The organism is Paenibacillus sp. UMB4589-SE434 (assembly GCF_030226685.1).
Lineage (GTDB): Bacteria > Bacillota > Bacilli > Paenibacillales > Paenibacillaceae > Paenibacillus_B.
On the sequence record NZ_JASOYK010000001.1, the window covers coordinates 2,018,497 to 2,249,182 of the forward strand.

General features: G+C 46.2%; 206 protein-coding genes, 4 tRNA genes, 1 other RNA gene, 2 pseudogenes and 1 other annotated feature (2 of these 214 running past the window's edge). Of the genes and pseudogenes, 35 read left to right on the forward strand and 178 right to left on the reverse strand.

The annotated features are described in order from the left end of the window. The 3 genes from QP775_RS08370 to QP775_RS08380 all read right to left on the reverse strand — a co-directional run. On the reverse strand, positions 1 to 182 hold the beginning of the coding sequence (locus QP775_RS08370; RefSeq protein WP_285105137.1) for an aminopeptidase. It extends 934 nt beyond the left edge of the window; 182 of the gene's 1,116 nt are visible here — the first part of the coding sequence; its start codon is at positions 180 to 182; its stop codon lies off the left edge, out of view. Positions 183 to 293: 111 nt separating this feature from the next. Further along, positions 294 to 1,106: a hypothetical protein gene (locus QP775_RS08375; protein ID WP_239328376.1), complete on the reverse strand. Its 813-nt coding sequence runs from the start codon at positions 1,104 to 1,106 to the stop codon at positions 294 to 296. A 125-nt stretch (positions 1,107 to 1,231) separates the two neighbouring features. Then, the gene (locus QP775_RS08380; RefSeq protein ID WP_285105140.1) at positions 1,232 to 3,196 is read right to left on the reverse strand and encodes a GGDEF domain-containing protein; all 1,965 of its coding nucleotides are present in this window, start codon (positions 3,194 to 3,196) and stop codon (positions 1,232 to 1,234) included. A 501-nt stretch (positions 3,197 to 3,697) separates the two neighbouring features. Between QP775_RS08380 and rpsD the strand changes: the two genes are divergently transcribed. Further along, the gene (gene rpsD, locus QP775_RS08385) at positions 3,698 to 4,297 is read left to right on the forward strand and encodes a 30S ribosomal protein S4 (RefSeq protein WP_239328378.1); all 600 of its coding nucleotides are present in this window, start codon (positions 3,698 to 3,700) and stop codon (positions 4,295 to 4,297) included. Between the two features lie 276 nt (positions 4,298 to 4,573). Further along, positions 4,574 to 7,747, forward strand: a complete 3,174-nt coding sequence (locus QP775_RS08390; protein ID WP_285105143.1) for a penicillin-binding protein 1A — start codon at positions 4,574 to 4,576, stop codon at positions 7,745 to 7,747. 308 nt (positions 7,748 to 8,055) lie between these two features. Here QP775_RS08390 and acsA read toward each other — a convergent pair whose 3' ends face one another. After that, entirely contained in the window at positions 8,056 to 9,780 is a 1,725-nt protein-coding gene (gene acsA, locus QP775_RS08395; protein WP_239328380.1) for an acetate--CoA ligase, read from the reverse strand. A 393-nt stretch (positions 9,781 to 10,173) separates the two neighbouring features. On the opposite strand from acsA, the gene QP775_RS08400 reads away from it, so the two are divergent. Together QP775_RS08400 and QP775_RS08405 are read left to right on the forward strand one after the other, a co-directional pair. Then, positions 10,174 to 10,806: a GNAT family N-acetyltransferase gene (locus tag QP775_RS08400; protein ID WP_239328381.1), complete on the forward strand. Its 633-nt coding sequence runs from the start codon at positions 10,174 to 10,176 to the stop codon at positions 10,804 to 10,806. Between the two features lie 19 nt (positions 10,807 to 10,825). Continuing rightward, positions 10,826 to 12,010: an acetoin utilization protein AcuC gene (locus QP775_RS08405; RefSeq protein WP_239328382.1), complete on the forward strand. Its 1,185-nt coding sequence runs from the start codon at positions 10,826 to 10,828 to the stop codon at positions 12,008 to 12,010. A 184-nt stretch (positions 12,011 to 12,194) separates the two neighbouring features. Here QP775_RS08405 and QP775_RS08410 read toward each other — a convergent pair whose 3' ends face one another. The 4 genes from QP775_RS08410 to QP775_RS08425 all read right to left on the reverse strand — a co-directional run bounded on the left by QP775_RS08410 (position 12,195) and on the right by QP775_RS08425 (position 14,960). Beyond that, a complete protein-coding gene (locus QP775_RS08410) occupies positions 12,195 to 12,899 on the reverse strand; it encodes a 5'-methylthioadenosine/adenosylhomocysteine nucleosidase (RefSeq protein WP_239328383.1) in 705 nt (234 codons plus the stop codon). A gap of 107 nt (positions 12,900 to 13,006) precedes the next feature. Beyond that, the gene (ccpA, locus tag QP775_RS08415) at positions 13,007 to 14,017 is read right to left on the reverse strand and encodes a catabolite control protein A (RefSeq protein WP_239328384.1); all 1,011 of its coding nucleotides are present in this window, start codon (positions 14,015 to 14,017) and stop codon (positions 13,007 to 13,009) included. A 118-nt stretch (positions 14,018 to 14,135) separates the two neighbouring features. Continuing rightward, on the reverse strand, positions 14,136 to 14,477 hold the full coding sequence (gene ytxJ, locus QP775_RS08420) for a bacillithiol system redox-active protein YtxJ (RefSeq protein WP_285105147.1): 342 nt from the start codon (positions 14,475 to 14,477) through the stop codon (positions 14,136 to 14,138). A gap of 45 nt (positions 14,478 to 14,522) precedes the next feature. After that, a complete protein-coding gene (locus QP775_RS08425) occupies positions 14,523 to 14,960 on the reverse strand; it encodes a hypothetical protein (protein WP_239328386.1) in 438 nt (145 codons plus the stop codon). A gap of 343 nt (positions 14,961 to 15,303) precedes the next feature. Here QP775_RS08425 and QP775_RS08430 point away from each other — a divergent pair, with 343 nt between their 5' ends. Continuing rightward, positions 15,304 to 15,828 (forward strand): type 1 glutamine amidotransferase domain-containing protein, encoded by a 525-nt coding sequence (locus QP775_RS08430; RefSeq protein WP_239328387.1) that lies wholly within the window; start codon positions 15,304 to 15,306, stop codon positions 15,826 to 15,828. A gap of 200 nt (positions 15,829 to 16,028) precedes the next feature. Here QP775_RS08430 and ptsP read toward each other — a convergent pair whose 3' ends face one another. The 4 genes from ptsP to aroA all read right to left on the reverse strand — a co-directional run bounded on the left by ptsP (position 16,029) and on the right by aroA (position 21,869). Continuing rightward, entirely contained in the window at positions 16,029 to 17,810 is a 1,782-nt protein-coding gene (gene ptsP / locus QP775_RS08435; protein ID WP_285105150.1) for a phosphoenolpyruvate--protein phosphotransferase, read from the reverse strand. Beyond that, positions 17,807 to 19,699, reverse strand: coding sequence for a glucose PTS transporter subunit IIA (locus QP775_RS08440; protein WP_285105152.1), 1,893 nt, complete (start codon positions 19,697 to 19,699; stop codon positions 17,807 to 17,809). Before QP775_RS08440 ends, ptsP begins: the two co-directional genes overlap by 4 nt. A gap of 349 nt (positions 19,700 to 20,048) precedes the next feature. Further along, entirely contained in the window at positions 20,049 to 20,483 is a 435-nt protein-coding gene (locus QP775_RS08445) for a CoA-binding protein (RefSeq protein WP_239328390.1), read from the reverse strand. 81 nt (positions 20,484 to 20,564) lie between these two features. Continuing rightward, entirely contained in the window at positions 20,565 to 21,869 is a 1,305-nt protein-coding gene (aroA, locus tag QP775_RS08450; protein ID WP_285105154.1) for a 3-phosphoshikimate 1-carboxyvinyltransferase, read from the reverse strand. 197 nt (positions 21,870 to 22,066) lie between these two features. Between aroA and QP775_RS08455 the strand changes: the two genes are divergently transcribed. Then, positions 22,067 to 22,387 (forward strand): rhodanese-like domain-containing protein, encoded by a 321-nt coding sequence (locus QP775_RS08455; protein ID WP_239328392.1) that lies wholly within the window; start codon positions 22,067 to 22,069, stop codon positions 22,385 to 22,387. Between the two features lie 9 nt (positions 22,388 to 22,396). Here the strand turns inward: QP775_RS08455 and QP775_RS08460 are convergent, their stop codons facing one another. Continuing rightward, a complete protein-coding gene (locus QP775_RS08460) occupies positions 22,397 to 22,933 on the reverse strand; it encodes a shikimate kinase (RefSeq protein ID WP_285105157.1) in 537 nt (178 codons plus the stop codon). A 129-nt stretch (positions 22,934 to 23,062) separates the two neighbouring features. Between QP775_RS08460 and QP775_RS08465 the strand changes: the two genes are divergently transcribed. Further along, positions 23,063 to 23,386 (forward strand): methyltransferase, encoded by a 324-nt coding sequence (locus QP775_RS08465; RefSeq protein ID WP_239328394.1) that lies wholly within the window; start codon positions 23,063 to 23,065, stop codon positions 23,384 to 23,386. Between the two features lie 99 nt (positions 23,387 to 23,485). On the opposite strand, the gene gndA is transcribed toward QP775_RS08465, so the two are convergent. Both gndA and QP775_RS08475 read right to left on the reverse strand, forming a co-directional pair. Next, positions 23,486 to 24,898, reverse strand: a complete 1,413-nt coding sequence (gene gndA / locus QP775_RS08470) for an NADP-dependent phosphogluconate dehydrogenase (protein WP_239328395.1) — start codon at positions 24,896 to 24,898, stop codon at positions 23,486 to 23,488. Positions 24,899 to 25,135: 237 nt separating this feature from the next. After that, positions 25,136 to 25,732, reverse strand: a complete 597-nt coding sequence (locus tag QP775_RS08475; protein ID WP_239328396.1) for a hypothetical protein — start codon at positions 25,730 to 25,732, stop codon at positions 25,136 to 25,138. A 216-nt stretch (positions 25,733 to 25,948) separates the two neighbouring features. On the opposite strand from QP775_RS08475, the gene QP775_RS08480 reads away from it, so the two are divergent. Continuing rightward, positions 25,949 to 26,593 (forward strand): DUF1054 domain-containing protein, encoded by a 645-nt coding sequence (locus QP775_RS08480; protein WP_239328397.1) that lies wholly within the window; start codon positions 25,949 to 25,951, stop codon positions 26,591 to 26,593. Between the two features lie 339 nt (positions 26,594 to 26,932). Here the strand turns inward: QP775_RS08480 and QP775_RS08485 are convergent, their stop codons facing one another. Then, a complete protein-coding gene (locus tag QP775_RS08485) occupies positions 26,933 to 28,108 on the reverse strand; it encodes an MFS transporter (RefSeq protein WP_239328398.1) in 1,176 nt (391 codons plus the stop codon). Positions 28,109 to 28,327: 219 nt separating this feature from the next. On the opposite strand from QP775_RS08485, the gene QP775_RS08490 reads away from it, so the two are divergent. Next, positions 28,328 to 29,806, forward strand: coding sequence for an aminotransferase class I/II-fold pyridoxal phosphate-dependent enzyme (locus tag QP775_RS08490; protein ID WP_239328710.1), 1,479 nt, complete (start codon positions 28,328 to 28,330; stop codon positions 29,804 to 29,806). A 72-nt stretch (positions 29,807 to 29,878) separates the two neighbouring features. On the opposite strand, the gene QP775_RS08495 is transcribed toward QP775_RS08490, so the two are convergent. Continuing rightward, entirely contained in the window at positions 29,879 to 30,166 is a 288-nt protein-coding gene (locus QP775_RS08495) for an SAV0927 family protein (protein WP_239328399.1), read from the reverse strand. Positions 30,167 to 30,378: 212 nt separating this feature from the next. Here QP775_RS08495 and QP775_RS08500 point away from each other — a divergent pair, with 212 nt between their 5' ends. After that, positions 30,379 to 30,798, forward strand: a complete 420-nt coding sequence (locus QP775_RS08500) for a DUF1885 family protein (RefSeq protein WP_285105161.1) — start codon at positions 30,379 to 30,381, stop codon at positions 30,796 to 30,798. A gap of 66 nt (positions 30,799 to 30,864) precedes the next feature. Here QP775_RS08500 and QP775_RS08505 read toward each other — a convergent pair whose 3' ends face one another. The 4 genes from QP775_RS08505 to QP775_RS08520 all read right to left on the reverse strand — a co-directional run bounded on the left by QP775_RS08505 (position 30,865) and on the right by QP775_RS08520 (position 33,187). Then, positions 30,865 to 31,179: a DUF1292 domain-containing protein gene (locus QP775_RS08505; protein ID WP_239328401.1), complete on the reverse strand. Its 315-nt coding sequence runs from the start codon at positions 31,177 to 31,179 to the stop codon at positions 30,865 to 30,867. 146 nt (positions 31,180 to 31,325) lie between these two features. Beyond that, positions 31,326 to 31,901, reverse strand: coding sequence for a stalk domain-containing protein (locus tag QP775_RS08510; protein ID WP_239328402.1), 576 nt, complete (start codon positions 31,899 to 31,901; stop codon positions 31,326 to 31,328). Positions 31,902 to 32,113: 212 nt separating this feature from the next. Next, positions 32,114 to 32,782, reverse strand: coding sequence for an N-acetylmuramoyl-L-alanine amidase (locus tag QP775_RS08515; RefSeq protein ID WP_239328403.1), 669 nt, complete (start codon positions 32,780 to 32,782; stop codon positions 32,114 to 32,116). A 195-nt stretch (positions 32,783 to 32,977) separates the two neighbouring features. Next, positions 32,978 to 33,187 carry a hypothetical protein gene (locus QP775_RS08520; protein ID WP_239328404.1) on the reverse strand — a complete coding sequence of 70 codons (210 nt, stop codon included), beginning with the start codon at positions 33,185 to 33,187 and terminating at the stop codon, positions 32,978 to 32,980. A gap of 151 nt (positions 33,188 to 33,338) precedes the next feature. On the opposite strand from QP775_RS08520, the gene QP775_RS08525 reads away from it, so the two are divergent. After that, positions 33,339 to 34,073: an MBL fold metallo-hydrolase gene (locus QP775_RS08525; RefSeq protein ID WP_285105165.1), complete on the forward strand. Its 735-nt coding sequence runs from the start codon at positions 33,339 to 33,341 to the stop codon at positions 34,071 to 34,073. A gap of 75 nt (positions 34,074 to 34,148) precedes the next feature. Here the strand turns inward: QP775_RS08525 and QP775_RS08530 are convergent, their stop codons facing one another. Together QP775_RS08530 and QP775_RS08535 are read right to left on the reverse strand one after the other, a co-directional pair. Then, positions 34,149 to 34,388 (reverse strand): DUF3892 domain-containing protein, encoded by a 240-nt coding sequence (locus QP775_RS08530; protein WP_239328711.1) that lies wholly within the window; start codon positions 34,386 to 34,388, stop codon positions 34,149 to 34,151. Between the two features lie 155 nt (positions 34,389 to 34,543). Next, positions 34,544 to 34,990 carry a GNAT family N-acetyltransferase gene (locus QP775_RS08535; protein ID WP_239328406.1) on the reverse strand — a complete coding sequence of 149 codons (447 nt, stop codon included), beginning with the start codon at positions 34,988 to 34,990 and terminating at the stop codon, positions 34,544 to 34,546. Between the two features lie 128 nt (positions 34,991 to 35,118). Between QP775_RS08535 and QP775_RS08540 the strand changes: the two genes are divergently transcribed. After that, positions 35,119 to 35,292, forward strand: coding sequence for a hypothetical protein (locus QP775_RS08540; RefSeq protein ID WP_285105167.1), 174 nt, complete (start codon positions 35,119 to 35,121; stop codon positions 35,290 to 35,292). Positions 35,293 to 35,381: 89 nt separating this feature from the next. Here QP775_RS08540 and QP775_RS08545 read toward each other — a convergent pair whose 3' ends face one another. The 13 genes from QP775_RS08545 to QP775_RS08605 all read right to left on the reverse strand — a co-directional run bounded on the left by QP775_RS08545 (position 35,382) and on the right by QP775_RS08605 (position 45,155). Further along, entirely contained in the window at positions 35,382 to 35,573 is a 192-nt protein-coding gene (locus QP775_RS08545) for a hypothetical protein (RefSeq protein WP_239328408.1), read from the reverse strand. 139 nt (positions 35,574 to 35,712) lie between these two features. Next, entirely contained in the window at positions 35,713 to 35,874 is a 162-nt protein-coding gene (locus QP775_RS08550) for a hypothetical protein (RefSeq protein WP_239328409.1), read from the reverse strand. A gap of 336 nt (positions 35,875 to 36,210) precedes the next feature. Beyond that, positions 36,211 to 36,286 (reverse strand) — tRNA-Val (locus tag QP775_RS08555). 275 nt (positions 36,287 to 36,561) lie between these two features. Continuing rightward, entirely contained in the window at positions 36,562 to 37,245 is a 684-nt protein-coding gene (locus QP775_RS08560) for a uracil-DNA glycosylase (RefSeq protein WP_239328412.1), read from the reverse strand. A gap of 117 nt (positions 37,246 to 37,362) precedes the next feature. Then, positions 37,363 to 37,451 (reverse strand) — tRNA-Leu (locus QP775_RS08565). A 35-nt stretch (positions 37,452 to 37,486) separates the two neighbouring features. Beyond that, positions 37,487 to 37,563 (reverse strand) — tRNA-Ile (locus QP775_RS08570). 29 nt (positions 37,564 to 37,592) lie between these two features. After that, positions 37,593 to 37,669, reverse strand: a tRNA-Met gene (locus QP775_RS08575). A 143-nt stretch (positions 37,670 to 37,812) separates the two neighbouring features. Further along, a complete protein-coding gene (locus tag QP775_RS08580; RefSeq protein ID WP_239328504.1) occupies positions 37,813 to 37,980 on the reverse strand; it encodes a hypothetical protein in 168 nt (55 codons plus the stop codon). A gap of 171 nt (positions 37,981 to 38,151) precedes the next feature. Then, entirely contained in the window at positions 38,152 to 39,636 is a 1,485-nt protein-coding gene (locus tag QP775_RS08585) for an ABC transporter substrate-binding protein (protein ID WP_285105171.1), read from the reverse strand. Continuing rightward, a complete protein-coding gene (locus tag QP775_RS08590) occupies positions 39,633 to 40,520 on the reverse strand; it encodes an ABC transporter ATP-binding protein (protein WP_239328506.1) in 888 nt (295 codons plus the stop codon). Before QP775_RS08590 ends, QP775_RS08585 begins: the two co-directional genes overlap by 4 nt. A 3-nt stretch (positions 40,521 to 40,523) precedes the next feature. Further along, positions 40,524 to 43,361 carry an ABC transporter permease gene (locus QP775_RS08595; protein WP_285105174.1) on the reverse strand — a complete coding sequence of 946 codons (2,838 nt, stop codon included), beginning with the start codon at positions 43,359 to 43,361 and terminating at the stop codon, positions 40,524 to 40,526. Continuing rightward, positions 43,361 to 44,464, reverse strand: a complete 1,104-nt coding sequence (locus tag QP775_RS08600) for an efflux RND transporter periplasmic adaptor subunit (protein ID WP_239328508.1) — start codon at positions 44,462 to 44,464, stop codon at positions 43,361 to 43,363. The genes QP775_RS08595 and QP775_RS08600 overlap by 1 nt, the downstream gene beginning before the upstream one ends. Continuing rightward, positions 44,427 to 45,155: an ABC transporter ATP-binding protein gene (locus tag QP775_RS08605; protein WP_285105776.1), complete on the reverse strand. Its 729-nt coding sequence runs from the start codon at positions 45,153 to 45,155 to the stop codon at positions 44,427 to 44,429. Before QP775_RS08605 ends, QP775_RS08600 begins: the two co-directional genes overlap by 38 nt. Positions 45,156 to 45,662: 507 nt before the next feature. Here QP775_RS08605 and QP775_RS08610 point away from each other — a divergent pair. The 4 genes from QP775_RS08610 to QP775_RS08625 all read left to right on the forward strand — a co-directional run bounded on the left by QP775_RS08610 (position 45,663) and on the right by QP775_RS08625 (position 49,481). Beyond that, positions 45,663 to 46,367, forward strand: a complete 705-nt coding sequence (locus tag QP775_RS08610; protein WP_285105176.1) for a response regulator transcription factor — start codon at positions 45,663 to 45,665, stop codon at positions 46,365 to 46,367. 31 nt (positions 46,368 to 46,398) lie between these two features. Continuing rightward, positions 46,399 to 47,739 (forward strand): sensor histidine kinase, encoded by a 1,341-nt coding sequence (locus QP775_RS08615; protein ID WP_285105178.1) that lies wholly within the window; start codon positions 46,399 to 46,401, stop codon positions 47,737 to 47,739. A 79-nt stretch (positions 47,740 to 47,818) separates the two neighbouring features. Next, on the forward strand, positions 47,819 to 48,586 hold the full coding sequence (locus tag QP775_RS08620) for a PepSY domain-containing protein (protein WP_285105180.1): 768 nt from the start codon (positions 47,819 to 47,821) through the stop codon (positions 48,584 to 48,586). A gap of 241 nt (positions 48,587 to 48,827) precedes the next feature. Beyond that, entirely contained in the window at positions 48,828 to 49,481 is a 654-nt protein-coding gene (locus QP775_RS08625; protein ID WP_285105182.1) for a PepSY domain-containing protein, read from the forward strand. A gap of 118 nt (positions 49,482 to 49,599) precedes the next feature. Here QP775_RS08625 and pyrE read toward each other — a convergent pair whose 3' ends face one another. The 10 genes from pyrE to lspA form a co-directional block, all read right to left on the reverse strand. Then, positions 49,600 to 50,238, reverse strand: coding sequence for an orotate phosphoribosyltransferase (pyrE, locus tag QP775_RS08630; RefSeq protein WP_285105184.1), 639 nt, complete (start codon positions 50,236 to 50,238; stop codon positions 49,600 to 49,602). Position 50,239: 1 nt separating this feature from the next. Continuing rightward, positions 50,240 to 50,950, reverse strand: a complete 711-nt coding sequence (pyrF, locus tag QP775_RS08635) for an orotidine-5'-phosphate decarboxylase (RefSeq protein ID WP_239328716.1) — start codon at positions 50,948 to 50,950, stop codon at positions 50,240 to 50,242. A gap of 128 nt (positions 50,951 to 51,078) precedes the next feature. Further along, the gene (carB, locus tag QP775_RS08640) at positions 51,079 to 54,297 is read right to left on the reverse strand and encodes a carbamoyl-phosphate synthase large subunit (RefSeq protein ID WP_239328513.1); all 3,219 of its coding nucleotides are present in this window, start codon (positions 54,295 to 54,297) and stop codon (positions 51,079 to 51,081) included. 1 nt (position 54,298) lies between these two features. Beyond that, entirely contained in the window at positions 54,299 to 55,429 is a 1,131-nt protein-coding gene (locus QP775_RS08645; protein WP_285105186.1) for a carbamoyl phosphate synthase small subunit, read from the reverse strand. 169 nt (positions 55,430 to 55,598) lie between these two features. After that, positions 55,599 to 56,879, reverse strand: a complete 1,281-nt coding sequence (locus QP775_RS08650) for a dihydroorotase (RefSeq protein WP_285105188.1) — start codon at positions 56,877 to 56,879, stop codon at positions 55,599 to 55,601. A 73-nt stretch (positions 56,880 to 56,952) separates the two neighbouring features. Then, positions 56,953 to 57,864: an aspartate carbamoyltransferase catalytic subunit gene (locus tag QP775_RS08655; RefSeq protein WP_285105190.1), complete on the reverse strand. Its 912-nt coding sequence runs from the start codon at positions 57,862 to 57,864 to the stop codon at positions 56,953 to 56,955. A 5-nt stretch (positions 57,865 to 57,869) separates the two neighbouring features. After that, on the reverse strand, positions 57,870 to 58,406 hold the full coding sequence (gene pyrR / locus QP775_RS08660) for a bifunctional pyr operon transcriptional regulator/uracil phosphoribosyltransferase PyrR (protein WP_483312007.1): 537 nt from the start codon (positions 58,404 to 58,406) through the stop codon (positions 57,870 to 57,872). A gap of 473 nt (positions 58,407 to 58,879) precedes the next feature. Beyond that, positions 58,880 to 60,133, reverse strand: a complete 1,254-nt coding sequence (locus tag QP775_RS08665; RefSeq protein WP_285105194.1) for an LL-diaminopimelate aminotransferase — start codon at positions 60,131 to 60,133, stop codon at positions 58,880 to 58,882. Positions 60,134 to 60,367: 234 nt separating this feature from the next. Continuing rightward, on the reverse strand, positions 60,368 to 61,330 hold the full coding sequence (locus QP775_RS08670) for an RluA family pseudouridine synthase (protein ID WP_285105196.1): 963 nt from the start codon (positions 61,328 to 61,330) through the stop codon (positions 60,368 to 60,370). Then, a complete protein-coding gene (lspA, locus tag QP775_RS08675; protein ID WP_239328520.1) occupies positions 61,327 to 61,836 on the reverse strand; it encodes a signal peptidase II in 510 nt (169 codons plus the stop codon). The genes QP775_RS08670 and lspA overlap by 4 nt, the downstream gene beginning before the upstream one ends. A 179-nt stretch (positions 61,837 to 62,015) precedes the next feature. Between lspA and QP775_RS08680 the strand changes: the two genes are divergently transcribed. Then, on the forward strand, positions 62,016 to 62,765 hold the full coding sequence (locus tag QP775_RS08680) for a TraR/DksA C4-type zinc finger protein (protein WP_285105199.1): 750 nt from the start codon (positions 62,016 to 62,018) through the stop codon (positions 62,763 to 62,765). 2 nt (positions 62,766 to 62,767) lie between these two features. Here QP775_RS08680 and QP775_RS08685 read toward each other — a convergent pair whose 3' ends face one another. The 34 genes and pseudogenes from QP775_RS08685 to QP775_RS08850 form a co-directional block, all read right to left on the reverse strand. Beyond that, positions 62,768 to 63,154 carry a DUF5665 domain-containing protein gene (locus tag QP775_RS08685; RefSeq protein WP_239328522.1) on the reverse strand — a complete coding sequence of 129 codons (387 nt, stop codon included), beginning with the start codon at positions 63,152 to 63,154 and terminating at the stop codon, positions 62,768 to 62,770. Between the two features lie 228 nt (positions 63,155 to 63,382). Next, positions 63,383 to 66,475 carry an isoleucine--tRNA ligase gene (gene ileS / locus QP775_RS08690; RefSeq protein WP_239328523.1) on the reverse strand — a complete coding sequence of 1,031 codons (3,093 nt, stop codon included), beginning with the start codon at positions 66,473 to 66,475 and terminating at the stop codon, positions 63,383 to 63,385. A gap of 441 nt (positions 66,476 to 66,916) precedes the next feature. After that, positions 66,917 to 67,399: a DivIVA domain-containing protein gene (locus tag QP775_RS08695; protein WP_028544989.1), complete on the reverse strand. Its 483-nt coding sequence runs from the start codon at positions 67,397 to 67,399 to the stop codon at positions 66,917 to 66,919. A 121-nt stretch (positions 67,400 to 67,520) separates the two neighbouring features. Next, a complete protein-coding gene (locus tag QP775_RS08700; protein ID WP_285105202.1) occupies positions 67,521 to 68,288 on the reverse strand; it encodes a YlmH family RNA-binding protein in 768 nt (255 codons plus the stop codon). 37 nt (positions 68,289 to 68,325) lie between these two features. Further along, positions 68,326 to 68,595: a YggT family protein gene (locus tag QP775_RS08705; protein WP_239328718.1), complete on the reverse strand. Its 270-nt coding sequence runs from the start codon at positions 68,593 to 68,595 to the stop codon at positions 68,326 to 68,328. Between the two features lie 16 nt (positions 68,596 to 68,611). Next, complete coding sequence (locus QP775_RS08710) at positions 68,612 to 69,070, reverse strand: cell division protein SepF (RefSeq protein WP_028544986.1); 459 nt, start codon at positions 69,068 to 69,070, stop codon at positions 68,612 to 68,614. A 1-nt stretch (position 69,071) separates the two neighbouring features. After that, a complete protein-coding gene (locus tag QP775_RS08715; RefSeq protein ID WP_239328719.1) occupies positions 69,072 to 69,755 on the reverse strand; it encodes a YggS family pyridoxal phosphate-dependent enzyme in 684 nt (227 codons plus the stop codon). Further along, a complete protein-coding gene (pgeF, locus tag QP775_RS08720; protein WP_285105205.1) occupies positions 69,752 to 70,612 on the reverse strand; it encodes a peptidoglycan editing factor PgeF in 861 nt (286 codons plus the stop codon). Before pgeF ends, QP775_RS08715 begins: the two co-directional genes overlap by 4 nt. 61 nt (positions 70,613 to 70,673) lie before the next feature. Further along, entirely contained in the window at positions 70,674 to 70,967 is a 294-nt protein-coding gene (locus QP775_RS08725; RefSeq protein ID WP_239328720.1) for a YlmC/YmxH family sporulation protein, read from the reverse strand. A gap of 239 nt (positions 70,968 to 71,206) precedes the next feature. After that, a complete protein-coding gene (gene sigG, locus QP775_RS08730; RefSeq protein ID WP_028544982.1) occupies positions 71,207 to 71,989 on the reverse strand; it encodes an RNA polymerase sporulation sigma factor SigG in 783 nt (260 codons plus the stop codon). Between the two features lie 220 nt (positions 71,990 to 72,209). Then, positions 72,210 to 72,932: an RNA polymerase sporulation sigma factor SigE gene (sigE, locus tag QP775_RS08735; protein WP_239328527.1), complete on the reverse strand. Its 723-nt coding sequence runs from the start codon at positions 72,930 to 72,932 to the stop codon at positions 72,210 to 72,212. A gap of 67 nt (positions 72,933 to 72,999) precedes the next feature. Beyond that, on the reverse strand, positions 73,000 to 73,983 hold the full coding sequence (locus QP775_RS08740) for a sigma-E processing peptidase SpoIIGA (RefSeq protein WP_285105207.1): 984 nt from the start codon (positions 73,981 to 73,983) through the stop codon (positions 73,000 to 73,002). A 232-nt stretch (positions 73,984 to 74,215) separates the two neighbouring features. Then, positions 74,216 to 75,346 carry a cell division protein FtsZ gene (gene ftsZ, locus QP775_RS08745; RefSeq protein WP_285105209.1) on the reverse strand — a complete coding sequence of 377 codons (1,131 nt, stop codon included), beginning with the start codon at positions 75,344 to 75,346 and terminating at the stop codon, positions 74,216 to 74,218. 67 nt (positions 75,347 to 75,413) lie between these two features. After that, positions 75,414 to 76,658, reverse strand: a complete 1,245-nt coding sequence (ftsA, locus tag QP775_RS08750; RefSeq protein ID WP_239328530.1) for a cell division protein FtsA — start codon at positions 76,656 to 76,658, stop codon at positions 75,414 to 75,416. 239 nt (positions 76,659 to 76,897) lie between these two features. Further along, the gene (locus QP775_RS08755; RefSeq protein WP_285105211.1) at positions 76,898 to 77,683 is read right to left on the reverse strand and encodes a cell division protein FtsQ/DivIB; all 786 of its coding nucleotides are present in this window, start codon (positions 77,681 to 77,683) and stop codon (positions 76,898 to 76,900) included. A gap of 63 nt (positions 77,684 to 77,746) precedes the next feature. After that, on the reverse strand, positions 77,747 to 79,030 hold the full coding sequence (gene murA / locus QP775_RS08760; protein WP_239328532.1) for a UDP-N-acetylglucosamine 1-carboxyvinyltransferase: 1,284 nt from the start codon (positions 79,028 to 79,030) through the stop codon (positions 77,747 to 77,749). Between the two features lie 16 nt (positions 79,031 to 79,046). After that, a pseudogene (locus QP775_RS08765) lies at positions 79,047 to 79,437 on the reverse strand (UDP-N-acetylmuramate dehydrogenase); the annotation flags it as partial. Positions 79,438 to 79,776: 339 nt separating this feature from the next. Continuing rightward, the gene (gene murG / locus QP775_RS08770) at positions 79,777 to 80,883 is read right to left on the reverse strand and encodes an undecaprenyldiphospho-muramoylpentapeptide beta-N-acetylglucosaminyltransferase (protein WP_285105214.1); all 1,107 of its coding nucleotides are present in this window, start codon (positions 80,881 to 80,883) and stop codon (positions 79,777 to 79,779) included. Between the two features lie 5 nt (positions 80,884 to 80,888). Further along, the gene (spoVE, locus tag QP775_RS08775) at positions 80,889 to 81,986 is read right to left on the reverse strand and encodes a stage V sporulation protein E (protein WP_239328534.1); all 1,098 of its coding nucleotides are present in this window, start codon (positions 81,984 to 81,986) and stop codon (positions 80,889 to 80,891) included. 42 nt (positions 81,987 to 82,028) lie between these two features. Beyond that, complete coding sequence (gene murD, locus QP775_RS08780) at positions 82,029 to 83,459, reverse strand: UDP-N-acetylmuramoyl-L-alanine--D-glutamate ligase (protein ID WP_285105217.1); 1,431 nt, start codon at positions 83,457 to 83,459, stop codon at positions 82,029 to 82,031. A gap of 4 nt (positions 83,460 to 83,463) precedes the next feature. Then, positions 83,464 to 84,426 carry a phospho-N-acetylmuramoyl-pentapeptide-transferase gene (gene mraY, locus QP775_RS08785; RefSeq protein ID WP_239328536.1) on the reverse strand — a complete coding sequence of 321 codons (963 nt, stop codon included), beginning with the start codon at positions 84,424 to 84,426 and terminating at the stop codon, positions 83,464 to 83,466. A gap of 29 nt (positions 84,427 to 84,455) precedes the next feature. Continuing rightward, on the reverse strand, positions 84,456 to 85,859 hold the full coding sequence (locus QP775_RS08790) for a UDP-N-acetylmuramoyl-tripeptide--D-alanyl-D-alanine ligase (protein ID WP_285105220.1): 1,404 nt from the start codon (positions 85,857 to 85,859) through the stop codon (positions 84,456 to 84,458). Continuing rightward, on the reverse strand, positions 85,856 to 87,343 hold the full coding sequence (locus tag QP775_RS08795; RefSeq protein WP_483312008.1) for a UDP-N-acetylmuramoyl-L-alanyl-D-glutamate--2,6-diaminopimelate ligase: 1,488 nt from the start codon (positions 87,341 to 87,343) through the stop codon (positions 85,856 to 85,858). Before QP775_RS08795 ends, QP775_RS08790 begins: the two co-directional genes overlap by 4 nt. A gap of 12 nt (positions 87,344 to 87,355) precedes the next feature. After that, a complete protein-coding gene (locus tag QP775_RS08800) occupies positions 87,356 to 89,284 on the reverse strand; it encodes a stage V sporulation protein D (protein WP_285105224.1) in 1,929 nt (642 codons plus the stop codon). Positions 89,285 to 89,400: 116 nt separating this feature from the next. After that, entirely contained in the window at positions 89,401 to 91,623 is a 2,223-nt protein-coding gene (locus QP775_RS08805; RefSeq protein WP_285105226.1) for a penicillin-binding transpeptidase domain-containing protein, read from the reverse strand. 12 nt (positions 91,624 to 91,635) lie between these two features. Continuing rightward, positions 91,636 to 92,025 (reverse strand): cell division protein FtsL, encoded by a 390-nt coding sequence (ftsL, locus tag QP775_RS08810; protein WP_285105228.1) that lies wholly within the window; start codon positions 92,023 to 92,025, stop codon positions 91,636 to 91,638. Next, positions 92,025 to 92,993 (reverse strand): 16S rRNA (cytosine(1402)-N(4))-methyltransferase RsmH, encoded by a 969-nt coding sequence (gene rsmH, locus QP775_RS08815; RefSeq protein WP_285105230.1) that lies wholly within the window; start codon positions 92,991 to 92,993, stop codon positions 92,025 to 92,027. Before rsmH ends, ftsL begins: the two co-directional genes overlap by 1 nt. A gap of 113 nt (positions 92,994 to 93,106) precedes the next feature. Further along, positions 93,107 to 93,538 carry a division/cell wall cluster transcriptional repressor MraZ gene (gene mraZ, locus QP775_RS08820; RefSeq protein WP_239328543.1) on the reverse strand — a complete coding sequence of 144 codons (432 nt, stop codon included), beginning with the start codon at positions 93,536 to 93,538 and terminating at the stop codon, positions 93,107 to 93,109. 152 nt (positions 93,539 to 93,690) lie between these two features. After that, positions 93,691 to 94,743 (reverse strand): DUF4349 domain-containing protein, encoded by a 1,053-nt coding sequence (locus QP775_RS08825; protein WP_285105233.1) that lies wholly within the window; start codon positions 94,741 to 94,743, stop codon positions 93,691 to 93,693. Between the two features lie 274 nt (positions 94,744 to 95,017). Further along, positions 95,018 to 96,286, reverse strand: coding sequence for an adenosylhomocysteinase (locus QP775_RS08830; RefSeq protein ID WP_285105235.1), 1,269 nt, complete (start codon positions 96,284 to 96,286; stop codon positions 95,018 to 95,020). A 78-nt stretch (positions 96,287 to 96,364) separates the two neighbouring features. Further along, entirely contained in the window at positions 96,365 to 97,996 is a 1,632-nt protein-coding gene (bshC, locus tag QP775_RS08835; RefSeq protein WP_483311995.1) for a bacillithiol biosynthesis cysteine-adding enzyme BshC, read from the reverse strand. Positions 97,997 to 98,122: 126 nt separating this feature from the next. Beyond that, positions 98,123 to 98,509, reverse strand: a complete 387-nt coding sequence (locus QP775_RS08840) for a DUF3397 family protein (RefSeq protein WP_285105239.1) — start codon at positions 98,507 to 98,509, stop codon at positions 98,123 to 98,125. 47 nt (positions 98,510 to 98,556) lie between these two features. Then, complete coding sequence (locus QP775_RS08845) at positions 98,557 to 99,519, reverse strand: ketopantoate reductase family protein (RefSeq protein ID WP_285105241.1); 963 nt, start codon at positions 99,517 to 99,519, stop codon at positions 98,557 to 98,559. Positions 99,520 to 99,638: 119 nt separating this feature from the next. Next, complete coding sequence (locus QP775_RS08850) at positions 99,639 to 100,280, reverse strand: RsfA family transcriptional regulator (RefSeq protein ID WP_239328549.1); 642 nt, start codon at positions 100,278 to 100,280, stop codon at positions 99,639 to 99,641. A 285-nt stretch (positions 100,281 to 100,565) separates the two neighbouring features. Between QP775_RS08850 and QP775_RS08855 the strand changes: the two genes are divergently transcribed. After that, a complete protein-coding gene (locus QP775_RS08855; protein WP_028544959.1) occupies positions 100,566 to 100,802 on the forward strand; it encodes a DUF2626 domain-containing protein in 237 nt (78 codons plus the stop codon). 79 nt (positions 100,803 to 100,881) lie between these two features. Here QP775_RS08855 and QP775_RS08860 read toward each other — a convergent pair whose 3' ends face one another. Beyond that, a complete protein-coding gene (locus QP775_RS08860) occupies positions 100,882 to 102,012 on the reverse strand; it encodes a class I SAM-dependent methyltransferase (RefSeq protein WP_285105245.1) in 1,131 nt (376 codons plus the stop codon). A 92-nt stretch (positions 102,013 to 102,104) separates the two neighbouring features. Between QP775_RS08860 and QP775_RS08865 the strand changes: the two genes are divergently transcribed. Continuing rightward, positions 102,105 to 103,220: a hypothetical protein gene (locus tag QP775_RS08865; RefSeq protein ID WP_285105247.1), complete on the forward strand. Its 1,116-nt coding sequence runs from the start codon at positions 102,105 to 102,107 to the stop codon at positions 103,218 to 103,220. Positions 103,221 to 103,271: 51 nt separating this feature from the next. Here QP775_RS08865 and QP775_RS08870 read toward each other — a convergent pair whose 3' ends face one another. Beyond that, positions 103,272 to 104,738 carry an ABC transporter substrate-binding protein gene (locus tag QP775_RS08870; RefSeq protein ID WP_285105249.1) on the reverse strand — a complete coding sequence of 489 codons (1,467 nt, stop codon included), beginning with the start codon at positions 104,736 to 104,738 and terminating at the stop codon, positions 103,272 to 103,274. Between the two features lie 248 nt (positions 104,739 to 104,986). Next, positions 104,987 to 106,321, reverse strand: a complete 1,335-nt coding sequence (locus QP775_RS08875) for a PhoH family protein (RefSeq protein WP_239328553.1) — start codon at positions 106,319 to 106,321, stop codon at positions 104,987 to 104,989. A 153-nt stretch (positions 106,322 to 106,474) separates the two neighbouring features. Between QP775_RS08875 and QP775_RS08880 the strand changes: the two genes are divergently transcribed. Next, the gene (locus QP775_RS08880; protein WP_239328554.1) at positions 106,475 to 107,071 is read left to right on the forward strand and encodes a YhcN/YlaJ family sporulation lipoprotein; all 597 of its coding nucleotides are present in this window, start codon (positions 106,475 to 106,477) and stop codon (positions 107,069 to 107,071) included. A gap of 53 nt (positions 107,072 to 107,124) precedes the next feature. Here QP775_RS08880 and QP775_RS08885 read toward each other — a convergent pair whose 3' ends face one another. The 12 genes from QP775_RS08885 to QP775_RS08940 form a co-directional block, all read right to left on the reverse strand. Then, positions 107,125 to 107,376: a hypothetical protein gene (locus tag QP775_RS08885; protein WP_239328555.1), complete on the reverse strand. Its 252-nt coding sequence runs from the start codon at positions 107,374 to 107,376 to the stop codon at positions 107,125 to 107,127. Positions 107,377 to 107,491: 115 nt separating this feature from the next. Continuing rightward, a complete protein-coding gene (locus QP775_RS08890; RefSeq protein WP_285105253.1) occupies positions 107,492 to 108,643 on the reverse strand; it encodes an LCP family protein in 1,152 nt (383 codons plus the stop codon). 12 nt (positions 108,644 to 108,655) lie between these two features. Then, a complete protein-coding gene (locus QP775_RS08895) occupies positions 108,656 to 108,931 on the reverse strand; it encodes a hypothetical protein (RefSeq protein WP_239328557.1) in 276 nt (91 codons plus the stop codon). A 30-nt stretch (positions 108,932 to 108,961) separates the two neighbouring features. Then, the gene (locus QP775_RS08900) at positions 108,962 to 109,246 is read right to left on the reverse strand and encodes a YlaH-like family protein (RefSeq protein WP_239328558.1); all 285 of its coding nucleotides are present in this window, start codon (positions 109,244 to 109,246) and stop codon (positions 108,962 to 108,964) included. A gap of 178 nt (positions 109,247 to 109,424) precedes the next feature. Further along, positions 109,425 to 111,260 (reverse strand): translational GTPase TypA, encoded by a 1,836-nt coding sequence (gene typA / locus QP775_RS08905; protein WP_239328560.1) that lies wholly within the window; start codon positions 111,258 to 111,260, stop codon positions 109,425 to 109,427. Positions 111,261 to 111,326: 66 nt separating this feature from the next. After that, positions 111,327 to 111,821 carry a glutamate synthase gene (locus QP775_RS08910; protein ID WP_239328561.1) on the reverse strand — a complete coding sequence of 165 codons (495 nt, stop codon included), beginning with the start codon at positions 111,819 to 111,821 and terminating at the stop codon, positions 111,327 to 111,329. 222 nt (positions 111,822 to 112,043) lie between these two features. Next, positions 112,044 to 112,715: a TerC family protein gene (locus QP775_RS08915; protein ID WP_285105258.1), complete on the reverse strand. Its 672-nt coding sequence runs from the start codon at positions 112,713 to 112,715 to the stop codon at positions 112,044 to 112,046. A 73-nt stretch (positions 112,716 to 112,788) separates the two neighbouring features. Then, positions 112,789 to 114,144 (reverse strand): tRNA uracil 4-sulfurtransferase ThiI, encoded by a 1,356-nt coding sequence (gene thiI, locus QP775_RS08920; protein WP_285105260.1) that lies wholly within the window; start codon positions 114,142 to 114,144, stop codon positions 112,789 to 112,791. A 12-nt stretch (positions 114,145 to 114,156) separates the two neighbouring features. Continuing rightward, complete coding sequence (locus QP775_RS08925; RefSeq protein ID WP_285105262.1) at positions 114,157 to 115,332, reverse strand: cysteine desulfurase family protein; 1,176 nt, start codon at positions 115,330 to 115,332, stop codon at positions 114,157 to 114,159. A gap of 477 nt (positions 115,333 to 115,809) precedes the next feature. Then, on the reverse strand, positions 115,810 to 116,154 hold the full coding sequence (locus QP775_RS08930; RefSeq protein WP_285105264.1) for a hypothetical protein: 345 nt from the start codon (positions 116,152 to 116,154) through the stop codon (positions 115,810 to 115,812). Positions 116,155 to 116,193: 39 nt separating this feature from the next. Next, positions 116,194 to 116,415, reverse strand: a complete 222-nt coding sequence (locus QP775_RS08935; RefSeq protein ID WP_239328566.1) for a DUF1540 domain-containing protein — start codon at positions 116,413 to 116,415, stop codon at positions 116,194 to 116,196. Between the two features lie 151 nt (positions 116,416 to 116,566). Further along, positions 116,567 to 117,067: a YpuI family protein gene (locus QP775_RS08940; RefSeq protein WP_239328567.1), complete on the reverse strand. Its 501-nt coding sequence runs from the start codon at positions 117,065 to 117,067 to the stop codon at positions 116,567 to 116,569. Between the two features lie 220 nt (positions 117,068 to 117,287). Here QP775_RS08940 and QP775_RS08945 point away from each other — a divergent pair, with 220 nt between their 5' ends. Next, positions 117,288 to 119,222: a S8 family peptidase gene (locus QP775_RS08945; protein WP_285105269.1), complete on the forward strand. Its 1,935-nt coding sequence runs from the start codon at positions 117,288 to 117,290 to the stop codon at positions 119,220 to 119,222. Positions 119,223 to 119,372: 150 nt separating this feature from the next. Here QP775_RS08945 and rnpB read toward each other — a convergent pair. The 24 genes from rnpB to QP775_RS09065 all read right to left on the reverse strand — a co-directional run bounded on the left by rnpB (position 119,373) and on the right by QP775_RS09065 (position 142,099). Further along, positions 119,373 to 119,774: RNase P RNA component class A (gene rnpB, locus QP775_RS08950), an RNA gene on the reverse strand. Positions 119,775 to 119,828: 54 nt separating this feature from the next. Continuing rightward, positions 119,829 to 120,944, reverse strand: a complete 1,116-nt coding sequence (locus QP775_RS08955) for a Nif3-like dinuclear metal center hexameric protein (protein ID WP_285105271.1) — start codon at positions 120,942 to 120,944, stop codon at positions 119,829 to 119,831. Beyond that, a complete protein-coding gene (locus tag QP775_RS08960; protein ID WP_285105273.1) occupies positions 120,920 to 121,690 on the reverse strand; it encodes a tRNA (adenine(22)-N(1))-methyltransferase in 771 nt (256 codons plus the stop codon). Before QP775_RS08960 ends, QP775_RS08955 begins: the two co-directional genes overlap by 25 nt. A 328-nt stretch (positions 121,691 to 122,018) precedes the next feature. After that, positions 122,019 to 123,146: an RNA polymerase sigma factor RpoD gene (rpoD, locus tag QP775_RS08965; RefSeq protein ID WP_239328572.1), complete on the reverse strand. Its 1,128-nt coding sequence runs from the start codon at positions 123,144 to 123,146 to the stop codon at positions 122,019 to 122,021. Between the two features lie 35 nt (positions 123,147 to 123,181). Continuing rightward, positions 123,182 to 125,011, reverse strand: coding sequence for a DNA primase (dnaG, locus tag QP775_RS08970; RefSeq protein ID WP_483311996.1), 1,830 nt, complete (start codon positions 125,009 to 125,011; stop codon positions 123,182 to 123,184). 46 nt (positions 125,012 to 125,057) lie between these two features. Continuing rightward, the gene (locus tag QP775_RS08975; protein WP_239328574.1) at positions 125,058 to 125,540 is read right to left on the reverse strand and encodes a YaiI/YqxD family protein; all 483 of its coding nucleotides are present in this window, start codon (positions 125,538 to 125,540) and stop codon (positions 125,058 to 125,060) included. Positions 125,541 to 125,838: 298 nt separating this feature from the next. Beyond that, the gene (gene glyS, locus QP775_RS08980; protein ID WP_285105276.1) at positions 125,839 to 127,905 is read right to left on the reverse strand and encodes a glycine--tRNA ligase subunit beta; all 2,067 of its coding nucleotides are present in this window, start codon (positions 127,903 to 127,905) and stop codon (positions 125,839 to 125,841) included. Next, positions 127,898 to 128,785: a glycine--tRNA ligase subunit alpha gene (glyQ, locus tag QP775_RS08985; RefSeq protein ID WP_239328576.1), complete on the reverse strand. Its 888-nt coding sequence runs from the start codon at positions 128,783 to 128,785 to the stop codon at positions 127,898 to 127,900. Before glyQ ends, glyS begins: the two co-directional genes overlap by 8 nt. A gap of 413 nt (positions 128,786 to 129,198) precedes the next feature. Beyond that, on the reverse strand, positions 129,199 to 129,993 hold the full coding sequence (gene recO / locus QP775_RS08990) for a DNA repair protein RecO (protein WP_285105279.1): 795 nt from the start codon (positions 129,991 to 129,993) through the stop codon (positions 129,199 to 129,201). A gap of 29 nt (positions 129,994 to 130,022) precedes the next feature. Next, complete coding sequence (locus QP775_RS08995) at positions 130,023 to 130,160, reverse strand: YqzL family protein (RefSeq protein ID WP_239328578.1); 138 nt, start codon at positions 130,158 to 130,160, stop codon at positions 130,023 to 130,025. Positions 130,161 to 130,277: 117 nt separating this feature from the next. Further along, complete coding sequence (gene era / locus QP775_RS09000; RefSeq protein WP_028544937.1) at positions 130,278 to 131,183, reverse strand: GTPase Era; 906 nt, start codon at positions 131,181 to 131,183, stop codon at positions 130,278 to 130,280. Between the two features lie 119 nt (positions 131,184 to 131,302). After that, positions 131,303 to 131,737, reverse strand: a complete 435-nt coding sequence (gene cdd / locus QP775_RS09005) for a cytidine deaminase (RefSeq protein WP_285105283.1) — start codon at positions 131,735 to 131,737, stop codon at positions 131,303 to 131,305. Between the two features lie 15 nt (positions 131,738 to 131,752). Continuing rightward, entirely contained in the window at positions 131,753 to 132,127 is a 375-nt protein-coding gene (locus QP775_RS09010; RefSeq protein ID WP_285105285.1) for a diacylglycerol kinase family protein, read from the reverse strand. Continuing rightward, a complete protein-coding gene (ybeY, locus tag QP775_RS09015) occupies positions 132,127 to 132,624 on the reverse strand; it encodes an rRNA maturation RNase YbeY (RefSeq protein ID WP_285105287.1) in 498 nt (165 codons plus the stop codon). Before ybeY ends, QP775_RS09010 begins: the two co-directional genes overlap by 1 nt. A 1-nt stretch (position 132,625) precedes the next feature. Beyond that, the gene (locus QP775_RS09020) at positions 132,626 to 135,043 is read right to left on the reverse strand and encodes an HD family phosphohydrolase (protein ID WP_285105289.1); all 2,418 of its coding nucleotides are present in this window, start codon (positions 135,041 to 135,043) and stop codon (positions 132,626 to 132,628) included. Positions 135,044 to 135,058: 15 nt separating this feature from the next. After that, complete coding sequence (locus tag QP775_RS09025) at positions 135,059 to 136,027, reverse strand: PhoH family protein (RefSeq protein ID WP_239328583.1); 969 nt, start codon at positions 136,025 to 136,027, stop codon at positions 135,059 to 135,061. Positions 136,028 to 136,061: 34 nt separating this feature from the next. Further along, positions 136,062 to 137,243 (reverse strand): sporulation protein YqfD, encoded by a 1,182-nt coding sequence (gene yqfD, locus QP775_RS09030; protein ID WP_239328585.1) that lies wholly within the window; start codon positions 137,241 to 137,243, stop codon positions 136,062 to 136,064. Beyond that, complete coding sequence (gene yqfC, locus QP775_RS09035; RefSeq protein WP_239328587.1) at positions 137,240 to 137,536, reverse strand: sporulation protein YqfC; 297 nt, start codon at positions 137,534 to 137,536, stop codon at positions 137,240 to 137,242. The genes yqfD and yqfC overlap by 4 nt, the downstream gene beginning before the upstream one ends. Before the next feature lie 253 nt (positions 137,537 to 137,789). Continuing rightward, positions 137,790 to 138,275, reverse strand: a complete 486-nt coding sequence (locus QP775_RS09040; RefSeq protein ID WP_239328589.1) for a hypothetical protein — start codon at positions 138,273 to 138,275, stop codon at positions 137,790 to 137,792. A gap of 10 nt (positions 138,276 to 138,285) precedes the next feature. Next, positions 138,286 to 139,272 carry a flotillin-like protein FloA gene (floA, locus tag QP775_RS09045; protein WP_239328591.1) on the reverse strand — a complete coding sequence of 329 codons (987 nt, stop codon included), beginning with the start codon at positions 139,270 to 139,272 and terminating at the stop codon, positions 138,286 to 138,288. 88 nt (positions 139,273 to 139,360) lie between these two features. After that, complete coding sequence (locus QP775_RS09050; RefSeq protein ID WP_483312009.1) at positions 139,361 to 140,758, reverse strand: NfeD family protein; 1,398 nt, start codon at positions 140,756 to 140,758, stop codon at positions 139,361 to 139,363. A gap of 177 nt (positions 140,759 to 140,935) precedes the next feature. Then, positions 140,936 to 141,379 carry a GatB/YqeY domain-containing protein gene (locus QP775_RS09055; protein ID WP_028544927.1) on the reverse strand — a complete coding sequence of 148 codons (444 nt, stop codon included), beginning with the start codon at positions 141,377 to 141,379 and terminating at the stop codon, positions 140,936 to 140,938. Between the two features lie 15 nt (positions 141,380 to 141,394). Then, positions 141,395 to 141,568, reverse strand: coding sequence for a 30S ribosomal protein S21 (gene rpsU / locus QP775_RS09060; RefSeq protein WP_005547957.1), 174 nt, complete (start codon positions 141,566 to 141,568; stop codon positions 141,395 to 141,397). Between the two features lie 180 nt (positions 141,569 to 141,748). Further along, on the reverse strand, positions 141,749 to 142,099 hold the full coding sequence (locus QP775_RS09065; RefSeq protein ID WP_239328593.1) for a histidine triad nucleotide-binding protein: 351 nt from the start codon (positions 142,097 to 142,099) through the stop codon (positions 141,749 to 141,751). A 256-nt stretch (positions 142,100 to 142,355) separates the two neighbouring features. Between QP775_RS09065 and QP775_RS09070 the strand changes: the two genes are divergently transcribed. Beyond that, positions 142,356 to 143,108 carry a molybdenum cofactor biosynthesis protein gene (locus QP775_RS09070; protein ID WP_275444569.1) on the forward strand — a complete coding sequence of 251 codons (753 nt, stop codon included), beginning with the start codon at positions 142,356 to 142,358 and terminating at the stop codon, positions 143,106 to 143,108. A 63-nt stretch (positions 143,109 to 143,171) separates the two neighbouring features. Here the strand turns inward: QP775_RS09070 and QP775_RS09075 are convergent, their stop codons facing one another. The 8 genes from QP775_RS09075 to QP775_RS09110 form a co-directional block, all read right to left on the reverse strand. Next, positions 143,172 to 143,639: a hypothetical protein gene (locus QP775_RS09075; RefSeq protein ID WP_285105298.1), complete on the reverse strand. Its 468-nt coding sequence runs from the start codon at positions 143,637 to 143,639 to the stop codon at positions 143,172 to 143,174. A gap of 520 nt (positions 143,640 to 144,159) precedes the next feature. After that, a complete protein-coding gene (locus QP775_RS09080) occupies positions 144,160 to 144,882 on the reverse strand; it encodes a hypothetical protein (protein ID WP_285105300.1) in 723 nt (240 codons plus the stop codon). Between the two features lie 490 nt (positions 144,883 to 145,372). Beyond that, entirely contained in the window at positions 145,373 to 148,972 is a 3,600-nt protein-coding gene (locus tag QP775_RS09085) for an AAA family ATPase (protein ID WP_285105302.1), read from the reverse strand. Continuing rightward, positions 148,969 to 150,171, reverse strand: a complete 1,203-nt coding sequence (locus tag QP775_RS09090) for an exonuclease SbcCD subunit D (protein WP_285105304.1) — start codon at positions 150,169 to 150,171, stop codon at positions 148,969 to 148,971. Before QP775_RS09090 ends, QP775_RS09085 begins: the two co-directional genes overlap by 4 nt. A gap of 30 nt (positions 150,172 to 150,201) precedes the next feature. Beyond that, positions 150,202 to 154,398: a helicase-exonuclease AddAB subunit AddA gene (gene addA, locus QP775_RS09095; protein WP_285105306.1), complete on the reverse strand. Its 4,197-nt coding sequence runs from the start codon at positions 154,396 to 154,398 to the stop codon at positions 150,202 to 150,204. Beyond that, the gene (gene addB, locus QP775_RS09100; protein WP_285105308.1) at positions 154,391 to 157,912 is read right to left on the reverse strand and encodes a helicase-exonuclease AddAB subunit AddB; all 3,522 of its coding nucleotides are present in this window, start codon (positions 157,910 to 157,912) and stop codon (positions 154,391 to 154,393) included. Before addB ends, addA begins: the two co-directional genes overlap by 8 nt. A 375-nt stretch (positions 157,913 to 158,287) precedes the next feature. Beyond that, positions 158,288 to 159,691: a class I SAM-dependent rRNA methyltransferase gene (locus QP775_RS09105; RefSeq protein ID WP_285105780.1), complete on the reverse strand. Its 1,404-nt coding sequence runs from the start codon at positions 159,689 to 159,691 to the stop codon at positions 158,288 to 158,290. Next, complete coding sequence (locus tag QP775_RS09110) at positions 159,676 to 159,831, reverse strand: hypothetical protein (protein ID WP_285105310.1); 156 nt, start codon at positions 159,829 to 159,831, stop codon at positions 159,676 to 159,678. Before QP775_RS09110 ends, QP775_RS09105 begins: the two co-directional genes overlap by 16 nt. Positions 159,832 to 159,849: 18 nt before the next feature. On the opposite strand from QP775_RS09110, the gene QP775_RS09115 reads away from it, so the two are divergent. Further along, complete coding sequence (locus QP775_RS09115; RefSeq protein WP_239328602.1) at positions 159,850 to 160,812, forward strand: Na/Pi cotransporter family protein; 963 nt, start codon at positions 159,850 to 159,852, stop codon at positions 160,810 to 160,812. Positions 160,813 to 160,874: 62 nt separating this feature from the next. Here the strand turns inward: QP775_RS09115 and QP775_RS09120 are convergent, their stop codons facing one another. The 7 genes from QP775_RS09120 to QP775_RS09150 form a co-directional block, all read right to left on the reverse strand. After that, positions 160,875 to 161,300, reverse strand: coding sequence for an NUDIX hydrolase (locus QP775_RS09120; protein ID WP_285105313.1), 426 nt, complete (start codon positions 161,298 to 161,300; stop codon positions 160,875 to 160,877). 192 nt (positions 161,301 to 161,492) lie between these two features. Then, on the reverse strand, positions 161,493 to 162,839 hold the full coding sequence (gene mtaB, locus QP775_RS09125) for a tRNA (N(6)-L-threonylcarbamoyladenosine(37)-C(2))-methylthiotransferase MtaB (RefSeq protein ID WP_239328604.1): 1,347 nt from the start codon (positions 162,837 to 162,839) through the stop codon (positions 161,493 to 161,495). Positions 162,840 to 162,841: 2 nt separating this feature from the next. Beyond that, complete coding sequence (locus QP775_RS09130; RefSeq protein ID WP_239328725.1) at positions 162,842 to 163,609, reverse strand: RsmE family RNA methyltransferase; 768 nt, start codon at positions 163,607 to 163,609, stop codon at positions 162,842 to 162,844. A 106-nt stretch (positions 163,610 to 163,715) separates the two neighbouring features. Beyond that, positions 163,716 to 164,399: a site-2 protease family protein gene (locus QP775_RS09135; RefSeq protein WP_239328605.1), complete on the reverse strand. Its 684-nt coding sequence runs from the start codon at positions 164,397 to 164,399 to the stop codon at positions 163,716 to 163,718. A 17-nt stretch (positions 164,400 to 164,416) separates the two neighbouring features. Then, entirely contained in the window at positions 164,417 to 165,394 is a 978-nt protein-coding gene (gene prmA / locus QP775_RS09140; RefSeq protein ID WP_285105316.1) for a 50S ribosomal protein L11 methyltransferase, read from the reverse strand. 171 nt (positions 165,395 to 165,565) lie between these two features. Continuing rightward, positions 165,566 to 165,778: a hypothetical protein gene (locus QP775_RS09145; RefSeq protein ID WP_285105318.1), complete on the reverse strand. Its 213-nt coding sequence runs from the start codon at positions 165,776 to 165,778 to the stop codon at positions 165,566 to 165,568. Continuing rightward, the gene (locus tag QP775_RS09150; RefSeq protein WP_285105320.1) at positions 165,775 to 166,104 is read right to left on the reverse strand and encodes a hypothetical protein; all 330 of its coding nucleotides are present in this window, start codon (positions 166,102 to 166,104) and stop codon (positions 165,775 to 165,777) included. The genes QP775_RS09145 and QP775_RS09150 overlap by 4 nt, the downstream gene beginning before the upstream one ends. 243 nt (positions 166,105 to 166,347) lie before the next feature. Between QP775_RS09150 and QP775_RS09155 the strand changes: the two genes are divergently transcribed. From QP775_RS09155 to QP775_RS09170, 4 genes are all read left to right on the forward strand, one after another. Continuing rightward, positions 166,348 to 167,874: a glycine betaine uptake BCCT transporter gene (locus QP775_RS09155; RefSeq protein ID WP_239328609.1), complete on the forward strand. Its 1,527-nt coding sequence runs from the start codon at positions 166,348 to 166,350 to the stop codon at positions 167,872 to 167,874. Positions 167,875 to 168,303: 429 nt separating this feature from the next. Further along, positions 168,304 to 169,863: a M4 family metallopeptidase gene (locus tag QP775_RS09160; protein WP_239328610.1), complete on the forward strand. Its 1,560-nt coding sequence runs from the start codon at positions 168,304 to 168,306 to the stop codon at positions 169,861 to 169,863. A gap of 294 nt (positions 169,864 to 170,157) precedes the next feature. After that, positions 170,158 to 171,063 (forward strand): polysaccharide deacetylase family protein, encoded by a 906-nt coding sequence (locus QP775_RS09165; RefSeq protein WP_285105322.1) that lies wholly within the window; start codon positions 170,158 to 170,160, stop codon positions 171,061 to 171,063. A 19-nt stretch (positions 171,064 to 171,082) separates the two neighbouring features. Continuing rightward, complete coding sequence (locus QP775_RS09170) at positions 171,083 to 172,378, forward strand: MFS transporter (RefSeq protein ID WP_285105324.1); 1,296 nt, start codon at positions 171,083 to 171,085, stop codon at positions 172,376 to 172,378. A 120-nt stretch (positions 172,379 to 172,498) separates the two neighbouring features. On the opposite strand, the gene dnaJ is transcribed toward QP775_RS09170, so the two are convergent. From dnaJ to gpr, 13 genes are all read right to left on the reverse strand, one after another. Then, positions 172,499 to 173,620, reverse strand: coding sequence for a molecular chaperone DnaJ (gene dnaJ / locus QP775_RS09175; protein ID WP_239328613.1), 1,122 nt, complete (start codon positions 173,618 to 173,620; stop codon positions 172,499 to 172,501). Between the two features lie 126 nt (positions 173,621 to 173,746). Further along, positions 173,747 to 175,582 carry a molecular chaperone DnaK gene (gene dnaK, locus QP775_RS09180; protein ID WP_285105326.1) on the reverse strand — a complete coding sequence of 612 codons (1,836 nt, stop codon included), beginning with the start codon at positions 175,580 to 175,582 and terminating at the stop codon, positions 173,747 to 173,749. 115 nt (positions 175,583 to 175,697) lie between these two features. Next, on the reverse strand, positions 175,698 to 176,237 hold the full coding sequence (gene grpE / locus QP775_RS09185; RefSeq protein WP_239328726.1) for a nucleotide exchange factor GrpE: 540 nt from the start codon (positions 176,235 to 176,237) through the stop codon (positions 175,698 to 175,700). Positions 176,238 to 176,450: 213 nt separating this feature from the next. Continuing rightward, positions 176,451 to 178,010 carry a TCP-1/cpn60 chaperonin family protein gene (locus tag QP775_RS09190; RefSeq protein ID WP_285105328.1) on the reverse strand — a complete coding sequence of 520 codons (1,560 nt, stop codon included), beginning with the start codon at positions 178,008 to 178,010 and terminating at the stop codon, positions 176,451 to 176,453. Between the two features lie 65 nt (positions 178,011 to 178,075). Then, complete coding sequence (hrcA, locus tag QP775_RS09195; RefSeq protein ID WP_239328616.1) at positions 178,076 to 179,104, reverse strand: heat-inducible transcriptional repressor HrcA; 1,029 nt, start codon at positions 179,102 to 179,104, stop codon at positions 178,076 to 178,078. Positions 179,105 to 179,801: 697 nt separating this feature from the next. Then, positions 179,802 to 180,275, reverse strand: a complete 474-nt coding sequence (locus QP775_RS09200) for an N-acetyltransferase (RefSeq protein ID WP_239328618.1) — start codon at positions 180,273 to 180,275, stop codon at positions 179,802 to 179,804. Positions 180,276 to 180,425: 150 nt separating this feature from the next. After that, positions 180,426 to 181,604, reverse strand: coding sequence for a radical SAM family heme chaperone HemW (hemW, locus tag QP775_RS09205; RefSeq protein WP_285105330.1), 1,179 nt, complete (start codon positions 181,602 to 181,604; stop codon positions 180,426 to 180,428). A gap of 186 nt (positions 181,605 to 181,790) precedes the next feature. Further along, positions 181,791 to 183,611: a translation elongation factor 4 gene (gene lepA, locus QP775_RS09210; protein ID WP_239328620.1), complete on the reverse strand. Its 1,821-nt coding sequence runs from the start codon at positions 183,609 to 183,611 to the stop codon at positions 181,791 to 181,793. 100 nt (positions 183,612 to 183,711) lie between these two features. Beyond that, the gene (locus QP775_RS09215; RefSeq protein ID WP_285105333.1) at positions 183,712 to 184,161 is read right to left on the reverse strand and encodes a hypothetical protein; all 450 of its coding nucleotides are present in this window, start codon (positions 184,159 to 184,161) and stop codon (positions 183,712 to 183,714) included. A 105-nt stretch (positions 184,162 to 184,266) separates the two neighbouring features. Further along, positions 184,267 to 185,574 carry a stage II sporulation protein P gene (locus tag QP775_RS09220; RefSeq protein WP_285105335.1) on the reverse strand — a complete coding sequence of 436 codons (1,308 nt, stop codon included), beginning with the start codon at positions 185,572 to 185,574 and terminating at the stop codon, positions 184,267 to 184,269. 154 nt (positions 185,575 to 185,728) lie between these two features. After that, entirely contained in the window at positions 185,729 to 187,459 is a 1,731-nt protein-coding gene (locus QP775_RS09225) for a sensor histidine kinase (protein ID WP_285105337.1), read from the reverse strand. Beyond that, positions 187,456 to 188,259, reverse strand: a complete 804-nt coding sequence (locus QP775_RS09230) for a response regulator transcription factor (RefSeq protein ID WP_285105782.1) — start codon at positions 188,257 to 188,259, stop codon at positions 187,456 to 187,458. Before QP775_RS09230 ends, QP775_RS09225 begins: the two co-directional genes overlap by 4 nt. A gap of 313 nt (positions 188,260 to 188,572) precedes the next feature. Then, a complete protein-coding gene (gpr, locus tag QP775_RS09235; RefSeq protein WP_239328625.1) occupies positions 188,573 to 189,574 on the reverse strand; it encodes a GPR endopeptidase in 1,002 nt (333 codons plus the stop codon). A 256-nt stretch (positions 189,575 to 189,830) separates the two neighbouring features. Here gpr and rpsT point away from each other — a divergent pair, with 256 nt between their 5' ends. Beyond that, positions 189,831 to 190,103, forward strand: a complete 273-nt coding sequence (gene rpsT / locus QP775_RS09240; protein ID WP_239328628.1) for a 30S ribosomal protein S20 — start codon at positions 189,831 to 189,833, stop codon at positions 190,101 to 190,103. Positions 190,104 to 190,160: 57 nt separating this feature from the next. Here the strand turns inward: rpsT and holA are convergent, their stop codons facing one another. The 6 genes from holA to QP775_RS09270 all read right to left on the reverse strand — a co-directional run bounded on the left by holA (position 190,161) and on the right by QP775_RS09270 (position 197,682). Continuing rightward, positions 190,161 to 191,204 (reverse strand): DNA polymerase III subunit delta, encoded by a 1,044-nt coding sequence (gene holA / locus QP775_RS09245; protein ID WP_285105340.1) that lies wholly within the window; start codon positions 191,202 to 191,204, stop codon positions 190,161 to 190,163. Between the two features lie 298 nt (positions 191,205 to 191,502). After that, on the reverse strand, positions 191,503 to 192,792 hold the full coding sequence (locus tag QP775_RS09250) for an anti-sigma factor family protein (RefSeq protein ID WP_285105342.1): 1,290 nt from the start codon (positions 192,790 to 192,792) through the stop codon (positions 191,503 to 191,505). Beyond that, a complete protein-coding gene (locus tag QP775_RS09255; RefSeq protein ID WP_239328632.1) occupies positions 192,789 to 193,337 on the reverse strand; it encodes an RNA polymerase sigma factor in 549 nt (182 codons plus the stop codon). The genes QP775_RS09250 and QP775_RS09255 overlap by 4 nt, the downstream gene beginning before the upstream one ends. Positions 193,338 to 193,588: 251 nt before the next feature. Then, positions 193,589 to 196,177 carry a ComEC/Rec2 family competence protein gene (locus QP775_RS09260; protein ID WP_285105344.1) on the reverse strand — a complete coding sequence of 863 codons (2,589 nt, stop codon included), beginning with the start codon at positions 196,175 to 196,177 and terminating at the stop codon, positions 193,589 to 193,591. Between the two features lie 106 nt (positions 196,178 to 196,283). Further along, positions 196,284 to 196,805 carry a deoxycytidylate deaminase gene (locus QP775_RS09265; protein WP_239328634.1) on the reverse strand — a complete coding sequence of 174 codons (522 nt, stop codon included), beginning with the start codon at positions 196,803 to 196,805 and terminating at the stop codon, positions 196,284 to 196,286. 148 nt (positions 196,806 to 196,953) lie between these two features. After that, complete coding sequence (locus tag QP775_RS09270) at positions 196,954 to 197,682, reverse strand: ComEA family DNA-binding protein (RefSeq protein WP_285105346.1); 729 nt, start codon at positions 197,680 to 197,682, stop codon at positions 196,954 to 196,956. A gap of 245 nt (positions 197,683 to 197,927) precedes the next feature. Between QP775_RS09270 and comER the strand changes: the two genes are divergently transcribed. Beyond that, positions 197,928 to 198,779: a late competence protein ComER gene (gene comER, locus QP775_RS09275; RefSeq protein ID WP_239328636.1), complete on the forward strand. Its 852-nt coding sequence runs from the start codon at positions 197,928 to 197,930 to the stop codon at positions 198,777 to 198,779. Here the strand turns inward: comER and leuS are convergent. The 19 genes and pseudogenes from leuS to QP775_RS09370 all read right to left on the reverse strand — a co-directional run bounded on the left by leuS (position 198,760) and on the right by QP775_RS09370 (position 218,445). Then, positions 198,760 to 201,201, reverse strand: coding sequence for a leucine--tRNA ligase (leuS, locus tag QP775_RS09280; protein WP_285105349.1), 2,442 nt, complete (start codon positions 201,199 to 201,201; stop codon positions 198,760 to 198,762). The genes comER and leuS overlap by 20 nt on opposite strands. 131 nt (positions 201,202 to 201,332) lie before the next feature. Beyond that, positions 201,333 to 201,562, reverse strand: a binding site (T-box leader). Between the two features lie 127 nt (positions 201,563 to 201,689). Further along, positions 201,690 to 202,448: a class I SAM-dependent DNA methyltransferase gene (locus tag QP775_RS09285; RefSeq protein WP_285105351.1), complete on the reverse strand. Its 759-nt coding sequence runs from the start codon at positions 202,446 to 202,448 to the stop codon at positions 201,690 to 201,692. A 517-nt stretch (positions 202,449 to 202,965) separates the two neighbouring features. Next, positions 202,966 to 203,838, reverse strand: a pseudogene (locus tag QP775_RS09290) (CvfB family protein); the annotation flags it as partial. Then, the gene (gene rsfS / locus QP775_RS09295) at positions 203,835 to 204,182 is read right to left on the reverse strand and encodes a ribosome silencing factor (protein WP_239328639.1); all 348 of its coding nucleotides are present in this window, start codon (positions 204,180 to 204,182) and stop codon (positions 203,835 to 203,837) included. The gene rsfS and the pseudogene QP775_RS09290, both read right to left, overlap by 4 nt. A gap of 121 nt (positions 204,183 to 204,303) precedes the next feature. Beyond that, on the reverse strand, positions 204,304 to 204,885 hold the full coding sequence (gene yqeK / locus QP775_RS09300) for a bis(5'-nucleosyl)-tetraphosphatase (symmetrical) YqeK (protein ID WP_285105354.1): 582 nt from the start codon (positions 204,883 to 204,885) through the stop codon (positions 204,304 to 204,306). Next, complete coding sequence (locus QP775_RS09305) at positions 204,869 to 205,477, reverse strand: nicotinate-nucleotide adenylyltransferase (RefSeq protein WP_285105356.1); 609 nt, start codon at positions 205,475 to 205,477, stop codon at positions 204,869 to 204,871. Before QP775_RS09305 ends, yqeK begins: the two co-directional genes overlap by 17 nt. 100 nt (positions 205,478 to 205,577) lie before the next feature. After that, positions 205,578 to 205,874 carry a ribosome assembly RNA-binding protein YhbY gene (yhbY, locus tag QP775_RS09310; RefSeq protein ID WP_239328642.1) on the reverse strand — a complete coding sequence of 99 codons (297 nt, stop codon included), beginning with the start codon at positions 205,872 to 205,874 and terminating at the stop codon, positions 205,578 to 205,580. A gap of 162 nt (positions 205,875 to 206,036) precedes the next feature. Further along, on the reverse strand, positions 206,037 to 206,921 hold the full coding sequence (gene aroE, locus QP775_RS09315) for a shikimate dehydrogenase (protein WP_239328643.1): 885 nt from the start codon (positions 206,919 to 206,921) through the stop codon (positions 206,037 to 206,039). 79 nt (positions 206,922 to 207,000) lie between these two features. Further along, entirely contained in the window at positions 207,001 to 208,116 is a 1,116-nt protein-coding gene (yqeH, locus tag QP775_RS09320; protein WP_285105359.1) for a ribosome biogenesis GTPase YqeH, read from the reverse strand. After that, positions 208,116 to 208,640 (reverse strand): YqeG family HAD IIIA-type phosphatase, encoded by a 525-nt coding sequence (locus tag QP775_RS09325; RefSeq protein ID WP_239328727.1) that lies wholly within the window; start codon positions 208,638 to 208,640, stop codon positions 208,116 to 208,118. The genes yqeH and QP775_RS09325 overlap by 1 nt, the downstream gene beginning before the upstream one ends. Positions 208,641 to 208,765: 125 nt before the next feature. Further along, on the reverse strand, positions 208,766 to 210,994 hold the full coding sequence (locus QP775_RS09330) for a DUF4129 domain-containing transglutaminase family protein (RefSeq protein ID WP_285105361.1): 2,229 nt from the start codon (positions 210,992 to 210,994) through the stop codon (positions 208,766 to 208,768). Beyond that, the gene (locus QP775_RS09335; RefSeq protein ID WP_285105363.1) at positions 210,991 to 212,250 is read right to left on the reverse strand and encodes a DUF58 domain-containing protein; all 1,260 of its coding nucleotides are present in this window, start codon (positions 212,248 to 212,250) and stop codon (positions 210,991 to 210,993) included. The genes QP775_RS09330 and QP775_RS09335 overlap by 4 nt, the downstream gene beginning before the upstream one ends. 2 nt (positions 212,251 to 212,252) lie before the next feature. Continuing rightward, entirely contained in the window at positions 212,253 to 213,209 is a 957-nt protein-coding gene (locus tag QP775_RS09340) for an AAA family ATPase (protein ID WP_239328648.1), read from the reverse strand. 594 nt (positions 213,210 to 213,803) lie between these two features. Then, positions 213,804 to 214,154: a stage V sporulation protein AE gene (gene spoVAE / locus QP775_RS09345; RefSeq protein ID WP_239328649.1), complete on the reverse strand. Its 351-nt coding sequence runs from the start codon at positions 214,152 to 214,154 to the stop codon at positions 213,804 to 213,806. Continuing rightward, positions 214,151 to 215,167, reverse strand: coding sequence for a stage V sporulation protein AD (gene spoVAD / locus QP775_RS09350; protein ID WP_239328650.1), 1,017 nt, complete (start codon positions 215,165 to 215,167; stop codon positions 214,151 to 214,153). Before spoVAD ends, spoVAE begins: the two co-directional genes overlap by 4 nt. Positions 215,168 to 215,205: 38 nt before the next feature. Continuing rightward, the gene (gene spoVAC / locus QP775_RS09355) at positions 215,206 to 215,712 is read right to left on the reverse strand and encodes a stage V sporulation protein AC (protein ID WP_239328651.1); all 507 of its coding nucleotides are present in this window, start codon (positions 215,710 to 215,712) and stop codon (positions 215,206 to 215,208) included. A 114-nt stretch (positions 215,713 to 215,826) separates the two neighbouring features. Then, positions 215,827 to 216,003: a hypothetical protein gene (locus QP775_RS09360; protein WP_239328652.1), complete on the reverse strand. Its 177-nt coding sequence runs from the start codon at positions 216,001 to 216,003 to the stop codon at positions 215,827 to 215,829. 204 nt (positions 216,004 to 216,207) lie between these two features. After that, a complete protein-coding gene (locus QP775_RS09365) occupies positions 216,208 to 216,933 on the reverse strand; it encodes a carbohydrate-binding family 9-like protein (RefSeq protein WP_285105367.1) in 726 nt (241 codons plus the stop codon). A 231-nt stretch (positions 216,934 to 217,164) separates the two neighbouring features. Then, positions 217,165 to 218,445: an MFS transporter gene (locus QP775_RS09370; RefSeq protein WP_285105369.1), complete on the reverse strand. Its 1,281-nt coding sequence runs from the start codon at positions 218,443 to 218,445 to the stop codon at positions 217,165 to 217,167. Positions 218,446 to 218,482: 37 nt separating this feature from the next. Between QP775_RS09370 and QP775_RS09375 the strand changes: the two genes are divergently transcribed. Continuing rightward, positions 218,483 to 218,614 carry a hypothetical protein gene (locus QP775_RS09375; protein WP_285105372.1) on the forward strand — a complete coding sequence of 44 codons (132 nt, stop codon included), beginning with the start codon at positions 218,483 to 218,485 and terminating at the stop codon, positions 218,612 to 218,614. A 185-nt stretch (positions 218,615 to 218,799) separates the two neighbouring features. Here QP775_RS09375 and cysK read toward each other — a convergent pair whose 3' ends face one another. Further along, positions 218,800 to 219,735 carry a cysteine synthase A gene (cysK, locus tag QP775_RS09380; RefSeq protein WP_285105374.1) on the reverse strand — a complete coding sequence of 312 codons (936 nt, stop codon included), beginning with the start codon at positions 219,733 to 219,735 and terminating at the stop codon, positions 218,800 to 218,802. Between the two features lie 296 nt (positions 219,736 to 220,031). Here cysK and QP775_RS09385 point away from each other — a divergent pair, with 296 nt between their 5' ends. Continuing rightward, a complete protein-coding gene (locus QP775_RS09385; RefSeq protein ID WP_285105376.1) occupies positions 220,032 to 220,781 on the forward strand; it encodes a hypothetical protein in 750 nt (249 codons plus the stop codon). Positions 220,782 to 221,058: 277 nt separating this feature from the next. Here the strand turns inward: QP775_RS09385 and QP775_RS09390 are convergent, their stop codons facing one another. Then, positions 221,059 to 222,099 (reverse strand): glycosyl hydrolase family 18 protein, encoded by a 1,041-nt coding sequence (locus QP775_RS09390; protein WP_285105378.1) that lies wholly within the window; start codon positions 222,097 to 222,099, stop codon positions 221,059 to 221,061. 480 nt (positions 222,100 to 222,579) lie between these two features. On the opposite strand from QP775_RS09390, the gene QP775_RS09395 reads away from it, so the two are divergent. From QP775_RS09395 to QP775_RS09405, 3 genes are all read left to right on the forward strand, one after another. Beyond that, entirely contained in the window at positions 222,580 to 223,860 is a 1,281-nt protein-coding gene (locus tag QP775_RS09395) for a helix-turn-helix domain-containing protein (protein ID WP_285105784.1), read from the forward strand. Beyond that, positions 223,857 to 223,991 carry a hypothetical protein gene (locus QP775_RS09400; protein ID WP_275444794.1) on the forward strand — a complete coding sequence of 45 codons (135 nt, stop codon included), beginning with the start codon at positions 223,857 to 223,859 and terminating at the stop codon, positions 223,989 to 223,991. Before QP775_RS09395 ends, QP775_RS09400 begins: the two co-directional genes overlap by 4 nt. Positions 223,992 to 224,179: 188 nt before the next feature. Next, a complete protein-coding gene (locus QP775_RS09405; protein WP_239332784.1) occupies positions 224,180 to 224,338 on the forward strand; it encodes an aspartyl-phosphate phosphatase Spo0E family protein in 159 nt (52 codons plus the stop codon). Between the two features lie 633 nt (positions 224,339 to 224,971). On the opposite strand, the gene lpdA is transcribed toward QP775_RS09405, so the two are convergent. Beyond that, positions 224,972 to 226,351 carry a dihydrolipoyl dehydrogenase gene (gene lpdA, locus QP775_RS09410; protein ID WP_285105384.1) on the reverse strand — a complete coding sequence of 460 codons (1,380 nt, stop codon included), beginning with the start codon at positions 226,349 to 226,351 and terminating at the stop codon, positions 224,972 to 224,974. Between the two features lie 239 nt (positions 226,352 to 226,590). Between lpdA and QP775_RS09415 the strand changes: the two genes are divergently transcribed. After that, the gene (locus tag QP775_RS09415; RefSeq protein ID WP_285105386.1) at positions 226,591 to 227,169 is read left to right on the forward strand and encodes a TetR/AcrR family transcriptional regulator; all 579 of its coding nucleotides are present in this window, start codon (positions 226,591 to 226,593) and stop codon (positions 227,167 to 227,169) included. Between the two features lie 333 nt (positions 227,170 to 227,502). Here QP775_RS09415 and QP775_RS09420 read toward each other — a convergent pair whose 3' ends face one another. The 3 genes from QP775_RS09420 to QP775_RS09430 form a co-directional block, all read right to left on the reverse strand. Then, on the reverse strand, positions 227,503 to 228,333 hold the full coding sequence (locus QP775_RS09420; RefSeq protein WP_285105388.1) for a phosphoenolpyruvate hydrolase family protein: 831 nt from the start codon (positions 228,331 to 228,333) through the stop codon (positions 227,503 to 227,505). Positions 228,334 to 228,410: 77 nt separating this feature from the next. Further along, on the reverse strand, positions 228,411 to 229,619 hold the full coding sequence (locus QP775_RS09425) for a Tm-1-like ATP-binding domain-containing protein (RefSeq protein WP_285105390.1): 1,209 nt from the start codon (positions 229,617 to 229,619) through the stop codon (positions 228,411 to 228,413). A gap of 122 nt (positions 229,620 to 229,741) precedes the next feature. Continuing rightward, on the reverse strand, positions 229,742 to 230,686 hold the 3' portion of the coding sequence (locus QP775_RS09430; protein ID WP_285105392.1) for a phosphoenolpyruvate hydrolase family protein. Its footprint extends 276 nt past the window's final position; only the last 945 of its 1,221 coding nucleotides appear in the window; its start codon lies off the right edge, out of view; its stop codon occupies positions 229,742 to 229,744.

The following is a 230,686-nucleotide window of genomic DNA, read 5'->3' on the forward strand; positions in this document are numbered from 1 at the left end:
ACGGTACGATCCGTCAATTGCACGAATGGACGGCCTCCTCGCTTACCAATCTCATCAACGATACATTTTACAAGATCACGTTCAGAACCGATCATTTCAACAAGAATATTTTCACCAGGTTGAACTTCAATCGAATAATTGACCAAATTTTGCGCTAATTGTTGTATTCTTGGGTCTTTCATTATTGCTCCTCCTCCAACTCAATCATAACTATTGTACGTCTCACATTTCACTGTCCCCCCATGGCTATTGTTACCATGGCAACGATATTGTATCACGTATCATGAGGGAAGTCAGCGATACTGGCTGAACTCGGCCACCGTCCTGATTGTCTCTGCCGCCAGTTTTCCAGCGTCTTGATAATGCGCTTGCATCACACCTTCTAGACGAAGCGGAAGCTGTGACCGTCGGTCAATCCATATGATGTACTCTGCACTTACCTGTGAGCTGTGCAGCATACTTAAGAGCTGCTTGCGGTAGTCCTGTGCAGCCCCATTCAGCTTTCCTTCAAGCGCAGTAATCTGAGTTGGGGTTAGCTTCTTTTTAACTTGATTTACTTTCTGATGAGGAATAATGAGACTATCGTACTCATCCAGAATTCTTTGCTTGAATATCCGCTTAGCGTCCTCTTCATGAAGCTGTACAAAGTATGGCAACGTTTGATCTGTTGAAAAAGTCGGTTTTTGCTCCCCTTTAGCTGTGTTGGCACCCCACTCCACAGATTGAGCGAGAAGAGTTGTCTTCCCCTCCTCCCATCGGCTAACGTGCTTACGCGCGAGACGAATTTCTTCCAGCACACGCAGCGGGTTCCAACGTTGTGGTGTTGTAGGCACTTCATCCTGCACCCTGCTCATACGCATAGAAACACCTTTATGTTGACGTACTTCACCATCAAAGCGCAGCTGTTTCGTCAGCACTTGCCGCTCTCCCGTACGGATTTCAGCAAGTCCTCGGAATAAAAATTGATCCTTGCCCGACAATCCACTGATTGATCGTGTAAGAACATCCTCAGGATCATGAGTCATCGGCATTACACAACCTTGAATGTTCAGCAGCATTATACATATGGACAACCACCAAGTTTTATGAGGCAATCGTCTAATCATCGCTTCCACATCCTGTCCTTTACTAACACTTTAGGAAACAAAAAAACGAGATAGGCAAGGATCACCTATCTCGTATTAGCGTAACTCAACCTTCATTCCGTTATACATCTAAAAGTTAGTACAGCTTATGACGACGAACTGATGCGAATCTGATTACGTCCGCAATTTTTAGCATCGTAGAGCGCCATGTCTGCACGATAAAACAAAGATTCCACACTTATCTTCTCATCCTGCCAATTCCATTCTGCAATGCCGCAGGATACCGTTACATGAGGAGAGGTCTCATTTGCCACACGTGCCCGAATCCGTTCCGCCACACGCACAGTCTGATTCACGTTCAACTGCGGCAAGTAAACAGCAAGCTCCTCACCACCCCAGCGGGCGGCAATGTCTGCTTCACGAATTGAAGAACGTATGATCTCGCTAACTTGATTTAATATTTTATCGCCAATCTGGTGCCCATGCTTATCATTAATTTGTTTGAAATAGTCAATATCCACCACAATTAAAGAGCCGCAAAAGTCATTCTTCTGTTGCCGATTGATTTGCTTGTCCAAATAATGACGGGCGTACAGCCCCGTTAGTTGGTCTTTGTTGGCTAAATGTTTGACACGCGCATGCAGCGTAGCATTTGCGATTGCAAGCCCCATATGACCCGCAAGCATCTGCAGAAGCTTAAAGTTGTCATACGTAAAGAAATGAGGACGTTTGTCCGCCACTACTACTATCCCCACCATCTCCCCTCCGCCGAAGAGTGGAGAAGCAATAACAGAACGTAAATTCAATTGTTCAAAAAATTGCATCCGATCTTGAATCTGCTCTTGACTGTCAGATACGATGACAGGTTCTCGAAGGGAGAACATATACCCGAACAAACCAGATTCGGACGGCAGCGTCGCACCATTGTATTCAACCATATTGGAAGATACAACCTCGAACCTGCTCTTATCCTCGCTTAACTGCAACAGCATGCAGAAGTCTGCCCGGAACACTCGCAACAATTCGTGTGTCGCATCGTGGAACACATCTCTCAACCTTAAGCTTTGATTAATCCGCTTGGTCAAATCATTAATGAAACGCAGTTCTTGAATCACAGCATTGGCCTGCTCATGCAAGCGCGCATTCTCAAACGCCGTTCCAGCCGTCTCAATAATAAGCTGAATGAGTTGAATGTCTGAAGGATCTGGCCGTTCATGATAAAATATCATCTTCAGCACACCATATGATCCTTGCTTGCCTGTCAGTGCAACAGCCACCTCAAGACCACTGTCGTCCGTTTCCGCGTAGCAAGCTTCTCCATTCATAAAGGCTTGCATCACGAGCGGGTCACTCCATGACTTAAATATCAGCGCCTTTACATTTGGATTCTCGCTCCTATGATCTTGCGACAAGTACACTTCCAGCTTTGCTTCTGGAACAAGTTTATCTATACCTTCTATAATCTGTGAAATAACAGAATCTACATCTATATGATCATGAATGTGCCGCACCACATCGTAAAGAATGTCTCTTCGTTTGGATTCGCGTTCTGCAAGACGCTGAGAATAGTAAATTTCATTAATAAACATATGCTCGAATTCTCTGTAGAAAGCAGAGTGAAATTGAGTCATCCATCCTTCAACCGCCAGTTGACCGTGATCACTTACTGCAAGCTTTGTATCAAATACAATGACAGCTGCTACCAACTTGCTATGTCTGGAGACAATTGGAACTCCGATATATCCAGATACGTCATCTATAATATGACGTTGTGTACTCTGTTCTGACAGCACGCTGTTAACAAATGACGATAGAAGTAATGGCTCATTGCTGCCGATCGGCGACAAATCACTTTCCAGACACTCGCCCCTGTAATCAAACAATGCTGTCTTGCCCAATTGGGCGTGCACGTGAACAGGAATATCCGAAAGCCATTGAACATAAGCCGTCCGCACAAGTAATTGTATGTATGGCAAATCGTGCACCGTAATATCACGCTGCAACAGCCAATTATCCGGACTTCTGTCTAAGGGCTTATGCTCAATTCCGGGCTGTCCGCCAATAACGAACAGTGGCAATGTTCTCTGAAGTGAGTGCTGGCTATCCGTCATCCTTTTCTCCTTCAAAACTAAGGTTTATCTATTTGTATCATACAATAAAATCAACTCAAAAGGTACTACTTCGGAGGGTTATCAACCATATTTTTTAGGACAATAGAACTATGTCGAACGTTGCGGTATAGTTCTGTCGTATTATGTCGATCTGCTTTTTATTTTTGTTAATTTGCATCTATATAGTTTTATTTTGTAATTTAAATGTATTTTATATCCATGGGCAATTCACTTATTTGAAGCATTGTCGTGATAAAGAAAGATTTTACAACTTGACATTTCTATACCCAATCTTATAAAATTACTTGATGTATATGGGCGAACTGTTGTGTCACCCCTCACGACTTCCATCGCAGGCACGACTGCGGCTGAAACATTTCGTGCCTGAGCCAAGGATGAGCTGGATAAGAATTCTATTTCTTAATTGGCTATAGTATGAGAATCGGCGCAAAGAGACCCACATTCAAACCATATCATGAATGAGAAGGAGTCAACTTTAATATGGCACGTTACACAGGTCCTAAATTTAAATTAAGCCGTCGTCTTGGCGTATCCTTGAGCGGCACTGGCAAAGAATTGAAACGCGCGTACCCACCAGGACAACATGGTCCTAACCAACGCAAGAAACTGAGTGGTTACGGTGTTCAATTGCAAGAGAAACAAAAATTGCGTCACATGTACGGCTTGAACGAGAAGCAATTCCGCAACTTGTTCGATCGTGCAACGAAGTTGCCAGGTATCGCTGGTGAGAACTTCATGTTCTTGCTTGAGAGCCGTCTGGACAACCTTGTATACCGTCTTGGATTCTCCAACTCCCGTGCAGGCGCACGTCAATTGGTATCCCACGGTCACGTGACTGTAAACGGCAAGAAAGTCGACATCGCTTCCTACTTGGTAAGCACTGGCGACGTTATCGGCTTGCGTGAAAGAAGCCGTGGCTTGAAAGTGATCAAAGAGGCTATTGAAGGCCGTCATCACTTGCCAGGCTACTTGGAGTTCAACGAAGCTGCAGTGGAAGGTAAGTTCATTCGTCTTCCTGACCGCGGTGAGTTGTCCCAAGATATCGACGAGAAACAAATCGTCGAGTTCTACAGCCGTTAATATTAACGAACATCAAAAACGTTGGGGCCTCTGGCTCCAACGTTTTTTTATGGCCAAATACATATACTTATACCTACCCCGCACTAACAGCACTTCTTTGAGTTGTATTTCACTCCCATTTTTCGGGTGGAAAATCTGTATGTAACGACAACTATCGCCAACAAATTGTACGAACTATGGAACATATTGCAAGGATATTCGTCTATAGGTAGAGCTATCAAATCTATTTATGTGGTATAATGGAAAGCGCTGCAATTATTAAGGAGGATATTATGCATGGTTGAGGAGAAATTGACGAAACAAGAAACTCCCAAGCTTAAGCCGAAGCGCTCCTTCGGTCGTCGCTTTTGGGGTGTAACAAAGTGGATCCTGTTCTTTGGTCTGCTCTGTGGCTTTCTTGCAGGAGGAGTTGTCCTCGGATATGTAACTTCTCTCGTCAAAGATGAACCTATACGTTCGAAGGAACTGATACAGGAGAAGATAGCAGAGAACGCGATCACCGGATACGTGTTCTTCAAGGACGGTACCCCAATCGGACAGCTTAGAACCGATGAAGACCGCACCCTAACCACATATGACAAGATTCCACAGTCTGTTATAGACGCGCTCGTCGCTACAGAGGATAACCGTTTCTTTGATCATCCGGGCATTGACCTTCGTGGTTTGTCCCGCGCCGTCGTCCAGAAAGTGATGAATCAACCGGTTCAAACCGGCGGAAGTACGCTAACGCAACAGCTTGCAAGACGTGTTTTCCTCAGCTTGGATAAGACAGATGCAAGGAAAGCAAAAGAAATATTTTTATCACTTCGTATTGAACGAATGCTAAGTAAAGAAGAGATTATTACAGCCTATTTAAATAAGATGCCGTTCGGTAACGGATCCAATGGTTACAATGTGTACGGGATCAAAGCAGCCGCAAAAGGCATATTTAATGTGGAAGACCTGAGTAAGCTTACAATAGCGCAATCCGCTTATTTAGCAGGATTGCCGCAGCTTCCATCCGTTTATACGGCTTTTACTGGCAAAGGGGAATACAATGAGAAAGGTATTGCCCGGGCAATTGAACGCCAAAAGCTCGTTTTAAAACGTATGTTGGAAGAGAATAAAATTACGCAGCAGCAATACAATGACGCTCTCGCCTACGATATTCGGGCCAAGCTTGCCAAGCCTAAAGAGAAAGCTTATTCTACATACCCGTATCTCATGCTTGAAGCTGAGCGCGTGGCAGCTGAGACTCTCCTGCTTCAGCGCAATCCGAAACTAACCAAGGCGGATCTTCGCAAGCGCGAGAACAATCAATTGGTAGAAGATGCTCGCCAGGAACTGTTACGCGGCGGATATCGCATCTATACGACGATTGACAAACAGGTATACGATGCAATGAAGCGAGTCTCACAGAATGCAGACAACTTTACAAAAACTGACGAGACAAGAGGTATTGAGCAAGTCGCAGGTGTCATGATTGACCACCGGACTGGAGCCATTCTTGGTATGATCGAAGGCCGTGATTTCTATGAAGAACAGATGAATCTGGCTTCACAGATGATGCGCCAGCCGGGATCAACGATGAAGCCGTTAGCTGCTTATCTGCCTGCTATCGATTTGGGCTTAGTTCAACCTGCTTCGATTCTGGATGATGCACCTATCGTTCTAAAGGACGGCTCTAAGGGATTCCATATACCAGGTAATGCCAACAATCGTTATCAAGGACTTGTAACGGCTCGGGATGCCTTAAACCAATCCTTGAACTTGCCTGCTCTAAAAATATTTTTAGACAAGGTAACGATTAAAAAGTCTTGGGATTTCGTGCAAAAGTTAGGCATTACAACGATTCAACCCGAAGATTATCAAGCGCAGACTGGTGTTATCGGCGGTTTAAAATACGGTGTCACCGTAGAAGAGATTACGAATGCATTCGGTGCTATCGCGAATCAGGGCCAGTATAATGAACCTTATTTTATTGGTAAGATCTATGGGCCTACTGGAACCGAAGTGTATAAGCATAAGTCAGAACCGAATCAGGTCGTATCCAAGCAAAGTGCATATTTAATGACTGATATGATGAAGACCGTAATCAGCGATTCACGTGGAACAGGCAGAAAAGTTAAATCATTATTTAATGGATATGGTGAATATGATGTAGCTGCCAAAACGGGTTCTACGCAGAACTATGCAGATTCCTGGTTTATTGGATATACACCTGATGTCACAATGGGAATCTGGATAGGTTATGAAAAGCAAATTCACGTCCTTAACAAAAGCGCATATTCACGATCAACGGAAATATGGTCCAAAGTGATGAATGAAGTAATGAAGGCGAAGCCTGGCCTGCTTCACAACAAGAACTTTGAACGTCCGGATGGAATCGTTAGGATGACCGTGTCAGGCTTCAGTGGCAAGCTGCCTAACGCACTAACGAGAGCAGCCAATCGTCTAGTAACCGATATCTTCAATCGCAAGTATATTCCTACCAAAGAAGAAGATGCGCTCGTTATGATGAAGTATATTACCTATAACGGAGTCAATTACATTCCTAATCCGGCTACTCCTGATGACTTCACTCATGAACAAGTTGTTGTGAAACGGGAGAAGCCAATTCAAGAGTTGATTGAAGAGCTTCGCAGAGGTTTAGATCGGTTGTCGTCAAGCAGCAGAAGACGTTCATTGGATAACTATCTGCCTGCAGATGCCAAGTTGGATGCTCCATCCCAAAAAGACCCACGCAAAGATGACGGAGCGGCACCTAGCGCACCAACGTCCGTTCGGTCAGAATCAATCAACAGTACATCCGCGCGTATATCATTTAGTAAGAGCCCGCAGGGGGATGTCGTTGGTTATCGTTTATACCGTTCTTTAAATGGCGGGGCTTATCAGAAGATGGATGTAACTGTGTTATCAGGTGATGACACTCGGTTCACCAATTATGTATCAGCTGGCAACAACTACAGCTTCTATGTGACTGCTGTTGACGTTGTAGGCAAAGAGTCGGCTCCATCCGCTATTGTTACTTTGGGTGGAGGCAGCGGTACTACACCACCTTCAAGCGGCACTGGCACACCAGGCTCAGGAGGGCAAACAATTCCACCAGGCAGTGGAGAAGCTGCAGGGCCAGGCGACCAGACTACACCAGAGACTGGGGGCAACGGCTCTACTCAACAACCGGGAGATCAATCTCCCCCAGTTGCTGAGTTACCAGATGCCCCTGCTCAACTAAGAGCGAAGTTAACGGATCTTGGTGTAAGTCTGGCTTGGAAAGCTTCCAATAACAGCCCGACGGAGTATCACGTGTATTATAGTGCTGCTCGTGATGGCAAGTACGAACGAATCGGCTCTGTGCCGATTCCTGAATTCGAAATGATTACGATGAACCCATCAGGGTGGTACTATGTAACCGCGGCTAACAGTAAGGGCGAATCCAAGGGCTCAAGACAAGTTAACGTTGAAAAATAGCAGCAAGACATGCAGCACTGCTGAGCAAGTGGTTGAGCAGCCTAAATCTAGGCGCTCAGCCACTTTTTTTATGCGCTAGTCGTCCCTCCTCAAGCCAATATAAAAAGACACACATTATATAGCTGTCAAATGACTTAGCTATATAATGCATGTCTTCCTGCTTACCAGACATCAGAAATCACATGTACAATCAAAGGGCTGAGTTACCCATGCCCTTGTAGCTCATTCATGCTGTAATGATTTATGAACAAATTATAAGGCCTATCCTTCATCAATCTATCGAATGAATAAGGATCTGTCTATCGATGTTAATCTTCAATTGTTGACAGATCGCCTGTTGGCAGATTAAGCTCCCATGCTTTTAATACACGACGCATGATCTTACCTGAACGTGTCTTCGGCAGTTTGTCTTTGAACTCAATCTCACGAGGTGAAGCATGAGCAGACAAGCCTTCCTTAACGAACTTTGAGATATCCGCCTTTAATTCATCCGATGGCTCATAACCTTCACGCAGCGAGATAAAGGCCTTAATAATTTCACCTCGCATCGGATCAGGCTTACCAATAACACCGGCTTCTGCAACCGCAGGGTGCTCTACAAGCTTACTTTCAACCTCAAATGGTCCTACTCGCTCGCCTGAGGTATTAATTACGTCGTCGATCCGCCCCTGGAACCAGAAGTATCCATCTTCGTCACGATAAGCCGAGTCACCTGATACGTACCACCCTTGCAAGCGGAAATACTCTTCGTACTTAGCAGGATTGTTCCATACCTTACGCATCATAGAAGGCCAGGATGTACGAATCGCCAAATTCCCCATACGATAAGGCGGCAGCTCATTGCCTTGATCATCGATAATAGAAGCCTGCACACCAGGTATAGGACGCCCCATCGAACCAGGCTTAATATCCATGCTTGGATAATTGCAAATCAACTGTGCGCCAGTCTCCGTCATCCACCACGTATCATGGATGCGCTGGTTGTACACCTTTAACCCCCAGCGCACAACTTCAGGGTTAAGCGGTTCACCTACAGACAATACGTGACGTATTGAAGATAGGTCAAACCCTGACAATACGTCATCCCCTGCTCCCATCAACATACGGAAAGCCGTAGGCGCGCTGTACCAGATGGTTACTTTATATCGTTGTAAAGTGCCATACCAATCTTGTGGACTGAATCTGCCACCACGGACTACGTTGGATACCCCATTCAACCATGGCGCAAAAATTCCGTAAGATGTACCTGTTACCCATCCTGGATCGGCTGTACACCAATAGACGTCATCTTCTTTAAGATCAAGCACTATCTTCCCTGTATAATAATGTTGAATCATAGCATTCTGAACATGATAAACACCTTTTGGCTTACCTGTTGAACCAGATGTATAGTGGATAATCAGTCCGTCTTCGCGCCCGAGCCATTCAATCTCCGTTTCCTCAGAAGCTGCTTCCATCTCAGCGTAGAAGTCAATAATCCCTTCTTCGGCCTGCACACCTTCGCCAACTACAACAATGTGTTTCAGAGCAGGCAGCTCAGTTCGCTGGATACGGTGCAGCAGTGCAGGTGTTGTCACGATCGCAATCGCACCGCTGTCTTCCAATCGGTCTTTAACCGCGGTCTCCATAAACGCTTCGAACAAAGGACCCACAACCGCTCCAACTTTTAAAGTTCCAAGCAAACTAAAATACAGTTCGGGTGTGCGCGGCATAAAAATAAATACACGCTCTCCCTTGCCGATTCCGTACTTGCGCAGCACATTGGCAAATTGATTCGACTTCCTGCTTAACTCACCGTACGTATAAGACTCGTCGCGTTGCGCATCGCTGTAATATAAAGCGATCTTATCAGCACGCCCTTCGGCTACGTGACGATCTATCGCCTCATATGCCATATTGACTTTTCCTGATTCATGCCATGTAAAGTGCTTTTCAATTTCCTCCCAGTTAAAACTTTCTGCAGATACCTCATAATTCGTCAAATTCGGACTTGTTGCTGTGGCAGCAATGATTTCTCCTTGCACATTACCCATTCCGTTTCATCCTCCTGTTTCAATCTTCTTTAGACGCGTCTGTCTGCATGGCGATTATTTAACCGCTTTCATGAAACTATCAATAAGGGACGATGATGTATTCGCTTGATGTCAAGGGGAAATATTATGAACTTTTTGGCACAATCATTATAGCATATGAATTAATTTTCGCCTATTCTTTTCCTGTAATATTTTAGTTTTGAACGTTCATTTTTCGTTGTTAGCGATAAAATCACATAGCATGTACAGCTTCTTTTCTTCATCCGCATTAGTGATGACTGCTTCGACAGCATTCACTATTTGCAAATTAACGACAACTTCTTCAAAACTCTCCTTTTCAAATCTTGTAATATTTGCTATAAACGAAGATGAACCCTAAAAGGAGTGTCGCTCATGGAACATCGTAAATGCTATCGCGCACATATCGTCCCTTATGGCGATCGTGTTGTTATTGTAGAAGGACCCGTGAAGCCAGCGGTATTGCAGGTGCTAGACATGCATTCCGATCTGAATGCCTTTCGAAGGCCTAAAGAACAACATCAAGCACTTATCGAGATTGCCCAACTTCCTGAAGGTCGAATGATTATTGCACGTGATGAGGACAAAATCGTTGGATACGTTACCTTTCATTATCCCGATGAACTGGAACGTTGGTCTGAAGGTAACATGGAGGACCTGATTGAACTTGGTGCGATTGAAGTGGCAGCTGATTATCGTTCACTTGGACTCGGGCGTCGTATGATTGAGACAGCATTTGAGGAAGGTCAGCTAGAAAATTACATTGTATTTACAACCGAATATTACTGGCACTGGGATTTGGACGGAACCGGACTTAATGTTTGGGACTACCGAAAAATGATGGAGAAGCTGATGGAGTCTGTCGACATGATTTGGTATGCTACGGACGACCCTGAGATTTGCTCTCATCCAGCTAACTGCTTAATGGTACGTATAGGTAAGGATGTGCCGCTCTCTTCTAAAGAACAATTTGACCGTGTCCGCTTTAGACAGCGTTTCATGTATTAAATATTGGAGGATTTACCGCATGAGTAGTAAACCGAACGCTTTATTTATTCAACATGTCGACACATTCAACTATCATTTTTACGCGGATCACCCATTTGATCAGGCGCGTTTGCATATGACGCAGGATCTACTTGCACGAATAGGCGCACTGCAACCCGAACAGATGATGTCGCCAGCTTCTGCCCGATTGGAAGCGCTTCAGCTTATACATAGGTCTGACTACGTGAATGCAGTCCGCCAACTAAGTGAACCGTTGCCTGACCCAGACTGGATTCTTAAAGCAGCTTCCTACGGGTTAGACACAGACGACACGCCTTACTTTCCTGGCATGCATCAAGCAGCATCTGCTATTGTAGGAGGCTCTGTCGCCGCCTGTGATGCCGTTATGTCAGGCCGTACGCAACATGCGATCCATCTAGGAGGTGGTCTTCACCACGCCTTCCCTGGTAAAGGCGCGGGCTTCTGCGTCTATAATGATGCCTCTGTCGCTATCGCCTTGCTTAGAGAACAGTACGATGCACGAGTCCTGTACATCGATACTGATGTACACCATGGAGATGGCGTTCAATGGTCCTACTACACCGATCCTAACGTTATGACCTATTCTATTCATGAGACAGGCAAGTTTCTGTTTCCTGGCACAGGATTTGTTTATGAGCGCGGATCAGGTGAAGGTTTTGGCTCATGTGTGAATGTCCCATTGGAACCTTATACAGAAGATGAATCGTGGCTTGAATGCTTTCAGGACACGATAGAACAAGTCACCCACTCGTTTAAGCCAGATATTATTATCAGCCAGCATGGATGTGACGCGCATGCACTGGACCCGCTTTCTCACATGCACTGCAGCATGCGGATTTATAAGGAGATGCCACGTATCATTCATAAGCTCGCTCATACCTATTGTGAAGGGCGCTGGGTGGCACTTGGAGGCGGCGGTTACGAAATATGGAGAGTCGTGCCGCGTGCTTGGAGCCTATTATGGCTAGAGATGACTGATCATCCGCTTATTCAACAATTAACCGAAGCACCACTAAAGTCCATCCCAACCGACTGGATTGAGCATTGGCAGCACCGTTCCCCAGTAGACTTGCCCCACACATGGCTCGATAATGTAAACTTGTGGGAACCTATGCCACGTCGTCGAATCATTCAAGAACATAATGCCAAAGTAAAAAACATTGCTTTGGAGTATGTACGTTAGGATACACTAGCTCTTCATTATAGCAGACTGATATGTCTAACCTGATATAATTTCCCAAGTATTGTCCAGCTTATACAGCAATAAAAATGGTTGAGCAATGTAAACACTGCTCAACCATTTTTATTTGGATATGACTACAGACATGTGATATAGCCGCAGTAAACTAGAGTGCTTGCAGTGTGCACTATATTGCAGCTTGCAACTCGAGCAATATGCTTTCGATGATCTGGAAAGAATGTTCTGAGGCTGTAACCGTAAACTCTGCAAAGTTGACGTGAGCCGAACCATCTGCTTTATCAGACATCGAGCGTATGATAACAAACGGCACATGATTTAACATACAAGCCTGTGCCACTGCAGCGCCTTCCATCTCTGTGCAAGCACCCTCAAAGGTCTCAAACAAGGCACGAACCTTTTCACGGCTCGCAATAAATTGATCACCTGACAATACGATTCCCTTCATATAACGTCCTGCAAATCGGTTCGCGCACGCACTCTCGGCAAGGCGAATTAATTGTGCATCTGCCGTGAACGTTGAACAAGCTTGATAAGGAATCTCACCTGGCTTAAACCCGAGCGCCGTCACATCCATATCATGCTGAATGCACGCGCTTGAGATGACAATATCCCCGATGTTTAAGTTCGGATTAACCGCACCCGCGACACCGGTAAATAAAATTTGAGTTACTTGATAGCGGTCAATTAATACTTGAGTTGTAATTGCTGCATTAACCTTGCCGACACCGGACTTGCAGATTACGACCTGATGGCCATGCAGCAATCCTTTATAATATCGGTTGCCCGCTTGTGTCTCTTCTTGCATGTCCGATACAGCAGTAAGCAGCAAAGCGATTTCCTCATCCATTGCACCTATAATTCCGATTGTCATCTTATTCCCTCCCACGCGTATCCATTCCTGTTACCTAGTACCACAGCCAGACGTGTCCGTACATGCAAAAAGCCCCGTTACTCGGGGCTTAGCACCGTCTCGCGCGCTTATTCGTTCACAGAGCTTACCGACAATCGAAGAATCGTCTCATGCGGCAGGATCACTTGAGAGTGCTCCACATTCTCTTTCTTCATAAGCTTAGTCAACAGACGCATAGCTACCGCTCCGATGTCATACATCGGCTGTGCAACCGTCGTCAATTGTGGGCGCACCATAGAAGCCATGCGAATGTTATCCACACTGATGACTGAAAAATCGTCAGGCACTTTAAGTCCTGCATCTTGAATACAGTGTATGGCACCGATAGCCATCTCATCGGTTGCTGAGAAGATTGCCGACGGCTTCTTCTTCAGACCAAGGAAATATTTCATCGCTTCAACACCCGATTCGTATCGATAGTTACCGATCCGTACCAGATCTTCCTTGTATTCAATACCAGCGCGTTCAAGAGCCTTCTTGTACCCTTGGAAACGAGCAAAGCCATTCGCTGGATCCTGCAGCGTGCCGCTGATCATCGCAATGTCACGGTGGCCGTGACGAATTAACGTGTTCACAGCATCGAATGCGGCCCCTTCATGATCAATGTCTACTGATGGGATAACGCCGTTCTCATCCGTCGTTGCACATAACACGATAGGTACAGAAGCTGTACGGAAAGCTTGTACATGATCTTCCGTGACCACTCCGCCCATAAATAGCAAGCCGTCCACTTGTTTCTCGAGCAACGTGTTAATAACACGAATTTCCTTCTCCTTCTTCTTGTCCGCATTGCACAAGATGATATTGTAATGATACATATTAGCTATATCTTCAATACCACGCGCAATCTCAGCAAAAATGGAATTGGAAATGTCAGGAATAACAACACCGACTGTCGTTGTCTTCTTGCTCGCAAGTCCGCGGGCAACCGCATTGGGGCGATAACCTAAACGCTCAATCGCTTCGTAAACTTTCTTACGCGTTTGAGGCTTTACGTTCGGGTTGTTATTTACAACCCTGGAGACAGTCGCCATCGAGACGCCTGCTTCTCTCGCTACATCATAAATAGTTACCGTCACGATCCTTCTCTCCAATTACCTAGTTATTTAATACGTACTCACATATTAAAGTCAATAATACGATATTTTCAGAAAATTCGCAATGACACGTCAACTCATATACATAAATTGTCGTCTTTTAGCTAAATTGAGAAAGTATTGGCTCCAACTTGTCATATCGAATCCCATAATGGGAATCGTGCCAGAGGACTTTACCATCTTGCAGCACTAATACTTGCGGAGATTCATGCTTGATCCCGAGCTCATCTGCTGCCAGCAGCGACACATCTCGATTCTCAACGACATAAATTAAGCCAAACTGAATAGGGCCTTGTGAAAAATCCTTAACTACAAGCGACATCTCTTCATCGGCATTCGTGCTAATTGGGCAGCGTGTGCTATGCTTGAACAACACCACCGGCTGTTCATGGGACTTGGAGATCAGTTCATGCAGCTTGGAATCCGTATCCACATTGTACATCAATACCCTCCTCCTCTAACGCTGATATATTACATTATTGCTAACTTAACTGATTTTAACCTGATAAGGAGTAGCACTAAATGTTGTTAGTTGTTTTAACCGGCGTTGAATGTCGATCATCCACTCAACATCGCCCCAAGTCTTGGCGAGTAAATAAATGTCAAGCAGATGATTCACCCGCTCTACTACCATATGGTTAAATAGATCAAGCAAATGATCCCCGCCCATATCCAGACATTCTTTAAATACACTGGCTACTTCATGTTCTTCATCAAAATAAATGCGCTTTCTTTTTGCAGATTCGTCATTTGTTAACAGCTTCATCAACCTAATCACATCCTGCTTTAACTCAGGGAACAACTCTGAGTGATCACAGCAAGTGCAGGTGTATACAGGAACGTGATGAATCTCAATGGTTCGTGCATGTACTACTGTACGTAATGTCATATCCATCTCTTGACCGCATGTGCAACGCTTGTTCATACTGGATCACCCCTAGATTACATATACATTCGTCTCTCGTATTTGCATTCGTGCATCTCAACCCCAACAACTACTCTGCTCGCGTATGGATTAACGTATATTTCGACTTTATTAACCGTTCTCCTGCTCCAATAAGCATGTATTTATTTACACATTTAGAAAATGAGAATTCAATTCATGTATAATAAACAATGATGTTACTCACAATTATAAGCCTTTGCCTACGCTTTTGTATGTTCATTTAAAGGCAATTGTGGTTAAATACGTGTAGCTATACCATTATTTGCACGTCATTTAACTATTTGACACCATAAACTATAAATCTAAAGGAGTCGATTACTCGATGCGTTTAGCTGGAAAAAAGATCATTGCACTGGTTGATGAAGAGTTCGAAGATTTGGAATTGTGGTACCCCGTCTACCGCGCCCGTGAAGAAGGCGCTGAGGTTCACTTGGTTGGTGCGGAGGCTGGGCATACTTACATGGGGAAATACGGTGTTCCCGCTACGTCGAATTATGCCTTTAAAACCGTAAATACAGCTGACTATGATGCCCTACTCGTTCCGGGTGGATGGGCGCCGGACAAGCTGCGCCGTTATGAAGATGTGCTGCGTATTACACGCGAAATGAATGCTGCCAACAAGCCAATTGGACAAATTTGTCATGCAGGCTGGGTGTTAATCTCCGCCAAAATATTGAGCGGCAGAACCGTAACGTCTACTCCAGGTATTCGTGATGATATGGAAAATGCAGGGGCTATATGGCTGGACAAGGATGTTGTGGTTGACGGAAATATTATTTCCTCACGTCGTCCACCAGACTTGCCTGCTTACGGCAAAGCGTTCTGCGATGCACTCGCAGGCATATGATAACAATAGTCTATGCCTAGGTTCATGCGCGAAGTGTGGTGCGGAGTCATCCTGCCACACTTCATGCATGTCAAAGCTATAACAGCCATAGTATATCGTGATAGCCCTCAGTCGTACTTGTGCTCCATTATATTTTCATCTAAATTCCTGAATTAGCTCCAAGAATCGTTTACTGACTACCGCCCCATTTGCATTTTCGATCAGAATTCAACTCCAGAATTCATTGACTTTTCCCCCGTCTGTTCTGGTGCCGAATTAGGAAATTGATCCAAATGAAGGACTTGTTCCAATTCTGCCTTGTTCCGACTAGAGAAAGCTTGCTTGGTCACTTCAACACATGTCAGATGTGCTGTCCGCCGAATAGCTGCCTTCACTCTTGGAATAGATCTTGAAGACATGCTCAGCTCGTCAACCCCTAGTGCAATCCAAAGAGGGACCGCACGCGGGTCGCCCGCCATCTCTCCACATACCCCAACCGTTATTCCACTTCGTTTCGCGGACTCTACCGTGTGGCGTATGAGTCGAAGCACAGCAGGATGATAGGGATCATACATATGTGCGATCTGCTCGTTCATACGATCCACAGCCAGCGTATACTGTACCAGATCGTTCGTTCCAATGCTGAAGAAGTCAACTTCCTCAGCAAGAAGATCCGCGATGGCCGCAGCCGCGGGCACCTCAATCATGATCCCAATAGGCAAATGTTCGTCAAATGCAGTTCCTTCTTGACGAAGCTCTTCCTTAGCAGCCTCCAGCAGCCTTTTAGCGGCCGCCACTTCTTCAAAGGAACTGATCATCGGAAACATTAATTTCACCTTGCCAAAGGCGCTTGCACGCAATACAGCACGAAGCTGTGTTTTGAACACGTCCGTTCGATCCAAGCAAATCCGGATCGCCCGGTATCCTAGAAATGGATTATCCTCTTCAGGCAGCTGTAAATAATCCATCGGTTTATCCCCACCGATGTCGAGCGTACGTATAATAACTGGTCGATCTTGAAAAGTTTGTGCTACTTCCTTATACACAGTGAACTGCTCCAGCTCATTAGGTGGATATGTACGATCCATATACATAAATTCCGTTCGGAACAAGCCAATACTTTCCGCTCCATTGTGCTCTGCAATATCAAGTTCTCTGGTGGAACTAATATTCGCTGCAAGATGTATCCTATGGTGATCGCTTGTCTCCGCAGGAAGGTCCTTCATTTTAGCCAGTTCATCCGCTTCCTTCAAAAACACATGACGGCGCTCTTCATACCATATCATCACTTCATCGGTTGGTTCTACGTACACGTAGCCATGCTCACCATCCACGATGACCATGTCGCCAGTCTGAATCGGCTTCTCCAACTTTCCATCCAGCCCCAAAACCAGCGGAATGCCCAGTGCGCGTGCCATAATCGCCGAATGAGAAGTCTTGCCTCCCATTAACATTACGATCCCGAGCACATTTTTTGGATTCAGATGGACAAGTTGTGAAGGAGATAATTCCTTAGCCACCAGAATGTAAGGCTGAGTATCTGTAGGCAGCGTTATTTCTGGTGCTCCTAATAAATGCTTAAGCAGTCGGTTGCCCACGTCCTTAATATCAAGCGCGCGTTCTTTCATATACTCATCGTCGAGCAAATCAAACATGGTGACAAAATGATCAATTGCTTCTTTTACTGCAACTTCTGCGGCTTTGTATTGTCGCTGAATAATACCCTGAATCTCATTCATAAACACAGGATCTTCTAATATAGCAAGATGGGCGTCAAAAATCGTTGATTCTTCACTACCCACCATATCGCGGATTTCATTTTTAATATATTCAATCTCATCTTTGGAAGAGCGAACACCCTCATATAAGCGCTCGAACTCTCTCGCCAAATCGGATGGGTCCATCTTCTCTTCCGGTACATCCCACTCCCATGTAGGGAGTACAAATGCTTTACCAAGCGCGATACCACTTGATGCTCCTATGCCTCTAACCTTCTGAGTCAACGCTTCTCACCCCCATTACTGTCTTCGCGCAGGACTACGGACAGCACAGATGTCTGTCCCTTCTTCACTTGGGCATAAGGTGCGAAGCTCCATGATGCAACCTTATCTGAATTGGTGATAACCATTGGTGTGGCCATTGATCGGCTCCTCTTCTTGATGTAGGCGATATCGAATTTGACAAGCAGTTGACCTGGCTTCACCTCTTCGCCTTCTTCAACAACAGCTTGGAAGCCCGCTCCATTCAACGTCGATGTTTCGATTCCGATATGAAGTAATACTTCCAAACCTTCCGGCGTCTCTATCCCAACTGCATGCATCGTTGGATACACGTGTCTAATGAACCCGGCAACCGGAGATACAAGTTCTCCTTTGTCTGGATAGAAGGCAACACCGTTACCGACCAGTTTCTTAGCAAATATCGTATCAGGCACTTCGTCAATTGGGATCATCCGACCCTGTACTGGTGCCACAAACCACACCTGCTTCATGTCGCGCTGTATACGTTTTAACATCTCATCCCGTAGAATCTCGGAATACGTACCAAAAACAACTTGCACATGTCCTCCGCCCAGACGGAGCACACCTGCTGATCCCAAGGAACGAAGCGTACGACGATCAATCAGTTTGTCATTATGTACGCGCAGACGCAAACGTGTAATACAGGCTTGAATGTCGACAAGATTATCTTTACCGCCAAGCGCCTGAATAATCAGAGGTACGCGGTGAATAAGGTCACCAGCCATATCATCCAGCAGCGAACCTTCTACTCGTCCAGGCGTAGGGATTTGAAATCGATGGATGGCAAATCGAAACAGCACATAATATACAATGGCAAACCCAATACCGATCGGGATTAACCAAATCGCATTGGTTGAAAGATGAAAGTTCACAATATAATCTAATGCCCCCGCTGAGAAAGAAAATCCGTGATGAATGCCTAATTCAGCTGTAAGCCACATAGCCGCTCCTGTCAGCAGCGCATGTACGACAAACAAGTATGGAGCAGCAAACAAAAATGCAAACTCTATAGGTTCGGTAATGCCCGTAAACATCGATAAAAATGCAGCGCTTAAAAAAGTCTTGTACACCTTCGGACGTAAATCCTCGCGTGATTCATGTATGATCGCCATCGCCACCGCAGGCAGCGCAAAAATCATAATCGGAAACAAGCCTGCCATGTACGTGCCAGCGGTAGGATCTCCCGCAAAAAACCGGGGCAGATCACCTGTAAAAGACATTCCGTTCGTATCGTTGTAAGAACCGACTTGAAACCAAACGATATTGTTTAACAAATGATGCAGACCAAAAGCGACCAGCACCCGATGAAGTACTCCATATAGAAATACGCCAAAGCTGCCCATTGCCAATATCTCATCACCTACAAACGTGACCCCTTGCTCCAGAAAGGGCATGATCGACACAAGCAGAAATGATAACCCTACCGAACATAATGACATCACGATCATCACAAAGCGAGGGCCGCCAAAAAACTGTAAATATTCAGGCAGCTGAAAATGATGAAAACGGTCGTGGGCCAAGCTTGCAAGCACACCAAACAGCACACCGATGAGTATGGTAGGTTGAACAACCGTAACACCCGCTGGCGTTGTGTATTGGAGCAATTGATGGAAAATAAACATACCCACTAAAGCTGCAAAACCTGCATTCCCCTCGTTGTTGGACAATCCAAGCGCAACGCCTACAGCAAACAAATAAGGCATCATGTACAGCATGGTCTTGCCCGCCCAATCCATCCAAATGGAAGCGTCAGCGAATCCTAAGCTGCTTAAGAGTTGGGCAATGGCAAGCAAGATAGCAACCGCCGGCAGAGCCATAAGCGGCTGCATTAAAGCACGAGAAAGCTGCTGCAACGATCCTAATTGATTCAAGAGCACCTCTCTCCTTCCAGCGCGTGTCAAAATATATTCTCTAATTTAGGTTATGTAAGTCAATATAAACGATGTCTCATCGTTAGGACGATAGTACTGTGGATAGTAAGAAAAGCTCCCCATTTCACATGTAATCCAAGTCCAAAGCCATGACTATTATACGCTACCTCCAACCCAAACAACAATAATTAATTAGCCAAGGTAGCCTTTTCTTTGACTAAAAGCCAGGAGGCTAACTTTAAATTTGTTACCTAGCCCCTCTGTGAGCATATCGATTAACATATTAGCCAACACAAACAAGAGCCGCAAGGAATGGCTCCTAGTCGGCTCTTGTTTGCTGGCTCTATATTTATTTGTGCGGTTTCCCTTCAGGAAGCAGTATCGCATCTACAACTTTAATGCAAGCATCCATTACAAAGTCCATTCCATGTTCCTTCGCATAAGCTGCAGCTTCTTCATTAACAATACCTTGCTGTAACCATACAGCGCCTGCTTTAACAGCCGCTGCTTCCTTGGTAACGTCGAGACAGAACTCACTGCGGCGAAACACATTGACGATATCTATCGCTTCTGGAACAGCCTCCAGCGTGGCATAACAAGTCTCGCCCAAAATCTGAGCCGCTTTCGGGTTAACCGGAATAATACGATACCCTTTGTTCTGCATCGCTGCTGCAACCATGTGCGAAGTACGTGTCGGATCTTCTGACAGCCCAACAACAGCAATCGTCTTGCTGGCTGACAGCAATTGTTTAAGTGCATCTTGCGAAGGATGTTCATATGCCATCGCGAATTCCTCCATTCTCATATATGCTTTAGTTCATGTTTAAGGCTATGCGTTTATCCTTTATCAGAAGCTTAAATATATCTACCCGTCGATCCATTCCACTTGCGCACCTAACGCCAGAAGATGATCAAAATATTGCGGGTATGACTTAGCAACGTGATGTGCATCCTTGATGCGGATAGGCTGCTTAGCACGCAATCCAACGACGGTCAGCGCCATGATAACGCGGTGATCATAATGCGCGTTTATCTCTACTCCGCCTTCCACACCTTCTGGGCGTCCATGGACAATGATCTCTGCCTGACGCTCTTCCACATTTGCGCCTGCCTTACGAAGTTCGTTTACATAGTCAGTAATACGATCGCATTCCTTGTATCTGAGATTTTCTACGTTGTAGAACCGCGAAGTTCCATCTGCAAATACCGCTGCTGCAACCATAGCCAACACAGCATCTGTTGCGGCATCCCCGTCAAAGTCAATCGCGGTCAACTTGCCAGCACTTTGTACACGTACGACACTGTCTTCATGAGTCAAGGGTACATTCATCATTCGCAGCACATCCACAATGGCACGTTCCCCCTGCTTACTGTCCACAGTCAAACCGCGCAGCGTCACATCGGAATGTGTTACGGCAGCAGCGGCTAGCACAGCTGCTGAACCTGGATAGTCACCTTGCACGTGATAAGTTCGGGCTGTGTAATGCTGCCCTCCCGGAATACGGTAGTGCATCAGATCTTCACTCGCTTCAATCGTAATACCTGCCTCACGGATAACTTCCAGTGTCTGACAAACCACTACTTTTGACTTCAGATCATCCGTCACCTCGACAACACTGTCTTCTTTCAGCAGCGGCAGCAAAAACAACAAGGAGCTCAAATACTGTGAGCTAATGTTACCGGATACTTTGATATGTCCGCCTTGTAACTGCCCACCACGGATCGTAATCGGCAATCTGCCTTCACGATGCTCGATATCAGCTCCTAGCTGTTGGAGCGCAACAATTAGATCGTCGTGCGGTCGCTTGCCGAGTGATTCGGGGTATGTATTTACAAAATGTACTTCCGGCAGCAAAGAAGCAATTCCCATCAAGAAGCGCAGCACAGCCCCCGCATTCCCAACGTTCAGTTCCTTTGATGCAGGCTGTAGACGTGGTATGTTTCCGAAACCCGTTAATACGATCTTTGTATCATCTTCTTCGAGTATAGCGCCGAGATCCTGCAAGCAGCGGCGCATGGCATCACTGTCTTCACTGTGCGCCGGATAATAGATCGTACTTGTTCCTTCCGCTAATGCAGCAACGAGCAAATAACGTGTTGTGTAGTTTTTGGAAGATAACGCTTGAATATCACCCTTTAATTGAGCTGTCGGCTTGACCAGCATGTCCATTACAACCACTCCTTTTTATCGATTTATTATTCTGTACTAAATATCGAATTACACATTTACCTTACTTTCACCCAACAAGGGGCAGTAGATGTGAATTGACAAAAGATAACACGCTTATTATGATCATTTTGACAACTTGTGATATACATCATATCTTATATGCAAGATATATGATCACTAGATTTAAGGGAGGCCATATGAATACTATACCGCAGATTAACGTCTCAGAGTTAAAGTTACGCCTTGAACGAGGTGAAGCGTTAAACCTCATAGATGTGCGCGAGCATGAGGAAGTAGCCCAAGGCATCATTCCTGGTGCCAAGCATATTCCCATGAATGAGATTCCTGATCGGATCCAAGAGGTTGAACGTACCTCTGAGATCATTTTTATATGCCGAAGCGGTTATCGCAGCGAACGCGTCTGTGAATACTTACAACATCTCGGCATTGAAGGGGCTGTAAACATGGAGGGCGGTATGCTGGCTTGGGCTGACATCGAGGGTCCAATCCAGTTCTAGTCCTCCTGCTCACCGAAGTGAATGCTTAGCATAGGCACTCATGATCGCTGCTATGATTGGTTCTACTGCTAAGTAATCCGTTTCAACTGTGCAATGAGCAAAGTCGTATCGACCTAGGCGGGCCTCCATCAACGCATGTACACGTTCTGTGACGTCTCCTTGTAATAACGGCCGATTCGTATCACCTTGAACACGTGCGACGATGGTATCCAGTTGGGCTGTTAACGCAACAACAAAACCGTTATGCAGCATCGTTTTACAATTATTATCATCCAGAACGGCCCCCCCGCCTGTAGCAATGACAAGCCGTGTCTTATGCTGAAGCAAGTCAGTTAAGATACGGTTCTCTTGCAGTCGAAAGTACGCTTCTCCATCTTGTGCAAACAACTCAGGGATTGTTCTGCCTTGCCGTCTCACAATCTCTGCATCCAGATCAATAAACTCATAACCTAGATGCTGCGCCAACTGCTGGCCGACTGTCGATTTTCCCGTCCCCATAAATCCTATCAATACAATACTTGTCTCGTGGTCATTCATCACCATCATCGTTCTCTCCTACCGATAAACTGCCCATATGATACCATAGCTGACTTCTATTCGACAATCAGGATGTATAAAATGAAAGGGATGAACGTAAAGATGGTAGTACATGCCATTATATAGGAGTGAATGATGATGTCTTCGCCGCCCCCAACTGATCGCTACAAGACACAACGAACAATTGCTGCCCGCATGGAACGAATAATGGATAAGCAGCACCCTTTGTGCAAAGAAGATATTGTCTGGGTGCTGAATATGGTCAAGAGCAAGCTGTCTTGTAATGACGAAGCATTATCAGCTCTTGATGCAGACCGGATCAAACGAAATTTCTGTTACTTCGCTGAAGTATCAGTTATGCTGCTGCAGCATAACAAGTTTGATCAGGAAAGTGATCGGCTCCGCTTTTATCTGGCAGAGGCAGCCTATGGTCTGTGGTCACCTGCAATGCAAGATGATTAGAAGCGGAATCCATTCTATTGTCACAATAGTTACGCTTATGACAAACGCCGAGCTTATATCAGCTCGGCGTTTTTTGTATGTGAAATGCTGTTCGTTCAATTAATTGGACAACCAATTGTAATGGAACGTACCTTCTTTGTCTATACGTTTAAATGTATGTGCACCAAAATAATCACGTTGTGCCTGCAGCAAGTTTGCTGGCAGACGTTCTGTGCGGTAGCTGTCAAAGTATGCGAGTGCTGAAGAGAATCCAGGAACCGGAACGCCGCTTGTTACTGCAACGCTGATTACTTCACGCCAAGCATCTTGATAAGCTTCCACGATTTCTTTGAAGTAAGGATCCAGCAGCAAGTTCTTCAGATCCGCATCACGATCGTATGCTTCCTTAATGTTATTCAAGAACTGGGAACGGATAATGCATCCGCCACGGAAAATCTTAGCAATATCACCAAGTGGCAAGTTCCAGTTGTATTCATCAGAAGCAACACGCATTTGCGAGAATCCTTGTGCATAAGATACGATCTTACTTGCAAATAACGCTTTGCGAACTTTTTCGATAAACTCAGCTTTGGCACCAGCAAATGCTGTTGTTTGAGGACCTGACAACACTTTGCTTGCAGCAACGCGCTCATCTTTTAACGCAGACAAGAAGCGTGAGAATACGGACTCCGTAATCATGGACAACGGAATACCCAGATCCAATGCATTTTGACTTGTCCATTTGCCCGTGCCTTTTTGACCAGCCGAATCCAGAATCACTTCAACCATCGGTTTGCCTGTCTCTTCGTCATACTTGGAGAAGATGTCAGCCGTAATCTCGATCAAATAGCTGTCAAGCTCGCCTTTGTTCCAATCTGTAAAGATCTCGTGAAGTTCTTTGGCATCTACACCCAACACGTTGGACAATAGATGATACGCTTCACAAATAAGCTGCATGTCGCCATACTCAATGCCGTTATGCACCATCTTCACGTAGTGTCCTGCGCCGTCAGCGCCGATGTAAGTACAGCAAGGTTCGCCATTCACTTTAGCGGAAATCGCCGTCAAGATTGGCTCTACAAGCTGATATGCACTCTCTTGACCGCCAGGCATAATGGCCGGACCTGTCAATGCTCCCTCTTCGCCACCGGATACGCCAGTTCCGATGAAACGGAAACCTTTGTCTTCCAGGTACTTGCTGCGGCGTTGTGTATCAGGGAAGTAGGCGTTGCCGCCGTCAATAATGATATCACCTTGATCCAAATGTGGTATCAATTGATCAATTGTAGCATCAGTAGCTTGTCCTGCCTGAACCATAATTAAGATCCTGCGAGGAGTTTCCAACGATTGAACGAACTCTTCAATCGTATATGTAGGCGTTAAGTTCTTGTCAGGCGCCTCACTAATGAGTACGTCTGTCTTCTCGCGGGAACGGTTGTACACCGATACCGAATAGCCTCTGCTCTCAATATTGAGGGCCAAGTTCTTACCCATGACCGCAAGTCCAATCACGCCAATTTGTGTTTTAGCCATATGGATTTTCCACCCTTTATCTAATAGTGTATGGTTTGCATTATTGCTATTGTACCCTTTTTGCATAGAGAAGTGAACCCCTGCTTCAGGTCCAATGTGCCATTTCTCACATACCGATATCTCCTATTCGAGAAATACGACCTGTCTTTTTCTCCTGTCCACCGTATACACAGAAAAACACCCTGCAGCCTTGCTTGAGCGCCAATGTGCCCCGCAAATGTGAGGGTGAGCAGCTTATTACCATTCAAGTTGAATCATTTCCGAGCGCAGAGCACTTAATTTCTCTTTACAGTGCACCACCGTATCGTTATCCTCATGTGACATCGCCTTGTACAGATCCGCCAACTCCTGATCGATCTCATTACGAAGCGTATCTATACGCTCCTCTGCTCTTGTAGATTGGAAAGCACGAATCATCTCTTCTGTTGTTATCACTGGACGCTTTTGATATAGAACCTTTTGCTCTAATCCACAGATTTCAACCAAACGGATCCGTTCCCCGAACATGATGTTTTCTACAAATATATGTCTATCCTTGAACCTCTTCACTACCGCATGCCCACGTGATTCTCCTATCATCTTCTCCATAAACTCGGCCAGGCGCTCATCACGAATAGTGTAGTCCCCCACAATCTTATAACGGTGATGAACCCGTTGAAAGCGCAGCTTGATCAGCTTCCGGCCGGTTCGTATGGAAACGATAAACAACGATTCGTTCTCGCTCCAATACAACGAGTATCCTTCTTGTATGAGATCACGAATGAGGTTCTGGATTTGCCGGCGGTCAAAACGTAACTCCAGGTTGCAATATTCAACTTCATCGCTACGATTCACGGCAACTCCCCCTTACCTAATCTTCGTCTGCATACTTCATCATATGATCGTGCAACTTGGATTATTGACTCCAATTTCATCTTAATCTCTGCCTAATGTGATGAAATAGCATGGCTGCAGCATTCGTTGTGGTATAATATTCGAATATCGGTGTGTAAATGTGCGTGAAATATGCTCGCTCACCCGCTTGAATCATGGACGAGGAGAGGATCAACGATGACTTTATCAGCAACTTTTACCGGATTTAACGCTTCGGATTTTGATACCTTCCAAATTGAAGGTCTTGAAGCCCGGATGGAGGCGATCCGTGATCGTATACAGCCTAAATTTCGCTTCATTGGTGAACATCTGACAGGAGAAGCGGCGCTGCTAGCCGGACAGGAAATGTATCTGCACATCGCTAAGCATGCTCGGCGCACCGTAAATCCACCCAAAGACACTTGGCTTGCGGTTGGCCCTAACAAGCGTGGTTACAAGTCGCTCCCCCATTTTCAGGTCGGATTATTTGATGATCATGTGTTTATTTGGCTCGCTTTTATTTATGAAGCAACAAATAAACAACAGATTGCGCAATCCTTTCTTCAACAACTAGACAATGTCAAGAAGCTTGTACCTGATCATTATGTGCTATCGATGGATCATATGAATAAACATGCAAATCGGGTCGGAGATCTATCTGCAGAAGAGTTCATACAGACGCTGAATCGCTTCCGTGATGTGAAGTCGGCAGAATGGCTAATTGGTCGACATATCGATGCAGCTGATCCAATTCTCGCTGACGGACAAGCTTTCATGAAGCTTGTGGACGACACCGTTCGCACGCTAATGCCGCTATACAAGCTTGCAGGTGAATCGATATAATCCAGTAGTGCAGCCTAATCAGCACCTCTCATATACTGTTTGCAATCACCAGAGAACGCGCAGTGCACCATAAGAGGTGTTGAAGCTTATAGGAGCGATGACGTACCGACAGCAAAGAGAGAGACGTATTAAGTGCACATATTTGGTTGTTATCATGTTAAAAGACAGCCTCAGCAAGGAAAAAGTGCCTTCCCTCCAGCCGGAGGGAAGGCACTTTTCTTTTACAGTCTGTGTACAAGCAGACATGCTAGCGCAAAAAAACCGAACTTCTGCCACGCTGCGTTGTAAACAGCCCTGACAAAAGTTCGGTGCTCATGCCTGTTGTATATGTACAGGATGTTATATGCGTGTCTTGATCACAGAACTCTGATCCAACTTCACAAATTGTGCAAGCAGTGCAAGTGCAGCTATTGATAGTACCGCACCGATCAAAAACGGCAAATTAACGTTTAAGTTAAACACAGCTGTCGCAAGCAGAGGGCCTGCTATGCGCCCAAAGCTGTCCATCGATGAGTTCAGACCAGATGCAACCCCTTGGCTTACCGTTGTCTTCTGCGTAATCAGAGACGTCACACACGGGCGAATTAAAGCGTTGCCGATCCCGAACACACATAAGTAGAGTGTGGCATTCAGCACGCTGGATGAGAACAGCAGCATCACAAACCCGATTGCTGATATGATTAATCCTGCAGCAATACCTTTCTTCTCGCCGCCCTTCTTAATATAACGCCGTACAATTCCCCCTTGTACAAGCGCACCTGCTAAGCCGCAGAAAAAGAACATCCATCCGATATCCTCAGTCGAAATATGAGGAATACGCACAGCCTCATAATAAAAGAGCGTTGCTTCTAAGCCTGCCAACGTAAACGTGACAAAGAAAGACAATAAATATAAATATTTCATACGTCCTGTAAACGCAGACCAACGTGAAGGTGAAGCCGTACCTTTACTTGTCCGCTTTTCCGGAGGCAAAGATTCTTTCAGCTGGATAAAACCTAGTACAGATGTAAATAACGTTAATGCAGCAGCAGCAAAAAACGGTGTATTGTGACCATATTTACTTAATAGCCCCCCAAATGCAGGGCCGAATGTAAAACCAAGTCCGATCGCCATACCGACAAGCGCCATCCCTTTGGTTCTAGTGTCCTCGCTTGTAATATCTGCCACATAGGCAACAATTACAGCGGTGACAGCGCCAGCGAATAACCCACCAAGCGAGCGTGACGCGTACATCAGCCACAGCTGACCGTCTGCCAAGCCGAACAATAGATAACTTAAGCTAAAACCTAATATACCTACCAAAATGATTGGTCTGCGTCCCACCCTCTCCGATAACGCTCCCCAAAATGGGGATACAATAAACGAAATGAGTGAGTACAGCGCTAACATCAGACCAAGATGGAATTGATTAGCTCCTGCATCGGTAATCATAAGTGGTAGTACAGGAATGACAATCCCGAAGCCAATAAAGACCATCATAAGCATTAGTACAACGACAGTTAATTGTTTGTTCATTTTTACGTTCCCTCCGTATTTCTCATCCTACCACAATTTAACGGTCAGCAAAATGAATGAAATTTGAAGCTTTTATCAATTCCGAACATTCGACACGAATTGGTTGGAAAATGTACTTGCATTCCGGGGGGTTTTTGTTAAACTAATCCTTGTTTGTTTGTAAGCACCAACTCCTGTACATACAGGAGGATTCTGAATATGAAAGGTTGTGAGCCCGCGATGGATCATCATCGAACTCCCTTGTACACTACTCTAACGAATCATGCTGCCCGTAATCCGGTGCAGTTTCATATTCCCGGGCATAAGAAAGGTGTAGGAAGCGACAAAGAATTCCGAGAATTTATCGGTGATCAGGCATTTGCTATAGATCTTATTAATATTGCACCGCTCGATGATCTGCATCAACCAACTGGGGTCATCGCGGAAGCGCAGCAGCTGGCAGCAGATGCATTTGGTGCGGATTATACTTACTTCAGCGTTCAGGGCACGAGTGGCGCGATCATGACGATGATTATGTCGGTCTGTTCGCCCGGCGATAAGATTATCGTCCCGCGCAATGTGCATAAATCTATTATGGCTGCTATTATTTTCGCTGGCGCCAGACCGGTGTTCGTTTCACCTGCTCGCGACTCCAATTTGGGGATCGACCATGGCATCACAACACGTTCGGTTCGTCGAGCACTAGAGAAGCATCCTGATAGCAAGGCTGTACTTGTTATCAACCCTACCTACTTTGGTATATGTGCAAACTTAAAAGAAATCGTGGATCTTGCGCACTCCTATGAAGTGCCGGTCCTAGTAGACGAAGCACACGGTGTTCTGATCCACTTTAACGAGAAGCTTCCTATGTCAGCCATGGAGGCTGGCGCGGATATGGCTGCCACGAGCGTTCACAAATTAGGCGGTTCCATGACGCAAAGCTCTGTACTAAACGTAAATACGAAGAATGGACTGGTCAATCCTCATCGGATCCAAACCATTTTTAGCATGCTCACAACAACATCCACTTCCTATATACTGCTTGCTTCATTGGATACATCACGCCGGAACTTGGCGCTGAATGGACATGACATAGCGGAACGTGCGATTAAACTCGCTCATTATGCAAGAAATGAAATTAACCAAATCCCTGGTCTATACTGCTTCGGGGAAGAAATTCTTGGCGGTGAAGCTACATTTAGTTATGATCCGACAAAAGTGACCATTCATGTCCGTCATCTTGGCATAACAGGCTATGAGACGGAGAACTGGCTTCGTGATCATTATAATCTTGAAGTTGAGCTGAGTGATATGTACAACATTTTGTGCCTTGTCACACCTGGAGATACTGATGAAACGATCAGCATCCTGATTGACGCTTTACGTGAGCTGTCTGCCGCACATATTAATCGTAATGAGGTTCAAGAACTAATCGTAAAAATACCGGAAATTCCGCAGTTGTCCCTGATACCGCGCGATGCATTCTATGGGGATACAGAGATTGTTCCATTCAAAGAATCTGCGGGACGTATTATTGCTGAGTTTATTTATGTGTATCCGCCTGGTATTCCGATATTACTTCCGGGTGAAGTCATTTCACAGCAAAACATTGACTATATACGTGATCACGTGGATATCGGTCTGCCTGTCAAAGGGCCTGAAGACCGTTCCATTCAATTTGTAAAGGTTATTAAGGAAGAAACCGCTATATTTGAATAGATGCTCAACAAAGAGGCTTCCCTATGGGAGGCCTCTCCTTATGTCAGCTAGTTCTATGGACTGATGCGATCGTTAGTATTGGTCTCTTACTTGCAGTGCAGGAATTCGGGTGCTTAGAATTTGCACAGCTTCCTTGGCAGAGGTCATATCTTCTAGTTGAAAAGATACTCGAACCTGTTCAGGCGTCAGGTCCTCTTCGCTTAACAGTGTGGATCTTCCGGTCTGCATACAGACGACTAGCGTCTTCCCGATGAAATGATTGGAGTAGATGAGTGCGAAATCGTAACGTCCTTGCTCAGCAGCCCATCCTATGAAACTGACATTTGCTTGCTCCGTCACTTCATACAAATGCTCATACATGACATCTCCTCCTCACGATTCGGTTTTCCTTCCCACAACCATTATTTCCAACTCGCACTGATACGTTTTCACTATATCATGTTTTTCCATTTTTTATCAACCAGAACCAAGCTGTAAATGGATTGTAAAAATGCAAGCATGAAAATATTGCCACTTTTACTAAGGGGTGTTATGATAGGACTTGGATTACGGTATATTTAGGAGGGAGTACGGTGAGTCAACGTGCCATAATTGCTTTTAAGGATGGATCAGCGGTACCTTCCGCAACATTGGAAGATTTGAAGCAGCAGTTGCTTTGTTATCAAGAGCAAGCCCGCTTAACAGGCACCCAGTTGGGTTGGGATTATGCTGAAGCAGCCTTTCCTTACACGTTCGAGACTAAGCCAGGCCAAGAACAGGTCGGTTTCCTGCTGCGAGGCAATCATCCGCTGTACCGATATATCCTGTTCGGCGTTGGTACACATGATACAGAGGACAACGTTAGTCATTATGTTGAAGTTGTGCTTCCTGACACATCCACGCAGGGGGATTCGAATAAAGGCAATGAGCTATGCAAGTATTTGGCACGCACATGGAAGGCTGAGCTTACGTTGTTTAACGGGCGGAAGATGTACTTTAATCCCCGTAAATAACCGCGTATATAACAAAAAGCCCCAAGTTGCCTTAGGGCTCTCCTAGTACCTTATTATGGAAGGGAATTAACCTTCTTGGGAGGCAACAAGCTCGTCATAGGCTTGTTGTACACGTTCCCACTCTTCATCTTCTTCGATAGCATTAAGGACCATGTCCTCGCCGTCTTCGTCTACGCGTACAATGATACCATCAGCTTCAGGGTTGTTTCTCTCTAGAAGCAGCGCGTACAATTGCTCTTCAACGTTAAACGTTTCGACCAATGCCATTTCTATTTCGTTACCTTCGTCATCCACAAGTGTGACGATAAACTCTTCGTGATTATGCTCATGGTCGTGGTTCTCGCCACAGCCGCAGTCATGATTATGGTTATGTTCGCTCATTACATAGTTCTCCTTTATTGTGCAAATAGTATGTTGCATCCCTCGTATCGTACCACGATATGTGAGGAAGGTCAACGAAATGACACCCTTGAAGGTTAGTATATGTAACGTTCAAAAATAACACTCATAAATGGGCAAATCCGTAATTACACCGCTTCTATCGTCTTTTTAGACAGTAAAGTGAACTCGCCGTTTTTTTGTCTCAAATAGCAGTTTACAGTATATTCACCTTTTGCTTTGAAATCGTATTTATAATCCGAAGACCGGAACCAGAAATTGTCCTGCTTCGTATCAATATCTGATTGTTGAATATCTGAAGATTTCCCGTTCGGGTCTGTTATCGTCAGCTTAATGGCGTCAACTTGCGTCTTCAGCGAATCAACTTGTACCAGTACGGAGAATGCTGTCTTTCCAGTCTTAACTTTGCCAAAAGTAGCCTTGTCCTGGAACATCAACATATGAATATTAGGCTTCTGAATCGATATTCTCTTATTGGCGGCGTCCCAGTATACGAATGCTTGCAATGCTTCTTGCAGATCGCGTACAGACACATAGGCTCGCCCGTCTACCATTACCCCCCCATCTGATATCGCTTGGCCGTTTAATTCAACATGCACCTTGTCTGTGTTGCTTTCCGCAGCAACTGTCGGTATCGTAGTGGCCAGTGATCCACCTACAATAGAACCGAGTAAGACAAGCGCGGCAATTCTCCTGCATTTCATGAGTGCTAACCTCCAACAGCTTAGTTGTATAGTTATACTCCTAATATGCAAGAGAGTTGCGGCAACATTTGCAATTCACTCTCTTTACAGCAAGGTTTTGAGGCTTTTTTAAGTAATATCCTCTATGCACGTTCATCCTGTACTGGCGTATGGCTAGGGAGGCCCTGTCTTTTTTACTGTCAAATGTCACCAGGAGCGGGGCTAGTTTCATTTTAGTTCTTGTGCTCACCGTGTTCGTCAGTCCTGCTTTCCTGCATCTCCAGCGCAGCAAGCCGCTGCTCCAGACGCTTTAGATGAAGATCGGCGTTATGCAGCTTTTTAATAATGGTTTCAATATTTTCGTCGTAAACTGGGATACAGGCTAATGCCTCATATAATCTGCCCCATGGAAATTTATAACCTGGACAGGCTGCTTTGTGTATAGGATCAATTTGATGATGTCCGATCACATAATCAGATGTGAGCGGCAGATGATGACCCCATTTTTCCTGAATCATTATTTGGATATAACGATGCAGCTTTATACACGCTTGAAACTGCTCATCGGTTAGCTCGCCCTCCATTCCCTCATGAATAATGGAGACACTGTATAAATTAGGATTGTGCTGCTTGCTTCTCACGTATAAAGATGAAGCTGCTTTAATGCTGCTATGGGGGATTCCGTTTGCCAAAGCCGCACGTTCTATCGCTACATATTGATGGATATCGCCCTTCTTGGAAATGCCATAATGAGCCGAGGATACTTTGTTATTTCGGTTCGTATACCAATCATCCAATGTTGACATACGAGCAGATGCAATATGATTAACTATAATCTGGGGAACTTGTCCCCTGCGAACGCATGAATTGGTATACGCATTACCTTTCCACACGATATTCATCCCATGCCACCTCATCCCTCCGACATCACATCAAGTGTTCTTTAAGTAAGTAGGTGATTGACGCACATGGATGCGCGTGATGACCCAGGGAAGGGAAAGTAACAGTAGTAAATGCTTGAACTTTTGAATATACATACTATCCGTTCCCTGAGCAGTTCAAGTTGACGTTGTGTCCATCCCAAAGCCTTTAGTTAATTACTTACCAAGCTTAGTTCGTGTTAACACGCAAGGTACACCGTTGCCGACCGCTCCTGGCTCAGTCATTCGTGAGACATACTTCAGACCTCTTGTACAAGGCGTCGGACACACGATGCACCGGTCAGAAGTCACAACTCGCATCGTATACTGGGCACGTCCCCCAGATAGCTCTTTTTTCTTATTTTTGGCGCCTTTTCCTTTGGCCACAATAGCTCACCCACTTCTCCCACGTCTCACACTGCAAAGCAAATCGCTTCACCCTCATACTATGTGAGACAAGCGCCGTTCGCTTGTGCATTTACCTAGCCCATGATACAGTGGGTGTAAAATAATAGAGCTTGGAGGATCTGGAAGAGAGATGACTATTCAACTGCAAATGCTAGGCACAGGGAGTGCTTTTGCCAAAACATATTTAAACAATAATGCCATACTGCACACCACTCAACATGCGTTCTTAATTGACTGTGGAATTACAGCGCCTATGGCTGTTCACCAGCTAGGCAAATCCTTCAATGAGTTCGATGGCGTCATCGTCACTCATCTGCATGCTGATCATGTCGGCGGCCTGGAAGAATATGCATTCCAGATGAAATTCAGATACAAGCGCAAGCCTAAGCTATATATCGCGGCATCTCTGGTGGATATGTTATGGGAAAATACACTTAAAGGTGGAATGAGCCAAGACGGGATTAACAAATTGGACGATGTGTTTGATGTGCTGCCAATGGAACCGGAGCTTAACCATCCCCTTGCCGCTGATCTGCAAGTCAAATGGGTAAAAACCGATCATATGCCAGGTAAAAATAGTTACTCGCTGCTCATTAACGAACGTTTTTTTTACACAGCAGATATGCGCTTTAACTTTGAGCTGCTCCAATCCCTCGTTGATAATGGGGTTGAACATATATGGCATGACTGCCAGCTGATCGGAACAGGCGAAGTACACTCCACCATACATGAGCTGCTATCATTGCCGATACCTTTGCAGCAGCGTATTTCATTAATGCATTACGGAGATGAGCGACCTCAATGGGAAGGCCGTACCGGTCCAATGCCCTTTATTAACCAGCATCAAATTTATACCTTAATGTAGCTTGCTGTTATAGAAAAGAGCACTTCAGCCGTATGATACGGTCAAAGTGCTCTTATAACAACGTGATCCATTGCATTAGTTAAAAGTCGGCAGGTTGTCCAAATTGTTGGAAGGATCGCCATCAGCATCACCCCGGATATAAGTGCCTCCGTTTTTTCCCTTAAACGTGTTTGCTCCGGCAATTTCCCCATTATGGACAGCCTGCAAAGCCTCAGTATAGTTTAGCACTCTTCCTGAGCTTGTCTGAAACGATGTCAGATCCCCATCCCCGTTACGTTGTACCGCTGTAAATGTCTCACGTTCTGTCAATGCTATCCCATCCTTCTCGCTTCTACTAATATTGGCCACATGATAAAGCCTCTTCTGAGACCGAACCTTTGTACCAGATGCGGTGAATCGTTAGCATTCCCGAACGACTGACATTTTATGCAAGAGTATCAGGTATAAAATAGAGAAACTTAAAAAGTGTACTAAGTCAATTTCTTCTCCATACGCACATGCAGAATATCTGCGTCGTAGAAAGGCTCTTCCGATACGGTCTCATAGCCTAAAGACTGATAAAACCCTTCTGCTTGGCACTGCCCGTCCAACACACACTTCTCAACGCCATGCGCCCTAGCTATTTGTTCTAATCCAATCATTAAGGTCCGACCTATTCCTAAGCCACGAAATGGCTTTCTGACTGCAATTCGTTGCATTTTTGCCGTAAATTCATCAAGCAGCTTAACTCGTCCTGTAGCCCCATATTTGCCATCAATCATGAGTAGTACATGGAAGGCCGGGGCATCTAATGTATCGTATTCATCACATTCTAGTTCATCAGGCACATTCTGCTCCTGAACAAATACTTCTTTACGGATAGTGATGCACTCATCCAATTGCTCTTGGGTTTTGACCTCTATAATCTCAGCTGCCACTAGCCTCACCTCCGTCATTTATAAGCAACTATTTTACCATATGTATGAACAAAATTATATTATACAAAAAAATGAAATTCATGTATAGTAAGGCTATCGAATACGCTTACAATAATAGGAGGTACTTAATGGACACGGTTACCGCAACAATTGTGGCCGTAGTAGTAATGGTTATTGGTACGGTCTGCCTGCTGCTTATCGTTACCAAAAAAGCATACACGCATAAGTGGGATACAGAGGAGCGATCAGATTCGCCTACTTCAGCGACAGATCCTCGAGATCGTGATCCTGACCATGTATAAAGCACAGCAAAATACGAACAGTACCTAATGCAACCTGGAGTTACCATCAGGGCCTGTTCGTATTTGATTGATCGAAAGTCATCTGTTCATCAGGGTTGATATACATCGTTTGGCACAACTTTGCCATATACATCCTCATAGATCGGAACTGTTCCCTCTTGAGGTTCAAGATCCTTGTACTGGTCGGGGCTCGCTATCATCATGCCTGAACTACTCACAAGCACTACAATAACGATAATTGCAACAACTATTGGTTTGAAATAAGGCCTCGGTCTCGGCATCATACATCCCTCCAATTGACATATCAACGATGTATATCACCATTTTCACCGTAAACAGATAATCTTAAACACCATTTGCAAACGACTACACACCACATGGTATTTAAATTTCTTCTAAGCTCAGGCAGCCAAAGCTTAACTAATGCTCCTTGCCAGAGCCATCATCTATTTTACGAAGCCATATATACCGCTCATCCTGGTTGGTGCTGTCATGAACCAACAGTCGTGATAGCAGCCAGCACAACACCGCTACGATTCCGAACACGCCTAATAGCCAAACGAATAACTGAGCTCCCAGCATCATATCCCTCCGCTTGTCCTCTCCATTTGGAGAAGGTAGTGATCATTCTTCTTCAATGTATGATCAAGTCACCAGCTTTAGTCGTCACGAGCGCCAAATGTCAGCTTCTTTACATCTACTTGATCGTCAGGACAAGCATAACAGGATGATAACGAAGAAATGCTTATAGTTTACAGTCCTTTTTGTCTAATCAAAAAAAGCTCCTTGCTTTCCGCTGTAGCAGCATTGAGGTGCTCCAATCTTAACAACGGCTCGCTTAATAGAAGCATAGATCTCGACATCAACTAAAAATAAAAAAACCCTTGATCATCATCAAGGGTTTTGCGTTAGTGTGTATGGTGATCTGTAGTGGGCTCGAACCACTGACCCCCACCCTGTCAAGATGGTGCTCTCCCAGCTGAGCTAACAGATCACATTATTAGAAGTAAATCAACAAATAATCAGTGAATATATCAATTAATATATCATCGGCCAAAGTCATTGTCAACGTTTACTGTTCATGTATTCATGCACAGTTTATAGTTAGTACTACTTACTACTGCTTACACACTTCTAGAACATTTCAGAAGCATGACGGTAGCGCCCTTCAACATGAACTTTCAAATCCACTTATCCTATCACGAAAAGAAAGACTGCATTGCATTGTGCAGATGTTTCTGCATTAGATACAAGCAGTCTCTTTTATTTTTATGATTCAATCGGAGGAAGCTGCCAAACAATAGGTTCTTCCCCAAGCGCTTGCAAATGATCATTGATTTTCGAGAACGGACGGCTGCCAAAGAACCCACGATGAGCAGACAACGGACTTGGATGTGGTGCCTGTACGATGAAATGACGGGAGCGATCGATCATTTTAGCTTTCGCCTGTGCATGACTACCCCACAATACAAAGACGACAGGACGATCTCGTTCATTCAACAGTTGTATGACCTGATCCGTAAATGTTTCCCAGCCCTGACCTTTATGAGAATTTGGTTGTGATTCCCTAACAGTCAGAACCGTATTTAACATAAATACGCCTTGCTCCGCCCACGCTTTTAAATATCCGTGACTCGGCATCGTTGTACCCACATCAGTCGCACTCTCTTTGAGCATATTAAGAAGTGACGGAGGAATTCGTACGCCTGGCTGCACCGAGAAACTAAGACCGTGAGCTTGGCCTGGACCGTGATACGGATCTTGTCCCACGATCATAACTTTTGTGTCCGCATAGGAAGTTAACTGGAAGGCCGTAAATAATTGGTCAAATGGAGGGTAAATCACTTGATGATTATACTCTTCTCTTAACCATGTCCATAATGTTTTAAAATAAGGCTTCCGTACTTCATCGTGAAGAAGTTGAGACCAGTCATTGTCCACTTTCCAGCTCATACAATTCATCCTCTCTATTCTATTTCGATTACAAATAAAAAACCCCTTCCGCTAGTCAGCGAAAGGAGTTATATCATCCACATTACCCTATTATCATAAAGTGCTAGAAGTTATAAATGGTGCCGAGAACCGGGGTCGAACCGGTACGGTAGTCACCTACCGCAGGATTTTAAGTCCTGTGCGTCTGCCAATTCCGCCATCCCGGCATGTAAAGTGCACGTTTATATTAATAATAGGTATATGGTGGGCCCTGAGGGACTCGAACCCCCGACCAATCGGTTATGAGCCGACCGCTCTAACCAACTGAGCTAAGGGCCCGTATGTATGAAATACGTTGAGCGTTATGTTGGTTGCGGGGGCAGGATTTGAACCTACGACCTTCGGGTTATGAGCCCGACGAGCTACCGAACTGCTCCACCCCGCGTCATTTGTGTTCGTCGTGTTTCATCAGCGACAAGTAATACTATACCGCACTTACCTAACCTACGTCAAGAACTTTTTCAAAAAATATTTTATGCCATTATTATTCTGCTTATTAAGCATTAAATTTCACCTCTTTAAAAAAGTTTACAACAAAAATCGAACCCCGTACTTTCCCCTTCTGGAACGGAATATTTCAATTTCTTGTGGTGTCTCGTAGCCATATATCCAAGCGTCGTGTTCCAAACGCTGCTGCAGTGTCTGAGCCTGAAATTTAGAATTGTACAGCTTGCCCCAATAAATCCAATTTAACAACTCACATGCGCCTCCTAGCCGGTCTCAGATTAATAATGGGATGGGTCATGACTATAATGTTTCCATTTCCCTTACTGTTCCCATTTGGAGTCACTTCTAACGCTCATACTCATCTGACAGCACAAAAAGGGTGGCTCTAACTGCGAGCCACCCCTTTGTGATCAAGATTTATTAACCGCCGTAAATCCCGCCTGGGACAGTCTCACCGCCGCCATTTGGGTTGTTTTTAATTTGCTGCAGCATTTCGTTACCTTTCGTTTCCCACTCAGCCAGTGCTTGTTTTGTTGACTTCTTCCCATTTATTACATCTTGGAACAATGTACGTCCAATATCATTTACTTGCCATAAAGCAGGCTTCTCGCTCATTAAGTCTTCCGCATCTTGGTTCGTAGGTACTACCGGTTTTACATTAAAGAATGCATCAATATTATAGCTAGAACCATCTTTAGGTTTAATAAACTGTTTGCGTGACACCATTTCATAACTGCTGCGTGAACGGATTTTTGCCCAGTCCTCGCTATTGATAAATTTAACAAAATCCCATGCATCATCTGGATTAGGTGCTTTGTTATTAATAGCAAATATGTTGTTCATATTTACAGAACCTGATACACCTGGAGCTTCAGGATGGGAAGGCGCTGTAACGACATCCCAATCAAATTTATTAAAGCCTTTAATTTTGCTTGCATTACGCATAGCATTTGCCAAATCATTGTTTAGGTAGCCAAAGTCCGATAATACCATAGCGACTTTGCCTGACAAGAAGCTGTCATGATCAAACGGGCCTGGTTTCGTATTGTTATCCATCATGCCATCGTTTTGTGTTGGCATAATTTTGTCAGTGGACAATTTAGTAATGCTGTTCCACACCTTTTCCCATGGACCCGTGTTAACTGTCATCTTCTCGCCTTTATTGTCAAACATACGCAGCTGCAGGGGTGTAATGTAGCTGTAGGTCATGGACCAGAACGGATCTCCCCCTGCATAACGGTCAAAGGAAAAACCGTATTTCCGATCTGCGCCTTCACCCTTTGCTACAAGACGTGCTTTGTTAAACACTTCATCCCATGTCATCCCGTCTGTAGGCGGCTCAACTCCTGCATCCGCAAACAATTTCTTATTGTAGAGCAGCACAGAAGAATTGAACGTTGGTGCTAGACCAAGCATATTACCGTCGCCCATACTTTTGATACCGTCCAGCACCGCTGGAACAAAGTCATTTGTATCAAATTTATCCTGCTGCATTAGTGGGTCCAATTGTTTTAACATACCGTCGCGAGCCAGTATACGGAATTGCGCCGGGTCAGTCACGATGATATCAACTGGGTTGGAGCCATCCATAATTTTTTTGACGGCTTCAAGACGGTTAGGTTCTTTCCTATCTTTTTCTTCGCCTTGATTATATTGTTGATCGCTTTGATCAATTGCAGGTACGATTTCAATTTTAACGTTCTGGTGTGTATATTCATATACATCTGTAAATTGCTGACGGAAGTAAGTATCGTCGTAACCGCCATACAGAACTCCAATTCTTAAAGTGCGCTCCTGGCCTGTTTTCGTATCTTTGCCGCCGCTACATGCGGCAAGCATCGGAAATACCATCGTTAATACGACGGACGTCATTACTAGCTTTCTAACCCATTGATTCCGTTTCATTTTGTTTCACCCTCCAACTTGTTCGGTGTTCGAATTACAATCTTATCTCCATCAAATTCCATTGAAGCCTTATCTCCGATATCAAGCGCCTCCAGAAACTCCTTTGGCACTTGTAATCGTCCAACACGGTCAACAACCACGTAAGCCTCATGCACATCCTGCTGACCGCCACCAAAACCAGCAAGTCCGTCGCCATCTAGATTCGGATTACGCTTTATAAACTCCGTACTCGTCAATCCATCACGTATTGCCACAACGCGATCAACTTTACCTGCTAATGTAATGTCATGTGTAACGATGACAATCGTGACACCAATCTCCTTGTTCATACGCCGGAAAATACCCATAATCATGTCGGATGTCTGCGTATCCACAGAGCCTGTAGGTTCATCGGCAAGCAGCAGCTTGGGCTTGTTAGCCAATGATATCGCAATGGCTACACGCTGCTGTTCTCCGCCTGACAACTGAGCAAGTTTATTGTTGAGGCGATGACCAAGACCGACCCACTCCAACAATTGCTTGGCATATGCACGGTCCAGCTTACCAGCAAGCATCATAGGAACTTCAACATTTTGCAGCGCAGTCAAGTAGGGAAGCAAGTTTCTGGCGTTGTTTTGCCATATAAAACCTACTGTATCCCGCTTATACTTGACAAGCTGCTCATCGGTGATTTTTAAGAGATCCCAATCACCAACCTTGATTGTCCCGGCGGAAGGACGGTCCAATCCGCCAAGAATGTTCAAAAAAGTTGATTTACCGCTGCCGCTGTTGCCGATGATCGCCATCAACTCGCCTTGCTGAACAGACAGATTTAGACCTTGTAATGCGACAACTTCTAAATCTTCTGTCTTAAATATTTTAACAAGTCCTTCACAATGGATCATTGCTTAACGCTCCTCTCCCATCTTCACGGCTTGATGCACACGCAAGCGGCGGATGTGAATAAAGAGCATAGATGCTCCCATCAACATCATGACACCTACGACCATGTAGAGCTGCATCGTATCCTTCGCTTCAAAGACGATTCGGAAAGGAGGCACCTGCATCTGCGCATTCTCTGTCGCTTGCAGGAATGGCAGGAACAATCGGCTTGCTACTTTACCAATGATAACGCCTAGTCCGATTGACAGACCAGCTGTAAACAGCTGCTCTAGCAGCAGCATGCCTGTCAATTGCTTACGCGAAAGGCCCATTGCTCGTAATATACCAAATTGTACAACACGACCTGACAGGTTAAAGAACCAGAACAACAAGTACCCAATCAACGAGACAATAATCGAAACGAGGAAGCCCATACTCAAAATACCAAATACGCCACCTCTTGTAGGATGCTTGCTCTGAGTAACCAGTTCTGCTCGTACGTCCTTAAATGAAGCAATATCGATGTTCGCTTTTTGCAACGATTCAATAACAGGGCCTAGCTTAGCCCCTTCCTTCATCTTAAGCCAAACTTCGTATGGCATCATCGGCACTTGATCGTAAATATAATCAAGGTTGGCAATAAAGAAAGGCGTCTGATCTGGGTATTGACTTGGCCAATAAGGCAGAATTGCAACAACTACAAACTCTACCATCTGTTCTTGAATGCCAATGGATACCAGATCACCCAGCTTCAGTTGATATTTCTCTGCTACGTTAGTTGGTATAATGACACCTTGCTCATAATATTTGCCTAAAGTATCGAGATAACGGAACGGATGCGAAGGGAACATATCGTTGCGGAACCAGGCTACTTTGGCAAAGTCCACGTTATCGATGCCCATCAGCTTGCCCTGCCCGATCGATCTCCCTGATACGATTACATTCCCTTTGGTTTGTAAAACTCGGGCCGCCGCCTCTACGCCAGGCTGCTCTTTGAACAACTGGAATGGAGGTTCGTTATAGATTGTCTTTGTTGGCTTCGGCTGCTGCCCACCAGGCTTGCCGCCTGAACCTCCACCCTTTCCAGGATTGGGATCCGCCTCCGGTGTTCCTTCCCATACAGTCGAAATGACGACATCTGTACCCACATTATAAAGTGTACGTTCCTTCGAGTTCAGATCGATTGTACGTGCTGCAGAAGAGTTGTATACCCCTAATCCCAACGTTAAAATAAGCAGAATCATAAGCGGGTAGTAACCTTTAGCAGATCGCGACAACTGTGTTAGGGTCAAGTACAACGGAAGTGGGAGCATTTTCCCTCCGATCCATTGCAGCAAACGTAAAATCCAAGGAAATAACCTTAAGAAAAACAGCCCCGTCGCAAATATAGCCAAGGCAGGAACAAAGAACAGAAACGGCTGCACCTGCAGCTGATCTGAGGTCATTCCTGTTTGGAATGACAACATCTGCTGCTGGTTGGACAAATAGTAACCGTATCCAGCCAAGCCAAGGAGTACAACGTCCAAGTACCATCTTTGCCAGACAGGACGCTTGTTGCGTGCCATCTTCTGACGCAGATTTACGATCGAAGACCGCGCAAATATAACAGCCGGTATGACACTGGCAAGTATTGCGATAACAACCGCAATGAGTCCAAAAATAATTGCATCAGACGAAAATCCGATAGGAATAGATTTACGATTCACAAACTCTAGGAAGCCGTTTGCTGCACCAATCGACTTTGCCATAAACCAACCGAAGAATGGAGCCACAGCCAACGCCATGCTACCCAATATAACGCCTTCGATCAAATACATCACGATGATCTGTCTGGTGCTCGCTCCCCGACTTCGCAGAACCGATATATCACTCTGCTGCTTCTCCAGCGCCTGATTTGCATTCATGGCAATAAAGTAGAACACCATTGCAATCATTGGTGCTGCTAGTGTAAACAGCATCATTTGCAGCTGAAGACTTTGGCTGCGAAACTCACCAAGCAGTTTTGCAAATGAAAGTTCCAGATTGGTACCCTTCATCTTCTGGCTTACTTCAATCTGCATACGCGTGAGCGTACTGTCTAGTGCCGATATTTGACTCGTCTGAATGTTGCGCAAGTCAAATGCATAATACCAGTTCGATATATGAAGCGGTATTTGTTTCTCTTTTAACAGGGTGTCGTCCATCGTCTTAGATGTAATAAACAGCGAGTTCATCATACTTTCCAGACCTTGCTGCCAATAAGCATCCGTCTCTTGCAGCGGCTTAAAAGTGCCTACAATCTTGACACGAATGTTAATGTTCAGTCCGCCATATATCGGATAATCCAGTTCGTCACCGACATGAAGGTCGTTCCGGTACATCGCATCTTCCAGCATGACTGCTTCCACGATACCGTCTTTCTCGCCATCCTTGAATGCCCTGCCGATCGTCCAGTCAATCTTGCTGTCGATCTCGGACATGCTGGTGAGTGTCATGTTGCGCACACGGCTAGCGTCTACCTTCGTCGGGTCAACGGGGATAACTTCCGTTCCCTTTATGGACTTGCTGTTGACGTAGACTTGACTAGGAAAGCCAATGTCGCTCTTGACGTCATTCTTAATATAGCTGTCAACGTTAGCCAATGCATTTAGATCCGTCTTGGCACCGCCTGCCCCCTGATACCGCAGCAGCAAGGACCCTGCCGGCATACCGCCACTATTTTCTTGCAGCGACTTGGTGACTACTCGTTTTAAGGCGCCATCAGCATACATCGGAATACTAACGGTAAAGGATACCGCTACAATAAGTCCAACCAACGTACTTAAGGTTAGCCAGCGGGTATTCCACATCTTGCGAAATAAAAATCGTAACAGCGGAATTCCCATTAGCGACCCACTACTTTCTGACCAGGCTGAAGCCCCTGTAATACCTCAATTTCCGTTGATGTCTGCTGACCAATCTCAATATCCACCTCGCGCTTGCCTTTCTCGTCCACGACTTGAACGTACGTCCGTGAGCCAATGGTCCGCAATGCGGATACAGGAATGACAATAACGTCTTTCTTCCTCTGGGTAACAATACTTACACTTAGCATTTGCCCCCGATTCAACCCTTTTGGCAGTTTATCAACACCAATAATAACAAAGTTCTCTAATTTCTCTGTCGGTGTCTGACCTGGCAGCAAATTGCCGTTATTGTTCCCGTCTGATGTAGAGACAGGCAGCGCTTTTACCTTGCCTTTGATAACGCCGTCAATATTGTTAATGCTCACATTTGCTTCCATACCGATAGAAATACGCTTCTGGTCATCCTTTGACATTTGAACAGCAATAGTCAACCGAGAAGTATCTGCAACGATCGCAATCGGATCATATGCTTTGGAGTTGGCTCCCTTAACAGCTGAGACAGATACAACTGTACCGTCAAATGGTGCCACGAGTGTTCCTTTAGCAATTTCATTCTCTGCATCCGTGATGCCCTGCAGCTTCTCCTGATAGGCAACCTGTGTCTGCTCAAAATCAATAGGGTCCATTTCATCCTTCTTACGCAGCGTTTCTTTCATCTTTGCTTCTTCAAGCCGCAGTTGCAAGCGTTGATTGCGAAGTTCCTTCTGCAGCTTCTCTACATCCAGCGAGGCAATAACTTGACCAGCCTTGACGTTATCCCCGTTTTTCACTTTAACTTCTTTAATACGCAAGCCATCGACTGTAAAAGACAACGTCTCTTCTTGCTCCGACATTAATTTGCCGGTGGAAGATACTTTGGTTTCCAATGTGTTGCGGGTCACCTCATATTCCGGTTTCTTCGATGCCGTCGGAGGCGTAATAGTAGGCAGCACTTCTTCCTCTTCTTCTTTAGGGAGCAAAGAGCAGGCAGAAGTAAATAACAAGGTGCTTGAAATCAGCACCAGCATGGCTTTACGCCAATTGCGTTTCTTTAATACGTGTGATTTAGGAGACGAATTTACCGTCAACCATTTCGTAGACATGGTCTGCTACCTCCAAAATAGTAGGATCGTGGGTCGTCATACAGATGGAAATATTTTCAGAGCGGATAATTTGCTGAAATACACCCATGACCTGTGCAACCATATGCGTATCCAAATCGGCCGTCGGCTCATCCGCAAGCAGCAGCAGCGGCTTATGGGCGATCGCCTTTGCAATAGCTACCCGCTGCTGTTCGCCGCCTGACATCTCGAACGGGCGATGGTTCATCCGTTTGCCAAGGCCGACAAGCTCAAGGCACTGGCGAACGCGAGCTTTCCATAGATGACGCGGAATATTGGCCATACGAAGAGACAGCTCTACATTCTCATAGGCAGACAACAGCGGCATAAGCGCAAAAGCCTGGAATATAAAGCCGATATCGTTACGGCGAGTGATTGTTCTCTTGTCATCGCTCCATGAGGAAAAGGGCTCTCCTCGAAACATAATTTCCCCTTTAGTAGGCAGATCAAGACCGCCTAACATATTCAGAAGTGTAGTCTTGCCCGAACCTGAACGTCCTCTAAGAATGACGAGTTGGGCTGGGCGGACTTCCATATGGATCCCTTTCAGAACATGCAATTTCTGACCACCTACGTTAAAGGTACGCTCAACGTCTTTAACGAGCAGCAGCGGTTCGTGCGGATTGACATTAGTGCGGATCGGCCACTTATCTTGTTTGTTAGGTTGTTCTATGTATGCCGCTTCTTCTAGTGCTTCCGTTGCTTGTTCTGTTTCTCCTTCTGTGATGTTGGCTTGATGGGTCTCTTCTGCCGGGTTAACTGGGGTCAAGTCCGCTTCTTTGCCCTGTTTCTTTAAGCGAAGCTTCTTAAACAATGATGTTGCCCCCTTCTCGGACAGGTTCTTAAAAATTCTTCTCAAGTATAAACGAAATGAATGTATGAAAAGTTACAATGATTGTAACGGTTTGACGTACTTTCCATAAAAAAAGTTAGAAAAAAATACAAACACTGCCGATTGATTGTGCTGAAAAAGTTCACTAACTTACCAAAACGAGTAAATATGACTATATTTTAATTTTTTGCGTTAATTTGCGTTAATTAGATATTTCTGCTTTTAAACAAACTTTTTTCGCACCTGCTTGAATACGATTGCGTAATCTCATATTCTGAGTAAATACTAGCCCTGTACAGAGCGGCTTTGTATTTGCAGTACCACTTATTAATAGAATGGAGTACAGTAATGGCACAAGCTCGAATTCTTATCATTGAAGACGACATTAAAATATCACGAGTCATGAAGCTTGAACTGGAGTACGAGGGATACTTTACAGAAAGCGCAGCCACTGGCCTTCGCGGGCTGATTGCATGTACGGAGCAGCCTTGGGACCTCATATTGCTGGACGTCATGCTTCCAGAATTAAGCGGCTTGGAGGTACTGCGTCGCTTAAGAGCGAACGACAATATGACACCTGTCATTTTATTGACGGCACGTGACTCTATTCACGATAAAGTAAGCGGACTGGATCTAGGAGCAAATGACTACGTAACCAAGCCGTTTCAGATTGAAGAACTGCTAGCGCGCATACGTGCTTTGCTGCGAATGAGGCTGCAGTTAGTTACCGATTATACCGCTAACAACGAGGTCACGGACAAGATCCAAGTGGCAGACTTAAGCGTTAACGAGAAATCACGACAGGTTGTTCGCGGCGGCGTTGCTATTGAGCTAACCCCAAGAGAATATGACCTGCTTGTGTTTCTAATGCGGCATACGAACCAGGTGCTTAATCGCGAGCAGCTTCTGACTAACGTCTGGGGATACGACTACCTAGGAGATACCAATGTCGTTGACGTCTACATTCGTTATTTGCGTAAAAAGGTGGATCATCCCTTCCCTGCCCCGCTTCTACATACGGTGCGCGGTGTCGGCTATGTATTAAGGGAATAGCAGGATGAATATGCGACGGAAAATTCATTTATTGACGACTGTATGGCTTATGTTGATTACCATTATTGTTAATGTATCCATCTATATCATCTTCGCTAACATGACAACTAAGGAGTCGCTTGCGCGAATCCATGCTAAGGCGGAACAAATCACTGAAGCTGTCCACCCCCTACCCTCGTCCACATCTGAGGAGCAGGCGGCAACTGGCGATGTGCTGCGTGCGTTTCTTCCTGTCAATGGCATGATCAGACTTATTCAGAATAATGAGAAGTCAGCACTTACAATTACCAAGGAGCCTGAATATACACAGCTTCCGCTGCTATACGAGACCAGAGAACATACCCAACTTCATAAGGTCAACGGGAACATGTATGCTGTCGCTTATTTCCCGATCATTTGGCAGGATGGCAGCGTGGTCACGCTAGAAGTGTCCGAAAGTATGGATACCGCTAAACACAACTTATACGTCTTGAGATGGGTTCTTCTTACAGCTGCTTTAATTGTTCTTATCCCGTCTCTCTTGGCCGGCAGATGGCTTAGTACTCTCATGCTGCGCCCGATCCATACGATGATATCGACGATGCAAGAAATCCAGCGCAAACAAATTTTTAAGAAATTAGAACTAAAACAACATTCAAACGACGAAATTTACAAACTAGGCATTACCTTTAACACAATGATGGAGCAGTTGGAGAACAACTTCACTAAACAGCAGCAATTTATAGCTGATGCCTCCCACGAGTTAAAAACACCACTAACCGTGATCGAAAGTTACGCCAAAATGTTAAAACGATGGGGTAAAAATGATCCGGAAGTGTTGGATGAATCTGTCGAAGCCATCTATAGCGAGGCACTGCGAATGAGGGAAATGACACTGCAAATGCTTGACTTAGCACGTCATGACCAAGACTGGAATCTGGATGTCACAGACGTAGACGTGCTGCAACTGGTTGACGAAACCACACGCTTTACAAGCGCTGGATTCCAGCGTGTCATACGGTCGGTTTGCAGTACCGACGTTGTAATTGTACAAGCAGATAGTGAGAAGCTCAAACAGGCGATGTATATTTTACTACAAAATGCAATAGCGTACAGTTCAAATGATATTGAGGTGCGAGTAGGCATCATCCGAAATAACACCTTTATAGCGGTGGCTGATACTGGAATTGGAATTCCCGACTCGGAGTTGCCCCATATATTTGACCGGTTTTATCGGGTAGATAAAGCAAGAGGGCGGAATAGCGGGGGCACAGGTCTAGGACTTGCCATTGCCAAACGTATAGTAGATTTGCATGGCGGCAGCATCGAAGTCGACAGTAAAGAAGGGGAGTATAGTTGCTTTACCATTTTATTACCTAGATCAGAGGTATAGGCGCGTCTCTACCCTCTGCCTTTCTCAGCCCTTTCTAATGTAGACCGGATATTATATAAAAAAAGAAAGGATGAGAAACATGACCCGAGCAGCTAAGATAATCATCAGTTGCGCACTTATATCGCTTCTGTTAGGTTGGTCCCTGTATTTGCTTACATCTAAGCGAGAACAACCTCTCTTAACGGAAGCTGATGTTCGTTTGCTCCTCGAGAATAAGTATTCAGGCACTGTCTCTCAGGTTGAGCTCGTTTCCTCGCGGCAAGCCGCAACATACGTGGCAGCTATCTCGAACCAACATGGAACCTATCACGTGTCGGTTAATGGTCATGACGGCACTATTGAGCAGCTTACGCGAAAAAGCAGTACAAATGAGCCCCCTAACCGTCCGACTGATAAAAAGGACGAGGCTATGCCCGATCAATCAGTGCATATCACCAAAGAAGCGGCTAAAACGATTGCTCTTACCCGCTTCAAAGGTACGGTCCAATCCGTAGAAATCAATACCGACAAAAATGGGACTCAGGTCTACGTTGTTCAATTGGAGAGCAGCACGATGCGAGCGGTTGTAAAAATAAACAGGCGGGATGGAAAGATTATTCATATTACCCGTAGTTCCAAACAGTCAGACGAGAGTAAGCAGCCTAACAAGCCGACCCGACTCACCTCAGATCAAGCTAAAAAAATCGCGTTAGCGAAAGTAAAAGGTATTGTCTCATCCATCGAATTGGAGGATGAAGATGGCACGCTTGTATACGAGGTGGAAATCACAGCAGCTAATAAAGAGGAGGTTACTGTGTACGTAAATGCATACTCTGGTGAGATTGCGGCTGTTAAATGGGAGGATTAGATCTGCTAATGCATATTCGCATTTGAAGAGATTCATCGCTAATTAAATGCCATCTATACCGCTTGCAGTGCGTTGATCGTGCTGAAAAAAGCTCCCTTTAGATGATTATGTGGGTAGGCGATTAGGTGATTAGGTCAAAGACTTCTAATCGTTTTCTCATTTTCCTATTGTATTCCTCTCATCTTGTCCTAGTATGATGAACGTTATAGCCGAACAAGGCAGATACAAGGAGGAATTTGATATGAATAAACGTACCAAAATAGTCGCGGGATTACTGGGGGGGATAATGCTTATTGCCGGCATAAGTATGGGGACTGCGCATATCGCACAAGCCGGTTACAGTAGCTCTACAGGTTCCAAATTAGCTGGCCAAGTAAAGGATAGCAACCCTGCTGCCCTTCTCGAAATGAACGAGGCAAAGCAAATAGCGTTAGCCACTGTCAAAGAAGGCATCATTGAGGAGATCGAACTGCACAAGCAAGGCGGCCGTTACTATTATGAAGTAGAATTCTCGAATCGGGCAGACAATGCTGATGAGCTCTATATCGATGCCTTGACTGGCAAGGCCACATGGGAGAAAAAAAGCATAAAGAATCAGATTAAGCATGAATCTAAGCACGAACAAGTGAGCATGCAAGATACAAAACATACACAGGGCATCACAACACAGAACAATCAACCAGCAAAGACTAAGCAGACCATTTCTAAAGAACAAGCGGTTAAAATCGCCCTTCAGCAAGTGTCAGGCTCTCTTATTGAGATTGAACGTGACACAGATGATGGCGTTTCGGTGTATGAAGTCGAACTTCGCTCCGTCGATGGACGATACGTTCAGCTTGATATAGCAGCTGCAGATGGTCGCATTCTCCAAATAGAATGGGATGATAAAGACTAGGTGACCTCCTAATAACTGATTACTCCGTCAAGGGTATAAAACAAGCTGACAGCATTTAATGCCATGTCAGCTTGTCAAGCATCCTGTTGTTCAGCACGGTAACGTACTTTTAGCCTTGTTACACGCCCCAAGTAGTCGGATCTTCACGCCATGCTTGCAGCGCACTGAGATCAGCTTCTTTAATGACGTTGTTATCGAGCGCTGCTTGGATGAGCGCAGAATAATTCGATAGTGTGCGAAGCGTAATTCCAGCCTCAGCAAAAGCTTGAACCGCCTTGTCCAACTGATAGCTGAAAATGGCGTATACAGCAAGCGGATCTGCCCCGGCTTCACGAATGGCTTGCGCTGCCTTAATCGAGCTTCCGCCGGTTGAAATCAAATCTTCGATAACTACCACTTTTTGACCCGGACGAATAAGTCCTTCGATTTGGTTTTGTTTACCGTGTCCTTTTGCTTTATCACGAATATAAGCCATGGGTAAACCGAGCTTATCCGCCACCCATGCCGCATGTGGAATCCCCGCTGTTGCTGTGCCAGCAATAACTTCTGCATCAGGAGCAAACTCTTTGATTAATTGAGCAAAGCCTTCTGCAATGGCGTTCCGAATTTCCGGATATGACATCGTTAAGCGGTTGTCACAATAAATCGGTGATTTGATGCCAGAAGTCCACGTAAATGGCTCATTCGGACGTAATGCCACCGCTTGAATATCCAGTAAATGCTTCGCAATAGTTAGTTCCAGTTGGTTCGTTGTCATGTTAGACCAGCTCCTTCAAAATAGTTTCCAGCGCTTCGCGAGGGTTAGCGGCGGCTGTGATCGGGCGACCGATTACGACATAATCAGTCCCTTCTGCAAACGCTGCTTTAGGTGTCATAACCCGGGATTGGTCTCCCAGATCGCTGCCGGCAGGACGGATTCCTGGCGTTATCGTTTGGAATGAAGCACCACAAGCTTCCTTAATCATTGTTACTTCCTGAGGAGAAGCAACTACACCATTCAATCCTGCTTCTAAGCTGGAGCGCGCATAACGTACTACCGCTTCCGATACAGAGCCAGCTATGCCTATTTCGTCATTCATCACCTGTTGACTTGTACTGGTCAATTGGGTAACTGCGATAACCGTAGGTCTTATTTGTGAAGCATCGGCCGCTATTGCCGCTTCTACACCTTCAAGTGCAGCGCGCATCATCTGTACGCCACCCGCAGCATGGACATTAAACATATCCACGCCCAGCTTCGTTACACTGTTCGCTCCACCTTTTACCGTGTTCGGTATATCGTGCATCTTGACATCAAGGAACACTTTATAGCCTCGTGTTTTTAGCTCACGTACAAAGTCTGGACCCGCCGCATAAAAGAGCTGCATCCCCACTTTCATATAACACGGAATGCCTTCTAATTGTCTAATTAATTGCTTAGCTGAGTCTGCATTCGGATAATCTAACGCCACCATGATGCGGCCTGCCATTTGCTCCGTCGTTGCATTTATCAAGATAACAGCCCCTTCCACTCTATTCTATGATTCCGAATACAAGCCCCCGTTCATAGCCCGAGGAGGCCTTGATGGCCTCCTCGCAGCTTTAAACATTCATCTATTTAGGATTGAATTGTTGGCATCGGGCGTGAAGAGAAATTGATTTGCTCCAGCATGCCAAGCAAGGCACCTACTGTGTCCAGTGAAGTCATACAGACGATACCATTTTCTACTGCCTCACGGCGAATGCGGAAGCCATCACGTTCAGGCGTCTTGCCTTTGGTCAGCGTATTCACCACGAAGTGAGCTTCACCGTTGCGAATCAAGTCCAGAATGTTAGGAGATCCTTCTGTTAACTTTTTCACGTGTGTGACATTTAAGCCTGCCTCTTCAAGTGCTACAGCCGTTCCTCCGGTTGCAATAATCTTGTAACCCAGGTTGACGAATCCGCGCATCAGCTCGATGGCTTCTTCCTTATCTTTGTCAGCCACCGTACAGATGATGGAGCCAGTTGTTGGGATTTTCATACCTGATCCCACAAGCCCTTTGTACAAAGCCTTGGCATACTGCACATCACGCCCCATAACCTCACCGGTCGATTTCATTTCCGGTCCAAGTGTCGGCTCGACACGACGCAGCTTGGCAAAGGAGAACACAGGAACTTTGACAGATACATACTCGTCTTCAGGCCACAGTCCTTCTTGATAACCAAGATCATTCAGCTTGCTGCCCAGAATAAGCTTCGTTGCAATATTTGCCATCGGAATATTCGTAACTTTGCTTAGGAAAGGCACTGTTCGGGATGAACGCGGGTTCACCTCGATAACATACACCTCATCTTTATAGATAACAAACTGAATGTTCACAAGGCCGATTGTCTTTAATTCTTTTGCAATTCGGATCGTAATTTCTACAACCTTCTGTTGTAATTCTGGTTTAAGATGCTGCGGTGGATATACCGCAATCGAGTCACCCGAGTGAACACCTGCACGCTCGACATGCTCCATAATACCCGGGATCAGCACCGTATCCCCATCACAGATCGCGTCTACTTCAACTTCCTTGCCGAGCATATAGCGGTCAATTAACACCGGATGATCCGGATTGATCTTGACAGCCTGCTCCATGTAGCTTAAAAGCTCGTTGTCAGAGTAAACGATCTCCATCGCACGTCCACCTAGTACATACGAAGGACGTACAAGTACTGGATAACCTAGTCCTTGTGCTGTGCCAACTGCTTCATCCACAGATGTGACAGTGCTACCCTGAGGCTGTGCAATGTTTAGACGGGACAACAGTGCTTCGAATCGTTTCCGATCTTCCGCTTCATCAATACTCTCAAGGCTCGTACCCAGAATACGAACGCCTTCCTTGGATAGTGGTTCTGCCAAGTTGATTGCTGTCTGACCACCGAACTGTACGATAACCCCAATCGGCTTCTCTTGCTCAATAACGTTCATCACATCTTCGAAGAACAAAGGCTCAAAGTAGAGACGATCAGAGGTATTAAAGTCCGTCGATACCGTCTCGGGGTTATTGTTGATAATAACCGCTTCGTAACCTGCGTTTTGAATCGCCCATACCGCATGCACGGTTGAGTAATCGAATTCAATACCTTGACCAATACGGATCGGTCCGGAGCCTAATACGATTACTTTTTCTTTTTTAGAAGAAGTGACTTCATTCTCGGTTTCATAGGTCGAGTAATAGTAAGGCGTTGTTGCTTCAAACTCAGCCGCACAAGTATCTACCATTTTATATACAGGGACCAAACCTTGATCTTTGCGCAACTTCCGCACGTCTGCTTCCTTGGTCAAGTAACCTCCAGGGAACGCTTGGCTGCGGATTTCTGCAATAGCACGATCCGTAAAGCCCATTCGTTTCGCTTCATATAATGTTTCGTTAGATAGTGTTTCCTCCGCACTAATACGATCCTCGAACCGAATCATCCGCTCCAGCTTATCTAAGAACCACCAGTCAATGTTAGTTAAGCTTTGAATTTCTTGTAAGCTATATCCTCTACGATAGGCTTCCGCAATCAAGAACATTCGCTCATCGTCTGGCGATTTCAAACGTGCATCAAGTGTTTCTTTATCCAGTTCGTCCGTCCCTTTCAGGAACAAACGGTGAACGCCGATCTCCAGAGAGCGGATAGCTTTATGCATCGACTCTTCAAAAGTTCGACCGATAGCCATCACTTCGCCAGTCGCTTTCATCTGTGTGCCCAGCTTGCGGTTCGCTTGCGTAAATTTGTCAAACGGCCAGCGTGGAATCTTCGATACGATGTAGTCCAGCGTCGGTTCGAAGCACGCGTATGTCTGACCAGTAACAGGATTAACGATCTCGTCAAGTGTATATCCGACCGCGATCTTAGCGGCCATCTTGGCGATTGGGTAGCCCGTCGCTTTGGATGCCAGTGCTGATGAACGACTCACACGAGGATTCACCTCAATGACATAGTACTGGTAGCTGAATGGATCCAGTGCAAACTGCACGTTACATCCGCCCTCTATATTCAAAGCGCGAATAATTTTAAGCGACGCAGAGCGAAGCATCTGGTATTCACGATCGGACAACGTTTGGCTTGGAGCTACAACGATGCTGTCACCTGTGTGAACGCCAACTGGGTCAAAATTCTCCATGTTACATACGACGATACAGTTGTCATTGGCATCGCGCATGACCTCATATTCCACTTCTTTCATACCCGCGATGCTCTTCTCGATCAAGCATTGACCGATCGGGCTATAGCGTATACCAGATGCTACGATATCACGAAGCTGCACCTCATCATCGCAAATTCCGCCGCCCGTACCACCAAGCGTATAAGCTGGACGAACGATAATCGGGTAGCCAATCTGATTTGCGAAATCAACCGCATCTTGGACCGAGGTCACGATAACACTCTCTGGCACAGGCTGTTCCAATTCACGCATCAGCTCACGGAAAAGATCGCGGTCTTCCGCACGTTCAATGGCTTCAAGCTGCGTGCCGAGCAAACGAACATTCTCTTGCTCCAATACACCTGCACGTGCAAGTTCTACCGCCATGTTAAGTCCGGTTTGTCCACCTAATGTCGGAAGCAATCCATCCGGACGTTCTTGTCGAATAATTTGGGTTACATATTCCAGCGTGATAGGTTCAATATATACTTTGTCTGCCATATTCGTATCTGTCATAATCGTGGCAGGGTTGCTGTTGATAAGAACAACCTCCAAGCCCTCTTCTTTCAGAGCTTGACATGCTTGGGTTCCTGCGTAGTCGAATTCCGCAGCTTGACCAATGACGATTGGACCGGAACCGATAACGAGAATTTTTTTGAGTTCTGTATTTTTAGGCATGTTATTGTTCCCCTTTCAGCTGAGCTGCCAATTCCGCCTGACGCGGAACTTTAGGCAAATTACGTTTGTGTTCGTGTATCATATCGATGAATTGGTCGAATAGATAACTGCTATCATGCGGTCCAGGTGCTGCTTCAGGATGGTATTGAACCGTGAATGCCGGATACTTTTTATGCTTCAGACCTTCGATCGTTTTGTCATTGTTATTGATATGTGTCACTTCAAGCTCAGTTCCTGCGATGGAATCTTCGACAACCGTATATCCATGATTCTGTGAAGTGATATAACAACGATCGGTTGCGAGCTCCTTGACAGGATGATTGCCGCCGCGGTGGCCGAACTTCAAACGTCCAGTATCAGCGCCGCACGCCAGTGCAAACAATTGGTGTCCCAAGCAAATACCGAAGATCGGAATTTCACCGATTAACTCTTGCAGCATTTTCACTGCATGTGGAACGTCTTTCGGATCTCCAGGGCCGTTAGAGAGTTGAACGCCGTCAGGACGAAGGCGACGAATCTCATCTGCTGTCGTGTCATGCGGCACCACCACCACGTCACAGCCGCGCTGCGTTAATTCGCGCAAAATGCCGCTCTTTGCACCAAAGTCAACAAGTACGATACGTTCGCCATTACCAGGGCTAGAGAAGAGTTGTTTAGTAGATGTACGTGCAACTTGGTCTCTAACAATTGGCGCTGCGCCAAGCATCTCTTGCAGTTCTTCCACAGGCTTGCTTCCAGTTGCTAGTATACCTTTCATCGTGCCAAAGTGGCGCAGTTTACGAGTGAGCATCCGTGTATCAATACCGCTGATCCCTGGAATTCCGTATTCTTTCAGCAAGCGATCTACTGAATATTCAGCGCGCCAGTTGCTAGGCATCTCTTCATGACGACGAACGACGAACCCATGAACATAAGGGCGGATGGCTTCGAAATCGTCACGCGTAATGCCGTAGTTGCCGATCAATGGATATGTCATCGTTACGATCTGGCCACAATAAGACGGATCAGACAATACTTCCTGGTAACCAGTAATTCCTGTGTTAAATACGACCTCTCCTACTGTTTCACAATCTGCCCCGAATGCCGTACCTGTGAACAGAGTGCCATCTTCCAACAACAATTTTGCTTGCATATACGTCTCTCCTCGCTCTCTCTGGCCTATCTGACTCGTATAAGCCGCATCAATTTCTATCTATATCTGTTTATATTGTTCTCATCTGTAGTACCTAATCATCGTTTAACATTACCCGTATAAGCGGATGGAATTTCGATGATCCCCATAGTATGAAGTGTTTATTAGGTTACTTGTTATCCGCCCATACGATTCGACCATCAACAATTGTCATCACTGTCCAGCCTTTTAATTTCCAGCCTGTAAATGGTGTATTACGTCCCTTGCTAAGGAACTGAGCAGGATCAACTTCGCGCTCTGTATCAAGATCGATGACTGCGAGATCCGCAGGTGCTCCCTCTTCCAATCTGCCCGTATTCAAGCTGAATACCCGTGCCGGATCGGAGGTCATTCTTTTGACGAGCAATTCCAGCGGCCAAGCACCTGTTGCAACAAACTTTGTGTACATGAGCGGGAACGCCGTCTCCAAGCCGACTATCCCGAAAGGTGCAAGCTCCATGCCCTTTGCCTTCTCTTCTGCGCTATGAGGAGCATGATCCGTAACCAAAATGTCAATCGTGCCATCTTTGATTGCGTCGATGCACGCTTGCACATCACGCGGTGAGCGGAGCGGCGGGTTCATCTTCCAGTTCGCATCCATAGACGGAATATCTTCATCTGATAAGAGCAGATGGTGCGGGCATACTTCCGCTGTGACTCGAACGCCTACCTGTTTCGCTTGGCGAATTAAGCGAATGGACTGCTCAGTGCTGACATGACACACATGATAATGTACACCTGTTGCTTCAGCAAGCAGTACGTCGCGACCAACATGAATCGCTTCGGATTCATTTGGAATGCCCTTCATGCCATGCTTGCGGGCAAATTCGCCGTCCGTTACCGCAGCTCCTTTAACCAGTGACTCATCCTCGCAATGCGCGATTACTGGCATGTCAAGCTTCTTGGCGCGAGCCATTGCATCTTTCATCATCTGAGCTGTCTGCACGCCTACTCCGTCATCCGTAAATCCGACTACGCCTGATTCCTTTAAGGCTTCGAAGTCCGTTAACTCGCGGCCCAGCTCATTTTTCGTAATCGCTCCGTAGGGTAAGACTTTAACGATCCCTTCATGAGCTGCTTTATCCAGCACAAATTTTACGGTTTCCGGTGTATCTATAATAGGTCGTGTATTAGGCATACATGCAATTGTTGTATATCCGCCTCTTGCCGCCGATCGAGTACCTGTCGCAATGGTTTCTTTATGTTCGAATCCCGGCTCACGCAGATGCACGTGCATATCGATAAACCCGGCCGTGACAAACTTTCCATCCACGTCTACCGTCTCGATTCCTGCCGGAATCATTTCTTCCGTAGTTGTAACGCGGCGAATAACGCCCTCTTCAACCCAGATATGTGCGCGTACCAGGTCACCTTGCTCGTTCAGAATGCTGGCATTTGTTAGTATATACATCAAATCGTTCTCCTCTCAGCCTGTTATGCCTTGTCGTTAACCTAACCTTATGTCTGAGTCATGTCATCCCACATTAGCTCAAAGCGCGTTCTACAACAGCCATTCGGATGGGTACACCATTGCTCATTTGGTCAAAAATCCGTGCCTGCTTACATTCAACCACCGCATCATCAATCTCAACGTTGCGATTAACTGGAGCAGGATGCATTATAATCGCGTGATCTTGCAGCTGGCCTGCACGTTCAACCGTCATACCATAAGCGGAGCGATACTCTTCTGAAGTCGAGAACATGTTGTGCTTATGACGCTCTAGCTGTACACGCAGCATCATGACCACATCTGCCTTGAGCGCTTCTTCCATGGTGATGTAATTGACGTCCAACTCGTTTGCTCTCATATTGGTTGGTGCACAGAAGTCAACCTCAGCCCCAAATTTGCGCAGCGCCCAAAGGTTGGATCTAGCAACTCGGCTATGCTCTACATCCCCTACTACTGCTACTCGCAATCCTTCTAGCTCACCGAAATGTTTCTTCATTGTGTACATATCGAGTAAGGCTTGCGTTGGATGTTCATTGTTGCCGTCCCCGGCGTTAATTAAAGGTATTTTGACTTGAGCTGCCAATTGCTGCAGCACCCCTGCTGGCTTCAAGCGAATGACACCTGCGTCCATTCCCATTGATTCTAAGGTCCGCACCGTATCATAGACGGATTCGCCTTTCTCCACGCTCGATGCTGCTGCCGTGAAGTTGATGACTTCGGCACCTAGCCGCTTCTGCGCGACTTCAAAAGAGCAGCGCGTTCGGGTGCTGTTCTCGAAGAACATGTTGGCAATAAATTTATGTTGAAGCTTATCGCTTACTTTCACAGTTTGAGCTTCCCAATAAGCCGCGCGGTCCAGAATGGACTCTATTTCGCTCCGGCTGATGTCTTTTAGTCCTAACAAACTGCGATCCTTTATTGAACGTTCCAAGTGTACTGCTACCATCGACCTTACCCCCTGTTGTGCGCGATTTTAACCTCGTCGATGCCGTCAATTTCTTTTAACGCTACTTGTATTTCTTCTGATTTAGAAGTTGGTACATTTTTGCCTACGTAGTCCGGTCGAATCGGCAGCTCGCGATGCCCCCGATCGGCCAGTACAGCAAGTTGAATCATTTCCGGCCGACCGTGATCCATAATAGCGTCCATGGCAGCGCGTATCGTTCTGCCCGTATATAAAACGTCGTCGCACAAAATAATTTTTTGGCCGTATATCGGAAAGCCTTCGCCAGATGTCGAACTCGTGTCGATCTCATTAACCTTGCGATCGTCACGGTATCTTGTAATATCCAGTTCGCCTACGGGAATGATCATGCTTTCAATCGCCTGAATCCGTTCCGCAATACGTTCTGCCAAATAAATTCCTCTTGTGCGAATTCCGACGAGTACGCAATCCTCAATACCTTTGTTGCGTTCGAGAATCTCATGAGCAATCCGAGTCAGCGCTCTGCGAATTGCGGCTTCATCCATAATGATGTTGTATTCCATCGTGCTCAATACGAGCCCTCCCTTCGACTCTGATCTTGTCTTAGCTTCACACGTATTTGAACCTCTATGCGTAACTCACAACTTTACTTTGCTCCGAGTTCCTTCTCCAGCCGTATTTTGGATACAAAAAAACTCCTTGCCCTAAGGCAAGGAGTTCGTATGCTAAATAACAATGAATGGCTAATGAAAAATCGTTGTATATAGATCCAGTTGATGCTGCACACCTCAAATAATGGGCATGAGCTTCCGTCTCACTGTAATCTATAACCAACTTAGGTAGATGTGTATAGGAAATTATGGCATCTCGTGCACATAGTCATTCCTTGACCTACCCGTTAGCTCATTCGCATGACGAGCGTGACCTTGCCAGTCTCTCGGGACTGAATTAAAGGTTCAATATGCGTTTAATAGGATTATGCCACTGTACCCGCACATTGTCAAGGTTATGTGATAAATATCATACATCTTACTGCTTAAAATACAAACTGCACATCCGTCAATCGCCGCTTTAGTTCGGCAATAACACGCTTTTCTTCTTCTGCGCCGCTTGCTTGGAATGTAACAGAGAACCGAACAAAGCGACCCGCGTCATCCCACGGCACGGTTGAAATGAGTTTCTCCCGAATCAAGTACTGGGAGAATTCCTCACCAGTTGCAAATTCCGGTCCACCCACCACGCTCTTCGGAGCCTCCACATAAAGGAAGAAAGAACCTTTTGGTTTCTCGGCATGGAAGCCAATCTCATTCAACGCTGCCACCAGCAAATTGTGACGACGGGAGTATTTCTCCGAGATCGCTTCTGTTATTTCTGGATGTTCCAAGCCATAAACCGCTGCTTTTTGAATAGCTATAAATTGGCCTGAATCACTATTATCTTTTACATCCCCAAATGCCTTAACGATCAAGGGATTGCCCGCAATAAATCCAATACGCCAGCCTGTCATATTGAAAGATTTTGATAAAGAGTGCAATTCAACACCTACATCTTTTGCACCTGGGACACTGAGGAAGCTGAGCGGCTTAACACCGTCATACGTAAGGGCAGAGTAAGGAGCATCGTGTACAACGATCACTTCATGTTTCTTGGCCCAGACAACCACTTTTTCAAAAAATTCCACAGTAGCTGCAGCTCCAGTAGGATTGTTAGGGTAGTTTAAATACAACAGCTTGGCACGCTTGCATATGTCATCTGGAATGCTGTCCAAATTCGGGAGAAAGCTGTTCTCCTTGGTTAATTGAACCGTAAATACCTCGCCGCCCAAATATTTCGTATGAGTACCTAGCACCGGGTAACCCGGAACGGTCATGATCGTGACGTCTCCTGGATTAATAAAGCAGGATGGAAGCATAGCAAGAGCTGGCTTCGTACCAATGGAATGCAGCACATCAGTCTCGCCGTTAATGCCTTCGACGCCAAATACATCGCGTAAGTAGTTAGCTGCAGCCGCTTGGAACTCACGTATCCCGTTATCTGCATAGCCTCGATTTTCAGGCTTTCCAGCTTCTTCTGCCAGCTTTGCTACAATTCCTGAATCCGCCATTTCATCTGGTTCACCCACACCCATATCAATCAATTCAACATCTGGATGGACTAGCTTGGCAGCTGCTTTGGCACGTTTAATTTTTTCAAATTTATAAATATTCGTATCTTTACCGTAATTCGCTCCGCCGATCCGATTAGCGAACACCTGTTGAATGTAAGTTTCCTGATATTGTTCAATCGTCATCCGACAATCTCTCCTTCGTCTATCTTTACTAATTCCGATATCCATGCACAATGCTATCCCTGTACGACGTCCCATCTTTAATCTTTAGTCTTTAGTTAGGATGCACTACAAGTGAAGTCATTACTTTTATCAAGTATAAAATAGCAAAGACAGCGATGGGTATGGATGATATATGCAAACATTTGTACTTGTTTGCATACAGCCCATGATCCTATCGCTGTCTAGGTAAACGTATTATCGATTTCGAATTCTCATTAGTAAATCATCCATATCCGATGGAATCGGTGCTTTAAATTCCAGCAATTCCCCCGTTGCCGGGTGAACAAATCCAAGTGTCTCAGCATGTAATGCCTGTCCTTCCATCGTCAGGCCCCGTGTGCCGCGACTGTACATAGGATCTCCCACCAGCGGATGACCAATAAATTTCATATGTACCCGAATCTGATGCGTTCTGCCAGTCTCCAGCTTCAGCTCCACAAGAGTAGAATCGCCGAATCGCTCCAGCACTTTGAAATGTGTAACGGCATGTTTGCTATTCCGATCCGTTACCGTATACATTTTGCGATCGTGTTCATCGCGACCAATTGGTGCATCAACGGTACCTTGATCGTGCGGCACATTCCCGTGAACCAAGGCAATATACTTACGAATAACCGTATGCGCCTTCAACTGTGCAGCCAATGAAGCATGAGCACGATCATTCTTCGCAGCCATCAGTAGGCCGGAAGTATCTTTATCGATGCGATGTACGATACCAGGACGAAGCTCGCCGTTAATGCCAGACAGATCCTTGCAATGATACATCAAAGCGTTCACAACCGTGCCAGAGCTATGTCCAGGCGCTGGATGAACAACCAAACCGCGTGGTTTGTTGATAACAATCACATCAGCATCCTCGTAGTAGACGTCAAGCGGAATATCCTCTGCAAGCAGGTCAACAGTTTCTGGTTCTGGCATATGAAGTTCAATGACATCATCCAGCATACATTTGTAATTTGCTTTTACGGGCTTTCCATTAACTAACACATGACCGTCTTTGATCCATAACTGCACCTGTGAACGGGACACGTCATGTTCAATAGATTCTGTAATGTATTTATCGATTCGTTCCTTGGCATATTCAGCCGTAACCGTCCAATTCAACATATCTAAATCTGTCTCAATGGGGCTTGGAATGCATTGTTCTTCGTTGTTCATGATGTTTCCTCAACCGTTCCTTCCTGCTTGCTTTCCTGCTCTTTCATTTGGTTCTCACGACGCACAGACAAAATGGTGTCGAGAAGTACTAGTCCAACCCCAATGCAGATACCCATGTCCGCTACATTAAATATTGGGAACGTATAACTTCCAAAGTTAAACATTAGGAAATCTACTACTTCACCTGTGAGTGCACGATCTAAAAAGTTGCCGATAGCCCCACCTAAAATGAGTCCAATCCCTGTAGGCAGCAATAGACCATGCCCGTGCTTTATTTTCTGCAGGTACCATATAATACCTGATACAACGACTACGGTAATCGAAAGCAGAAACCAACGTTGGTTCTCAAGAATGCTGAAAGCTGCACCTGTGTTACGATGCGATGTAATTAGAAAAAAGTCGCCGATAACCGGAATTCTCTCCCCAATCGTCAGGCGTGTTGCTATCAACCACTTGGTGCCCTGGTCAAGCAGAAACACAATTAATGCGAGTACATAATACCACACAGACTTTAGTCACCTCATTTGTAAAATACAGTTGTCCATTCTTCCCTTAACTCGCTCATTGTAACATACGAACAAAAATAACGTCCAATAGAAGCCAGTCGCTGATTCATTTACCATGTCGAAAAATCCAAATTTCGCACACCCTATAAGCAAGGTACCAACAGGAAGGAGAATGACACATGTCCCATATCAACTCCGAGCAGTTGCAGTCACTCAAGCTTCGCCTGCAGCAAATGAAGCAAGATTATGAACAGCGTCTTCATCAATCCGATCATTATGGACTAGCCGATTCCCTGCGCGAACAAACAGGTGAACTTTCCGGCATCGACAACCATCCCGCAGATCTTGCCACTGAGTTGTATGAACGCGAGAAGGATATTGCGCTAAATGAGCATCATGAGATTGAACTTGAACGTATCGATACCTCTTTACAGCACATTGACCAAGGTACTTATGGAAAATGTGTTGTGTGCGGTCAGTCCATTCCATACGATCGTCTAGACGCTGTTCCTTCTACGATGTATTGCATCGATCACTGCCCTGAGACGTTTACATCTGATCGACGACCAGTAGAAGAGCAGTTTCTCACCCCGCCGTTTGGACGCACAAGTCTTGATGAACGTGATGATCAGAACGGATTTGATGGTGAGGATGCCTGGCAGATCGTTGAAGCGTGGGGCACATCCGATACACCTGCCATGCACGAGCAAACTGACGTTGATAGTTATGATCAACTATACATTGAAGCGTCGGAAGAGCTTGATGGCTGCGTCGAAGCATTTGAAAGCTTTGTTGCTACCGATATGACCGGAAGACATGTCACAGTTGTTCGAAATCGTCAGTATGAACGTTATATTGCAGCCGGCGAAGGTGTACCGTTGCTTGAAGAAGAGCGCAGCATAACAGATTTGGATGAAGACTGGCGTTAATGTTAATACATCTTCGTATCCAGCTGACGCTGTACAATTCGTACAATATCCGCAATATAATCACCAATAATAGGCAGATTAAGTGCACCTAACCATTGGAACACATACAGCAGCATCGCTGTAATTACCGTCAGGCCAACAGCGATGCCAACACCTTTGGCTGCCCCAGCCATCAGGTTGACCCAGATTAACTTGCGTGGTTTTAATAGAAGCTCCGTATATTCGTACATACGGGACTTTTCCATTTGCAGCGCAAGCTTCTGCGTAAGAAGATGTACCTGCTCCAATATTTCACGGTCTGATTTATTTTTATTTTGAATACATTCCGAAATTTGTTTAGTAAGCTTAGCAGATAATTCCTCTTCACTTTGTTGCTTTTTCTTTTTCATTAAGGAAAGCCCCCTGTTCGGGTCAACAATGGTATCCTGTGAAAAAGAGCGTGACCGCCCGCGACTGTGTGCCGCTTCGGTCGACGCTCTCTTCATATGCCTTGAAGTTGTTCTGTCCCACGTTCACACTCTAGTGTGACCAGAAGAGATCGGTTATATGCTTAACATCGCAGCATCTCAACATCTCAACATCCTACAATCAGACAATCATCAGACCCTATCATCCAATTAACGAATCACTAGCCCAATCGTCTTGGAACCTAATTCAATGGTTTCCATGTCTGCTTCTTGACCAAACGACAGAGCGGACACCAGAACGTTGTCCCGCAGTGTGGATTCAAATGCTTGGATGGCCGCTTGCAGTTCCGCATCTACATGCAGGACGAGGTCAACACGCTTCTCGATTGGTAGATCGTGCTTCTTGCGTGTATCTTGAATAGCACGAACCACTTCGCGCACCCAGCCTTCCTGCTCAAGTTCAGGTGTAATATCTGTATTCAACGCTACTGTCATCTTGTAGCCAGATGCGGAAGCAAACCCTTCCTTCGCAATCTTCTCGATCAGAAGCTCTTCTCCCGTAACCGTCAGCACTTCTCCATCAGAGCTTGTAAAGGACCACGATCCACTTTCGACGATTTTGCGCGCTGCTTGCGCATTCATAGCGCGGAGCTCATTTTGTAATGGGCCGACATTTTTGCCGTACTTCTTGCCCGCTACTTTCAGGTTAAGCTTCAGGCTAAAGTCTACAAAGCCATTATCGCTATTCTCGATGCGAATTTGTTTCACGTTAATTTCGTCCTTGATCACTTCCTCGTAGCCGCCAAGATCGAATTCACGATCCATCGACACGATCAATTCTGAAAGCGGCTGACGTGTCTTGATACTAGTCTCGTTACGAACATTTCGCGCCAATTCGACGATTTGACGAGCCGTCTCCATATCTCGCTCCAGCTCTACGTCAATCATTGCAGCATCAGCATGCGGATAATCGGCCAGATGCACGCTCTCATGTTCACCACCCAAATTGCCGTACATATCTTCTGCCAGCATTGGCGCGTATGGCGCAATCAACTTGGACAGCGTCAACAACACCTGTTGCAGCGTCTGGTAAGCAGACAGCTTATCGTCTGTCATTTCACTGCCCCAGAAACGATCACGTGAACGGCGAATATACCAGTTACTCAGCTCATCAACATACAACTCGATAGCTTTGGCAGGATTCAAGAAGTCATTAGCTTCTAGTCCTTTGCTTACTGTTGTCATTAGCGTATGGAGACGAGACAAAATCCAACGGTCCAACTTATTGCTGGATGGCTTCACTGGATATGCGCTTGCGTCATAATTATCAATCGTAGCGTACAACGCATAAAATGCATGTGTATTCACAAGTGTATCAATTACTTTGGACTTGGCTTCGGCAACGATCTGCTTGGAGAAGCGCTTCGAGTTCCAAGGTGCGCTATCAGAGAGCAGCGCCCAACGGAATGCGTCTGAGCCGTATTCATTGATGATTTCCCATGGATCAATGACATTGCCTTTGGATTTGGACATCTTCTGACCGTTCTCATCCAAAATATGCCCCGTCGCCATAACCGCTTTATACGGTGCCACTCCTTTGAACAGCGTAGCCACCGCCAGCAAGCTGAAGAACCAGCCGCGTGTCTGGTCGATTCCTTCACAGATCATATCCGCCGGGAATTGCTCCTCAAATTTGTGCTGATCACCAAACGGGTAATGCTGCTGCGCAAATGGCATCGATCCACTATCGAACCAAACGTCGATAACCTCGGATGTACGCTCCATCACACCGCCTTCGCAGTGAGGGCAATGCAGGTGCACTGCATCTACATAAGGCTTATGCAATTCCAAATCCTCACTTACCGGACTAGTTGCACGCTCACGCAAATCAACATGACTGCTCGGTGCATATTCTCCATGACAGGAGTTACATACCCATACGTTAAGCGGTGTGCCCCAATAACGATTGCGGCTGATGTTCCAGTCCACCAAATCCTCTAGGAAGTTACCAAAGCGTCCTTCACGGATATGACCAGGATACCAGTTGACCTTGCTGTTATTTTCTATTAACTGTTCTTTAACCGCTGTCGTCTTAATGAACCAGGATTCTGTTGCATAATATAACAACGGGGATTTACAGCGCCAGCAGAATGGATAGCTGTGCTCATATTTTTCCTTACTGAATAAAGTTCCGCGCTCGGACAACATCTTCACGATGTCTATATCACAATCCTTCACGAAGCGCCCTGCCAGATCTGTAATCTCGTCCGTATAACGTCCGTGTGTATCGACTACACTCACGAAGCTAAGCCCGTTATCGCGGCATGCCTTATAGTCATCCTCACCATGTGCAGGCGCCATATGCACGATTCCCGTACCGCTTGCATCCGTCACAAAGTCGGCGCCAACGATATGATGTCCCTTCTCAGGCTTCACATAAGTGAACGGAGCATCGTAGGACTTCCCAATAAACTCTGCACCTTTATGTGTAGACAGTACTTCGTAATCCTCTTTCATAACCTCTGTTACAAGATTACTTGCTACGATATAAACTTCGTCCCCTTGCTGAACCCGGACATAATCCATTGCAGGATTCATCGCTAACGCTACGTGTGCCGGCAGCGTCCAAGGTGTCGTCGTCCACGCGAGCACATATTCACCACTGTCATGCAGCTTAAACTTGGCTGTTGCGGACAGATCTTTCACCGTCTCGTATCCTTGTGCCACTTCATGTGAGCTGAGCGTTGTCTGGCAGCAAGGGCAATAAGGGCTTACACGGTGACCTTTATACAGGAGTCCTTTTTGATGAATCGTCGACAAAATGTGCCATACACTCTCGATATATTTATTATCCAGCGTAATATACGGATCGTCCATGTTAGTCCAGTATCCGATCGCTTCTGTCAGTTCACGCCATTTGTGTTCGTATACAAATACGCTGTCTTTACATTTTTTAATAAAGGCTTCGACGCCATAATTCTCAATCTCTTGCTTGCCAGATATGCCAAGCTGTTTCTCCACGCCTAGTTCTACTGGAAGTCCATGTGTATCCCATCCAGCTTTACGAACAACACGATAACCCGACATCGTCTTGTAGCGGCAAATAAAATCTTTGAGCACCCGACCGAGCACATGCCCGATATGAGGCTCGCCGTTAGCAGTCGGCGGTCCTTCGTAGAATACAAAGTTCGGCTTGTCTTCACGGGAATTGATCGATTTTTTAAATGTGCCTTCACCATTCCATTTTTGCAACACTCGCAGTTCACGGTCACGTGCACGTTCTTTGACGTCTACTTTTCTCACAGCAATCTTCCTTTCAGTCTAAGAAAATAAAAAAACCCGCCCCCAAAAAGGGACGAGGTTAGCTCGCGTTACCACCCTTGTTCCGTCAATCATCATCACGAACGAGTCTCATTACATACAAGTAAAAGAGAGACCTCTGTTCATTCAATCAACGGCACTCAACAGCCCGGATAACGGTCGGAAGCCGATTATGCTTACGGTCCAAGCACATAGCCTGCTCTCAGCATAATATCTCGGGGATGATGTCCTCTACGTCATGTTCATCGGTTCTCAGCTTATCCGACTCTCTGGTAGAACCATGTACGTTAAGGTGCGTTCCCGTCCATGAAATTACGATATACAACTAGGCAACATATGCTGCCATACGTAAATTATAACTATTTATAACGCGTTTCGCAGAAAAAGTCAAACGCTGTCCCGGTATACACTACAAATGGGGCGTTAGTAAGGTTCTCTTACTTCAGCCCGCTCAAGCGCTTCCCAACCATCCTGAGTTAGCAGTTCAAGCTGTGCCTCTATTAAAGTACGGAAGCGTGCTCGATATATAGAAGCCTGTTTCTTCAGCTCGTCTACTTCCATCGCTATTTTACGTGACTTCGACAAGGCATCGTTCACAATACGGTCTGCATTTTTCTCTGCTTCTTTCAGGATAAGCTGTGCTTCCTTCTTTGCATTGCCTCTCACTTCATCAGCAGCTTCCTGTGCAACAATAATCGTTTTACTTAACGTTTCTTCCAAGTTCGCAAAGTGGTTCAGTTTGTCCTGCAAAGACTGCGCATGATTCTGAATTTCCTTATTCTCACGGATCATCGCTTCATAATCTTTAATGATCTGATCCAGAAATTCATTTACTTCGTCTTCATCGTATCCACGCAGCTTGCGCCCGAACTCTTTATTATGTATATCTAATGGTGTCAAAGGCATGGTGTGCACCTCCTCAAATTTACGAACCCTCTAAAACAGTTAGTGGTTACAATCATTCGACAGGAACTGTCATTATTCCTGCCTTTTATTTAGTCTAATTATTTCTGTTCTGGCTATACATCTATACATATACGCCGACAGTCACACGGATACGGCCTTTCTTCGTCATGCCCTCTTCCTCAAGCACTTTGAATCTGCCAAACCCTTTCAAAGAAACGACATCCCCTGATCTCAGCTGTGCGGATGGATCTTCCTCGACCCTCCAATTTACCTTGCATCGTCCACCCTTGATAGGCACGACGATCTTGGTTCGGCTAAGACGGTAAACATCACTTGCGATTCCATCCAGCCGCATCGAGGCGACGGACAGCTGCATCGGCTTAAGCGTAACTTCTACAGGTCGAAGACTAGAGAGAGGCACAATCCCTGTTGATACAGGCACACGGTGCACTTGCTGCAAATGTGTATCCAGAAAGGAGGAGATATCATCAGTGACAAGCACATGACAGCAATCGTCCGCCACATGGATGTCTCCAATCTTGTCCCGCTTAATGCCGAGTCCGAGTATCGCTCCCATAAAATCTCCGTGTTCCAACTCAAGCCACTTGCGATCAGGTGATTGAATGTCTAACACCTGGATGTTCATCGGCTCCGCTTCCAGATATACATAATCAGGAGCAATACAAGCCCGTTGACGCTCCGCACCTGGATATCCGCCATCCACCCGAACATGAACGTCTGGATGACGGTTCGCCAACGTTTGCACGATGTAGATTTGTCGCGGATCCATGAAATCTGTAAGTCGTACTTCATGATGTTCTGCGGCACGCTCAATCCATTCTAGAACTCTGTCGACAAATACCCGTTCTTCAGGATGAAAGTGAACCATTAATTGTTCATTGCCCATCTGCTTTATCCTTCATCTGCTACAAAATAGATGTAACAACCGTAATTAATCCCATATTTACAAATCGAAGCACAAACAACGCAACAATCGGTGAAATGTCGATCATGCCACCGAGTGGCGGAATAAAGCGACGGAATATCCCTAAGTAAGGCTCTACCAATTTACCAATTGTCTCCCCAATAAAACTAGACCGAACGTTCGGTACCCATGACATCAGTACATAAATAATAATTAGCCACCAGTAGACCTCAAACAACACATTTATATACTTAATTATTTGATATTCCAAACCAGTCAAATTAAGTTCACCTCATTTGATTATAATCAAGCTCTTCGGAAAACATTTCTGTGATCGAACCTTGTACTTCAATATGCTCAGGCACACATAAGAAAATATTACTACCGATCTTAGAAATGTTACCACTTAAAGCATACACGGTTCCGCTCAAAAAATCGATAATACGCAGCGCTTGATCATTGCGAATACGTTGTAGATTGATGACAACCGAGCGGCGGGAGCGAAGATGATCGGCAATTTCCTGCGCTTCATCGTAAGAGCGAGGCTCATAAAGTACCACTTTGCTAGCCTTTTGTGAATGTATACTCACAATATTAGCTCCCTTCGCAGATTTACGATGTTGATCAAATACAGGCGCTTCAACTTCCTGCTCATAATCATCATGAGAAGCTACTTTCTCCCGCTCTGTATATTCTTCTTCTTCCTGCATACCGATAAAATTCAAAAAACGGTTCATTACGCCCATCTTATTCCCCTTCTTTCCCCACCAGGATGGAACCGAGTCGAACCCAGGTTGCTCCCTCTTCGATTGCTACTTCGAAATCGTTTGACATCCCCATGGATAGATGTTGTATAGGTTCCGACAAATTGTGATTGATCTCGTCGCGCAATTGGCGCAAGCCGCGAAACACAGGTCTCGTATCTTCAGGCTCTGCCTCATAAGGTGCCATTGTCATAAACCCAAACGGCACAATATGCGGGTACTCACGCAACTGCTCCAAAAACGGCTTCACTTCATCAGGAGCAAGCCCTTGCTTAGTTTGTTCACCTGAAATATTCACTTGAATAAAGCAGCGCACCTTCGTCTGGAGTGAACTCGCACGCTTCTCGATTGCTTCCGCCAATGACACACGATCTAAGGAATGGATGTACGGAAACTTACCAACGACATCCTTAGCTTTCTTTGATTGAAGCGACCCGATAAAATGCCACGTCGCATCTGAGTGAAAGGAATTCCACTTCTCTTCGGCATCTTGCCAACGGTTCTCTCCAATATGTGTTAGTCCAGCCTGTATAGCTGCACCAGTCACGTCAAGCGATACATACTTGGTCACCGCGATCACATGAACGTCTTCGCGGCTTCTTCCGCTTCGTGTACACGCGGCTTGAATCCGTGCTTCTACGTTGTCTATTCTGTGCTGCAGCGTCATATTGTCATCCCTTCTTCCAGCCAACCGATCCAACTTGCCATACGTCCTGTCTGTCCGCCTTCCATTCGATGTGAATAGAACAGATCTGTTCGACAGCCAGTACACCAATTAGTACATTCGATATTTGTTGTCAAAATTCCTGCTTTGATCAACAATTGTCGATTGATTTCCCGTAGATCTACCATGGCATGCCCATCAGACACAGGTGTCAGTACATCTCTTATATCAAGCTGCAACTGTTCATACAACGATCGAATGCGATGAATGACCCGCTCGTCCACTTCATAACAGCACTTGCCTATAGAAGGTCCTATCGCCGCTCGGATATGTTCCTTCTTGCATCCAAATTGATCTACCATGGCGTTCACAGTTGCAATCGCAATCTGTTCAACGGTCCCCTTCCACCCTGCATGAGCGAGTCCGACAACACGTGTTGCCGGATCCACAAATAACAGCGGAACGCAATCTGCATAGAACGAAGTTAACCACAACCCCGATTCGACGGTTAGCAGTGCGTCTGCATTTGCAATCGCATCCTCACGTTCACATCGACCTTTGCCCCGATCATTCGCTGTTACTATATGTACACGGTTGCCATGAATTTGTTCTGCGCATGTCCAAGTCTCGAAGGGTAAGCCGCTCACCTGAGCTAGCCGTTGACGGTTCGTTATGACCGTCTCCTTATGATCATCTACATGTAAGGCACAGTTCAAAGAATCATATCCGCCGGAACTTACGCCACCGATTCTCGTTGTAAATCCAACTGTTAAACCAGGTATTTCTTTCACCCATTTTGTTATTTCCAATACAGTTGGCGAATCACCGCGCTCGGAGTGCTTGAGCTCAAAAGGTTCCATTGTCCTCACCTCAACGTACAGTTTACCACAATCCGCGAAGGCAAAACTACCTACAGGGCTGTTATGGCTGGACTTTATAAGGAGCGATTGCATGTTCAGCCTCGTCAAGCCGCGGCGGCTTCACTTCTTCCATCTTCACCAATACGACGTCTGCACCAATCTTGACAATATGGCGCCATGGGATAATAAGCTCAGCCCCCCCACCGAACAAGCCAAGAAACTTACTGTAGTTAGGAACTACAATTGCCTCAATTCGTCCCTGCTTCAGATCAAGCTCCAAATCACTGATCTGGCCTAGCTTTTTGCCATCCACGATATTGATAACATCTTTTGTTTGAAAGTCAGATATTTTCATTGCGCTCATCACACCCTCTGCCATCTTTCAACTAGTATATGAACGAATCAGGCAAAAAAGAGCAGCGTACAAGCTTACAGGATACAATTGCAGCTTGAAAATACATCAATACACAACAAAAGGCGATCCACATCCTAAGTTATCAGGGATGCGATCGCCTTTTGTACTCACCTCTACATTTGCATATATAACGGAATCCACTTCAGGGGCATAATCCGCTGCACTTGTCGCATGGCATCTTATACTCGGACATGCTTCTGCATCTGGTTGATGGCTGATTTTTCGAGGCGCGAGACCTGAGCCTGTGATATTCCGATTTCGTCTGCCACCTCCATCTGTGTTTTACCTTCAAAGAAGCGCATGGATAATATCATTTTCTCGCGTTCATTCAACTTGCGCATCGCTTCACGAAGCGCGATCTCTTCAATCCATGACACGTCTTTGTTTTTGTCATCACTGATCTGATCCATAACAAATATCGGGTCGCCACCATCGTGATATATCGGTTCAAATAAAGACACGGGGTCCTGTATCGCATCCAAAGCAAACACAACGTCTTCCTTTGGGACATTTAGAGCTTCCGAAATCTCATGAATGGTCGGTTCACGTGAATTTTGATTCGTTAACGCGTCCCGAACCTGCAGCGCTTTATAAGCAATATCACGCAAGCTGCGCGATACCCGAATGGGATTGTTATCCCGCAAATAACGCCTGATCTCCCCGATAATCATCGGTACGGCATAAGTTGAAAATTTAACGTTCTGCCCTAGATCAAAATTATCAATTGCCTTCATAAGACCGATGCAGCCGACTTGAAACAAATCATCCACAAACTCACCACGGTTGTTAAACCGTTGTATTACGCTAAGCACAAGCCGTAAATTGCCGTTTACAAGCTTCTCTCGGGCTATAAGTTCGTTTCGTTCCTGTAGAGCCACGAACAATGCACGCATTTCAGCGTTCGTGAGCACGGGCAGCTTAGATGTATCGACACCGCAAATTTCGACTTTATTTCGGGTCATTCGTGATTACCTCCCAAGGAGAAACATTAATGTACATTATCTCCTTGGACCCCCGAATTATTCCTGTTCCGTTAGCAAGATGGAATGCTCAAGTCCGCTTTACAGGGCTCAAAGTCGCATCCCATCAACGATATTTTCATTTTTCTTCTCTTAAAAAAATTTAAGGCTATTTCTGCATACAAAGGGCCCGAAATCTATACAATGACTTCGGGCCCGCCTTTTACACCATTTTATTAAATTCTTTGCGCAATCGCTTAATAATACGCTTTTCAAGACGGGATATGTAAGACTGGGAAATGCCAAGCAGATCGGCTACGTCCTTTTGGGTCTTCTCTTCACCGTCCGATAAACCAAAGCGCAGCTCCATTATCATACGCTCGCGTTCACTTAACTTATCTAGTGCTTTGTGCAGCAGCTTACGATCAACTTGCTCTTCAATGTTTTTGTAAATCGTATCATTTTCCGTACCTAATACATCAGACAATAACAATTCATTACCATCCCAATCGATGTTTAACGGCTCGTCAAAAGAAACCTCTGTTCTTGTTTTGCTGTTACGTCGCAGGTACATCAGAATTTCATTTTCAATACATCGTGAAGCATAAGTGGCTAATTTAATTTTCTTCTCAGGGTCAAAGGTATTCACAGCCTTGATCAACCCGATAGCACCAATCGACACCAAGTCTTCAATGTGTATACCTGTATTTTCAAATTTGCGTGCTATATAAACGACAAGTCGTAGATTTCGCTCTATCAGCATAGCCCGTATTGCCGTATCCCCTGAGGAAAGCTTGCCTAATAAATACTCTTCCTCTTCCCGGGTAAGAGGTGGTGGCAGTGCTTCACTTCCTCCAATATAATACACATCCGCACGCTTAAGGCCTAATAGCAGAAGCATTCTGTACATTTGAATCTGTATAAACATTTTCCATTTCAACCGCATCGCCGTTCCTCCCTATGAACGTAAATAAAATAATGATGATAGGAGTGCCTCTTACGCAACTATCCTATTAAGATGCCTTCGTAGATACCGGTACAGAGGCTTCCGGTTGTTGCAGTGCTGCTGCTATAAGTTCCGGGTGTATAATTGCCTGGAACTGTTCATCTTGCGATAGACGACCACTATCGAGCCCGATAATGACTTGTCGGCTCCTATAGATACGTCCTTCATGCTTAACTACTATATAATCAGGCTTAAAACCTAGCATCCACTGTGTTGCCTGATTGACACCACGGTAAGGCAAAATACGCAGCTTAGCTTCATCAATCGGACATGTTCCATTGGCCGAAGATTCAGCGTCATATGTGTGAAAGCAATCCAAAACCGCTCCTTCTTGAATCGCTTTAAGCCATTCTGTCGGTAGTACCCCGTCCCACAAGCTTGCGTTAGTAATCATAACAGGAGCACCCGATATAGGCTCTTTTAAGCTATTTCCTGTATCAATAAGTCCTTGACACGTTCTAACCGTATCGCCTATTCCGATCTCGACGTCTGCAATAAAGCTGTTCATCTGAGTCTGATCCTTCTGCTGACGCCAAGCGATTCGATAGATCGCATAGGAAGCAGCAAGGCCGAATACTAGCATTCCCGCACCTAATTTCAGCTGTTCATGCACAGCCTCAGTACTTGTTGTTCCAAATGCGGACCACAAAGTGGCATCCTTTATTAAGTACTGAATGCCAAATGCACCACCTGCTATAACAAACGCACTAAAATAAAAAGCTAACAAGTTACGTAAGAAAAATCCAAGTTGGTGAAATCCAAACGCCACTATAAGCATACATATAGATATAAGCACCTTTCCCCCTATAGTAACGAGGAAAGGGACTGTTGGCACAAATAGAACAGCCGCATATACCGTTCCAATTGCTGATGCGCTTGCCATTCGCCATTTTGGCGGTCGAAGGCCCCGCAAGCGCGCCGACATCGCAAGCAGTGTCCAGTCAAGAACTGCGTTTAAACCAAAGACAAGATCGGCATAAATGACGGCCAATGCGCTCCCTCCTTTAACTAAACCGCCAGTATCTATTGAGTTCATTGAGATTAAGACTAGTATAATGATCGCAAGCTTCGAAGTCTGTCTAATACTGGGTGAGGAATGTCACTTTTTTTGTCGAGGAGAGTCAACGATAACATGTGCGATAAGTATTATCATCGATGAAATACTAAAAAGGGATGCCCTCACAGTCAATAGACTGAGGGCATCCCTTAAGATGTAATACCTATTAATCGTTATTTGAGTTGCGTGGACGATTACGTAAAAAAGTTGGTATATCCAACTGGTCCGAAGAGGCTTGATTGCCAAATGGACGGAGCGTGGATGTACGTGAATCCTGGGGCTCCTGCGCAGTAGTATTGTGAGTCGCAGATGGACGACGTACGGAAGGAATCTGCGGTGCAGGCTTATGTTCGAAGCCCGTCGCGATAACTGTTACCTTTATATCTTCCTTCATGTTCTCATCAATGATAGCACCAAAGATCATATTTACTTCTGGATCAGACGCAGCGGTCACGATTTCAGCAGCCTCGTTCACTTCATAAAGCGATAAGTTTGAGCCGCCGGTAATATTCATGATGACACCACGCGCTCCATCAATAGATGTCTCAAGCAGTGGACTCATTATGGCTTTGCGTGCTGCTTCAGACGCACGTTCTTCACCCGTCGCTATGCCGATACCCATCAATGCAGAGCCACGTTCTGTCATAATGGTCTTCACGTCAGCAAAGTCCAAGTTAATCAAGCCCGGCACCGCAATTAGGTCGGAGATGCCTTGAACCGCTTGGCGCAGCACGCCATCTGCTGCGCGGAACGCTTCAAGCATCGGAGTCTTCTTGTCTACGATTTCAAGCAATCGATCGTTCGGAATTACGATTAAGGTATCTACCTTCTCTTTAAGAGCCTCAATGCCCAATTCCGCTTGAGAAAGACGTTTGCGACCTTCAAATGTGAAGGGACGCGTGACAACACCAACTGTCAATGCGCCACACTCACGTGCGATCTCAGCAATAACAGGCGCAGCTCCCGTTCCAGTACCGCCACCCATACCAGCAGTGACAAATACCATGTCAGCGCCTTTTAGCGTGTTCATGATCATTTCACGGGATTCTTCAGCAGCTTTCTTCCCTACGTCCGGATTAGCACCTGCACCAAGCCCACGCGTAAGCTTGTCCCCGATCTGCAGCTTATGCTCAGACTTTGCGAAGTGGAGCGCCTGCGCGTCCGTATTTACTGTAATAAATTCAACACCCTGTACGCCGTTATCAATCATTCGGTTAACAGCATTGCTGCCGCCACCGCCGACCCCGATAACTTTAATCTGGGCTAATTGTTCCATCTCAAATTCAAATTCCAACATGAGTTCTCCATCTCCCCTTCAATGTGCATGGATGGCGCGAGGTCACTTTCTTTCGTAACATTCCATATTAAATAAATTCACTAAACATATTTTTCAGCCGCTCAATAAACCCAGGTTTGCTTGATGTTTCCGCAGGAGTCACTTTACGTGGAGCCGTCTTCTTGGCACCACCGCCTCCACGCGGACGTACAGAGCGAAGCACGTGGTGAAGCACGCCAACACCGCTCACAAAGCCTGGATCACGAACACCTATAAAATCAGGTACGGCAATCCGAACAGAAGTCTGTAGTTCCGCTTGAGCGGCACTCAGCACTCCTGGCATCGAGACCGTTCCGCCCGACAATATATAACCGCCTGGCAAATCATTAAAGCCTAGGCGCTTCACTTCATTTTTAACGAGATGGAATATTTCTTGCACACGTGGTTCGACAACGTTCGCCAAGAACACTTGATTGAACTCTTTTTCCACATTACTCCCAATTCGTGTCACTTTGAACACTGCATCTTCGGAGGCATCATCTATCCATGCACAACCAAACTTCAGCTTGATCTTCTCCGCCTGATCTGACATCGTACGCAGACCGTACGCAATATCATTCGTAACGAAGTCGCCTCCTATTGGAAGCGTTGAGGTAGCTGTCAACGTGCCGTCCTGGAAGACAGATATCGTCGTTGCTCCGGCTCCAACATCAACCAGAACGGAACCAACCATCTTCTCGTCCTTCGACAACGCAAGCTGACCTCCAGACAGTGGCATCAGCACGAGATCCTTCACATGGAGTCCAGCCTTCTCCACACAGCGCATCAGATTATGAATGGCTGTCTTTGCACCTGTAATAATTGTAGCATCCACTTCCAGACGAACGCCAATCATGCCGCGAGGGTCATGAATATCATGCAGCCCATCAACGACATATTGCTTCGCTACTACATCAATAATCTCACGTTCAGGCGGCAGAGCAATCACTTCGGCTGCTTTCAGCACACGAACGATGTCCTCTTCGCCAATTTCACGATCTTCATTAGATACGGCCACTACGCCGTGACTTGTTTGCAATCCAATATGGTTACCAGTAATTCCAACATACACTTCCGATATTTCAATACCGACCATGCGCTCAGCATGTTCAACCGCATTACGTATAGATTGCACAGTCTGGTCAATATCTACAATCGCACCTTTGCGAATTCCTTCTGATTCAGCAGAACCAACGCCGATAATTTGCAGCGTTCCGTTGTTTATTTCGCCGATGATAGCGCGCACTTTGGATGTACCGATGTCCAAACTCACAATGATGTCATTGCTGCTCAAGCCGTGGCACCTCCCACTTCCAAGTAAATTGGTATGTTTGTATCCCCCGGACACCTTGTATGTATTCAACAAACTTTAGTCATTCCCTCTTTTTTCTACATTTTTTTTGAATGTAGTCAAGTGAAATATTCACTGACAGACATTTTTTAAAAAAACTTGAAGAAAAAAGCAGGTTGTAACGAGAAATACCATAACTATTATTCTAGCATTTTTTCAGTTTGTTGAGTAGAGTTTTTTTGCTATTCTGAAACGTCGGATTTTTCCTGTTGGCCCTGGTTCAGGTTCGTATATGAGATATATGAATCTGCGTTCAGCATCGTGATCCGACCCGGTTCCTGCGTCTCTACAACCCCGCTCAGATAAGCAATCTTATCCGGAAGCATTGAGACGGTCGTAACCACTTCAAACCCTGAGCGGGTATACATCTTGATTCGATCCTGATAGGAGTCAGAAGGATCATATCGAATCTCCGAGATGTCGGCTAGCAAGCCATTCGGAATATTCGCAAGCCTCTTGCACAAGTCAGCCTTGATTGCAAGCGCCCCCTTGTCTGACCACTGCGTAAGTACTGGTTTCTCCAATACAAGCTTCTTTTCCTGCTTCAGTGTCACATCAGAACCATTTTCCAGCGAGGCCATCACCTGCCCGTCCGACGTTAATTCAAAAGCAACTGTTTCATATTCTTGCACATACACATCGATTTGGCCTGGAAAATGCTTCTCCAACCGCAATCCTTTAATATAAGGGTAGCGCTCCTGCACCCGGGATGTAATCGCACTTTCCGAGATCAAAAAGAAAGGCTCACCCACACGCAGTCCGCTTACTCCGCTTAACTCACTTGAATTGACTAATGTGTTGCCAATAAACCGTACATCTGTAATCTTACTGATGGAAGATCGGAAGAAGAGAACTCCAAGCAGCACGAGAAATAAAATAAAGAGCAACCAAATGAGCTTGGTTCCTTTCCGCTTCTTCTTCGGTTGGTCAGGCAGTCGTGGAATCGTTCTCGCTTGCAATCGCTCCAAACCCTTTCTCGTGAATAGTCCCCTCTTGCAAGAGGGGACCAAGCACCATTTCTCACCTTTACTTCAGCCGTTCGCAAAGTCCAGCTTCGGAACAGGTGTGTAACGTTCAATCTTAGCGCCAAGCTTTCTAAACATATTCTCAATGTGGTCATAACCACGATCAATATGATGCACCTGTTCAATAATTGTATGGCCTTGCGACGCCAGACCCGCAATAACAAGCGCTGCACCAGCACGTAAATCAGTCGCTTCCACAGTCGTACCGTACATACGTGGAACACCTCTTACAAAAGCGCTGCTCAGATCTACACGGATGTCCGCGCCCATTCTGCCAAGCTCGTCAACATGCTTGAACCGTCCTTCGAATATCGTCTCCTTCATCACACTAACCCCGTCGGCCAATGATAGCAGAACCATCAATTGAGATTGGAGGTCAGTAGGAAAAGCAGGATACGGCGAAGTTACGATGCGTTCCACAGCCTTAGGTCGGCCAAAACAAGTCACGTTAATTATACCATCACTTGTAGCAATCTGCACCCCGGCTCTGCGCAGAATATGAATGAGAGCAGTTAAATGACCTGCATGGGCATTGGTTAGCGTTACCGCTCCTCTTGTTGCTGCAGCAGCAATCATCAACGTCCCGGCGACGATCCGGTCAGGAATAATCTCGTAGCGGCAGCCATTGAGTTCCCGCACACCCTCAATCGTAATCGTATCGGTTCCTGCACCAATTATGTTCGCTCCCATTGCATTCAAAAACCGTTGTAAATCAACAATTTCAGGTTCACGCGCAGCATTCGTTAATACCGTTGTACCTTCTGCCAACACAGCAGCCATCATAATATTTTCTGTTGCGCCGACACTCGGAAAATCAAGATGAACTTCCGTTCCAATTAATTGTTCTGCCTTGCATGTGATCCGGTTCCCCTCATGCACAAGCGCAGCTCCTAGCGCCTGCAAACCTCTGAGATGAAGATCAATCTTACGTTCTCCAATCGCACACCCACCGGGCTGATAAATGTGTACTTCTTTGTATCGTGCCAGCAGCGGACCCATCAGGAAGATTGAGGACCGCATTTGCCGCATCAGATCCTCAGGCACATGAGACGAATGTACACTTGTATTGTCGATAGTGACCGTGTGACCGTCATGTGACGCCCGGCAGCCAAGACGCCTTAAAATGTTCAGCATGACCTCGATGTCAAGCAACTTAGGGACATTATCAAGCTGAACGACACCGTCGGCTAAGATGGCAGCTGCCATAATCGGTAAAGCGGCATTTTTCGCTCCATGGATACGAATGGTTCCCGAAAGAGGCTTCCCACCCTCAATCACCAATTTGTCCAATGTATCACCTCCGAGATTACCGCTCACCCACCGCCAATACTTCGGGCACCAACTGCACCCCGAAATCCTCCGGGACTATCTGTTGTATGCGTTCTATAAGGGTGAGCACGTTGACGCTGTTGCTTGCCCGGTGTTTACAATGAAATTGAGATGCTGCGTGGAAACTCCGGCGCCGCCTGCCACAGCCATATCGTTGCAATGCTCCAGTTCCATGACGGAACCTCGCCTCCACCACGATGCCTTTTGATCATGCGAAATGGAATGACGGTACGCAAAATGCATTTCCTCCACGCTGTAAATCACCAATCTCCTGTCTCCCGTACAATCTCAGCAGATTCAAATAGGCGTGACACATCGTTCCCCTTTGCACCTTCATTCGTCTACACGGCCCCGCCAACCGTGTCAGGAGTTATCTCCCCGAATTATGGACCGGTCTTTGCTTCTGACTCCGCTCATACAAACAGTCTGCCTCAGGAACACAATACCCTGTACCCAAGATCGTCGAATGACATGCGGCATTTAGCCCCTGCCAACTGTGTAATGAAGCGATTTTAGAAAAGGCAAAATAACCGTCAAAGCTGCTGCCAATGGGAGATTGTCACGATTATAGTGTATCTTATGACAGTGTCTCAGGTTGTGTGACAGACGCCCACTTCATCTGAAGTTGATGTGAAAGTGCATGGATGCTTTTTGAGAGAGATACTTAGTTGCTGTTCTAAAATAGAACAGCAAAAAGCGGGCAAATATTACTTGCCCGCTAAGCGTTCGATCTCTGATACTACTCGCATCGCCGCATCCGGCTGTCCGAGCGCTCTTGAACGATCCCGCATCGTCTCTCGATGACCATCGTTCTTTAACAATTGTTCAATCTGGCCAAACAGCAGCTCGGCTGTCAACTGCTTCTCCGTCATCATCACAGCAGCACCAGCCTGTTCCAACGAACGTGCGTTTGCTTCTTGATGATTGTTTGTTACATTGGGGGACGGAATCAATATCGACGGTATTCCCAGCGCCGTAAGTTCAGCAAGTGATGATGCACCTGCTCTGCTAATGGCAAGCGTTGTAGCTGCAAGCACCTCAGGCATATTGCTAATGTATGGCAGCACGTGCAGATGATTGCGAACGCCATCACTGCTCTTGAGCACTTCTTTACGTGTATGCTCATAATAATGCTGACCTGTTACATAAACGAAATGAACGTTTGGCAGCCGTTTTAGCATCGGAACCATTCCAACCATCGCATCATTAATCGCTTTTGCACCACGACTGCCTCCAACAACAAGCACAATCGGACTGTCTTGCGGAAGCCCGAGCGATGCAAAGCCCCGTTCACGGTTAGCCTCTACTACGGCAGTCGCTCGAGGATTGCCGCTGAACAGCACATGCTTAGCCTTGGTAAAGTATGGTTTTGACTCTGCAAAGCTGACAGCTACCGTATTTACGTAACGGCTCAAAAACTTGTTAGTCAGGCCCGGTATCACATTTTGCTCATGAATGATCGTCGGAATGCCTAACTTGGCAGCGGCATATACAACCGGTCCACAAACATAACCACCCGTCCCGATTACAACATCAGGCTTAAAATCTCTTAGCAACTGCTTGGCGCGGCTAACACCCTTTAAAAAACGCAGTACCGTTTTAACGTTCTCCACTGACAATTTACGACGAAAACCAGTAATCTCTATAGATTCAAATGGTATGCCCTCTTCACGAACGAGCTTGCTCTCAAGACCGCGTTCGGTTCCAATATATAAAAAAGCGCAGCTGGGATAGTGCTTCTCGCATTCCCGTGCGATGGCCAGCGCAGGATAAATGTGTCCCCCCGTGCCACCGCCGCTAAGCACGACGCGCATGTCGTTCACCTCGCATAACGTGATATGTTAAGTAGAATTCCTAATGCGGTAAGCATCAAAGTTAACGATGAACCGCCATAGCTAATAAGTGGCAATGTAATTCCTGTAACCGGCATAAGCCCGATCACAACCCCGATATTAATAATAACCTGGACAGCTACAATCCCTACAATGCCTGCACCAAGCAGGCTGCCAAAGGAGTCCGGTGCTGTCAGAGCTGCACGCATCCCTCTCCATACAAGTACCAAAAACAAAATAATGACCGTTATACAGCCGATGAACCCAAGCTCTTCTGCTAAGATAGCAAATATAAAATCGGTCTGCGGTTCCGGAACGTAATTGTATTTCTGACGACTTGCACCAAGTCCTAGCCCCGTTAAGCCACCAGGGCCAATCGCATAAAGCGATTGAATAATCTGATAGCCTGTACCAAGCGGATCTTTCCAAGGGTCGAGGAAACCAGTAATTCGATCCATCCGGTAAGGTGCAGCTAATATAAGCCCTACTAAGCCCGCTACCCCAACCATAGCCAAGCCCAGCAAATGCTGAATGCGAGCGCCTGATATAAAGATAAGGAGTAATGATGCTCCCACCATAACGGTACCTGAACCTAGATCAGGCTGCAGCATAATCATGCCAAATGCCAGCCCCATAATGCCAAGTGCAGGCAGAAGTCCCTTTGTAAAGTTCGTAATCGTATGCTGCGATTGCGACAGCAGATACGCCAGAAAAGTCACCATAGCCAGCTTCATAAATTCAGACGGCTGTATGCCAAATGAACCGATGCCAAGCCAGCTGCGTGCGCCACCCCGCACATTTCCAATACCCGGTATCAATACAATAATCAACAAGCAAAAACAGACAACCAGCCCGACTTTGGAATACCGCTTCCAGACGTGATAGTCCACATTCATCGTCACAAACATAGCAGCCAGGCCTAATCCGGCGAAAAGCAGCTGCCGCTTCACAAAATAAAAGGAGTCCCCGTAATCATGAAAGGCGACAACAGCTCCTGCGCTGTACACCATGACGATACCGATCGCGAGAAGCGATACGACAGCAACGATTAGCCACACATCGGGCGCGGTTTTTGCTTTGACCATTCGGTACACCTCATTGGACAATGTAGAGGCTTGAACACCCCTCTACTTAAGACTATGCACCGCTTCTTTAAAAATGCTTCCACGTATCTCATAGGAAGGAAACATGTCCCAACTCGCACAAGCAGGTGATAATAGGACAATGTCGCCTTCTGTCGCAAATTGTTCAGCGGCACTTACCGCTTCCTGAATAGCTTCTGCGGCATCATCTTTATTGTCGACGACCTTAACAGACTTCAAACCCGCATCCAACGCAACGTCTCTAAAAATATGACGCGTCTCGCCTAATGTAACCACTGCCTTTACCCGCTCGCGCAAATAAGGGACAAGCTCTTTAAAATCGAGGCCACGATCTAACCCGCCTGCAATCAGTACAATATTGCCTTGAAAGGCTTCCAAGGCCATCTGTGTCGCAATCGTATTTGTTGCTTTCGAGTTGTTATAATATTGGACGCCCTGATGCTCACGTACCCATTCTAAACGATGCTCTACACCTTTAAAGGAACGCAGCGAATCCCTTAGACTCTCTGGCTTAGCGCCTGCAGCCACCGCAATCGTAACAGCGGCCAATGCGTTGTCCACGTTATAACGACCAGGCAAACCGATTTCATCTACGTTAATAATGTCATGCTTAACCCCATGCTCATCCCGGAATACAATTCGATGCGTCTGCTCAGATGCAGCACTAGCGTCTGAAGGGAAAGACGGGTCTACATATGTACCTATCTTCACTTCTTGCTTGGAAGAGAAGTTCCAAATGCGTGCTTGAACAGTAGATGCAAGTGCGCTGCAGGTTGGATCGTCCGCATTAAGTATCGCAATATCACTAGTGTCCATGTTGGCAAACAGCTTCGCTTTAGAACTGATGTAGTCTTCCATACCACCATGATAATCTAGATGTGTCTCCGCTATGTTCAGCAAGCAGGCAACATGAGGATGAAACTGTTGAGTTCCTTTCAATTGGAAGCTGCTTAATTCAAGAACGACGCATTGGTCCTCGCAGGCATCTGCCGCAATACCGCTGAACGGTGTTCCAATGTTGCCTGCAACGATAGGCTGAAGTCCCGCGTCTTCCAACATATGTCCGACCCATGTCGTTGTTGTTGTCTTGCCATTACTGCCTGTAATCCCAATGATAGGCGCTGCGCACAAATGATAGCCTACCTCAATCTCAGTAACTACATCAATGCCAAGCTCTATAGCACGCTGTACTGGCGCTGCGCTGTAAGGGATGCCTGGGTTTTTCACAAGCAGTTTCACTTGCTCGGTGATCAAATTATCCGGATGTGCACCCAATACAACACAAATGCCCAAAGCTTCCAAATCAGAAGCTTCGGGACACTGGTGGCGTTCCTTTTTATCATTGACGGTCACGATTGCACCGCGCTCATGCAAACGCTTAGCTACATCGAACCCGCTCTTGGCAAGACCTAAAATAACAATTTGTTCTCCACGATACATATCTGGATGATTCATAATGTTACAACCCCTTGTTAATCCATAGTCCGAGTCCAGCTAGCAGGATGCCGACCACCCAGAACGTGATGACAACGCGCCATTCCGACCATCCCGATAATTCAAAATGGTGGTGAATAGGGCTCATTTTAAATACTCGCTTGCCTGTTGTCTTAAAAGATACGACCTGAATAACAACCGAAAGCATCTCAATGACAAATATACCGCCGATAATGATAAACAGCAACTCCGTCTTGGTCAAGATCGCTACCGCTGCAATAGCTCCGCCGATACCAAGCGAGCCGGAATCTCCCATAAACACTTTAGCAGGATGTGCATTAAAGACCAGAAAACCAAGTACCGCACCGATCATTGCTGCTGCACAGACTGCAGCTGCGATTTCGGATGCTTGCAGCGCAATAATTGCAAATGCAGCAAACGCAATTGCACTAACGCCAGACAGCAAGCCGTCCAAACCATCCGTAAAATTAACCGCATTGCTGATTGCCAGCATCATCAATATTACAAACACATAGTAGAACCATCCAAGCTCCAACCCGACGGATGTGCCTGGAATACCAACAAAGGTGCTGTGTCCCGACTGTGCGAGCAGGACGCATACAATGCCAGAGAACAAAAGCTGACCGAACAACTTTTGTTTGGCTGTCAATCCCAGTGATCTCTTAAAAATAATTTTAATATAGTCATCCAGGAATCCGACTAAACCGAATCCTAATGTAGCTACCAATAACACGTAAAAGTCCGTATCCATTACTGAAAACTTCAAAAAGGCTAACGTGAATGCAAGCAAAATAATAGCTCCTCCCATTGTGGGAGTACCTGCTTTCTTCAAATGCCCTTTAGGTCCATCTTCTCTAACTTGCTGACCGAATTTCAACCGTCTTAACAACGGTATGCATAACGGGCCTAATATGACAGCTAGTATAAAAGAAACCCCGATTGTCATTAATATCAACTTGAAGTCCAATTCCTTTCACCTCCCGTTACCACAGACCGCTAATGCTTAATCTGAATCCATTGCTTAATGATTTCTTCCATTTTCATCCCGCGTGACGCCTTAACCAGCACGGTAGTGCGCGGCTCTACAATCTCCAGCATATAGGATTTAAGTTCCTCTTTATTCTGGAACGACCTTACAGCATCTTCAGGCAGATTAGATCTTGCACCTTCTGCAATCTCACTCCCCAGCCTGCCGTAAGTTAATAGTACGTCTGTCTTTTCAGACGTTATATAAGCTCCAACCTCACGATGGAGCTGCGCCTCTTGTTCGCCCAATTCAAGCATATCGCCCAGAATCGCAATCCGCTTGCCTCCACGCACAGATGCCAATACGTCTATTGCTGCTTTCATCGCAGTAGGACTCGCATTATAGGCATCATTTAAGATCGTCCAGCCTTGTTCCGTGTCAATCTTCTCAATGCGCATACCGGAGATCTGAACGCTCTCCAAAGCTGCCCTGATCATCTGCTCTGGAACATGAAGCAAGCGACCTGCTGCAATTGCAGCTATAGCATTTAACACATTATGCTGACCCAAAATCGGAATGCTGTAGACAGCACTCTCACCTGCAGCAGTCGTCACAGAGAAAGCCATTCCGTCTTCCATTTGCATGATCGAATCCGGCCTGTAGTCGTTGCGCGGCCCAACACCGTATGTAACCACATTCATGCACGCTGGTTGGGTCGTCTCCGGCTCGGCAATAACTTGCTCCAAAAGCGGCTCGTCACCAAGACAAATAAGCACACCCTCTTCTTTTAAACCACTGATAATTTCCAGTTTAGCCCGCGCAATCTCTGTTCGCGAACCAAGCTGCAGCAAATGCGCCTCGCCAATATTCGTAATGACGGCAATGTCAGGATGAACAAGCTTGGTCAGCAGTTCTATCTCTCCCCGTCCACTCATCCCCATCTCCAGCACCGCAACATCTGTATCAGTTGGCATTCGCAATACGGTAAGCGGCAGGCCGATATGATTGTTGAAATTGCCTTCAGTCTTATGAACACGATAGGAGCGAGACAGCACAGCCGTAATCAGATCCTTGGTCGTTGTCTTGCCGTTACTACCCGTTACGGCAATCACCTTGACATCAAGCTGCTTGATATAATTGGTTGTCATACGCTGTAAAGCAAGCAGCGTGTCATCTACAATCACAAGCGGCAGCCTTGCTTCAGGAAGCGGGTGATCCGCCTGCCATAAAGCGGCGGCTGCACCTGCTGCAAGAGCTTGTTCGACGTAGGTATGTCCGTCGAAGCGATCTCCGGCAAGCGGGACAAACAGTGCGCCTTGCTCAACATGGCGCGAGTCCGTGAATACGCCCCGCACAGCCGTATGTTCTTGTGCAGCGTCCAGCAATGTGCCCCCGCACATCGCTGCTATTGATGTTAAATTCGTTTCAATCACCGGTTCAATCCCCTTATCGCTTCTTCCGCAACCTTACGGTCGTCGAAATCATGAATTTCTTTGCCGATCAACTGATACGTTTCATGGCCCTTCCCCGCAATCAATACTACATCGCGAGGGCTTGCCTTTTCAATAGCTTTCGTAATTGCAGCTCGACGATCCACAATTAACTCATAGCGCTCCTTAGGTACTCTATCCACCTTCAGGCCTTCTTCAATATCAAGCAAAATGAGGTCTGGATCTTCCGTACGCGGGTTATCAGACGTTACATAAATATAGTCCGCATACTTCGCTGCAATCTGCCCCATAATCGGCCGCTTCTTCCTATCTCTGTCCCCACCGCATCCAAATACGCAATAAACATGGCCTTCAGCGAACTCTTTTACGGTACTCAGCACGTTCTCCAAGCCATCAGGCGTATGTGCATAATCAACGATTACAGAGAATGACTGCCCTGCCTGCACCGCTTCAACACGACCAGCAACACCCTCAACTGCTTCCAAGCTCTTAACCAGATCGGCCAGTTCAATATGTTCCAACAAGCCTACTGCGATTGCAGCAAGTGCGTTGTATACGTTAAATTTACCAACCATCTTCAATTGGATGTTCGCAGAACCTTTGAACGTGTGTACTGTAAAGCTGGTGCCCTGCGCTGTTATTCGGATATTTTCCGCTCTAATATCTGCCGACTCGTGAAGTCCATACGTAACCGTCTCCGCCGTTGTTATGGACTTGAAGTACGCAGTAGCCTGATCATCTGCATTCAGGACAGCATACGAACGATCTTGTTCCTTCTCAGCAAATGTATTGCCCAAACGAGAGAAGAACAAACCTTTCGCTTCACGATAAGCTTCCATTGTTCCATGATAATCCAGGTGATCCTGTGTCAAGTTGGTAAACACTGCTGTGCGGAAGCGACAGCCTTTCACGCGCCCCTGCTCCAACGCGTGCGAAGATACTTCCATCGCGCACGCCTGAACACCCTTGTCGGCCATATCACGCAGCGCGTGCTGCAGTTCATAGGCATTCGGTGTCGTTCCAGACATCGAGTACGTCTCATTGGCATAACGCATCTCAATTGTTCCGATAACCCCTGTGCTTGTGCGTGCGTCAGTTAATATTTTTTCGATTAAATACGTAACTGTGGTTTTGCCATTAGTGCCCGTCACCCCAATTAAGCGGAGATCCTGGCTCGGGTGTTTATAATAAGCGTTAGACAAGACAGCTAATGCGTGCCTCGCATCCTTGACAATTAATTGAGGGATATTGATCTCTAGCTCCCGCTCAACGACCAACGCTGCTGCACCGGCTTCAATTGCTTGTGGTGCGTAACGGTGTCCATCATCAGCCGTTCCGGAAATACAGAAGAATAAATCCCCCTTCTGCACACGCCGTGAATCGACAGCAAGACCACTAAACACGGTATTTCCGTCTCCAATTAATGACGCTGTTACTACTTGAGAAGTTGCTACTGCTAAGTTCATCTGCTGCATCAGTTATTCCTCCGTATCCTCACCCATATAAATGCGAATGGTAGTTCCTTTTTCTACTCTTGTACCCGGCTTAGGCGCCTGATGAATAACAGTAAGTCCTGCGCCAGACTTGGCCAGCTGAAAATTCACGTTCATATCTTCGTAAATATCAGTCAGCGTCTTACCCACGAGGTTCGGGACCGTAACTAATGGCTGCTCATCAAAGCGATATTCTCGCTTCACCTGATCTTGTCTCGGCTTGACTCCAAGCACATGCAGCGCATCCTCCATAATACGTTTTACGATCGGTGCTGCAATCAATCCACCGAATTGAATCCCTTGGGGATCATCAACGGCTGTATAAATCACAATCTTTGGATCATCGGCAGGCGCAAAGCCGATAAAGGATACAATATGTTCATCTGGTGAATATTTACCGTTAATAACTTTCTGGGCCGTTCCTGTCTTCCCGCCTACTCGGTAACCATCAATAAACGCATTACGGCCAGTGCCCTGAGCCACGACATGCTCAAGCGCATCCCGCACCTTCTTAGAGGTATCTGGTGAAATGACTTGACGAACCATCTCGGGTTTAACCTCATCCACTATTAAACCTGTCTCCGGCTGGATAAAAGCTTTTGCAACATGCGGCTTATACCACTTTCCTCCATTGATAGCCGCTGACACAGCTGCAATCTGCTGAATCGGCGTCACAGATACACCTTGGCCGAATGCAGTTGTTGCCAATTCCACTGGTCCAACCTTATCCAGTCTAAACATGATGCCATTCTCTTCACCACTCATATCAATGCCCGTCTTCTTGCCGAAGCCGAAGTTGCGTATGTACTCAAACAGCTTCTCTTTGCCCAAGCGTTGACCAAGAGCTACGAAGCCGGGATTACATGAATTCTCGACAACTTCCAAGAATGTCTGACTGCCATGTCCGCCCTTCTTCCAGCAGCGAAGCTTGGCACCGCCAACTTCTACTCGGCCAGGATCGAAGAAATGCTCATTATACAAGTTCACCTTGCCTTCTTCAAGTGCAGCGGCCAGTGTAATAATTTTAAAGGTTGATCCTGGCTCATAAGTCATCCATACAGGTAAATTACGGTTGTACACTTCTGCAGGATAATCCCGGTAATGTTCTGGACTGTAGTTCGGCCGACTTGCCATAGCTAGAATTTCGCCGCTATTCGGATCCATCGCGATGGAGACGATATGTTTGGGGCTTAAATCAAGCATTGCCTGATCCAACTCCCGCTCCATTATTGTCTGTATATCTTTGTCAATCGTCAATTGCAAATTTAACCCATCTCGTGGCTGTTCAAACTTTTCAGTTGAATTTGGCATTAACCGTCCCTTGGCATCGGCCAAAAATGTGATGCTTCCACGCAGGCCGCTTAATGCCGTATCATATTTGGCCTCGATGCCTGTCAGACCTTGATTGTCAATCCCCGTAAAGCCTAATATGTGTGAGGCCAAGTCCTTGTTAGGGTAAAAGCGCTTATTATCTTCTGCGACTACTATCCCTGACAGCTTTAATGCTCGGATCTGAGTCGCCAAGTCAAGCGGTATTTTGCGACCGCCTGGTTTCAGTCGGACAATTAAAGCTCTTTTTGTAATTTCCTTGTGCACTTTGTCTACAGACATGCCAAGTAACGGAGCAAGCTGCTCCGCTGTTTGTTGGGCATCCTTGATTTGTGCTGGCACTGCCATGACTGAAGGAGAGCTAATATTATAGGCTAATCGCTCTCCATTGCGGTCTACGATTTCCCCTCGCTTTGCGATTACAGGAATGTTGCGTCGCCAAGACTCCTCCGCCTTGGCGCCCAATTCACTGCCTTGCCACAGCTGTACGTAGGCAAGACGGACGACAAGCGCCATAAAGCCAACCGCCATTAGCGCAAATCCAATGATTAGACGTTTACGGACAGTTACACCAGATACTTTCACGTCAATCCCTCCCTTGTCCGACAATGGTTATAATCAACCTATTCCGAACAACCACGGGTTAGAACAAGCTCTTAAAAGCTATTTAGAGCTTTTAAGAGCTTAAAGAGGGGAGGACGTTATTCAGTCTTCTCTTCATCCGGCTTGTCAGCTTCTAGTGCTAATGTAGGCTCAAGCTTTACATGAACGATACGTTGGCCATTTTCCGTTGACTTCGTATATTCCTTCACATAACCTTCACCTTCCATCGTAAGCTTCCACTCCAGCAAGGATGTAATCTCAAGCACGTCACGTAATGATTTGCCTTTTAACTCTGGAAGTGGCATCTTGGTAGGTTCATCGGTGAGCAAATAAATGCGCTGCCCCACCGCTAATTCCGTACCAGGCTCAGGGTACTGCCGCTTTACTTCAACACCTGCTCCTACCGTCTCAAAGACAATGCCCTTCTCTGCAAGGCGTTTCTTGGCTTCAAACGGCTTCAGCCCTTGAATATTAGGAGCTTTGGCAAGTGTTGTCATGGTTTGTTTCTTCTCTTGGACCGATGTTTGCGATTCAGTTGTAGTAGGTACACCCATGTGACGGAGTGATTTACTTACAATTTCCTTAAATAAAGGCGCAGCCACGAAGCCTCCGCCCGCATAAAAATCATTCGGATCATCGACGACAACGATTAAGGCGATCTTCGGATTGTCAACCGGCGCATATCCGATAAAGGATACAACGGATCTGACATCGTCATATTTACCATTAATAACTTTAAGCGCTGTGCCCGTCTTACCCGCTACACGATAACCTTCGATATACGCATTTTTCCCTGTACCGATTTTCTGATCGGAAACGACCTGTTCCAAGTATTCGCTGACTTGCTTGGATATGTCTGGCTTCAGCACTTGACGCAGCACTTCAGGCTCACGAGTCTCCACTTTGCCCGTCATCGGATCTACGATCTTCTTGACGATGTGCGGCGTCATCAACTTGCCGCCGTTCGCAACAGCAGATACCGCCATAATTTGCTGCAGCGGTGTTACAACGAGCTGACCATGTCCATAAGAAGCAGCTGCAACGTCAGCCGGATATTGAAAGTGTATTTTCCCGCCGATCTCGCCCGGCAGTTCAATTCCTGTCTTTTTACCAAAGCCAAATTGATCAATATAGGACTTAAACTGTGTCTCACCGAGCTTTTCAAACCCAAGCTTGACGAAGGCGACGTTACTAGAGCGCTTCAAACCTTCCAGATAAGGAATTGTGCCCCACCCAACTTTGTTATGGTCATGAATTCTTCTGCCGCCGGCTACGATACTTCCTGACTGAAAGTAATCATTTGGATTAAATAAGTTCTCTTGCACGGCAGCCGCCAGCGTTACAATTTTGAAGGTGGACCCTGGTTCATATCCTCCGCTTACTGCTAAGTTGTTAAATGAACGAAGATCCTTTGCTGATTCCCAATATTTATTCGGATCAAAGGTAGGCAGGTTTGTCATGCCTAGAATATCCCCCGTGCTTGGGTCAGCAGCAATGACAGTCATACTCTGGGGGCTGTACTGGTTGTACACCTTCTTCATCGCTTCTTCGATATACTGTTGGATTGTACGGTCTATCGTCAAGTAAATATTGCTGCCATCTTGTGCCGGCGCATACAATTCATTCGCTGATGGAAGCTTGTTCCCTTGCCGATCTTTCTGATAATTAAGCTTGCCATCTGTCCCATCAAGCAAATCATTAAATTGGGACTCGATGCCACCCACTGGTTTGCCCTCTTTGTTTATGTAGCCAAGCACATGGGAAGCAAGCGTGTTTTTGGCATAGTACCTCTTGGTGTCTCTAAGCACATATAAGCCGATGTCCGCTTGTTCCGTCTGTTTTTTCAAATCGGAAATAAACGTAGTCAGCTTATCTGCAGGCTCTTGATTAATTTTCCAACCTTCACTTCTTACTTCACGATAAACATGGTATTTTCCTTTATCATTCAGCTTACGTACCAGTTGGTATAATTCATCTTCCGACTTGCCCAACACTTCATGTAATTTCTCTACGATCAAACGCTCCACATCTATGCGGTCTTTGACCAGCTTATCGTTAGTCCTCAGTTCCTGGATAACCTTTGGATTCAAAACCACATCATAAGCAGGAGCATCCATAGCCAACACTTCACCATTCTGGTCAAATATGGTACCGCGTTTCGCAGGGATATTTTTCTCAACAGACCATGTCGCTTCTGCCTTACTGAGCCAAAAATCCTGGTTCCACACCTGATACCAGAACAAGCGACTTATAATAACTGCAAAAAATAGTAAGAACAAGCCGCCAATTATTAACGTTCGAATTTTTATACGTTTAATCATATTGCTGCCCCATTACTCATTCCCGCTATCGACTTTGAATGAATGAATTTCCACAGGCTGATCGGGTAAACGCAAGCCATTAGCCTCTGCGACCTGTCTGATCCGATCCCAATCCGATAATTGCTGCTGCTTTACTTTCAGCACGCCCATCTCGGTAGCCATTTTGTCAACTTCCCGCTTGGAGCTTTGAATCTCTCGATTCAACGTATAGATGTCTGCATATCGGGCAATTAGCATGAACGCAACCGCTGAACAGAATACAATCGTGAGCAGATACAGCATCTTCTCGCGCATAGGTAGACTAGCCTTACGTACAACTTTCTTAGTCGTTTCCTTATATCGTTCTTGTACCTGTGGACGCCGTTCAGGACGAACAGCTAAATTACCTCTAACATATCCCATTACCTGTTCCCCTCTCCATTCAACTTCTCGGCAATACGCAGCTTAGCGGAACGTGAGCGAGGATTGTGTTCGAGTTCTTCCTCACTTGGAAGAATAGGCTTGCGATTCACTAAGGTTAGGCTGCCTGTACTGTTGCAGCCGCACACTGGCAAGCCTGGCGGACACGTACATCTGCCTACGTAAGAGGTAAACGTCTGCTTGCATATACGATCCTCCAACGAGTGGAACGTAATAACAGCTACACGACCACCCGGGTTCAAGCATCTGACTGCCTGGTGAAGCGAATCTTCAAATGCGCCCAACTCGTCATTGACCGCTATCCGCAGCGCCTGGAAGCTTCTCTTCGCAGGATGACCGCCTGTACGACGGGCAGCTGCAGGTATCCCCTTCTTCACCAATTCAGCCAGTTGGCCTGTCGTTTCGATCGGTTCTTGCGCCCGCGCCTCTACGATAACCTTGGCAATCCGTCGTGAGAATTTTTCCTCTCCGTACTCAAACAAAATCTTCGCTATTTCCGCCTCTGACCATTCATTAACAATATCATGAGCTGTCAGAAGTCCTAACTGATCCATACGCATATCAAGCGGCGCATCATGGTTATAACTGAATCCACGGTCTCCTTCATCCAACTGGGGGGATGACACGCCTAAATCAAACAAAATGCCGTCGACTTGCGGCACGCCATTAATCTGCGGCACACCTGCTTCTAACAACGCCTCTTCCAAATGACGAAAATTCGTGCGGACAAGTGTGACACGGTCCATATATGCAGCCAAACGCTGCTTTGCATTATCATGAGCCCAGTCATCCTGATCAAGCGCAATCAATCTTCCCTCTGCTGATAGCTTGGACGCGATCAACTCGCTATGCCCCGCACCACCAAGCGTGCAATCCACATATATACCATCAGGACGAACGGCCAAACCGTCGACTGATTGTTCCCGCAATACTGTTATATGATGAAACATTTCCATTCCTCCTGCATTCCGATTCCCTCTTAGTTGTATGCCAATATTTACTGTTTTCTAGACCTCAGTCAACGTACCTTGTGCCGCTTATGTGTCTACTTAAGGCTGCTGCACTAAAAATTAAAATCAACCAACGTCTCCGCAATCTCGTTAAAGGTTGACGCAGATTCATTAAAATAGTGCTCCCAAGCGCCCTTGCTCCACACTTCCACACGGTTCTGTACCCCTATAACCATACATTCTTTCTCAAGCTTGGCATACTCTCGCAGATGGTTCGGAATGTTAATACGGCCTTGTTTATCCCACTCGCATTCGCAAGCCCCTGAGAAGAAAAACCGCGAGAACGCACGAGCATCCGCCTTCATAAGCGGCAGCGCCTGCAGCTTCTGCTCCAACAAGCTCCACTGATCCATGGGATATACAAATAAGCATTGGTCTAATCCTCTTGTAATAATAAAAGTAGTGCCGAGATTGTCACGGAGCTTGGCAGGAATGATTAAGCGGCCTTTGTCATCGATGCTGTGTTGATATTCACCCATGAACATGTGCCACCACTCCTCTCCCTATTTCCACCACAACTCACCACTTTTCACCACGACGGTTAACTTATTCGCCACACAAGCAAAAAATCCTGCTTGGAAGGCAGGATTTTTCTACATCCGATATTTGGTTATAATACCATTATTCCAAAATCACTTTACTTGTTGTTGTCTAAAGGTTCTTTTTCATTCATAGAAACGGATGAGGAATCGCCATTCTGCTCCAAAAGACGATCCTGTTTAGGGTCTGCTGTAGTTGTTTGTTCTGCTAGCCGTCGATTATGCTCGGTATACGGATCACTACCACTCACACCACTTGATCTTCGCTTGAATCGGATCATCCACCAAGTCGGAAGAACAAGCAGTACCAAAACAATTAAATAGGGTAACACCGCAACGGTAAAGAGCACGATATTCTTAAACAGCTCGGTAAGCGATTGAATGCTGCTTGATAATGTACTGCCAATTCGTTCTCCAAACGGAGCCGTCAGCGCCGCTTTCGTATGATCTACCTGGATCGTCTCGTATAGTCGAAGTTCAATTGTAGACATTGCTACATTGTTATTTAAATATCGCATACGACCAACTATTCTTTCAATCTCTTCTTGAACCGTATCCAGCTCGTTTGAAAATTTCAACAAATCGCTGGAATTCCCCGCCTTATCCATATATCCCAACAATCGTGACTCAACCACCCGGCGAGCCTTCAATCGTGCGCTCAAATCTACATATTCTTCTGTGACATCCGTTGCTGAATAGCTGCGCTGAAACCTCAAATTAGGTAGCTTGTTTATCTGCTCAAGAAGGGGTTGAAAACCGTCCGCAGGCACTTTCATGACATATAACCCAGCTCGTTCGTATTCCGAATACTGGTCTTCGAAAGATAAAATGTATCCACGAGCCAAGTGAATGATATCGTTAATTTGTTGCTTCGCTTTATCGTAACTCTCCACTTCCATCGTAAGGTTTGCTTTGTAGATCAGCTTACGATCCGTCTGCGCTTGTGGCTCGGACAGCCCTGTTGTTACGGGACGCTCCCCCTGATCTTGGAGTGCCTTAGAATCTGCCGCCTTATCTGCGCTACTGACTTCACTATTTACTTCTGAGGAAGCAGCAGTCGATTCCAGACGAGCCACCACATCTTGCTTGCCTCCAGAGCTAGAACAACCTGCTGCCAGTACAGCAAGGATGAACCATAAGCACACACTCACCCAAACGATAGGATGCCTGCGTATACATCTCAACCTGCATAAAATAGTTCTACCATTTCTGCTGTTCTTATTACTTTCAATTACGCTTTGTGTTTCCATTACATCGCCCCTTTCTACTTTTCCCTGATGTCTTGTGTCTGGATTAACAGCATAAATTCTCTGCTCATGTGTAAATCTAAGTTTGTTTATATCTGGTATTAATCCCCAAACGCAAACAAGCATCGGATTGTTGCACCCGATGCTTGTGAAATATTCCAATGATAAAATGCCGATGTTAATGCTCTTGCCAACTATCCAAATAGGATCTTTGTTCCTCGCTGAGCTCATCAATATGAATGCCAAGAGATTCAAGCTTCACACGCGCAACCTGCTCATCCAACTCATACGGAACTGCAATAACATGTTTGCCTAATTGCTCATATTGCTCATTCACATACCTCAGCGACATCGCTTGCAGGGCAAACGTCATATCCATAATTTCTGCTGGATGGCCATCACCTGCAGCAAGGTTAACCAATCGACCTTCAGCTAATACATAAATGCTGCGTCCATCTACAAGACGATATTCTTCAATATTGCGACGAACCGTGCGCACACTGCTAGAGCGTGATTCCAGTTCAGGTTTGTTTACTTCAACATCAAAGTGGCCCGCATTAGACAGAATTGCTCCATCCTTCATAACATCAAAGTGCTCTCCACGGATAACATCTTTATTACCAGTCACGGTTACAAAGAAATCACCGATTTTAGCCGCTTCACTCATCGGCAGGACTGTAAATCCGTCCATGTACGCTTCTACGCCTTTTATTGCATCTATTTCCGTTACTACGACGTTAGCACCCAAGCCTTTGGCACGCATCGCAACACCCTTGCCGCACCAGCCGTATCCAACAACTACTACCGTCTTGCCTGCTACGACTAGATTAGTTGTCCGATTGATACCATCCCATACAGATTGACCCGTACCATATCGATTGTCAAACAAGTATTTGCAAAAAGCGTCATTAACCGCCACCATCGGGAACTCCAACTTGTTTTCTTTTTCCATAGCTTTAAGACGTAAAATACCGGTAGTAGTCTCTTCTGCTCCGCCACGCACCTGCGCACGAAGATCAGGACGCTCGGAATGAAGAATAGAGATCAGATCGCCGCCATCATCGATAATCAAATCTGGCTTCGACTCCAGCGCTTTGATCAAGAGTTGTTTATACTCTTCTGGGTCAGGATTGTATTTGGCATATACTTTAATGCCATCTTCGACAAGAGCTGCACAGACGTCATCTTGGGTAGACAGTGGATTACTGCCTGTAATCGTTACTTCCGCACCACCAGCCTGAACGACTTTTGCTAAGTAAGCAGTCTTGGCTTCCAGGTGAAGTGATATAGTTACCTTTAGCCCCTTAAAGGGCTGCTCCGCTTCGAACTGCTCGCGAATACGGTTCAATACTGGCATATGTGCTCTAACCCAATCAATCTTCAAGTGCCCTTCCGGCGCTAAGCCGATATCACGAATAATGCTGTCTTGCAAAGCCTTAGTCGACATCTACAATCCCTCCACATATATTCTACGCCAGCGTCAATCATTGGTATGCTACCCACCCTGCACATACAACCAGAATGTTTATAATGACACTAAGCGGTGTTCCCCATTCCATACAACCGGTGCTTCCATCATTGGTGCAAACCAATCTTGACCGTAACGGCACTCATACACGAGCGGATTCAGCACACGCTCCTGCGGCCGATCCAGCGGCCAAATAGCCAGCTTCAAACGCTCCCACTGGCGCAATCCCGTTTCATGTTGCTTGGACAGCGCATCTTGCGCACGCTGATGAAGGAAATCGATCTGTTCAAGCACTTTAAGGTGATTTGTCTGCCCTAGCTTGCCTAGCGAGGGCAGTGCTTCTGTAATCACGCTGAGCAGTTCTTTATATTGGGTATCTACATTTTCTTTCAAAGCTCCGAATCGATCATCCAAATGGATTTGGTCCTGTAGAGCTAGCCATGCATCACGCTTCTCCTCATAACGGAAACAAATATCTGCTGCCTCAACTCCATACTTCTGCAGCAGCTTCTGCAGGGTACCTTCGACACATGTGAAGCCCATACGAGGCCATAGGATAGGCATTCTCATGCCACACACATGAAAAGAATCCTTAGTTTGGGCCCAGTAAGCAATCTCGCCTGGGCCAAGTACCGTCCCCAGTACAGGGAATAAATAATCTTGCATTAGCGGACGCGTCAGTACGTTATTACTGAATTGCTCTGGATGGGCCTCCAGACGCTGCAGCAGTTCAGTCTGCGTAAGACTGACACGACCTTGACGATCTGCATACACGTCCTCATCTCGAAGCAAAAGCAGCCGTTCGCTGTCCTCAACTAGAAACAAATTCGCACTATTCGCCGCGTGTACAGCCTGAAGTGTGTAACCACTCTCAGTTATATTACGTTCACTATGATCTACTGCTTCATGCAGTTTGGCTTGCTTCAAGATAAGCTGCTCGAACATCGGCTGCTCCAGCCTGCGAAGCAATGGATCGGCCGAATCAAGCAGCACCAAACCATAGTGGCCAAACAACTGCCCAAGCATGAGGGCGCACGCCTCCGTCAGGGAGCGGCCATCGCTGCAAATGCGCTGCAGCCGATCCATCATAATTGGCTTAAATTCACTTTGTGGCAGCGATGTTTCTAGCTCCTGCAAGACTGCCTGCCACGCCTCATCAGAAAGATGCAGTTGACTGACCGGCATACGCTTATCTGTGTCTTTATCCACTCTAATCCGTTGAATAGCCGGATCTGTTGTCAATACGTACGTATGGTTTACCTCATCATAATCGTGGTCTTCTCCAGCAAGCCAGAAAACAGGAACTACAGGCCGGCCAAGGCGCTGCTCAGCTTCCTGTGACATGCGGATGATGGAGATCGCCTTGTATATCATGAGCAGTGGTCCCATAAACAGACCACCTTGCTGCCCCCCTACTATTACCAGCGCCTCTTCTTCCTTAAGTCGAGAAAGCGACTGCATAGCTTCTGGAGCGGGATTCACCAACTTTTGATAACGCTCTAGAACCTCAGCGAGTTCTGATCTGTTCACACGTGTAGAATGTGATTCATCAATCCATTGCACACGTTTGTCCCAATCTTCATCAGGATGAAACTCGTACAGTTTATGTATGATCTCACCATTACGTTCTATGTAATGTCGGGATAAATCTTGTTGCGTTGGAATTGGCATTGTAGGCCAAGACATCATATGAAGCCGCCTCCCTCTTTTGACTTGATTGTACACAAATATATTCCTGTCCGTCAAAGTGGAAGACTGTTCAAATTTAGTCTATTATCCATAGTAAATGACCCTCGCATTGCTGAGTGCGATGTCTTAGACATGAGTCCAATACACAATTATACCGATGAGAAGCAGCAGCACGTATACAATACTCAGCAAAAAAAAGGATAACCGCCAAATCGTTCTGATCAATCGTCTAATATTGACCTTGCCATGCTTACGGTGCTTCATATTCCCAAGCAAGCCAGCTGCCAAAAGAAGAAACATAATAAGTCCATACAAACCAAAGGAAAAATGAAACAACACATTAAATATGCCGGAGACAGAAGCGATTAGAAATAACGTTGTTACATCCATTGCCAGCATAAGTCGCTTCTTCTTGTCCTCCAACCAGAAGGATGATAAGAAAAAGACTGCTGCAAATGGAAAAAACGGTAAAACTGCCAGTAGACCAAAAGAGTTAGCTATAAGGCTTATCATGTTGGTTAAGGCCCGCTCCTTTCTTTAAGGGGGTATGGAACTCACGTTCAAAGTAAAGGGTTCATCGGGTCCAAAGCTTGTATAAATTGATAGAGCGCACGCTGTACAGGTACATTTAAAGCATGGGCATCCGCTTTGCGGAGCAGTTCTCCCGTAATAGAATCGATCTCTGTGGACCTGCCTTGCAGTACGTCTGCAAGCATAGAGGAGGTATTATGGGCCGTGTTTCGGCATACCAATTGGACATTATCCCATGCATCATTTGCAACCGGAATACCTGCTTCCCGGTAAATAGACGTCACTTCCTCATACACATCCCGCATAAGCTGAACACGTCGCTCCGTCTGGAGCAGTTCGCCGTTCGGGATGCGAAGCATCGCTGTAATCGGATTAATAACAGCATTTATGAGAAGTTTATGATAAATCATATTATCGATGTTGTTCGACAGATTTGACTGAAATCCTGCCTGATTCAACAAGTTATTTAATACTTTTATATTCTTTTGCAGTCGCTCACAGCTTGTTAAGTCTTGTCCGAGCCAGGTTATACCTGATCCTGCATGTATGATACGGTTAGCTTCTACTCGTGTAGCCGCCTCTGTTGTGACCGCTTTAACAAGCTGTTCTCCAGCGATAACAGACTGTAATCGCTCTATATGACCAATGCCGTTTTGAAAGCAGACAAACAGACTGTCTGTCGCTCTTGGCAGAGCACCCAACTGATTAATAAATGAATTCGTCAAGTGTGTCTGCTTCACAAATAGTCCTAATATCTCTATCGGACTGCCACTGTCTTGTATAACTTGAGCAGCTTCCTGAAACGGGTAAGCTTCAACCTGGCGCCATCTTGTGAGACTCCCATCTCGTTCCGTTACCATCAAGCCTTCTGTTCGAAGTATGTCTGCCTGCTGCTTCGTTCGTGTCCACAAACGTACGTGAATTCCTGCACGAATTAAGCCAGACGTATATAACAAACCAACTGCACCTGCACCAACAATATCAAATAACAATATTACGCACCTTTCTTTCTTGCTTATATGCTAAGTTAGTTATATCAAAGCTCTGCATAAAATACAAAAAAAGCGCATTACAGGAAGACTAATCCTCCGTAATCCGCTTTTGATGTGGTCTATTCGATTCTTTCTAAATTTCCATTTGCGTCCATTCTAAATCTAGTCTTGTTGTCCTCTTCATCCTCGCTGAGAATAGCAAGACGCCGTGCACGATCCATGATTTGAATAAGCGCCTTATAATCATCATTAACGGTACGATAATCGGTTTGAACCTCATTTACCTGTTTGGACAAATAATCATTTTCTTGACGCAGGCGCAGCATAATTTCGTCTTTATCATGTAGTTCTTTTTCCAACTGCTTTAACTGGCGAGTTACATCCTGATGGTTATTGCGCCATTGACGTAAGAAGCGTATGACCATATCGATAGACAAGGAGTCTTCCGATAGATCCGCTTTCATATTCAGTTCCTCATGATCTGTAAGTGCTATGGAAGCCACTTGTGCGCCTATCGGCTGTTTCTTGAAATAATTCCGTTTTTGTCGCTGTGCTTTGGCCAGTTGGATTGCAGCTTCATATTTTTTACGAACGCAACTGTTCCACCGGAACCCGCACGCAGCCGATGTCCGCCCTATTTTCTCTCCTACTTCTTCAAAGGCCGCTAATTGGGTGCTTCCTTCACGAATATGCCGAAGCGTTACCTCTGCCAATATTAAATCATCATCTGCAGTCCATGCATCCTGTCTTATTGCTGTCATGCCATACCCTCCTAACGACATCCATCATTATTGCTCTCGGTATTTCACCGCTTATTCATCTCTATGCCCATGGTAGAGTTCATAGAATCTATCGGATACTAAAATGTATAACCAATTTCTCTACGAAACATACGTAGGCTTTGTCCATGCGGAATATCACATTCAGACGGCCGTACACAAAATGTTCTCCATTTCGTCATCATTTACAGTTTACACCAGATTACATGAAGGCTATAATGTCAATTAGTAAATGTTGGGCCGATTGTAACGAGAGGGGGATGAATCGTGGCACGGATGTTTCGCGTACTCGGTTTCTGGACATTGGTCATCGGTCTGATGGCATTTGCTGGGGACATGATTGAAATGGCTTTGCTGTTCTTTATGCAAACGGCATTTTTCGTGTTGCTTGGTTATTTGAAGTTGTCCGAACGTACATACATCTTAACGTTTTGGGCGTACATGATCGTATGCTTTACCGGTTTTTCATACTGGTCTGTATTCGTCATGGGCAAGCCTTTTTAATCCTGTCACTTTTATTCATACCACACAAATACGACCGGAGCGCTTTGTGCTCCGGTCGTTTTATTTTGATACTGTAAGCTTATAATGGACCTTTGCTAATTCGCATCACTTTAAATCTTTCACTCATATGATCAGATAACAATAATTGACGAATCGCTCGATTGTGTCTCGCCACTTCGCTGAAAGGATTCAAATCAGCATGAGATTGGAGCAAATCCATAATCCCGTACTCCAGCAGAAATTGCTGCTGATGAATCAAGGGATATACGATGCACTCGCCTGTGCCCGTATGAAGAACGACATGCTTAAATACATCAAAATCGACAAAAGAAGTCAAATCTTGTTCTCCCGGCGCTGCAAACGGATCATCACTTGCGATATGATTACGGTAACACATCAAGCTGCCGTTCATACGGTGACTAGCTGTCAATTCTTCCGTTATATCACCGTAATCAATAAATATCATTTCAGCAGCGGCCATTGACTGCATAACCTGAGATAACCAAACAGTCCCACTTATATGGGCCTCATAGATCTGTTCATTCCGCAGGTGGATCTGATGCTGCTTCATCCATTGGATAACGTCACTAGAAGCAGGCCCCCATATCAGTTCAAGCCGGTCCTTCCTTTCGTCCCAGCACACATAGGCTTGTTCGAATTGAGATGTGGCCCAGCGAACACGTTCAATAGGAAACGCATCCAACAACTCATTGGCAATAAAAATTACTGGACTATGCGAGGCGCAGCGCTGAAATTCAGCCATGTCCCACCATTCAATCTGGGTCTGTGCAGACAATAACGGGACCAAAGTCTGTTCAGCCTCTGTCCGGTGGTGGGCACTCGCTTCGACCATCGTATAAGAATATGGAGTATAATCATTTGCATAAAGAGCACGCAGCAATTGTGCCGCCAGCCGTCCAGGACCTGCTCCCCACTCAACAATCCGAACTTGTTCGGGCTGCCAGCCTCTTGCCGCTGTACGTTGAACAATGTAACGGCTAATCATCTGTGCCATGAAATCGCCAACGTATACACTAGTATAGAAATCCCCGTCCCGCCCTACTTTGGGACGATGGCTCATATAATAACCATGCTCCACATCATATAAACAGCTTGACATATAGATAGAAAACGGCATACGATTATCGGGAAATTGCGACAATTGTTCCCGAAGGCGGGCAATCAACTTCTGTGAGCCATTTTGGTTCATTGATTTGTCACGTCCATTTCCAAAAGATAGGTAATGACCTGGTCATGCCTATCATATGATGATAATGCGCACTATGTACAAGGGGGTACCTGATGATAGATGGCAGACGTGCCGCCAAGCACTGCCTCAGGTTGTGTCTATTTATCCTGTTTGCGGCTTCTGTACCTTACAGCACACACGCAGAGCCAGTGCAGCCCATCCCATGGGAGGCGGCCGAACAATCCAAAGAAATGCAGCATCTGCTGCAGCAAAGCTTATCCATTCAAGAACTAGATCAAGAGATTCGTCGAATAACAACACGTCAAGGCGAAGCAGCCACTCGGCGCCAAGAACTAGAAGACGAACTGAAATCTCAGGAAGCCGCGCTGTTTGATAAGCAGGACCAAGCCGGTAGAGTGTTAAGGGCTTATTACATAGGTGAACGTGATACACTGCTTGCGGCTGCCTTATCCGCAGACCGGTGGTCTGATATGTTTAAACTACTGGACTATTATCAATTTTTGATCGAAACGGACCAGAACACACTTACTTCTTATCGCAACAATGTAAAGCATATTGATCGTCTGCATCAAGAGCAGGCAGCGCTAGAGAAAGATCTGTCGCAGGTCAGAACACAGCTTATTGCACAAAGAGATCGTCTCATCCAAATGAAAAGCCAGTTAGACAATGATGTAGCAGGCAGCAAGGACCCAGCAGCCATGCAGCAGCTCATCGCTGAATTCAACAAGTACTGGCAAAGTGTCGGTCTTTTTGAGGTCAAGCATTATTTTAAAGCGATTGCACAGTCCATGCAAAAACTCCCGGATTTCATTCAAAAAAATGGAAATCTAACTTCCGACGGCCTAAATTACACCGTCTCCATCAAGGACTCGGAACTGAATGAATTCCTGAGCAAGCAAGATCCGCTGTTCAAAGATTTTAGCTTTGTGTTTCGTAAAGGCACAATAGCCGCTGTCGGCGAGCGTGAAGGGATAAAGGTTATTGTAGAAGGCTCTTATACACTTGAAAATGACCCTGAGCATGCCATTCGGTTTCATGTCGAGCGATTACAGTTTAATGGACTCGAATTGCCGGAGTCTACCCGCAAGCAGTTGGAGGAGCAATTTGATCTTAACTTCTACCCCCAACAACTGATACAGTTCATTGAAGCTAAAGAAGTAACACTTGAACCTCATGTATTAACGGTCAAGCTATCCGTCAAGTGGTAAGTACGATGGAGCCTCAACTTCTGGGTGAACACGACCCGGAAGTTGAGGCTCCTATTTGTTGTCTATCCATACTTCTTTCCATCCCGTTTGCACTTCTGACAGTGACGTTCTACCATGCAGCCACTGCTTAACCTTGGGAAGCCATTTCTCAATATATGTAGTTCTTTGCAGTGCAAGCTTCAGGCTTGGATTATCCTGGTCAAACATCCGTGGAATACGTCGACTCATTAACGGCCATACTTGCTCAACTGCTTTACGGTCAGCAGGTAACAGCGAAACAGATTCCAATATATCCTGCTGAATTGAAACTTGTGTCATAAATGCAATCCACTTCTTTGCATCCTCCGGCAGTTCACTATGCGCAGAGATGACGTAGCTGCTGCTTCGTACCCAATGGCTGTAAGGAGATGCGATGTGCTCTGGATCTTCAATGGCAAACGGCTCTTTTAGCTGAAGCATAGCCGTGGAATAGGGTACGATTGCAAACAAGTAGTTGCCAGCTTCAAGTTCGTCCCACAGCGTCAATTTCTCTTGCTCCGAGACTTCATGAAACAATTCCTTGTATGTATCCCATTCTTCGAATCGAGCTTGCCAGCCTGCCTCTATTTGCTCTGTATCGCTTGTATTCGTATTAGTCTTGACAGTCGCACCCTTAGTATCCTGCTCTCTGCTAGTTGGCGAAACCGAGCCTGACCGCACTCCGTCAACTGTCTGCTGTGCTGCCTCTCTAGAAATAGTAGTACTGTCTCTAGTATCTGGGAATACGATACCTAGTCTCCATAACAATGACAATAAGGCATAATCGTCATCACCATGCCATGCAAACATAAATTGCAAAGGCTGAGCATCCTTATCTACCGCAACCTTGGTTGTTTTCATGCGCTGGTCGGTATCCCCTGATCCTGCATGCAGCTTCTTAGAATCCGCATACGCGTTTAATACTCTGTGCCATTCCTTTAACGTAGACGGAGGCATACCAAGACCCGTTGCAGCCCGCAGCTTGTCTTTGTTCCACACCAGCACATAAGGATCTACGTACGCAGGAAAGCCCCACATTAAGCCATTCCAGCGTGTATACACCCCGATCCATTCAGGCCCCGCCTCCATCCAGCTTGTGTCCGAATCGTTAGGCAGCAGCCAGCCTTTGACCGCATAGCGATTAACCATTTCACTCTCCACCAGCACTACATCGGCACTTTGCTGCAATTGGAATTCTTCTGGCAAAGCAGATCGAATTTGAGTTGTATCACGATTAACCAGATCCACTAAAATGCCATGTTCTTTCATAAATGCCTCATTTAGCTTACGAAGCTTGGTAAACGCAAGGGGAGACATCCCCACCTCGACCCGCAACTGCCTTGGCGACATCGTTGAATCGGGGACAACTTGCTCTAGTTGGCGAGTTTCTTTCTTTGGCAGCGTATTCATAAAAATAGGATTTCCGCCAAACTCACTCATAAGTAGTAAAGTAATAAATATTAGAATAACAACAATTAGCGTATTTTTCGTACTGGGCATCTATCTGGAACTCCTTTCTGAGCTCTTTATCGAACCACAGCGAACCGCAGATACGCCTTCCTTGCAGCTAATAGGCTAAGCTATAGGCGCCATTCTATTTTAACACTTTCAACTTTGGTATGTCTGCACCAAAAAAAAGCAGCCTCCCAATTAAGAGGTGGCTGCATCTCCAATCTCAATATTCCATTAATTTATGATCACATGTTTTAAGCCATATAGCTGTGATAAACAACTCAGAACCTCTCCCCTTACAGTAAGTCAGCCGCAAGCTGTGCCAGTTTCGAACGTTCCCCTTTCTCCAGGGTAATGTGCCCACTGATCCCTTCAGACTTGAACCGTTCTACCAAATAAGTGAGGCCATTACTTGCGGAGTCCAAATAAGGATGATCGATCTGCTCGGGGTCACCCATCAACACAATTTTACTGCCCTCTCCAACACGTGATACAATCGTCTTCACTTCATGCTTTGATAAGTTTTGAGCTTCATCAATAATAATAAATTGTCCCGGGATCGAGCGCCCTCGGATATACGTTAAAGCCTCTACCTGTATATTACTCATGCCAAACAAAATTTTCTCAATGTCTCCCGCTTTCTTTGTGTCAAACAAAAATTCCAAATTATCATAAATCGGCTGCATCCACGGTCTCAGCTTCTCTTCCTTTTCTCCTGGCAAGTATCCAATATCTTTCCCCATTGGCACCACAGGTCTGCCAATCAGCAGCTTCTTGTATTTGCGTTCATCCTCCACTTTCAACAAACCAGAAGCAAGGGCAACCAGCGTCTTGCCTGTACCTGCCTTTCCCGACATCGTAACCAGTGGGATATCGTCATTCAACAGCAGTTCAAGCGCCATACGCTGCTGCGCATTGCGTGCAGTGATCCCCCACACCGGATCATTGCTTAAATATAGCGGTTCCAGCTTTGTTCCCTCGGCATTTACTTTAAGAAGCGCCGATTTACTCGTACCCATCTCGTCTTTTAAAATAACGAATTCATGTGGATTTAGCTGCACTTTAATTGTCATATGCTTGATCAGTAAATATCGGTACGTGTAAAACTCGTCAATAACAGCCGGGTGAACAAATAACGTCACATGCCCAGAGTACAGCTCATCCCCTGAACGAACGGTATGATCTGATAAATAGTCTTCCGTCAACAAACCCAGCACGTCAGCTTTTACTCTTACAAGCACGTCCTTGCTTACCAGTACTGTCGTTTTGGGGTGCTCTTGGTCATGCTGCTCCAGACTATAATTAAGCGCTACCGCTATAATCCTATTATCATTAGACATATCTCCAAACATTTCCTGAACCTTTGCGAAGCTGCGATGATTTAATTCCACTTTGAGCGTTCCACCCGTCGGCAAGGGGACTCCGCTATGCAAATGACCCAGTTCTCTTAAGCCATCCAAGAGCCGTGACACAGAACGCGCATTGCGGCCAATCTCGTCTGCATTCCGTTTCTTGGAGTCAATCTCCTCCAGAACAACAGCCGGAATGACCACCTCATTGTCAGCAAACGCAAACAGAGCATTTGGATCGTGCAGCAGCACGTTGGTGTCCAATACAAAAATCTTGTTCATAGCTTCCCCTCCGCGTGGGCAGCATTACTTTTTGCACCAGCCTTGCGACATATCTCTCGAGGCTACATAAAAATTGTGGACGTCGCTCACACTATTAGCAGTAGCAATGCCGCAATGTTGTTCCATGAATTGATGTGAAAGGATCGATGATACATGCGCAGAACTTTAATCGCTGTTGTCATGTTGTGTGTGTTTATTGCAGGTTGCGACACGTTGAAGAAGCAATCCGTTGGAGACGCCCACTCTTACACGACAGACTCAAGCGTACAAATGCGTTCTAACATGAGGCAGCAAGCATCGGCCAAGGAGCCGATTCGCGATCGCGAGGCTGTAAAGCAGCATTTAGTTGAACTCGCGCAGCGTGTTCCAGGCGTTAAGCATGTCAATTGCGTCGTGTTGGGTAATACAGCAGTAGTTGGAATTGATGTCGATAGCAAGCTGGATCGATCACGTGTCGGCACTATCAAATACTCAGTAGCTGAAGCATTAAGCAAGGATAAATACGGAGTGAACGCGTACGTTACAGCAGACATTGATCTCAATCAACGAATACAAGAAATGTCTACTGATATTAAGCGAGGTCGCCCGATAGCTGGCATCACGGAGGAATTATCCGACATTATCGGACGGATGGTGCCACAAATCCCTAAAGATGTGAAGAATATGAAGGCTGATGCAGAAACAAGCATCCCTAAAGCAAAATCAAGGTCCAATCCAACCACCAAATCATCCCATGATCATGCAAATTAAAGCGCAACAAGGACAAGCTCGCGTAATGCACAGAAAGCCTAGCGGCGACCCCGCTAGGCTTTCTTCGTATAAGCATGCACTTGTTCGTCCAGCTTCTTAGCCGCACGCTTATTAATCATATTCGACACAAATCGAGAACGACCAGCCAGCGCCACTCGAACTGTATTCTGCCCCATCTTGTATACCCCTGCGAATACGTTGGTTATTGGTCCAAGCGATACGATACTTGTCGTATGCAGCACAAACATGTCCTGCTGTAATTGTGCATACATAGCCTCTTTCAGAGCAGCATCATTATCGGACATCTTCAGACCTCCCATATCGCTTCACGGCTTATACATATTGTATTATAACATAAGGGAAAAATTGCATCCACTTTTGCAACTTGGCTCAAAATCGGGTGAATGTCCAAGCGGCACACTACTTGCCACCAGTTCCGGTATCTCCCTTAGATCGTGTTGAACTATCTAAAGTACTTCCATTGGAATCTCCACTTGTTGAGCTTTCAGACGTCGTTGCTAAGGATTTGCCTGCTAACACATCTTCAAGCGCCTGTTTTGCTTCTTGCAGCTTGGTATCATTAACATAAATATAAGGGCTCTTCCATTCGCCATCTACCGAAATATAATGGATATTTTTACGATTAATATCAAGATACGTCATAATAGAGCTTCGCATCTGATCAGGTGTCATATCCATCTTAAAGTTGTCAGCTAATGCATCAATAATGGATGTCACCTTCGTTATACCACCAAGTGATTGCATCTTGCCAACCAGTTCCTGAAGAACTGCGTTCTGACGCATATTCCGGTCGAAATCAGTTGTCCCTTTGGTCATAGGACTGCAATTCGACTTTCTGTAGCGGACAAAGTCAAGTGCCTGTTGTCCATCTATCTCCTGAAATCCTGCTTTAAGGTTAATGTTAGTCCCATCGGCACGATCGCGATAACACATGTTCTGGTCTACATTTACTTCAATGCCGTCCAGTGCATTAACAACATCTACGAAACCTTGGAAGTTGATTACAGCAGCATGATCAAATTTCATCCCTAAGTACTGGCCAAGCATAATCTTCATCTCGTCCTCTGGAGAGGCACTTTCTAACGTATTATGCTTCTTCATCTCATGGAACTTGGGATAGAAATGATTTAATTTATCTGCTCGATATTCCCCTACTTGAAAATACGTATCACGCGGCAAAGATACAAGGACGGCTTCCTTTGTTTTGGGATGCAGTGCACCAACCATCACAACATCTGTACGCAGCCCCGGAAGCTCTTTACGGTAATCAATACCCATCAAGACAAATGAAAACGGTTCCGTTTGTGGGGACAATGTTTCTGTTACAGTGGAGGTGCCTCCGCCCTTATTGGTAACCGTCGAGATCTTATCCAGCTTGCTGTTCCCGTATAACAATATGTATGTCGCATAACCAATAATAACGATCAGAACAATCATAATTATCGTTAACAACCACTTCAACCATGTCGGCATGCCTTTTCTTTTCTTAACTGCCGGTTTAGTCTGCTTGCGCGCTGTTTGTCGAGGTGGCAATGGTGTTTTTGAACTCATACTGTACCTCACTTACTCGTTGTATTTCGGATTCGATTCAATATCATGCCATAACTGCTCTGCATGTTGACGGTCAAAGATGGCTTGAGCTTGCTGTCCGTCTAATTCATAAGTGATCACATATGAATCTTCATTCGTCAACAAGGCCTTGACATTCCGAATTTGATGATCTTCATACAGAATAACCGCAAAGAAATCAAACGTTTCCTTTGCGGCTACATCATATGGTCGCATGCTGGAGACAATGTCCATCTGCAGCCAATTAAACAGTGCATCGCTGAGCTTCATACTTCGCCCTCCCCAAAATACTGCACGTACTTACCCTTGCTTCTGTTCCTGCTTCTTGCGGCGTTCCTCCACAAAATAACGAATACGGACCATAAACATAAGCACAACAGCCACAAACAAGCACTGTATAATAGGCAGCTTGTCAATCTGGAAGATGAGCAGCATAAAGCAGCCGATCGCCATCACTATATAGATGGCGATTTCCTTTAGGATCGGCAGCTTCTTTACGCGAAACACTCTATTAAATACATACGTTACAAATGCAAAGATAAGCAAATAACTGACTATCGGATGAGTCGCTAACCAGTGCTGCATGAACAGACACTCCTTTTGTAGAAGATATGTCCAATCCTAAACATCTGTCTTGCCTGCATGTAAATGTACGTTGGCATAAACTTGTGCAAACATCAAGCATTAGCAACTTGCACCATATCGATGTAATCAAATACATCGGTGCAGCTATTTAGAAGAAGAGGGCCGAAGCTGAAGCAGATTATACTTCAGACGACTTGCGCTGCTTCTCTGCACGTTCACGCTCACTTTTGTTTAATATTTTCTTGCGCAAACGAATCGAAGTTGGTGTAATCTCGCAATACTCGTCATCATTTAGATATTCAAGCGCACCTTCCAACGAGTAAATACGAGGAGTCTTCATCCGGACTGTATCTTCCTTCGTTGCAGAACGTACGTTCGTAAGCGCTTTTTCCTTACAGATGTTAACGACGATATCATTGTCGCGAGTATGCTCGCCTACAATCATACCTTCGTATACTTCTGTGCTCGGATGAACAAACAAGATACCCCGATCTTCAACGGACATAATGCCGTACAAAGTGGAATTGCCTGTTTCAGTAGATACCAATACGCCTTGGTGACGTCCGCCAACCTGGCTGCCTGCATATGGACCGTAATGGTCAAAGGCATGGTTCATAATGCCGTAGCCACGTGTCAACGTCAAGAAGTGTGTACGGTAGCCGATCAAACCACGCGCTGGAATAATAAACTCCAAGCGAACTTGGCCATTACCATGGTTAATCATGTTGACCATTTCCGCTTTGCGTGTTCCCAAGCTTTCCATTACAGCACCCGTGGATTCTTCTGGAACATCAATCATCAGGCGCTCCATCGGTTCCATTCTCTTGCCTTCAATATGTCGAATAATAACTTCCGGCTTCGACACTTGCATCTCGAAACCTTCACGGCGCATGTTCTCGATCAGAATACCAAGGTGAAGCTCACCGCGGCCAGACACGACAAATGCATCCGGACTATCCGTCTCTTCCACTCGCAGCGACACGTCCGTCTCCAATTCCTTGAACAGACGCTCACGGATTTTACGGGACGTTACCCATTTGCCTTCACGACCTGCAAATGGACTGTTGTTGACGAGGAATGTCATTTGCAAAGTCGGCTCATCAATATGAAGAACTGGCAATGGTTCAGGTGTAGCAGGATCTGTCATCGTTTCTCCGATGTTGATCTCCTTGATACCTGCAATCGCCACGATATCGCCAGCACCCGCAATCTCACGTTCCACACGCTTCAAGCCCTGGAAGCCAAAAAGCTTCTCAATACGAGCTTGCTTCACTTTACCTTCACGGTCGATAACGGCAATCGATTGACCTTGGCGAACTGTACCACGGTTAATGCGTCCGATAGCGATTCGTCCAAGATATTCGTTGTAATCAAGCAACGTCACGAGGAATTGGAACGGCTCATCCGGATTCTCTTGCGGAGCCGGGATGTGCTTAACAATTGTGTCGTACATCGCTTGCATGTTATCGTCCTGCTTCTCAGGGTCCAAGCTGGACGTACCGTTTAATGCAGAAGCATAAACAACAGGGAACTCAAGCTGATCATCATTAGCTTCCAGCTCGATGAACAAGTCCAACACTTCGTCGATAACTTCACTTGGACGAGCGTTAGGACGGTCAATCTTATTCACAACGACGATTGGCGTCAAGTTATGAGCCAATGCTTTGCGAAGTACGAATTTGGTTTGCGGCATACAGCCTTCAAACGCGTCCACAACCAGCAACACGCCGTCAACCATTTTCATAATACGTTCTACTTCGCCGCCAAAGTCAGCATGTCCTGGGGTATCGACAATATTAATGAGATTGTCTTTATACGTAATTGCTGTATTTTTAGCCAAAATGGTAATGCCGCGTTCACGTTCCAAATCGTTGGAATCCATAACGCGCTCTTGAACCGCTTCATTGTCCCGGTATGTTCCTGATTGTTGAAGCAACTTGTCTACAAGTGTTGTCTTGCCGTGGTCAACGTGGGCAATAATAGCGATGTTACGAATATGTTCTCTTTGATGCATACAATCGATCTTTCCCTTCTCTTATACCAAAAATGAATGGGGCTTCTAACTCTCTAACTTGGACCGTTATCGGCGCCGCCAAAGGCCTGTCCGGCTTCCAAAAACCAGTGCTGCTCCAACAACAATCAAGGCTGCCGCAATCAAATAAATGCCGATGCTTACGAAAACTGTAAACAGCAGCATAATGATGCCGAGCGCGCCTAATCCCATTGCACCGATCCATGCGCTGCGAGACGCATATGGATCAAGCTGGCAGTACCCGAATAAGCCGAATGACAAACCAAGAAGCAGGAACGGCCATAAATAACCGAACAGCCCCCAGCTGATCCAATGGCTTAACATAAATAACAATCCATACACCAATAACGCGCCGGCAGGAACAAAAGCAATCGGAGGCAGCAAACGCGCCCGAATGAGGCCAAACAGGACAACGCCTGCTAAAAAAATAAACAACGGCCACATTGTTCCTCCCAGGAAGGAGAAGAACCCCCATTTTCCTAACAAAATAAACAGTCCTGCTGCCAAAATAACAATCCCGATAATCGGTTCTTTTTTGGACATGACACACTCACCTCTTGCATCCATTATACATTGGACAGGGATGAAGGACACGGAACGACGTTTTTCGCGCCCATTTTACTTTTTCTAGTTTACTTGATACGTGGTAAAAATACTACCTTCCACGCAAAAAACTTCCTGCATGCATCGCTTCAGCGACTATTTGCAAGAAGTCAAGCATTAGACAAGCATAGTTCTCCGCATTGCACAGAATATGAATCCAGCTTACTCCTGAACGGTGTTGCAAGTCTGACGTTTGATCCAATAACCTGCAATCAAAACCATCGCAGTGAGCACCCATGGGAGCATCACATGCAAATTGAGCCACAATTCTGGCATCCACAGCCTTAGCTTTGTATCACTCGCTATCATTTCGCCAGCTGTATAGCCGAGTATACCAGCTCCAGCGTAGATCAATATCGGGAAGCGTGTCAGCCAGAGGCTAATTAATGTGCTTCCCCATACCACGATCGGAATGCTGATCGCAATCCCTGCGATTAAATAAGGCATATGTCCTTGGGACACGGCTGCTATTGCGAGAACATTGTCCAAGCTCATCACGACATCAGCAACCAATATCGTACGAATCGCGCTCGCAAGAGACACTATGCCCTCTTTACGTCCCACGTGGGAGCCGCTGCCTGCGAGCAGTTGAATCGCGATGGCAAACAGCATGACGCCCCCAGCTGCTTGCAGCAAAGGGATGCCCATAAGCCACATCGCCGCAATTGTCAGCAGAAGGCGGAGAATAACAGCACCAGCTGCTCCCCACCAGACAGCAACTTTACGTTCCTTTTCCGGCAAATGCTGCGTGGACATCGCAATGACAACCGCGTTATCTCCACTAAGCACCAGATTGATAACTAGTATTTCCAACAATAACCATATTGAATCCACGGCTAGTCCCTCCCTTGTACAGTTTTATGTTGTACAAGCGGGAGGTATGCCGTTATTAGGATTGGTTATTTATTTAGAACCAATCCCCGTGATCAAGCTTGCTTGGCGATTGAGCGGAAGATGCGGCCGGCTGCGCTGCGACTGGGGCACTGTCTGCGCCATGCGCATCTCTATCACTTGCATTTATTGAATGCTCCGCTGAATGTATCCCTTCGCTGGTGGAGACTTCACGGGACATCAATTGTATATCACCACCGGCACGGAGCGTTACAACCTCGGTCCCATCAATAGCAGCCTGAATCATCTCATCCAGCTCCGGAATTGATCTTTCCGTACGTTCAAGTATATTGATATTCGGATTCGTAGCTGGAGACTTTGGTACAAATAAAGTACAACAGTCCTCATATGGCAAAATGGACAATTCAAAGGTACCTATGTGTTGCGCGATCCGGATGATTTCTTCCTTGTCCATCATCACAAGCGGACGCAGCAAAGGAATGTTCGTCACTCGCCCAATTGCATTCATGCTCCCAAGCGTTTGGCTAGCAACTTGCCCCAAGCTGTCACCTGTTACAAGTGCATGCGCCTTCTGCTTATCAGCTAGACCGGTTGCGATGCGCAGCATTGCTCTTCGCATCATCGTTATGAGCAAATGCTCTTGTCCTGCTTGGTGCAGCCTTGTCTGAATATCTGTAAATGGCACCATATGGACTCTGATTTTGCCCGCATAATTTGCCAATACTTGTGCTAAATCAACAACCTTTTGTTTGGCTCGCTCACTTGTAAAAGGCATACTATGGAAATGAATGGCCTCAATATCAAGCCCCCTGCGTAATGCCTGATATCCCGCTACTGGGCTGTCAATACCACCGGACAACAACAGCATCGCTTTACCATTGGAAGCTAGCGGGAAGCCGCCGGTTGCCGGTACGACTTTGTGGAAGATATATGTACCTTCCTCACGAACCTCAACTCGCAAATTCACTTGCGGATTGCGAACATCCACCGACAACTGCGGGAATTCTCGCAGAATAGGAGCACCTACCAGATGATTCATTTCCTGCGAGGTATGAGGGAATTTCTTCCACGCCCTGCGAGCGCTAACCTTAAAAGTAGTACCCTGCTCAGGCGCGTATTCTTTCATCATCTCAATCGCAGTCTTAACGATTGCTTCAAATTCAGACGGAGCCTTCTTTACCGGACTAACGGATACAATGCCAAAAACATGCCGCAGCACTCCGATTACTTGTTCAAAAGGTTCTCCATTCAGTTCTACATATAGTCTGCCGAATTCCTTAATAATCCGCGTATTTGGAAACGGCGCTAATACTGCCTTTACATGACGATAAGCTGCTTTTTCAAACCGGCCGCGGTTACGCCCTTTAATTGAAATTTCACCGAAGCGAAGTAATATCATATCATAATCCATTCCGTTAACTACCTACCTTTCAAGTTGTACAAGCGGCCGAAGTTGGCTAACTGCACCGTGTAAAGCTTGGCCGATCCGATCAATGTCGTCCATCGACATCTCAGCATCCAGACTGATACGCAGACCACTGGATGCTAGTCGATCATTCTTTGTCATCGCCAGCAGCACCCGACTAGGCTTGTGAAGCTTCGACGAGCATGCCGACTGGGTAGACGCGATCACGCCTCGTTCTTCCAGCGCATGGACAGCGACCTCCGACTTCATGCCTGGAAACGATACATTAACGATATGCGGCGCACCGTGTGCATCTGCCGGGCTATTCAGCACCAGCTCGGGAATATCGCTTACATACCCAATTAACTTGTGCTTTAACTGCTCAAGCTTGTTCTTGTTGTCTGCTTGCCCCTCAACAGCCATACGAATGGCTTTAGCAAGTGCGACGATACCTGGGACGTTTAATGTTCCTGCTCGTAAGCCTTGCTCTTGGCTGCCGCCATACAGCAGTGGCTCTAAGGGTACGCGCCCCCGTCGAATCAGTACACCTATACCTTTTGGCCCTCTGATCTTATGGCCAGACAAGCTGAATAATCTCGTATTCCAGCGTTCGAGATCAACGTCCAATTTGCCTAGGCCTTGAACTCCGTCTACGTGAAATACAGCTTTTGGATGCTGCTTAATTAAAGTGCCAATCTGCTCCAGCGGCTGAATAGCCCCCATCTCATTATTGACATGCATAATGCTAACGATAATCGTCTCTGGAAGAAGTGCCTGCTCTACATCCTCTGGACGTACACAGCCATTGGAATCAACTGGCAGTACAGTGACTTCCACGCCTTCTCGCTTTAACTGCTCGTAACAAGCATATACCGAGGCATGTTCAATAGCCGATACAATTGCATGAGCAGGTTTTTTTGAATATCGTGAAGCCCGCACCGCTCCAAGTACAGCCATATTGTTGCTTTCCGTAGCACCTGATGTAAAAAGCACCTCAGTAGGACTCACCTTTAACGCGTCCGCAATGACGCCTCGTGCTCGTTTGACCAGTTGTTCCGCTTGCCCGCCAAACTCATGGATGGACGATGGGTTCGCATATATTTGTTCCATTACTTCTGACATTGTACGGATAACCTCTGGATGAGGAGGGGTAGAGGCGCTGTAATCCGCATATATAACTTTGTCTTGTACCATGGTGTGCCTCCTTGTCGATCAGTCTTATTATGGCATCACATCTATAGTAAAGCGTTATGACAGCAAAAAAGACCAAAATAGCGTTGATCGATCTACTACGCCATTGTTGATCCTGCAGATCTTGATTTGTTCTACTCCATAAAAAGAAACACCCACTGTGTGCTTATCTTCCCGCATGATTCGATCCATCCGCTGACAGTCAAAGCTTCGCAAATGGATGAAAATGACCATCGAACCTTGTATTATTGTACACGCTTTTATGTAAAATCTCCATCTTTTTTCAACCATGAGAATGGCCAAATATGATGCCAACTTGTTCAGTTCACTCAATTGACGCATATAAAATTCCAAAATTAAAAAAACCTTCAGACCACTTATCAAGCGGTGGTGAAGGTCACTCCAGATGGATAATATAATTCTCATTAGCTCTGCGACGACGCTACAGTTCATGGTCATCCTGTTCATCGTATATTGTTCTTATGTGACCATTAGCAGCCTGAATGTAAATGCAGCCAAGCCAATAACTGCCGCTGTGATGCCAGCCGTACGACTGCCCTGCAGATAGGCGATAAGCCCTAGAACAAAACTTGTTATACCCATAATAATAGGGAAAATAAACAAAGATACGACGGCAAACACGATGGCTGCATAACCCAGACCAGAATTGCGATCAACCTTCGTTACATCACCGAATCTGGATACGTCTCTTGTAATTGAAGGAGCGGTGAGCTCCTGCGCTGCTTCGGCCTCGTAAGTTCGGTCCCATGAGGTACGCACTCGATGTCGTTTAATGCGCCGATGCGGATGTTGTTCTTGGTTCATTCAGCTCACTCCTTGCACCTCTAAGGTGAGAAGCAGATGTTATTTGCTCTTCGGTTTAAATGTGTGGCAACAAGTGACTGAGGAAGTCGCAGCCTGGTCTTGGTGCAGTTCTCCCAAATCAGCCGCATATTCTTCACTGATACGTTTGGTTGCATGTGCATCAATGTCAATCTGAATCGATTCCGCCTGGCACAAGTTGCCTTGGCCCCAGAAATGACAGTTGGCTACGCTGCATCGTACTAATGGTTTTTCGCTCGACATTCGATCACCTCCAGTAACAGGTTGTCCTCAGGTATAGGAACATACTCGAGCCAAGAGGTGCCAAAACTACCAATGGCATAAGGAAAATAAAGTATTGAAACCAAAAAAAACGTCCCGCCATCAAGCGGAACGTTTAGTATATAAAATCATTTTATTTTTGACCTTGCATCTTGCGTTGAGTTAAGTAGTCGCTCTCGTAGTAACCCAACTCATCACGCAGCTCTTCAAAAGCTTTCGTGATGTCTAATATAATATCCCGTGCTGCCCGAACAGGCTTCTTGCGGAAGCGAATGGCATCCTGGCCCGTATAAGCATAGCGACCATCTTCGGAATAACATTCATTCTTCGGATAAAAGAAGGCATTCACACTGTTATGATACACTTCGTACAAAGCACGTTCAGCAAAGTCTCCATCAAAATGGGCACGACGCAACGTAACACCAAGCTTCTCGTAGGCTACTTCTGAGAAAACAAGCAAGTGGCGCAAATCTGCCAAGTATCCTTTATAGAAGCTAACCGTCTCTTCATCCTGTTGATCGCCAACAAGCTGCGGCAGCGTGAATTCATTCAAAAAAGACTCCAATTTCTCAATTGTAAACTTTAACTTCTCTCTCGACACTTCGCAAAGCTGCTTCACATTGGATGCTGGCATTTCTGCTCCCCCTTAACAAGATCCTGTTCGATTATTCACTTATGAAGACTTTTCATTGGTAGTCAACAACATCCTATCACAATTTGTATGGAAAAGGTATCCCTTTCCACCCATAGTTTGTCTCACCTCTTCCTTCGAATAAAATTTCCCTGTTCATCTCACTCTATGGGTAAGCATAAAAGGATTTTTAAGCTTATCGAAATGAGTGGAGGGATAAAAAATGCGGCGTGGAACCGTGGTTGGAATAACCGCATTAGGTGTTGCCGTGCTTGCTGTGCCGCTGTTATGGGGCAACAATAACCAAAATGGGCAGCAGCACCAAATAAAAACGGCTTCAGAAGAGAAATATTCTAAGCAGCACATTTTAAACGCAGATGTACAGAGTACTGCAAACATGTCCTTATTGGATATCAAGCAAGATATGGAGGCTGCAATCACTAAATACAACCAGCTTACTCCTGAACAAATTAAAGCAAAACTTCAGGAATTTGTGCGGGATCATCCCCATTATGAATACGTATGCTGGACTAACGCAGCAAAGAAGCAAACAATCGCGAATGGCTCCGTTCCCCATCCCGATAACGCTGCGCAGTACAAGCAGCTCAAAAGCTTGGTTCGCAGCGGAGAGATTCATGTAGGACGTCATGATGATTATCGTTCGGATGCGATCCTTATTAACGGAAAACCGCATGTCGTCATTGGCTTGGCAAGCAAACAGCTCAATGGAGGCATCGTGGCTATCGTCAATCAACATATCGTGAACAGCGTGCGCAGCCACCAGCAGCGAAATTTGCGGCTTGTTCCTTATCCGCGCGAGAGCAAATTCCAAGTCAAGTCTGTAGATACGAATACAATGGAAGATATTCCAGTTAATGATGGTGAGGACAATCAAGGGACAAGTCATTATTACAAAGACGAGATTGTCGTCCGTTTTCGCAAGCCCCCTTCTGATGGTCAGCTGACTCAAATGCGACAAGATATTAACTGTCGTTCTGTCCGCAAAACAGGCTACACACATATTTTTAAATCGAAATCAATGAGTGCATTGCAGCTAAAACAGTACTTTGCACAATACAATCCGATTTATATCGAACCACATTACTTGTATATGACAAATGACTTAAAGCGAGCGGATGGAACACCTACCAGCCTGAAAGCACCAGTCTTCCAGCCAGCAAGCATTCGCAGTAATGCCGATTCTAAAGCAAGTTCTGTTGAACCTAATGATGCTCTTTATAAGCCCTATCAATGGAACCTTCCACTGATCAAAGCCAATCAAGGTTGGAACTTAACCAAAGGGAAGCAAAGTGTTATTATTGCGGTGGTCGATACAGGAGTAGATATGAACCATCGTGATTTGAAGGATAAGCTGTTAAAAGGGTATAACGTATTTGAACCCAACAATCCTCCACAGGACGATGTTGGACACGGTACGCATGTAGCTGGCATTATTGGTGCGCGGGTAAACAATCAGGAAGGCATCGCAGGCATGACTTGGTATAATCCAATTATGCCGGTTAAAGTACTGGACAGTTCAGGGGCAGGCACTTCATACTCCGTAGCGGAGGGCATCATTTGGGCGGCAGATCATGGAGCCAAAGTGATTAATCTGAGCCTCGGCAATTACGCCCAGGGAGCATTTCTTCACGATGCCATTAAATATGCCTATAACAAAGATGTTGTGTTGATCGCAGCGACTGGTAATGACAACACAAGTCAGCCTGGCTATCCAGCCGCGTATTCCGAGGTATTTTCGGTCTCGGCAACTAATCAGGACAAAACTAAAGCGGAGTACTCCAATTATGGAGATTACGTCGACGTCGTAGCGCCTGGAACAACGATTGCCAGCACTTACCCTCAGAATCAGTACGCTGCTCTATCAGGGACATCTATGGCGAGTCCGCACGTCACAGCACTTGCCGGACTGATCCGTTCGATTAATCCGTCATTAAAAAATACAGAAGTGTATGACATCATGCGTAAAAGTGTAATAGATATCGGTTCCTCGGGCAAAGACATCTATTTTGGCTATGGGCTGATAGATGTTGAGCGTTCGCTCAGTCTTGCCTCGCAGAGCAATCAATCTTTGTCTCTGTATCCGCAAAATGTCGATCGAATGTTGAACCGTATGGTTGCTTCATTTCTTGCAAGATAGCTCGTTTGAAGCTCAATTGATGAAGGAATACCTATTGAGAATAGAAACTATTGGGCCTAAAAAAGTCCTGATAGCAATGCAAAAAGACCCGCATAGCTGTATTCATCAGCCATGCGGGTCTACGTATGCCATATTATAAAGTGTTGTGCGATGGAAAGCTTGCCATAAGCCGGGTTCTGTACTGATCGTGGTATTACGGGAGCAACCCTTCCACTACAAAGTGACAATCATCTATCTAGGCCATACATTGCTGCACAGCTCCAGCGACCAACCCAGACGCACCTCGGGTAAGGCTGCCCACAAGGGGCATGCGTCTCATTAGGTCTTGCTCCAGATGGGGTTTACCAGGAACGAAGTCACCAGCGTTCCTCGTGGTCTCTTACACCACGGTTCCACCCTTGCCTGTGCTGCTGATACCAGCAGCCATCGGCGGTCCATTTCTGTGGCACTATCCTTCAACTTGCGCTGACTGGACGTTATCCAGCATCCTACCCTATGGAGCCCGGACTTTCCTCTCGTGGCATAGCCACCAGCGATTGTCTGTCAAACTTTCCGACAACATTCGTTAGTATACTAGTTTCTGTCGATAAACTCAACACACAACTTTTACAACATTTGAAATACTTCGGTAGCAATGCCGGAACTATGGAATTTAGTGTCGCTTCTTTGCTCATTTGCAATCGCTTGCAGACGTGCTGCAACACTGTCCTTCATCATTTTCTCGGCATTATGACCAGGATCAATGATACACAGCCCTGCTGCAAGCGCATCATGCGCCGTATGATAGTCGATATCTCCCGTAACAAGCACATCGGCGCCATGAAACAGGGCATGTTTGACGTAGCGCGAACCTGAGCCGCCAAGCACAGCTACTTTACTCACTTCACGGTCCAAGGGACCCACAACACGAACAAATGGTACGTTAAACTGCGTTTTTACCTGTTCCGCCAGTTCTGACAACGTAACAGCCTCAGTAAGTTTGCCAACCCGGCCAAGTCCATAAACTTTTCCTTCAAGCTCTACCGGATAAAGATCATAAGCAACTTCCTCATACGGATGAGCCTTGAGCATTGCTCGAAGTACTCGGCTTTTGACCGAACTTGGAATAATGGTTTCCATGCGAACTTCTTCGACTTCCTCCACTTTACCTGTAGTGCCAATAAACGGATTGGTACCTTCTAACGGCTTAAACGTTCCGATACCTTCAAGATTAAAGCTGCAATGGCTGTAATCCCCGATCCAGCCTGCACCCGTGTCCAAAATAGCTGTCCGAACTTGTTCCGCATGGGATTTAGGTACAAATACAACCAGTTTCTGCAATTTTTCTTGCTGCAGCTTCTCCAGTACTTTTACATGCTGAAGTCGGAGCGCATCCGCCATCAGGTCGTTCATGCCACCCTCCGCAATATCATAATTCGTATGACTGATATATACTGCGATATCATGTTTAATAAGCTTTTCGTATAAACGTCCGGCTGGCGTATCCGTTTGCAAATCTTTAAGCGGTCGGAAAATGATCGCATGGTGTGCTATAATAAGCTTGGCTCCGATTTGAATCGCTTCTTCCACGACAGCCTCTGTGACATCAAGAGTAATGAGTACATTATTAATCTCACCCTGCAATGATCCTAGTTGAAGGCCTATACGATCATCTGGTACTGCAAGCGATTTGGGTGCCAACTTTTCCATCCATTGAATTATTGTTTGTCCTTTTGCCAACATGCCAGCATCGCCTCCAATTGCGCTTTATGTGTAACGAATCTCTGTCGACGCTCCATCGCATCTTCTGTCTCGGCATTAGCCATCGTTTGAATAATACGTTCTTGTTTTTTTAATTCCAACTGCCACTTCTGGATATACACCTCGCTAGGATTCTTGACGAGATGTGGACCCATCAGCTTCAACCAAGTCTCATCAAGCATAATTCCGCAAGATAGCATGTATGGCGCATATAACTGCTGCTCACAAACAGTGAATTGTTCTTTGGAAAGACGTTCCGCATACATGATCTCATATATTTTACCGTCTTCCTCTATAATCTGTTCTTTCATAAGCGACCAGCCGTTCTTACTTAGCCAGCCACGAACGAATTCCTCGCCCACGTTAGGTTGAAGAACCAAATATCGAACACCGTCCAGCTTTAACGGCTCTGCACTGAGGATGCTGACGATTAGACTGCCGCCCATCCCTGCGATTGTGATGCAGTCCACTTCCCCCGGCTGCAGCACCGCGAGCCCATCTCCCCGCCGGACTTGTACCATATGTTCGAGTTGCGAAGAAGCCACTTGCTTGGCAGCTGCATCAAATGGACCGGGATTCACTTCTCCGGCAATCGCATGCAGAATACGGCCTGACCTGGCTAAATAGGTTGGCAGCAGCGCATGGTCTGAACCAATATCGGCCAGTCGACTGCCTGCTGGTACCCAATCTGCGATATGCTGCAGTCGTTTAGATAACTTGATTGTCATGTATGGATTCCACCTACTGTTTACAATAATATGTACTTGCCTGCTTTATACCATTGTCATCGTGGCTGCTCTGTAATAACATGGTGTAGTAATCATGAGTTAATCCGCATGCCAGAAGCGCTTGCAACAATATTTGCATTGCCGAAGGAAAAGCGTTAAAATGAATTCCAACAACACAAATGAAGGCAAATATGATAAAAACAGTAAAGCTTATTACTTATCTTCAACCTACATATTGCTCATTTCGGTGAATAGCATTCAAATGGAAGAAAAGACCTTGCTGTGCGCATATAATCAGCGCAGCAGAAGGTCTGTCCCTCAGGCAGCATTATTCAAGGAAATCTTTAAGACGTTTGCTTCGGCTTGGATGACGGAGCTTACGCAGTGCTTTGGCTTCAATCTGGCGAATACGTTCTCGTGTTACTCCGAACACTTTGCCTACTTCTTCCAATGTGCGTGTACGACCGTCATCAAGGCCGAATCGCAGACGAAGTACATTCTCTTCACGCTCTGTGAGCGTGTCCAGTACGTCTTCCAATTGCTCCTTCAACAACTCATAAGCAGCGGCATCAGCAGGCGCCAACGCTTCTTGATCTTCGATGAAGTCTCCCAGATGAGAGTCGTCCTCTTCCCCGATTGGTGTTTCCAGAGATACAGGCTCTTGTGCAATCTTCATAATTTCCCGTACCTTTTCAACGCTTAATTCCATCTCTGCCGCAATTTCTTCTGGTGTCGGTTCACGCCCGAGCTCCTGCAGCAATTGACGGGATACCCGGATTAATTTATTAATCGTCTCAACCATATGAACAGGAATCCGAATCGTACGGGCTTGATCGGCAATCGCACGAGTGATCGCCTGACGAATCCACCATGTGGCATACGTACTGAATTTGAATCCTTTGCTGTGGTCAAATTTCTCAACCGCTTTGATGAGACCCATGTTGCCTTCTTGAATGAGATCCAGGAACAGCATACCACGTCCCACATATCTCTTAGCAATACTGACAACGAGTCGCAAGTTGGCTTCAGCTAGCCGTTTCTTTGCTTCTTCATCACTAAGCAGGATACGTTTTGCGAGCTCTATCTCTTCTTCTGCCGACAATAATGGAACACGGCCGATTTCTTTCAGATACATACGAACAGGGTCATTTATTTTGATACCTGGAGGTAAGGACAGGTCATCCTCAAAGTGAAAGTCATCATGCTCATCCTGATCACGATCTGTGTTAGGACGTACCATCTCATCGTCATTTTCGTTCACAATCTCAATTCCAAGGTCGCTCAGTTGCTCGTAGAACTCGTCCATCTGATCCGCATCTTGTTCAAATGTCGCCAACTTCTCCGCTATCTCTTTATAACTAAGCGTCCCCCGCTTCTTGCCGACTTCAATCAACTGATCCTTGACTTGATCCAGAACTGCTTCAGCTTCAAGACCAGTATGTTGATCATTCGCCATATTCCGACTCCCTCCTCCCTAGATTCTTCAGACTGCTAACGCTTCAGTTGTTGGTCTAGGGCAATAAATTCTGATGCAATTTGCGCAGCTCGCGATGAGTCTCCAGCACGTTCAGCTTTTACCATTTCTTCCTTCATACGTTCGATCTCGCGTTGAATGGGTACTTTCTTAATTTGGGAAATGTAATCATTCAACAAGTCGTTATCGTAACGCAGGGGCACTTCTGCCAATGAAATCGAGGCTGCCGTCTGCTCTAATCGATCATCACGCAGCGTGGCAAGAAATCGGCTGAAATCCGGTTCTTTGCCTTGCGCGTAATAGGCATATAGATAAGCAGCTAAAGCTGCATGATCATCTACATTAAATTGTTCTCCAAGATGTCTTTCCACATAAACAGCTACTTCAGCATCTTGGAACATTAAGGCTAACAAACTTCGCTCAGCGTACACATAGGCAGGTCTTAACGTAGGAGTGTCCATATTACGTTTATCATTCCTAACATTATTCCACCAATTGTCTTGATTATCCCCCGTCTGGTGCTTTTTTTGTAGCTTCTGACGGACTTCAAAGCACTCCTGCTTTAAGGTTTCCAGTGAAATATCAACTTGATTAGATAGTTCTTTCAAGTGCATTTCGCGTTCGGCAGGTGAATGAATGGGAGCAATAATTCGCATTGCTTCCTCTATAAACCTGCGCTTCCCGTCATCTTCTAGCAGGATATGATTGCGACGCAAAGTGAGTAGCTGGAATTTAACTGGTGTGACGGCAGCAGCAATAATCGCATGTCTGAACCGTTCACCCCCGTTTGCCTTAATATAATCGTCAGGATCCATTCGGTCTGGGAGCATCGCAACTGATACATGTATGCCCGCTTCTTCCAGCATCGGAATAGCTTTTAAGGCTGCCGCCTGACCCGCATCATCACCATCATAGCAGATGACAACACGCTCGGCGCTCCGTCTTAAGAGCGCTACATGATCATTAGTTAATGCAGTCCCCATCGTTGCAACCCCATTAAGGACTTCTACTTCCCAAGCTTGTATGACATCAGCAAAACCTTCAAATAACACAACTTGACCGGTGCGCTTAAAATGCGGCCTTGCATGATGAAGGTTGTACATCAGCTTGGACTTGTTAAACAACATGGTCTCAGGCGAGTTTAGATACTTTGGCTGGCCTTCGCCTAATATACGACCAGAGAACCCGACTACTTTCCCATTCTTGTCCCAGATCGGAAACATGACACGATCCCGGAACCTGTCTACGTAACCAGCCTGCTGCTGCCTTGCCGAAACGAGGCCTCCCTGCTCCATTAAAGAAAGTGAAAACTCACGTTTGCTTAACAGCTGCACTAAAGTGTCCCACTGCGGCGGAGCATAACCAATCTGAAAATGCTCGATCAACTTGTCATGAATACCTCGTTCGCGCAAATACCCTAGTGCGTCCTGTCCGTGTGCCGTATTCATTAAGATGTAATGATACAGCTTAGCGGCTAATTCGTGCGCTTGAATAAGGTGTTCCTTGGCTTCGCTCTTGGGACTGCGTTCCATAGGCTGGTTGCCCCAGTGAAACGTCAGGCCAACTTGTTCCGCTAAATGCTTGACGGCTTCCGGAAAAGAATACCCTTCAACACCCATCACAAAATGAATCACATTCCCACTGGCTTTGCAGCCATAGCAATGATATATCTGCTTCTCCGGCGTAACCGTAAACGAAGGCGTCTTCTCGGAATGAAAAGGACATAAACCTTTTAAATACTTGCCTTGCTTCGTAAGGTGGACATATTTGCCGACAACGTCAACTACATCGTTATGCTTCAACACCTCGTCTACGAATTCATCAGGTATCGGTCCGTTACCACTCATATCCCATCACCTTCATTTCGAACACGTATTACTTTAATTCGCGATATTACGAAGTTCTCCTGCCCATTTGCAAAAGTTTTGTCAGTTTATGTTGGAAATGCTCGCGGTCCAGTGTTGTCATTGCACGAGGTCCTTTGGTACGCTGCCCAGCTCGCCGAGCCTTGCTGGATACATGGCGTTGTGCCAACAGCTCGTCCATATTATGCCCATCAAGCTCTTTTCCTCGCGGTGTGAGCACCCATGCCCCTCTCGGCAGACATAGCGCGGCCAATCCATAATCGTTAGTGACGACTATATCTCCTGACCGCGCTGTGTTCGCTATATACATATCCGCTGATTGAAAGCCTTGATCCACATAAATGTATTGAACGATATCTGTGTGCTCCGCCTCATTCTGATATGCCGCAAACGAAGCAATAAACAGAACAGGCACCTGGAACTCCGTGGCTGCTTGCACAATTTCAGTCTTTACTGGACAAGCGTCCGCATCAACGATAATTCGACTTTCGTGAGGCAATCGGTTCACCATTTTCCCTTTACAGAATATAAACCATCACACTTCAGGTGCACCAATGGTGTAAACCCGGTGATTCTCCGTTTATATTATATACGCTGTGTGCGTTTAAATTCCTGCTTGTGAAAATACGATTTTCATAACCAAGTTATCACAAAATGTCGACTTGACCATAAAAAGCGCGGAACATGTCGAGATTTTATTGCTTCTCGCATGCTCCGCGACAGACTTTACAACCTGATGTTAGAACTATATTACCCTTGTTACATATCTGCTTAAACACATAAGCAGCAGTATTCAATGATTTTTGCCGTTATGCCCACACGAGCTTAGAAAAGTCAGCAAACTGCTTCAAATCATGTGCAATCAGCTTCAACAGCGCCAAGCGATTATGTTTTACAGCCTCATCTTTAGCCATAACCATAACATTATCGAAGAATGCCGTTATCGTCTCCTCCAGACTACTGAGAGCCGCAAGCGCACTTGATGGATCTGCTGCCGCTTTATACTGTGCGTGTGCTTCTAGATAACGAGCATAAAGTGCACGTTCCTCGTCCTGTTCAAATAGTGTGGCGCTAACTTCACCATCATCCGCTTTCGATGCCAAATTACATACACGATTAAACGATTCCACCGTAGCTTTGAACGCTTCATGACGAACTGCCTCCATAAGCGTTTCGCCACGCGAGATCGTTAACTTCACATCGTCATAACCGGCTGCAAGCACCGCATCTACTACATCGTAACGCACTTGCTCAGACAGTACATTTTTGACACGAAGACCAAAGAATTCGTACAAGTCTTTACGTACTTCCGCACGCTCACGTTTTAACAAACCTGTACGATCCAATACGTCAAGCGCAATATCAAACACTTGTGTAAGGGTCAATGGCAGCTTGCGCTCCAGCAGCATCTGAACAATACCTGTTGCTTGTCGACGAAGCGCGTACGGATCTTGTGATCCTGTTGGAATGATGCCAATCGCAAAACATCCAACCATAGTATCGAGCTTATCTGCCATACTGATCAATTGGCCTGCCAAAGTCTCAGGTGAAGGGTCACCCGAATAACGCGGCTTGTAATGCTCGTTAATGGCACGTGCTACAGTAGGATCTTCGCCAAATTTGAGCGCGTAATCCTCACCCATAACACCTTGCAATTCAGGGAATTCATATACCATTTGTGTAACAAGGTCAAATTTGCAAATGTGTGCCGCACGATTAACTTGCTTCGCTGTTGACTCATCCGCTTGTACCGCTTGGGCAAGCAGATCAGCAATACTGACAAGTCGGCGAACCTTGTCCCCCAGCGTGCCCAGCTCTTCATGGAATACGATCGAGTTGAGCTTATCTACGCAAGCTTCGATCTGCAACTTCTGATCTTCTGCGTAGAAGAATTTGGCATCGGATAACCGCGCCCGCAGCACCTTCTCGTTGCCTTTGGCGACCGTATCAATACCTTTTTGGTCTCCATTTCGCACCGTCACAAAGAATGGAAGCAGTTGTCCTGATGCATCGAGAACCGGGAAGTAACGTTGATGCTCACGCATCGATGTAATAAGTACTTCTTGTGGGATACTTAAGAATGACGTATCAAAAGTTCCAAACAAGGTAGTCGGGTATTCCACTAGGAAGAGAACCTCTTCCAGCAAATCGTCTTTAACCGCAATATTCCATTGTTGTTTTTGTGCTAATGCTTCAATTTGTTTCACGATCAACTGCTCGCGTTCTACCACGTCCACAATGACGTGCTGCTCACGCAGACGTTCCACATACTGGCCAGGCTCTTGAATGACCGTGTCGTGACCAAGGAATCGATGCCCACGGGATACATTACTTGCTTGTACGCCAGTAAATTCAATTGGAATAACACTCTCGCCTTGCAGCGCTACTACCCAGCGAATCGGGCGGACAAAGCGCATGTCATAGGCGCCCCAACGCATATTTTTAGGGAATGTCATCGCGTGAACAATGGAGCTAAAGCCTTCTGCAAGCACTTCAGACGTATCCCTACCAATACTGCTTTTGTTGGCATAAACGTATTCTACACCGTTTAATTCTTTGAAGAAAAACTGATCAGGCTCTACCCCTTGACTGCGGGCAAAGCCAAGCGCAGCTTTGGACCATTCTCCGCTGTCACTCAAGGCGATCTTTCGCGCAGGTCCTTTCACTTCCTCGTGAATATCCGTTTGCTTATCAGCCGCATGTTGGACGAGCACTGCCAGACGGCGCGGCGTCGCATAGGCTTGAACTCCTTCATGACTTATACGTGCTGCTTCGAGCCAACGCTCCGTCCGTTCCTTTAACTGCTCCATAGCCGCACGCATAAAACGAGCAGGCACTTCTTCCAGTCCTAGTTCCAAGAGCAAATGTTTAGGCATCGTGCTCATCTCCTTTCTTCAACAGCGGGAATCCAAGCTTCTCGCGCTCCTCATAGTAAGTAGCCGCTACTTGACGTGCCAGATTACGAACACGCGTAATAAAACCCGTACGTTCTGTAACGCTGATTGCTCCACGAGCATCTAATAGATTAAAAGCATGCGAACATTTTAATACATAATCATACGCAGGGAACACAAGATGTTCGTCCATCGCACGTTTTGCTTCCTGTTCGTACGTATTAAACAAATTAAACAGCATTGCTGCATCACTGACTTCAAACGTATATTTGGAATGCTCAAATTCCGGTTGGTGGAATACATCACCATATGTGATTCCTTCAACCCATTCCAAATCAAACACATTTTCTTTGTCTTGAATGTAAGAAGCAAGGCGCTCCAGACCATACGTAATCTCGACCGCAACCGGATTCGCGTCGATGCCGCCCACTTGCTGGAAGTACGTGAACTGTGTCACTTCCATCCCATCAAGCCATACTTCCCAACCAAGACCCCATGCGCCAAGCGTCGGAGATTCCCAGTTATCTTCTACAAAACGAATATCATGAAGTGCTGGATCAATCCCCAGACGGTTCAAGCTTTCCAAATAAAGCTCCTGAATATTGTCAGGAGAAGGCTTCATTATAACTTGAAACTGATGATGTTGATAAAGGCGATTTGGGTTCTCCCCGTAACGTCCGTCGCCAGGGCGTCTTGAAGGCTCCACATAAGCTACATTCCAAGGCTCAGGTCCGATCGAACGGAGAAAAGTCATCGGATTCATCGTTCCGGCACCCTTCTCTACGTCATAGGGCTGGACAATAATACATTTCTGATCCGCCCAGAAATTTTGCAGAGTTAAGATCATTTGTTGAAAATTCATGTGCCTATCACTCCTTTATGCCTCATATTGACGGCGTCTGACGTCTGAAGTTGTCTATACATGTTCATAAACCGATATACATGCAAAAAACTCCCGTCCATACGCCTGATGCCAGACGTAGGGACGAGAGTATATTCTCCCGCGGTTCCACCCTACTTGACCGCCGCATTAAATCGATACAATCGATTACAATGCCAATCCAATAACGATTGCGGTCCACTTTCATAGGTATTTGCTCCGAAGTGCCTGTTCATCCGTCTGTTCGTCCGGGCTCACACCGTCCCCGAATCGCTTTCTTTCGAACTGATAGTCGAATTACTTTCTTCATCCTTGCAAATATGTTTATTTTATAATAGTCAATATCATATCTAAATTAGAACGATTCGTCAAGTATTACGAGCGCCCGACTACCATCATTCATCTTGGCGTTCTTCGCGCTGCACATGCTCTTGATGCGCAGCTAGATCATACTTTTCCATTTGCTCAATAAAATTTAAAGACTTGCAACGGACTCCCACATGAGTGTCCATGTAACCGCGCATACATGCACGCAAGTGTGCCTTAGTCTCCGGCTTAACGGCGATGCTACCTACTCTGCGCAAGTCTGTTTTGGCAAACAATGTCATGAGTTTTAATACTGACACTGGCGCCATATATTTGGCATGCTCTCGTACGCGGCACCTTGAGCATATCGCTCCGCCCAGGCGCCATCCAAAGTTAACAAGATCCTCTGCTTGCCCACAGATGACACAAGTATCAAGCACAGGTGCTACCCCCACAGATTGACACAGCTTCATCTCAAATAAATGGGTTAATACCTGCTCATCCTTGCCATCTTTTAAAGCTTGCAAATAAGCAAGCAGCTGCTCGAACATGTAGCCACCGGCCTCTTCATCCTGCAAACCGCGATCTACAAGTTCTACTGCATAAGATGCGTATGCAGCCAGATGAAGCTGCTCGCGCAGTGGATGATGGGACTCAAGAATCTCACACCCGTTCAAGGTACCAATGTGTCCCATCCCTTTAAAATAAATATACTCTCCATATGTAAACAACTGTGTAGCCGCAGCATGGCGACTGCGCACCTTCTTCGCTCCCCTTACGAGGACACCGGTCTTCCCGTGCGATTTGGTGCACAGTGTAATAATCTTATTTCCTTCCCCATAATCCATGCTGCGTATTACAATACCTTCCACCCTATATAACACCGTTGTCCTCCCCTACGACAACTGACTTATCACTCCACGATCTGCTCAGACAACTCGGGTTCCGCTTCCGCCTCTTCTACATCTGAGATCTGCCCAATATGCTTATATAACAAGTAGGCATCCACATCCCCCGTCATTGCAAACACATTCCACGAGAAATCACGCATTCGTAAATCCCCCTTCATCGGAAATGATTCTGTCTTATGCATTATCATGTGCTGAGAGGTAGGGAATATCCGATGCAATAATTGGCTTGTATGATATGCAGTTGCTTTATGCCGTCGTTACTTATCGTTTCTAAAGCCCAGGTCACGCAAAACGCGATCATGATTACGCCAGTCCTTTTTCACCTTTACCCAGAGTTCTAAGAACGATTTCGAACCTAATAGCGTTTCAATATCTTTGCGGGCAAGCTTACCAACCTCTTTAAGCAGCGCACCTTGTTTGCCAATAACGATCCCTTTCTGCGAATCCCGCTCAACAAAGATAACCGCAGAAATGTGCACCACGCCATTGTCTTGTACCTTCATATCTTCAATCATAACCGCTATTGAATGCGGAATTTCCTCGCGAGTTGCATGTAAAATCTTCTCCCGGATCAACTCCGCTACTACGAACTGTTCTGGATGATCTGTAATTTGATCTTCCGGATAGTATTGTGGACCTTCTGGCAAATAACCAGACAGTACTTGCAGCAAGCGATCCACATTGTTGCCTTGTAGTGCTGAGATCGGAATAATCTCTGCAAACTGATGCAGTTCGTTATAAGTTTTGATCATGCCGAGCAGCTCTTCTGGCTGCACTTGATCAATCTTGTTCATGACCAGAATAACAGGTGTATTTACGCGCTTTAACTGTTCAATAACATAGCGGTCACCGCCCCCAAGACCAGCAGATACATCGACAAGGAACAACACAGCCTCAACTTCATTTAATGTTGTGAGTGCCACTTGATTCATGTAATCGCCAAGCTTGGATTGGCGCTTATGAATACCTGGTGTATCAAGAAACACAATTTGAGAACCTTCTGTTGTGTATACACCATGAATCTTATTACGAGTAGTCTGCGGCTTATCAGACATAATCGCTATCTTCTGACCGATTATATGGTTCATTAAAGTGGACTTCCCTACATTAGGTCGTCCGATTATAGCTACAAAGCCTGATTTATACGATTTGGATTGCTTCATCAATTTAACTTCTCCTCTGGTTCTTAGTAGTTCTTGTGCTTATTCTTGTGCCAACTTGCTCTAATATATATAAACGGCTCCGCATCGTCTATAGACTGGAGCGGAACCGCTTCGATTGTCTACTCTTTCAGTTCAGCTTGACGTGTAGCCGAGCTTTCCAGACTGTTCACGTCAAACGCGCCTGGCAATAGCGCCCCCACTGTAGTAGTCGTTACTTCACCATTCAAATTGCCCATGTACACCGGCATATCTGACGGACATAACTCCAATATCACTTGGCGACATACCCCGCATGGTGTAATTGGGTCACTCGTATCACCAACGACAGCAATAGCCTTAAAAGAACGCGGTTCGCAGCCATCCGCGATCGCTCTGAATAAAGCGGTTCTCTCGGCACAGTTAGTAGGACCGTAAGCTGCATTTTCCACATTGCAACCCAAGTGTACGTGTCCATCCGCATCCAATAGTGCTGCTCCGACCTTAAAATGCGAATAAGGTGTGTACGCTTTTTCGCGGGCGAGTTTTGCTTGTTCCATCAGTTGTGTAGCATTCATCTGACGTTCCTCCTTCTAGTTGACCAGCAGCTTCCATACCGGAATACCTAATAGAATTACACCAACAATGACGGCAAACACTGCCGCAACCAATACAGCACCTGCGGCAGTGTCCTTCGCAATCTTGGCAAGCGGATGCGGATTGAGCATCACCAGATCTACTACCGTTTCAATAGCAGTGTTAAAAAGCTCCGCCATGATCACCAGCGTGATGCACAAACCAATCCAAAACCATTCTGTGCGCTCTAGTCCAAGCGCCAAACCCAGTCCCGTCACCGCAAACATAACACCTAAATGCACCTGCATGTTACGCTGCGTACGCAGAGTATACCATATACCTTCTAATGCGACTTGAAATGTATGCCTCCAAGGCCGCTTGCTCCGTATCATTAGCGTGTCAATCCAACCTTAGCAAGCACCGCTTCCTGCTTGTCCATCATGACACGCTCTGATTCATCATCTTGATGGTCATACCCGAGCAGATGCAAAAAGCCATGCACGAACAGAAATCCAATTTCCCGCTCCAACGAATGTCCGTATTCCTCTGCCTGTGCTTGCGCACGTTCAGTTGAGATAATAATATCGCCTAACATATCACCTATGGTTAACAGCTCCGACTCGTCTTCTACCTCATAAAGGATATCCAACTCTTCATCAGTAGATTCGTTCAGTGCAAATGACAGCACATCTGTAGGACGATCAATGCCACGATAATCACGGTTCAATTCGTGGATGCGCTCATCATCTACAAATGTTAGGGCAACTTCCCCCTCTGTAACCCCTTCCATATGTGCAGCTTCCGCTAGGATTAACTCCAACTGCTCCACTAATACAGTGGAAATGGGATACCGATCCTGTTCATCGCTCCATGCTAATGTTACTTTCATACTATTCTCCTTCTTTATGGCCTGGTCGTCCTTTATTGAACTCAGCCGCTTCCTCACGATCTTCCAAGTTAGCTTTATCGACTCTACCGGCTTCTTCGTCCGCATGTACTGACAGCTTATCCGCGTGAGCGTGATGAGCAGCTGATGGAGTATCTTCTTTTGCAGGCAGCTTATGCTGCATTTTCTCATGTGACTTGTCTGACACTTTAGATGTGTCTGGGTATTCGATTCGAGAATGGAATATACCCATTACCGTTTCTTTTAACGAATTTGCAACGATATCAAGCTCTCGCATCGTCAAGTCACAATCATTAAACTGATTATCATCAAGGCGATCTTTAATGATCTTGTGGATCATCGTCTCGATCTGCTCTACTGTCGGATGACGTAAGGATCGAACCGCAGCCTCAACACAGTCTGCTATCCCCACGACAGCCGCCTCCTTGGACTGCGCCTTCGGACCTGGATAACGGAAGTCATCTTCCGTAAAGTCCGGCTCGCCCCCTTGTTCTTCTGCCAGCTTGATCGCTTTATAATAGAAGAACTTAAGGAAAGTTGTCCCGTGATGCTGTTCCGCAATATCCCGTATCGGCTTGGGAAGCTTATAATCTTTCAGCATTTCAGCACCATCACGTGCATGTGCCGTAATGATGGAAGTACTCAGCTTCGGGTCGATAAAATCATGCGGATTATCCATATTCGTCTGATTCTCAATAAAGTAGCTTGGTCGCTTCGTCTTACCGATATCGTGATAAAACGCTCCGACTCGGCATAATAGTCCGTTTGCCCCGATCGATTCGGCCGCCTGTTCAGCCAGATTGCCTACCATTACGCTGTGATGATAGGTTCCCGGTGTCTCCGTCAACAGCTTCCTTAGTAACGGATGGTTTGGGTTAGACAGTTCGACAAGCTTCAGTGCGGATAAAATGCCAAACGTAACTTCAAAGAACGGCATCAAACCAATCACAAGCACTGCTGTCACCAAGCCGCTGCTGAAGGCAAGACCCGCTGCAAGAAGTGTATCCCTGCTGTTTAAAGGATCGCCATTCATCATGGCAAGCGTAATGACCGTCAAGCTGCCAAAAATACAAATCATAATACCGGCCTTCAGAATCGTAGAACGCTGACTGGCTCGATGAATCGCAAATATGGCTGCGTACGACACAACTAAGGCCAAGAAGCCAAAATTAAAATCAAACAGCTCACCTTGCTGCGTATTAAGCACAATACTGGCCATCACACTAAATACGACGGCGCTTATGTAAGCCAATGACACATCCAGCAGCAATGTGATCAGCATAACACCCAAAGCCACAGGCGCTACATAGCCGATATAAGTAGACGTCTCCGTCTGAGCGTAAGCGACAATGTGAAGTGCAAGCACGTTAATAGTAAATATGATCGCCAGCATAAGAAGCTGTGCGTTATTGTACTTAAAGTGCGTACTGCTGCTTTGTCTCATAAACATAAACAATACGCCAATAAACATAAAGGAAAGCAACAATAAGCCTAGCTGTGGCCACATGTTTACTTCCGACTTCAGCAGTTCATTTTCCTTGAGCAGATCATACATGTCTTGCGAGATCACTTGTCCACGCTTTACGATGATGTCCCCCTGCTTAATGAACACTTGCGGCGTATTTTCCCGTGCTTGAACTTTAGCTTCCTTGGTTGCTTCTTCATCATAAAATTTGTTCGGTGTAATCGATAAACGCACGAGTTCTTGGATTACTTCACGCGTAGAGCGCTTAGTCAAAGAACTGGCATTCACGTATTCAGCGACCTTGGCGCGCGCGACAGTTGCATCTGCGATCGAATCGCTCATCAACTTGCTTACGATATCACGACCTACTGGCTTCATGTCCGTAATGTCATCCTTGGACAAGCGTGCAATCTTGATGAACGTCTCCTCAGGCACACGATACTTCTGTTCTTCAATACGCTTGGACATTTCATCCAATAACTTGCTCGAATATGTACTGCGGTTGTCCATCTTAAAAGAATTAATATAATCGTCGAACATCTGCGGAATGACCCTGCGATACAGATCTACCTTCTCCGAGAAGGAGATCAGTTCGTCGACATTAACCGTTTCTATTCGATTTAATACAATATCCATCAACTTCTCATTCTTAAAAGAAACGATAGGATAACTAGGCGCCACGCGCTCTGCCGCCTCTTCCTGTGCTTTTAACGTTGCCTTTTTGTCTGGAATTTGCTTGGGTGCCACGATATTTTTCTCGTTCACATTACCAACTACGATATCGAATTTCTCTGGCAGTATGTTCGGTGCCAAGCTGAAATAAAACAATACCGTCATAAAACAAAATAAGACAACACGCACGCCGATGCTGTATTTCCATCCTGCCATTGTAACCGGGCGAGCTTTGTTACCGCTGCCTTGATGTGCTTGTAGCATAGAGAACAGTCCTCTCTATCCCTGGTTTTCGTTTTCCTTCTGATAAGCCACAATAATCTTCTGTACTAAGGAATGACGAACGACATCCTGCTCAGCAAAATGTACGATTCCGATCTCCTCGATATCATGTAAGATCCGTTCCGCTTCGACCAAACCGGACTTTTTGCCCCGGGGCAAGTCAATCTGGGTGACATCGCCAGTAATGACCATCTTGGAGCCAAAACCGAGTCGTGTCAGGAACATCTTCATCTGTTCAGGAGTCGTATTCTGTGCTTCATCCAAAATAATAAAGGCATCATCCAACGTTCGTCCCCTCATATAAGCGAGTGGAGCAATCTCGATCAGTCCTCTTTCTAATGCCTTAGCCGTCTGATCAGGTCCCATGACGTCATACAGCGCATCATATAGCGGACGCAAGTATGGATCCACCTTCTCTTGCAGATCTCCTGGGAGAAAACCCAGATTCTCGCCCGCCTCTACTGCTGGGCGTGTTAATACAATACGCTTAACGGCACCTTCCTTCAGTGCACTGACGGCCAGAACTACTGCTAAATAGGTCTTCCCTGTTCCTGCTGGTCCTACACCAAATACAATGTCCTGCTTCTTGATCGTAGACACGTAATGACGCTGACCTATTGTTTTTACCCGTATCGGCTTGCCTCTAAACGTAGTCGTGATCTCACCTTTAAACAGATCTAGCAGCTCGTCAACTTTCCATTCCTGAGCTAGATCAAGTGCATACATGAAGTCACGCTCGGACAGTGTAATATTGTTGCGGATCAATTGCAACAGCACTTCGAACAACCGCTTAAATTTCTCAACTTCTTCCATACCGCCAGAAATAACAATTTCTGCATCTCTTGATGTGATCTGAGCACCAGTACGGCTTTGAACCAGCCGCAAGTACTTGTCCTGTGGTCCAAGCAAGGCCAAGCCTTCGGTGGCATTCTGTAATGAAAGTTTGACAGTCTGTAGTTGCGACAAAAACCTCAGTCTCCTTGCCTTCAGTCTCATTAGCTTAATGGATAATCGGCTGCTCAACAGCAATCGATTGCTCAACTTCAAATAATACTTTCAGTTTCACTTTACCATTCTCCGACTTCTGATGCAAAATTTTTTCCGTTTTAACGCGGGCATCAGGCCCATTTTTAGCCGCTATATCAACTCGTGCTTGCTTTAGTCCTTCTTGCATCGCTTCTTGCTCGCTTCGTTCTTCCGCCACCAGTTGGACTTCTGCTATTTTTTCAGTTATCCATCCTAATGGAAGGGATACGCTCCCCCAAGAAGCGGCTGCAGTGTCGGATGTTACCTCATACTGGGCATAAGGTATATCTCCAAATCCGGACACTTGCAATCGACGTTCACCGATCTGTATATAATGACGTTCTGTAACATCTCCTGTAAGCACCTTCTGCTTGCTGATGAGAGGAGAAACAATCTCATACTCGTGCCATACCAACCCTCGCACCACTCCCTTTGCAGGCACCGCCTGTTGCGCCTGAGTGGAACCGACGATGCCGGAGATAAGCACGCTGCCTTTCTTCACTCGAGTGTTAGGCCGCACAACAGCGCGCCCTTCTTTCGCAATAATCTGAGTAACGACCGCATCCGCCCGCGCTATCAGGTGACTGGGATTGCGCAGGGTTCGATTCTCTGCCATCGTAGACTCCACAACGTGAATCACAACCCTTGTCCCTTGCCTCGTCACCCCAATCCAGGAGGTTGATGGCAGGCGGGCATTTAGCTCCTTTGAGAGCGTGTCCAGCTTTTTCATACGGAACGTCCATTGAAACGGGTAAATCCCTTCTTCCCGTGCAGCAGCAAGCACATCATCCGTAGGGATGCGTTCATTCCCTTTCACATCAATCGTCCAAATTAACGATGACAGCATGTACATACCAAAGAGAAATAGAAATAAGCCGGAAATAAAAAATGTGCGCTTACGCACTTGTTTGATTGAAAATGGCACGCCAAATCGTGCCTCTACATGAACTCGGCAGCCTGTCTCTTTTAAAAGCGGACGAAGACGGAAGAAATCCGGCAGCATCAAAAATAAGCTGACCTGATTGTCTTCCTCACGCATCACGTCCCATATCAGCATTTGCTTGGCAGATAATTTGTTTAATAATTGTTCTGCATATTGTCCCCTAATACGAACGCGTACGTAACCGCGCCAATTCGCAAGTGCAGGTGGTTTCATGACAACGTTTCCTCCATTCCGTGAACCTTAACTTCGATTATGCTGCCTTCAATAAATACTTCCTCGGTCCATATTCCACGTATGACCAAGTTGCGGCCGAACACCTCAAGCTCGCCGGTAACCAGTGATAGACGCATATGATCACTTGAAAAATGAACAACGCCGCGATGATTCTCCACGAACAGTTGTCGATTGCCGATCATCGTAAATCGGGGCACATTAGATAGCATATCTTGCGGCAGATCGAACAAGTGTGCCGTCCATTGGCGCAGTTTGCGGGTGAAGCGGCTCATGTACGATAGGCCCCCTTCCTGTACTTTACAATTTATGCGGCAACCGTACGGTTTATGAAGGTGAAAGTATAAGCTGCGCCTAATTTAGCCCACAGTATACGAGTTAACAGCCTTTTAGTACTAAAATGGACAGTACTTAAGTTCATATCGCATCAAAACGATCGTTTTCGCCCCAAAACAAAACACACATACTCCGATCAAAGGGCCTACTACCACCCTTAACTATCGGAGTATGTGTGTTCTTTTTTGCTATTTATCGTTGCCCGTGCGGTCGCTTCGAACGCGGCGGACCAATGATCTCAGCCCAAATGACTCCACGACGCGCATCTTCTACAGATACACCTGCCTGCTGCCACTCATCTTGAATCTCATCTTCTTCAATTGGATTAGGCGCATGCATGCTGTCACGAGTCGCCACTGCTCGATGACTCATGGCCTGACGCTCTTGATAGCTGGACGAAGTCCGCATAGCTGTACCGGAAGAATCTGCTGCCAACGACGGCGACTCCGACATTAGCGTCTGAGATTGCGGAGCTGGCTCTTCAAACAACTGCTCACCCTCATCATCCTGCTCGCCATGCGATTGTCGTCCGGATGAATCTCCCGCTCTCTGGTCCCCGCCAAAGCTCGGCATACGGTTGGTTTGCTTCTTTCCCTTGCCTAGCAAGGAAAACAAAAAACCTAATATGGCAATGGCAATAATCGGATTGCTAAACACAAGGTCAATTATTTTCTCCATGGCTTATCGCCTAGCCTTCTGATTTAGGATCGGTACCTTTACCGCCGATCGAACCGCGCATATGCGTATCCGCTTCAATATTTTTCAGATTCATGTAGTCCATTACCCCGAGTTTGCCAGAACTCAATGCTTCTGCCATTGCGAGTGGGACTTGTGATTCGGATTCCACGACGCGCGCGCGCATCTCTACGACACGAGCACGCATCTCTTGCTCAAGCGCAACCGCCATTGCACGACGTTCTTCCGCCTTCGCTTGCGCGATACGCTTATCAGCCTCTGCCTGTTCCGTTTGCAGGTTTGCACCGATATTTTTACCTACATCTACATCCGCAATATCAATAGACAAGATCTCAAAGGCAGTTCCTGCATCCAAACCTTTGCCTAACACAGTACGGGAGATCATATCCGGGTTCTCCAAAACATCTTTATGAGTGTTCGCACTACCAACCGTCGTAACGATACCCTCACCTACACGGGCAATAATGGTCTCCTCACCAGCACCACCGACAAGGCGATCAATATTAGCACGAACAGTAACGCGAGCGCGAACGCGAACTTCGATACCGTCTTTCGCCATGGCAGCCACAATCGGTGTCTCGATGACACGAGGGTTAACGCTCATTTGAACAGCTTGCAGTACGTCACGACCAGCAAGGTCGATCGCTGCAGCGCGTTCGAATTCAAGGTTAATGTTCGCCCGCTGTGCAGCGATTAATGCATTCACGACACGGTCAACGTTACCACCGGCCAGATAGTGACTTTCCAACTGATTGAGGGTTAATCCAAGACCAGCTTTGGAAGCCTTGATTAGCGGATTAACGATACGACTAGGCGTTACACGACGAAGGCGCATTGCCACAAGCGTAATAATGCCTACGCGGACTCCCGATGCAATGGCACTGATCCAGAGCATGACCGGGAAGAAGCTAAGAAATACGCTCAATACGATAACTACAACTACCGCAATAAGCAAAATACTGATGATTGATGGGTCCATGTGTGTACCTCCACTTAATCTTTTTTCATCTATCCCAATCCTTTATATGGTAAAAAGGAAGAAGGAACTACATTGGTTTACCCCTTGCTTATTTCTCTTCGTGGTGATTAACAGCTTCGCGGACTACTACGCGAACACCTTCCACTTGTATAACTTCCACTGACTTATCTTTGTCAATAAAAGTTCCATCTGTAACCACGTCCACCTTACGTTCACCAAACATGGCTGTTCCCGCTGGACGAAGCGAGGTTAAAGCAATCCCAATCTGATGCAGCAGCGTCTCCTCATTCAAATGCGAAACGTAACCTGCCTCAGCAGTCAGCTTATCTTTTAATATAAACTTGTTCCAAATTCCCTTATGCTTAAAGATCCGTGCAGTTACAATGACAACAGCAACTGCCGCTACAAATGCAATCCCTAGTGACAACAAGGCGTTAGACGTATCGTACGCTGCACGTACGACTCCAGTAATCAGACTGGCTCCGCCCAATATACCCAGTATACCAAAGCTTGGTACAAAAAGTTCTAATGCCAACAACACCAGACCTATGATGAATAACACGATTGTCTCCATTCCGGCCAGACCAGCAACGTATGCACCGAAGAAATAAAGAGCAAATCCAACAATGCCTAAAATGCCTGGTACTCCAAAGCCTGGTACGATAAGTTCGATGGCAACACCCGCAATACCAATAAATAACAAGATCGTAGCAATAATCGGGTTTGTTAAATATATCGCCAATTGTTCAGATACTTGCATATTAATTGGCATTAATTGAGTATCTTTAATTTGCGCTTGCTGCAGTACATTCTCAACGGAAGATGCTTCATATTCCGCATATCCGGACTTAAGTGCTTCTTTGGTGTTCATCGACAGCACTTCGCCGGGCTGCTTCGTCTTGCTGATGCTTGGCAAGTCAATCTTAGACTTTACATCAACCATCGCCTTGGCAATAAGACCATCACGACCATTCTTCTCGGCAGCTCCCTGCATCAAACTAATCCACATGGCGATTAATTTAGGATCCTCTACCAACTCATGGTTTCCGTTAACAATCGCTGCTGAGCCGATTGCGCTTCCAGACGCCATCGCAATCTCATCGGCGTTGAGCGCGATGTAACTGCCCGCAGACGCTGCCTTGCCGTGTACAAATACAATCGTTCGCAGCGGACTGTCTGCAATGAGCTGTCCAATCTTGGAGGCACTATCCAATCTCCCCCCTGGTGTATCCATCTCAATGACGACTGCTTCCGCTTGAAGCGCTTCCGCTTCTTGAAATGCACGCTTCATGAAGGTATGCATGACCGGATCAACGGTTCCCTTAAGTGGAATAACAACTACTTGCCCAGAGCCTGTCGATGCAACCTTAGACTGGGCTAACGTCTGCGCCTGTGCTTGCGGCACGATGCCTAATCCAGCCATACCTGCTACTACAAGCAGCAGCACTGCACTTGCACATAAGCGCTTTATAAACTGCCAATGCAAATGTATCACCCCTCGACCTCCCCTTGCGTTGTATATATAAACGTAATCTTTTTGATCATACGAAGTAATACGTGAAAAACTACCTTAGCGTTTCAGGTTTACATGGAGCTGACAAAGAAAAAACACTCCTTGTAACAAGGAGTGTTTCTGTCTCATCGAAAAGTTGTCTTAATTCGCTTATTGCAGATGTTGTTGCACAATGGCATTGACAAGCTTGCCGTCGGCACGCCCCTTCACCTTAGGCATGAGGGCAGCCATTACTTTCCCCATTTCCGCCTTCGAAGAAGCACCGCTCTCTTGGATGGTCTCTTGTACAATGACTTGTAATTCCTCTTCGGACAGTTGTGCGGGAAGGTATACCGACAATATGTCAATCTCTGCTTTAACGTTATCCACAAGGTCGAACCGACTTGCTTTCTCGAACTCTTGGAGGGCATCTTTCCGCTGTTTGATTTCACGACTCAGAATCTCAAGCACTTCATCGTCATTCAAAGTTCTTTTTACATCTATCTCAACATTCTTGATCGCCGAACGAATCATCCGGATGGTGGAGAGTTTGAACTTGTCTTGACTCTTCATCGCTTGCTTCATATCTTCGTTCAATCTTTGGCTCAGATCCATTATTACATGTTCCTCCTAAAACTTTCTCTTACGAGCAGCCTCGGACTTCTTCTTGCGCTTGACGCTTGGCTTTTCATAGTGCTTACGCTTTTTAACTTCAGCCAACACGCCATCTTTGGCGATGGAGCGCTTAAAGCGACGGAGTGCAGCATCGATTGTCTCGTTTTTGCGAACTTTAGTTTCAGACACCAGTTTTCCCTCCCTCCGACCAGACCGTTCCAAGAACAAATCACGGTTCATCAAACTACATTATATGTGAAACAGAAATATAGTGTCAACCTCGCGAATACCAACTGTAAACAATTACGTATTTAACGTATTTTTTTACAGTTGTTTCGCAATCTTGAACGGTATCTGGTTACTCCGTTGTTACGCCTTTGGGCCGACCAAATCTCCCAGAGATTCGCCGCCAAGCAAATGGTAATGAATGTGAAATACTAACTGACCGCTATCTTTGCCGCAGTTGTTAACCAAACGGTAGCCAGTCTCAGCTACGCCCGTCTCACGCGCGATTTGTTGAGCTGCCTTATGCACTTCTCCGATCAATGCGAAATCTTCGCCTTCCACATCGTTCATGGTAGCGATATGCTTCTTCGGAATAATGAGAATATGTACGGGAGCCTTAGGACCAATATCATGGAACGCAACTACATGCTCATTTTCAAATACCTTCTTGGAAGGAATAGAACCTTCGATAATTTTGCAAAAAATGCAATCCATTCTAGAATAACCTCCCTTTATGTATGGCATACCTTTTACACTTGTATATAGATCAAAACCAGTGTTAAAGATCATTGCAAATAGGCTTGTCTTATTATAATACCGAAAAACGTTAAAAACGTCCAATTTTTGCGAAATTGTGTTAGGCTAGTGCGATCTTGAGCTCTCGGTATGGACATGGACGCTAATATATTTGCACCCTATAATAAGTAGTACAGTTCAACCCACTATGCATGGGAAAGCAAGGAGATGGAGTATGCCCTACAAAGTGCAGCTATTTGCCGGATTGGCCGATCTGGTTGGAAATTCAGAAGTATCATTAGCAAGTGATTCGCCTTCGCTTACTGTTGCACAATTAAAACAGGAGCTTAGCATGCTTTATCCTCGAGCGGAATATGCAATCCAACAATCATTTATGGCTGTTGATCAGCGATATGCTGCAGACAGCCAATCTGTTACTGAAGTTCAAGAACTCGCTCTTATTCCACCTGTATCCGGTGGGGATGGGATTGTACCTCACGCAGAGCCAGATGCAGCCTCTATGAGCACGGAAGACGGTCGATACGAACTGACATACAACAAGATTGAAGTGGAGAAGGTTGCGGGAAAGGTGTCGCACCCAGACCATGGAGCCGCCCTTGTGTTTATCGGTACTACACGTGAGCATACAGGCGGCAAGCGGACGTTGCAGCTGGATTATGAAGCTTATATCCCAATGGCGCTGCATATGTTGTGTTCTCTCGGCGACGAAATAACCTCACGCTGGCCAGGTGCAGCAACGGCTATTACTCATCGGCTGGGTACGGTTCATATCGGTGAATCAAGTGTAGTGATTGCCGTGTCGACGCCCCGCCGCACTGATTGCTATGAAGCAAGCCGATACGCCATTGAAAGGTTAAAACAAGTTGTCCCCATCTGGAAAAAGGAGATATGGGAGGATGGTTCAGAGTGGGTAGGACACCAACTCGGACCCGGACCATGGAATCCCCTTGCTGGAGACAAGCCATAATGCAGCTAACGGCATCCCGATGCAGGGAATGCCGTTAGTCAGCTTGTTCTTGAATGTTGATTATTATATCCATTTAATAAAAAAGCTCTGTCGAAGCTTCACTTGATGACGCTCCGCCCAATCTCGAATTGCGTTGATCCCTTCCTGTTCACCTTCTGTGAAATTGAAGCAGAGGTTCATCGGCACAAAACTTTTGCCTATCAACTTAACTCCAATTGATGGTTTGTGACGGCCCATTATAATTACATCTCGAATCTCGCTCGCTTTATATGCGACTCCTTCAACCCATAATTCATCTTCTTGCAACGATAAGCTGCTCGGTTTTCTTTTCATCTTGTGAATTACAAACCCCAGATAAGAAAGACACACGAGCTCCCACGCTGCAAGCGCCCAGATAACCTCAGCTACATAATTCGTTCTAAGCAACGGAAGTGCATTAAATAAGCTCGCAATCATTAGTATAACGACCGCCACCGCCTGTATGTTAGAAGTCGGGTACTGGATCTTAAACGGCTTGTTAGCTGCTGGCATGTCAACCGCCCCTTTCGTTATTTAGTCATTTGTAAGCGTTGTCAACATAGAACGGTAAATTAAGTTAGAAACCAAGGGATGCCTCATTTTAAAAGTGAGATTGTTAAACTTATGATGTAAAAAGCAATATCGTGGAATATTAGGATAAGCGAAAATCAGAAAATGAAGAAAGGTCAAGGAAGTAGGTGCTGCGACTGATGGAAATATAGCATTAATGGAAGTGCTTAGATCTAAAGCGTGCGCTGCGAAAAGAAAAAGCACTCCGTAACTTACATCAATCAGCGCTGCACTCCTGCTGCCTACACAAGATCTCCATCGCGGACTACAGTCAATCGGACTCGTTCACATTTTCGCCTTATTTATATCCATTATACTCCAAAGTTCAAACAATTGTCGATATTTTTTCATAAAAAAGACACCTATATTACTTTACACACAAAAAAACCTGATTTCACATTAGGATATCCCCTCTGCGATAACCAGGCACGTTCGATAATAATTCATTTTTCATAGATTGATGTTAAGGTATTAAGCTTAAGGCAACTAGGGTTGCCAAAGGGAGAATGATGGGATTGTAGCCATAACCAGAGCCATAACCATATGGATTGTACCCTGGGTAGTAACCTGGATAGTAACCAGGGTAATAGCCTCCCCCATACCCATAATACGGCGGACGAGCATATGGTGAACCGTAATTGTGATAAGGATAATAGCCATATGACGGTCTGTAAGATTGATCGCGGAACATATAAGGTGAGTAATTCGAAGATTGGCAGCCGCACATAGGCTGACAAGGCACTGGTTCCGAGTATCCCATCGGCAGCCCTGCCGAGGCATGTTGAGCATGCCCATTTGGGACCGCAAGATGAACAAATTGCTCATCAACGTGTGTAATCATCCCTGTATAAGTATTGTTATCCACAGTAGTCAACTGCACGTTTTTGTTGATATGCATTTTGCATAAATGAAACATGGATGGGGTAGAAGCAGGTTCCAAATTATAATCAACTTGAGCGGCTGGAGATGCTGACTGCGGGGAGACGGGCACTTGACTTTTTATAGGAACAGACGGCGATAGAGACGCTTGGTTCTTCGCTGGACTCGAGGTTGGGATTAGATTTGTTCCTTGATTTGTTCCTTGATTTGCACCTGCACTTGATCCTGTCCCTATCCCTGCTTTAGCCCCGTTTCCAGCTCCAGTTGGTTTTTCAATGATTGGGCCTGTCGATTTCTTTTTTTCCATAGTAACCTCCTCTTGATGCATGCAGAAGTAATCTGAATAATGCAGGATATTCGCCTAGGCCCAGAGGGGTGACAACTATTCATATGGCTCAAAATAAAAACAAAAAAAAGACACCTCGTACCCTGCAAAACGCAGGCAGCGCTTGAACGCTGTGAGCGTATTTCTTCTGCAAACGAGTCAAAATGTTTACACAAGCAATACGATCACCGAGGTGCCATTCAATAAAGATGTCGGCTAACTGTATTATAACAGTAGGTTGAAACTGTAACTGTGACAAAGCTCACATTTACTTCGTAATAATATCCATTTCGTTACAGAAAATGTACGACCAGAAACAGCAAGGAATTAATAATTCTAATCACTGTCCACTAAGTTCTCCAGTGAATAGAAGGCAAGAACCCGTCACTTGCATTAAAGGCCATCACATCGATATCTGCTCCAAGCCCATATCCCTTTACATTACTGGTAATACACACTTTCGCTCTGTCCTCTACATGCTCTCCAACATGATACGCGACCCTCTACCAGCTTGCTCCGCAGGCTGTACAACCAGCTTGCGCGGAAGCCGAGCTCTTAGTTCGGGCACATGGCTGATCACACCCACAGATAGCCGATCTGTATGCAGCTTCTCCAATGCAGTCACAACCGTATCAAGTAATTCCGGATCCAACGTGCCAAATCCCTCATCCAAGAAGAAAAATTCGAGCGGATACATGCCTCTAAGCTGAATCTGCGCGGATAAAGCAAGGGCCAGCGCCAGCGATGTTAAGAACGTCTCTCCACCAGACAGCGTAGAGACAGGACGTCGAATTCCGCCATTGGCATCGTCACGAATAACAAAGCCACCACCCGAGTCCACTTCAAGCGAATATCGCTGCTTCGTTAGCACCTTTAGTCTTTCAGAGGCCGCTCGGCTCACTTGAAGAAGCTGCTCTTCCGCAACATACTCTACAAATGCATTACCCCTGAATACAGTTTGCAGCTGCTGCAGCCTGCTCAATAGCGACTGTCCTTCACTGCGCCGCTGCTCCAAAGCCATCCAACGACTATGCTTGCTGCGCAGCTGTTCCACATCTCGCTCGGCCTTTGCACGGCTTGACAATGCCGCCTCGTCTTGCTGCTGCGCAAGTTCCCATGTCTCGACACATGCCTGCCAGTCCTCCTCGCTGATCTGAATGCCCTGCAGCTGCTCATCGAGTCTCCGCAATTGATTTGAAAGGTCTTGACATCGTTCATGATACTGCTTCACCTGCTGCTGCAAATCCTCGCGCTGCTGCATGGGCAGCAGCGAAGCTTCAGCTTCGGCTGCAGTTGCAAAGCCTGTCTTGTCTAATTGCAGCTGCAGCTTGGCAGCTGCTTGCTCCGCACGCTCCACAGCCGATCGATACGCCTGTCTGGCAAGTGCAAGCCGTTCCTTGGCGTTGGCCTCAGCCAGACGAGCCGCTTCAACGGTAGCTGTAAGCTGTACCGCGTTGGCACGGATATCAGTTAATCGACGTTCAGCTTGTATAACCTGGTCAGTAATTGGTCCTGGCACCAGCCATGGCTCCACACGCTTGTCTAGATCTTCCATTATTCTGACCACACTTTGGAGCTCGGCATTACTTTGAATCACTTGTATCTCTGCCTGGCGATGTTGAAGATCGCATGCTCGATATTGTGCCTGTGTCTCTTCCAAATAGGTTACACTGCGGTCAATGCGCTGACGACAATCTTCCGCCTCCTGATCACGAAGCAGCCACTGTGCGCGCAGTTCATCCAGCTGCTCGTACGGCCATTGGCTATAATTTTCTTCGTATACACGACTCAACTCAGACACGCGTGAAAGTAGGACAGATAGCTGCACCTTAGTCTCTGCATGCACTGCCCGCGCAGACTCTCTTTTGGAAGACAATTGCTGCAGCTGCCATAAATGCGCATCCAATTGGTGAATAAGTGAATCTTTCAGGCCGACAGATGATTCCAGTTCACTTGTTAATTGATCATGAAGTGTCCCGATCATTTCAATCTGCTCAGACATCTCCTCATATTGTTGCTGACCAGCAGCAACTGTTGTCATTTCGCTTGCCCATTCTGATTCCAGAATAACGCAAGCTCGCTTTACTTTTTCGACCGTAACAGCTGCATCAGGGTGTATGCCGGATGTATTGTCAAATTCCCCACCTGTCACAGCATCATAGCTATTGCTGTTCTCCAGTCCTGCAGCAATCTGTTCAGCCAGCTTGTCTCCCAGTAGTGCCGCAGTTTTGCTGCCAACATCCGCAAGCCGCTCTCGCAATTCTTGACGGAGTATGAAACAACGCTCAGACGAAACTGTTGATTCAGTTAACAGCGATTTGACCTGTTCACGCAGCTGCTGACATTGCTCCAGCAGTTGTTCCCCAGCTGCTCGCTGGACCCGATAGCTCTCGATGTCAGGAGTAAGATCTACGTGCGCACGATTAGATGTATGATCAACCGATCCACATACGGGACACGGCTCTCCAGTCGTCAAGCTGCTGGCAAGCTCAGCAGCCAGTAATGATTTCGTTCTGTGCTGGACATGCTGTGCAGCCCAAGCTGACAAGCCATTCAGCCGATCTGTCAGCAGCAGCAGCCGTTTGCCATTATCTTTCCATTGCCGCTCTTTCCATGACACAGATTGACGCCAAGCCGGTACCGGGTGCCCCCACTCTACAATGTTCAGGACTTCTTGCCCAATCTCCTGCTCAATTGTATTTACAGCGTTAGCCTGTAGTTGATTGAGCGCTTCTAACTGCACAGCATTGGCTTGCAGCTCAACCAAACGCTCCTTTGAAAGCCATGCTGATTGAAATGCTTCACGTTCAGCCAATGGCCGATCCAACGTCTTTAACTGTTGTTTTAATTCAGCTTGTCGGGTACCCGCCTTATCGATAAGCTGTGTAAAACGTTCGATCTCTACGCCCGACTTCTTAGTTGTCTCCTGTGCTTGTGCCAGCACAAGCTGTGTTCGTTCAGCATCTTGACGCAAACGCACAAGTTCCTCATGCCACTCCGCTGCCTGCTTTAGCTGCTCGATTCGATGAAGCAGCACAGGTTCTTGCTGCTCTCTTACAAGCAGCGCTTTGTTTGCGGCATGCTCTGCTGCCTTGCATTCCTCTTCACTTGCTGCAGCAGCAAGTTCCGTTTGCTTAAGCTTAGCCTCATCCTGCAGCAATTGGAGCTGCGACTGTCCCGCTTCTTGTGCATACGGAGCCAGCAATTCTGCTTCCGCAGATCTTTTTAACTGCAGCTCATGGGTCGTTACAGCATCTGCTTGCTGCTCCAATTGAGCCAGTTGATTTGCGATGCTGACGCGATCGGCTTGGCGATCTCTTTGCTCAGCAAGCTTTTGATATTGTAAAGCAGCTGCCTCTTTAGCAGCACGTGCCGCTTCTGCCACTGCGGCTGCGGCTGTCAACTCAGACTCTACAGAAGTCAACGCCTCTGCGGATGCATCTCCTAAACCCTGCTGTTCCGCTGCACAAGAATTAACTTCTGCCTCCGTAGCCTTCAGACGACGAGACAGCTTGCTTGCCAACTCGTCACCATATTGCTCCAGCGAAAACAGTCGCTGCAGCATTTGACGACGATCACTGCCTTTCAGCGAAAGAAATTCTGCGAACTTCCCTTGTGGCAATACTACCGCACGAGTAAAATCGTCCATTTTTAATCCGATATGGTACTCAACCATCCGAGTCACATCTGCAAGCTTGTCTGCAAGTACCGTCTCTGAATCAGATGTTATTTCAATGAACCGACTTACGGTATTGCTGACAGTAGCCTCCCCTGTCCGCTTGAACCGTCGTTCTACACGAAACATACGCGAACTCTGAACACCGTTTAATTGAAACGCAAACGAAACTGACAGTTGATCCTCTGCCTGATTCATAATCCCCTGCGTTCCGTTCGTCGCCCGTTCCACTTTGCCGTACAGCGCCAGTGTAATGGCATCTAAAATGGTAGATTTACCACTGCCTGTAGGGCCAAATATGCCAAAAATCCCATTTTCACTCAAAGTTCGGAAGTCGATTCGTTGTTCTTCACGATAACTTTGAAGCCCTGACAGAGCCAGTTCTATCGGCTTCATGCGTCCACCTCCTCCGCATGTTCTCTCTCACCTACGAGCTCTAGGAATAGTTTGATTAATGCATCATCAGGTACTGCCCCACCTGTCTGCCTTTCGTAAAAACGACGGAACAGTTCTTGTACTGGCAGGTCGCTGCGGCGTCCAGCCTCTGCCTGAATTTCTTGCATTTCTGGATATACCGGGCGAATATGCACAATGCCAGCATGCGCTTTGCGAATATGCTGAATCTGTTCCATCGTCAACGCTTCCTGCAAATGTAAATTCACATCCAGCCATGCATTACGATCACGCCCCTCATCCAACCATGTGCACAACTCACCATAACCACCTTTAACTTGCCAACTGGCTAGCGGTCTTCCTGCGCTCAAATAATGTTCAACAGGCTCAGCCGCTGTAGTTCCAGGGCTAATCTCCACAATCGTTACAGACTTTGTCTGTCCCGCCTCAGAGAAGCTGTACCCAATCGGCGACCCGCTGTATCGGATAACGCCGGGTCCTTTCACCCGCTGCGGTCGATGAAGATGTCCCAAAGCAGTGTATTGGGCTCTGCTGCCTGACTCACTGCATACGTCAAAAGCACTGGGATCAACAGTGTAAGCTCCGCCTACTTGAATCGGACGTTCGGATTCACTTTCTTTGCCACCAAGTACATACAGATGGCTCATCATCAGATTAACACTATCATTACGATAGGCTTGTGCCTGCTTTGCCAGCAATTGACCTACCCTTGCACTATATGCCGTCCGGATGGACTCTTCATCGTTGTCCACTGACAGCAGCTGCTTCAGTCTTGACTCTGACGGATAAGACAACGCAGCGATGACTGCCTGCTCATCGGTTCTTTCTATCGGCACGAATACGGGCTGCTCTGTTGGCTGTCCTACAATGAAGATGCCTTGATGGCGCAGCAACGGCGCAGACGCTGCCAATCTTTCCGGATGATCATGATTGCCTGATATGATGACAATCGGACGTGTACCACGCTTAGAAAGTCTTTCAATCGCTTCATAAAACAGCAGCTCAGCGGCAGCAGGCGGATTAACCGAATCATATACATCACCCGCCAGTAAAATCAGGTCGATACCTTCTTCATCTGCCAAGTCAACCAATTCGTCAACAAATGCTGCCTGCTCCTCCAAACGACTTCTCCCTTCAAGGGTACGACCGAAGTGCCAATCTGCCGTATGCAATATCCGCATGTATACATGCCTCCTTTCCTGTATCTTCTTCTAAAGGATGTGTGCTTCTTTGGCATCAAAAAAGTAAAGCACCTGTACATCCACCGGCCGTTTCCATATTTTCTCGATCGCTCGTGCATACAGACCAAGTTGGAAGCGATAATGGTCAACTAAAGCTTGAACTCCCCCGCGCGCAGCGCGTACACGATCTGTCTTGAAATCCAGTAAAATAAGCTTGCCTTCATGCTCAAACAAACAGTCAATTACACCTTGTACCAGCACTGTCTCATGGTCCAGCAAGCCTGCATCATCACGAGCGGCAAAGGTTGATGTCGCAACAAAACGAAGCTTATCACCCATATCCGTTTCCACTTGGTTCATTTCGATTGCATAGGCTTCTGTTGCCGTCAACCCGTAACTGAATGGCATTTCACGATAAACCAACTTACTGCCCAGCAATCTGCGACCCATATCATGCTCAAAAAATGCTTGTACTGCATTTGCATCTATGGCATCAGCTTGAGGCTGTGACATCAAGTCTCGCTCCACCATGCCCACAATTGTCGCCTTTATAATGTCAGTTGTCATACCTGCTTGAAGGTCCAGCGGCAAATGCTGCATCAAGAAATGATATGCCGTCCCTCTTTCAGCAGCTGTAAGCCGAGTATTCTCCATAAAGCGCGGTCGCCTTAAATGGAGCGTATATCCCGCCATTGGATCTTTCTCATCCTGCCTGTCGTCACCGACAGCCTGTACCCATGAAGATTCTGGCCACTCCTCTTGTGTAAACAGCCGCTTCATTTCGGTAACCGATGTTTTAGCAGGTAGTAGTTCCGCAATACGATAGGGGTTGCGCCACCCTAACCGCTCCTCTATGAAAGGCCGAAATGATGGATTCGATGGGTCTTCGACTTCAGTCCACTCATCCAACTGTACGAGTCGCTCCAACTGCTCTGCCATCACTTGCGGAAGCGTATCCTCAGCGCTTGTATCAAGCTGCAGCGCCAGCACAGATGCTGATACGATAGACAATTTCCACTGCGCTGTCTCTTCCAGCATACATTCACCGTTCCGATTGGGAAGCCCTGCATAATTGCGCCAATCTGCTGCGGCAGCATGTCGAATGATCGCCGGACCAATCCAATCCAAGTAGGACTTGGCCCGTGCGATCATATAATCGGGAAGCAGCATCTCATTAATATCAAGCGCCTCACCCCACTGGCGAATTTCTTTTACGGCATCGCTAACCGTACCGACAAGTATCAACTTTTCTTTAGGTCTCGTTAAAGCTACATAGAGAACACGCTGCTCTTCCGCAAGCAATTCCAGCTTCATCTGTCTCCGTATTGCTAAATTAGCCAGCGTGGGATAGGTGACTCGTGTCGCCTCATCAACGTATTTCGGTCCAAATCCAAGCTGCTTGTGCATCAAGAAGGAAGCATTCAAATCCTGCTGGTTGAACATCTTGGCAAGCCCTGCAACAAATACAACAGGAAATTCCAACCCCTTACTTTTATGGATGGTCATAATACGAACGACATCCTCCTGCTCACCCAACGCTCTTGCTGTGCCAAGATCGCCGCCAGTACCACGCATCCGGTCTATGAAGCGCAGAAAACGAAACAGTCCTCTTACGGAGGAAGCCTCGTATTGTCGTGCACGATCATATAAAGCACGCAGATTAGCTTGTCTCTGCGTACCGCCAGCAAGCCCGCCAATCCATTCAAAATATCCTGTCTCGCGGTAAATTCGCCAGATCAATTCAGACAATGAGCCTTGCCGCGATTCGTTCCGCCAATTCTCCAATTGCTGTAGGAAAGAGCGAATTCGATTTCTAGTGCTCATACTAAGATGTGGCTGATCCTGCGTATATCCCGTTTCGTCATGCGGCAATGAGCCATCACCAGCCGGAGTCTCTATTGGCTCATCAGCAGCCAATTGAAGTGCGTCCGCATAAGGCATGTTTGATCCATACAGACGAACCTGTGCCAGTTCCTCTGCTGTCAGGCCAACGATAGGTGAGCGAAGCACGCCAGCAAGCGGAATATCTTGATAAGGGTTGTCTATTACACGAAGCAATGACACCATCACTTCAACTTCAGTAGCCTGAAAATACCCTGTACTGAACTCCGCATATGCCGGGATTCCTTCAAGTCGAAGCTCTTCTACCATTAAAGGCGCCCAGGCTGATGTAGCCCTTAACAAGATTACGACATCCCGATATGTGACCGGACGCATACGCTGCAGCTTGCCGTCAAATATGAGATACGGCGACTCTCCCTCATCACCTAGCATCCGTCGAATCCGTGCAGCAATTGCACGAGCTTCTAAGCGTGCCGTTTCCAGTTCAGCGGCGTCTACAGCCGGAGCTGCCGGATGATCAGCCATCACCTCATCAACAGCCACATCGTCGTCCTCTTCATGAACTGCTTCTACCCGACTACCCTTCTCAATGAGCAGCAGCTCTGCCGCAACGCTTTGAGGCTCTCCTGCACTGTCAGACGATTCTGGATAATATACTGCGCCGAATTGCAGTTCAGCAGCTTGATCATACTCAAGCTCTGCCACCTGTTTGTTCATCACCTGTCTAAACAGCATATTAACCGCATCTACCACCTGCTTGCGACTCCGGAAATTGCGCGCAAGATCGATCCTCGTGCCTTCGCCTTCGCGACCTGGACGGTACGATTCATATTTGGCCAAGAACAATCCTGGCTCCGCAAGTCGGAAACGATAAATACTTTGCTTGACATCACCGACCATAAATCGATTCCCAACACCATCACGTGTAATTAAGTTAACAATGGCTTCTTGAACCATGTTCGTATCTTGGTATTCATCCAACAAAATTTCTACAAACTGTTCCCGGTACTGCAGCGCTGCATCAGAAGGAAGCGTACGAGCTGCCGTTGAATCCTTTGTACGTAAAATTCGTAAGCAATAATGCTCCAAGTCAGAAAAATCAAGTAAACCCTTAGCCCGTTTGGCTAGCTCGTAACGCTCGCCAAATGCCTTAACGACACCAGCCATCTTATCCATCAGCGGGGCCATCTCATGCAGTTCCTTGAGAAATTGCGCTGGCGTCCGGCGATACAATTCCTCACGAAGCTGCTGGTACCGCGCTTTCGCCTGATCACGAAGCCGCTTCGTCTGTTCCTGCAGTGATTTGTCATACTTATCTCCGCGACAGGCCGCCAATCTGCCGAACTCAAGCTGCTCTATACTGCCGCTCATCTCGTGCCAAGGGAGACGTTCTGCAGCTTCCATAATGGCACGAGCAGCCTCCAATTCAGGCTGCAGCGCCGCTTGATAAGGTTCCGGCCCTCCGGGCGCTGTCGTCAGCTGTAGGGCTTGACGAAGCAGTTCTACAACTGCATTCAGACCTAGCCTTGTGTCCTTCATTACACTTTCCGCCCACGGCGTGTGGGATAATTCTTCTATTGACTGTGCTTTAAAGGACGTCACCATACCGCTAATCCATTCATTCGGCCAAGGATGACTGTGTGAAAAATCATACAGTCGCTGAATCAGACGAAAAGCAGCTTCATCGTTTCGTTCTCCACTAAACCAATCCACAAGTCTGCGGAACAATTCATCTTCTTCTGCATAAAGCTCTTCAAAAAGATCCTGCAGCACATCTTGCCGGATGACTTCCGTTTCGGTAGCATTCGCGACACGGAAGGCGGGGTCCAGACCTATCGTTTGGAAATATCGTTGGATCACTTCAAGACAGAATGAGTGCAGTGTTGTGATAGAAGCACGATTCAACAGTGCCAACTGCCTTTGCAAATGCTCTGATTCAGCATTGAGCTCCAGCGCTCCTTCGAGCGCAAGGCGAATACGTTCCCTCATCTCCGCCGCAGCCGCTTTGGTAAATGTGGCCACCAACAACTGATCGACATGCACAGGGTTGCTCTCATCGCTAATTTTACGAATAATACGTTCCACTAGTACTGCTGTCTTACCTGAACCTGCCGCAGCAGCAACAAGGATATGTCGACCGCCATCAACGACAGCACGCCACTGTTCGTCTGTCCATTTGGAGCCAATCGGCTTAGGAGGAAGGCTAACAGCTATCTGCTCGTGCTCGGACTGATGAACGGCATTCTTTTGTAACTCTGCATCTGTGATAATCAGTTCCCGTACAGTCCCGACATCATTGCTGCCTCTTGTTTCAACATTTACATCTACATCGTCCAAGCGATCAAGTGACAAAGCTGCATGCCCTTGTTTATCTGTATCACTCATGTTCCCTTCCCCCTTCCTGCAGCTTGATCCATACTTCTTCCTTGCTTAACTTCGGAAGCTGATTATATTGATTACCCTCTACCAGTTCATCAAATTGGCATACAGGCTTGAAATCACAAAAATCACACGCTTTGTGTGTCCCCATCCGGTAAGGCTCAATCTGTACATCTCCTTCGGTAATCTGCGTACCGATACGCTGAATTACATTGCGTGCGGTATGACGAAGCAGATCCCACTGCTCAGTCGTCGCGACGCTTGCATTGCTATAAAATGAGCCATCCTGCTTGACGGCTACCGGAATCACATCCGAATACCCCTTCTCTAACGGAGCATCCATCTTGGATACAACCTCGCGGTCGGCCAGCACAAGACCTTTAAGCTTGAACTTCTTCAGCAGTTGTTCATGAGCTTGGTCTTCGTCCATGCCATTGGATGCTGCAAGCAAAGGATTATGCACGTGAAAATATAACGCTCCTGCCGGAAGAGCTGTCTGCCCGATCCATTCTTCGGCATTGGTCAACAGCACATCCAAGTAAGTCAGCATCTGTAGGGACAGCCCATAATACACTTCGTGCAGCTTGAGATCTGTCGCACTAGACTTATAATCTACAAGGCGCAGCAAAATGCCCTGTTCACTATCGGCGCAGTCCACACGGTCAATTCGGCCAACAATCTCCATCGTACAACCATTAGCTAACGTAAAAATAAGCGGGGGCAGCGGCTTATCAGGGCCGAAGTCCATTTCCAATGCCAATGGTTCAAATTCTCCGCGCTTTGAATGTTCGCCGATTACCGATGCTGCCCGGCTGACGATCTGCTTCAACTTACGAGAAATATGCTGATATCGCTTCGTACTGAGCAGAATTTCCCCTTGCAGGCGCGGTGCCAGGATGTCTACAATTCGATCTGCCTCTGCTCGACACTCATCGGGTGTTAAAGCCGCCCAAGTACGGCCGTCTGACTTTAAGTCGGTTGCGAAACGGCTTAATGCCGCATGGAACAATTGACCAATATCAGGTGCCTCTAAACGATATAACTGCCGTTCCTTCAGCTTTAAACCGTGCGAAGCGAAATGGGAAAATGGACAAGCAACAAAACGTTCCATACGTGACACGCTCGTCCGCAGCTTCTTGCCATACAGCATCCGACTTGTTGATTGTTCTAATGGCTGTACCTGATTTCGGTACACAAGCGAACCCACCAGCGTGCTTAAGCGGTCATGCCATCTGGGATTGGATTGAAACCAGCGATAAACCTCCCACCAGACAGGTGCAATCTCCCGCCCACGCCTCCATTCGCGCAGTTGAGCAATCAAATGCCGCAGCGCAGTCTCTGGATGCGATACATATGCGAACTGCTCTGATTCAGACATAAATTCATTAGGCTCCGTCATGAGAAGCTGCTCCTGTACATGCGGAAACATCGTACGCAGCATACGGATAACTTCTGACGGAATCAGTGATTTTCCTTCCTCATCAGCAAGTGCATAACTCACCCACAGACTGCTGCACGAAGCAGACAACGCATTATAGATCAGGAATCGCTCGTCAAGCAGCTTGCGCCGTATGCCGGGGGCTAATTCCATTCCCATGTCAAGCAATACGTCACGCTCATGTTCCGTCAGCACCCCTTCTTCGAGTGGTCGCGCCGGAATAACGCCATCATTTACTCCTAACATGTACAAATGATGAATCTGACCTGACCTCGTACGGTCCATCGTTGCAATCAGCACTTGATCAAGAGCTGGCGGCACAAGTGCAAGCTTAACGCTCTCGAACCCAGTCTCGAGCATCCCAGCAAAGCTTTCGATCGACATCTTTTCATCCCCGACCATCTCAACCATCTGGTCAAGAATATCCAGTACCGCTCCCCACATTTGACGATGCTCACGTGAACGCTGCACGTCACCGTTCAGAAGTGCTTCTGTGCTCATACGTTCCAATTGCTGCGGAACTTGCAAGTTCATCCAGAACTGATACAAGCCCTCGCACATACGGCGCACATTTTGCGCACGAGCCAATGTATGCTGCAGGTCAGCAACAGGCTCAGTGATCAACTGACGACACTGTTCAACCCAAGCCGGAGCCTGTTTTGCCGATATATCAAGGTCATCGTGTTCTTCCAATGACAGAGAAGGCACTGCGGGCCATGGCCTGCCATTTGTCCAACGTGATCCTTCGATACCTGTGGCCAGTACATAATTCTCAAACCGATCCAGATTGGCCCTAGTAATCGAACCATCCTCCGGAAGAATAAACTCAGTCTTCACAAAACGAAACACAGCATCCGCACGCCAATATCCAAGCATAATATCCAGTGCAGCACGAGTCATCTCTACGAACGGATGATGCAGAACGCCACGCTTTTGATCCATAAAAAAAGGAATATCCGCATCAGTAAAAACAGTCTGGATCAGTTCTGCATAATTCCCAATATTACGCACCATTATAGCCATATCCCGCCATCTAGTTTCGCCGCCGCGAACGCGACGCAGCATGTCCCGCGCCACTGCTTCAACTTCCGTACGGCGGTTTACGGCGGCATGCACCGATATCGCTTGCTGTTCCTCTAGTTGCGTTGTTGCCTCCTGCCATGGCCTGCGCCGTTCAAAGCTGCGTTCCAAGTGAGCTAACATCGGCACTGAATTAAAACGCGGCAGCCTCCTGCCTTCCGCTTCTCGGAGCCAGATCACGTCGTTAATGGGCACACTTAATGTGTCAGCCATATCCTGCAATTTGCAATAAGTCGTTGCTGTAGGATGGAACAAGTTCAGTTCTTGTGGAAGCTCTCCACGTTCGTAAGGGCGATCTAGCGTTAATGTCAGATGAATTTGCTTCGCATGAAGTAAAAGTGCTGCTAATACAGACAGCTCTTGCGGTGTAAAACCATGAAAGCCGTCTATCCATATTTCTGCTTCACGAATATAAGCTGAATGAGGCACGTTCTCTGCAAGGCGCATCAGTACATCTTCGCCATCCAAATAGTGATGAGCCAACTCCGCTTCAAATTCATGCATCACACCCGCAATATCATGCAGCTTTGCGGAGAGCAGGGGATGCCCGCTTGTCCCGCTCAACAAAGACAATTGCTCCTCTACGTCTGCAGCTTGAATGCGGTAGCGTTTCATCTCATCAAATAACGAGTTTAACTTATCAATGAAGCCGAACTGCTCAGAAGCTCCCGCAAACAAGGGTAGGTCCTGTTTATGCCGCTGTAATATTTTATACAGCAGCATTTTCTTGCCTTCCTCGTTAATTGGGGTTAATGAGGCCCCGCCCGTTTCCTGCATCACACGATAGGCCAACCGCCGAAAGCTAAACACTTGAGCACGCAGCAAGCCATTCAGTCCTTCTGACTTCACAAGCGTATGCTCCATTTGGAAAGTTCCTTGTTCGGGTACTAGCAAAATAAGCGGTGGACCTTCCGGAGATGCGGTTAATCGCTCGTGCAGCCGGTTCAGTACAGCGGTGGTCTTGCCGCTGCCTGATCTGCCGATCATAAATGTTAACGCCATCGCCATCTCCCCCTCCATTTTCCTCTATTGTTGTATACATAAATGGTACATGAATAATTTTTCGATTTTACACGCTACCAATAAATAACACGATTTGTTATGCACAGCGTTCACCATCTGCTTGTTAGGTACCATTATAACATGACAATTATAAGAACACTCGTTTGTAAAGATTGCCGCAGCATGCAAGATTAGAGAACGAACAGCGTATCGAATTTGACTTCTTTCAACTGCTGTTGTGAGCCCGCACGACATAAAAAAGCCATCCATAGATAGTGAAATCCTCTACCCTTGGATGGCGCTCAGGCGCTTAAGCCAGTGCTTAGCAGCCAATTTTAAAAAATAAAGTTTATTGGTTCCTGTTATCTTTCTTTTCTATTTCGATCGCACTTCAAATACAGCAAACTTCAAATAATGACCTTCGTCAACACCAGCAATCTGTGGATGGTCCTTGCCGGCTGCACGCCACTCAATCAAACGCAGTACTTTCCCTGCATCCTGAGCCGCATCTAGAACCGCGTTCATAAACAGATCTGGTCGCATATGGTACGAACAGCTTGCTGTAACTAGATAGCCACCCTCATTTACAAGCTTCATGCCTTGCAGATTGATGTCTTTATAACCACGAGATGCGCCTTCTACTGCTCCTTTAGTCTTGGCAAAGGCAGGCGGGTCTAAAATAACAACATCCCAGGTTCTGCCGCCGCTCGCGGTAATCGGCTTAGACGTATCCACCTTTTTCTTTCCCGTCGAAGACGCTGTAGCGGACCGCTCAAACCGCTCCTCCTGACCACGCACCTGCATACGCAAGTATTCAAAGGCATCAGCCACTACGAACTCCACGCGTTCAGTAAAGCCGTTCAGTTCTACATTTCGCTTGGCACTTTGGATCGCATGATCCGAGATGTCAAGACAAGTCACCGACTTGGCTCCATATTTGCAGGCATGAAGCGTAAAGCTGCCTGTATGCGCGAAGCATTCCAGCACTGTAGCGCCATCCCACCATGGGAACGTCACAGGCTTGCCCTTAGCATTAACAGGCAGTGTCTGAATACCTTGTTCTGTATCCACTTCCTGCATACGTATGCCGCTGCGCTCGCCCCATCCCGTCATTAATGGCTCAATAGATGCTCGATTCTCACGCTGATCGAAGAAATAACCAGTCTTCTGACCTTCTACGATATCCACCTCGATCGTTAGTCCATTCTCCTGTACCTGAACATGGCGCGGGCAATCTCCGAATAGCAGTCCTGTCCGCTGTTCAAGCCCTTCACGTTCGCGAATGGGCACATCGCTGCGTTCATATATTCCTGTTGGTTCGAGTACCTGTACCAGCGCTTCAATGATCGCTTCTCGTCTAACGTCCATGCCAAGCGTAACGATCTGGACGACCAGTATGTCATCAAAGCGATCTACTACTAGACCTGGTAGAAAGTCGGCCTCACCATACACGAAACGGTACGCTGTTGCTCCTGACAAAAATCGCTTACGATGCTTAAGCGCTTCACTGAAACGTTCTGCGAAATAAGCTGTGTCCATTTGTACAGCAGGTTCGTAAGACACGATGCGGACCGTAATTTGTGAGGCTGCATTATAGTAGCCTGTTGCCAAATATTTCCCTTTATCAGTAATGACATCTACTAGTGCACCTGGCTCTGGCTGCCCGACGATTCGTTCAATTTCGGATTGATATACCCATGGGTGAGAACGCTCCGTACGCTTCTTACGTGAACGTGTCAGTACTACCTGTGGTCGTTGGTGGCTTACTGCTGCTTCGATGTGAATTCTCCTCCGTATTGTGTGCTCATTACGCTGCTAGACTCCATCAGCTTGTCATGGTTGTCTGCGGACGAGCATACATATTGATTAATGTAAGGCAGGAACTTCTTATATTTAAAAATGGTTGTGCCATTGAGCATTTCAAAAGGAGTTTGCTTATGTTCAACGAAATGATACTGCCGTTAATCGCAGGCTTGGCGTTATTTCTATTTGGCATGAAAACGATGGAATTCGCCCTCCATTTATGGGCAGGTCCATACATGCAGCGCATGCTGCACTCTTCAACCAAGACACCTCTTCACGGGATGATGTTCAGCTCACTGATGACTGCTGTTATGCAGAGCAGCACAGCGATTACGGTTATCTCGATCGGGCTTGTGAATGCGCGGCTGATGGCATTTTCCCGCACGTTAGGCATTATACTCGGTACGAATATAGGCACATGTCTAACAACTGAGCTGATTGGGCTGAATATTAATCAATATGCCATGCCGCTGCTTCTCTTATCCCTGACAACGTGGATGTGGAGTGTGATTGCGGATGATATTGCTCCCAATCTCATTCCTCGCATTCAACATTGGTGGCGGCCGCTGCAATTTGCATCAATCGCAACTGCAGGCTTCGCCTTTATACTGCTTGGCATCGAATGGATGAAATCGATTAGTGAGCCGCTTCAACAGCGCGGTGTGTTTAGCTGGTTTCTTGAGCGCTCGCAAGACAGCTTGCTCTGGGCGCTTGTAGCCGGCATGGTCATTACCGCGCTCGTGCATAGCAGCGCAGCCATCATAGCCATGGCCATGGGATTATCCGCCACCGGAGCATTGCCAGTCGAGGTAGGCATTGCTATCGTGATCGGTTCGAATGTTGGCACATGCTTTACTGCGCTTATCGCCTCCATAGGGGGAAGTCGAAGTGGTCAGTATGTAGCTTGGAGCCACGTTGCGTTAAATGTAGGTGGGGCACTGCTGTTCTTCCCGCTGCTGCATCAGCTGCATGCCGTATCCGCTATGTTAGCACCAGAAGCAGCGTCACAGATTGCACGCGCCCAGACCATATTTAACATCGGCAGCTCACTCCTCGCGCTCCCCTTCTGTTATTTACCGGTATGGAAGCGTATATAACCCAAACTAATCCATCGCTCATTGCGGCACGATATCTTAATATCAACAAAATTGTGGCTCTGTTAGATGCGAATACCCAAGAGGGAAAACGCTCCATGTACAATATCATCGTTATTGTCATAACCCGACTCTTGTTGAAGCTGCCAAGCCTCATCCGGATTGTACCAATTCACACCGCGAATTTCTTCTACTTGCGCCTGAAGTTCGCCTTCTTCGGCTTCAACGAGGTAATAATGGACTTCTTTGTCCACAGTTCCATGCTCCGCATGCTCGTACTGATAATGAATCACGTTGATTGGCGCTACAATTCGACCGCGGATTCCGGTTTCCTCTACAATTTCACGAAGCGCGGTTTGTTCAATTGTTTCGCCGGGCTCCATCTTACCTTTGGCAAGCGACACTTTACCATATCGGTCTTGGATAAGTTGTATCTCCAACTGCTCGCTACGTGTGCGGTAAACTACACCCCCAGCAGATATCTCTTTCATACACTGATGCCTCCCGTCATTGATAAGATATAGTTGAACTCTATTTTGTGCAGATTGGCACTAAACGCAAGCTGTTTATTGGTGTAGAGGGTATGTACACATCCTTACTCACATACTAGCCCATAAGAAGGAGGATTTCATCCTCTCCCAGAATAGGGAACTGAAATCCTCCGTGACTTGCCTATTCATCTCTTACATGCTAGCTGCCTGATCCATGTGCGCATCTAATACACGTACGAGTACCCCGTGACATTCATTAACGCCTGGTTCCGTAATCTTGACACGGCACAGCTTGCCAATCAAAGATTCATCTCCGTCAAACAGCACTTGCAAGTAATTATCTGAATAACCCATTACCTTGCCTTGTCCAGATGCCCCTTTGGAATCCCGCTCTGGAATTACATCGACCACTTGGCCTACAAATTGCTCCGCGTACTCGAGCTGCATCTTTTCCGACAAGTCAATCAGTTCATGCACGCGTGCATGCTTGATTTCTTCGTCTACTTGATCTTCCATTCTTGCGGCAGGCGTACCCGTACGCTTTGAATACGGAAATACATGCATTTCTGAGAATCCAACTTGCTTCATAAATTCGTACCCTTCACGGAACTGTTCGTCCGTCTCCCCAGGGAAGCCAACGATCACGTCAGTAGTGATCGCTACGTCAGGCATAGCTTTTCGAATTCGGGCAATCTTGTCCGCAAATTCTTCAGTCGTATACTTACGGCGCATACGTTTTAATACTTCTGTATTTCCAGCTTGCAGCGGTATATGAAGATGACGACACATCTTGGTAGACTTGTCTAACACTTCAATCATACCGTCATCAATCTGACTCGCTTCAATGGAACTGATACGAATCCGCTCAAGCCCCTCTACCTTGTCCAGATCCTTTAACAGATCGGTTAACGTGTAGTTCTCCATATCATCGCCGTAGCCGCCTGTATGAATACCTGTAAGCACAATTTCCTTGTAACCTGAAGCTACTAGTTGATGTGCTTGCTTAAGTACACTTTCAGCCTCCCGGCTGCGGGACAATCCACGTGACCATGGGATAATGCAGAACGTACAGAAGTTATTGCATCCTTCTTGAATCTTCAAAAATGCACGCGTACGCTCAGCAAAGTCAGGCACATCTAATTCCTCAAATGCCCGGGTCTTCATGATATTACGTACGGCATTAATTGGCTTGCGCTCTGCATGAAGCTGATTCACATAATCCATTAGTTTCTCGCGGTCTTGCGTACCAATGACCAAATCTACTCCCGGGATATCCATAATCTCTGCAGGCGATGTCTGCGCATAGCAGCCTGTCACCGCAATAATCGCATCCGGGTTGCGGCGAACCGCACGTCGAATGATCTGGCGGCTCTTCTTGTCGCCAGTATTCGTAACCGTACAAGTGTTAATTAGATACACGTCAGCAGTCTGTTCGAAATCAACCTGCTCATACCCTTCTGACTTAAACAATTGCCAGATGGCTTCGGTATCATAGAAGTTAACTTTGCAGCCTAATGTGTAAAATGCTACCGATGGCATGTTCACACTCCCCCCATCTCACCAGTCTCGTACAGCAGGCATGCGAGTGCCAGCATACCTGCTGTCTCCGCACGTAATATGCGGCGTCCCAACCCAACACAACGAGCACCTGCGCTGGTGATCTCCTCCACCTCGCGCGGTGCGAATCCGCCTTCCGGACCTACAACAATCATCACTTTGGCATTCCCTTTATGTTCACGGCGTTCCATTACAAATGGATGGATAATATCCCGCAACTGGGTGCCACGCTCGTCCTCATAACAGAACAACACAAGCTCATAGCTGGCCACGTGCTGAAGCAGCTGCTTCCAACTCATGCTGGAAGATATCGAGGGTACACGATTACGGTGAGACTGTTCTGCTGCCTCTTTAGCAATCTTACTCCAACGCTCGATACGCTTCGCTTCCTTCTTGGCATCGTACTGCACCACAGTGCGTTCCGATACAAAAGGAACAAATGACGCAGCCCCAATCTCTGTGCACTTCTGAATAATGAGCTCCATCTTGTCGCCTTTCGGCAGACTCTGCGCAATGACGACATCGTAATGCGGCTCACGATCAAGTTCCCTCATTTCGACGATACGTGCTTTCACCGCACCCGCCTCAACAGAAGTATACTCTACAAGCGCTTCGCGAGCTTCCCCATCGCTTACGATAAATAAATCGCCTTCCTTTGTGCGCATCACATGAGTCAAATGATGGGCATCCTGCCCGCTAATTTCAATATAATGCTCTCCGAATTGCTCGGGAGCGACAAAATATTTTTGCATCGTGGTCAACATCCCTCATCATACACGTTTTGAAGCCGGATCGCCACCGTTTACAACATTTTGTAACAAGGGCGAATCCGGCACATTATACTAACTGAAATAAAGACTAAACACCAACCAGGAAGTAAGCCGCCCGTGAGAACAGCATATAAATCGGCTGAATCAGATCAAATAAAGGATCAAGTGTCACACGACGTAATGGCGGAAGAAAGACGATCAGCAAAAAGATAAAGACCGACCACTGCTCAAACTTCATTAACTTAAGTCGCATGCTGCGCGGTGCAAGGTCCTCTAGTATACGATACCCATCAAGCGGCGGCAGCGGAATCAAATTAAACAAGAATAACAGAATATTGTACATGATCAAGTAATGGAAAAATATTTTCAGCGCCAACTGAACACGATCTACAGCATTAAAATCAACCCAGCCAAACTTTGCGCACAAATGAAGCACCAGCATGCTGATAAAAGCAAGCAGCAAGTTACTGATCGGTCCTGCAGCAGACACAATAATTCCCATCAGACGCGGATTTTTAAAATTGTCGCGATTGACTGGCACAGGTTTAGCCCACCCAAACCCTGCGATAACAAACAATAACGTACCTAACACATCCAAATGTCTGGCTGGGTTCAATGATACGCGGCCAAGCATTTTGGCTGTCGGATCTCCGAATTTCCATGCAAAGAATGCATGAGAAAACTCATGAACTGTGAATGCAATCATGAGGACCAACAGCAGAAAAGGCAGTGTGTCTAATGGTACTGCAAAAAAGTTGTTCCAATCTCCCATGAACTCTCCGCCTTCCCTTATGCTTTACGTGCAACAAATGCGACCCAATCATCGTCGTGATTTGTCGCTTCTATGCTAAATCCACTTTTCACTAACGCATCTGCAACCAACTGTTCTTTGTTCTTATAAATGCCAGAAGCAATGTACAGGCCGCCAGAAGCTAATGCTTCATAGACATCATCCACAAACAACAAAATAATTTCTGCCAAAATATTAGCGACGATGATCTGGACAGGCAGCTGCACACCAAGGCGAGCGGAATCCTCTGCTTCGCTAGTCTTGATCACTTGCAGCAAGTCGCCTTCTCGAACCGTAACCTGCTCACTTAAGCCATTCAGCGTGACATTTGCACCCGCAATGCCAACAGCAACCGGATCCAAGTCGATAGCAAGCACATGACGAGCTCCGAGCTTTAAGGCGCCAATCGCGAGTATGCCTGAGCCAGTGCCAACATCAATAATATCCTCACCACCCTGAATAACATGCTCAAGCGTACGCAAGCACAATGAAGTCGTTGGATGCGTTCCTGTGCCAAAAGCCATGCCCGGGTCTATCTCAATAATACGCTCATCTACATGAACCGGCTCATAAGTTTCCCATGTGGGCTTAATCGTTAAGCGTTCGGATACACGCTGCGGCTTGAAATATTGCTTCCATGCATCAGCCCAATCATCCTCATGTACTCGCCGCCAGCTAAGCGTAGCAATTCCAGGATCAATGTCATAGGTTCGAAGCTCTTCGATCCGATTGTGAACCTCATTGTGTATCGCCTCTAAATCGGAGCCTTCTGCAAAATAACCTTTCATAACCGCTTGACCTTCAGGTATATCGTTTAACGGCCTGTCGTACAACTCGCCATAAGAAGTATCCCGTACTTTATTTAACGTACCGGACTCCTCGATACTAACCCCACCTGCTCCAGCCTCATGCAAAAAGTTGGAGATCATTTCTGTCGCTTCTTCTGTTGTATGTATCGTCAATTCATGCCAATGCACGGGTGGATATCCCCCTTTAAACAGCTCATTCTAGATTGGAATCTTTCCAATCTGCTTATCCACATCCTTATTATTCTACACAAAAAGCAAACTCCTTACAACGACAGCAGCTTTTGCATATGCATGCTGACGTGTAAGGAGTTTGCTTGGACTTTATTATAGGAATCGTGTTCAGCTTGGCAAGCCGCTGTGGTCTTGAATAATGACCTGCACCCGCTCCCACATCTGTTGCGGCACTTCTGCTTGCAGCAAGTAAGCTCCAACCTCTGGCGAAGTCTGAACTTCTTCTGTCATCCGAACGGATGGCAGCCGTAGTGACTGCAGCTTAATCTCGCACATACGGGCTTCATCCGCATGGTTGAAGTGCGCTTCTACATAACTCATTGTTGGTCAGCGCGTGTATTTGCTTGTCTAGCACGTTTTGCAGCAGCAAGATCTGCTGCATCTGCTTGATCAGCAGCAAACTCTACATCTGTTGCACGACCAGCGGCTGTACCTGCAACTCCTGCAACCCCTGTGACACCCGCAGCACCTGCAACTCCGGCAGCACCTACTCCGTTAGCCAGTTCAGCGCCGAATTCTGTGTCATTAGCTTGATCTGCAGCAAATTCAACATCATTTGCTTGGGATGCGCCAACCTTCTTATTTACAGCTCCAGCACCAAGTAATCCTGAGCCTGCTACAGATGAGTTTTCATTTTTGAATGTCATTTCGGACACCCTCCTTGTTGTAAGTGTAATGGGTTAAACTCATTTCAATTCCTAGTACAGTATTTCCGAGCTTGCTGCCCCATTATGCATTTATTCTTCTTTGAAATATTTCCTTTAATATCCATCCATTTATAAGATTATACTTACATTTACTTTGTTAAAATTGAAAAGAGGGTGATTTATCTGTTTGGTAGCGGGAAATAATAGTTCCAGTTCTACATTACATATTCAAGGAGTGGACCGATGGTATTTTTAATATCTATCCTTATTATTTTAGCTTTTGTTCTATGGGGATTGTTCGCTCCTCAGCACCTGTCGGAGACGACGGATATGGCACTCTCATTTGCTACGAACCGTTTTGGCTGGTTCTATCTGATCGCCGCTCTAATTATACTTGTGTACTCACTCTATCTTGCGTTCAGCAAATTCGGACACATTCGTCTTGGCGACGATGATGATGAGCCGGAGTATTCCAATATGTCATGGTTTGCGATGCTGTTCAGCGCAGGGATGGGCATTGGACTTGTATTTTGGGGAGTTGCCGAGCCTATTAGCCACTTTATGACACCACCCTCTGGCGAGCCATTGACAGCGGATGCAGCACGAACCGCACTACGCTACTCTTTTTTTCATTGGGGGCTGCATCCATGGGGAATTTATACACTAGTTTCGTTAGGACTTGCCTACTTTACATTTCGTAAAGGATTCAAAGGGCTTATTAGTTGGACGTTCTATCCCTTGTTAGGGAAGCATGTAAACGGGCCAATTGGCAAAGCGATAGATATTCTGGCTATTATTGCTACGGCATTCGGGGTAGCAACCTCGCTGGGACTGGGCGCCATGCAAATCAATGGGGGCCTTCATCACGTCTTTGGCCTGCCCAGCAACATAACGATTCAGCTAGTTATAATTGCGGTTGTTACCGTTTTGTTTCTAGCCTCATCCATTTCTGGATTAGACAAAGGGATTCGTCTGCTCTCGAATACTAATCTGCTCATGGCGATCGGACTGCTTATTATCACTTTTCTAATTGGTCCTACATGGTTTATTCTGGACACCTTTACCACAACGCTAGGCTCTTACCTGCAAAATATTATTCAAATGAGCCTCCGATTGACGCCATTTTCCGAAAATTCATGGATCGCCAACTGGACACTATTCTATTGGGCATGGTGGATCGCATGGGCTCCTTTTGTCGGCTCCTTTATTGCCAGAGTGTCAAAGGGACGCACCATTAAAGAATTTGTGCTCGGAACGATGCTGCTGCCAAGTGGGTTTAGCTTTATCTGGTTTGCAACATTCGGCTCAACTGCTCTTCATTTGGAAATATTCCAAGGCAAGCCCATCGCTGCAGCTGTCAAGGCAGATCTAACCTCAGCCTTATTTGTAACCTTGGAGAGCTTGCCAGGTGGTACGTTACTGGCCGTGCTGGCGACAGCCTTAATTGTGACCTTCTTTATTACTTCGGCTGATTCTGCTACCTTTGTCCTTGGCATGATGTCCTCTGACGGTAACCCTGACCCAACAGCCGGCATTAAGCTCACTTGGGGCATATTCACCTCATTAATTGCTTCTGTGCTGCTTATGAGCGGCGGTTTAAACGCACTACAGACCGCGTCTATTATGACGGCTTTACCGTTTACCGTTGTGCTGCTGTGTATGATTGTTTCTATATCAAGAGCTCTTCATGACGAGGAACGCGAGTACCGCAAAAAGGAGAAGCAGCGCCGCAAGAAATTGGATGAACTCCTTCTAGAAAATAACAGCTAGCATATATTCATTTTACGGCCTCTTACGTGTAACTAGCGGATAGATGGCCGTTTTTTGATGTCCTGAACACGATCTTTAACCACTTGTTAATAAAATATTAAAATATGATTGACAATATTGTGAACTTAATTTATAATTTTAATTAACACAAGTATTCTTATTGGAATTTAGTGAATTTAATTATTTACGTCATCTTTTTACCTTCATCACACAAATAACCACTTCGCTTTCTCCCACTTTCATTTCCACCCACGATTGACAACTCAATCTTATACACCTGGTTATGACCTAAGATCCCGATTGCAATTTATTATTGAGGGGAGTGATGTCTATAGAAGTAAGACCGAGATAGTGAATTATCTGTGGCATCGCATCTAGGTACAGTCATCATTTTTACGTGTATAAAATTGATGAATGGAGATGAGAAGCATGAACAAAAAAATTGCGATCTTATTTTTGGGAGCAACATTATTGGTAGGAGCGGCTCCAGTCGGCGCACAAGGAAATCAGCCTGACAAATCACAAGCAGATTTTAGTCAAAAAATTCTGGTTGAAGAATGGAAAGCTCCTGCTAGCGGTTCCACAGAAGAGAAAATTTGGAGTTACTTAAATGCACAAGGAGAAAGCCTCAACATTGCCGGCGAAGCGCAGGATCAACTGCGGATTACGAAGAAACTTGTCGATCCAAAGACAGGCACCCAACATTATCGACTCCAACAATACATTAAAGGAATACCGGTATATGGCGCTGAACAAACGATCCATTTGGACAAGAAAGGCGACATCTCCTCATACTTAGGCAGTATCGTAACAAGTAGCACAGAGAGTCTTGAATCACTTCCGAAGCTTAGTTCAACCGATGCTATCTCGATTGCCAACGCCGATGCCGAGAAGAAAGTCGGCAAGCTGGGCGAACCTCAGAAAACACCAACTGCTACCCTCTACTACTACCCTCTTGATGGCGTAACACATCTCGTCTACTTCACAGAAGTTAACGTTCTTGAACCACAGCCGCTGCGTACACATTATTTTATTGATGCAGCGAGTGGAGACGTTGTGCAAAAGTATGACCTGCTCGAAGAAGTCGCAGCTACCGGAACTGGCGTACTTGGCGATTCCAAAACATTTGAAGCCACCTATGCAAGCGGAGCATATAACTTAAAGGACGCAACACGCGGAAACGGCATCCACACTTTTAGCGCCAACAACTCCAGTTCGTTGCCTGGTACGGTTGTAAAGAGTACAACGACCAACTTTACAGATCGGGCAGCTGTTGATGCACATGCCTATGCAAGTAAAGTCTACGACTACTACTTCAATAAGTTCGGTCGCAACAGCTTGGATGGCAACGGCTTCCTCATCAAATCTACAGTTCACTACGGCTACAACTATAGCAATGCCTTCTGGAACGGTGTTCAAATCGTATACGGTGATGGCAACTCCACTACTTACTATCCATTCTCTGCTGATCTGGACGTTGTAGGTCATGAATTGACCCACGGTCTTACTGAATTTACAGCAAACCTTAATTATTATGGTGAATCAGGCGCTATCAATGAGTCCATTTCCGATATTTTTGGAAATAATATTCAAAAGAAAAATTGGCTGCTCGGTGATGACATTCACCGCCAAGGCAAAGCGATTCGCTCCTTGCAGAACCCTACACTCTACAATCAGCCCGATCATTACAGCAATCGTTACACTGGTTCTTCTGACAACGGCGGAGTTCACATCAACAGTGGTATAAACAACAAAGTATTCTATCTCCTCTCTGAAGGCGGAACTCACTACAACGTAAATGTAAATGCTATCGGACGCGATGTAGCAGCCGGTATCTTCTACCATGCGCTTGTTTACTACTTAACACCAACATCCAACTTCTCTGCACTGCGTGCTGCCGCTATTCAATCCGCGAAGGATCTGTATGGTGCCAACTCGTTCCAAGCAGCCTCCGTTACATCTGCTTATCAAGCAGTCGGCGTTAACTAATCCCTGTTCTCTCCACATAATCGGTTAATTGGGCGACAGCCCCCTTCCTCATTGTCAACCATTTAACTACCAGATAAGGCCGCGTCATCTATCCGGTGCGCGGTCTTATTCTTTGTGACAACAGTCTAATTTTGAGACTATAACAGCTAACTCCATCCTTGTTTATTCACAAACACAAACAAAAATAGAAACTAGCTTGTCTTCTTTGGGATCGTATTTGTTCTGTGCGAATATAATAGCAACTAAATAAGTAAGCGCTTACTAAACGTAGATTGGCTGAAAAGGAGGCAAATGATGTTAAGGATGAATGAACGGCTAGGCTTTGATCACAATCAACGCCTTCTAATCGTTAATGCCGATGACTTCGGTATGTGTCGTTCCGTAAACGAAGCTATCAAGCAGTTACTTCAGGAAGAAGTCATCTCATCCGCGACGATTATGATGCCGTGTGCTTGGTCCGAGGATGCTGCCCGCTGGAGTGCTGCTAACCGCCAGTTCGACGTTGGAGTTCATTTGACTTTAACAAGTGAATGGGATGGATACAAATGGGGGCCCGTCTGCCAGAGAAGAGATACTTCTTCCTTGACGACAGAACGCGGGTATTTCCCGGCGAGTTGCCTTGTTGTTGAGCAAAAAGCGGAGGTTGAACAGATTAGACATGAGTTCATAGCTCAGATCGAAGCAGCCCTGCACCAAGGAATTGATGTGTCCCACCTGGATAATCATATGGGGAGTGTATATGGACTTGAAACGGGCAGAGATTTCTTACAGCTCGTATTCGATCTATGTTCTGCTTACGATCTGCCGTTCCGTCTGCCAAAAGCAGGTATGAATGTCCCCCCTGAATTAACAGCACTTGCGAAACAACGAGCTGAACAGGCGGGAGAACAAGGAATTATGATCCTCGATGATCTTCTTGGACTACGATATGCGCTTGAGACTGGGGAAACGTATGAGGTGGCCAAAGCATCTATGTGTGCTCTGCTGCGCGGGTTGCAGCCGGGGTTATCTGAGATTATTATACACCCTGCGCACGTCTCTGACGAGCTAAAATCGATTACACCACATTGGCAAAAACGAGGCTTTGAATTTGATCTATTTCGTGATCCCGACATTCGTGAGCTGCTGCGAGAAGAGAACATTCAGCTTGTCAGATGGCTCGATGTCCGTCAAGTCCAACGCAATAGGCTAAAAGAGTAATGATAAGGGATGGTGTTGGATGGCTAAATCACCGCTGCATACAACATTAGCACATAAAGCGGCCTTCACTTCAGGCAATTTTGCCGCCAATCTTATGGCCCAGATGTTCTCCGCCTACATCGTTTACTATTACGTTGATATATTAGGAGTTCGGCCAGCACATGTTGGAATTGTGATGGTTATACACGGGCTGATCGGCGCATTGTTGAATCCACTGTTCGGATATACGAGCGACCGTGTTCGTACCCGCTGGGGAAGACGTGTTCCTTATATCACTTTTGGCCTGCTGCCACTAGCTGCTGTATTTACACTGCTCTGGGTTCCGTTGACATCCGGACCTGGACTAATCTGGTATTTTTTAGTGGTCGTCCTTATCTACGATGTGCTGTATGTTCTTGTTATTCTAAACTACTCTGCCCTCTTTCCTGAGATGTTTGTCTCTATAAAAGAAAGGGCCTCTGCATCCTCCTGGAAGCAGATGTTCGGCATACTTGGCATGATTGCTGGCGTTGCCGTTCCTCCCCTTGTATATGTTACGTACGGTTGGAAGATGATGGGGTTATTATTCGGGTTGATCTCTATCGTATCCTTATCCGCAATAGTATGGGGTGCGCGTGAAAATAAACATGCAGCTGCACCTGCAATTGGTTTCTGGAACGCAATCCGTTATACCTTGAGTAATCGTGCATTTTTAATCTACGTTTTAGGCGGATTTTTAGTTCAGCTTACTTTTGCTCTGCTGCCTGCAGCTATACCCTTTTTTACAAAGTATGTGCTCCTTGAATCTGAACTTGCTAATACCATTATGCTTGGAACCGTGTTTATTACGGCCATACCATTTGTATACTTTTGGGGACGCCTGACGAATCGTTATGGCCCGCGTGCAGTTATGTTAGCGACTATTATGTGTTATGCAGTATCCTTAAGCCCTCTGCTCTGGGTCACTGCTTCTTTAGCGGCTTATATCACTTCAGCAGGGATCGGAATTGGATTAGCCGGCATTATCGTGCTGTTAGAAGTGCTGTTGGCGGAAGTTATTGACGACGATGAACGTCGCACTGGAGCACGTCGAGAAGGGATGTATTTTGGCATGAACGGTTTTATTATACGATTTGGCGTATCGCTGCAAGCCGTTATTATGAGCGTTGTTCTGGAATACAGCGGCTATCATGCACAAGCCACAACTCAACCGGATACAGCGATTGTAGGAATACGTCTGATGCTGGCTGGCATTCCAATTGCAGCACTGCTGCTGTCATTGATATGTTTCTACCTGTATCCCATACGCGCAGGACACACTGATAGTACTCGATAAGAAATTGGTGCTGACACTGCATATTTATCTTCATTTTTTAATTTCAAGTTCAAAACAAAAAGCCTCCCCCTACAGGTTGTAGACCTGAGGTAGAGAGGCTTCTCTAATATAGAGATGACATTAGTCTCCGCGGAATGCCCGTTTCATACGATCAAAAAAAGTTCCCTCGTGAGTGCCGCTCGGCGCTTCACCACTCACATTTGCGAACTCACGGAGCGCTTCCTTCTGCTCGTCGTTAAGCTTCGTGGGCGTAACGATAACAACTTTTACATGTTGATCGCCATTACCATTGCCGCGCAAATGTGGAACACCCTTGCCGCGTAAGCGGAATTGTGTGCCTGTCTGTGTGCCGGCAGGAATCTTTAGCTTCACTTTATCGTGTAGTGTCGGGATCTCAATCTCATCTCCAAGTGCTGCTTGTGCAAACGTAAGCGGCACTTCACAGTAGATGTCGTCTTCTTCCCGTTGGAAAAATTCGTGCTGCTTCACACGAATGATGATGTACAAGTCACCGCCTGGACCGCCGCGCTGACCGCTTTCACCCTCGCCTGACATACGAAGCTGAGCGCCATCGAATGCCCCTGCAGGAATGCGTACATGTATCTTGCGCTGCTTCTTCATTGAACCCGCGCCGTGACAAGTTCCACATTTCTCACGGATAATCTTGCCGCGTCCTTGACAGCTTGAACAAGCCCGGCGGTTCACCATACGTCCAAATGGCGTATTTTGCACCACTTCTTCTTGTCCGCTGCCATGACATTTCGAGCATGCATCTGGCTTCGTGCCTGGCTTGGCTCCTGTACCGAAGCACGTATCACATTGCTCTGTACGCGGGATTGTAATATCCGTCTCCTTGCCAAAAGCCGCTTCCTTAAACTCTATTGTCATTGTATACTGCAGGTCGCTGCCACGCTGCGGTGCATTCGGGTCACGCCGATTGCCTCCGCCTCCGCCAAAGAACATATCAAATATATCGCCAAAGCCGCCGAAGTCGCCCGAGAAGCCTCCTCCGCCCTGATTCGGGTCCACGTGTCCATACTGATCATACATGGCACGTTTCTGGCCATCGCCTAATACGTCATAAGCTTCCTTTACTTCTTTGAACTTATCCTCCGCGTCCGCGGCTTTGTTGACATCTGGGTGATATTGACGGGCAAGCTTCCGATACGCCTTCTTAATATCTTCTTCTCCTGCACCCTTGCTAACGCCAAGCACCTCATAATAATCACGCTTATCTGCCATTATACCACCCCCACTTGCAATACTAGCCCTATTTACCATGTTATAAGCTTATACTGATGATAACAGCCTAACAAAAGGAAAGTCAAAGCCGAGACCTATCCCGGCTTTGACTCTGTATGGAGACGCTTATTTCTTGTCTTCGTCTACGACTTCATAGTCCGCGTCAACAACATTATCCTGCTTCGCCGCTCCGCCTTCTGGCGCACCTTGCTCTGCTTGGCCTGCTTGCGCCGCTTGCTCGTACAACTTCACAGACAATTGTTGCACAATTTCCATCAACTCGTCTGTAGCTGCTTTGATTGTATCGGCATCGTTGCCTTCAAGTGCTTGCTTCACTTTATCTTTAGCTGCGTTAGCTTTGTCGATATCCGCTTGATCCGCTTTATCGCCCAAATCTTTCAGCGTCTTCTCTGTAGTATATACTAATTGGTCAGCGCTGTTGCGGATCTCAACCATTTCTTTACGTTTGTTGTCTTCTTCCGCATGCAGTTCTGCTTCTTTCATCATACGTTCAACTTCTTCATCGGACAACCCGCTCGAAGATGTGATTGTGATGTTTTGGCTCTTGCCTGTACCTTTATCAAGTGCAGACACTTTAACGATACCATTGGCATCAATGTCAAAGGAAACTTCAATCTGAGGCACACCACGTGGAGCCGGTGGAATGTCCGTCAGCATAAAGCGTCCCAATGTCTTGTTGTCGCCTGCCATAGAGCGTTCACCTTGCAATACATGAATCTCTACGCTAGTTTGGCTGTCAGCATAAGTGGAGTACACTTGTGATTTGTTAGTAGGGATCGTTGTATTACGCTCGATCATCTTCGTAAACACACCACCAGCCGTCTCGATACCAAGGGACAATGGCGTAACGTCGAGAAGAACGACGTCTTTTACATCACCTGTCAATACACCTGCTTGAACAGCAGCTCCAAGTGCTACTACTTCGTCAGGGTTAACGCCTTTGTAAGGTTCTTTACCTGTCAATTTCTTGATTGCTTCTTGAACTGCAGGAATACGAGTCGAACCACCTACAAGTACGATCTTCTCGATATCAGCAGGAGTCAAGCCTGCGTCTTGCATCGCTTGACGAGTTGGTCCAAGCGTACGCTCTACCAAATCGTGAGACAGTTCTTCGAACTTCGCACGAGTCAAGTTCACTTCCAAATGCTGAGGCACGCCGTCTACAACGGTGATAAACGGAAGGCTAATCGTAGTTGTCAGCACGCCGGACAATTCTTTTTTCGCTTTTTCAGCTGCATCTTTCAAACGTTGTACAGCAGCTTTGTCTTTACTCAAGTCAATGCCATTATCTTTCTTAAATTCAGCTACTAGGTAATCAATAACGACTTGGTCAAAGTCATCTCCGCCAAGGTTGTTGTCGCCGCTTGTTGCTTTAACTTCAAAGAAACCATCGCCAAGTTCGAGAATAGAAACGTCAAATGTACCGCCGCCCAAGTCATAGACAAGGATCGTATGGTCACCCGTCTTGTCAGCACCATATGCCAATGCTGCCGCTGTTGGCTCATTGACAATACGAAGTACATCGAGACCAGCAATCTTACCTGCATCTTTAGTTGCTTGACGTTGGGAGTCATTAAAGTAAGCTGGAACCGTAATAACGGCTTGTGTTACCGTTTGGCCCAAGTAAGCTTCCGCATCGGATTTCAGCTTTTGCAGCACCATTGCGGATATTTCTTGAGGCGTAAAGTTCTTGTCGTCAATAGCTGTGGAATGATTTGTTCCCATATGACGTTTGATTGAGCTAATCGTGCGATCAGGGTTTGTGATCGCTTGGCGTTTTGCAGTTTCACCGACAACACGTTCGCCATCTTTCTTAAAACCTACAACAGAAGGTGTAGTACGCGCGCCTTCTGGGTTAGGAATAACAACTGCTTCTCCGCCCTCCATTACCGCTACGCAGGAATTCGTTGTACCTAAGTCAATACCAATTACTTTACTCATTTGAAAATAACCTCCCTTTAAAATGGTTCATGTCCTTCATGTGGACTTCAGTTGTCTCTATCGTAATCAACAGCTCACGCTTGACGACACGGACGTTGTTATTAAACGTCTGCCATTAGCCGCTAACTTTGACCATTGCTGGACGAAGCACACGATCTTTAAGCATGTAGCCTTTTTGTACTTCTTCAACGACGATGCCTTCTTCATACTCATCCGATTCCACTTGCATGATCGCTTGATGGAATTCAGGATTAAACGCTTCGCCAACTGTATTCATTGCAGTAAGACCTTCCTGCTCCAATACTTGCTGCAGCTGGCGGAATATCATATCGACGCCCTTCGTGAACGATTCTGTATCGCCACTGTTTGGGTTGGTCGCGATTGCGCGTTCAAAGTTATCCAATATTGGTACCAGTTCGGTTACAAGCTTCAAGGAAGCATATTTCGCCAGATCTTCCTTCTCCTTTAAAGTACGGCGGCGGAAGTTGTCGAAATCTGCTTGCGCGCGAAGGTAACGTTGGTGATTCTCCTCTGCTTGCGCCTTAGCTTGCTCCAGCTCGTTGTCTTGAGCAGCTTCTGCTTGCTCTTCCAACTGCTCATCAACCGTTTCTTCAATCTCCTCTACTTGAGGGGATTGCTCAATATCGGCATTCATTTGATCTTGTTCTGGTTTCAACCCTTTCACCTCCCCTATGTAGTTCACTAATATAACTGTATATGTTGCGGAGTATGATGTCGAATACACATCTTTATCCGATAAATACCTACAATGAAGCATCAAGGATAGCTGTTCAACTCCAGCCCCTAGTCCTATCTATCCCTACTGCATGACATCCGACAGCATCTGCGCAAACTACCGCTTGGATGATCAGCCAGCATCCACACGCATCTTGATGACAGTATGAATTCGCAGTACAGCGGCAGCAACCTCGCTCGCAGCCTTCAAGGCGTGCAGTTTAACAGCTGCTGGATCGACGACACCTGCATCAAATACATCCAGCACAGCCCCTGTGTCGCAATCAATGCCAATTGTATCGGTCGCCTCGTGTGCCTGTGCGGCTCTTGCTTCTTCCAGCTTCTCCAGTGGATTAAAACCAGCATTAAGCACGATCTGTGCCATTGGCTTACGCAGCGCTTCCGCGACAGCGGCAATGCCAAATGCCTCCATGCCGCGCACCGTCTCGCGGTAACGCTCCAAGGCGTAGGCTACGGCCAATTCGGCAGCCCCACCACCTGGCAGTATACCGCCTTGTATGGCAGCCTGCAATGCGGCAGCAGCGTCGGCAGCGATACGCGCCCGCTCGCCGACAACTTCGCGCGTGCTCGCGCCGACCACTAGCGTTACCAGCTTATCGCGGGCAGCTGGTGTTGCCACTTCGGCATCCGGCGCGTATAAGCGTACGCGCTCAAGCCGCTCGTCGTAGCAAGCGCGCGCCGTACAGCCGAGCATGCCCGCGAGCGAAGCGGCATCCTTTCCGAGCGCGGCACGCTTTAACGGCTTTGCCCCCGTGAGGCGTGCGACACGCTGCACATCGTCACGGCTTACGCGCTGCAGAACCATCATATCGTGGTCCAAGCAAAATTGCTCCGCTTCGGGGTGAATGCCTCGTTCCAGTACGATAAAGCCAACATCAAGCTCGTGCAGACGCTCCAACTGCTCCATGAAATTGGCCCGTAAATGCATGTACTGCTGGAAGCCCGCTTCTGTTGTCAATAGCTGTTCATCCAATGCCTCTGGCTCCAAACTGTCACGCAGTACCAGTACACGACAATTCTCTCTTTCCGCCAGCCATTCTCGTTGCAGCGGCTTCTGCTTGAGCAGCATGCCATTAAACCATTCATTGCTCGCCTTTTCATGGGCAACGACCGTCTCCGCCAAGCGGAATCGTGGATCGCGCAATCGTTCCCAGCCGACAGACTTTCCTGCTTCGAGCACAAGGCTGACAATATCAGTCTGTTCTCGCCCCGCGATGTGAACAGCGCGCTGCAGCAGCGGGTCATCCCATCCATCCAGCTGTACGGCACGCTTGCGCAGTTCTTCACTCGCAAAGTCAGCTCCCAATTGGATTCCGGCAACAACTTTTGCGGCTGGCACACCTCTTGTTACTTGATCAACGCCGGCCTGCACAAGCGCACCAGCCAATACGGTTGCCGTAGTCGTCCCGTCGCCAACTTCATGCTGCTGTGCCCTAGCTACTTGAATAACAAGCTTGGCAATTGGATGACTCACATCCATCATTTCCAAGATGGTTACTCCGTCATTCGTTATGATAACCTCACCCTGCTGCCCAACTAACATAACATCCAGCCCTTTAGGACCTAACGTGCCTTCTACAGCTGAACATAATGCTCGCACAGCTTGTGCGTTGTTGAGGAGCGTTGCGTACTTATCATCATTTTCTTGCCATACACTTTGACCTTGAGACATATACGACGCTCCTCCTATTTATTCTTTATCATTTCATGATGATTATCGCTTCTTATTATGGTTCATCAGCGACTCCAACGCTTCATAAACAGTGACATCTGGCCCGAAACTTGATTCATAAGATTCATGACCTTTGCATATTCCATACGCGTAGGCCCCAATAGCCCGATCGTACCTAATGTCTGTCCGTCATACGTATATGTCGCCGTAATTAAGCTGCAATTGGCAATGGCCTCGTGCGAATTCTCCTGACCAATTCGCACTTGTATACCAGTTGGAGATTCCCCCACTACCTTGATTAGCGTCGGTGTTTCCTCAAGCAAATCCCAAATGGTCTTGATTCGATCAACATCCTTAAATTCCGGCTGCGTGAGCATATTGGTTGTGCCGCTTAAATATACCTCGCGGTGTACTTCCTCACCACTCATCACATTCTCAATCATCGCAATCATTTCTTGTGCATGGGAGACATACTTCGTAAGCTCCTGCCCAACCTCTGTATACAATTGCGCCCTAAGCTGAATCAAAGGAATCCCCGTTAGCTTGGCATTTAGAATGTTGACGACTTTTTCCAACTCTGCAGCAGAAACACCAGGTGGAATCGGTACCGTCTTATTCTCCACATGTCCTGTACTGGTCACGATAATGGCAACGGCAGTATCTTCCGATAACGGCAATAGCTGAAAATGCCGCAGCGACGTGTTAAACATTTCTGGTCCTAATGCAATTGAAGTATAATTCGTCAGCTGTGCAAGCACCGTTGACGTATGCTGAACCACCTGTTCCATCGCTGTTATTTTTTCCGCAAACATCGTTTTCAACCGTATGACTTCCTCTGGCGACAGATCGTCCAGCCGAACCAGATGATCTACATAATAACGGTAGCCTTTCTGTGAAGGAATGCGTCCTGCCGACGTATGCGGCTGCTCCAAGTACCCAAGCTCTTCAAGATCCGCCATCTCATTTCGAATCGTCGCGGGACTAAATGCTACATCACCGCGTTTTGAGATGCTGCGTGAGCCTACAGGTTCAGCTGAGCTGATATAATCATCTACAATAGCTGTTAGAATAAGTCGTTGGCGCTCAGTCAGCATGACACATTCCCCCTTCTGTCTTCCTAGTCTAGTCCATACCCTTCTAAGCTTGCTCTGAGTCATCCAGATGCACAGACAGCACCCTATGAATGCCTATTCGGCATATCGCTAGGTGCTTCTTCTTTACTGGTCGTTAGCACTCATCCTCAACGAGTGCTAACTGTTAATACAAAAATACCAAACGGACAAGTCTATTGTCAAGTCAGTTCAGTATGTTAAATGCGTCTATTTTGCATTTTTGCGATGTTTTCTTTTATTAAGGTTCTTTATAGACCTAGCCCTATACCACTAGATCTCGTAAAATGTTATTACAAAAGCGAAACAAACTATATAGATGATAAAAAATTATCGATCCACTTATCTGATTTCCGTCTCTAATACATATCGATGGTTTTGTACCGTGTAATAACGAACGATTCTATTATGAACATAACCACTAACATAAATAAGACGTGAGAGATAGTATTTGTTCAAATGTACTGCTGTCTTCAAACTTCAGATTTCAATATTTCCATCATTCACCAAATAGTGCTGTACAAGAATGAGCTTGTTCGATTATGCTGTATGTACAGCACGGTATATCATTTTATGTTCCAACATAAACGAATACGTTACATACCGCTCAGCATATAAAAAGCCACTCCTTATCAGCCTGAACATGCACCAATAAGCAGCAGCTTCATTTATTTATATCAGGTCAATTTAATATCCTCAGCACGGCAATCTCATCGCAAGCATGACGTTTGCTGCAGTTAATGCAGTCTTTCCATACTTTTTCCGGAAAAATATCTTTCTCCACCACATGAAAACCATTTTTAATAAAAAAGCGCTCCTCATACGTTAATGCCATCACTCTAGTCAACCGGCGTTTACGTGCCATGTCCAACAGTTCATCCACCAGCATGGTCCCAATCCCCTTGCCTTTGTGGGAGGGCGAAATACCTAATGAGCGAATCTCAACCAACTCTGTACCCAACTGCGTCAATGAGCCGCATCCGATTAACTCTCCATCTGCCTCGGCAACGATAAAGTGCTCTAACTGATCCTGCAGCATTTCTCTCGTGCGGGGCAGCATTATCCCTTGTAGCGCATAGCCCTGTATTAATTCGTATAATGCTTCTATATCTGCGATTACCGCGCGTCTGCATACTGCCATCGTCATCGCTCTCATCGTTATCCCCCTTGCTCAGAACTGACTCATCTCGTTAATGTGTATGAATATACATCATAATGAATATTTTTTCAATAGTTTTCTGAAAAAAAGATGTCTGATTCACCCTTCATAGGGAACCAGACATCCTCTTTCAATTACAACTTCATTTTAACTACCTGCTACTGCTTCTTCCCGGGTCAGAACACCGACAAAAGAACCGAATACATCGTTTCCAAACAGAACTCCACGTTCCGATAAACGGTAGCCGTCCTCGATCACTTCTAATAAATCGGATTGTATAAGCTTCTTCAGCTGCACTGCAAAAACATCATCAAAGCTCTTGTCACCGAATTGCTGCGCAAACCGTTGACGGCTAATCCCGCTGTACATGCGAAGGCCTACCATCATAAAGTCCTCCATCGCTTCGGCCTCGTCAACGGTAAAGGAGTCAAGCCGCGGCAAACCTTCCTTGCTAGCCTCTACGTATGGATTAACACCTTTAATGTTAATATGTCGCTGTCTACCTACATAGCCATGGGCGCCGGCACCCAATCCATAATAGTCCTCATTGCGCCAATACGTCGTATTATGACGGCTCTCAAACTCAGGCTTCGCAAAATTGCTGATCTCATACTGATGATATCCTGCGGCCTTCATCCGTTCCATAATAAGTAGATACATATCCAACTCATCATCTTCATTTGGCAGCGGAAGCTCGTTACGATGATACATGGCGTGGAAAAGTGTGTTCTCCTCCACCTTTAGACAGTATATGGATACGTGTGGAAGATCCAACTCCAGCGCTTTATCCAAGCTGTGTTCCAACATTTCGACCGTCTGATTCGGCAAACCAAACATCAAATCGATTGACATGTTGTCAAAGCCCACGCTCCGTGCCGTGGCAATACTGCGGTACACATCGTCTGTATTATGAATTCGACCAATGCCGTGCAGAAGCTCATTATTAAAAGACTGTACACCAAAGCTGAGGCGATTAACGCCGCCCTCTCGCATCACTTGCAGCTTATCCGCATCGGTAGTACCAGGATTAGCCTCCATACTGAACTCAATATTCTCACTCCACTGTGGGAAATGCGTACGTACAGATTGCAAAAAGTAGGCCATTTCATCCGGCTTCAATACGGTCGGGGTACCCCCACCCACAAAAATCGTATCGATAACACCTGGCGGATTATGCGCCACTGTATATGCCATTTCACGGTCAAGTGCTCGCAAGTAGTCCATGACGGGCTGGCCCTTAAGCACATAGGAGTTAAAATCACAATAATGGCATTTGTTCGTACAAAAAGGTATGTGTATATATACCGCACGAGGTGCAGTTGTCATCTAAGTCCCTCCTGCTTGCTAAGTTATCAGGCTTAACTGTCTCTTATGAGGATAACAGCTTACTGCTGATACGTACCTATTTGTTCAAACGGTACTGTTTTCATTTAACTCTAATTTAACCGATCAAGCAACTATACAATCCCTATAACAACAAAAATGGGGGCTAGCGCCCCCATCTCACGATCATTATTTAGTCTCGTCGATCTTCAGGACAGCCATAAACGCTTCTTGCGGAACCTCAACACTTCCGACCTGCTTCATGCGTTTCTTACCTTCCTTCTGCTTCTCGAGGAGCTTACGCTTACGGGAAATATCACCGCCATAACACTTGGCCAATACGTTCTTACGCATAGCCTTAACCGTCTCACGGGCGATAACTTTAGTTCCGATTGAAGCTTGAATCGGCACTTCGAACATCTGACGTGGAATCAATTCACGCAGTTTCTCGCAAATCGCCTTGCCGCGATAGTATGCTCTTTCCTTATGCACAATAACGGACAATGCATCGACTTGCTCGGCATTCAGCATAATATCCATCTTCACCAGGTTCGAGCGGCGGTAGCCAGACAATTCATAGTCAAAGGAGGCGTAACCCTTCGTACTGGACTTCAATTGGTCAAAGAAGTCATATACGATCTCTGATAATGGAATCTGGTACGTAATCGTAACTCGTGTTGTATCCAAATACTGCATGTCTACAAACTCGCCCCGCTTACCTTGGCAGAGTTCCATAATGGCGCCAACAAAGTCATTAGGCACGATGATTGAAGCCTTAACAAACGGTTCTTCTACATATTCAATCTTGCCTTGCTCCGGATAGTTGGACGGATTATCAATCTGCAGCACTTCGTTGTTAGTCAACGTAACACGATAAATAACGCTTGGTGCTGTTGTAATCAGCGGAATGTTAAATTCGCGTTCAATACGCTCTTGGATGATCTCCATATGAAGCAGACCAAGGAATCCACAACGGAATCCAAATCCGAGCGCCGTGGAAGTCTCCGGTTCAAACGTAAGGGAAGCATCATTTAACTGAAGCTTCTCCAAGGCTTCACGCAGATCGTTATAGTCCGATGTCTCTATTGGATACAATCCACAGAACACCATTGGGTTAATCTTGCGATAGCCTGGCAGCGGCTCTGCTGTCGGCAGCTTGGCATCGGTAACCGTGTCACCAACCCGAGTGTCGCCTACGTTCTTGATTCCGGCCACAATAAAGCCTACGTCACCAACATTAAGCTCATCCACAACCGACATACGCGGCTTAAATGCACCAACCTCGATAACTTCAAACGTCTTATTAGTTGCCATCATCTTAATCTTGCTGCCTGGACGGATCGAGCCGTTTACGACACGAACATATACAATAACCCCTTTGTAAGGGTCATAGTGCGAGTCAAAAATAAGTGCCTTAAGCGGCTCTTCAGGATCTCCCGTTGGCGCTGGAACTTTCTGTACAACCTGTTCCAAAATCTCGCGGATACCAATACCTGCCTTAGCAGACGCAAGAACCGCATCCGAGGTGTCCAGGCCAATTACGTCCTCAATCTCCTGCTTCACACGCTCAGGTTCAGCACTTGGAAGATCGATCTTGTTAATAACTGGAATGATCTCCAGATTGCTGTCAAGCGCTAAATAAACGTTTGCAAGCGTCTGAGCCTCAATCCCCTGCGCAGCGTCAACGACAAGCAATGCGCCTTCACAAGCTGCTAAGCTTCTGGATACTTCATACGTAAAGTCTACGTGTCCCGGCGTATCGATCAAGTTCAGAATGTACTCTTCTCCGTCATCCGCCTTGTAAGTCAGGCGAACTGCCTGAAGCTTGATTGTAATGCCACGTTCCCGCTCCAAATCCATCTGATCCAATACCTGGGCTTGCATTTCACGAGAAGATAAAGCTCCCGTATATTCCAAGATTCGATCGGCAAGTGTTGACTTACCGTGATCAATATGTGCGATAATACAAAAATTGCGAATCTTCTTCTGACGCGTCAGCAGTTCCGTCATTCGTATTCTATACCCCCACTACTGGCCATATATTCAATTTATTTATTATACCGGAAGTGAAGGCCCTCAGCAATGGCAACAGGGAAATCAAACTTTACCTTTAGAACAACCCGCTAAATAATCCTACTACCGCTTGGATTCCCGCCTCGGATAATTGCTGAAGGATTCCCGCTGTCTTGTCTGCCAACTTATTGACAGGCGCATCCTCTGCTGGTGGTTGAGAGTTAGATTCGCGCTGAATATCTGGCTCATGGACACCAACAGGTGAGCTACCATCTTCCCGATTCTCATCCTCGGTCCATACTTCCTCATCTGTACGTTGAGACTTTGTTCTGCTTCCCTCCTGAATGGATTTTCGATCAGCAGGCAACGTAATGTCTCGCGTCTGTGCATGTTGAGTATCCTGGATACTCTGAACAGTCTGTTGTGACGTAGTGGCCATAGGCCCATATACACGTTCAATTCCTGACTGTGTCAACTCCATACCAATCCATATCCCCAGCGCCAGTAAACCGAGCAAACCAAATAACTTAGGACCAAACCATTTCATGCTTATCCCCCCTATAAGACATGCCATGTCTATGCAACGACTTGGAAGTAGTGCGATCTGGATGCTGCTTGCATGCCGACCCTTTATAAGAATTAACGCAAACCATTACGCTTGATTCCCGTTATTTGTCGTTTGCTTACTTACTGTTGCAGCCGGTTTATTTAATGGCTTAGAGATCGGTTTGTTTACAGGTTTTGCTCCCTTTTGTTCCTTTATTACTTCAGCAATCAACTCAGCCAGTACATCTGCTGTACGATTGCTTTCGGTCAACGTATTTTCAATGCCACCTACCTCGATAATGACACTATTCGGAGATAAAGACTGGTTGTATTCCCCATTTGTGCCTTTTGAGGCTGCTTTCCCCCAGATTCCCCGGGAAATACCTGGATACTTGGCTTCCAATTTCTCATGAATGTCAGCGGCAAATTGTTCGTTTTCTTTCCAGTTGGGATTCCGATGCCCGATCACAAAGTACACCTGCGCATACGTTTTTCCTTTAATCGTAACCGTTGTATCTTTGCGCCGTGCGGAATCGCGGTGTATATCAAAGAAGAATTTCAAGTTTTTATTATTGCTCATAGCCTTTTTTACGGTTTGGTTCGAATATTTATAAGAAAAATTCCAATTGTAACCTTGTATAGTAGATACGTAGTCTTTGCTCGAGTGAAGTGCGCCAATTCCTTGCTTCTTCAGCTGTTCCTGCAGCCGTTTTCCTACGAGAGTTATATTTTTCTTATCATCGTTCGGATTGTCCGTTTGCTTCTCCAGTTCAGGCTTCCACGATTCACGGTTGTGTGAATGATAAATAAACACGACTTCATCATCGATATGACTCGATTGTGTCGATTCATCAACTGGCTCAGAATCAGGCTTGTCCGTCTCTGACTGACCCACGTCACCATTCTTCTCATCATCGTGAGCCTTCTCCGGGGCTCCTCCATGCTCAGCACCATCCTCTTCGCCTGGTGCAGGTACAAATTCTTCCGGCCCTTTGGCAGCTTGATTACCAATTGCCAACCTTAACGGTACGGATGTATCTCGACTCACGCCAGGCATCTCACCTGCTAGCAGTGTTTTCGGATCAAGCGGATTGACATTGGTTACAAGTCTCACAAGCATGTGGGCCACATCTTGTCGTGACAGTGCCGCCTTTTCGGGTGACGATTCCATCGTTGGCATTTCCATTGCTAACATGTTGGCAAACCATTGAGTTGAAATTTGCGCTGCGGCACCTTTCATTGAGGATAAGGGAGAGGTCTGAAGACGCTGCTCCAAAATACCCCCGACTCCGATTACCACTATAAACACGGCCGATGCGAGAGCCATAAGCAGAAATGTACGCCCCATCGTCAACAATTCCAGCCATTTTCGCTTAAAACGTGCAATATCAATCCATTTTACCGTTGGCTTCATTTAAATGGTCCTCCCTCACTAGCAGTCTAGCGACCCTAGCAATCTTGAACTACGATTCACCTTCTAAAACTATTTAATAGTATGAAATAGCTTTAAAAGAGTTTAAAAGATTGCTGTTACTAGAATCTATGAGGACAACCGATCTGCTAGAACCTTATTTTCGAAATTGAAATTGAATAATGGTACCACTTCCAATATGACTGGATACTAGAATCGATCCGCCATGCGCTTCAACCAGCTGCTTCGTAATTGCCATACCTAACCCGCTGCCATTATCCGAATCATCTGTCGTTCGCCCACGATAATAACGTGTGAATAAATGGTTTTGCAATTCATCATCCATCCCCTTACCATCATCATGAAACGAAATGATTACGTCAGCACAAGTCTCTTCAAGCTTCACTTTGACGGTTGTTCCACTCGGGTTATGAATCCAGCCATTCATACATACATTTTCAACAGCTCTGGTGAGATATCTTGCGTCTATGCTCCAATAAACAGGGTGTGGTGCAGGATCAAACTCCAGTTTGGCAGTGGGGTAGTCGACAATCGGCAGCATACCTGCTAAGGTTTCTCTTAACCAACTGTTAAGGTCAATGGCTTCCAGTTGAAGTGGGAGCGACTGACTTTGCAATTGATAAGTCAAATTCAAGTCTAAAATCAGAGCGTCCATCCGTTCCGCCTTCTGTTGAATATACCTTGTAAATTCCTTACGTTCCTCTTCCGTCCAATTATATTGTTCCGCATTTAACAGATGCGCGTAACCAATAATCGATGCGAGTGGAGTCTTTAGATCGTGGGACAAGCCACTAAGCCATTGATCGCGCTGCACCTCATGCAGTGTTCGTTCGTCTTCGCTTGCTTCTAATCGTTGGGACAACTGTTCCATAGCCTGACGCACATCTCCGTAAAGTCGATAGTTCGATTTCATTTTTCCGCTCCGTCTAAATGCAGGCGATCGTCCACTGCTCAACACTGGCTCGGTATATTTCCCTTGCGCCATTTGTGCCGCCCATCGCATAAAATGTGATAATGGCCGCGCATTGCGCGTACTTTGCCAAGATGCCATAAGGACAAACAACAGCAGCATAATAATCAGAAATACAATGATTCCAATGATAATGAGATCGGACTCTTTCTCTATTCGGAATCCGGCAACATCAACTGCAGCCTGAGCGGGATCATAGGGCATCCTAAGTACCCACGTGTTGCCTGTTAGTTCGTCATATTGATAGGCAAATTGCTCTCGATACCTTTCTTCATAAGTTGAACGAAGTGCAAGATCACTAGCATTCATCCGTTTTTCATTACCTGCGCTGGCAGGCTTGTTCCAGCTTTCCAATTCATTTCCGGCTTTATCCAACAGTTGTGTCCATGCATGAATTTTGCGCATCTCTGGCAGCATCATTCCCTTTTCCACCTGCCATCTGGCCAGCAACTCCTCTGCTTCCGGCTTGCTGCCGTAAACAATCGTATACATGTCCTCGCCTACCATCCTAATGTACACAACAATCTCATACGGAAAAGGCACTGTACGCTGCATATATGCTGCAAGCGCACCTGCATCATATTGCTTGGGCACATCATCCGGTGTAAAAAAGCCGTACAACTCACGTCCGTTTACATCTAGCAACTGCATCCAGCCCTTGCTTGCTTTTACTTGATCCACCATGTCGCCGCTCCATCTTAAAGAGCCGGTACTGTCCTTATATAAGGACTCCGTTATGTAATCCACTCCATTCCTAGAAAAAGATCGGTTCATATCCAATGAAGACATTCGTTCCGCAATCCAAAACAGTAATCCTACAGCACAAACAATCAGCACAAGAGCCACAAACGTCCACTGCCGTACATAATGCCAAGCTAATCTACGAGTCGTATTCATGTCGTCCCCGATTCACTGCCGCTTCCAGACTTTGCACCGATCAACTTGTATCCCATGCCACGTACCGTAAGCAAATATTGAGGTTCGCTTGGGTTAGGTTCAATTCGTTCCCGTATGCGATGAATATGGACCATAACGGTATTGTCATCCTTTAAGGCGTCCAACCCCCATACTTTTTCATATAACTCCCCTTTTGAAAAGATTCGACCCGGATTTTTACATAAAAATAGCAGGAGTTGAAATACCATTGCAGGGCAATCTACAAGCTTCCGATCTACTATTAATTCCCCTGCTTCCTCGCGAATTAGGAAGTGTCCATAGTCATATTCGTTGAATGGCTTTGATTTAGAGGCAGAACGTGTCATTTCCGCCATATACATCTTTTGCTGTGTCGGTATACCTTCGATCACACGCTGTTTCAGTGCAAGATGACGCTTCAAATGTGCTTTCACACGTGCCGCCAGTTCCAGAGGATTAAACGGCTTTGTAACGTAATCGTCACCACCTAACGCAAAGCCTGTGAGCTTGTCAAGATCTGTCATTCTAGCTGTTACAAATACAATCGGCGCATCCGTATGTGCCCGAATATGGGGGGCAACATCAAACCCGCTCCTCCCAGGCAGCGTTACGTCCAAAATGATACAGTCCATGAAACGCTGCTGACACAGCTCTAATGCTTGTTCTGCATCAGACGCAGTATGTATATGAAGGAACCCTTCCTTTCGAAGTACAGTCACTACTAGGTTCAGCAAGGCTGCTTCATCCTCAACAACCAATACGCTAGCTTCCCGCCACTCCATCATATCTATCCTCTCCCTTGTCCTTGCTCTTACTACGCTCATCTATGTCATCAATTGTACCTCACTACCACGAGAAATGGCTTTGATCTTCTTTTAGACTACATGACGAAGCTTTCCTGATGCCAAACGCTGCCTTAACAGAACCTTAACGGATGAACATTGGGTATCCAAACTATCATGCCATTGACTTTAGCTATGCTCTGGTAAACAAGCTATATCTTATGAAAGAAAAAAGCCGTCACCCCATTAGTATGGTTGACGGCTGAATTCACAAATTGAAATGATTAGATACTAGACGCAACGTTATGCTTACTTAGTGAGTATAAGCAGCTACATTGTCAGCATCAACTGCTTCATGCAGCGCTGCATTTAATCCGCTGGCAATAATGTTCGCCATATCTTCCATAAACTCATCTACTTCTTTTGGCGTAACAATCAGATCATGACCAAGCGGCTCCAGCACTTCCTTGACCAATGACAGCCTGTCCTGCTCGCCAATCTCGTCCAGCATGCCTAGAATGTCGCGTGTCTGTGCAGTCTGCCCCTTAAAATGTTCTTTCATCATCTCAATTGCGTTATTCACAATCGTTGATGCGTAACATACTGTGGGCACCCCTATCGCAATACACGGCACACCGAGAATTTCTTTGGTCAATCCTTTACGTTTGTTGCCAATGCCCGAGCCGGGGTGAATACCGATATCCGCCACTTGTATAGTTGTGTTGACTCGCTCAAGTGCTTTGGAAGCTAATGCATCAATTGCAATAATAAGGTCTGGCTTTGTCTTATCCACGATACTTTGCACAATTTCGCTTGACTCAATTCCCGTAATGCCTAGAACGCCAGGCGCGATTGCACTCACTTCTCTGTAGCCAGGACTAACCTGCTCCGGCATTAACTCAAAAAAATGTCGCGTCACCAATACATTTTCAACAACCATTGGTCCAAGCGCATCTGGTGTTACATTCCAGTTGCCCAAGCCAACAATTAAAGCTTTGTCAGTTGGCTTAATGCCAATATCCTTTAAGAAACCGGCAAACAATTGGGCGAATTTTGTAGCGACACGATCCTGCAAGTCTGAATCTTTGCGCCGCAAGCCAGGGACTTCCATCGTTACATAGCGTCCTGGCACTCTACCAATTGCACGTGAGCCCTCTTCATTTTGCACATGAATACTTGTCACCTTAATTCCCGCCTTATGCTCCACGCTCTCCTGAACGCCTGGAATCGGAATATGTACGTCAGGCTGGGCTAGTTCTCTTGCTTCAAGCGCCAAGTCCGTTCGGACCGAATAATCTCTCAGATCAGCTGTCATCCTGTTTCCTCCCGTAATACCAATATGGTTATGGTCGTATTGTGCGTTAGCGCACACAAAGTTATACGGGCTGCTTCGTTCCGAAAACGTTCGCATCTGATCGTTCCTCACTATCAAGCAAAGGGGCATTGCTGCTCATCATGTATTGCTTTTTACTATACAACGTGATAGAATACTTTAAGTTGTGAATCCATTTTATCATGCATTGGTGAAATAGATTCTATTGTCGCACTACGATGCAACGGAGGTGAAAGCAATGCCAAACATTAAATCCGCTGTTAAACGCGTAAAAACAAATGACAAACGTCGTCTGTTGAACGCTTCTCAAAAATCCGCACTTCGTACAGCTGTTAAAGCTGCAGACGTAGCTTTGGCTAACAACGAAGTGGAAACTGCTACAGCAGCAGTTGCTTTGGCGTCCAAGAAATTGGATAAAGCTGTGACTAAAGGCTTGGTACACAAGAACGCAGCTGCTCGCAAGAAGTCTCGCTTGGCACAAAAATTGAACGCTCTGCAAGCACAAGCTTAAGAGCCTTTCATACTTAGAGCTTAAAGCGTAGAAGCCCGAAGGTAAATGCACTTGCGTTTACCTTCGGGCTTCTTTTGTGCGTGGCATGTCTGCCGCGATTCTAAGAATAAGCAGTTCTAAGCCGAGTGTCTTATCCACGCGACCTGACTTCATCTCGTAATCAAGCTCCGCCGCTTCAGCCAGCCATATCGCTAGTGAGGCTGCGTCATGGCTTCTAGCTTGCTCCGCGGCTACCTTGACAGCATAGGGATGCAGGCCAAGCTGAGAGGCTGCTTGCTGTTGGCTGAAGCTTTGGCCCGTTAACTCCTTCACCTGCAGCATCATTCGCAATTGCCGAATAATTAGGGCCAGTATCTTGATCGGCTCCTCCTTTTGCTTCAGCAGCTCGCGGAACATCTGCATCGCTTGTTCCGGACGACGCTTGATGACATCCTCGACAAGCTGAAATACGTTCTGCTCTGTCGTCTTGGTAATCAACTGCTCAATCGTATCTGCATGTATAGACCCTCCAGGCCCTACATATAAGCTTAGCTTCTCAATCTCTGCAGATAAAGTCTGCAATTGGGTTCCCGCGTTGTTCAGTAAAGCTTCAATCCCCTGTGCATCTATCTTACTGCCGACGGATTCCACTTGCTTTGCGACCCACTGCATGAGCTCATCCGCACTGAAAGGCTGAAAGGGCAGCACCACACCTGCTGTCTTAGCTAACTTGACCGTCTTCTTACGTTCATCCAGCTTGTCCGCCTGCACAAGAAACACAACAATGCTGCTCTCAAGCGGAGATGCCATATATGCCAGCAGGCGATCCGTACGATGCTCCAGCTTATCCTTGCCGGACGCAAAGATGGAATGGTCCTTTACTAAAATCAGCTTACGCTCAACCAGAAATGGCATCGTCTCCGCTTCCTCGACTACCGTTTCAATCGCATGCTCCGTAGTATCCATCTTCATAATCGCAAAGTCGCGGTGCTCTTCCGGGATAAGCTTGTCTACTAATAATTGTACGAACTCTTGCATGCGGTATTTTTCTGTTCCATATAGCACGTATAAGGAGCGCGATTCTCCTCGCTTGATCTCCTTAACGGCTGTCTTTAAATCCACGTTTAATTCCCCCTAACCTGTCGTTCTTGATCATATCAAACTTCACCCCAAAAACAAAGGGACTGTGCGGCAATTGCCACACAATCCCTTTGTCCCATACCATCTATGATAAACGTCAGCGCTTTAACAGGCCTAGGTCCTTAACGCTAACGGTCATACGACGTACGGGAACGCCTTTACTTATTACTTTATATGATACTATACGTACGCGGTAAGCAATGTGTGCATACAAATCGGTACCCTTAATTAAAAAAATACGGTTAACACGCTGCCTTGCTTACTCCAGTGAGCCTTGTCTCTATCCACCGCTATTAGCATAACTTGTTTCTTCTCCAGACTCAGAAGGCGACTGCTTGACCGTATCATCCTGACTGCCGCTCAAGTTAGAATCCGAATGGCTCTGTTTGTTATTTAACGGGTTAGGCGAGAATAAAACAGGATCCATACTAGCCATCCCGAGATCGGTGATTGCATAAGCAATAAGCTGCTCTTGACCATCATTTAGCGTGACGAGAATCTGTTTGCTGTCATCAGACCACTGGATGGATACAGGTTTCATTTGTAGTGCTACAGTCTGAATCTCTTTGCTCGTATCTGCAGTCTTGCTGAACAATGATAGCTTGTTGGCTTGCCACTTAACTACATAAAGCTGATCTGGAGAAGCAGCTTCAACTATGTCATCGATCTTAAAAAAGTTCATCGTGCCAGGAGGTTGATCCACATTGCTCTCAACGGTCCCTTTTTCTTTGTCCTTGTCCCTATCTCCAGGCAAAAGTCCTCGTTCCTGCTTGGGTGATTTGTCTTTATTATGTTGAGCGGGCGGTTTACTTGGCTCAGTCACTGGCACAGTAATCTTCTTTGACGCATCCGTAGAGGTAGAGGCTGGGATTGGCTCCTTGCTCACCTTGCCGCGCGACGGATTGTTATCTGACTCAGCAGAACCTCCGGGTACAGACTTAGAATCTGGCGGCGTTGATGGCGTCTGATCTGCTCCCACCGACTTCTGACCCTGTGCTGGAAGATCCTTATTCTTATCTTGCCCCTCATCGAATCGGTATGCATGTTCAGATTTTAGCGTGCCCTTCTGCTCTGAAGACTGATTATATTGGTCAGACTTCGCCTGATCTTGCAATGCGCTAAAATCAGCGGATTCGCTCGAATTCATATGCTGATAATTGACCATAAAAAGTCCAAACACAACCCCTGCTGCGAACACTGCACTTGCCGCACGCCAATTAAAGCGTTTCTTCCATAGCCCTGAGGATGGTCGTGTAGACTTAGGCACCTGTACATTATCGGACCGTTCTTGTTTGTATAACTCATCTGATGAAGCCAATGCCGCAGCTTGCTGGTCTGAATTTCTTCGATCAATTTCATCTAGTTGAGGCAGGATAGAATCAACTAGACTATATCTGGGAGTCACCTTAGGCAACATCTCCAAATCATCATGTAACATCGTAAGCCGTTCAAACATCTCGGCACAGGCGGGGCACTGACTTATATGTTCTGTCAGCAGGCTATGCTCCAACTCGTCTAGGTCATGATCAAGCTGACGTTGCATAAGTGTCATCACCTCTGAACAGTTCATCCTCGCACACCACCTTTCTCATAATCTTGCAGCATCGTTTGCAGTTGTTGTCGCGCGCGGAATAAATAAGACTTAACCGTGTTAAGCGGTAGATTAAGACTTTCCGCAATTTCGTTGTAAGAGAAGTCCTGAAGGTACCGCAGAACGACTACAGCTCGATGATGTTCGGGAAGGCGGTCTATCGCTGCACGAATATCTTGTGCGGCGTAGGCGGACAGCACTTCTTTCTCTACATTGTGTTCCCCGTTAAACACTAAACTATGTTCGTCAATCGAGACAGTCGGCTTCGTACGGCGAAACTTGTCAATCGCGATATTGGTTACAATACGTTGTACCCATGTCTTAAACTGCGCTTTCTCTTCATAGGAATTGATCTTGGTATAAATCCGAATTAATGCTTCCTGGGACGCGTCCATTGCATCTTGTTCGTTGTGCAGCAAATAATATGCTGTACGGTAAACATATGGTTCTATTTCTCGCAAAAGGGTTATAAGAGCTTCTCGATCTCCTGATTGAGCAGATCGGATAAGTTCAGGCTCTACCACTAGGATCCCCCTCTCTTGCATATCCATTGACGCATCAATAGCGAAAATGGTTGCAGAGCGTATCAATTTTTTTAATTTTATGGGCTGCTCGTGTAGAGAGCACCGCTAATAAGCTTAAGGAATATGCCTTAAGCTACCAGCATAGCAAACAATGTAAATATTGTCAGTGGCGATTGTTAAGAAAAAATATGTATACTTGCACAAGCAAAAACTTATGGGAACGGACACATCATAATACGATTGACAGCGTTCTACTGTGCAATCCTATCACGTTTCACTCGAACCTTCAAACCTTGATCCGTCATAACGACTTGCACTTCACCCTGAAGATCCGTTCGATAAATGCTGCTGCCAGCCTCCTGCAAAGTACGCAGTACTTGATCATGCGGATGACCATATCGATTGTTTCGACCTGCGGAAATCACCCCCGCTTTAGGTCGCCAATAACTTACCCAATCCTCAGAGGTCGAGGTCTTGCTGCCATGATGAGCCACCTTCAGCATATCCAATCTTTCTCTCGCAGATGCCATCCCCTTTCCAGCAGATCTCCATTCATCCAACATATCCAGCTCCCCTTTTGCGCCGATATCTCCTGTTAACAGCAATGTAGCCTTTTGTTCTCCACTCATCATCGATAACAGCATAACAAGTGAAGCATCATTTTGATCATCCAACAAGGCTATTCCGTTATTCAAGTCCTGAATCGGATATAGTACATCAAGCCGTGTCTCATCGTCCAATACCCACTGATCACCTGCCCTCCATGAGACAACCGGAATGTGGCGATTATGCGCCAGATGATACAGCTGTTCCATAGTAGATGAACGCTTCCAAGTCCCGTTCATGATCAATCGATCTACAGGCACATGCTCCAATACTGCATGTAATCCCCCTGCATGATCCGTATCACCATGTGTCAGTATTACGGCATCCAGATGTCGTATGCCCCGCTGTTTCAGTAAAGGTACTAACCTGCTTTTGCCCACTTCATAGGGCTTGCGGCGCTGCTTCCACTGCTCGCCAGGCTTGGAAAATGAGATCGTTCCCCCACCATCCACCAGTACGTTGCTTCCTCCTGCCGTACGAATTAGGATACTGTCCCCTTGTCCTATATCAATAAAAGATATCGTCGTACTTTCAGGCTGACCAACATGATACCCATGAATCCATAAGAGGACAAAAGCACATAGCACTACATTGAACCTTATCCATATAGGACGGTCAGCGCTGCGAGGGATAGTGTGAAATCCCTCTAATGGCACAGTATCATCTACTTGGTGGCGAAATGCTCTTTCTGCACGATTCGCTGCAAGCTGGTGCATAGCCTTAAGCATGAACAGCAGGCATATGTAATACACGGCGATCCACCATACAGGCGGCCGCGGCCAGATCATAATCGCACCTTCAATATCAGCTACTATTTTGACCATACCAAAAGTCCATTGATTGAACTGGCTTAGCAGCCAAACGAATGGCTGAGCGATCGTATCCGAAATAGCAGCAATAACTAGGGTAAGTGTTCCTAATGGCAGCACAATCAAACTAATAAAAGGGACAAATAAAAAGTTAGCAAAAAGCGATAATAGCGACACTTGATTAAAATAGTATACTGTTAACGGAAACGACATCAATTGTGCCACTACAGTGACTGTTAATGAAGAGCGCAGCCATACTGGCCACGATACAGGCAGCACCTTCATTACAGGTGGGACTCCTATTATTAATCCAGCCGTGACTGCGTAGGAGAGCTGAAAGCTAACGTTAAGCGCATAATACGGCTCCCACCAGAGCATGAGGAGCAAAGAAATGCACAGCAGATGTAGGCCGTCCCTCATCCAGCCTTGTCTGATCCCGATCAAAGCGAACATTGACATTAATCCTGCGCGGATAACAGACGGTGAAGCCCCTGTAAATAGTACATATGCGGGAATAAGCATAATCACAACCGTTAATGAGCGCTCTTTAGTCAATCGCATACGTTTTAGCAGCAGCATACATGTCCCTACAAATACAGCCACATGCAGTCCAGAGATGGCCAAAATATGGGTCAGTCCCAACTGCGCAAAGGACTGCTCAATATCCACATCAAGATCACTTCTAAGTCCTAGCACTAATCCTTGCATATATGTACTTTGATCGTTTGGAAGCATTCGATCATACAAAGATGCGCCATATTTTCTTAATTCCTCCACTTTCCCTTTAGCCGCATCTATGCTCCATAATTGAATCTTTCGAATAACCTGAACACTTGATACTCCTTTCGCCTGAAATAGCCAATATATATGCTCATTTTTTAAGTACTGCCGATAATTAAACGCTCCAAAGTTATCCGCTTCACCAGGCCTCATTAGTTGCCCTGTTATTTTAATGTACTCGGCCTGTCTCCATTGCTGCGCCTGTTGGATCTCCTGTTCCTGCTTTAATAAAAGCGTAACCAGTATCCATTCTGAATCCAGATTTATCTCTGGTTCCTGGTCCGGCAGCCATTTGTCCGCTCTTAGACGAAATTGGATTTTGTCGCCATCACGTTCAATTGGGGAGCCAATTACCCCATACAAGGCACCTGAAATGTGATCCCCTGGTAAGAGCTCTCGCTCGATCGGAATGGATGTAATCTGCTGCGTGTCATACCAAATAAAACTAACCAGCGCTGCTATCAGTGCAAGTGCGTAAACGGATGCATATGAAAGACGAAGCAAACGCAGCTTTACGATCACGGGTATGCAAAGGATCAGTCCGGCTATAGCTACCGCTGCTTGCTGAACAGGAAGAGCAGCCGCGAGATGGATCCCAAGCACCCAACAGCAAGCAAAGATGACAATAGGTCTTTGCATGAACATAAACGTTCACTCCTTCCAACACAAAAAACCTTCACACGAATGAACATGAGCAAATTTGCTCATATTATTCGCATGAAGGTTCTTCCTTCTTCGTTATACCACAATATTAATTAATCGTATCCATGATTGTCTCCTGCGGGGGCTGATAATGGTCCAACTGTCGGAATATGATCCCTTTCTGCTGCATCATAAGAGATACTTTGTCGGTATCCTTCGGGTATAGACGATGGTAGACAACTTCTACTACCCCACTGTTCGCAAGCATATTCGCGCATGTCCAGCAAGGCTGGTCCGTCACATAGACAGTTGATCCCTCCCGATCCGTCCGATCCGTAAACAACAGCAAGTTCTGCTCGGCGTGAATAGTGCGAATGCAGCGCTGCTTTTTCACCATCTCTTCCGTCCCATCAGGAAGCATCACAACTTCCAACTGCTCAGCAATCATGCAGCCAGCCTCGCTGCAATCAGGCACTCCCATAGGCGCACCGTTGTATGCAGTACCAAGCAGCTTCTTCCCTTGTACAAGTACAGCGCCCACATGCCTTCGCGGACATTGGGAGCGGGTCGATACCATATAAGCAATATCCATAAAATAGGTGTCCCAGTCTTTTCTTATCGTTGATGTCATGTTCGCGAAACCCCTGTCTCGTTAATCGTTATCATTTATCATACACAGCAATTAAATGCCCTGCCTCCGCAAAATAAAAGACAATACAGCATATTGATATGTCTATTGTAAGCAGACCGCCACAACTGCGCAACTGCAGAGATCACATTCATGGTTGAATAGAGACGTGGCCTTTAATCTTTGCATACAGCTTGGACCCAATACCTTTAACCTTCAGCAGATCCTTCTCTGCCTTAAACATGCCATGTTTCTCGCGATAGGCGATAATTGCCTTTGCCTTGGAGGGTCCAATCCCCGGAAGGCTTGTGAGCTCCTGTTCGCTGGCGCTATTAATATGAATCAAGCCTTCATCTGTACGAGCTGTCTGCTTGGACATGACGGCAGAAGTCGTGTCAGATACAACATTTGTTCGAGTCTCTGGCTGAGGTACAGCAGCACGGTTAGGAGCTGAAATGTCGACTGGAGCTGTAGCGGGATGTGGCACACCTTGGGTGGATGGGGTCATTAGGCCGGAACCGGCTACTGCCTCTTTATTTTGCACGGGATGCAATGAAGCAGGTGAATCCTCACCTAGTTGTTTCCCCTCTGACTGCTGAAATGCTCCAGCGTCAATGCTAGTGGGCTTGCCGTTATTAGATATCGGAACAGACTGCTTTGGGATAACACTTTTGCCGCTTTCTTCGCTGCCATTCTCCTCATTTAATAGCTGTTGAACTTGATTGTCCACATACCGCCAAGTGCTATCATCCTGTTCCGACTGCACCGGTAGCCACATAAGTGCAAATAACACCATACCCGCTGCTGCAAATATAGACACTATAGTCCATGATGCCAGCCACGTACGTGTGCCTGATTGGTTATACTCTTTTCTTTTCATCATAAACGCCCCTTGTCACGTAATCGTGAATCGATACCTTCGTCCAAATGTGCGGCCCTATACAAGGGCACATATGACTGACCCTACAGCGCAAGCTGTAATAAGGTCAAGCCGTGTCAACATATAGTAGGTTAACATGGAGAAGATACCGGGAACGCTCCCTATCATATCTCCGAAAATTCAATTAAAACGACAGCAACACCGAACAACAAGCAGATCGTCATTCATAAAAGGAGGGAATAGCCGTGAAGGTCGGATTTATAGGTACGGGAAGCATGGGCACTATCCTCATTGAATCGCTAATCCAATCCGGGGCGCTGGAGCCTGATCAGGTAGTAGCTACCAACCGTACATTCAACAAAGCGCAACGGCTTGCCTCGCAATACCCCGGTCTTCATGCGGTTGCATCGATTGAAGAAACGGTTAAAGCGAGCAGCATCGTCTTTCTGTGCGTAAAACCTCTGGAGTACAAAACAGTTATCGAGGAAATATCGGCGTACGATCGCGCTGATCTTATTCTCGTATCGATAACAAGTCCCGTCCTCATCAATCACTTGGAACGCCAATTAACGTGCAAAATAGCTAAAATCATCCCTAGTATTACTAATTATGTATGGAGCGGTGCATCTATATGTATTTATGGAAGCCGGATTCAGACAGAGGATCGACTGCTGCTCGAGCAGCTTATGATGTCGATAAGCAGGCCTATTCAGATAGAGGAGCAATATACACGGATCACCAGTGACATATCAAGCTGTGGTCCAGCATTTATTGCTTTCTTCATGCAAAAATGGATAGATGAAGCGGTGCTAGAAACAGGTATAAACCGCGATGAAGCTGCGAGGCTAGCCTCCGAGATGTTAATCGGCACAGGGAAACTGTTAACGGAAGGCGGACTATCGCTTGAACAACTTCAGCAGCGCGTAGCCGTCCCCGGCGGGATTACCGCCGAGGCGCTGCGCTTGCTTAATGAGAAGCTGGATGGTGTATTCCAGCAATTAATTCATGTTACCCACGCCAAATATGAAGAAGATCTGGATAAAGTATCCACCCTATTCGGTAGCATTGAGGTTAATCTTAACCGACCACAATATTAACGAGTCGTCCTTTAACAGCGATGACTTTGCGAACCGTCTTGCCTGCCATCGCAGCTTGAACGTTAGCTGAGTTCATCGCTGTATCTTGCATCGCAGCTTCGTCCGCGTCAGCAGCCATGTTCATTCGCTCTACGATCTTGCCGTTGACTTGCACGACAATCTGAACCTCGGCGTCAACGGTCAGACTCTCATCGTATGTCGGCCAAGCAGCGTATGTGATGGAGCCTGTGAAGCCAAGACGCTCCCACAGCTCTTCGGCAATATGCGGAGCAAGTGGTGACAGCAATTGTACAAAGCTCTCCATCGCCTTACGCGGCAGCTTATCTTGCTTGTATGCGTCGTTGATAAAGATCATCATCTGGCTGATCGCTGTATTAAAACGAAGTGCCTCATAGTCCTCAGTCACTTTTTTCACGGTCTTGTGCCATGTACGCACAAAAGCATTGTCCTCCACATCGTCTGTCATCTTCGGATTTAATTGATCTTCATCGGTGACAAACAATCGCCATACACGGCCAAGGAAACGATTCATTCCTTCAACGCCATTCGTATTCCACGGTTTCGTTGCTTCAAGAGGGCCCATAAACATCTCGTACATACGGAGTGTATCTGCCCCATACTCATAAACGATCTCGTCCGGATTAATAACATTTCCTCTTGACTTCGACATTTTCTCATTGTTGGTACCTAGAATCATCCCTTGGTTCACTAACTTATGGAATGGCTCCTTCGTTTGGACAACACCCAGATCATACAGCACTTTATGCCAGAAACGAGCATACAACAAGTGAAGTACAGCATGCTCCACACCGCCAATATAAAGATCGACAGGAAGCCATTTCTCTTGCAATTCTTTGGAGCAGATCTCATCATTGTTCTTCGGATCTATATAACGCAAGTAATACCAGCTGCTGCCTGCCCACTGTGGCATTGTGTTCGTCTCACGGCGCGCCTTCATACCTGTCTCCGGATCAACTGTGTTTACCCACTCTGTCACATTGGCAAGCGGTGATTCACCTGTACCGGAAGGTCGAATCTGATCTACTTCTGGCAGTACGAGCGGAAGCTCAGCCTCAGGAATCGTCTTCATTGTGCCATCTTCGAGATGAATAATTGGGATGGGCTCACCCCAGTAGCGCTGGCGGCTGAACAACCAATCGCGTAGACGATAAGTCACCTTGCCGCTGCCGATACCTTTTCCTTCCATCCACTCGATCATAGCTGCGATAGCTGGCGCATTATCTAAGCCATTCAGGAAGTCTGAATTAACGTGAGCTCCATCACCAGTGTATGCTGCTTCCTGCACATCGCCGCCTGACACAACTTCAACAATCGGCAGATCAAACTGCTTTGCAAACTCCCAGTCCCGTTCATCATGCGCAGGAACAGCCATAATTGCTCCCGTTCCATAACCCGCCAGTACATAATCAGCAATCCAGATCGGCATCTTGGCACCGCTCACCGGATTAATGGCATAAGCGCCAGTAAATACGCCGGTTTTCTCTTTTGCTAGGTCTGTTCGCTCCAGATCACTCTTACGAGCAGCTTGCTCACGGTAAGCCTCGATTGCGGCCTGCTGTGCAGCAGTTGTGATCTGGCTAACCAACTCATGCTCTGGTGCCAGCACACAATATGTAGCACCGAACAATGTATCGGGACGAGTCGTAAATACGTCAAGATTAGCATTATGCCCCTCTATCGTGAAGCGTACCTCTGCCCCTTTGGATTTGCCTACCCAGTGACGCTGCATATCCTTGATGCTCTCCGGCCAATCCAGCTCATCCAGATCCTCGAGCAAGCGTTCAGCATATGCGGTAATCTTTAATACCCACTGGCGCATTGGCTTGCGAATGACCGGATGGTTACCACGCTCGGACTTGCCATCAATCACTTCTTCGTTCGCAAGTACAGTTCCTAATGCTGGGCACCAGTTAACCGGTACTTCATCGACGTATGCGAGGCCTTTCTTGTATAACTGTATGAAAATCCACTGTGTCCATTTGTAGTACTCAGGATCAGTCGTACTAATCTCGCGATCCCAATCGTAGGAAAATCCAAGAGACTTGATCTGACGGCGGAAGTTGTCTATGTTCTTTACTGTAAATTCACGCGGATGCGCTCCTGTATCAATAGCATATTGCTCAGCAGGAAGACCAAATGCGTCCCAACCCATCGGGTGAAGAACATTATATCCTCGCATCCGCTTAAAACGGGATACGATATCTGTTGCTGTGTAGCCTTCCGGGTGACCGACATGCAAGCCTGCTCCAGACGGATATGGGAACATGTCCAATGCGTAGAACTTCGGCTTGCTGTCATCTTCCAATGTCGCAAATGTCTTGTGTTCATCCCAATACTTCTGCCATTTCGGCTCAATGGCAAGCGGCTGATAGCCTGCTGGTTGTTTCATTTCTGTGCTCATTATTGAAGCCCCCTCTATTCAGGTTAAAACCTGCTTTTCTTTGTTCATCATTATTTCTTGCTGCACGTACTTGGTACAGCGCAATGTATCACATATAACCACAAAAAAAGCCTCTCGTCCCTAGCGAATTCGCTAGGGACGAGAGACTTGGATTCCCGCGGTACCACCCTAGTTAGCGCACGGCATGCTCTGCCTGGCGCTCACTTGAAGCTCTTAACGCGAGCTTATACGTCACAACCTTACCTTAACGTACAGTTGTGCGACTCCTAGGTGAGTTCGCTTCCTCTATCCATCGGCTCGCACCAACCGCCGACTCTCTGAATGACTTCGGAGAACTACTATTCCTAATCCACGTCTTCCTATGGTTACAGTTCCACTGTTTTTACACAATAATTACATACATCATATGCAAAAAAACAAATCTTGTCAACGGGCGCCTACCGTGTCTCCCCAACGGTACAACACGGTGCATCACAGTGAAGGTAAGGCTACTTTTTTAAAGCAATTAAGAACAATCTGGATGTATCAGGACCTGGTTCTTCCCATTCAAAGTCACCATACACGTCGATATGCGCAAAGCCCGCTGCAAGCAATTCACCTATAATCCAATCCGTCTCATAGGCGCGCTGAATGTGTGTCTCATCGATTCGATTATACTTTCCACTCAACGGATCCTCAGCAAATATAGCCAACTGGTGTTCAATTTCATGCCGTGACTCATCATATTCACTATGCCAAATATAAGCTACATCCCCTTCATCCAATGCGAAAGGCTGTTCTTGCGCATAATATTCAAATTGGCGAACATGATGCATATCAAGCATAAACAGGCCACCTGACCGAAGCTGTTTAGCCGTCTGTTGAAATACCAATCGAACATCTTCTGGTTCCGTTACATAATTGATACAATCACAAAAAGAAATAACAGTATCAACCTGCTCAGGTACTTCCCATTGTCTCATATCCTGACACACCCACTGCACAGAGCCAGCCAGCCGACCTGCATCCTGCTCCTTTTCACGAGCAATCGTGAGCATAGCATCCGCCAAGTCAATACCAGTGACCTGCATGCCTTGCTTCGCTAATGGGATCGCAATCGTACCGGTGCCACAGCCCAAATCAACAACAGACCGAGGAGCAACATCATACCGTTCCCATGCTGCATTTGCAAAATCAAGCCACTTCTCATACGGCATATCCGCCATAAGCCGATCATACACCAGCGCAAATTGGCCGTACGAATCCATACTAGCGATCATCCTTTCGGAAGTTAGACCGGCCATTCCCTTGTCCAGAAGAGAACGGCTTGCGTCCTGCAGATGGGCGACTATGATCGCCGCGTGCTTGTCCCGTTCCGGAAGAGTCATATGCTCTCCCACTGCCAGTGGATCTGCGATCATCAGTTGATTTCCGTTCGTTCATGGTGTTGCGTTCATTGGATCCGAATCGTCCATCCGTTTGCTTGCGATCACCTATTGGTTTATAGCTGCCCGTCTGTCTACGATCATCACTCTGCTTGCGCTCTGCAGAAGTTGTGCCGGGTTGATCAGCACTCCGACGAGCCGATTGTGAACGCTGGGCCGCAGCATCGCTTGGACGCGAAGGCTTGCGACGTGCATCCGGGCCAGTGCGATCCCCTGCCCACTTATAATCGCTTGAGGAGCCGTCAGCAAGGGTAGAACGCTTCGTATCCGGGCGACGCTGTTCCGCCTGGATCTGGGCGAGCTTTTGCTCCGCTTCAGCTGTCTCTGTCGCAGAGCCAAGCTCCGTCAGTTTGGACCAGCTGCCTTCTTGCGTGACAAAGCCCGCTTTCATCAGACGGCCCATCGCTCGTTTGAAGGCGGACTTGCTTATCTGGAACCGCTGCGTAATCAGATCAGAAGGTGTCTCATCCGAATAAGGCATAGCACCGTTAGGACGCTCCTTTAAGAATTGAAGCAGTCGGTTTGCATCCAGATCCATACCAACTTCTTTGCGCTCAGCCAGTGTTACGTTGACTCGTCCGTCCTCCCGCACATGAGCAATACGTACACGTACACGATCGCCAACACGAAGCGGCTGTGGACGTTGTGATTCATGCAGCAGTCCGAGCGCACCAAAGCCGAGAGGGCCACCTTCGACGACAAAAAACGTTCCCATACGAAGCGCACGATATACTACTGCCTCATGCCAAGTATTCAGCCAACTGCTTGGGGCGTGAAACACTAGTGGTGCCAATTCCTCTTCGCCCGCCAATTCAGCAACCAATCGACCTACCCGATCATGAGCCAGCTTCACATATACTTTATCTCCGATAATTGGGCGCAGCGTCTTCAACTCTGGAAGCTCACTGGCTGGCAGCATCAACTGCCGGCCAATTCCCATCTCAAGAAAATACCCAAACCGTGAATGAATATCAGCCACTTCCAACGCCGCAACTTCACCCAGCGTTAAATAAGGCTTTTTCATCGTGGAAGCAAGACGGTCTTCTGTATCATAGAACAAAAACACGTCAAGCTCCTCATCAATTATGATATCGCGTGTCAGCTCCGTATAGTGGAGGATAACGTCATGTTCCTCATCAGTCAAAAAGTAGCCGTACGGAGATACTTCGCGATCTACACGCAAACGTTGTATCGTACCTGCCGTAAGGGTCATGCCATCTCCACTACTTTCGCGTCAGACCACAGCTTCTCAATGTTATAATACTCACGTTCTTCACGATGGAACACATGAACAACAACGTCTCCGAGATCAATCAGAACCCAACGGCCTGAATCCATACCTTCTGTTCCGCGTACAATTGTGCCCGCCTGATGTGCGGATTGGCGAATCTCGTTAGCGATAGCCTGTACTTGTGTGTCAGAGTTACCGTGACAAATAACAAAGTAGTCCGCAATCAATGAGATGCCTTGCAAATCCAGAACTACAAGATCCATCGCTTTTTTGTCTTCTGCTGCATCCACAGCTAAGTGGAGCAGTTGTTTAGGTGTTAACGCCATAAGTTAGCCTCCGATTCTAATCTGCAAATGTAAAATAGACTATTGGGGCTGCCGCAAGCTGACAAAGCTAGAGCAAGGCCCCTATTACATTCACAGTTCCATAAAATTAATATATTATTTCTTATTGTTGACGACTGTCGACTTCTTCAATCAAGCTGTTACGTGCTTGCAGCGTGGTCGGAAATATACGAGCCCGCTTCGAGAGCAAAAAGCTGATCGTCGAATCGAAGCCGGCGATCAAGGCTTCTTCGAGGCTGCGCTTGGCGAGTTCACGAATGCGGTCTACCCCTGGAAAGTCCCGCCCCAGCTCTATATAGTCAGCCAGGCATACTACTTTGTCAAGCTTCGTCATACGCTCGCGTCCAGAGGTATGGTAGCGTATCGCATCCAGCACTTCCATATCAGTGACACCATACTCGTGTTCAGCAACATAGGCGCCCACAGGTGCATGCCAAAGCGCCTTGTCATGCTGCAGCAGCACACTTGGAAGACCTTGTTCGCGTATTATCCGCTCCATCTTGTCTGTGGGCCAGTATTTGGCGACATCATGCAGCAGCGCTGCCAGATCAGCTTTGACAGGATCAACCCCATACTGCCCGGCAAGCTCAACTGCAGATTGCATTACACCTGCGGTATGGTTCCACCGTTTCACAGGCATTTGGGAGCGTACAGCTTCCAGCAATTGATCACGACTCATTTTCATATAAACCCCACCTTTGCGCATACTGTTCAACCGCTTCAGGCACGAGGTACCGAATGGATCGGCCTTGAGCCACCCGTCTTCTGATTTCTGTTGAAGAAATATCCATCAAGGGCATGTGTGCTTCCACGACACGGGTTTGCCATTGTACGGGAAGGATAGAGGCATCCCATTCCGCACCTGGCCGCTGCAAGCCTACAAACTTAATTTTGGCCATCAGCTCATCGATCCCGTGCCACTTTGGTAAATAAGCAACCATATCCCCACCGATAATCCAGTACCACTCCACATGTGGATATTGAGCCTGTAACGCATTAACTGTATCTAAAGTATATGAGACACCGCCGCGTTCCATCTCCCAAGCGCTCAAATGAAAAGGCTCATAATCGGAAATCGCAAGCTGCGTCATCTGCAGCCGCTGTTCCGGAGAAGCAATCGGCTGATGAGGTTTATGCGGGGGCACGTTAGCAGGCATAAACCACACCTCGTCCAGCAATGCGGCTTCTCGCGCAGCCTCAGCAGCGACAAGATGTCCGAGATGGATCGGATCAAACGTGCCTCCCATGATCCCTATTTGCTTGACGGAGTGAGTCATAGGTACAGCCTCCTGCAAAATTTAAATCCTATGTGGCAGCCACAGTTGCCCTGCTCGTTAAAAAGCTGCTCAGACGCCGTCGTCTTTCCGACCTGAAAGATTAGGCTCTAGGAAGCACGATTTCTTTGTGATCCTTCGATTCCTTGTATAACACAATCGTTTTACCGATTACTTGCACCAGTTCACATCCGGAACGCTCAGAGATTTCAGCTGCTATCACGTTACGGTCTTCATCACAATTTTGCAAGACCGAGATCTTAATCAACTCACGTGTCTCAATCGCCTCGTCGATGTGGCGGATCAATTGATCATTAACCCCGCCTTTGCCAATCTGAAAAATGGGCTGCACATGATGTGCGAGGGAGCGTAAGTGTCTTTTTTGTTTACCTGTTAACATATTGTCATTCCTTCCTTATTTACAAACCAATACTTACATCATACAATCCGGTATGTCATAACGGCCAGCATACGATAACAAACGACTAACAGTGATCCGAGCAGTGGTTAAGCATACTTCTCCTAATAATCTAATGGAAAGATCCCGTCTGCATGGTCAGCACTAGCTTGATACAGTTCCAAGCACCGACTCTCGCATAACCTCGATCGGCGCCGGCTCGCCTGTCCACAGTTCAAAAGCAATCGCACCCTGATACACAAACATACCCAAGCCGCCATGTGTCTTGGCGCCTGCAGCCTTAGCTGCCTGAAGGAGCTTCGTCTCAAGAGGGTTGTATATAATGTCACTCACTATCATGTGAGATTTCAACCATTGCTCTGCAATCGGACTCTCTCCTATATGCGGATGCATGCCAACAGATGTCGTATTGATTACAACATCAACTCGCTCAGGCTCGACTGCCGGGATGCCATCTTGTATACCAACACATTCCATTGCACCGAGAGATGACATTTCCTGCGCTATCTTCTCTGCTCGATCAAGAGTCCGGTTCGCAACTAACAGCTTGCCGCAGCCTTCTCTCAGCAGCGCATAGGCAAGACCTCGTGCAGCACCACCCGCACCTACAATCAGTACACTGCACTCTGATAAATCGACTGCCGTTTCTTCCTTTAAAGAGCGAACATATCCCAATCCGTCCGTATTGTAACCGATCAATCTGTTGTTATCGTTCACAATTGTATTGACCGCACCAATCATCCGTGCACTTTCATGAACTTCGTCTAGATAGGCCATTACACGTTCCTTATGCGGAATTGTAACGTTTATTCCTCGAATGCCTAAAGCACGAATACCGTGAATAGCTTCAGCCAGCCGCTCAGGAGCAACATGGAATGCCGTATAAATGCCATCCCAGCCGCGAGCCTGGAGGGCGGCGTTGTGCATTACCGGCGACTTGGAGTGACGTATCGGATCTCCAATGACGGCTAGCACTGTGGTCACACTAGTTACAGTCTGTAATGACGCAGAACTGTCATGATGAACCATATTAATGATCCGCCTCCTTGCTCTAACGAGTATTGCCTCAACTCACACCTTATTCGGTGTACTTCATCCAAATCCGAAGTTAAATCAATGCATGTCGAAGGAGTACTTTAACGCCTTTCGGCGCATGTATTTCTATCAGTGCGCCTGAGGTACTGTTGCACGTAATCCAACCAAGTCCGGAAACAAACACGTCCATCTCCTGGCCGCGTGGTACACGCAGCTGATGCTTTGTCCAGGCAGGTATGTCTGCCAATCGCGCCTTAGTCGGCGGTGCAAGCATCTCCCCAGCATGGTCAGCATATAATTCGTCTGCACGCTCAAGCTTGGTCCGATGGATCTTTATGCCGTTAGACATGTAGCAAGTGAACGACTGACGTTCCCCTTCAACAAAGTCAAATCGGGCCAACGCACCAAAGAACAGCGTCTGGCCAGCATTCAGCTGATAGACTGCAGGCTTCAATGGCTTGTCTGGCAGCAGTGCGCCCAAATCCTCACGGCTAACCAGTTCCGTCAGCCTGCTCTTGTATACGATACCAGGCGTATCCACGATATGTTTGCCGTCATCAAGCGGAATATTCACCATATCCAATGTAGTTCCAGGATATCTTGACGTGGTTAGTTCACGTTCCATATCGCTATAATCATTGATCAGACGGTTGACTAGCGTCGACTTCCCGACATTAGTGGCGCCCACAACGTATACATCCCGCTTACCGCGGCGTTGTCCAACTTCATCAACCAGACGCTCAAACCCAAGGTTGCGTTTCGCACTAACCAATACCACGTCAACGATTTGAATACCGTGTTCTTTTGCTTGACGCTGCACCCAATTCTTGATCCGGTTCCAATTGATTGCCTTAGGCAGCAGATCAATCTTGTTCACGACCAGCAGTACTGGATTCGTGCCAACAAAGCGTTGGAGGCCAGAGATAATACTACCATCAAAGTCAAACAAATCGACGATATGAATAACTAATGCATCTTCCTGCCCGATTCGGCCAAGCAAACGCAGAAACTCGTCATGGTCAAGTGCTACTGACATAGCTTCATTATAATTTTTAATGCGAAAACAGCGCTGGCAAATAATTGGCGTCCGCTCCAGCGCCTTCTCTGGCACATAACCGGATTGATCCGATTGTGCAGTCTGAAGCGTTACGCCACAGCCACTGCAGTGCCTTACTGTTTCTAATTCCATTATTGATGTTCCTCCTCGTGCCATAAACCCTTTTTCCGTAAACTTGCTGTCACTATGCGTTCAATGCGTCGGTTGATGCGAGTCGTCCAGCCTTCATCCTGAATAGCAATCGGCTGAACTAGTATCGTAAACATCTGCATACGATTGCCTCCCAGCACATCCGTAAGCATCTGATCACCAACTACAGCCGTCTCCTTCGGCGACAAATCCATCAGCTTCATTGCCTTATGGAACGGCCGCTGTGACGGTTTGCGTGCAGCATGAACGAACTGAATGTCAAGCGGCGTTGCAAAGTTGGAAACCCGTGTAAGATCGTTATTGGACACAATAACCAGTTTGAAGCCTTGTCGCTTTACTTCTTCCAGCCAAGCTGCCAATTGTGGTGTTGCCAACGGGTCCTTGGCTCCGACCAATGTATTGTCCAGATCCGTAATAATCCCCTTTAAACCTTTGGACTTTAATAAAGTCAAGTCAATATCATAAACCGTACGCACCCGAAGTCTTGGAATAAGCCCTTCAAACAAGTTGGTCACCTCGTTTTCATACGACAAACTATACCATATTCTTTGATTTACGTGCAAAAAAATGCCGTATTCGTCGCATTGTTACGTCTCGAATACGGCATTTGATGTTAATACTATCATAAATGCTACGATCCTGTACGCTTAAATTCTCGAATTACCGCTTTCAATTGTTGCCAGTCTTCGACTTTCAGCTCTTCGTGTCCATATTTGGCCTGCTCAAATAAACAAACGATCTGCTCCGCAGACTGCTTCTTGGCCGTCCGCTCATGGCTCCAACGCTCGACTGCCTCGCGAACGGTTTCATGCTTCTCTTTGCGCATGCCGTGCAAATGACAATAACTTAACCACAGTTCCGTGTCTGCGATAATATGCTCACGCGGAGTCAAACGGCGCCCGATAAAACGAATCCACCTCATCGTATATCCAATTGAACGCCAGCGCAGCAGCATCATAACGAAGGCAAATGCAGCTGCCAACATTAATACGGCCTGGGCAAGTGTTCCTATCCATGCTGGAAGTGACACTTCTTCGGATTTGGCAGTCTGCTGATCGGGTTCCTCTTGATTCAAGTCCGTTCCCAACTCCGGCTCTTCTGCCGCAGATGGTGCTTGCAGCCTCGGCATTGTAAAGCCTGGCGTCGGTTCAAATGCTACCCAACCGTACTCGCCTAGATACACTTCGACCCACGAATGCGCATCCGCATTCGTTACACGAAACGTACCACCCTCATTCGGATCAGACATCCGTTCTAGCATGGCCTCCGGCATTCGATTATCGATCATCAGATCTCTTGTGCCGGGAGCGTACCCTTTAACCCAGCGTGTCGGAATACCTACCGAGCGCAGCATCACTGCCATCGTAGATGAAAAATAATCACAATAACCTTCCTCAATTTCAAACAAAAACGATTCTACAAAGTCCTCACTAACTTTCTTTCTTATGTCAGGCTTATTTGTGTACTTAAATTCAGTCCTCAGGTAGGACTCAATGAACTTAGCCCGGTCGTAATCGTTAGTGGCTCCCTTCGTAATCTGCTCGGCCAGACTTTTGACGCGTCCAGGATACTCATTTGGCAGCTTCAAGTACTGATACATTAAAGCACCCTTGATTCCCTCCGTCGGAAAATTGCGAGTTACTGTTCCTTTTCGCATCTCCTCTGGTGTAGCAACGGACACTTCAGATAGGATCGTATAGGACTCAGGATACGCTTTATCAGCTCCTGGTTTATAAATAAGTTCTCCATCATGGCTGTTCCATTTCATACTGCCGCTATGCTTGCCTTTAACCTGATCAAAGGCAGAAATAGTAGCAACGCCAAATAAAATCGGATACGTCTTGCTGTCTTGCATCGTAAATGTCTGCTTTACTGTTCGCGTTGGAACGTGGGGTTCTAACTGATTCAGTGCCTGAAGCTCTGTACCTGGCTTGGCCGTCTGCAGGTCCTCAGACTCCAAATCTGCCCATCCATTTCCAATGTAAACGGCTTTGCTTTCTCCTCGCCAGTACCCTCTGTAATCCGCAGTAACGGTCATAACAGACTTAAAGTCCATTTCAAAACCGCCGCCAAGATCATAGTCATGTGTGCTGTAACCCGAGGATACGCCGCTGCCGATTCCCCCTCCTGAACCATTGCCTGCTCCCGCTACTGGGAACCGTTCATTGCTGATCCAGGCCGTATAAGGATCGGTGACGATAGGCGCAAGCCCCGGCATGCTCAGGCCAGAGCAAATAATCGCAGAAACAAGCACAATAGCGCTTAAAGTCATCTGGACAGCATAACGCTTGGTGTGGCCGCTTTGAGCTGGAAACTTGTGTTTCATCGTTCTAAAGTGCAGCGCAATCAACCAGACTAATGATGCAGACATGACCCAAGCTACCTGATCCCACAGTATTTCGGGCGTAAACGAATCCAAGGCGCCCAGCACGATAAATTGGAGCACCAACAGCATAACGATATGCCAGCTCGTCTTAACCCTGCTCATAAACAACTCGTATGTCAGCCAGATCAGCCCAACCAGCCAAAGATAAGGGTGGTACTGCAGCAAGCTCTCCAATATGCTCAGGCCTGCATCAGTGGACACCCATAATTGAAATTGCTGTAATTCTTCATATACGGACCATAGGACAACACCAAGTCCGATCGGAATTCGTACTAGAAGTGACCGTGGGAAGAGCAGTCCTGCAAACACAACTGTATTCAGCATCAGCTTCGTCATTGCAATCGTCTCGTCATACCAATAGGGTACAAGAGCAATTGCCCATTGGTACAGCATAACGTACAGGCAAAGCCAAATTAGCCGATCCTCCCAAAATAAGCCGAAGATACGTTGGGTAAATGTACTGTCGCGCTTCATGCCGAACTTTCCCCCAATCGCACTGGAAGCTGCTGTAATTCAGAGACTGGAATATATGCATATTGATGTCTCATAAGCATGGTTCGCAATTCATAATCCTCATCGCTCGGCTTAGTGTGGACATGTATATAATCGCCTTGCCAACCACGCTTAGCCAGTGCAGCAATGTTCGTGAGCTGAGAGCGATGTCTGCCACCTGATATCCAGGCGACAATACCGCCGTTGCGCAGCTCTGGATGCGTCGCCCATCTGTTTACCCACGATGATTCCATGCGTTCACGTGCAGACACACGTGAAGGATGAACAGAGGCGAACCATTGCCGCAGCGCCAGCGTTTCATAGCGGACCGTCTCGGCATCCCACAGGTTCATACCGCTGTGTATACCCACGATAACAACACGTCGCTGTTGTTGGCGAGCATATGCCGCAAGTGACGCCAAAATGGAAACCGCAAGTTCAAACCTATCGTTATCCTCGTAGGCATCTATCGATAGATCCAATACAAGCACAAGCTGTGGCAGTCCCTCCGGTTCAAACTGTTTTGACTTTAGCGCACCCGTCTTGGCTGTAGCATTCCAATGAATACGAGATAACTTGTCGCCCTGCACATAATCACGAATCCCGTTCAGCGTCGTCGACTCTCTGCGCTGCCTGGACATTGACTGTTCAACCTGGAACGCCCCGCGCCAAGACTTCAGCTGCTTCCAGCTTTGGACTGGCACGGTCTGCGGCATGACATACAACGACTGCTCCGCGTGGAACGCACCTTCGTAGGCAAACAATCCAAACAAATCCTTGGTCCAACACACCGTATGTGAAAATTGATAACAACCTCTCGTTAATGGCGGCGTCTGATAAGTCACAAGTGCGGATCGCTGATGATCTAACGTTACAATCGATTCGTGCACATGGACGCGCTCTCCGAAGCGATACAATTCATCATGTACGACTAGATATGGCATGGGCACCCATCCGGGAATCCGAATCTGTAATTTGACTGGTATATGGCTGTGTGACATATAGTGCTTTCGTCCTTCGCCTCCTACTTCACGTATGCCACTTGCCCTACGAATGCCGCCAAAGGCACAGCTCAACCAATAACATCCCAGCAGTGTAGCCATTGTCAGCAGCATGAAAGATGTCTTGCCGCCCTGAAATAAGAAATAACAAATTAGGCCGATATAAATGAGCACAGCATAATACAAATATGGGATCCGCATTCGTTGGCTTGATCGCGCTGTATGTGGGTCTGCCATACTTACATCTCCAGTCTTACAGGCACAGCCACCTGCTGCAGCACGTTACGAATCACATCATCCGCCGTAATCCCATCAATTCTCGCGTCTACACCCAGCACGATCCGATGACCGAGGACGTAAGGCGTTAGCTTTTTGATGTCATCCGGCGTGATATAACCTCTGCCCTGCAGCCAGGCATAGGCTTTGGATGCTTGCATAAGTGCGATTGATGCGCGTGGACTCGCACCAAGCAGCACATGAGGATGCTTGCGGGTATGACGTACAATCTCGATCATGTATGAACCGATAGCGTCATCCATATGAATCTGTTGGATAAGGCGCTGCACTTGCTCAATCGTCTCAATATCCGTCACAGCCTCTACCCGTTCCGAAGGCAAGCCGTCCATATGACGAGTCAACAGTTCTCTCTCTGTCCGTTCATCCGGATACCCAATACGAAGCCTCATCATAAACCGATCAAGCTGTGCTTCTGGCAGCGCATACGTTCCCTCAAACTCGATCGGATTCTGGGTAGCAAATAAGATAAACGGCTTCGGCAGGTCAAACGTTTCGCCGTCAATCGTGACGTGGCGCTCTTCCATCGCTTCAAGCAGCGCAGACTGCGTCTTTGTCGTAGCCCGGTTGATCTCATCGACAAGCAGGAAATTGGTCATCATCGGCCCTGGCCGAAATACAAATTGTTGTTCCTTAGGATGGAAAATAAACATCCCTGTGATATCGGTGGGAAGCAGGTCCGGATTGCACTGAACACGTCTGAACTGCCCATTCATCGTACGTGCCAGCGACTTAATTAACTGAGTCTTGCCTGTACCAGGAACATCCTCGATTAAGACGTGGCCTCCAGCCAACATAGCCGTTAACAAAAGTTCAATCTCATCTTGTTTGCCTAATATACAACGTTCCAATGAAGAACGTAATTGCTGAATGACTGCATGCAGCGATACATGTGAAGACATAAGCATAACCTCCTGGATATACGAATAGGTGCATTTGTAGCATCATAACGGCAGATGCACAAGAGTATAAGTAAAATAATGCGCTTACAATTTCTCATTTTACACCATTGCAGGAAGATCGTACATGTGGCATAGTGACGAAAAATATTGTTGTTTCAATCTTATGACGCACCCGCTTGATGGCTGTTCCGACATCAACAAGTGAAGTCATTATATTACTTGGGAAATGAAATTAAAATAGAAGAAATCAATTGTTTTTTATACATATCAATGCATTTTAAGATGGAGGGTCACATGCAAACAGACTTTGACCTGGTCTGATCCCCCAAATCAAAGCCTGAAGCTATTTAACACCCTATTTTAGGCTACCAGAGCCTTATCCTTCTTGTGCCTATTTCTTAATGAAGCTTATTACTTAACTGCTGTGAATAACCTTCATAACATAAAAGTCCAGCATATTAACATAACAAAAAGCAGCATTAACGTGATCATCTCTCTCATCGAGCATGTCACCTTAATGCCGCACTATAGCAACTAATTTTGGATTTAAACCTGTTATTTACAGTTAACCGATTGTCAATAATAAGATGTCATTTACCCTTTCGGCCGTACAAATAATGCAGCTAAAAAGGAGAAAACGATCGCCGCCGAGATTCCCGCGCTCGTTGTCTTAAATATACCCGATACAGAGCCAATCCAGCCTGTACTTTGTAGATCGGTTATAGCGCCATGCACCAACGAATTACCAAAGCTGGTAATCGGCACAGTCACACCAGCACCTGCAAAATTGATTAATGGCTCATACCAGCCTAGGCCGTCAACGATAGCACCTGCGACGACAAGAATGGCCATCGTATGCGCCGGAGTCAACTTCGCCACATCAAACATAAGCTGTCCGATAACACAGATTAATCCACCCACGACAAATGCCCAGAAATAGATCATGTCCCGTCCCCCATTTCCAATGTAACTGCGTGAGCGATACACGGGATGCTCTCCCCTTGTTGGTAGGATAGCGGAGAGAGCAGCGCTCCTGTCGCCACAATCATCACCCGCTTCAACTCCCCTTTTCGCATGCGCCGTAGAATATGCCCGTAAGTAACAACCGCGGAGCAACCACAGCCGCTGCCGCCTGCTTGTACCGCTTGCTGCTTCAGATCATAAACCATCAAGCCGCAGTCGTTAAATACCGTCCCCTCCATCGACAAGCCATTTTCTTTAAATAAATCTTTGGCAATGGCATGCCCGACAGAAGCAAGGTCACCCGTGACAATGAGATCGTAATCCTGTGGTGTTCGATTCAAGTCAGCCAAGTGCGCCTGAATCGTATCCACTGCCGCTGGCGCCATTGCAGCTCCCATATTAAATGGGTCTTTGAGACCCATATCTAAAATTTTACCAATGGTCGCCGCAATGACTTTCGGTCCGTCTCCCGTAGGGGCAACAACCGCAGCACCTGCTCCTGTAACCGTGTATTGAGCAGTCGGCGGCTTCTGAGATCCGTATTCCGTAGGATATCGAAACTGCTTCTCTGCGGTACAATTATGGCTGCAAGTTCCTGCTAGAACATACTTAGCGTTGCCGCTGTCCACTAACAGAGAGGCAATAGCCAATGTTTCCATCGATGTAGAGCATGCACCAAATACGCCAATGTAAGGTACTCCCAGATTACGGGCCGCAAATGTATTGCTAATAATCTGATTCATCAAGTCTCCGCCCAAGAAATAATGAATGTCTTCATCCTTTAGCTTAGCATGCAGTACTGCTAGCTCTGTCGCTTGCTCAAGCAGCTTGCGTTCGGCCTTTTCCCAGCTCTTCTCCTTCATATCCAAGTCCTCATGGATGAAGTCAAACTCCTTGGCAAGTGGACCTTCCCCCTCGTCAGGACCAACAACGGTGGCCGCGCTAATAATGACCGGCTTGTTCTTGAACAGCCAAGTCTGGCGTCCTATGTGCATATGAATGCCTCCATTCGTGATTCAGCTTGCACCTGTTGCTAATGATGCTGAATATTTATGCCGAATATTAAGTACACCATCGCCACGACAAATGCCGCCACCGTACCAAACACAATAACGGATCCCGCAAGCTTAAACATATTGCCCCCCACGCCAAGCACGAGCCCTTCGCTGCGATGCTCAAGCGCTGCCGAGCACATCGAATTCGCAAATCCAGTAACGGGTACAGCGGAGCCAGCCCCTGCCCATTGTGCAATTTTGTCATATACACCAAGACAAGTAAGGACGACGGACACAAAAATGAGTAGTACGACTGTAGGTCCTGCAGCCTGCTTCTCACTCATATGAAGCCAAGTCATAAACAACGACTGAATAGCTTGTCCAATCAGGCAGATCGTGCCTCCGACTAGAAAGGCCCGAATGCAGTTTTTGAATACAGAGCGAGCGGGTTCACGCTTCTTTGCCATCTGCTTGTATTGCTGCTCCGATATCGTCCACTTTCCCGATTTCCAGTCCGGGGATTTGGACTTCGCAGAAGTCGCCATAGGCATACCTCCTAATATAAATACGTTTTACATCATCTTAGTTTGAAGATGTCTGCATACAGTATTTGTCGTTTGAAGCGGGATTATGTTATTTTGGTGTTCCAACATCCGATGTCACATTTTGTATATAAAGCATAGACATAGGACAACCAACAGGACAAATAAAATGAGCGTCAGTGCATCCAGCCACAGCTTGTGTACTTCTAATATAGGCGGGCCGCTGCTCTGAACATAATGCTGGTGGCCTCGGGTAGAACGATCAGGTCCTGGTTTGCGAGCCCGCTTTTGCATGGACAACAACATCCTTTCTCTATGTCACCACTCGGGACATACTGCACAATATGCGGCTGAAGCCCGTCTAGCAACTGTTAAAGATATATTTTTCTATGCAGTTTTGCTGTCCACTGTCTGCTCCATAAGCAGTAACCTATCGCACAGCAAAAAACACGCCTCTGCATGATGAACAGAAAGCGTGCTTTAAAGTCGAATATTTCTCTACAACATAAAGTGAAGGCGTCCAAAGCAATCAGGTACGTGGAAATTAACTGCACCCGTAGGTGACCATGCCCAAAAGGAACGCTCGCCTGCTTTGTTCTGGTCAATGCGGAACCAATTCACACGCCATTCCTCTCCAGTCACTGGTACTGTTGCTTGTAAGGCAGCAAATGGAATCCGCAGTTCATAAGTCAGCCTGATCATTTCGCCATCAAGTGGTTGTGCAGTAACGGACGTGTGCAGTTCGGCCGCATCCCACTCTGGATGTAATTGACGAGGCTTGCGCCCGTTATTTTCGATCATCGCATCAAACACAACGTTATGCGGACTTACGTTAAATTCATAATAGCGTTCCCCCGTACCTTGTGGGTCAATAAACATTTCCACAACATCTGCTTCATACAAAGGATCATCGCGATGTTCATAGGGGCTCCATATATAATCATCATCCGCATAAATCCTGACATATAAAGCATCTGTTGTCCAACAAGATGCAATAGATGTGGTTAGATGCGGCAGGTCGGATGTCGTCACATCAAGCAGCGATGTATGCGGCATCTGTGCCCAATCGCTGTCAGAAGGCATTTGCGCCATAAATCTACATTCATAAATCGGCAGCGGATCTGACAATGCTATTCCAGTATCTCTTGCCTGAACTGATCCCTTTGCTGGTGAAAGCAAACCACCTTTATCAATTAGGCTTGTAGCGCTATCGGTATGGCTCATTCTTGCTGTATCGGGTGGGGTCTTGTACATAGAAGTTCATCATCTCCGTCTCCAAGCTGTTGAGCAGCAAACGACCCGGTTGCGGGCCTATTCGCTATTGTTCACTTCTATTTTAGGACACAAGCCTCCCACCTGAAATGTATTTATTAAAGAAACATCGGTATCTTTATCTGAAACACCATTGGGTAATTCAAATAGAAACTCGAAACTCCACTTCATAAGTGTGGACAGCTACGAGGTTATCTGCCGTGACAGCATATCCGCATCCATATTTTGAAGAGAAGGCATACGTCTTGTCATAGGATCCATGAGCCAAAAAATAGAAACCAAACATACAAGCATGCCGCACAGCAGCATAATGGAAGAACTCCCCCAATACGTTGCCAACGCTCCGCCTAATAAAAATCCTAGTGGCATTGCGAGCCCACTAAAGCTGGATATCGCCGCCATTACCCGACCCATATAACTTTCTGGAACAAGTGTCTGTACAAAGACAGCTGACGCTACATTGGTCACACCTCCTGGCAGCCATCCTATTCCAAACAAAACAGCCGCAAGCCAAGGAGAAGTTACTTGAGAGCACAACATCCACAACAGACCACATATCAAAAAAGCTGCAATAAACAACAAACCCAGTCTCTTTTGCTCAATACGCAGTGCAGGTGCCAGTACCGTACCCAGTATCCCCCCAACAGCCATTGACGCCATTAAAAGGCCATACTGTTCAGGACCATTTCCGAATTCAGGCAATATTGACATCAAGGCTCCCCCGGCAAAGTTAATGATCAGTATGCCTGCCAATAATCGCTTAATATAAGGCTGCATCAGTACTTTTATACCATCTGTCAATTCACGGCCATACTGCTTCATAAATTGTTTTATTTGTATTTTTTCGTTTTCTGCATGCGTTTGAGTTCCGATTGACGTTGAAGCTGCTGCTACGGTTAGCATCGAAAATACAAATGCCGTTATAAAAAACAAACTGGAATTGATCAAGAAAAGACTGCTCACACCTATAGCTCCAATAAGCAGGCCACCTAATGCATTAAAGGCCGCATCACTGCCCTGATTCGCAGCGGTAAACAACATATTACCCATCGCTAGCTGCTCGCGTGGAAGCACCTTGGGCAAGGCAGCCATTTCCGCTGGATACATAAACTGATTCAAGATGGAGATGATTGGCATTAAGATCAATATTAAAGTGATGGACAAGAAGCCACATGCATACCCAATGGGTACGATAAGCAGCAGTAATGCTTGAGTGAGCTGAGTCGTCACCAGCATGCGCCGCAGCGGCCATCTATCAATGAATGGACCGTACAGAAATTGTATGATGCGTGGAATTGAGGTCAGAAACCCAGCAAGCCCTGTATAAAAGGTCGAGCCTCCCAAATTGTAAACCATCCACATCGCACCAACCATGTAAAAGCTATCACCCGCATTTGCAAATAAACGGCCAATAAACAATTTTGTAAAGTTGCCATTTCGAAAAATAAAGTTCATCCTTCTCATGCATTCATTCCCCCGACACATTTTTTACCAATGTATCATGATAAGATCGCCGATCCATCGGGCCTTAACTGTATTACCGCTTGTACTTAGGATGTACGGACAAATCGGGCTGAAGACGGAGCTGCTGCGGGTTCAGATTGTCACGCAAAGTAAATGTTGGTCATTGTAGGTTAACCACGCTGAGAGTTGAAATAAATGCAAATACAAACCACTGTGATCAAAAATGCAAAAACCCGCAGGACAGGTTCACTTCTTAAAAGTGTCTGTTCTACGGGTTTATCTTCTATCCTGTAATTCCTTTTGTTGTGTTATTACAGCATGAATGTGGGTTAAGACACACTAATATGCCGATGCTTATTGCTCAGGGAACAACGCTGTAGATAGGTAACGCTCCCCTGTATCCGGCAGCAGTACTACGATCGTCTTGCCCTTGTTCTCCGGACGCTTCGCTATTTCAGTGGCCGCGAATACAGCTGCGCCAGACGAAATGCCTACAAGCAGGCCTTCCGAGGTAGCCAGCGTGCGAGCTGTGGTGAATGCCTGCTCGTTGCTCACTTGGTAAACCTCATCTACGACAGTTGCATCGTAGTTCCCCGGCACGAAGCCAGCACCGATGCCTTGTATCATGTGCGGCCCTCTAGTTCCGCCGGACAGCACTGGCGACTCCGCCGGCTCTACGGCAATAACCGTGGCAGTCGGCTTCTTGGATTTAAGCGCTCCGCCTACCCCAGCGATCGTGCCGCCTGTGCCGACTCCTGCGACAAAGATGTCGACTTCTCCATCTGTATCGCGCCATATTTCTTCGGCTGTTGTCCGGCGATGCACGTCCGGGTTAGCCGGATTGTTAAATTGCTGCGGGATATACGCATGTGGGATCTCCTCAGCAAGCTCTTCCGCTCGTTTGATCGCGCCCGACATGCCCTCTGCTGCTGGCGTAAGCACCAGCTCAGCACCAAGTGCCTTCAGCAGCTTTCTGCGCTCCACGCTAAACGATTCTGGCAGCGTAATCATCAGCCGGTACCCAAGCGCGGCGGCGGCAAAAGCAAGGCCGATTCCCGTATTGCCGCTGGTCGGCTCGATAATAACGGATTCCTTGTGAAGCAGACCTTTCGCTTCAGCATCCTTGATCATAGCATAGCCAATGCGATCCTTTACACTGCCAGCAGGATTAAAGTATTCAAGTTTAGCGATAACTTTTGCATCGAGCTGTAATTGAGCGCTGTAATTGGAAAGCTCCAGCAAAGGTGTATTTCCAATCAGATCCGTTAAATTTTTGGCGATTCTTGACATAAGATGTTCCTCCTAGTAGTGCAGCTAATTTCCTATTGATTTAGTCGGTTAAGTTAACCTTAACATTTCATGTCACGTTTCGCAATGTGGTGCTGTATTCTATCAACGCACGTTGTGGAATAATTTGCATCATGGTACTATAGCAACAAATTGGGATCGCATATAGTAATATGATTTCCTATTTATTATTCGTAACTCACATGAATACTGAAAGTCACTTTTAGTCTTACTTACACAGGAAAATTCCAATAGAATTAATATATAGCTTCTATATATAGCATATAGGGGGATCCAAAGTGAGGAAGCCAGTGATATGGTCCTTGTGTGTAAGCTTGTTTGTTTCACTAGCACTAGCAAATGAAACATCCCTACACCTCGTACGTGCTAACAAGCTAGAGGAGTACTCAATATCAATTGACTCGAAAACAAACCTTGAGAAAATGACTCCTTCAATCGGAAAAAGCTCCATGATCACACGATTCGAAGTACCGAATCATTCAGACGTACATGTCAAATTTAATGACCCATTTCTGTCCTTCTCGACCAATGGAAGATCATATCGTAAAGACAGGAGAGTATATATCAGCTCAATGTACACGGTAAAAGTAATACATACAGCGGGAGTAGCAGCTGATCAAATAACTCAACAATCACTACTTGAAAGTGTCGCTAAAGGCAGAAAAACTAACGGGCAAACATTAAAAGATGTACGCGGAACAATCAGACTTTGCCAATCCTATCCTCAGCCTATTCTTACCCTTATTAACTTAAGCTTAACAGGTAACATTAAAGGGTTTGTTTCAAAACAGTATAACTCAAATGTGACGTATTCAGGTCCCCCTGAAGGTTCTCCTTACACAACCCGAAATTATTATGCTGCACTCTATTATGACACCTACAGCCTTCTCGTAAAAAGAAACGATACCTACGATGAATTTTTAGGTAACGTATATCAAGGCCGCACTACCGACATATCCGAATCTATAAAAATAAACGACGTTTTAAAACCAATCAATATTGAATATTATCATGACATAAAGTATTAAGTGAAATTTAGAAAAGTAAGATGATAGAGCAGACAAAATAAAGAACTTTACACCAACTTACAACTCGTACTTTGCTTATTTACCATCCAAAAACGACGAAGGGACCATTAATCTCAATCTCTTGCCTGTCCCACGTAAAAGTTAAGATGGATAAGTCGAGAAAACAACAAGAATGTGCAGCTGCAATTAGTAATCACCTTTGTTCCCCTATAAATAAATAGGAAAGAGAGAGGCAGCAATGCTCCCTCTCTCTTTCCTATTTCTCATGCAAAAATATTTATTTAAGTCCCGCCGAGATAGCTTCCCAGAACTTGTAATCTTCCATCCCCATTGCATAAATCGATACACCAGCCAGCCAATACTTGTGTGTATATTGTGTCTTTTGAAGAATGCTAGTCTCATCTTCGTACCACACCACATGGCTAGACCCATCTGTATCTGTGTAGTTAAAATACATGGAACCAGTCTCTTCGTCTCTTATCGGTATTGCGCCTGTGTCAGCGATCAGATTCGGGATATCCTTCCACATGACTTGAGCGTTGCTTTTATTGGCTGGATCCGATAAATTCCAGTCGTTTCCGTAAGTAGGGATTCCCATCAACACTTTTTCAGAAGGCACATATGTAATCGCAAATTGGAGTGCAGACTCTATCCAAGGCTTGCTGGCAACGGAGCCAGGATTTCTCCATACCCCATGTTCATCGTAAGTCATGACTTGAATCATGTCTGCTGCTTCTCCCAATGCCTCGAAGTCAAACGCCCCCGTCCAATCATCCGCTGGATCGTCATCTGCTTTAGCGGGAACAGATACCATCGTTAGAAATCCTTTGGCTTTCATCTTGCCGGCCACTTCTTCGACAAACGAGGTTAATGCCTTACGATCTTCTGGCAGCACCGCTTCGAAATCAATATTAATACCTTTGTAATGGTTCGTTTCAACAAGTGCAAGCATATTTTTAATCAGCTTTTTCTTGGCTGTGGCATTTGTAAGTACTTGATGAGCAGCATTGCTGTCCCAATCTCGGGCTCCATAATTTGATACGAGTGCATAAGGTAATACTTCCACAGCGTTGGCATAAGCAACCGTTTCTTTTGGTACCTCTCCAACAAGGTTACCTTTGGCGTCCGTGTTAAATGTGTCGGTAGACATCTGATTCATATAGTTGTGAAATTGAGTGAATGAATCGCCCGAGTCGACAGTGTAATAACCAAGGATAATCGGGGAGGGTGCTGCCTCGGTCTTAGCTGTGCTAACGCTAAACGAGGTCGCAATAATAACTGTTAGCGTTAACATCTTGATCGCTTTTCTGAAGTTCATGTTTATGGTGCCTCCTAAGGATGTTGGATGTGAAATGTAGATAAAGAATATATGAACATATATAACCTCGTCAATTCATATTTTTGCAAACTAGATTTCCAATAAATTGATCTCTACGAAGAATTAGTTCCGCAGTACTAGTTACATACTTAATTATAGAAATTAGGCGCCCAAAAAAGAGATTTATAAATAATAAAATCCCCCTAAATGTACAATATCCTCTCCCTACTTACTACTAATCGTAGGGCGGAATACTTATTTTGTAAGAAACATGATGAAGGAACGTCAGACAACGTGTTCACTTTTTAGAAATTTGACCTTAAAACCAAAGTTATAATTACTCGTTTTTTATATACTTGATATTAAAATGATTGGTATGCTCGAAAAAATATGGTAATATGTAGGTGGTAGATTGGCAAACCGTTTATGAATATAACAATAAGCGAGGTGTACCAGTTGACTGTTATCTCCAATCTAACGATGACACTAGGGGAGCTGATACGACATAAACGACAACAGAAACAAATGACGCTGGCACAAGTTTCAGATCTAACAGGCGTCTCTAAAGGTACAATATCCAAAATTGAAAATAAAGAAATAAAATTACGGGATTACAAAGTCGCCCTGGACCTTGCAACTGTGTTGGATATCCCCATTGAAGATGTAACTGAGCGGTATATAGAGGTAGAAAGGAACCCTGACTATTTGCTAGACGCGCTCGGACTAGCTATCTCTCAATCAGCCTCGACGTTGTTAACGGCTAAGATCGCTGCCCAATTCCTCACTACTAACCGAGAACCGACAGAAGACTCCTTGCAGAAATTATACGAGTTCACCACCTCTTTGCAAGATAATTCACAAAAACTGGCCTTGTATCAAGTCATTAGCAAGATTGCTGATGATCACAGCGTTCGGCCACTTCTAGCCAAATCATTACTCCAAACATACCTCATCCAGAGGGACAACTTTAAGAAGTTACGAGAATCATATACAAGAGGAACAGACCTTTTACACCACGCACGATTCCTTCAAACGGAAGATCAAATTCTCTATTATTATAAGCTTGGCGCCCACGCATACCACTTGGGAAAATACAGAGATTGTATTCGTTTTTTTAAAGAACTAGAAGCGCTGGACACGTCTGATAGTCCGTCTAAAGCACATGCAGTCTGTTGTATGGCCTTTTGTTATTGTTTAACAGGCCAGTATGAGCTGACAGAAGAATATATAAAAGCAGCAAATAAGTTCAACTTTCCATTTGTCCAAGAACACGTGGCCTTTACGACAGCCAAGCTAAACGTTAAAAAGGGCAATATTGATCTTGCTATTATTCAATTTGAACACTGTTTAGATAGTTACCTCCCTAAAGTGGCTGTTATGGATGATCTACTCGATTTATACTTGCAGCAGCACAATTTAGCGGCAGCCGAGCAATTATTTCACCACGAGCATGATTTTGAGGACATTACGCTAGTGGATAACCCCGCCCTTGTTGCTAAATACGCAAACTATTACGCCACTAAGAGCCGATATTATAAATTTATAATGGATCAGAATCAAACGATACACTACCTCCTAAAAAGCATCATGCTGTTTATTTCGGTTGATCGACGTTCTAATGTCTCTGAGGGCGCAGGGTTACTACTAAACGATCTATGTAAAAGTCCCAAAACACTTGATAATATTGAAATTATAGATAAAATTGAGTTGGTAGCATCGTATTTAAAAATACTTGATTACGAAGAAGGAGATGTATCATGAGAAACAAATTTAATGCCCTATTAATGGTCGTTGCTCTCACTCTTTCCATCGCTGCGCCAGTCGTTTCAAATGCATCCTCAAACCATGCTGCAGAACAAGTAATCATCTCTAACATCATTATTCCTTGGTAAACAACAAGACTAGACATAAATCTATAAAAACAGACACTAAAAAAGTGTCTGTTTTTGCTTTTGTCCCATTTTTTTTTGCATTCAAGAAATTTTTGAAACTCGTGATATACTTACCCCGAGGAGAGCAGTACTGACACATAGCTGGTGGGCGAATGGGGGTTCGCCCATCTCCATAAGGGGTGAATATAGTGAATGAGAAGATTGAGGACTTGCGGTCCCTAATGAACGGATCGTATAGAGAAGGCACTAGTTTGACCGATGGTAAAATGCTAAAGCTAAGTCAGCGCCTGGATAAGATTCTGACCAACTATCATCGATCAACACAGAAGCGTGTCCCTACCGGTTAACGATAAAAATGGAACAACAGCATATAGGATTAATAACATGTGAACACGTAATCATTCCAATACAGCGCAAGTTCATGTACCTCTATTAATGGGTAACGCCAATGTATTAATATCCGGTCTCTGAGGAGGCGGGCAAATAAAAAAGTCCTCCTGTGTAAGGAGGACTTTTATTGTAATCGTAAGGTGCCATAGGCTCTTGCGTAGGGAAAGGCGTTCGAATGGAGTGAGACGATACATTGTAGGCTTGAGGCGCCAGAAATTCAAATAGAAGTTTCTATCCACGCACTCGTGTAGAGTGCGACAGCGGGCCCCTACTCTCACAAGGCTTTTCAGCCCCAAAAGTGCGAATCATCGAAATAGGCGTCAAACTTCACTGACAAAAAGGGTCAAAAAGCCTGAAAATCCTTATGTAGCAAGGGGTGCGAATCCCCTAGGGATTTTATGTGCACCTGGGGTTCGCACCTCATTTTCATTTAACCTCAACTCACATCTAGTATCTCCCATTACTTCCAGAGAAACAAGGCCCCATTTATCAATATCACCTTGCAAAGCTTGCAACCACTACATCAGTATCTCGCCTAAACAACCGTCATAACTATCCCCAACCCAGGTAATTCGTAAGACGCTACACATTTACTTAATTGCATTTAGCCTCGCAATAGCCGCTTCAGCAGCTTCCATAACAATCTCCCCTAGAGTAGGGTGTGCATGTATGGTAAGCGCAACGTCTTCCAAAGTTGCCCCCAGCTCAATAGCAAGCCCCAGTTCTGCAATCAAATTGGAAGCCTCTGTCCCCACGATTTGAGCCCCAATAATACACCTTGTTTCCTTATCAGCTACTATTTTCACGTATCCTTCACCTGCCTTCAACGCCAAAGCCCTTCCATTTATAGCAAAAGAAGATCTCCCCGTAATCACTTCTTTCGATCGTGCTTTCGCTTCGGACTCACTGAGCCCCACACTGGAAACCTCTGGATCGGAAAAGACTACATGTGGTATGACTTTGTAATCCACCTTAGTACGCCGATTCATTATGGCTTCGACCACTACCTTAGCTTCATAGGACGCCTTGTGTGCTAGTGCGGGACCCGCTATCACATCGCCAATTGCATAAATATGTGGGATATTCGTACGACACTGCTCATCAACCTGAATCAAACCTCGATCCGCCAGTTCGATCCCTGCACGATCAAGTCCTAATTTTCCATCCGTATTTGGCCGCCGCCCCACCGTTACCAGCACGTATTGTGCGGTGACCTGCCGTAAGTTTTCTTGCTCCTTAAAATAAACAGTAATCTGCTCATGAGTCGGTTCCATTCGATCGGCTACTGCGCGCGTATAAATATCGACGTGTTTTTCTTGCAGCTTACGTACAACAGGACGAATCAACTCTGACTCGAACCCAGGAAGAATCTGCTCCGCACCTTCCAATATCGTTACCTTCGTGCCAAATTTAGCAAAGGTTTGACTCAATTCGACTCCGATATATCCCCCACCAATAACAATCAGGCTGTCGGGTACTTGATCCAATGCTAATGCATCTGTAGAAGACAAGATCCTATCCCCAAAAGGGAAAGCTCCTAGTTCAATGGGCCGAGAACCAGCAGCAATAATACAATGTTTAAACTCAATCCGGGTGTTTGATTCAACACCTTTAACCAGTACCTCATGCTCGTTTATAAAGCTTGCATCTCCATGGAATGTTGTTATTAATTTGTTGTTTAACAAGAAGGCCACGCCATTTGACTGTTTATCTACGATAGACTTCTTAAAGGATTGTACTTGTGAAAAATCAACCTTGGCTTCTGCTCTTATTTCAAATCGATGGGCTTCTGCAATTAAAACTTTGGAGGGAATACATCCCACATTGGTACAGACGCCCCCTATACGATCTCGTTCAACAATTGCTACATGCAGTCCATGGTCCGAAGCGCGTTTTGCAGCTGTGTAGCCCCCCGGGCCAGAGCCAATAATCAATACATCAACCTGTGTTGCTGCGTTTTCCACTGTCAAATCGTTCCCCTCGCTCTCGCTGAATGTTTGCTTTGTTTGTCAAGTCATGCACCAATCTCCGTCATAACCACGGCAAGGCCTCTGCTGCTTGTAATTAAAACCCCAATTCTACAGATTAAGATTGACAGCAAGCCAGCTTATTCGTAAAATTGATAGAGACAGGTCTGTATCATTATGGATATGATCATACAGACAGATCTGTACCATGTCAATTGTTTTTGGAGGAGGATTCTTTTAAAGTGACTATCATAGATAAAAAAGAAACGGCTAAAACAAGGATTTTGCGAGTGGCATCCCATTTATTCTATCGCGAGGGTGTACGTGCTGTGGGGATCGATCGGATTATAGCTGAATCCGGCGTTGCCAAAGCAAGCTTTTACCGCAATTATGCAACTAAAGACGATCTGGTTGTGGCCTATCTGGAACAATTTTATGATGCTTTTATGAAACCGTTCGATGAAGTTAAGGCACACAATCCTGAAGATCCCATCAAACAGCTTTATGACTTGGTCGAGTGCCTTGGGGCCCGAATCGAGAAGCCTGGTTACCGCGGATGTCCATTTGCCAATACGGCAGTTGAATTTCCTAATCCAGATCACCCAACCTGTGAAATAGTTACGAGGTATCATAGAGATACACGGCATAACCTTGCGCTTGCTGCCGAGCGAGCCCATGCAACAGAGCCGGACATTCTATCTGACCAATTGTTGATGTTATTTAATGGCGCGCTGATAACGGCATACTTGGATCGGGCTTCCTACAACGCTGAACATTTTCTTCATGCGGCTAAACTGCTGATTCAGCAGCAGCTTTTATAGCTATATCTGTTGGCGCTGCCTGACCTCATTACATGTAGAAAGGGTTGTGTCTTATGAACAAGCGGCTCGTACGTTATCAGAACATCATATGAAATGAAATACAGGCATCGCGGCCTATTGAGCAAATGCTAGGAATATAGCAATATATCCTGTAGAAGTTACCCTGGGCATGTACGACTTGCAACAGAGACAGTCCTGACAGAAGGTAAGGTTATCAAAAAGGCGCAGCCATAAGCCACGCCTTCCTATCTGTATCTACTGGACATCTCTCTGACAGGGGCAGTGTGCAAACACCTCGTTTAACGTCCTCATTAGTTTTACGTACGCTGCCTTTTATTTTGTAATTGTTTTAAACAACACCGTCTGTTCTGTAATGCCCTTCTCAGCCGCAAATCGTTCAATACTGGATGCACCAAAGAATCCATCTATCCCTTCCGTTCTTGCCATGACGTACGCTGCATCTTCGGGCTCGGCAATCGGACCTCCATGACATATGACCATAATATCTGGATTAACGGCTTTCCCTGCTTTAATAATTGCTTCAATCTTCGCTACACAATCATCCAACGTAAGTGCTGTCTTGGCTCCAATCGTACCCTTGGTTGTTAACCCCATATGTGCGACTAGTATATCTGCACCTGCTGCTGCCATTGCTTTGGCTTGCTCCGGATCAAAGACATATGGCGTTGTGAGCATATCCAATTCATGTGCTGTTCGAATCATGTCTACTTCTAAATCGTAGCCCATACCTGTCTCTTCTAAATTTTGTCTAAATACTCCATCTATCAAACCTACAGTCGGGAAATTTTGCACGCCATTGAACCCTTGATCCTTTAGTTGTTTTAAATATACTTCCATCACTCTAAAAGGATCGGTTCCGCACACACCTGCTAATACGGGTATATTCTTCACAACGGGTAATACTTCAGCCCCCATCTCAACTACGATCTGATTGGCATCCCCATAAGATAAGAGTCCTGCCAATGATCCACGCCCCGCCATTCTATACCTTCCAGAATTGTAAACGATAAGCATATCAGCTCCACCAGCTTCACTGCTTTTCGCCGTAATCCCTGTTCCAGCTCCTACTCCCAGCAGAATCTTTCCATTTTTAATCTCTTCTTTAAACTTGGCAATGATTTCTTTCCTCGTATTTTTATTCATCTGTAGATCCTCCAGAAAAAGTGTAATTTCATATTGTATTGTTATTCCTATTGCCTGCGCACACTCCAATGCAACGCTTATTTGCTCATTAATTCGATTAGTTTCTGCGCAGCTGCTTCTGCAAACTCGACATCATTAATGGCACAATCCATTTCTATGAGTTCAACGACATTTCGGTTTATCCCCTGTCTTAACGTATCAAATAACATCTGATCTTCTTTTTGGCCGTAGAACACTTCACCCTCTACATCAATTCCTGATATGCCTTTGAGGGGCAGCATTAAGACGGTTTTTTCTTGCGCCATATTTAGTTTTTCCACCAGCTTTTTGCCGATGACTTCGTTTTCTTCTACAGTTGTTCTCATCAGAGTTACGGTAGGATTGTGCTTGTAGAACGTATGCCCGGCAAATTTCTCCGGTACCGTATCGTAAGGGCCAAAGTTGCACATATCCAATGCGCCTACGGATACAACCTGAGGAATATGATTTCGACCTGCTGCCTCTAAACGATGAGGTCCCGCATTCAAAACGCCGCCAATAATCTCATCCGCCCACTCTGTTGTGGTCAGATCTAACACCCCTTCAATAAATCCAGCCTCCACAAGAGCTTCCATCGATTGCCCGCCTACACCAGTGGCATGAAATACAAGCACTTCATAGCCTCTAGCTTCAAGATAGTTTCTGGCTGCCGTTACACATGGAGTGGTTACGCCAAACATCGTTGCTGCGATCAATGGCTTTTTTTCAAACTCTTTTGTATTTTCAAATTTAACCATACCTGCAATTGCAAATGCTGCATTCGTAAAAATCTTTGTAGAAATGGAATTAAGCCCTGCAACATCAACTACGGACGGCATCATCACAATATCACTTGTGCCTACGTATGGAGCCGTATTCCCTGATGCTACTGTTGACACCATCACTTTAGGCACACCAATCGGCAAGGCCCGCATCCCGGGTGTTACAAGCGCAGTCCCACCCGTTCCCCCAAAGGAGATAATCCCATCAAATTTACCTTGTTTATATAGTTCAGGTATCAGTTTTTCCATGTTTTTTGACAATACTTCTGTTGCTAAAGCTCTGTCTTTCTTGTCAGCAAGCGTTTGCATATCCACACCTGCGGCTTCAGCTACTTCTTGGTTTGATACATCGGGTGTAAATGTAGGCTCAAACACACCTGTGTGGATGGTAAACGTATGAAGTTCTAAGCTTTCAAGCAAATGTTTGATATATAAATATTCATCACCCTTGGTGTCAAAGGTTCCAGCAATTGCGATTGTCTTCAATGGATTAACCTCCCTTTACATATAGATGATCCAGCCTGTACAGGGCTAAATAATGATTTCGAGAACGTTCTCCATAAAAAAAGTATGATTAACTATGCATTAATCATACTGCTTTGATTTATTTATGAAAACGCCTTTATGTCTTGTGTTTTTGTGTTTATGTTAGATTTATATTGTTTCGGGGTGCAGCCTTTGTACTTTTTAAACATTTTGCTAAACTGTGCGTAGTCTTGATATCCAACTAATGGCGCCAGCTCTGATAATTGGATATTTTCTCTGTCCAATATTTCGGCCGCTTTATCAATGCGGAACTGCACGATGTACGTTTGAAAGCTGCAGCCTACTTTTTTAGTAAACAAACTACTTAAATAGCTTCTAGATACATGAGCCACCTTGGCTAGATCTATAAAAGATATCTCATTTCTATAATTCTGGGCTACATATTCCTTCACAAATTCAACGTAATCATAGTGCTTTGTAACGCCATCCAACATTTTAACCATTAGGTCATCTTCATCCAGCTTTCCTGATCCCTTAAAGGCTTTTGTAATATTGGTAATGGACTTCTCTGATGGAATCCTCTCAAAAGCTGATCCCCCGATGTAACCCATTAAATTGTCATTGTTGCTATACATATACTGTACATCAATTGGTGTTTTCACAGGACCGCCATACACCAGCTTAATCAGATCCGACTTTAACTCATTGCATGTCTGAAATATTTGGGCCGCTTTGACCTTGGCTGCTTCCAAGGAAACTACCTTTTTGGCTCCCAACAATCCGCCTTCTGTTAGGCCTAAGTGGGCACAAATCACATCAGCTCCCGCCTCGACCATTTGAGCGGCTTGTATGTCATCAAATACAAAGGCAACGGTAAACAGATCTTTTTGGTGGGCTATTCGGATCGCTTCTACTTCAAGTCGATAATCATTCCCATCTTCGCTGAGCGCTTCGCTAAATTGACCATCAATTAACCCAACAGTAGGGTAGTTGTTAATGCCGGAAAACCCCATGTCTTTGATTTCACTGATGTAAGCTTCCATATCCTTGGTCGGATCAGTCGCATT

Coding starts and splice junctions, on each gene's coding strand:
- QP775_RS08375 (WP_239328376.1), bottom strand. CDS start 1,106: ATGATTAGACGATTGCCTCATAAAACTTGGTGGTTGTCCATATGTATA.
- QP775_RS08380 (WP_285105140.1), bottom strand. CDS start 3,196: ATGACGGATAGCCAGCACTCACTTCAGAGAACATTGCCACTGTTCGTT.
- rpsD (WP_239328378.1), top strand. CDS start 3,698: ATGGCACGTTACACAGGTCCTAAATTTAAATTAAGCCGTCGTCTTGGC.
- QP775_RS08390 (WP_285105143.1), top strand. CDS start 4,574: ATGGTTGAGGAGAAATTGACGAAACAAGAAACTCCCAAGCTTAAGCCG.
- acsA (WP_239328380.1), bottom strand. CDS start 9,780: ATGGGTAATGTGCAAGGAGAAATCATTGCTGCCACAGCAACAAGTCCG.
- QP775_RS08400 (WP_239328381.1), top strand. CDS start 10,174: ATGGAACATCGTAAATGCTATCGCGCACATATCGTCCCTTATGGCGAT.
- QP775_RS08405 (WP_239328382.1), top strand. CDS start 10,826: ATGAGTAGTAAACCGAACGCTTTATTTATTCAACATGTCGACACATTC.
- QP775_RS08410 (WP_239328383.1), bottom strand. CDS start 12,899: ATGACAATCGGAATTATAGGTGCAATGGATGAGGAAATCGCTTTGCTG.
- ytxJ (WP_285105147.1), bottom strand. CDS start 14,477: ATGTACAATGTGGATACGGATTCCAAGCTGCATGAACTGATCTCCAAG.
- QP775_RS08425 (WP_239328386.1), bottom strand. CDS start 14,960: ATGAACAAGCGTTGCACATGCGGTCAAGAGATGGATATGACATTACGT.
- QP775_RS08430 (WP_239328387.1), top strand. CDS start 15,304: ATGCGTTTAGCTGGAAAAAAGATCATTGCACTGGTTGATGAAGAGTTC.
- QP775_RS08445 (WP_239328390.1), bottom strand. CDS start 20,483: ATGGCATATGAACATCCTTCGCAAGATGCACTTAAACAATTGCTGTCA.
- aroA (WP_285105154.1), bottom strand. CDS start 21,869: ATGGACATGCTGGTCAAGCCGACAGCTCAATTAAAGGGTGATATTCAA.
- QP775_RS08455 (WP_239328392.1), top strand. CDS start 22,067: ATGAATACTATACCGCAGATTAACGTCTCAGAGTTAAAGTTACGCCTT.
- QP775_RS08460 (WP_285105157.1), bottom strand. CDS start 22,933: ATGATGGTGATGAATGACCACGAGACAAGTATTGTATTGATAGGATTT.
- QP775_RS08465 (WP_239328394.1), top strand. CDS start 23,063: ATGTCTTCGCCGCCCCCAACTGATCGCTACAAGACACAACGAACAATT.
- gndA (WP_239328395.1), bottom strand. CDS start 24,898: ATGGCTAAAACACAAATTGGCGTGATTGGACTTGCGGTCATGGGTAAG.
- QP775_RS08480 (WP_239328397.1), top strand. CDS start 25,949: ATGACTTTATCAGCAACTTTTACCGGATTTAACGCTTCGGATTTTGAT.
- QP775_RS08485 (WP_239328398.1), bottom strand. CDS start 28,108: ATGAACAAACAATTAACTGTCGTTGTACTAATGCTTATGATGGTCTTT.
- QP775_RS08490 (WP_239328710.1), top strand. CDS start 28,328: ATGGATCATCATCGAACTCCCTTGTACACTACTCTAACGAATCATGCT.
- QP775_RS08495 (WP_239328399.1), bottom strand. CDS start 30,166: ATGTATGAGCATTTGTATGAAGTGACGGAGCAAGCAAATGTCAGTTTC.
- QP775_RS08505 (WP_239328401.1), bottom strand. CDS start 31,179: ATGAGCGAACATAACCATAATCATGACTGCGGCTGTGGCGAGAACCAC.
- QP775_RS08510 (WP_239328402.1), bottom strand. CDS start 31,901: ATGAAATGCAGGAGAATTGCCGCGCTTGTCTTACTCGGTTCTATTGTA.
- QP775_RS08515 (WP_239328403.1), bottom strand. CDS start 32,782: ATGAATATCGTGTGGAAAGGTAATGCGTATACCAATTCATGCGTTCGC.
- QP775_RS08525 (WP_285105165.1), top strand. CDS start 33,339: ATGACTATTCAACTGCAAATGCTAGGCACAGGGAGTGCTTTTGCCAAA.
- QP775_RS08540 (WP_285105167.1), top strand. CDS start 35,119: ATGGACACGGTTACCGCAACAATTGTGGCCGTAGTAGTAATGGTTATT.
- QP775_RS08545 (WP_239328408.1), bottom strand. CDS start 35,573: ATGCCGAGACCGAGGCCTTATTTCAAACCAATAGTTGTTGCAATTATC.
- QP775_RS08550 (WP_239328409.1), bottom strand. CDS start 35,874: ATGCTGGGAGCTCAGTTATTCGTTTGGCTATTAGGCGTGTTCGGAATC.
- QP775_RS08560 (WP_239328412.1), bottom strand. CDS start 37,245: ATGAGCTGGAAAGTGGACAATGACTGGTCTCAACTTCTTCACGATGAA.
- QP775_RS08585 (WP_285105171.1), bottom strand. CDS start 39,636: ATGAAACGGAATCAATGGGTTAGAAAGCTAGTAATGACGTCCGTCGTA.
- QP775_RS08590 (WP_239328506.1), bottom strand. CDS start 40,520: ATGATCCATTGTGAAGGACTTGTTAAAATATTTAAGACAGAAGATTTA.
- QP775_RS08595 (WP_285105174.1), bottom strand. CDS start 43,361: ATGGGAATTCCGCTGTTACGATTTTTATTTCGCAAGATGTGGAATACC.
- QP775_RS08600 (WP_239328508.1), bottom strand. CDS start 44,464: ATGTCTACGAAATGGTTGACGGTAAATTCGTCTCCTAAATCACACGTA.
- QP775_RS08610 (WP_285105176.1), top strand. CDS start 45,663: ATGGCACAAGCTCGAATTCTTATCATTGAAGACGACATTAAAATATCA.
- QP775_RS08620 (WP_285105180.1), top strand. CDS start 47,819: ATGACCCGAGCAGCTAAGATAATCATCAGTTGCGCACTTATATCGCTT.
- QP775_RS08625 (WP_285105182.1), top strand. CDS start 48,828: ATGAATAAACGTACCAAAATAGTCGCGGGATTACTGGGGGGGATAATG.
- pyrE (WP_285105184.1), bottom strand. CDS start 50,238: ATGACAACGAACCAACTGGAACTAACTATTGCGAAGCATTTACTGGAT.
- pyrF (WP_239328716.1), bottom strand. CDS start 50,950: ATGGCAGGCCGCATCATGGTGGCGTTAGATTATCCGAATGCAGACTCA.
- carB (WP_239328513.1), bottom strand. CDS start 54,297: ATGCCTAAAAATACAGAACTCAAAAAAATTCTCGTTATCGGTTCCGGT.
- QP775_RS08645 (WP_285105186.1), bottom strand. CDS start 55,429: ATGCAAGCAAAATTGTTGTTGGAAGATGGCACTCTGTTCACAGGTACG.
- QP775_RS08650 (WP_285105188.1), bottom strand. CDS start 56,879: ATGTATATACTAACAAATGCCAGCATTCTGAACGAGCAAGGTGACCTG.
- QP775_RS08655 (WP_285105190.1), bottom strand. CDS start 57,864: ATGGTAGCAGTACACTTGGAACGTTCAATAAAGGATCGCAGTTTGTTA.
- pyrR (WP_483312007.1), bottom strand. CDS start 58,406: ATGGAATACAACATCATTATGGATGAAGCCGCAATTCGCAGAGCGCTG.
- QP775_RS08665 (WP_285105194.1), bottom strand. CDS start 60,133: ATGACGATTGAACAATATCAGGAAACTTACATTCAACAGGTGTTCGCT.
- QP775_RS08670 (WP_285105196.1), bottom strand. CDS start 61,330: ATGAACAACGAAGAACAATGCATTCCAAGCCCCATTGAGACAGATTTA.
- QP775_RS08680 (WP_285105199.1), top strand. CDS start 62,016: ATGTCCCATATCAACTCCGAGCAGTTGCAGTCACTCAAGCTTCGCCTG.
- QP775_RS08685 (WP_239328522.1), bottom strand. CDS start 63,154: ATGAAAAAGAAAAAGCAACAAAGTGAAGAGGAATTATCTGCTAAGCTT.
- QP775_RS08695 (WP_028544989.1), bottom strand. CDS start 67,399: ATGCCTTTGACACCATTAGATATACATAATAAAGAGTTCGGGCGCAAG.
- QP775_RS08700 (WP_285105202.1), bottom strand. CDS start 68,288: ATGGTTCACTTTCATCCTGAAGAACGGGTATTTGTCGACAGAGTTCTA.
- QP775_RS08710 (WP_028544986.1), bottom strand. CDS start 69,070: ATGGGCGTAATGAACCGTTTTTTGAATTTTATCGGTATGCAGGAAGAA.
- QP775_RS08715 (WP_239328719.1), bottom strand. CDS start 69,755: ATGACGCTGCAGCACAGAATAGACAACGTAGAAGCACGGATTCAAGCC.
- pgeF (WP_285105205.1), bottom strand. CDS start 70,612: ATGGAACCTTTTGAGCTCAAGCACTCCGAGCGCGGTGATTCGCCAACT.
- QP775_RS08725 (WP_239328720.1), bottom strand. CDS start 70,967: ATGAAAATATCTGACTTTCAAACAAAAGATGTTATCAATATCGTGGAT.
- sigG (WP_028544982.1), bottom strand. CDS start 71,989: ATGACCCGAAATAAAGTCGAAATTTGCGGTGTCGATACATCTAAGCTG.
- sigE (WP_239328527.1), bottom strand. CDS start 72,932: ATGCGGTTGAAATGGAAAATGTTTATACAGATTCAAATGTACAGAATG.
- ftsZ (WP_285105209.1), bottom strand. CDS start 75,346: ATGTTGGAATTTGAATTTGAGATGGAACAATTAGCCCAGATTAAAGTT.
- murG (WP_285105214.1), bottom strand. CDS start 80,883: ATGCGCGTCGTGCTTAGCGGCGGTGGCACGGGGGGACACATTTATCCT.
- spoVE (WP_239328534.1), bottom strand. CDS start 81,986: ATGGTCAAAGCAAAAACCGCGCCCGATGTGTGGCTAATCGTTGCTGTC.
- murD (WP_285105217.1), bottom strand. CDS start 83,459: ATGAATCATCCAGATATGTATCGTGGAGAACAAATTGTTATTTTAGGT.
- QP775_RS08795 (WP_483312008.1), bottom strand. CDS start 87,343: ATGAACTTAGCAGTAGCAACTTCTCAAGTAGTAACAGCGTCATTAATT.
- QP775_RS08805 (WP_285105226.1), bottom strand. CDS start 91,623: ATGATTAAACGTATAAAAATTCGAACGTTAATAATTGGCGGCTTGTTC.
- ftsL (WP_285105228.1), bottom strand. CDS start 92,025: ATGGGATATGTTAGAGGTAATTTAGCTGTTCGTCCTGAACGGCGTCCA.
- rsmH (WP_285105230.1), bottom strand. CDS start 92,993: ATGTTTCATCATATAACAGTATTGCGGGAACAATCAGTCGACGGTTTG.
- mraZ (WP_239328543.1), bottom strand. CDS start 93,538: ATGTTCATGGGTGAATATCAACACAGCATCGATGACAAAGGCCGCTTA.
- QP775_RS08830 (WP_285105235.1), bottom strand. CDS start 96,286: ATGTCGACTAAGGCTTTGCAAGACAGCATTATTCGTGATATCGGCTTA.
- bshC (WP_483311995.1), bottom strand. CDS start 97,996: ATGATGTCTTGGCCTACAATGCCAATTCCAACGCAACAAGATTTATCC.
- QP775_RS08840 (WP_285105239.1), bottom strand. CDS start 98,509: ATGATAAGCCTTATAGCTAACTCTTTTGGTCTACTGGCAGTTTTACCG.
- QP775_RS08850 (WP_239328549.1), bottom strand. CDS start 100,280: ATGACAGCAATAAGACAGGATGCATGGACTGCAGATGATGATTTAATA.
- QP775_RS08860 (WP_285105245.1), bottom strand. CDS start 102,012: ATGAACCAAAATGGCTCACAGAAGTTGATTGCCCGCCTTCGGGAACAA.
- QP775_RS08865 (WP_285105247.1), top strand. CDS start 102,105: ATGATAGATGGCAGACGTGCCGCCAAGCACTGCCTCAGGTTGTGTCTA.
- QP775_RS08870 (WP_285105249.1), bottom strand. CDS start 104,738: ATGCCCAGTACGAAAAATACGCTAATTGTTGTTATTCTAATATTTATT.
- QP775_RS08875 (WP_239328553.1), bottom strand. CDS start 106,321: ATGAACAAGATTTTTGTATTGGACACCAACGTGCTGCTGCACGATCCA.
- QP775_RS08880 (WP_239328554.1), top strand. CDS start 106,475: ATGCGCAGAACTTTAATCGCTGTTGTCATGTTGTGTGTGTTTATTGCA.
- QP775_RS08885 (WP_239328555.1), bottom strand. CDS start 107,376: ATGTCCGATAATGATGCTGCTCTGAAAGAGGCTATGTATGCACAATTA.
- QP775_RS08890 (WP_285105253.1), bottom strand. CDS start 108,643: ATGAGTTCAAAAACACCATTGCCACCTCGACAAACAGCGCGCAAGCAG.
- QP775_RS08895 (WP_239328557.1), bottom strand. CDS start 108,931: ATGAAGCTCAGCGATGCACTGTTTAATTGGCTGCAGATGGACATTGTC.
- QP775_RS08900 (WP_239328558.1), bottom strand. CDS start 109,246: ATGCAGCACTGGTTAGCGACTCATCCGATAGTCAGTTATTTGCTTATC.
- typA (WP_239328560.1), bottom strand. CDS start 111,260: ATGCATCAAAGAGAACATATTCGTAACATCGCTATTATTGCCCACGTT.
- QP775_RS08910 (WP_239328561.1), bottom strand. CDS start 111,821: ATGTCCAAAAAAGAACCGATTATCGGGATTGTTATTTTGGCAGCAGGA.
- thiI (WP_285105260.1), bottom strand. CDS start 114,144: ATGGATTATGATATGATATTACTTCGCTTCGGTGAAATTTCAATTAAA.
- QP775_RS08925 (WP_285105262.1), bottom strand. CDS start 115,332: ATGGTACAAGACAAAGTTATATATGCGGATTACAGCGCCTCTACCCCT.
- QP775_RS08930 (WP_285105264.1), bottom strand. CDS start 116,154: ATGAACCAAGAACAACATCCGCATCGGCGCATTAAACGACATCGAGTG.
- QP775_RS08935 (WP_239328566.1), bottom strand. CDS start 116,415: ATGTCGAGCGAAAAACCATTAGTACGATGCAGCGTAGCCAACTGTCAT.
- QP775_RS08940 (WP_239328567.1), bottom strand. CDS start 117,067: ATGCCAGCATCCAATGTGAAGCAGCTTTGCGAAGTGTCGAGAGAGAAG.
- QP775_RS08945 (WP_285105269.1), top strand. CDS start 117,288: ATGCGGCGTGGAACCGTGGTTGGAATAACCGCATTAGGTGTTGCCGTG.
- QP775_RS08955 (WP_285105271.1), bottom strand. CDS start 120,944: ATGTTGGCAAAAGGACAAACAATAATTCAATGGATGGAAAAGTTGGCA.
- QP775_RS08960 (WP_285105273.1), bottom strand. CDS start 121,690: ATGACAATCAAGTTATCTAAACGACTGCAGCATATCGCAGATTGGGTA.
- rpoD (WP_239328572.1), bottom strand. CDS start 123,146: ATGGCGAATGATCAACATACTGGTCTTGAAGCTGAAGCAGTTCTGGAT.
- dnaG (WP_483311996.1), bottom strand. CDS start 125,011: ATGAGTGGTAACGGACCGATACCTGATGAATTCGTAGACGAGGTGTTG.
- QP775_RS08975 (WP_239328574.1), bottom strand. CDS start 125,540: ATGGTGAACCGATTGCCTCACGAAAGTCGAATTATCGTTGATGCGGAC.
- glyS (WP_285105276.1), bottom strand. CDS start 127,905: ATGCCTAAACATTTGCTCTTGGAACTAGGACTGGAAGAAGTGCCTGCT.
- glyQ (WP_239328576.1), bottom strand. CDS start 128,785: ATGAATTTTCAACAAATGATCTTAACTCTGCAAAATTTCTGGGCGGAT.
- QP775_RS08995 (WP_239328578.1), bottom strand. CDS start 130,160: ATGCGTGATTTCTCGTGGAATGTGTTTGCAATGACGGGGGATGTGGAT.
- era (WP_028544937.1), bottom strand. CDS start 131,183: ATGAAGCAATCCAAATCGTATAAATCAGGCTTTGTAGCTATAATCGGA.
- cdd (WP_285105283.1), bottom strand. CDS start 131,737: ATGAATGCTACACAACTGATGGAACAAGCAAAACTCGCCCGCGAAAAA.
- QP775_RS09010 (WP_285105285.1), bottom strand. CDS start 132,127: ATGATACGGAGCAAGCGGCCTTGGAGGCATACATTTCAAGTCGCATTA.
- ybeY (WP_285105287.1), bottom strand. CDS start 132,624: ATGAAAGTAACATTAGCATGGAGCGATGAACAGGATCGGTATCCCATT.
- QP775_RS09020 (WP_285105289.1), bottom strand. CDS start 135,043: ATGCTACAAGCACATCAAGGCAGCGGTAACAAAGCTCGCCCGGTTACA.
- yqfD (WP_239328585.1), bottom strand. CDS start 137,243: ATGAAACCACCTGCACTTGCGAATTGGCGCGGTTACGTACGCGTTCGT.
- yqfC (WP_239328587.1), bottom strand. CDS start 137,536: ATGAGCCGCTTCACCCGCAAACTGCGCCAATGGACGGCACACTTGTTC.
- QP775_RS09040 (WP_239328589.1), bottom strand. CDS start 138,275: ATGGAGAAAATAATTGACCTTGTGTTTAGCAATCCGATTATTGCCATT.
- floA (WP_239328591.1), bottom strand. CDS start 139,272: ATGGACCCATCAATCATCAGTATTTTGCTTATTGCGGTAGTTGTAGTT.
- QP775_RS09055 (WP_028544927.1), bottom strand. CDS start 141,379: ATGGATCTGAGCCAAAGATTGAACGAAGATATGAAGCAAGCGATGAAG.
- QP775_RS09065 (WP_239328593.1), bottom strand. CDS start 142,099: ATGGATTGCATTTTTTGCAAAATTATCGAAGGTTCTATTCCTTCCAAG.
- QP775_RS09070 (WP_275444569.1), top strand. CDS start 142,356: ATGCCCTACAAAGTGCAGCTATTTGCCGGATTGGCCGATCTGGTTGGA.
- QP775_RS09075 (WP_285105298.1), bottom strand. CDS start 143,639: ATGCCAGCAGCTAACAAGCCGTTTAAGATCCAGTACCCGACTTCTAAC.
- QP775_RS09080 (WP_285105300.1), bottom strand. CDS start 144,882: ATGGAAAAAAAGAAATCGACAGGCCCAATCATTGAAAAACCAACTGGA.
- QP775_RS09085 (WP_285105302.1), bottom strand. CDS start 148,972: ATGAAGCCGATAGAACTGGCTCTGTCAGGGCTTCAAAGTTATCGTGAA.
- QP775_RS09090 (WP_285105304.1), bottom strand. CDS start 150,171: ATGCGGATATTGCATACGGCAGATTGGCACTTCGGTCGTACCCTTGAA.
- addA (WP_285105306.1), bottom strand. CDS start 154,398: ATGAGTGATACAGATAAACAAGGGCATGCAGCTTTGTCACTTGATCGC.
- addB (WP_285105308.1), bottom strand. CDS start 157,912: ATGGCGTTAACATTTATGATCGGCAGATCAGGCAGCGGCAAGACCACC.
- QP775_RS09110 (WP_285105310.1), bottom strand. CDS start 159,831: ATGCTCAATGGCACAACCATTTTTAAATATAAGAAGTTCCTGCCTTAC.
- QP775_RS09115 (WP_239328602.1), top strand. CDS start 159,850: ATGTTCAACGAAATGATACTGCCGTTAATCGCAGGCTTGGCGTTATTT.
- QP775_RS09120 (WP_285105313.1), bottom strand. CDS start 161,300: ATGAAAGAGATATCTGCTGGGGGTGTAGTTTACCGCACACGTAGCGAG.
- mtaB (WP_239328604.1), bottom strand. CDS start 162,839: ATGCCATCGGTAGCATTTTACACATTAGGCTGCAAAGTTAACTTCTAT.
- QP775_RS09130 (WP_239328725.1), bottom strand. CDS start 163,609: ATGCAAAAATATTTTGTCGCTCCCGAGCAATTCGGAGAGCATTATATT.
- QP775_RS09135 (WP_239328605.1), bottom strand. CDS start 164,399: ATGGGAGATTGGAACAACTTTTTTGCAGTACCATTAGACACACTGCCT.
- QP775_RS09145 (WP_285105318.1), bottom strand. CDS start 165,778: ATGAGTTATGTAGAAGCGCACTTCAACCATGCGGATGAAGCCCGTATG.
- QP775_RS09150 (WP_285105320.1), bottom strand. CDS start 166,104: ATGACATTCAAAAATGAAAACTCATCTGTAGCAGGCTCAGGATTACTT.
- QP775_RS09155 (WP_239328609.1), top strand. CDS start 166,348: ATGGTATTTTTAATATCTATCCTTATTATTTTAGCTTTTGTTCTATGG.
- QP775_RS09160 (WP_239328610.1), top strand. CDS start 168,304: ATGAACAAAAAAATTGCGATCTTATTTTTGGGAGCAACATTATTGGTA.
- QP775_RS09165 (WP_285105322.1), top strand. CDS start 170,158: ATGTTAAGGATGAATGAACGGCTAGGCTTTGATCACAATCAACGCCTT.
- QP775_RS09170 (WP_285105324.1), top strand. CDS start 171,083: ATGGCTAAATCACCGCTGCATACAACATTAGCACATAAAGCGGCCTTC.
- dnaJ (WP_239328613.1), bottom strand. CDS start 173,620: ATGGCAGATAAGCGTGATTATTATGAGGTGCTTGGCGTTAGCAAGGGT.
- dnaK (WP_285105326.1), bottom strand. CDS start 175,582: ATGAGTAAAGTAATTGGTATTGACTTAGGTACAACGAATTCCTGCGTA.
- grpE (WP_239328726.1), bottom strand. CDS start 176,237: ATGAATGCCGATATTGAGCAATCCCCTCAAGTAGAGGAGATTGAAGAA.
- QP775_RS09190 (WP_285105328.1), bottom strand. CDS start 178,010: ATGTCTCAAGGTCAAAGTGTATGGCAAGAAAATGATGATAAGTACGCA.
- hrcA (WP_239328616.1), bottom strand. CDS start 179,104: ATGCTGACTGAGCGCCAACGACTTATTCTAACAGCTATTGTAGATGAT.
- QP775_RS09200 (WP_239328618.1), bottom strand. CDS start 180,275: ATGAGAGCGATGACGATGGCAGTATGCAGACGCGCGGTAATCGCAGAT.
- hemW (WP_285105330.1), bottom strand. CDS start 181,604: ATGACAACTGCACCTCGTGCGGTATATATACACATACCTTTTTGTACG.
- lepA (WP_239328620.1), bottom strand. CDS start 183,611: ATGACGGAACTGCTGACGCGTCAGAAGAAGATTCGCAATTTTTGTATT.
- QP775_RS09215 (WP_285105333.1), bottom strand. CDS start 184,161: ATGAAATGGTTTGGTCCTAAGTTATTTGGTTTGCTCGGTTTACTGGCG.
- QP775_RS09220 (WP_285105335.1), bottom strand. CDS start 185,574: ATGAAGCCAACGGTAAAATGGATTGATATTGCACGTTTTAAGCGAAAA.
- QP775_RS09225 (WP_285105337.1), bottom strand. CDS start 187,459: ATGAATACGACTCGTAGATTAGCTTGGCATTATGTACGGCAGTGGACG.
- QP775_RS09230 (WP_285105782.1), bottom strand. CDS start 188,259: ATGGAGTGGCGGGAAGCTAGCGTATTGGTTGTTGAGGATGAAGCAGCC.
- gpr (WP_239328625.1), bottom strand. CDS start 189,574: ATGACAGCTGATCTGAGAGATTATTCGGTCCGAACGGACTTGGCGCTT.
- rpsT (WP_239328628.1), top strand. CDS start 189,831: ATGCCAAACATTAAATCCGCTGTTAAACGCGTAAAAACAAATGACAAA.
- QP775_RS09250 (WP_285105342.1), bottom strand. CDS start 192,792: ATGAACTGTTCAGAGGTGATGACACTTATGCAACGTCAGCTTGATCAT.
- QP775_RS09260 (WP_285105344.1), bottom strand. CDS start 196,177: ATGTTCATGCAAAGACCTATTGTCATCTTTGCTTGCTGTTGGGTGCTT.
- QP775_RS09265 (WP_239328634.1), bottom strand. CDS start 196,805: ATGACATCAACGATAAGAAAAGACTGGGACACCTATTTTATGGATATT.
- QP775_RS09270 (WP_285105346.1), bottom strand. CDS start 197,682: ATGAAAAGAAAAGAGTATAACCAATCAGGCACACGTACGTGGCTGGCA.
- leuS (WP_285105349.1), bottom strand. CDS start 201,201: ATGAGCACAGAAATGAAACAACCAGCAGGCTATCAGCCGCTTGCCATT.
- QP775_RS09285 (WP_285105351.1), bottom strand. CDS start 202,448: ATGGATTCGTACGGCCAATTTGCGCTGGTGTATGATCGGCTTATGGCG.
- rsfS (WP_239328639.1), bottom strand. CDS start 204,182: ATGGCGTTAACACCTAAACAACTGCTCCACTTAGCTGTGGATGCAGCA.
- yqeK (WP_285105354.1), bottom strand. CDS start 204,885: ATGAAAATGAGTCGTGATCAATTGCTGGAAGCTGTACGCTCCCAAATG.
- QP775_RS09305 (WP_285105356.1), bottom strand. CDS start 205,477: ATGACTCACTCCGTCAAGCAAATAGGGATCATGGGAGGCACGTTTGAT.
- yhbY (WP_239328642.1), bottom strand. CDS start 205,874: ATGTTAACAGGTAAACAAAAAAGACACTTACGCTCCCTCGCACATCAT.
- aroE (WP_239328643.1), bottom strand. CDS start 206,921: ATGGTTCATCATGACAGTTCTGCGTCATTACAGACTGTAACTAGTGTG.
- yqeH (WP_285105359.1), bottom strand. CDS start 208,116: ATGGAATTAGAAACAGTAAGGCACTGCAGTGGCTGTGGCGTAACGCTT.
- QP775_RS09330 (WP_285105361.1), bottom strand. CDS start 210,994: ATGAAGCGCGACAGTACATTTACCCAACGTATCTTCGGCTTATTTTGG.
- QP775_RS09335 (WP_285105363.1), bottom strand. CDS start 212,250: ATGGCAGACCCACATACAGCGCGATCAAGCCAACGAATGCGGATCCCA.
- QP775_RS09340 (WP_239328648.1), bottom strand. CDS start 213,209: ATGTCTTCACATGTATCGCTGCATGCAGTCATTCAGCAATTACGTTCT.
- spoVAE (WP_239328649.1), bottom strand. CDS start 214,154: ATGATCTATTTCTGGGCATTTGTCGTGGGTGGATTAATCTGTGTTATC.
- spoVAD (WP_239328650.1), bottom strand. CDS start 215,167: ATGCACATAGGACGCCAGACTTGGCTGTTCAAGAACAAGCCGGTCATT.
- spoVAC (WP_239328651.1), bottom strand. CDS start 215,712: ATGGCGACTTCTGCGAAGTCCAAATCCCCGGACTGGAAATCGGGAAAG.
- QP775_RS09360 (WP_239328652.1), bottom strand. CDS start 216,003: ATGCAAAAGCGGGCTCGCAAACCAGGACCTGATCGTTCTACCCGAGGC.
- QP775_RS09365 (WP_285105367.1), bottom strand. CDS start 216,933: ATGAGCCATACCGATAGCGCTACAAGCCTAATTGATAAAGGTGGTTTG.
- QP775_RS09370 (WP_285105369.1), bottom strand. CDS start 218,445: ATGAGAAGGATGAACTTTATTTTTCGAAATGGCAACTTTACAAAATTG.
- QP775_RS09375 (WP_285105372.1), top strand. CDS start 218,483: ATGATAAGATCGCCGATCCATCGGGCCTTAACTGTATTACCGCTTGTA.
- cysK (WP_285105374.1), bottom strand. CDS start 219,735: ATGTCAAGAATCGCCAAAAATTTAACGGATCTGATTGGAAATACACCT.
- QP775_RS09390 (WP_285105378.1), bottom strand. CDS start 222,099: ATGAACTTCAGAAAAGCGATCAAGATGTTAACGCTAACAGTTATTATT.
- QP775_RS09395 (WP_285105784.1), top strand. CDS start 222,580: ATGACACTAGGGGAGCTGATACGACATAAACGACAACAGAAACAAATG.
- QP775_RS09400 (WP_275444794.1), top strand. CDS start 223,857: ATGAGAAACAAATTTAATGCCCTATTAATGGTCGTTGCTCTCACTCTT.
- QP775_RS09420 (WP_285105388.1), bottom strand. CDS start 228,333: ATGAATAAAAATACGAGGAAAGAAATCATTGCCAAGTTTAAAGAAGAG.